Below are 230,686 nucleotides of genomic sequence, written 5' to 3' on the forward strand. Positions count from 1 at the left end.
CCGTTCCGTCGTCGGAGCCCAGGCTGCCCGTTCCGTCGTCGGAGCCCAGGCTGCCCGTTCCGTCGTCGGAGCCCAGGCTGCCCGTTCCGTCGTCGGAGCCCAGGCTGCCCGTTCCGTCGTCGGAGCCCAGGCTGCCCGTTCCGTCGTCGGAGCCGTTCGCACCACCAAGGAGTTGTCCTACTGATCCCAACGAGCCCAGCGATTCGTCTAGCGATTCGGTTGAGTGGGCCGGCGCGGCGACAACGGCGGCGAGAAGCGGGGCGGCGAGAACCGCTGCGGCGGTGGCACGTACTGACTTCTTCATCGATTCCTTCTTTCGTCTCATCCCGGACGCGATTCCGCGTGCGGGTTGCTGCGCCGATCGGTATCGAAGAAGGGGAAGCGTGATCGAATCCCCCGGGCAGATCCTGCTGGTACCTGCTTGCCGCTGAAAACTAGCAGGGTCTGAGCGTCTGCATGGGGAAGCGACACGCCGTATGATCCTCCACGTTTCTCGAGAGCGGTCAATGATGCGGGACAGTCTGCGCGGTTCTGCGAGATCTGCTGCGCCATGGGTTCGTCGGCGACGAGGGAGAGAACCCCACTGAACGACCGAAGGCCCCGCCAATCGGCGGGGCCTTCAGTGTGTTTCTGGATCAGCCCAGGAGTCCGCTGAGGATCAGGCCGCCGATGGCCAGGCCGCCGATGGCCACGCTGCCGACGAGCAGGGCGGGGTTGTCCGCCAGGCTGCCTTCGCCGCCCTCAGAGCTGCCGACGCTGCCGGAGGTGTCGTCGTTGGGGACGGTGAACTTGACCGGCTCAGCCGTGGCGTCGACTCCGTCGCTTTCCTCAGTTCCCCAACGCTCGTCGGTATCGGCCGAGTAGCAGGTCCAAGTCGCGACGTAGGTGCCGGCTTCGTCGATGGTCTCCGGATCGGACGTAAAGGTATCGCCGGGGGCGACAATGGGGCGTGCGAGGAGTTCCCGCTCCGCGCCCTCTTCGTCGAGCACGTACCAGATACTGCAGCCCAGGCCCAGCTCTCCGTCGGTGTTGTTGACAATGCTGGCGGTGACATCGTTGCCTTCGACGGCAACGGAGAAGCTGACTGCCTCCTGCGAGCTCGAGTCGGACGAGCCGAGTGAGCCGGTTCCGGCCGCCTGGGCCGGTGCAGCGAACGCGGTGGCAACGAGGGGAGCCGCGAGCAGCGCAACCGCTCCGGTGCGAATGGACTTCTTCATGGGTACTCCTAGGGTTCAACGGACCGCACACGAAGGCATGCGGATATGCGCAGCTGGCTGGCTGGTACTCGGCCACAGAGCCCGATCGGAATCCCCCCGAACAGGTCATTTCGTACCTGCTGTGCTGTTTGAACGTAACACGGTCTTTACGATTGGATGGGCGGAACAACACACCCATTGATCTCACAAGAACAGCTGGTCTGTTATGAAAAGTGCTGTTGCGCTGGAGTGGCAGAGCAGATGTGAGGCTGGTCACAGAGCTGTCGAGGGGGAGTCGACGGCAATACCTGCATCTTGCGGAACCGCGACGCCGCCGGAGGCGATCAGTTCGTCCTGCCCTGGCGGCTTCCGCTGTAGGGGTACGCCGAACATGAGCAGCTGGTTCAATCGTGGCGAGGCGGTCGTGCGGTGTGATTCTGCCCGCCGCAGGTTCCACGATCGACGGACTTGTGTTAGCGGTACTTCGCGGGTCTCGTGGACGGCTTTGTGCGCGGGTAAGTCTCGATGGTCGACGTGTTTCCGCCGCGCGGGCTGCTTACGAATGGAGACCCGACCAAACGGCCGAAGGCCCCGCCGTTCGGCGAGGCCTTCGGTGTGTTTCTGGATCAGCCCAGGAGTCCGCTGAGGATCAGGCCGCCGATGGCCAGGCCGCCGATGGCCACGCTGCCGACGAGCAGGGCGGGGTTGTCCGCCAGGCTGCCTTCGCCGCCCTCAGAGCTGCCGACGCTGCCGGAGGTGTCGTCGTTGGGGACGGTGAACTTGACCGGCTCAGCCGTGGCGTCGACTCCGTCGCTTTCCTCAGTTCCCCAACGCTCGTCGGTATCGGCCGAGTAGCAGGTCCAAGTCGCGACGTAGGTGCCGGCTTCGTCGATGGTCTCCGGATCGGACGTAAAGGTATCGCCGGGGGCGACAATGGGGCGTGCGAGGAGTTCCCGCTCCGCGCCCTCTTCGTCGAGCACGTACCAGATACTGCAGCCCAGGCCCAGCTCTCCGTCGGTGTTGTTGACAATGCTGGCGGTGACATCGTTGCCTTCGACGGCAACGGAGAAGCTGACTGCCTCCTGCGAGCTCGAGTCGGACGAGCCGAGTGAGCCGGTTCCGGCCGCCTGGGCCGGTGCAGCGAACGCGGTGGCAACGAGGGGAGCCGCGAGCAGCGCAACCGCTCCGGTGCGAATGGACTTCTTCATTGACGCTCCTTTAGTCAATCGACCGCGTACAAACGCACACGGCTATTGCGACAGCTGGGTACTGGTATCGGCCGCAGAGCCTGGTCGGATTCCCCCCGACAGGTCTGCAGTGCCACTGGAGATCGGCACGGCCTCAGCTAACCGCTAGAGCCTGGTCGGATTCCCCCCGACAGGTTCTTCTGGTTCCTACTGTGCGAATGAAAGTTAGCACGGCTTCATTAGTTGCTTGGGCGTCGACCGACCCCCAACAAACAACCGCAAGGGGTGGTCGGTGCCGGAAAAGTGCCGTTGTACTGGTATGAATGAGGTAATTGTGAGGCTAATCACATAGGGGCGGCGAACAGTCACCGCCAGTTCATCCTGCACCGGCGGTTCCGGTTGTAGGGATTCGGCGAACTCGCGCAACAGGTTCAACCATGTCGAGCCTTTCGAGCAGTGTGGTTCTGTCCGACAACGGCTTCCACGGCAAAGGGTCTACGTGATCGATGTCTCACGAGTCTCGTGAATGGCGACGTCCGCGTGGGAGTCTTGATGGCTAGCGCGAATTCGGTGCAGCCGCTGCTTGCGAACGGAGACCCGACTGAACGACCGAAGGCCCCGCCGTTGGCGGGACCTTCGGTGTCTTTGCATCAGCCAGCCAAGGCGAGGCCGCCAAGGGCCAGGCCTCCGATGACCACGCTGCCAACGATCAGGCCGCCGGTGACCAGGCTGCCAGTGTCGCCGCTCGAACTGCCGTTGCTGCCAAAGGAAATGGTGAACGGGAAGGGGTGAGCCGTCGGCTCCGTGTCTCCAACTGCTTCCGCTTCGTACAGTCGGTTGAACACGCGTGGTCATTGAGCCTGAGAGTAGTTCCGCACGACGGGGGTGCGTCCGCCGCGGCCATGCAGGTGCCGAACTGACCGACTTCGTAACGGATGGAACCAGATTGAACGGTCGAAGGCGCCGCCGCCGCCGGCGGGGCCTTCGGTTTGTCACTGGATCCGGCTAGCTGAGGAGGCCGAAGGTCAGCCCGCCAAGGGCCAGACCCGCCAGACCCGCCAGGGCTGCGCTGCCGGTTGAGACGCCGGTGCCTTCATCGGGACAGCCACACTCGTTGTCCTGCCCACCCACGGGCACAGCGGGGTCGGTGGCCGGTGTACCAGCCCCCGTCGGCATGGTGCTCCCCGTCGGCAGGGCGCTCGCCAGGGGTAGGCCGAAGCCGCCAGCAATGAGTCCGAGTGCCAGGCTGCCGAGTGCCAGGCTTCCGGTGCTGGCCTCGATGGTGCTCAGCGAGCCCGCGCTGACCTCGATGGTGCTCAGCGAGCTGGTGTTGACCTCGATGGAGTTCAACGAGCCGAACGTGGCGACCGTGACGAGAGAGCCGGTGCCTTCGCCGTCGGTGTCGCCGGGCTCGTGGCCGTGGTCTTAGCCGTGGCCGTTGTCGCGGTCGCGGTGGCCGTAGCCGCGTCCATCCGACTTCTCGGTGGACTGCGTGGCCTGGACACCAGGCTTCACCGGCGTGGCGCTCGCCTGGGCGATGCCGAAGCCGCCGGCGACGAGGCTGAGGGTAGCGGCGACACCAATCAGCCGCTTACGGACGGAATGAGACAAGAAGTCCTCCTGAAGTGCAGTGCTGGGTTTCCTCCCGACTGCGAGCCCCCCGGCCGACATGGGTGCATCGGCACCCGCGGCGCCGGGAAGCTTACAGGGGAACGTATTCCGTGCACGTCGAGATTTCCGAATGCGTCTCGGTACCTTGCCGTCTTCGATGACCGTGTGCACGACCGATGGGTCGGGCGCAGTGGCGGAAGCATCCAGCGACGAGGAAATCCATCAGGACTGGATTGTTCTGCTCGGTGGCCGCAAAGACCAGGCGAGATTCAAAAACGTCTTACTACAATGTGTCTGGCCCAGCCTTGCACCACACCACCACCATGGGCACCAGAGTTGCTGACCGAATTACCGCCGTATTCCTCTACCGGTGTCCGTCTTGATATCTAACGGTGGCTAGAGAACCTCTGACAAGAAGCTCTGCAGCCGAGGGGTTTCGGGATTGTCGAAGAGCTGTTCCGGCACCCCGGATTCGACGACCGCACCGTGGTCCATGAACACGACCGTGTCCGACACCGACCGCGCGAATCCCATTTCGTGGGTGACCACCACCATCGTCATGCCACCCTTTGCGAGGTCACTCATCAGCGCCAGCACACCCTTGACCAGTTCGGGATCGAGCGCCGAAGTCGCCTCGTCGAAGAACATGATTTGTGGTTCCATCGCGAGCGCGCGGGCGATTGCGACGCGCTGCTGCTGCCCGCCGGAGAGATTCCCCGGACGTGAGTCGGCCTTGTTCGTCAGGCCGACGAGTTCGAGTTGGTCGAGTGCGACCTGGCGGGCCGCGTCCTTCGACATCTTCTTGAGCTTGCGTGGACCCAGCGCGATGTTGTCGGCGACGGTGCGGTGCGGGAAAAGATTGAAGTGTTGGAACACCATGCCGATTCGCTGCCGCAGCTGGTCTGGGTTGTCCCGCAGCACCGATCGGTCGTCGAGGAGGACGTCGCCCGCGTCGGGTTCGTGCAGTCGGTTGAGCACCCGCAGCAGTGTCGACTTCCCCGACCCCGACGGCCCGATCACAGTGACGGTCTTGCCGGCGTCGACGTGCACATCGACCCCGCGCAGCACCCTGTTGGACCCGAAGGCCAGGTGCAGTCCGGTGCCGGTGAGGGAGACGGAATCGGTCACGGGTCAGCCTCTCTCCACGACGATGGCCTGGTCGAGCTCGTCGAGCGTGCCTTTGTCGGGGCGTCCGTGCCGCAGGCGCCGGTCGATGTAGTTCACCAGGTGTGTCAGCGGGATTGTCAACGCCAGGTAGAACAGTCCGGCGGCGACGAGCGGCGACAGGTTTCCGGTTTGTGCGTTGAGGTCGCGCCCGACGGCGAACAGTTCCCGCTGGGTGGCGAGCAGCCCCAGGAAGTAGATCAGAGACGAGTCCTTGATCAGGGAGATGAACTGGTTCACCAGGGCCGGCAGCACCCGTCGTACACCCTGCGGGACGACGACGAGTGCCATCGAGCGTCGGTACGAAAAGCCGAGGGCGCGAGCAGCTTCCATCTGGCCGGGCTCGACGCTCTGGATGCCGGAGCGGAAGATCTCACCGATGTACGCGGCCGCCAGCAGTGACAGCGCGGCCGCACCCAGCCAGTACGGGTTGTTACCGGTCAGCCCCTGGACCACCGGACCCACGCCCAGGCCGACGATCAGGATGATCACCACCGCGGGCAGGCCGCGGAAGATGTCGGTGTAGACCCGAGCGGGCCAGCGGAGCCAGCGGGTACGGGAGATGCCGGCGACGGCGAGGAACATGCCGATCACCGTGCCGGCGATGCCCGACGTCAGCGCCAGGATCAGTGTGTTCGGCAGGCCGGTTCGCAGCAGGTCCGGGAAGGCCCGCTGGTACAGCTCCCAGTTGAAGAACGTCTCACCGAGTTGCTGCAGTGTCGACTTCGATTGTGCTGTAGATGGTTCGGTGGTGGCCGGCCTCTGCGCGGCGAGGGCCGCGAAGTCCGGCAGCTCAGGGGTGGGTGCGGCCTTACTGCCCGGCTTCCATCCAGTCGGTAGCTCCCGCGGCACCCATTCCGAGTAGAGCTGCGACCAGGTCCCGTCGGCGATCACGGCGTCGAGTCCGGAATTGAGCGCATCGACGAGTGGTTGGTCGTCCTTCGCGACCGCCCAGCCCATGTAGTTGTCGAGGCTGAAGGTGTTCTGCACGATCGTGGTCGGATCGCCGGGAACGACCGCGCCCTCGGCCTGCTGCGACGGCGCCACCCACGCATCGATCTGTCCGGTCTTGAGGCTTGCGTACGCGGTGTTGTAGTCGGGGAACTGCACCGGGACTATTCCGAGGGTGTTGGTGACGTAGTCGTCCTGCACCGTCCCCTGCACGACGCCGATTCGCATGGACGAGTTCAAGTCCGAGAATCCCTCGATGGGGCTGCCATTCGGCACGACGAGCGCGTGATAGCCGAAGTCGTAGCCGTTGGTGAAGTCGACCGTCTGGCGTCGGGCGTCGGTGGTGACGATCGAGGACGATCCGACGTCGAAGCGATGGCCCGCCACCTGGGCGAGGAGTCCGGCGAAGTCGGTGCCTACGAACTCGACCTGCAGTCCGAGCTTCGCGGCGACCGCCCGCAGTAGTTCGTTGTCGAAGCCGGTGAACACGTGCTGCGAGTTGACGCAGACGCTCGGCGGCGCGTCCGACAGCGTCCCCACGGTGAGCGTGCCGGGTTTGATGAGGTTCAGCCTCGAGGTATCGATGGCGCTGAGCGGCAGCGTGTCCGGGGTCGTGTACGTGTCCTCACCAGCGGTGGCGGTGTCCAGGTTGGTCGGCTGCGCGGTGGCACTGTCGACACCGGGCGGTGCGCACAGGTCGGTCGGCGCCGACGTGTTGCGTCCGGGCGAGCACGCCGCGAGCGCGAGCACGGGCAGTAACACGACCAGCACCGCCACCGCGCGGAACCGGGAGGCAGCGGGGGCGGTCATGGGGATCCTCGGAGCTACGCGAGTCCGGACAACTGCGGCGGTGTGCTCTCGTCGCGCCACGCGACTGCCTCACGGAGCGTGGTGAGGTCGTAGTCGGGTCCGCTGGAATGGGGGGTGAACAGGGTGACGCCGGCGCCGACGTACGCCGACGCGAGTTCTGCTCCTGGCCACCACGTGGAACGTTCGATCTCGAGCGGGTCCCGCTGCACGTCCCCGCAGTGCTCCCCGAGGATCGCCGACTTGCGGACGAACTCGTCCCGCTCGCTGTACCCGTGCCAGATGTCGGCGTACTCGGCGACCAGACGTAGCGTCTTCTTCTCGCCGCTACCGCCGATGAGGATCGGAATACGCCTTGTCGGGGCAGGATTGAGCTTGCCGAGCCGGGATGTGATGCGCGGCAGATACTCCCCGAGAAGCCTCAGCCTCGATCCCGGGGTGCCGAACTCGTAGCCGTAGGAGTCGTAGTCCTTCTCATACCAGCCGGAGCCGAGGCCGAGGATGAGCCGCCCGCCGCTGATGTGATCGACGGTGCGAGCCATGTCCGCCAGCAGGTCCGGGTTGCGGTAGGCCGCGCAGCTCACCAGTGCGCCGATCTCGACACGCTCGGTCTGCTCGGCCCACGCGCCCAGCATCGTCCAACACTCGAACTGCGCGCCATCCGTATCGCCGAAGAGGGGGTAGAAGTGGTCCCAGGTGAATACGACGTCGGCGCCGGCGTCCTCCGCGCGCAACACGGCATCGCGGATCTTGCGGTAGTCGGGGGCGTGCTGGGGCTGCAACTGGATGCCGATACGCACGGGACGGGTCATGCGGAACTCCCCTTTTGTGACGCCTTTTGCACCGGGACTCTCATGTCACCGTATCCCTGTGATCGACGTGTTGCACCGGTGGTTGGTGCAGCCTACGGATGGTGGAGCAAACTGAACCTATGAAGATCACCTCGCGTCCCGCCCCGCCGACAGGCTGGAAGCGTCGGTTTCTTCGCATGCCCATCACCCTGTACCGGTGGCATCTCGGGTGGCTGCTCGGCCACCGGTTCCTTCTTCTCGAGCACGTCGGCCGTCGCAGCGGGCAGACCAGGCAGGTCGTTCTCGAACTCGTCAACCACGACGAGGTCGGGCGCGGTACCGGCGCTCCGGACGGGTACGTCGTCGCAGCTGGGTTCGGGACGAAGTCGGACTGGTTCCGCAACCTCGAGGCGCATTCGCGGGGGCGGGTCCAGGTGGGACGCCGACGGGCCACCGTCGAGGCGGAGTTCCTGGACTCCGACGCCGGTGGCGACCTGATGGCGCACTACGGCCGTGTCCACCCGAAATTAGCCGTTCGGCTGTGTGCGACCATCGGCTTCGAGGTCGACGGCAGTGAGGCCGACTACCGGGAGGCGGGTCGAAAGATTCGGTTCGTGCGGCTGCGGCCGGTGCGAGGGTGATGATTTGGACACTTCGGGCGCTTATGCTGTCCGCACCCCTGTCCACCCTGACTCGGATCGTCCGGCACGTTCCTGCCGGTGAAGGGACCGCTCCTAGATGGCTTCGGTGACGTTCGACAAGACCACGTGCCTGTTCCCGGGTGCGACGACCCCCGCGGTCGACAAGCTGGATCTGCACATCGAGGACGGCGAGTTCCTCGTGCTCGTCGGCCCGTCGGGCTGCGGCAAGTCCACGTCGCTGCGCATGCTCGCCGGTCTCGAGGAGGTATACGACGGGCGCATCCTCATCGGCGACCAGGACGTGACCGCCCAGGAGCCCAAGCAGCGCGACATCGCGATGGTCTTCCAGAACTACGCGCTGTATCCGCACATGTCGGTAGCGGAGAACATGGGTTTTGCCCTCAAGCTCTCCAAGACACCCAAGGCCGAGATCAAGAGCCGCGTGCAGGAGGCGGCGAGGATGCTCGACCTCGAGCCGTACCTGGGTCGCAAGCCCAAGGCGCTCTCCGGCGGCCAGCGACAGCGCGTCGCAATGGGCCGGGCCATCGTCCGGCAGCCGCAGGTGTTCCTGATGGACGAGCCGCTGTCGAACCTCGACGCCAAACTGCGGGTACAGACCCGCACCCAGATTGCGCAGCTGCAACGGCGGCTCGGCACCACCACCGTCTACGTCACCCACGACCAGGTCGAGGCCATGACGATGGGCGACCGGGTCGCGGTGCTCGCGGGCGGCATCCTGCAACAGTGCGCCCCGCCTCGCGAGCTCTACAGTCGCCCGGTCAACCAGTTCGTCGCCGGTTTCATGGGCTCGCCGTCGATGAACATGCTGACGTTGCCGGTCGCGGAGGCCGGGGTCGTGCTCGGTGAGACGGTCATCCCGGTTTCCCGTGAAACCCTCACCGAGATCCCCGAGGGCCAGGTCGTCCTAGGCATCCGGCCCGAGCACCTCGAGCCTGCCCCGAACGGTGAGGGCATCCCGATGGAGGTCGACGTGGTCGAAGAACTCGGTGCCGACGCCTTCGTGTACGGCCGTACCGGTTTGGGCGGGCCGGGCGAGCATCAGCTGATAGCCCGGGCCGACTGGCGCAACCCGCCGCCTCGCGGCGCGCGGATAAACCTGCACGTCGACCCGTCCGAGGTGCATCTGTTCTCGGTCACCGACGGCAGACGAATCGGGTGAGCCCTACCGATCCAGTGTGTGGGTAAAGCTGATCCAGTGTGGGGGTAATGACCGAAGTCGGTCCCGAGTCGTGCCAGAGTAGGCAGGGACATACGTCACAGTCCGGCGGCGAGCACGTCCGCAGCGTCCCAGCGCCGGGACCGGATACGTCTATCTGAAAGGTGAACCATGCGTTCTTTCAATACCCGTTCGCGGGTAGTGGTCGCGGCTTCGGCTGTGGCGCTGCTCGCGCTCGCCGGTTGCGCGAGCGACAACGGTGGCGGCAGTACCAGCGCTGACGAAGCTGCGACGCAGAACCTCGATGGCCGCGGCCCGATCACGTTCGCGATGGGCAGGAACGACACCGACAAGCTGCAGCCGGTGATCGAGAAGTGGAATGCGGCGCACCCGGACGAGCAGGTGTCGTTGATGGAGCTGCCCGGTGAGGCCGACGACCAGCGCAACAGGTTGGAGCAGTCGCTGCAGGCCGGCAACGACGACTACGACGTGATGGCGCTCGACGTGGTCTGGACCGCGGGCTTTGCCGCGAACGGCTGGCTGCAGCCGCTCGAGGGTGATCTCGCGATCGACACTGCCCCGCTGTTGCCGGCCACCGTCGAGTCCGCCACATACCGCGGCACGCTGTACGCGGCTCCGCAGAACACCAACGCGCAGCTGCTGTACTACCGCACCGACCTGATGCCGGAGGCCCCCGCGAACTGGAACGCGCTCACGGACAGCTGCCAGGTTGCCCAGGAGAACGGTGTCCAGGACTGCATGATCACCCAGCTCAAGCTGTACGAGGGCCTGACCGTCAACGCCACGCAGTTCATCAACTCGTGGGGAGGCGCAGTCGTCGGAGAGGACGGCAGCACGCCCGAGGTCGAGTCGCCGGAGTCGAGGGCGGGTCTGCAGGCCTTGGTCGACGCCTACCAGGGTGGCCAGATCGCTGAGCGCTCGATCGGCTTCACCGAGGAGGAGACCAACCTCGCGTTCGTCGGCGGCGAGGCGATGTACGCCTACAACTGGCCGTACATGTGGGACAACGCTCAGGCCGATGAATCGGCTGTGAAGGGCAACGTCGGTGTGGCACCGATCGTCGGCCCGAACGGTGCCGGCGCTTCCACGCTGGGCGGCTACAACAACGGCATCAACGTGTTCTCCGAGAACAAGGCGACCGCGCGTGACTTCATCGAGTTCATCCAGAACGACGAGAACCAGATGGCCTTCGCGGACGAGTCGTTCCCGCCGGTCCTGGCGTCGGTCTACGATGATCCGGCGCTGGTCGCGCAGTACCCGTACCTGCCTGCGCTGAAGACGGCTCTCGAGAACGCCCAGCCGCGTCCGGTCACGCCCTTCTACACCGGGGTCTCCAAGGCCGTCCAGGACAACACCAGCGCGGCACTGAACGGCGACGTCACGGTTGATCAGGCGACTGCCGACATGACCGCGGCGATCAATAACGCCGTCCAGTAGGCAAGTCCGAATACGAGAGATCGGGTAACGCACGATGGCTGACTCTGCTGAGCTGAGGCGAGCAGACGAGGCCCGCGCCGTGGTCGGGGTCGACGACTCCGACCACGGCGGTCGCGCTCCAGGGCGCACGGGTCACGATGACGAAAAACGGACGATCATTCCGCGTCGTAAACGCGACTTCCGGCCGATCTGGTTGATCGCTCCGACGATGGCGATCCTGGCCGTCGTCATCGTGTACCCGGTCATCCGGGCGGTGTACCTGTCGTTCCAAGCGAACAGGGGCATCGATCCCAACACCGGCCGCTTCGTCGACGGCGGGTTTGCCGGGTTCAAGAACTACCTGCTGTGGCTCGTGCAGGACTGCGGCGGGGGCGCGGGGACGTGTCCCCCCGGCACCCTGGCCCACGATTTCTGGTCCGCCGTGGGCGTCACGTTCTTCTTCGCCGTCGTCACGGTCACGATCGAGGTGATTCTCGGTCTGTGGATGGCGACGGTCATGGGCAAGACTTTCTGGGGTCGGTCGCTGCTGCGCGCGAGCGTGCTGATCCCCTGGGCCATCCCGACCGCGGTCACCGCGAAGCTGTGGTTCTTCATCTTCGCCGAGAACGGCATCGCGAACCGTCTGCTCGGCACCAGCATCGCGTGGACCACCGACCCGTGGGCTTCGCGGTTCGCGGTCATCATCGCCGACGTTTGGAAGACGACGCCGTTCATGGCGCTGCTCATCCTCGCTGGCTTGCAGATGATCCCGCAGGACGTCTACGAAGCCGCGAAGGTCGACGGCGCCAGCGCATGGCAGCGGTTCACCAAGATCACACTGCCGCTGGTCAAGCCGGCCCTCATGGTGGCGGTACTCTTCCGCACCCTCGACGTCCTCCGCATGTACGACCTGCCCGCGATCCTGTCCGGCACGTCTGGTGCGGCGCCGAACACGACAATGGCGATCCTGGTGATGGCCGACATCCGCCAGGGCAACTTCCAGAGCGCATCGGCGCTGTCGACGGTGGTGTTCCTGATGATCTTTGCCGTCGCGTTCGTGATCGTGAAGTTCCTCGGCGCCAATGCCGTGCGTACTCAGGACGAGCAGCGGAAGGGAGCTGATCACTGATGGGACGTCACAACAAGCCCCAGGACTTCGACAGCCCCGGTGCTCTTGTCGAGCCGGTGCCCATGTCCGCGGCGCCCGTGGCCGTCTCCGCGCCGCCTGATGCACCCGAGCAGGGGGCGACGGCTCAGATCAAGCCACGGCGTCGCACCGACCGCGCGAAGCTGACCCGCACGTACCTCGGGGTCGCGATCATCCTGATCTGGGGATTGGCGCCGTTCTATTGGATGGTCGTCACCGCATTTCGCCAGGTCGAGTACACCTTCGACACCACGCCGTGGCCGACGCACGTCACGCTCGACAACTTCCGTGCCGCGCTGGCCACGGACAAGGGCAACGACTTCCTCGCCGCGATCTTCAACAGCCTCATAATCGGTGCGGTGACGACGGCCGTCGGTCTACTGCTCGGTGTGTTCGCGGCCTACGCACTCGCACGCATCGAGTTCCGCGGCAAGTACGTCGTCACCGGCATCATCCTCGGCGCGTCGATGTTCCCGACCGTCGCGCTCATGACGCCGCTTTTCCAGCTGTTCGGCGACTTCGGCTGGATCGGGCAGTACCAGGCCCTGATCATCCCGAACATCTCGTTCGTGCTGCCGCTGACGATCTACACTCTCACCGCGTTCCTGTCGGATCTGCCGTGGGAACTCGAGGAGGCCGCCCGGATCGACGGCGCCAGCCGGCTCCAGGCGTTCCGCCTGGTGATCCTGCCGTTGGCCGCGCCGGCCCTGTTCACGACCGCGATCCTTGCGTTCATCGCGACGTGGAACGAGTTCATGCTCGCGAGCCTGCTGTCGACCGAGAGCACCGAACCGGTCACCGTCGCGATTGCCCGCTTCGCAGGCGCCAACTCGTGGGAGCAGCCGTACGCGGCGATCATGGCGGCCGGCACGATCGTGACGATCCCGCTGGTGATCATGGTCCTCGTGTTCCAGCGTCGCATCGTGTCGGGCCTGACCGCGGGCGGCGTGAAGAGCTGACATGCCGCCCGGCAGGCCGTCGCGGGGACGTCAGCCCCTCGAGATGCTCATCGGCATCCTCGGGTTCTTCACGTTCATGGCGTTCGTCGCCGCGGTCGTTCCGATCGTGCGCGGCGAGCCATCTGTCACGGCATCGCTGGTGCTACTGGCATGTGTCGTGCTCCTGGGCGGCGTGATCGTCCTGCATCGACGCAGCTGATCGATCAGAAGTGCGGCCCGATCTCGAAGCTGTCGACGATCGTCCCGTCGGCGGCGTATCCGGTGAAGATCGGTCGGGGACTGCCGGGCGAGGGTATCGGGAACCAGCCGAAGAAGCTGCCGTCCGCGAGGATGGTCGAAAGCACCTGCCCAGTGCTCGTGCGTATGTCGGCACGCACCGCCGTTCCCGCGGCTGCGTCGTAGGTCACCACATTCGGAAGCACCTCACCGCCGCCACCATCGCCGAAAGTGCTCGCGACAAATGTGCCGGAACCGTCGCCCAGCGCGCGTGCACCTTCGGGTCCCTGTCTGCACCTGCTGCCCAGGCCTGTGAACTCCGACGGACCTGGCAGTGCCGCGCTGGCGGAGCTCTCGAACACCGCGGCGAGGCACCGTTGGCTGCCCGCACCGTGCGCCACGAGGACGCTGAACACGGTGCCATCCGGTCCGGGGATGGACCCGATCCGCTCGGCGGCAGCCGGATCCACGGCGGTACTGCCCGGTCCGGGGGTTTTCCAGTAGTAGTAGTGGTCGACGAACGCCGTGGGGATCAGGCCGGTGGCGGCGGCCGCGCCGATGCCACCGACGGTGAACAGCGCCGCGGCCAGGGTCACCGCGCCCACCCGCCCGGACCGCACCGGGGGAGCCACCGGCTCGGCGGTGGTCGCCATGATGCGGGCGCGCTCGGTGGCCTGCAGGTGCTCGGGCCACAACTTCTCGGTCCCGGCGCCCGGCCGCATCGCTTCGAGCGTTCTCAGCAGGTCCTTCGTCATCGGATGCTCCTCGGTTCGGGGGCGACCCGCAGCGGGGCCGGGGCGGCGGATTCGGTGGTCTGCGGGGTCTGAGGGGTCTGCAGGCGTCGCCTGGCACGAAACAGCCGTACGTGCACGGCGGGGACGGAACACCCCATGACGCGGGCCGCCTCGGCGGCGGTCACGCCGTCCCAGGCGGTCAGCAAGAGGACCTCGCGTTCCACGTCGGTGAGCGCTGCCAGGGCCGCGAGGACCTCGGCACGGTCGGTGACGGCCACGTCGGCGCCCGGGGCGGACCCGGCGAGGCGCTCGATGCGGGCCATCTTCTCCGTTAACGCGTCGCGCCTACGGTCGCCGCGACGGTGGTTGGACATGATGTTGCGAGCGACCACCAGCAGCCAGGGCAGTGCCTGGTCCGGAACGTCTTGCAGCCGCCTCCACGCCACCAGGAAGGTCTCGGAGACCACCTCCTGCGCGGTGTGATGGTCGACGTGTCGGCAGGCGTACGCGAACACCCGCCCGGCACAGACGTCCCATATCTCGGTGAACCGCACCCTGTCCCCCGGCTCCGAGTCCCCCGGCTCTGATGGTCTCGGTTGTTCCTCTCCCATACCAAGGAGTGTCCGGCGGTAGTGGGTTTCTTACTTCAAAGCCCCTTCGGTTCCTGTACTTCCGACTCCTGGTCCGAGGAGTGCGTGTCGAGGGCCAGTGGCGCCGCGAATACCTGGTCCTTTGTTGCCTCTGCGGCCCCCGACGTGCCGAGCGCGTCGCAGGGTGGGACCATCGGGGGACGACCGGATTCGGCTGATCCCGGTTGGGACTCGGTCGGATCGCAAATTGCGGACCGGAAGTCGTGCGTGTGAGTTCCACGAGCAGCCCGAAACCCGAAAAAGCCGAGTCGCCCGCGCGGGGGTCGCCATCCCGCCGCATCGTCGTGCGCATCCTTGCGGTGCTCTTCATCGTGCCGATCGTGCTGGCCGGTGCAGCCTATCTGCTGGTCGACGTCCCCAGCCCCGCGGAGATGCGGTCCAAACAGGTGGCCACGATCCTCGCCTCCGACGGTTCGACGGTCGTCGCGAAGGTGGTTCCACCGGAAGGGAACCGGACCGAGGTCCCGCTCGACGCCGTCCCCGGGTATGTCCGGAATGCGGTGCTGTCGGCGGAGGACCGTGACTTCTACTCGAATCCCGGGTACTCGATCTCGGGGTTCCTACGCGCCGTCCGGGACAACCTGCTGGGCCGCGAGAGCGCCGGCGGCGGCTCGACGATCACGCAGCAGTACGTCAAGAACGCGCTCGTCGGCACCGACCGCAGTATGGTCCGCAAGGCCCGTGAGCTGGTGGTGTCGGCGAAAATGACGCGGCAGTGGTCCAAGGACGAGATTCTCGACGCCTACCTCAACACCATCTACTTCGGGCGCAACGCGTACGGGATCGGGGAGGCGGCGCACGCGTTCTTCGGCAAGCCCGTCGACCAACTGACCCTCGCCGAGGGCGCCGTGCTGGCCGCGGTGATCCAGCGCCCGTCCGCGCTCGATCCCGACACCGACCCCCGCGGGCTGACGGCGCGGTGGAACTACGTGCTCGACGGCATGGTCGAAATGGGAGTGCTGACGGCGACCGAACGGGCGGACACCGAATTCCCGCGGGTGCTACCGGAGGCGCCGTCGGCGCCGTCCGAGGTCGCGCCCGGCCCGGAGGGGCTGATCCGGACTCAGGTGGCGCGGGAGCTCGAGGCGGCGGGAATCAGCGAACGTGAACTCGACACCGGTGGGCTGCGGATCACCACCACGATCGACGCGACGGCCCAGCAGGCCGCGGTGGACGCGGTCGATCGCACCCTCGACGGCCAGCCCGACCGATTGCGCGCGGCCGTCGTGTCGATCGACCCGCACTCGGGTGCGGTGCGCGCGTACTACGGCGGCGCCGACGGCGCCGGGTTCGACTTCGCGCAGGCCGGGTTGCAGACGGGTTCGGCGTTCAAGGTGTTCGGCGCGATCGCGGCCCTCGAGGACGACGTGCCGCTGACCACGCAGTTCAGCAGCGCGCCGCTTACTGTTGGCGATCTGACCATCGAGAACGTCGACGGGGCGACCTGCGGAACGTGCAGTCTCGCGGTGGCGCTCGAGCGGTCGCTGAACACCAGCTACTATCGGTTGACGCTGTCGATGCCGGACGGCGCGCAGAAGATCGCCGACGCCGCCCACCGGGCGGGGATACCCAAGCGGATCCCCGGTCTCGACCATGAAACGCTCACTCAGTTCGGTGGCCCCCCGGAGACGGGAATCGTGTTGGGCCAGTATCAGACTCGACCGATCGACATGGCCTCGGCGTACGCGACGCTGGCCGACTCGGGCCGGTTCCACGAGCCGTACTTCGTCCAGAAGGTGGTCGACGGCGACGGCCGGGTGCTGCTCGAGCGGGGACCGACCGACGGCGAGCGACGGATCGACCCGGACATCGCCGAGTCCGTGACACGGGCGATGATCCCCATCGCGGCCTACTCGAACAACCACGGCCTGGCCGGCGGGCGCCCGTCGGCCGCGAAGACAGGCACGGCACAGTTGGGTGACACCGGCGAGAACAAGGACGCCTGGATGGTGGGCTTTACGCCGTCGCTCTCGACCGCGGTGTGGGTAGGTACCGGGGACGGCTCGGCCATCGAAACTAGTTGGGGTGGACAGGTATACGGATCCGGTCTGCCGTCGGACATCTGGAAGGAGACGATGGACGGAGCGCTGGCGGGTACACCGAACGAACAGTTGGCGGGATCGAGTGCATCTGCCGGGAACGGGAGTTCGTTCGGCACCGACGATCGGGGCTATCCCAGCCAGGCGCCGACACGACAGCGACCGGTGGAGACCGATCAGGACGAGGATCTCGAGCGGACCGCCCCTCCGCGCACCATCCCGCAGCCGCGGGAGCCCGTCCCGTCACCGCGGGCGCCGGCTCCTCCTCCCGCATCCCCGGTCCCGGGGATCGAGGTCCTCCCTGGCGTGATCATTCCACTGCCGGGCTGAGTTCGATTCGGTGAGTGAGAAACTCTGGGCAGTCCACACCAGCTTCGAGACAGCTCCAGAGCTTCAACAAGATCAAACGGATAGCACCACCCATCGATGTTGTCGATGGATGTCATCGGGCGCACGCTGTCTGTTCACTTTACGTTCCCCGCAGCGAATCCCGGCTGCAACGCTCCGCTGTCTACTCTTCGTAACCGTGTGGACTGCAAAGTGCAGGCATGGCCGCGTCGTGGGCGCGGAGAAGGGTGACTCCTGATGGGAATCAGTAACTTTCGGCGCAACAAGGTAGTCGCCGGGGTGATCGCTCTGCTGGCGCTGCCACTCGTGGCGTGCGGCGTCTCGAGCAACGAACCGACCGAGACCATCCGGTTGGGCCTCTCCCCCGATGAAGACTCGGCGGCGGTGCTGGCCAAGTACGAACCGCTCGTCGAGTACTTGAGTGATGCCACCGGTCTCAAGGTTGAGCCTTACGTCGGAGCCGACTATACGGCTGTCATCGAGGCACTGAACTCGGGCCACCTCGACATGGCCTGGTTCGGCCCCTCGGAGTATGTGCTTGCCACTCAGCGGGTCCAGGGTGGCGTCGAGCCGTTTGCATCGGCCGTCCAAACCGACGACAGTATGCCGTACCGCTCGAGCTTCGTGGTGCGCTCCGACTCGGGCATCGACGGGCCCGAAGACTTCCAGGGCAAGGTCATCGCGTTCACCGACCCGGCGTCGACCTCCGGACACGTCTTCGGCCAATATGCGCTCGCCGAAGCCGGCTACGACGTCAACAGCCTTTTCTCGCAGGTCGTGTACTCGGGCAGTCACGATGCCTCTCTACTCTCGCTCCTGAACGGGCGGGTCGACGTCGCAGCCATCTCGAGTCGCAAGGTCCCCGGGTTCATCAGGACCGGAGTCGCCGGTCCCGATGAGATCAAGATTGTCCTCGAATCCGAAGAGATTCCCGCAGACCCGATCACCTACCGTCCCGACCTTCCGGAGCAGACCAAGGAACTGCTTCGGCGCGCGTTCCTCGACGAGACCCCCGCGCTGTCCGCCGCCCTGGAGGGAACCGGCTTCGCCTCGTTCGGAAGTGTCAACGACTCCGACTACGACGTGGTCCGCACCGCCTACAAGGTGTCCGGCCTGGAGCCCGAGCTATGACCGGCGCCGGTGAGGCCGTCAGCTTCCGCGACGTCCACCTGACCTACACGCAGAAGGACGAGGCGGTCCTGCGCGGTGTCAACCTCGAGATTCCAGCGTCGGACTTCTGCATCTTGTTGGGCCGCAGCGGCACAGGGAAATCGACGTTGCTGCGCTGCATCAACGGGCTCGTCGCGCCCTACCAGGGCACGGTCTCCGTCGGCGGTGAAGAGGTGCACACCACCCACCGGAACGCGTTACGAAACATTCGCCGCAAGGTCGGCATGATCTTCCAGGGATACAACCTCGTCAACCGGCTCACCGTCATGCACAACGTGCTGGCCGGAATCCTTCCGGATGTACCCGCCTACCGAGCGATCCCAGGGATCTTCACCACGGGGGAGCGTGAGCAGGCGCTGTCGCTCCTCGACACTGTGGGGCTGGCGAACTACGCCAACCATCGTGCGGACCAACTCAGTGGTGGGCAGAAGCAGCGGGTCGGAATCGCCCGAGCGCTCGCGCAGAACCCCAAGGTGATCCTTGCGGACGAGCCGATTGCGAGCCTCGACCCGGTGACGGCGGCCGAGATTCTCGACCTGCTCAAGAGAATCAACGAACGCGACGGCATCACGGTCGTGCTGAGCCTGCATCAGCTGAATTTCGCGCGCACCTACGGTGAGCGGATCGTCGCGCTCCTGGACGGCCGGATCGGGATCGATACCACTCCCGCCGGGCTTTCGGAGGGTGAGGTAGACCGAATCTACGGCCGAGGTGTGGAGAAGGCGGCCTGACATGTCGGTGGACCACAAGGCCTCCCCGACCGCCGCGCCGAAGCCTCCTTCCCCGCAGCTCGAGTCGAGTGGGCGACGCAACCTCTTGTGGGCCCGGAACATCGTCGTCGTGCTGGCAGTGCTCGCCTTCCTGGGATGGAGTGCCAGTGACCTCGGCCTGAGCCCCCAACGGTTCATAGAGGGCATCCCGCGCCTGGTCGAGTTCCTCCTGCGGATGTTCCCACCCGACCTGACGGTCATCCCCGGTCTGTGGGACGCGATACTCACGACGGTGGCGGTGGCGCTCTGGGGCACCCTGCTGGCGATGTTCATCAGCTTCTTCCTGGCGCTCGGCGCGGCGAGGAACCTGCTCGGTCACAACCCGCTGGTCTATGCCGTATCGCGGACGATCTTGAGTATCCAGCGCTCGCTGCCCGACTTGATCTGGGCGCTCATCTTCGTCGCGGCCGTGGGTCTCGGACCTTTCCCCGGCGTGCTCGCGCTGACCGTGTACTCGTGCGGCGAGCTGAGCAAGCTCTACGCCGAGGCAGTCGAGAACATCGATCCGGGCCCGCGCGAGGCACTCGAGTCGACGGGCGCCGGGTTGTTCACGACCCTGCGCTGGTCCGTCATACCGCAGATCCTTCCCGAGGTGATCACCTACAGCCTCTACCGTCTCGAATCGAATGTGCGCCACGCATTCGTCCTCGGCATGGTCGGTGCCGGTGGGCTCGGCTTCGAGTTGTCGGTGTCGATGAGGCTGTTCCAGTATCACAAGGTCTCGGCGATCCTCATCATCATCATCGTCACGGTCGCGACGATCGACTTCATCTCGTCTCGCATCCGCGCACGGGTCATTTGATGGCCCCCAAACTCAGCCTCCAGCGGCTCGAGACATTCGTCGCGGTCGTCGAGCACGGGGGGCTCTCCGCCGCCGCCCGAGCGCTCGGCATCGCGCAGTCGACCGTGTCGAGCAATCTGCAACTACTCGAACGCGAACTGGGCGTGGTCCTCGTCGACCGATCCGGACGTGCCGCCCGGCCCACCGATGCGGGAAAAGCCCTCATCGACCATGCCCGCAAGCTGCTCTCGCTCGCCGAAGAGGCAGCCGACCGGGTGACGCGACTGCGCAGTGCCCCCGTTTCGGGAGTGCTGGAGGTGGGCGGCACGGCCACAGTGACACAGCAGGTCCTGCCGCGACTGCTGACGTCGTTCGCGGGCAGGTACCCAGGTGTCGAGATCGATCTGCACGTCGACAACTCGGCCGGGGTGGTGCGGGCAGTCACCGATGGGCGACTGCCGCTCGCCGTCATCGCCGCCGAGACCGACAGGCCGTCGCTGGAAGCGACTCGAGTGGGCAGCGAACCGCAGACCATGATCGTTGCCAGTGACCACCCACTCGCTGGATGTCAGGCCAGCCCTCACGAGCTGTGCGGCAGCCGCATTCTCCTCCGTGAGGAAGGGTCGGCGAGCCGCCGATATCAGGTTGCCCTGCTGGAGAAGTGGCGTATCCCGCGTGCCCACACCAGCACCATCGCGAGCAACGAGGCCATCATCGGCGCGGTCGCGCACGGCCTCGGCATCTCCTGTCTCCCCCGAAGTTGCGCCGCGGACGCACACGAGCTGGGTCGCATCTCCGAGATTCGCCTCGAGCCGGCCCCGCCCACTCGCCCGATCAACCTGGTCCGGCTGTCAGAGCGGCCGCTGACCCTCATAGAAGAACTCTTCCTTGGGCACGTTCGAGATGGACACGTTCGAGAAAAGGAAGGCGTTCGAGAAAAGGAAGGTGTGGAATGACCGTCGTCACCGCGAACAACCGCGCATATCGAGTGCCGGCTCATGCCGTCGTCGTGATCACCGTCGACGGCGGCGACCCCAGCTATTTTTACGACGGACTCGAGCGGGGCATCATGCCCCGTCTGCAGCGGATGCTCGACGAGGGCGGTGTATTCAGCGTGGGGGCCTCCGAGGTCCCGAGCTTGACCAACCCCAACAACATCTCGATCGTCACCGGTGTGCCGCCCGCCATCCACGGGATTCCCGGCAACTACTGCCGGACCCCCGAGGACGGGCTCGTGCTCCTCAACGATGCCAAGTACCTGCGCGCACCCAGCATCCACGCGCGGTTCGAAGAGGCCGGCGTGCCGACCCTGATGGTGACGACCAAGGACAAGCTGCGCCAGCTGCTAGGTAACGGCGGCGTGCCCAGCGTCAGTGTCGAGCGGGCAGCCGGGGCGGGCATCCCCGAGTACGGCATCGAGTCGGTCGAGGAACTCGTCGGCGAGCCGGCACCCGGGGTCTACGACCCGCTGGCCAGCCACTACGCCATGCGTATCGGCCTGAGTGCGCTGCGTGCCGCCCCGCAGATCCGGCTGCTGTACGTGTCGCTGACCGACCGTGTCCAGCACGCTCACGCGCCCGGCGAGGACGTCTCCGACCTGTTCTTCACCGAGTTCGATGCGCTGCTCGGCGAGTACCTCGACGCCGGCTGCACGATGGCCGTCACCGCCGACCACGGCATGAACGCGAAGCACGACGAGAACGGCGAGCCGCGCGTCCACTACCTGAAGGACGTGCTCGAGGCCGCCGGCATCCCGGTCGAGGGGGTGGTGCTGCCGATCACCGATCCGTACGTGAAACACCATGGCGCCCTTGGCTCGTTCGCCTGGCTTCATTTGTCCGCCGAGCACCGCGAACCCGCTCGCCGGGTACTGAGTGCACTGCCCGGTGTGGAGGAGATCTGGGACCGTGAGCAGGCCGCGACCGTGTACGAACTGCCCCGCGACCGGATCGGCGACTTGGCGGTGACGGCCTCCGCCGACACCGCGCTCGGAAGTGCGGCTGCCGACCACGATCTGACCCAGCTGCACGGGCCCCTCCGGTCACACGGCGGCCGCCACGAGCAGCCGGTGCCGCTGATTCTCAGCGGCAGTGTGGACGGTCCGCTCGCCGACCCGTTCGAGGCCGGCATCCTGCGCAGCCGCGACATCCACGACCTCGTCCTGAACCACGTCGGCGCCTGAGCTCGCGGGCGTACAGCTCGAAGGCGGGATGTGACCGCGCCCCGGCGGGCGTCAACGTCCGTGCGGGATCGGCAGTGCCTCGATCGCACGGTCGACGACGTCGTCGACGGTGAAGACGGGATCCACGGTGCGGTCGATGGCGAGGCTCTCGACCATCGACCACCATGCGCGCAGCAGCAAACGGTTCGCGGGCGACGACTCGGCGCCGGTGGCGTCGAGGGTGCGCTCGACCATGGTGTTCTGCAGGTTCGTGCGGATCTCGCGGATCTGCGAATCGGCGCCGAAGCCGCCGTGGAAGAACGACTGGTAGTTCGCGCCGTGCCGGTCGATGAAGGAGACGAACGCGCGGACAACGGCCCGCAGCGGCTCGCCGGATGCGTCGTCGGGGTCCGCTTTCGCAGCACGGAGCAGGCGCCGGCCCGCCGCGCCCACGACGGCAACGTAGTAGTCCTGCTTGGTCGGGAAGTACCGGAACAGCAATCCGCGGGATATCCCTGCCTTCTGGGCCACCCGGTCGATGGACAACGCGTGGATGGGCCGGGTCGCGAGCTCCTGCAGGCCGATCGCGACGAGTTGCCGCTTGCGCTCTTCCGCTGGTAGCCGGCGCCGGGTGGCGGCTGTTCCGGGTGGTGAGGTTTCGGTCGACACGGGATGGCACCGTCCAGGATCTTGATTGCCGGGCAAGTCTACGTTTAGGTTAACTGAGCAATGCTTAGTTAGTTGCGACGTCATGGAGGAAGGCATGGATTTCGCCCAAAGCGCGCGGTCGAGGGAGTACCTCGACCGGTTACGTGCGTTCATTGCGACCGAGGTCGCCCCCGTCGAGGCGCGTCTGCACGCCGAGCGGGTGAAGCCGTTCGCGCAGCGTTCCGACGTCCCCGGCGCCGCGATGTGGCAAGTGCCCGAGGAGTTCCGGCAGCTCCAGTCCAAGGCTCGGGCGGAGGGACTGTGGAACCTCTTCCTGCCCGACGCCGAACTCGGTGCCGGCCTGAGCAACGTCGAGTACGCGCCGCTCGCCGAGGAGATGGGTCGCTCCCCGCTCGCGCCCGTGGTCTTCAACTGCAACGCCCCCGATACCGGCAACATGGAGGTGCTCTACCACTACGGCAGCACCGAGCAAAAGGAGCGTTGGCTGCGCCCGCTGCTCGACGGCGAGATCCGCTCCGCGTTCTGCATGACCGAGCCCGACGTCGCGTCGTCCGACGCCACCAACATGGCGGCGACCGCAGTCGTCGAGGGTAACGAGGTGGTGCTGAACGGCCGAAAGTGGTGGAGCACCGGCGTCGGCAGCCCGGACTGCAAGGTCCTCATCTTCATGGGCCTCACCGATCCGGAAGCACACAAGTACCAGAGACATTCGATGGTTCTCGTGCCGATGGACACACCCGGTGTCAAGGTCGAGCGAATGCTCTCGACAATGGGCTTCTACGACGAGCCCTTTGGCCACGGCGAGGTGTCGTTCACGAACGTGCGGTTACCTCTCGACGCGATCATCGCCGGTCCCGGACGGGGATTCGAGATCGCCCAGGGCCGACTCGGTCCCGGCCGCGTGCACCACTGCATGCGTTTGGTCGGTCTCGCCGAGTCCGCGCTCGAACTCGCGATCCGCCGCGGCACCGAGCGCGTCGCGTTCGGCAAGCCGCTGATCAACCTCGGCGGCAATCGCGAACGCATCGCCGACGCCCGCATCGCGATCAACCAGTTGCGGTTGCTGGTGCTCAACACCGCCTGGCTGCTCGACACGCAGGGCATCGCCGGGGCGCGCTCGGCGGTATCGGAGATCAAGGTCGCCGCACCTCGGGTGGCGCAGCAGGTGATCGACTTCGCGATGCAGATCCACGGTGGCGGTGGCCTCTCCGACGACTTCCCGCTCGCCGGCGCGTGGACGTCGGCGCGGGCGATACGGCTCGCGGACGGCCCCGATGAGGTGCACCAGGGGCTGGTGGCTCGCTTCGAGTTGGGCAAGTACCAGTGACTTCGAACATGCCGGACAATGCCCGTACCGTCCGCGACGAGGACGCCTTCGATGTCGAGGCAGTAGCGAACTGGCTGCGCGAGAACGGGTCTGGCGACCTGACCGCAACCCCCGAGGTCCGCCAGTTCGCCGGGGGTGCATCGAACCTGACCTACCTGTTGCGCTATCCCGATCGCGACCTCGTGCTGCGCCGACCGCCGGCCGGAGCCAAGCCGTCGTCCGGGCACGACATGGTCCGCGAGTACCGGATCCAGTCGCTGCTCGGACCGGTGTACCCGCACGTGCCGAAGATGGTGGGACTGTGCACCGATCCGTCGGTGCTGGGCAGTGACTTCTACGTCATGGAACGTGTCGAGGGCACCATTCTGCGCTCTGCTCCCCCGGCCGAACTCGGCCTCACCCCCGAGAACACGCGGGAACTGTGCCTGCGGGTGGTCGACCTGCTCATCGAACTGCACGGTGTCGACCCGGCATCATCCGGACTCGACGAGTTCGGCCGTGGCACAGGCTATGTCGCCCGACAGGTGTCGGGGTGGACGAAGCGCTATGCCGCCGCCCGGACCGACAACGTCCCCGACTTCGCGCGGGTGACGGCCTGGCTCGCCGACAATCAGCCGGCCGATGTCGCGTCCGCGGTGATTCACGGCGACTTCCGGCTCGACAATGTCGTCCTCGGTGACGACCTGCAGCCGCGTGCGGTCCTGGACTGGGAGCTGGCGACGATCGGTGACCCGCTCATGGATCTGGGGTCGAGCCTGGCCTACTGGGTGGAGGCCGACGATCACCCGATGATGCAGGCCACCAAGCGACAGCCCACGGACCTGCCGGGAATGCTCACCCGCCGCGAGATCGTCGAGTACTACGGTCAACGCACGGGACTGCCGATCGACAACTGGCGCTTCTACGAAGTGTTCGGGCTGTTCCGGCTCGCGGTGATCGCGCAGCAGATCTACTACCGGTTCCACCATGGCCAGACCACCAACCCGGCCTTCGAACACTTCTGGGTCGCCGTGGGATACCTGGACACCCGCTGCAACCAGCTGATCGACGGCCTCGACACCAACACGGAGGGTGACGCGTGAGCAAGCGCACGACCCGCAAGAACATTCTCATCACGGGCGCCAGCTCGGGACTCGGACGCGGCATGGCACGCGAATTCGCCTCACGCGGAAGAAATCTCGCGCTGGCGGCCAGGCGCACCGAGCGGCTCGAGGAACTGCGTGACGAACTGCTGGCCGCGTACCCGCAGATCAAGGTCGCGATCCGCAAGCTCGACGTCGACGTGCACGACGAGGTCTTTCGCGCGTTCACCGAACTCGACGAGGAACTCGGTGGCCTGGACCGGGTGATCGTCAACGCGGGTCTCGGCAAGGGGCAGCCGTTGGGCACCGGCTACTTTCACGCCAACGTGCAGACGGCGCGCACCAACTTCCTGGGGGCACTCGCCCAGAGCGAGGCGGCGCTCGAGCTGTTCCGACCCCGGAACGCCGGCCATGTCGTGTTGATCTCGTCGATGAGTGCGATGCGCGGCATGCCCCGGAATCTCACGACCTATGCGGCGTCCAAGGCCGGAGTCGGGGCGCTCGGCGAAGGTATGCGTGCAGACCTGGCGAACACTGATATCCGCGTCAGCACTATCTTCCCCGGCTTCATCCGCTCGGAGATCAACGAGAAGGTCAAGAACGTGCCGTTCATCGTCGACACCGAAACCGGTTGCCGTGCACTGACTGCGGCCATCGAGAAGGAGCCGAACAAGGCTCATGTCCCCGCGTGGCCGTGGGCGCCGCTGTCCGTGGCGATGAAGGTACTGCCCTTGTCCGTGGTGGCGAAGATGACCTAGCGCATCTCCTACGGGGGCATCTCCTTGCCCGAGAACACCTGTGGCGGTGAGCGAGTCCGAAGACTCGCCCACCGCCACTTGTGTTTTGCGAGCTACAGCGTCACGCCGAGGCTCACGCCTACAGTGCCACCGCGAGGCTCACGCCTCGATGATGAAGGCCTCGAGCTCCGAGCGAGCCTTGTCGTCGGCCATCTGAACCGGCGGAGACTTCATCAGGTACGCGGAGGCCGGCAAGATCGGGCCGCCCAGGCCGCGGTCCTTGGCGATCTTCGCGGCGCGGATGGCGTCGATGATGATGCCGGCCGAGTTCGGGGAGTCCCAGACCTCGAGCTTGTACTCCAGGTTCAGTGGGGCGTCACCGAAGGCCCGGCCTTCGAGGCGGACGTATGCCCACTTGCGGTCGTCGAGCCACTCGACGTAGTCCGACGGGCCGATGTGGACGTTGCGGTCGTAGACCTTGCCGGAGAGCGGTCCGTCGAGGTTCGAGGTCACGGCCTGCGTCTTCGACACCTTCTTGGATTCCAAGCGCTCACGCTCGAGCATGTTCTTGAAGTCCATGTTGCCGCCCACATTGAGCTGGTAGGTGCGGTCGAGCACGACGCCGCGATCCTCGAACAGCTTCGCCATCACGCGGTGGGTGATGGTGGCGCCGACCTGGCTCTTGATGTCGTCGCCGACGATCGGGACACCGGCAGCTGTGAACTTCTCGGCCCACTCCGGGTCCGAGGCGATGAAGACCGGCAGTGCATTGACGAACGCGACACCGGCGTCGATTGCGCACTGCGCGTAGAACTTGTCGGCCTCCTCCGAACCCACCGGCAGGTAGGACACGAGGACGTCGACCTTGGCGTCCTTGAGGGACTTGACGACATCGACAGGCTCGGCGTCGGAGACCTCGATGGTCTCCTTGTAGTACTTGCCGATGCCATCGAGCGTCGGACCGCGCTGGACCGGGACGTCCAGCGGCGGGACGTCCGTGATCTTCATGGTGTTGTTCTCGCTGGCGAGGATCGCCTCGGAGAGGTCGAACCCGACCTTCTTTGCATCGACGTCGAAGGCGGCGACGAACTGCACGTCACGGACGTGGTACTGGCCGAACTTGACGTGCATCAGGCCGGGGACGGTGGAGTTCTCGTCAGCGTCCTTGTAGTACTGCACGCCCTGGACCAGTGACGAGGCACAGTTGCCCACGCCCACAATGGCTACGCGCACCGCGGTGCTGTTGTCACCCATGGTCGGGTTCTCCTTCTTTTTTCTCGGGTGCTGCTGTTGATGATTGTTCTGCGGCGATGAGCTCGTTCAGCCACCGCACCTCGCGCTCGCTCGACTCGAGGCCGAGCTGGTGGAGCTGGCGGGTGTAGCGGTCGAACGATCCGGTAGCCCGCCCGACGGCGGCGCGGAGGCCTTCGCGGCGCTCCTCGACCTGGCGTCGCCTGCCTTCGAGAATTCGCATCCGCGCCTCGGCGGGGGTGCGGCTGAAGAAGGCGAGATGCACGCCGAATCCGTCATCCGTGTAGTTCTGAGGTCCCGTGTCCGCCACCAGCTCGGAGAATCGCTTCTTGCCGGCGGGTGTCAGCTCGTACACGCGACGTGCCCGGCGCCTGACGGTGCCGTCCTCGCTCGCGCCCTCGACGATCAGTCCATCGGCTTGCATGCGACGCAGCGTCGGATACAGCGAGCCGTAGGAGAAGGCGCGGAACGCCCCGAGCAGACCGGTCAGCCGCTTGCGCAGCTCGTAACCGTGCATGGGTGACTCGAGGAGCAGCCCGAGTATCGCCAGCTCGAGCATGCATACACCCCCTGAGTGTCCCGAACATAACTGATAGATGCGACTGCCAACTATATCGCACCGATATATACGTAGACAGGGTCGGGTCGAGAAGCCGGGCGAGACCTCGTGGACCGGCGTGGAGGACCCCGAGGACGGAGCCGCCGAAGCCGGCTGTCGTCAGTAGGAAGAGCCCGGGTCTTCGAGCAGGGGGTTGGGCGCTCGCCTGCATCCGATCCATGCCGGTTGCTGCCCGCTCGACAGGGTGTCGTCTCCCACACGCGGCCCCTCCCGGCCCGCCCGATCGGCGTCGAACGCACGTACTCTGGTGTCCGTGCGGATACAGCGGCAGGTCGTGGACTACGCGCTGCAGCGACGGTCTCTGCTCGCCGAGGTCTACTCGGGGCGGACCGGCGTAAGCGAGGTGTGCGATGCGAGCCCCTACCTGCTACGCGCGGCCAAGTTCCACGGCCGCAGCAGTTCGGTGGTGTGCCCGATTTGCCGCAAGGAAGAACTGACGCTCGTGTCCTGGGTGTTCGGCGAGAAGCTGGGTTCGGTCTCGGGCTCGGCGCGAACACCCGAGGAACTGGTTCGTCTGGCTGCGACCGAGGAGGAGTTCTCGGTTCACGTCGTCGAGGTGTGCCGCACATGCAGCTGGAACCATCTGGTCCAGTCCTACGTTCTCGGTGCGGTGCCGGTGCCCAGGCAATCGAGGAGGTCCTCTTCGAGCCGTTCGCCACGTCGCCGCACTGCGATCGAGTAGTTAGGACGCCGTCAGCTGTGCCCACCGCCCGACGCAACCGAGGACTGCCCACAGTCGCCTGACTACTGGAGATTCGTACGTGACTTCCCCCAACAGCCCCCAGGGTGGGTGGCCCGACGGACCGCGCCGACCCAACGGGCCCCAGCAGAGTGGACGACCGGCCGGGCAGCAGCCCGGCCGTCCCGTCGGTGGGGCCGCCGGCCCGGCTCCCCGCCGCAACCCCGGGCCGCCGCCCGCCGGCCCGGGGCCGCAGCAGGGGCCCGCTGGTCGTCCGCCGCAGGGTGGTCGTCCGCCGCAAGGCCGCCCGCCGCAGGGAAGTCCGCCGCAAGGGAGTTCGTCGCAGGGCCGCCCGCCGCAGGGTCGTCCACCACAGGGTGGTCGCCCGCCGCAGGGGGGCCCTCCTAGGCAGGGGGGAGGGCCTCCTCAGGGGCGCCCCGGTTCGGGGGGTGCACGTCCTGCCCAGGGTGGGGGCCGCGGAAACGGTGGTCGTCCACCGGGCGGCCCGCCGCCCACCGCGCGCAAATCCGGAGGTGGTTCAGGTGGTGAGCCGCCGAAGCCACCCAAGAAGACGCCGTCCAAGAACTCCAAACGGTGGAAGATTGTTCGCCGCACCGCGTACGTGGCCGTCGCTTTGGGTCTGATCGTGCCGATCCTGACGTTGATGATCGCCTACATCGTCACCGACGTGCCACGCCCCGGTGACATGACGACCAACCAGGTCGCGACGATCCTCGCGTCCGACGGGGAGACCGAGATCACCCGCGTCGTGCCACCGCAGGGCAACCGCACCGAGGTCGCGATCGACCAGATCCCGGTCCACGTCCGCAATGCCGTGCTCGCGGCCGAGGACCGCAACTTCTACAGCAACCCGGGCTTCTCAGTGACCGGTTTCGCGCGCGCCGCACGGGACAACGTACTTGGCCGCGACAGCGCCGGCGGCGGTTCGACGATCACCCAGCAGTACGTCAAGAACGCTGTCGTGGGTTCGGAACGCTCCCTTACCCGCAAGATGAAAGAACTCGTGATCTCGTCGAAGATGGCCCGCGAGTGGTCCAAGGACGAGATCCTCGCCGCGTACCTGAACACCATCTACTTCGGCCGGGGCGCGTACGGCGTAGCGGCCGCGTCCGAGGCTTACTTCGGCAAACCGGTCGAGAACCTGACCGTCGCCGAGGGAGCGTTGCTGGCCGCGGTGATCCAGCTGCCTTCGCTGCTGGAGCCTGAGACCAACCCGACGGGTGCCCAGGCACGGTGGAACTACGTTCTCGACGGCATGGTCGAAAGCGAGACGCTCAGTGCCGCCGACCGTGCCGCGATCCAGTTCCCGCCAGTTGTCCCGCTTGCCGAGGTCAACGCCGGTTCCGGTGGTCTCGGCCCGGAGGGCCTGATCAAGCAGCAGGTCCTCAAGGAAATGGCGGCGATGGGGATCAGCGAACAGGACCTCAACACCGCGGGACTGCAGATCACCACCACGATCGACCCACAGGCACAGCAGGCTGCGCTCGACGCGGTCGAAACCTACATGGAAGGCGGGCCGACCGAGCTGCGGACCGCGGTCGTCTCGATCGATCCGCGCACCGGAGGCGTGCGCGCCTACTACGGCGGGGAGAACGGCACCGGATTCGACTTCGCGCAGGCCGGCCTGCAGACCGGATCGTCGTTCAAGGTCTTCGGCGTCGCGGCCGCGCTCGACCAAGGCATCCCGCTGTCGCAGATGTACGACAGCTCGCCGCTGACCATCAACGGCCTGACAATCAACAACAGTGAGGGTGTGTCCTGCGGGACGTGCACCCTCGCCGAGGCACTCAAGCGGTCGCTCAATACCCCCCTGTACCGGATGCAGCTGGAGCTGGAACACGGTCCGGCCGACGTCGCCGACATGGCCCACCTTGCCGGTATCGCCGAGGAGATTCCGGGCGTGGGCATGACACTTACCGAGCCTGACGGACGGGGTCCCAACAACGGCATCGTGCTCGGCCAGTACCAGACACGGCCGATCGACATGGCGTCCGCCTACGCGACGTTCGCGGCGTCGGGCGAGTACTACGAGCCGTACTTCGTCGAGAGGGTCGTAGCCTCCGACGGCACGGTTCTGCTCGACCGTGGCGCGCCGGCCGGTGAGACCCGTATCGATGCCGCGGTGGCCGACAACCTCACCGCCGCGATGGAGCCGATCGCCGGGTACTCGCGAAATAACGACCTGGCAGGTGGACGTGCGTCGGCCGCGAAGACCGGAACTACGCAGCTCGGCGACACCGGTTCCAACAAGGACGCGTGGATGGTCGGATTCACGCCGTCGTTGTCGACGGCGGTGTGGGTCGGCACCGAGCAGAATCAGCCGCTCGTGGACAGTTCGGGCGCGATGGTGTGGGGGTCGGGGCTGCCATCGACCATCTGGAAGGCGACGATGGACGGCGCCCTGGAGGGCACCGCCATCGAGAAGTTCCCGAAGCCGGAGGCGATCGGCGGGCAGGCGGGCGTTCCGACGTTCACGGGCCCGCCGACGACGACTACCCCCCCGCCGTCGCCGGAGATGACGTTGCCGGGGCTGCCGCTCGAGATCACCACGAGCAACGTGGAGATCCTGCCGGGTGTGACGATCCCGATCCCGGGTCTCGCTCCGGGACGGAACGCCGATGAGTCGACGATCGAGTCGCCCAGTCTGACGACGACGGAGCCGTCGCCCCCGGCGCGCGGTGGGGTTCCGCAGGCGCAGCGGCAACCCGTGCCCCAGCCCGTGCCCGCCGGGTAACCGATCCCGGTAGCCTCGCGGAGTGGCCGACAGCACAACGGGTGGTACGGAAACCCGAGACGGCGGCGAGATGGTGTCCCCGGCACCTCTCGCCGCCGATCGGCGTTCCGCGGACTGGCGCGACGTGCCTGGACACACCGATCCGCTCACGTCGAGGCTCTCGTCGACCATCGGAGGTCCGGTCGGACGGCACGCGCTGATCGGTCGGAGCCGATTCTTCACCCCGATGCGGGCGATCCTGCTGCTAGCCGTGGCGTTCCTCATTCTCGGTTGGTTCTCCAAGGCGGCCTGCATCCAGCAAGCTCCGGTCGGCGTGAACGGTGCGCTCGGCCTGGACTGGAGCGGGAACCGTCAGTACGTCGCGATGTGCTACTCGGACACCGTCCCGCTCTATGGCGCCGAGCGCCTGGACGAGGGTGCCTTCCCGTACAAGAAGTCGTGGGAGGAGCCTCGATCCGACGGCTCGGTGCAGCAGCGGTACATGGAGTATCCCGTGCTGTCCGGCCTCTACCAGTACGGCTCGATGGTGGTCGCGAAGGCGTGGCACTCGTCGACTTGGCTGCCCGGCGGCCTGCAGGTGGCGATCTACTTCAACGTCGTCGCCTTCGGTCTGGCCGTGGCGTGGCTGGTGACGGTCTGGGCCAGTGCGCTGCTGGCCGGCCGACGCGTGTGGGACGCCGCGTTGATCGCGTGCTCACCGCTGGTGGTTGTGCACGCTTTCACCAACTTCGACCCGCTCGCCACGGTGTTCGCGGCCGGAGGCTTGTTGGCGTGGGCTCGCAAACGTCCGGTGCTCGCGGGAGTGCTGCTCGGGCTCGGGGGTGCCGTCAAGCTGTATCCGCTGCTGCTGCTCGGTCCACTGCTCGTGCTGTGCCTGCGCGCCGGTCGGATCCGAGCGTGGGCACATACTGCGATGGCCGCGATCGCAGCATGGCTGGTCGTGAATCTTCCTATCGCACTGCTGTTTCCGCGCGGGTGGGCGGAGTTCTTCCGGCTCAACTCCGAGCGGGGTGCGGACCCCGACTCGATCTACAACGTCATCTCGTCGTTCACCGGGTGGGCCGGGTTCGACGGGCCGCTCGCTCCCGGCGAGTCCCCGAGCGTGCTCAACGCGGTGTCGCTGCTCGCGTTCGTCGCGGTCTGCGTCGGCATCGGCTACGTTGCGCTGACGGCGCCGCGACGTCCCCGGGTGACGCAGCTGTGCTTCCTGCTGGTCGCGGGCTTCCTGCTCACCAACAAGGTGTGGAGTCCGCAGTACTCGCTGTGGCTGGTGCCGCTCGCGGTGCTGGCCTTGCCCCACCGCCGGATCCTGTTGGCGTGGATGACGATCGACGCCTTCGTCTGGGTGCCCCGGATGATGTACTACCTCGGAGTCGGCAACAAGGGCCTGCCCGAGCAGTGGTTCACCGGAACCGTGGTGATCCGCGATCTCGCCGTCCTCGCCCTGTGCGTGCTCGTGCTTCGGCAGATCTACCGGCCCTCGGAGGACCTGGTGCGGTTCGGGTTCATCGACGACCCCGTCGGTGGCGTCCTCGACCAGGCCGAGGACGCCCCGCCACGGTGGCTGCCGGCGTGGTTGCGGCCGCGGGTAGGCGTCAGGTCCGGGTAGGTCTGCGCCCACCTCGCATCGTGGTGGCCGGACGCACTCAGACGTGCAGCGCCGTGAAGGGCTTGAAGGGAATGTTCCTCACTCCGAGCCAGATCAGGGCCACCGTCAGTACGGCCGTGGGTGCCCAGGACAGGTGCTGCCAGCCGCGAATCCTACGCCCGTGCAGCCGCCCCCAGGTCCACCTGAGATACGCCTCGACGAGAAGGGCGAGCGCTGCCACGCCGACGGCGTTGTATCGCAGCGCCCTCGAGAAGTCGATGTGAAGGAGCGCGTAGAGCATGCGGGCACTGCCGCACCCTGGGCAGGTGATCCCCAGGAGTGCTTTCGTCGGGCACACTGGGATGGCGCCACCAGGCGTCGTCGGGTCGGTCCAGGCGACGAATCCACACACCGCGGTGGAGGCGGCGGCAACGGCCGCGGGTGCGCCGAGGCGCAGCACTGATGCCTGGGGCGTTGCGGGGTCCAACTGGGATTCGCGCATCACGCGCCGGCGGTTGCTGGCCCAGCGGCGACTATTAGGACGAAGTAGAGCACTCTGACGGCGTCCTCGAAGGCCTTGCAAGACCGTCGCGAGGATCGCCCGGAACAGGTTGTTGTCCATCGGCGGGGTCACATGTCGGGACGGGAGCGGCGCCGGGCAACTGGCGTTGGGCGGCGATGGGAAACCCTGCTGCTCGTAGTTCGGCTCCTGGTCGGGGTACGGATTCTCAGTCACTAACTGGCCTCACTTGGTTTGGACACTGCGATGTCGCCGAAACAGACAGACTGGAAACAGGCGGACTAGACAGCCTAGTTCTCCTGGCGCAGCTCTCGGGTCGACTACCCGAAGAAGCGGCCCGGAGATCAATTTCCCAGGTCACAGGGCTCTCGTGTAGCCTGCAAAGGTTGCTGACGCAACGACCCTCCTGCCACGGACAGTCCGTGGCCGTTTCACAGTCCATAGGAGGTGATGAGGTCTTATGCGTCATTACGAATTGATGGTCATCCTGGACCCCAGCCTGGACGAGCGCACTGTCGCCCCGTCGCTGGATACGTTCCTCAACGTCGTCCGTCAGGACGGCGGCAATGTCGACAAGGTCGATGTGTGGGGTAAGCGGCGTCTCGCGTACGAGATCGAGAAGCACAGCGAAGGCATCTACGCGGTCATCGACATCACCGCCGAGCCGGCCACCGTCAACGAGCTCGACCGTCAGCTCGGTCTGAACGAGTCGGTGCTCCGCACGAAGGTCCTGCGCCAGGGCAAGTGATTCCCGTTTGATTCGGGCCCGGGCGTCGGGGCAGCTGTTTGTCCCCGCGAGCACCTAGGCTCTCGAACAACAGGAACTCCACACACTGCAGGAGGAACCACATGGCAGGCGACACCGTCATCACCGTCATCGGAAACCTGACGGCTGATCCCGAGCTTCGTTTCACCCCGTCGGGTGCAGCGGTCGCGAACTTCACCGTCGCGTCCACGCCTCGCATCTTCGACCGTCAGACCAACGAGTGGAAAGACGGTGAGGCTCTGTTCTTGCGTTGCAACATCTGGCGCGAGGCGGCGGAGAACGTGGCGGAGAGCTTGACCCGCGGCTCGCGAGTGATCGTGAGTGGACGGCTCAAGCAGCGCTCCTTCGAAACCCGTGAGGGTGAGAAGCGCACTGTCGTCGAGCTCGAGGTCGACGAGATCGGCCCGTCGCTCCGTTACGCCACGGCGAAGATCAACAAGGTCAGCCGTGGTGGTGGCGGGGGCGGCTTCGGTGGCTCCTCCGGCGGATCCGGCGGCGGACGTCCGGCGTCCACTAGCCACAGCCAAGGCGGAGACGATCCGTGGAACACCGCGTCGCAGGCGGGTTCCTACGGAGGCTCCCAAGGCAGCGACGACGAACCGCCGTTCTGATCCGTACCCGATCGGAACATCCAGAAAACGAGGAAAGACATGCCGAAGGCGCCGCTGCGCGAAAAGGTTATGAAGAAGAAGGTCTGCGCGTTCTGCAAGGAAAAGAACACGCAGATCGACTACAAGGACACGACGCTGCTGCGTAAGTACGTCAGCGACCGCGGCAAGATCCGCGCACGCCGTGTCACCGGCAACTGTGTCCAGCATCAGCGGGACGTCGCGGTGGCCGTGAAGAACTCGCGTGAGGTGGCGCTGCTGCCTTACGTTTCGACGGCTCGCTAAGGAAAGGGAGGACGACATGAAGCTGATCCTCACCGCTGACGTGGACAACCTCGGTGCGCCCGGCGACACCGTGGAGGTCAAGGACGGCTACGGCCGCAACTACCTGCTCCCCCGCGGCCTGGCCATCGTTGCCACCCGTGGTGCCCAGAAGCAGGTCGAGGGCATCCGTCGCGCTCAGGACGCGCGCGCGGTCCGCGGTCTCGACCACGCCAAGGAGCTCAAGGCCGCGATCGAGGGTCTCGAGGGCGTGTCCCTGTCGGTGAAGACCTCCGCCGCGGGCAAGCTGTTCGGTTCCGTCACCGCTACTGACGTCGCGGGCGCCATCAAGGCTGCCGGCGGCCCGGTCGTCGACAAGCGCAACCTCGAGCTGCCGAAGGCCCACATCAAGAACACCGGCAAGCACCTGATCGTGGTCAACCTCCACCCCGAGGTTGCCGCCAAGTTCCACCTGAACGTCGTCGCCGCCTAGTCGGACGCCACGTTCTCCACAGGGCCCCGCAGACTTCGGTCTGCGGGGCCCTGTGTGTCTTTCCGGCGCCGGTTTCGGATAGTTCAGGTTCCCGGAAAGTCCGGATGCCGGGAAGCCAACCGGTACGCGCCCGAATGGAACACCAGGGGTTCGCCGCCCGCTGCGTCGTACTCCTCCACCTCGCCGAGGAAGATCACATGGTCTCCGGCATCCACGCGTTGCACGGTGCGGCACTGGAAGCGGGCGACGGCGTCTTCCAATAGCGGCACGCCGCCGCATCCCTCCGAGGTGGCGATGCCGGCGAACTTGTCCGGGGCCGGCGTGGCGAACTGGCGTGAGAGGTCGTGCTGATCGGCGGCCAGCACATTGACGGCGAAGTGTGTGGCGTCGATCAGGTCGGGCAGACTCGGCGCCTTCTTGGCCGGGCACCACAGCACCAGCGGCGGGTCCAGCGACACCGAGGTGAACGAATTCGCGGTGACGCCGATCTTTCGCCCGTCCGCCGCTCGACTGGTCACGACGGTGACTCCGGTGGCGTACTGGCCGAGGGCCCGGCGCAGATCCCGGATGTCGAACTGGCCTCGGTCGGACTGTTCCTTGGCCGCCACGAACCGCCGCGCCTCGTCGGCGTCGTACCACCAGTTGTGTGTGGTGCGCGGGTCGTTGAAGGCCTCGGCGATCGCCGCGGCCACGCCGGGGACGTGTTCGGCCTGCTCGAACAGCCACAGCAGGTGCGGGGCGGGTGTGCGCAGCATGCTGTTGGTCCAGGCCACCGACCACTGTGCCCAGCCTCGCCAGAACTTGTCGAACGTCCGCTGCATCCAGTGCCGATCGAATTCGGCCGCGCCGCGGGCGATGATCGCATCGAAGTACACGCCGGCGGCCTGCGCGGCGTTGTTCGACCCCTGCCCGGTGACCGGGTCGTTGAGCACCACGGCGTCGGCCATCCCGAGCACCGGCACACCGGACGGCAGGATCGCCACGGGGTGCCGAACGGTCGGCGTGAACCGCCCGCGCAGGGTCCCGGCCTCGTCGGTCAGCCTGATGTTCGCGCAGCGCGCGTGCTCTTGCGGAAAGTGCTGCGCGAGAATCTCCTTGGCGCGCGCGAGGTGCTCGTCCGGGGTGTGCACGTCGTCCCAGCAGTCCATCGGTCCCCCGGGGAGGCCCTCCATGACCATGATCTCGCAGGGCCCGGTGGTGGTGAGGGCGGGAAGCACGAAGTACTCGCCGACGCCGGGCGCGATGTTCAGCGACAGGTCGGCCCCGTCAGGGTGCGGGTCGAGGCCGTTGACGTAGGCCAGTGCCAGCGCGCGCTGCGGGCGGTCGAAGGGGGTCTTCTCCCGGTCCGGCGCGAACATCCGCCCGAGGTCGCCCTTGCCGGTGGACACGACCACCAGATCGTGGTTGTACGCGAGTTCCTCGAGGTCCGCGACGGATGCCGAGCGGACAATTAGTTTTCCTCCGGCGGCTACGAACTCCTCCATCCAGGTGGCGCATTTGACCCGCTGGTCCACCGATTGCGCATAGTGCTCCAGGCCGGCGCTGAAGCCCCCTTCCCCGACGCTCACCGCCACCTGTTCGATGCGGGGACAGGCGCTCGCCCAGGTGTCGGCCTCGAGTTCCCGCTCGATCGTGAGCGACGAATCGAACATGCACTGGCTGGACATCACCGGACCCGACCGCACCTGCTCGGCGGTGCGGTCGGTCAGCAGCGTGACGTCGTAGTCCGCCCGGAGCAGGCTGCGGGCCAGCAGCGCACCGGACTGGCCGGCACCGACAATCGCTATGCGACGCATGGTCACACCACCACGGACAGAGCCGCGTCACGCGAGGCTGCGAGGTACGCGTTGGCCGAGTCGGGATCCATGAACCAGTGGTAGAAGTCGCGCGGGTCATCGAACCCGTTGACGAACCGGCGCGCGATTCGCGGGTCGGCGCCGGCCGCGCCGAGCACTTCCAGCACGTGCGGCGGGGGCGGGGCGAGCAGGGCGTTCGTCCAGCCCGCGACGTACTGGGCGTAGTCCCAGTACCGCTCGAAGGTGGACTGCATGAACGCCGCGTCGAACGGCCGATCCCCGTGATCGAGGATGCTGGTCAGGTAGGACGTGGCGCACCTGCTGGCGTTGTTCGAGCCCTGCCCGGTGATGGGGTCGTTGAGCACAACCACGTCTGCCAGGCCCAGAACCTTTGCGCCGGAAGGAAGCACACCTATCGGATGCCGGACGGTGGGCGGGAAGCGGCCGGCCAGGACCCCGTTGTCATCGGTCAGTGTCAGGTTCTGACACCGCTCGGCTTCCCAGGGGAGGAAGGACTCGACGACCCACCGAGCCCGCGCCAGGTGCTCCTCGGGCGTGGTGATGTCGCCCCAGCAGTCCATCGGTCCCCCGGGGAGGCCCTCCATGACCATGATCTCGCAGGGCCCGGTGGTGGTGAGTGCCGGGAACGCGAAATACTCGCCGACGCCGGGAATCAGGTTGAAGGTCACCGCGGAATGGTCGGGGCGCGGCGTCATGCCGGTGACATAGGTGAGCGCGAGGGCGCGTTGCGGCCGATCGTACTGCGAACGCTCGGCGTCCCGGGGGAACATCTGGGCGATCTCGCCCTTGCCGGCCGCGACGATCACCAGATCTGCGCTCTTCGTGTAGCGCTCCAGGTCGTCGATCCCGGCGTCCTCGTACACGATTGCGCCGCCACGCCTTTCGAACTCGGCCATCCAGCGCGGCATCTTGACTCGCTGATCCACCGACTGGGCGGGTACGTCCAGCCGGGAGGCCCAGGAGATCGCCTTCTGTCCGTCCGGGCCCGGCGTGGTGAACGAGATACCCTCGACGGGTGGACATTCCGTGTCCCAGAAGTTCAGGCCGAGCGCACGCTCACGAGACAGGGCGTTGCCGAACATGCACTGGCTCGACATCACCTTGCCCGTGCGCAGTTGATCCGGGGTCCGATTGGACACGACCGTGACGGCGTGGCCTGCGTCCAGCAGCCCGATCCCGAGTTGCAGTCCGGCCTGACCGGCTCCGACAACGACGAAGTTACGCATGAGAACTCCTATTCAGCGAGCTTGGGAATGGCAGGAACGGCCTGTTCGGGGCCCATCGCGGAGTACCCGCCGTCGACGGCCCAGTCGGCACCGGTGACGAAGGAGGCCCGGTTGCTGCACAGAAATGTGACCACCTCGCCCACCTCGGCGGTCTCGCCGACGCGGCCGAGGAGGTGGAAGTCCCGGGCCACTCGGTCGGTCTTCGCGCGGTCCGAACCGCTGAGTTCGTCCATCACCCTGGACCAGATCCATCCGGGGCTCACCGAGTTGACCCGGATGCGGTCGGGTGCGTAGTCCATCGCCATGGACCTGGTGAGCTGGATGTTCGCGGCCTTGCTGGCCGGGTAGAGCCACCGCCCGGTCTGCGCTGCCTTGGCTGAGATGGAACCGAAGTTCACGATCGCACCACCGCCGCGGGCGACCATGTGCGGGCGCACAGCCTCGGCGAACAGGGCTGCGCTCGCGAGGTTGACGTCCAACGCGGTGGTCCACTGTGCCCGGGTCGATGCGGCGCCGTCGTCGACGTAGGAGCAGGCGAGGTTCACCAGGATGTCGATCGAGCCGAAGGTGCCGAGCGTCGTCGCGACGCAGCGCGCGATGTCGGTGTCGTCGGTGATATCGGTCCGGACGAACGCGGTCCTGTCCGGGTATGCGTCGACGATCTCCTTGGCTCCGGCTTCGTCGATGTCGGCCACCACGACCTTCGCGCCGGCGTCGCAGAACGCGGCGACGACACCGTGGCCGATCTTGGTGGCTCCTCCGGTGACGATGGCTGTCCGCCCCGATAGCTCTGAGTTCATGTCCCACCTTTCACTGGTTGTGATCTGGGACACTATTGAGGCGGTGTTCGTGGTGCTATCCGCCAAGCGCGGCCGTTGTGCGGATAGCGCCGACACGGGATAGTGCGTAGTTGTGACGATAGTGAGAGAGGCGACATGAATGTTCCGCTCGCTGGCTTCGAGCTCGTTCACGCGCACGATGTGGACGAGGCGCGGGCGGTTGTCGGCGACGCGTTTTGCGCGCACCGGCTGATTCCGTCCCTGGGTGATATCGACGTGCGCTTCCACGCCGCGCGCGCCCGCGGCATCGGGCTGTACTACCTCGAGTACGGCAGCGAAGTGCGGATCCTTCCGCGCGATCTGAACGACTGCTATCTCGTCCAGATCCCACTCGAGGGCACCGCGGAGATTCGCAGCCGGTCGGACGAGATCACCTCGAGCCCGACGCTGGCCTCCGTGCTCGAGCCGGACACTCGCTACGAAATGCATTGGGCAGCAGGGAATCGCCAACTGATCGTGCGGATCGACCGGGCGAGCATCGAACAGCACCTGCGCCAGAACTTGGGTCAGCCGCCGGGGCCCCGGCTGCACTTCGAGCTCGGGGTGGATCTGACCGACCCGAAGATCCGGTCCTGGCGAAGCCTTGTCGATCTGCTGTGTCGCGAATTCGACACGGGCGGGTCGATTCCGGCCGAACCACTCGCCATGCGGGAGATGGAGCGACTACTGCTGAGCCAGTTCCTCCTCGCGCAGCCGAACAGCTACAGCGCTGTGTTGCAGGGGCCTCCGGAGCAGGACGTGCCGCGATTGGTACGAAAGGCGGCCGACTTGATCGAGGCGCATGCCGCGGAGCCGCTGACCGTCGACGACATCGCCGAGGCGGTCGGCATCAGCGTCCGTGCCCTGCAGCAGGGATTCCGTAAGGCCTTCGCCACCACCCCGATGAACTTCATGCGCGAGGTGCGGCTGAACAAGGTCAGGGCCGAGCTGATTGCCGCCGATCCCGGCTCCGTCACCGTCACCGACGTCGCGGTTCGGTGGGGCTTCCTGCACGCCGGCAGGTTCTCGGTGCAGTACCGGGAACGGTTCGCCGAGTCGCCCTCGCACACACTGCGGCGTTGATCGGATACCGGCTGCGTTAGCCGGATAGTCGGGCGCGCAACTGCCACCTAGTGTCGTGGATCACACACACTCGATGGGAGGATCGTGAACGACGCCATCATCGTGGGATCCGGGATCAACGGCATGGTCGCGGCTGCCGAGCTGGCCCGTGCGGGCTGGAAAGTCGTCCTGCTGGAACGTAATCCGGACATCGGAGGCTTCATAGCCAGCGGTGAGCGCACGCTCGCCGGCTATACACATGACACGTTCTCGTCCTGGCACCCGCTGTTCGTTTCGGGTCCGGCGTATGCCTCCTTGGGTGAGGATCTGGCCCGGCACGGGCTCGAGTACCGCAACACCGACGACGTGGTTACTGCGAGCGTTGCCGAGGACGGGGCGGTCACCCTCGCCTATCGGGACCCGGAGGCCACGGCAGCCGGGTTCGCCAACCCCGTAGACGGGCAGGCATATCTGGACGCCCTCGAGCGGTTCGGTCGGAGCGCGCCCGTGATCGGCGAGATGATGGGCAGCGAGCTGCGCAGCATCGGTCTCGTCCGGAATCTGGCCCGGTTCCTGAAGAGCAACGGCCGGCGCGGCTCCGAAGAGTGGCTACGCGAACTCGCGACCTCGGGACGCTCCTACTGTGCCCGCGAGTTCACCGGGACCGAGGTGGATCACCTGTGGGTGCCGTGGCTGCTGCACGCCGGCCTCTCCCCCGACCACGCCTCGGGAGGGTTCCTCCTTCCGGTTCTCGCGGCGACTATGCACGGCTTCGGACTGCCGGTCGTCGCGGGCGGGTCCGCCAACTTGATCAAGGCGTTTCGCGGACTGTTCGACGAGCTGGGCGTCGACGTGCACGCCGACACCGATGTGGACCGCATCGTCGTCGAGCGCGGACGGGCGGTGGGCGTCGAGGCGGGCGGCCACCGCTTCGACGCACGCCGCGCGGTCCTCGCATCGGTCACCCCGACCGCGCTGTACGGCTCGCTGCTGTCCGAGAGCCCATCGCGGCTACGCACCCAGGCCTCCCGTTACCGCTACGGCCGCGGGGAGATGCAGGTACACGTCGCGCTGTCCGCGCCGCCGAAGTGGCGGGATCCCCGGCTGAACAAGGTTCCACTGGTGCATATTTCGGACGGTTCGTCCAGCACAGGGATCGCCTGTGCCGAGGCTGAGGCGGGACTGCTGCCTTCCCGGCCGACGGTCGTGGTCGGGCAGCAGTTCCTGCTCGATTCGTCGCGGGTCCCGCCCGGCGCCGGCGCACTGTGGCTGCAGCTGCAGGAGGTGCCGTACGGCGCCGGGTGGACTCCGGAGCTGGCCCGGGCGCATGCGCAGCGAGCGATCGACCGGGTCGCCGCGCACGCCGAACTCGACGTCCTGGCTGTGGACGTGATCTCCCCCGCGGACCTCGCGGACTACAACGTGAACGCCGTCGGCGGCGACCCGTACGGCGGCAGTTCCGAGCTGGACCAGAGCTTCCTCTGGCGCCCGCTGCCGGATGCGGGCCGACACCGCACCCACGTCAAGGGGCTGTGGCACATCGGCGCCTCGACCCACCCGGGGGCCGGCCTCGGTGCCGGCTCCGGACATCTCGTCGCTACCACACTCAAGAGGAGTTGACATGATCACCGACCTGTTGGCCGCGATCGCCAGCGAGCAGATCGACCTCATCGACCTGACCGCGCCGCTGACCGAGAAGACGCCGGTGTTGGCGCTACCGGAACCGTTCAAGAACAGCCAACCGTTTCGCCTCGAGCTGATCAGCCGCTACGACGAGGACGGTCCGGCCTGGTACTGGAACAACATTCACGCCGGGGAGCACACCGGAACCCATGTCGACGCACCGAACCACTGGGTGACCGGCAAGGACGGGCTCGACGTCTCGCAGGTGCCGCTGCGGTCGCTGATCGCGCCGGCGGTGGTGCTCGACGTAACCGACCGGGTCGCCGAGAATCCGGACTTCCTGCTGGAGATCGCCGACGTCGAGGAGTGGCAGCGCACGAATGGTCCGGTGCCGGAGGGCGGCTGGTTGCTGTACCGGACGGGTTGGGGTAGCCGCTCGAAGAACAGTGCGGACTTCCTGAACGCGGGTAGTACCCCGGGTATCTCGCCGGAATGCGCGCGCTGGCTGGCCGACAGCGGTCTCGTGGGCCTGGGCGTGGAGACCGTCGGCACGGACGCCGGCCAGGCCGCCACCCTCGACCCCGCCTTCCCCTGTCACCACCATCTGCAAGGGGCGGGCAAGCTGGGCCTGACTCAACTTCAGAACCTGGATCGGTTGCCCGCCACCGGAATTGCCCTGGCGGTGCTGCCGTTGCCGATTGTCGGCGGATCCGGAAGCCCGGCCCGGGTGATCGCCATGGTCGACAGGAACGGGGCCTAGGCGTGGCGGAACGGTCTTTCGCCGCCGAAGTGCAGCAGCTTCGCCACGGCGAGGGTGCCACCCTGCACGTCGAGGGGATCCTGGCTGTCACGAAGGCGCTGCTGCAGTCCGGTGTGGCGTACGTCGGGGGCTACCAGGGCGCTCCCATCTCCCACCTGATGGACGTCCTCGGGGACGCGCACGAGATCCTCGACGAGATGGGCGTCTACTTCGAGAACAGCGCCTCGGAGGCGACCGCGGCCGCGATGCTGGCGGCGTCGGTGCACTATCCCCTGCGCGGCGCGGTGACGTTCAAGTCCACGGTCGGCCTGAACGTGGCCTCCGATGCGCTGGCGAACCTCGCCAGCGGCGGCGTCACCGGCGGTGCCCTGGTCATCCTGGGGGAGGACTACGGCGAGGGCTCGAGCATCATGCAGGAGCGGTCGCACGCATTCGCGATGAAATCGCAAATGTGGCTGCTGGACCCGCGTCCCAACGTGTCTGCGATCGTCGACGCCGTCGAGGCCGGGTTCGAGCTGTCCGAGGCGAGCAACACCCCGGTGATGCTGGATCTGCGACTGCGGTCGTGCCATCTGCACGGCGCGTTCACGGCGAAGGACAACCGGCGACCACCGATGACGATCAAGGACGCCATCGAGAACCCCGTCCGCCACATCGATCGGATCGTCCTTCCGCCGGCCAGCTTCCTGCACGAGCAGGAGAAGATTCAGCAGCGTTGGCCGGCGGCGATCCGGTTCATCAAGGAGCGCGGACTCAACGAGGTCTTCGGCAACGACCAGGCCGACGTCGGGATCATCGTGCAGGGCGGCCTGTACAACACGCTGAACCGGGCGATGGAGATGCTCGGCTGCTCGGATGCGTTCGGACGCACCCGGGTTCCGATGTACGTCATGAACGTCGCCTACCCGGTGGTCGACGACGAGATCATCGATTTCTGCGCCGGAAAGCGTGCGGTGCTCCTCGTGGAGGAGGGCCAGCCGGACTACATCGAGCAGAGCCTCAACGCGATCCTGCGCCGTGCGGACGTTCCCACCGCGTTGCACGGCAAGGACCTGCTGCCGCTGGCGGGCGAGTACACGGCGACGTCAGTGACCCGTGGCGTGCACGCCTTCCTCCAGCGGTACCTGCCGGACGTCGTCGAGCACGAGCCGGGGCCGCTGCGCGATCCCGAGGTCCCGGAGGTTCGCACCCACCCGCGGCCGCCGGGACTGTGCACGGGCTGCCCGGAGCGCCCGATCTTCAGCGGCCTGAAGCTGGCCGAACGCGAGACCGGCAAGCACCACGTCAGCGCCGACATCGGCTGCCACCTGTTCGCGGTCAACGCGCCGTTCGATCTCGGCGCCACCACAATGGGTTACGGCCTGGGGTCCGCGGGAGCGTCGGCGCTGAACTCGAAGGACACGGACCGGAGCACGATCGCGGTCATGGGTGACGGCGGCTTCTGGCACAACGGCCTGACCAGTGGCGTCGGCAACGCGGTCTTCAACAAGAACGACCAGCTGCTCGTCGTCGTCGACAACGCCTATGCTGCCGCGACCGGGGGTCAGGACCTGCTGTCCTCGCAGGCTGAACTTCCGACCCGGTCCACCCAGCACCCCATCGAGAAGGCGGTTCGGGGGGTGGGTGTGGAGTGGGCCCGCACGATCGACAACACGTACGACGTCGACAAGGTGCGCGACACCTTCGTCGAGGCACTCACCAGCGACGAGCCGGGACCGAAGGTGCTGGTGATGCAGAGCGAGTGCCAGCTCAACCGGCAACGCCGCGAGAAGCCTACTCGGGCAAAGGCTCTCGCCGAGGGTAAGCGGGTGGTCCGCGAGCGGTACGGCGTCGACCCCGAAACCTGCACCGGGGACCACGCCTGCATCCGGATCTCCGGCTGCCCGTCGTTGACCATCGCGCCCAACCCGGATCCGCTGCGCACCGATCCGATCGCCTCCGTCCTCGACAGTTGCGTCGGCTGCGGGGTGTGCGGCGCGAACGCGCACGCCGCGGTCCTGTGCCCGTCCTTCTACCGGACCGATGTCATCGACAACCCCACCCGCCGCGACCGGCTGCTCGTAGCGATCCGATCGTGGTGGATCAAGATCGCCTCGCGCGGCCTGGAGCGCCGCGCGGCAGAATTCGAGGCTGCGTGATGTCCAGCTGGTACAACGGCCAACGTCCTCTCACGCTGGCCATCGTCGCACTCGGTGGCGAGGGCGGCGGCGTGCTCGCCGACTGGATCGTCTCCGTCGCGGAGCGCGCCGACCACTATGCGCAGAACACGTCGGTCGCCGGTGTCGCCCAGCGCACCGGTGCGACGGTGTACTACGTCGAGATCTTCCCGCCCGGGCCCGCGCCCGACCAGGCGGCGCGTTCGGAGCCGGTGCTCAGCGTGTTCCCGATCCCCGGGGAGGTCGACGTGCTCATTGCGTCCGAGCTGATGGAGTGCGGTCGCGCGGTCCAGCGCGGCTTCGTGACATCGGACCGGACCACCGTGATCACGTCCACCAACCGCGTGTACTCGATCGACGAGAAGATGGCGCCGGGCGACGGCCGCGCCGACAGCGCCGAGCTGATCGCTGCGGCCGAAGCCGCATCCAAGCGGCTGATTGCCGCGGATTTCATGGAGATGGCCGAACAGTCGCGCAGCGTCATCAGCGCGTCACTGTTCGGCGCGCTGGCCGCCTCGGGCGTGCTCCCCTTCACCCGGGAGCAGTTCGAGGAGCCGATCCGCGGGTTCGGTAAGGGCGTCGAGTCGTCGTTGCGGGCCTTCGCCGCAGGCTACGACGCCGCTGCCCGTCCGCCCGCGCGCGCCGCCAAATCTCAGCCGGTGCCGCTCACCCTGGGGCCGCGCCCGGTCTCGCCGGAGGAGCGGAAGGCGGAGGAGGAGGCGCGGCGCAACGAGATCGCGGCCACCGACCCGGCGGCGCTCGTCGGGCCCACGTTGCGCCCGCTCGCCGAGCGTGTGCTCGAGCTGCCGGCCGCGGCGGGATCGACGATCCTGCACGGCCTGGTCCGCACCGGTGTGTACCAGAACCGCGCCTATGCCGAGCAGTACCTGGCGCGCGTTACCAGGTTCGCCGACGTCGATCCGGATGCGGACGGTGCGGCCCGACTGACCAGCGAGGCGGCCCGCCACCTCGCCCTGTGGATGTGCTACCAGGACACCATTCACGTTGCCCTGCAGAAGACTCGGCAGGCGCGGATGGAACGGATCCGGAAGGAGGCGCGTGCCGAGGATCACCAGCTGGTGCAGGTGCGCGAGTATCTTCATCCTCAGATCGACGAGATCACCGACACCATGCCCTCGGGACTCGGCGCGCGGATGGCTCGGGCGACGCTGTTCCGACGGCTCGTGCGCAGGGTCACGCACAAGGGGATGATCCTCAACACGAGCTCGGTCACCGGCTACACGCTGCTGAGCACCATGGCGCGGATGCGTCCGCTCCGCCCGCGGTCGCTGCGGTTCGTTCGCGAGCAGGCGGCGATCGAGCGTTGGATCGAACTGGCGTTGACCGCCGCAGCGACGGATCCCGACCTCGCCCGCGAGATCCTCGAGTGCCAGCGGGTCCTGAAGGGGTACGGCGCCACCTACGAGCACGGCAACGACAGCTTCGAGAAGCTGATGAGCGCGGCGGACGAGCTGATCGGTTCCGCCGACGCGGCAGCGCGCCTGGCGGACCTGCGCGCCGCAGCACTGGCTGACGAGGACGGCGCGCGGCTGCGGGCGAAGCTGACCGCCTGAGCGCACCCCGCCATCCGGATGCACCGCCAAAAGGTAGGAGCGACAACTCGTTTCGCGAGTTGTCGCTCCTACCTGATGAGCCTGTGCCGGAGCGCCTGTCGTCACGCCCGCGTGGGCATCAACCCCCGATACGGTACGTCGGCGTACTCCCCGGACAACAGCGTCCCCGCACCCGGGGCGATCGCCGGCAGGTCCAACGCCCGCATCAGCTGATGGGCCGTGGACACCGCTGCGGAGATCACCGGCTTGCCGAGCTCGTTCTCCACGATCTCGATCGACTGCAGCGACGGCATCTGCACACACGCGGACAACACCACCACGTCGGCATCGGAATGGTCGAGCCGGCGCGCCGTGTCCACGAGGTTGCGGGGATCGTGCGCGGCCACGTCGAGGTTGTTCGGGATCTCGAGTGCCGTGTAGTCGCCCACCTCGAAGCCCTGGTCCGCGATGTACTCGACCACCATCTTGGTGAGCGGCTTCATGTACGGGGCCACCAGGGCGATCCTCTTGGCACCCAGGATCTCCAGCGCCGATACGAGCGCACCGGCGCTGGTCACGACCGGGGCGGGGGCGCCGTTCTCGACCGTCACCGCCGACAGCTTCGACTCGGACTCGCAGTGGTAGCCCTTGCCCATGCTCATGATGGCCACGAGGCACGCGTAGCCGAGCACGTCGACCGCCGCGTCGGAGAGCTCGGCCGCACAGCGAGTGGAGTCGGCGTCCATCGCCTCGAGCTGTTCCTTGGTGACCTCTTTCATCCGCATCCGGCTGGAGTGAAACGTGAACCGTTCGGGGGCAACGGATTCCCGGGCTCGGAACAGCGCGGGAATCTCGGTCTCCATGGTCACGTTGGAGCTCGGCACGATCTGGCCGATGCGATACGTCGCCTTGGTCACGATGTCTCCTCCGACACGTCGATCACCGGGTTGCCGAGGGTGCCGATGGATTCCACGGTGCACTCGACCACGTCCCCCGGAACGAGGAACTGCTGGGGGGTGAAGCTGGCCCCGACGCCGGCGGGCGACCCGGTGGCGATCACGTCGCCGGGCTCGAGTGTGACACCGGAGGAGATGTCGGCGATCAGCTCGGGGATCTTGAACAGCATGTACCGGCTGTTCGACTTCTGCTTCACCTCGCCGTTGACCCGCAACGAGACGTCGAGGGCGTGCGGATCCGCCAGGTCGTCCGCGGTACGCACCGCCGGGCCGAACGGCGCGTACGAGTCCTGGCCCTTCGAGAAGAACCACTGGCCGCTGCGGCGCTGGTCGCGGGCGCTGATGTCGTTGACGATGCTGTAGCCGAACACGTAGTCGAGCGCTTCCTCGGTGGATACCCGCTTCGCGGTTCGACCGATCACCACCGCCAGCTCGCATTCCCAGTCCAGTTGGCTGGTGAGGTCGCCGTTGTGCTGGATCGGCTCGCCCGGGCCGACCACGGCAGTCCCCGGCTTGCTGAACAGCACCGGCCGCTGTGGCAGCTCCTTGTCGGTGTCGAGGGTCCGTGCCGACTCGGCGACGTGCTCGGTGTAGTTCAGCCCGACCCCGATGATCTTGCCGGGACGGAACGGCGCGTGCAGTGTGACGTCCGCCAGCGGCAGCGTGAACTGCTGTGCTGTCGGGTCGTCGACGAGCTCGGAAAGCACACCCAGGCCCCCGTCTCGAACGAGCGTGAGCAGGTCGCCGGGGGCGTCGACCCCGGCGTGCGCGGCGAGCGCGGGGACGTCGATGACCGAGTCGTCCTGTCGGACACCGATCCGGCGTGGTCCGTCGGTGGTGGAGAAGGTGACGAGCAGCACGGGTTTTCCTTTCGCTGTGCCAGGTTGTCGGTGGCCTCTGTCAGTTGGTTGTCTGGTGGCCGTCGTTGTCCGGGTACGCCTCTTCACGCCAGAAGGTGAGCGAGCGCATGACCGGGAAGTCGTTGAAGGAGAACAGGCACGCGTCGTCGGACGCGCTGAGGTTGGCATGCTCGTGCCACGCCCACGAGGGCACGCAGAAGATGTCACCCTGCTTCCAGTCGAAGCGTCGGCCCGCGATCACCGAGTACCCGGACCCCTTGGCAACGTTGTAGATGACCGAGCCCGTGTGCCGGTGGGCCTTGGTCCGCAGCCCCGGCTGGAGTAGCTGCATGTGGGCGCTCATCGTCGGCATGACCGATCCGCCGGTCTTGGGGTTGGCGTACTCGAGGATGATGCCGTCGTAGGGCGAACCGTCCGACGCCCTGGCCGCGTTCTGCAGCGCCGCATAGGTCTGCTCCCACGGGTAGGCGAACAGCGGCGAGTAGGGCTTGGTCCAGCCGTCCTCGAACCCGAACGGGCGCAGCTGGCCGGCACCGTGTGTGAGCAGCGACGAATTGATGACCTTGCCCTGCTCCTGGTACAGGTTCGGATGCACCTCGTAGAAGCCGGCGTCCAACGCGTTGACCAGGGGGATGTCGAGGCCGTCCTGCCAGATCACGGGGCCGTCGGTGCCCTCGTTGCCGTGCTCGTGCCAGGCGTGGTTCGGGGTGATGGCGAAGTCCCCCGGACCGACCCGCAGCTTCTGGCCGTCCACGACAGTCCAGGCGCCCTGGCCCTCGACGACGAACCGCAGCGCCGCGGCCATGTGCCGGTGCGCGGTCATGAACTCGCCGGGACCCATCACCTGCAGCCCGGTGTAGAGCAGGCCGACTGCGGCCGAGATGTCCTTGCGCTCGGGGTTGACCAGCGCCACCACCCGCCGCCCGGCGTCGTCCGCCTTGACCAGGTCGAGCGACTCGAGAACCAACGGCCGAAGGTCGTCGTAGCGCCAGAGCATCGGTACCGAAACCGGTTGTGGGAACCACGGTTCGATCTCGTTCGCGACCGTCCAGAGGGCGACCGTCTCGTGCTTTCCGAGGTCGTCGTAGAACGTCTGGAGCTGGTCTGTGTCCTTGACCCGCGCCCGACCGAGCACGTCGTCACTGAATGTCATGGTCTCCTCCTACACGTCTGTCGACGCGGTGCCTGGTGATGGCGCAACTATACGCACAGCTTGACGATCGTCACAAGGGCGCTATAGCGTCGCTGTGTCGGCAACGAGCGAAAGGACATAGAGATGGCGGAAGTGACCATCGAGCGGACGGTCGAGTGGTACGACACCGATGCCGCTGGCCATCAACACCATTCGTGCATCGCGCGCTTCGTGGAGGCGGCCGAAGCCGCACTGCTGCGCGAGCACGGGCTTGCCTGGCTGTTCGGTGAAACACCGCGGGTGCGACACGAGATCAACTACCGCAACCGACTCTGGTTCGGCGAGACCGTACGAGTCACACTGCGGGTCGGTCGGCTGGGGGACACCTCGCTGCAGTACGAGTTCGAGGTGCATGGCAAGGAAGGCCTCGCTGCCGACGGAATGCTCGTCGTAGCCCACGCCAAGGTGGACTCGCCCAAGGCCACGCCGTGGCCGCAGTCCGTGGTCGACGCCTTCGGCGCCGACCGAGACGTGAAAGCACCGGTACTACGATGACCGGCCAGGTGCATTCCAGTCGGGTGGCACAGGGCCGACCGTCGCTGAGGATCGCGGTCATCGGCGGCGGGCCGGGCGGCCTCTATTTCGCTGCGCTGGCCAAGCAACTCGATCCGGGTCGCCAGATCACCGTGTACGAGCGAAACGCGGCCGACACCACCTTCGGCTTCGGCGTCGTCTTCTCCGACGAGACCCTCGACGGCATCACCCGCGCCGATTCCCAGATCTTCGCTGACATGGAGGGCGGCTTCGCGCGCTGGGCGGACATCGATGTGCACTACCGCGGCGAGGTTCTCACCTCAGGCGGGCACGGCTTCGCCGCGATCGAGCGTCGGACGCTCCTGCAGATCCTGCAGAAGCGCTGCGCAGACCTCGGCGTCGATGTCCGATTCGAGACCGACGCGCCACCCGCGGCGGATCTCGCCGAGACTCATGACCTGGTGGTCGCCGCGGACGGCTTGCATTCGGTCACCCGAAACGCCCATCCCGAGGTGTTCGGACCGAACCTGGACGAGCGAGAGTGCCGCTACATGTGGCTGGCCACCGATCGGGTGTTCGACGCGTTCACCTTCATCGTGTCGGAGACCGAGTTCGGCCCGATGCAGGTGCACGCGTACCCGTTCAGCGACCGGCGCAGCACGTTCATCATCGAGATGAACGAGAAAACCTGGCGGAATGCGGGGTTCGATGCTTTCGCCGAACGCCCGCTGTCCCCCGGAGAGAGCGACACCCACAGCGTGGAGCTGTGTGAGCAGCTGCTGGCCGAGCATCTGGGCGGGCACCGGCTGCTGACCAACAACTCGCGATGGATCCGGTTCAACACCGTGCGCAACAAGACCTGGCGCAACGGCAAGATCGTCCTCCTCGGCGACGCCGCGCACACCGCGCACTTCTCGATCGGATCGGGGACCAAGCTGGCGATGGAGGACTCGCTCGCCCTGGCGGCGAGCCTGTCCGTCGATGACACCGACGTGGCCGAGGCCTTGCGGCGGTACGAATCCGAGCGCCGGCCCGTGGTCGAGTCGACCCAGCGCGCGGCGCAGGCCAGCCTCGAGTGGTTCGAGACCATCGACCACTCCGTCGGGCAGCAGCCGCCACAGTTCGGCTTCAACCTGCTCACCCGCAGCAGGCGCGTCACCTACGACAACCTGCGTGAGCGCGACGTCGACTACATCGACGCACTGGACGACTGGTACCACCGGCAAAATCCTGCCGCCGACGAAACGCGGCCACCACGTCCGATGTTCGAGCCCTACCGACTGGGCGGCTTGACGCTGAAGAACCGCATCCTCGCCGCGCCCATCGCGACCTACTCCGCGGACGAGGGCGTGGTCGGGGACGCCGAACTGGTCCGGCTCTCGGGCGCGGCGTTGGGTGGCGCCGGCCTGGTGCTGGCGGGCATGACCGCGGTTAGCAAGGCCGGGCGGGTCACACCGTCGTGCGCGGGCCTCTACACCCCGGAACAGGTGGCAGCCTACCGCCGGATCACGGACATGATTCACGGACACAGCACCGCCGCGGTCGGGGCGCAGCTCAACCATTCCGGCCGCAAGGGGGCCACGGCGGTGCCGACCAACAGCCCGCTCGGGCCGTCGCTGGGCGCGGCCGGTTGGGAGACGGTGGCGGCCTCGGTGATCCCCTTCGGGGATCTCCCCGCACCGCGAGAACTCGGCGCTGACGAATTATCCGGTATTGCAGCGGAATTCGCCGATGCCGCGCGAGCTGCCGATGCCGCAGGGTTCGATGTCGTGGAACTGCAGGCCGGGCACGGGTTCCTGCTGTCCAGCTTCCTCTCGCCGTTGACCAACCGTCGCGCCGACGAATACGGCGGCAGCCTGCGGAACCGGCTGCGCTTCCCGCTCGAGGTGATCGACGCGGTGCGGGCAGCGTGGCCCGCCCACAAGCCGCTGTTGGTGCGGATATCCGCGGTGGACTGGCACGACGGCGGCACCACCATCGAGGACGCGGTCGTCATCGCCCGCGCGTTCGCCGATCACGGCACCGACGCCATCGACGTCTCCAGCGGCGAGGTCGTGGCCGAGGAGAAGCCCGCGTACGGCCGCGGATACCAGACGCCGTTCGCCGAGCGGATTCGCGCCGATGTCGGCGTCCCGACGATCGCCGTCGGCGTCATCTCGTCGGACGACGACGCGAACTCGATCCTGCTCGCCGGGCGGGCAGATCTGGTCGCGGTCGGTCGGGCGCACCTGCACGATCCGGCGTGGACGCTGCACGCCGCGGCCGCGATCGGCTACCGCGGTCCAGGCGCGCAGTGGCCGTCGCTCTACGGTGCCGGGTCTGCTCGTCCGCCCGTGGCCGGTCGGGCACGGCCGCAGCTGGCCCTGTTGCCGGCGGCACAGGCAGACATTCACCAGCGGTGGCGGCCGCGGACCGCCACCGCGACAACGGAGGTCGCGAGCTGATGGAAGAACTCCCCCGATTCACTGCAGCCGCGGTCCAGGCGGCACCGGTCTTCCTGGATCCGGGCAAGACCGTGCAGAAGGCCGTGAGTCTGATTCACGAGGCGGCCGCCGGCGGCGCGAAGCTGATCGCCTTCCCCGAGGTGTTCGTCCCTGGCTATCCGTACTGGAACTGGACGATGAACCCGGTCAAGGGCGGCGAGTGGTTCGAGCGGCTCTACCGCGCGGCGATTGATCTGCCCGGGCCGCACGTCGATGCGCTGCGGGCCGCCGCGGCCGCCACCGAGACCACTGTGGTCATCGGCGTCAACGAGCGAGGACGGCACAGCTTGGGCGTCCTGTACAACAGCGTCCTGATCATCGGGCCGGACGGCTCGCTGATCGGGGTGCACCGCAAGCTGGTCCCCACCTGGGCCGAGAAGCTGACCTGGACCAACGGTGACGGGTCGACCCTGCGCGTGCACCGGACCGAGGTCGGCCCGCTCGGCGTGCTGGCGTGCGGCGAGAACACGAACACCCTCGCCAGGTTCGCGCTGCTGGCACAGGGCGAGCTGGTGCACGTCGCGAACTACATCTCGTTGCCGGTGGCGCCCAAGGACTACGACATGGCCGATGCCATCGCGATCCGTACGGCGGCCCACGCGTTCGAGGGCAAGCTGTTCTCGGTGGTGTCCTGCTCCACCATCTCCGAGGAGATCATCGACACGGTGGCCGGTAACGACGAAGAGGCCCGGGAACTGCTGCGCCGCAAGCGCAGTGCGCTGTCGGGAATCTTCGGTCCGGACGGGCGCCCGGTGTCGGATCCCCTGATCGACGAGGAGGGGATCGTGTACGGGGAGATCGACCTGTCTCGGTGCATCGCACCGAAGCAGATGCACGACATCATCGGTCACTACAACCGTTTCGACGTCTTCTCGTTGCACGTGAACGGCAAAGCGCTGCAACCGGTCACGTTCGAGGATCCGGCGCCCGACGGTGCGCTGACCGGACCGTGGGAACCCACTCAGCCGACTGAGTCGGCGATGATCGACCGGGCGTAGTCATGGGCCGGGTCGACCAAGGACCGCTGGAGCCAGTCGAACAACTCTGCTGCCCGTGCCCCGTTCCAGTCCGCGGGCAGCAGTTCGAGCGGTAGGCCGGGATCCAGGTACGGCAACCGCCGCCATGTGGTGAGCACGTGCACGTACCCCGTGAACGCTTCCTCGGGCGGAATCCTGCGGCGCCGCCGGTTCCGGGCGCGCAGCGGCTCGTAGCGGTCGATGAAGTCGGCGTACAGGTCGTGCAGCTGGTCGAGGTCCCACCACTGGGCGACCTTGTCACCCAGGTCGCCGAAGGCGACGTGGGTCGCCTGGAAGAGATCGACGAACTGTGCGAGCCCGGATCTGCTCAGCGCCTCCGCGGCCTCGTCGTGCAGGTGCGCGGGCGCGATCCACACCCCGGGTGCCGCCGTGCCGAATCCTAACCGGCTCAGCATCGTCCGCATCGCGTGACGCTTCTCGCGCTCGGACTCGGGGATGGAGAACACAGCCAACAGCCACCCGGCGTCCAGGGTGGCGCGCGTGCGGTGGAAGATCCGCCGGTCGCCCTCCCGGATGATGTCGAGCGCCGATTCCGACAGCGAGTACCCGGCGGCGCCGTTCACTTTGGTGCTCACGAGCAGTCCGCGTCGCTTGAGTCGGCTGATCGAGGAGCGGACGGCGGGTTCGTCGACACCGAGTTGGCCGAGCAGCCGCACGATCGACGACACCGACAGCCAGTTGTCCGTGTCCCGGGCGTAGAGGGCGTAGACCGTCACGATCAGCCGACGCGGCTGGTTGATCGTCTCCGCCGTCGTCGGGCCGGAGTTCTGGGCTGGCACCGTCACAGAATACGGCCATGCGATTCATGGCGAGTCTCTGACCGTCGTCACGCGAGCGAGGGAGGCGCCCGAGCGGTGGCCGCAAGAACTCGCGTGAGGTGGCCTTGCTGCCTTACGTTTCGACGGCTCGCTAGGGAAGGGGGCACGACATGAAGCTGATCCTCACGCTGACGTGGACAACCTTCGGTGCGCCCGGCGACACCGTGGAGGTCACGGATGGCTACGGCCGCAACTACCTGCTCCCCCGTGGCCCGGTCGTCGACAAGCGCACCCTCCAGCTACCGAAGGCGCACATCAAGAGCACCGGCAAGCACATGATCTTGGTCAACCTCCGCCCGAGGTTGCCGCCAAGTTCCACCTGAACGTCATCGCCGCGTAGGCGACACTTTCGGTCGAAGGGCCCCGTGGACATCGCGTCCACGGGGCCCTTCGTGTGGCTACGAAAGCCCTGTGGATAGACTCACCACCCAGGTGCACCTGCAGTGACCCCGGTCATACTCCGTTCAACTGTTCGTCACCCAACACGCCCGGGTTGTCAACTCGGGCGACACGCCGGAGGGACTTAAATCCACAGGGGTGTGATTGAAAATACCCCCCACCACCTGCGGATTCTTCCCGCGGGTCTTCGTTCGTCACCAGTTCATCCCCAGTTATCCCCAGACGGTCAACACTCGTTCGAGCCGCGTCCCCAATTCATCCACAGTGGTGTCCACAGGGCGGTTTGGCGAGCGGCGTTTCCGGTCCTACCGTCGTCGCGAGTGTGTCTTTCGAACCGTCCGCGAGGCGGCACGGTTTTGTCGGGGTATGCGGGTACAAAGAGTGTGGAGACAGCGACAGACAGTGTTTGACGCAGTCCGTGCCATTGTTCGAGCTGCGCGCAGATCGGCGTCGAGTACTCGTCGCGGGGAAGGCGGTCGCGTTGGCGGTTGTGGATGATCGTGGTCATTCCGAATACCCGGGACCCACGGAGGAGTCGAGCGAGGAGTTCGGTCGGCAGCCTCCGCACGACATGGTCGCCGAGCAGTCGGTGCTCGGCGGCATGCTGCTCAGCAAGGACGCAATTGCCGACGTCCTAGAGGTGCTACGCCCTGGAGACTTCTACCGTCCCGCGCACCAGGCGGTGTACGACTCGATCCTCGACCTCTACGGCCGCGGTGAGCCGGCCGACCCGGTGACCGTCTCCGCGGAACTCGAGCGACGCGGAGAACTCCGGCGCATCGGTGGTGCCCCCTACCTTGTCACCCTCACCCAGACAGTCCCCACCGCAGCGAACGCGGCGTACTACGCCGAGATCGTGGCCGAGAAGTCGGTACTGCGCCGCCTGGTCGAGGCCGGCACCCGCATCGTGCAGTACGGGTACTCCGGTGCCGACGGTCAGGACGTCGCCGAGGTCGTCGATCGGGCGCAGGCGGAGATCTTCGAGGTCACCGAGCGGCGCACCACCGAGGACTTCATCCCGCTCGAGGAACTGCTGCAGCCGACGATGGACGAGATCGACTCCATCGCCAGTCGCGGCGGCATCTCCCTGGGTGTTCCCACCGGGTTCAGCGAACTCGACCAGGTCACCAACGGCCTGCACCCTGGGCAGATGATCATCGTGGCGGCGAGGCCGGGCGTCGGCAAATCTACAATCGGATTAGATTTCATGCGTTCGTGCTCGATCAGGAACAGCATGGCGAGCGTCGTGTTCTCGCTCGAAATGAGCCGGACCGAGATCGTGATGCGACTGCTGTCGGCGGAGGCGAAGATCAAGCTCGCGGACATGCGTTCGGGCAGGATGTCCGACGAAGACTGGACGCGGCTGGCGCGGCGGATGAGTGAGATCAGCGAGGCGCCGCTGTTCATCGACGACTCCCCCAACCTGACGATGATGGAGATCCGCGCGAAGGCGCGCCGGCTCAAGCAGAAGCACGACATCCGCCTCATCGTGATCGACTACCTGCAGCTGATGTCGTCGGGCAAGAAGTTCGAGTCCCGCCAGCAGGAAGTCTCAGAGTTCTCCCGTAGCCTCAAGCTGCTCGCGAAGGAACTCGAGGTGCCGGTGGTCGCGATCTGTCAGCTCAACCGTGGTCCCGAACAGCGAACCGACAAGCGCCCCCAGGTCTCCGACCTCCGCGAGTCCGGTTCGCTCGAGCAGGACGCGGACATGGTCATGCTGCTGCACCGCCCTGACGCGTTCGAGCGGGACGATCCGCGCGGCGGCGAGGCCGACATCATCCTCGGCAAGCACCGTGGCGGACCGACGGCGAATATCACTGTCGCGCACCAGTTGCACTACTCGCGTTTCGTGGATATGGCGCGGGGCTGAGGTAGATGGCGGTGTTTTCGCGCCGTTAGGTGGCGCGCAAATACCGCGACCGGGGCATGAGTGCCGTCGAGATCGGAAAGCTCACAGGCATGTCCCGCGCCACCGTGTACCGGCTACTCGCCACCGTCGAGACGGAAACTACCAGCCGACCTCTAACTGGAAATGGGTGCGGGCCGATACCGAAACTATTCACGGCGGCGATCACCCCGCAGGCTCCTCGCGGTTGAGTGCGCGACGGACGAGTCGGTTGAGTTCGGCGTACCACGAAATCCGTTTCCACTGAGGTGATCCCATTCGAAACTCGCCGATCCTGAGACGATCAACACCCGAACGCCCGGCCCGTACCCCTTGCGGCCGGGCGCTCGTCTCTCCACGACCCAGCCACGGGATAAGAGGGCAAGCCAGCGCGTAGCGGTGGCGCGGCAGCAGTGACGCACATCGCCGACCGGGGTCCACACGCTTCCGGTCCCGAGCCACACTTCCGCGGGCTCCGAGGTCCACTGAACCCGAAAACGACTCTGGAACCAGGTGGACTCAGAATCGAGAACCGGTCACCTGCTCTGTTTTTGCTGCCTTGGGGTGCACACTTGTGTGATGGGAACCGGGGCGGGGCGTGTGAACCCGAAGTGGGAGTTCGAGCACTACACCGCCGTCGTCCCCACACCTGAGTCCCGAAAAGGCATCGCAGCGTTCCCCAAACAGATCCGGGCCGCCAAACCTTGGCTCGCCGAACTCGAACAACGGGTCAAAGCCAACCTCAGCGACAAACCCGGTCCTCGTATGGGGCACCAAGGACCCCGTCTTCCGCGGCATCCTCCAGCACTGGGAGACAGCGTTCCCCGAGGCCGCGGTCATCCGGCTGGACACTGCCAGCCCCTATCTCCAAGAAGACGAACCCGAACGGATCGCCGAGGCCATCGCCAACGCCTACAGCCCCAACAACACCTAGGAACCAGCATGGAACTCGCAATGCGAATCATCGTCGGCCTACTCGCCGTCCCCCTCGTCGCCCTCGGCCTCAGATCCATGTTCATGCCGACAAACATGGGCGAGGCCGTAGGACTGTCACCGGTCGGGATACCCGGACTCAGCGAGATCCGAAGTGTGCTCGGTGGGTTCTTCCTGGCCTGTGTCACGATGCTCGTCGTGGGGCTCGCGGCCGATGAGACCCTCTGGTTTCTCGCAGTCGCAATTCTGATGGGGGCTGCAGCAATCGGTCGCATCGTAGGGATCGTGGCCGACGGGTTCGACAAGGCAGTCCTGCCACCGCTGCTCATCGAGCTCGTGATCGGCGCCCTGCTCGTAGCCGCACACTTCGTCCTCAACTAAGGTTCGCCTGCCCAGCAAACCAGGCGCCCGCTGGCGGCGAAGGCCGCCGTGATCGGAGAGCGGGAACGACGGGTCGGTCGCATCACCGCCGACGTTGTCGAGCCCGGGCCGCAGCACGCTCGTCGTTGGCGCCACTTGACGACGTGAGAACACCGCCACCTATCGCCGCGAGTCACATCGCCCAGATTTGTCTCTCACGGTTCAAATACGGTCGTTTACGGAACACCCTCGCCGCGACGCGCACTCACAGGTCAATCTCGGCGTCGCGGGCCGCCGCCCGCCGCTGTCGCCGCGGCTCCCCCGCCGCCGAGGAGTGGTCCGCTCCCAGCAGGCAAACGCCGGGACCCTACAACGGGTCATTGGCTCGTTGTCAGCACCCTGGCATCACCTCGAGGTTGGCTCTCCTGATTTGATGCCCTCATGGAATCCTCGCGGCCCGCTGGCTGGTATCCCGACCCCTCCGGCAAGCACGACGAGCGGTACTGGGACGGCACTCGATGGACCAACGGCACGCGCTCCCGCCCACAGCAGCGAAACACGAAGTTCTTCAAGGTATACCGCGAGAGCCCGTCTTCGAACATTGAGACGGCTCTCGGCGCACTAGCACTCGTTGGGATATTCCTCCTCCCTATAGTGCTGCTCCTCCTCGACGTCACGGCCGGCCCGATCGCCTGTGGCAGTGTGTCCAACGGCTTTGACACGCCTTTCGCCAACACCCAGCTCTGCGCGGATGCATGGGAGAGGCGCATCAACTGGATGATCGTGTCCGTGGTGGCCGGGATCGGCTGCTGGATCCTCGGCGCGTTCCACGCATTCTTGAGGCGGGACTCAACGAAGGAGAAGCAGGCTTGAGAGTGGCGAGGGCACGCTGCCCGAATTTCGCGAGTAGCTACGCCGCGGCGGCGTTCAGCTCCGCTCGTTGCACCTAGATTAGCGAGACCCCTCGACACGCCCGAGGTCCGTCAAACTGCACCGGCGAGTCCCGTTAATCTTCCATGCATCTCGACAGTGGTGGCTGAGGGGACCCGGACCGCCGGCCGCCACAGCGAAGGCGTCGATCGTCGACCCGCGCCATGCGCAACGACTCCAACTCACGGTGTGGCCCCGATTCGCTCTCGGCCAAGTCAGGAGTACTGTCCTCGGTCTTGGCCCCAAGGCGCGAGGCACTCAGTCAGCTAGCCGCGACCTTCTTGGTCAGCTGCATGGAGGCAATCTCGTAACCATTGCGCCTATACAGTTCCGCCGCCCCCGTGTTGGCGCCAAACACGTTCAACCCCAGTGTTTCGGCACCCTCATTCGCAACGAGCGCCTCGGCAGCAGCAAGGATCGCCGACCCGAACCCCTGTCGGCGGAACTGCGGATAGGCGTTGATGTCATACAACCACGAAGAGTCGGTCGCATCCGGTCCACGATGTGGATCCGGCCCGATCCACGCATCCCCAACTGGCACCCCGTTGCCATCAACAGCAACGACAAGATGATGACGCTCGGTCGCGAGCCCATCTGGCAAGTACTTGGCCGTGCCAGCCTTCGTGTGTACCCACGCTTCCTCTTCTGACATGGAGGCCCGCAACTCGCGGACCACCTCGGCCTCGCGGGCTTGTGTGGTTCGTTCATACTCTTCAGAAGTCATCTTCTGAAGCGAAACTCTCGGGTTGGCCATTTGTGCATCATGCGTCAGTACAGCGGCACGGCAGACCGCGCCACGCCGGTAGTACTTGTGGTGCCGCCAGCTGGCGGCGAGCGCCGCCGGGGCGCAAATACGGCCCCTTGCGGACGACATCACTCTGTGGAGGCGCCGCGCAGTGTGCGAGCCACATGAGCCCTCACCCACTCCGAATCAAACGGACGCGAGCGAAGCAACCATCGGTGGAAGATCGGGCCAACGAACAACTCAGCAATGTCGTCCGGGTCGGGCAGGCCTCCCCGACAGAGGCGATCGGAGATACCAACGAGCTGCGGGCCGAGAAGCAGCTCGCGGAACTGCTTCTCAAGAGCCTCGTCGGCTAGCATCTCGGCCGTGACGGCTCGCAACAGGGGCTCGTGGGTCGGGTCGGTCAGCTCGGCAATCGTTGCCGTCGCCAGCGCCTCTAGGTCGGTGGCGAGATTGCCGGAGTCCGGCACTGCGACAGCGCCATCCTCGCCTGCACTTCGGGCCAGGAGCGCTTCAAAAAGAATCACCCCCGTCGATGGCCAGGTTCGGTAGAGGGTCTGCTTGCTGACGCCGGCCCGCGCGGCTATCCCTTCCATCGTGATCGTTCCGACGCGACTCTCGCGGGCTAGGGACAGCACGGCTTCGTGCACTTTGCTACGGGTTTGCTGTCGTGCCATGCAAGAATCCTAACTCTTCAAACGAGACGGTCCGTCCAGTTTGAGATACATTGACGGCATGACTTCACCGCAAACATGGATGATTACCGGAGGCAACCGAGGCCTGGGCCGAGCACTCACGCTGGCCGCTCTCAACGCCGGGCACACCGTGGTGGCAACAGTGAGGGGGGAGCACTCTCTCCCAGAGCACGAGCGCCTGACTGTGCAGACTCTTGACGTCCGTGAGCGCCAGGCGGCACGCGAGGCTGTGGCGCTGGCGGCTAAACATCTCGGACGAATCGACGTCCTCGTGAACAATGCGGGCTACGGCTTGATCGGCGCAGTCGAGGAGGTATCCGAAGAAGATGCCCGTGCGATCGTCGGCACGAACCTGCTCGGTCCCTTCTGGCTGAGCCAAGCCACGATCCCGATCATGCGCGATCAGGGAGGGGGTCACATCGTCCAAATTTCGACCGTGGGAGCGGTGGGAACAATGCCGATGCTCGGGCTCTACAACTCCACGAAATGGGGGCTCGAAGGGTTCAGTGAGGCGATGGCAGCCGAGGTGCAGCAGTTCGGCATCCGAGTATCCCTCATCGAACCCGGAGCACTCGACACTGACTGGGCTAGCGGCAGCATGCGGTTCAGCTCACCAGCGAACGCCTACGCCGATCTGCGAACCAAGTTGTTCGGCACGACCGAGGTTCCGTGGCCACAGGGCGAGTCGAGCGGCGGGACGACGCCCGAGGACGCGGCCGCTGCGATCCTCGCCCGTGTCGCAGCGAAGAGTGACCAACGCCTACGTGTGCTCGTGGGCGACGACGCCCCGGCTCAGGTCCGGGCGGCGCTCGATCTTCGTCACGACGACTACTCGCGCGACCCCCGCTTCCCAGTCGCCTAGCTGTATGAGGCCAGACCCCAACACAACATCGTTTGCCGGTCGGCTGGGGGATTCTGGCCACAGCTACCGAGCCTGCCTCTCTCCTGTGCAACTCCAACCCCCGGGACGCACACCGCACACCTACTTTGGACGGGCGTCGGCGACTGGCCCGGGATCCGTCAAAGTAGTTGTGCTGCCTCCCTATTCTTCGCTGCATCTCGACACCATTGCGCACCTCACCCGATGCCGGGGCACTATCACGCGGCCGGTTCTGTGACGACGAGCAACTCGCAAACTGTTGGGAGCGCTTACGGCGCAGTCTGTTCGGCCGACAACGGCCGATGACCCGGAACCAGGCCCGGTTCCGGGTCATCAAGAGCGTCCGGATTGTCTACTTCAGCTCCTTGATGTCCTTGGCGTGAGACTGTATCCACCCTTGACGCGGGACCCTTTCCTTGCGCGGCGGTGCGCTGGATGCGCGCTATCTCCATCCCGCCTATGTCGGCCAAGCTCGCGGGGTGGCAGAAAGCTGATTGCGAACCGCACTGGCGCCCGGTACCTTCCAGGGGTGCATTTGTACTTCCTGTGACGGCTGAGTAAGGCCTCCGCGCTCGTTGAGTAATCCGAGTCCGCGGCGGCCTCCTCGTTCTCGACCCACGTGGTCGCCGTCATCTGCGCACCCTTTCGCCCTCGGGGCTCTTGGTGCGTCGTCTTGGAGGATTCGAATGCCTACTTCTACCAATCATCGACCGGCGCGCGAAAGTGCGCAGCTCATCGTCTCCGACGTATCCGTGATGCGTGGGGCGACCGCTGTCCTGAATCATGTCGACCTCACCGTCACTCCGACATCGCGCATCGCGATCGTGGGTGAGAACGGGCGGGGCAAGTCGACCCTGCTCCATGTGCTCGACGGCACCCTCACCCCTGACTCCGGCACGGTGCAACGCATCGGAACACTGGGTGTCGCGGAACAGGAAATGTCCGCGAGCGATGATCGAACCGTGGGCCAAGCCGTGGCGGAGGCCATCGCCGAACCGCTCGCGGCGCTGGCGTCACTCGACACGGCCGCACTCGCTCTCTCGGACGGATCTGCCGGCGCCGCGGAGCGGTACGCGACCGCAATCGAGCATGTCGAGGTACTCGACGCCTGGGATGCCGAGCGGCGTGTGCAGATCGCGCTCGAGGCCCTCGAAGCGGAAACCGACTCGACCCGTCTGCTCAGTGAACTCTCAGTGGGGCAGCGGTATCGCGTGCGTCTCGCGTGTCTCCTGGGTGCCGGCGACGACTTCCTGCTACTCGACGAGCCCACCAACCATCTCGACCGCAGTGGGCTCGAGTTCTTGACTGCACAGCTCCGAGGGCGCCGGGGAGGAGTGGTCGTCGTTACGCACGATCGCGCACTGCTGTTAGACGTGGCGGAGACCATCGTTGACCTCGACCCGTCACCCGATGATCGGGTGCGCGTATATGGCAGCGGTTACGCCGGCTATCGCGAGGGCCGGCTGGCCGAGCGTCAGCGGTGGGAGCAGGAGTATGACCGCCAACAGGCCGAGCACGCCCGACTGAAAGAAAGTCTCAGCTCGGCACAGAACCGTCTGGTGTCCGGGTGGCGGCCGGAGAAGGGCACGAACAAGCATGGCCGCGCGACCCGCGCAGGTGGGCTCGTGCAGAGCGTGCATCGCCGGCAGGAACAGCTCGATGCCCACGCGGTGACCGTACCGGAGCCACCGCAGCAGCTCCGATTCCCTGAACTACCGACGAGAACCGGCGCAGTGCTGCTGCGCGCTGATCGCGTCAGCGTGGCGGCTCGCGTGGCCGGCCCGATTTCGTTCTCGCTCTCGCACCGCGGCCGCCTGGCCGTGACCGGCCCGAACGGGGTCGGCAAGTCGACACTGTTGGGAGTGCTCGCCGGACAGCTGCAACCGGATACGGGCTCCGTGTCGATGCCGCAGGGGGCACGTCTGGGCTTCCTCCGTCAGGAAACCACGCTGCCGTTGCACCGACGGGCGAGTGAGGTCTACGCCACCCACGTCGACGCCCTCCTAGCTGCGGGGACAATACAGGGATCGGAAGCGATCGGGCTGTCCCAGCTCGGACTCCTACGCGCCCGTGAGTCGAGTAAGCGGATCGGCGAACTGTCGATGGGCCAACAGCGCCGCCTCGACCTGGCGTTGGTGCTCGCAACGAAACCACACGTGATCCTGCTGGACGAGCCCACGAACCACCTTTCGATCGCTCTCGTCGACGAACTCACCGACGCTCTCGGCGCAACCCAAGCGGCGGTCGTACTCTCCACCCACGATCGGCAGCTCCTCCGAGACATCGACGACTGGCCCCCACTGCAACTGACTGCGACCGCGGACGGCGAAGCATCGGCGTGAGCAACACGAATCCTGGTGCACTGCAAGCACTCAAGCCGCTGGCCACGCGCGACTATCGACTCCTGTTCACCGCGGTCGGTATCAAGGTATTCGGCACCGGCATGTGGAGGATCGTCATGGTGTTCCGGGTGCTCGCGCTCGATGACAGTCCGGGCTCGCCGTGGAGCATCCCCGGCGTTGTTTGGGACACAGCGCAACCCGCGGTCTGCAGGCTCGGCCGGCAGCGTTCAGCTCCGCTCGTTGCACCTACATTAGCGAGGCCCCTCGACACGCCCGAGATCCGTCAAACTGCACCGGCGAGTCCCGCTACTTTGACGGATCCCGGGCTAGTCGCCGACGTCGTTCAAAGTAGGTGTGCGGTGCGGCCCAGGGGTTGGAGTTGCACGGGAGAGGCAGTCTCGGTGTCTGTGGCCAGGTCCCCTCAGCCGGCTTGGATCTTGGTGCGCTCTGTCCCAGGAGGGAATGGAAGTCGGTGGACATCCCTCACTGAAGAGGATCAACGACAAGCCACCGCACGATGCCGTCCACGTTCCACAGTGCGTCTGGATTGTCGAGAGCCGCCAGGTACACGGCCGAAGCTTGTTCGCCGCCGATCTCTCCGCACTCGCCCGACGGGGGGTTGGGCTCTAAGAACTCGGAGGGATCAGGTCCGGGCCATACAGGTAGTTCATCAGCGGAGATGGGGGTATCGACGAGGGCGGGGCGGCATACGGATACCCGGTCTGGAACGGGTTCGGTTGTCTCCGCCACGGAGGTTCCCGTTCCCTCAATAGCTTCATTGCCTCCGCTTCCGCAGCCAACCGCTGCGAGAGCAAGGCCCGCGACCGCCACTCCTGCTACCGCACGACGTATCCGCATCGATACTCACCTCCAGTCGCTCCCACACTTGACAGCGTGATGGTCCAAGGCGCATCCCCGCCGGTCACGATGTTCCCCGATTGGCACGACTTCCAGGCCGCGAATGATCTACATGCTCCGTAAGTTCCGGTAGCCACGGTCTGTGATGGCGGCGGGGCCACTCCTTGGGGAGTGGCCCCGTTCCCGTTTCAAGGAGCGCGAGTCATGTGACGTGCCAACGACATCGACGACACGTCCAGCCCATTCCGCTGAGCCCGTCGACTGCGCCCCGCCCCTCCCCATCGGGTGCGTACTGCCTCGAGGCGTCGATCCGCAAGCCGCCAATTTCCGGCTCTGCGATGGGTATCGTCCAAACCATGACCATCCGAGCGGCGACCACTTCCTTCGTTCTTGCTGTCGCGCTGGCCGGGTGCGCAAACACTGACACCGGCACCGATCAGCTCGACTCGACCACGAGCCCACAGATGCCCAGCGAACAATCACAGCTCTACAGTGCTGCCCTGCACCAACTCGTTCTCGTTGACAGTCCGTTCGCGAAGGCGCCGTCGGCAGTCAAATACGTCTACATCGTCGACGGTGCTGCTTCGAGAAGCCCTGAGTTAGTGATCGATGCCGACGAGCCACCGTTCGACAGTGACACGAAGAACGAGATAGCAGCACTATCAGACGGTCTTCCTCCCATCGAGTTCATCACGTCTCCTGAGGAACGAGCAGATCCCGGACGAGTCGGCCTCGGCGTCGAGAACGACGGGGTCATCGTGGGGCTTACTCCGGCCCAGCGTCAAGACGACGGAACGGTCCACGTCGGCGCTGGACTCTGGTGTGGGATGGAATGCGGGATCGGACTCACGTACATCATCGACAACATCGACGGCACGTGGACAGTCACGGGAACAACAGGGCCTGTCATCATCTCCTGACAGGCCGCAGCGCGGAGGTCAGACCAAGTGAACTGACCAGTCGGCGGGACTGCTGGCGATCAGGCGACGTCCAGAGCTGAGCAATCTGCCCCCGAGGGCACCTGGCCAGGTCTCAAGGTAGCCCGAGTCCGTGTCATTGCGGAGCGACACTGTTGTCGGTCGCAGTAATGCTGCGGCGGCGGCGAATCTGACCGCTGAGTGGGGGTCGCGGCGGAGGTGTTCCGTAAACGACCGTATTTGATACCACTGTCGAGATGCAGCGAGGATCAACAGGACCCGCCGGTGGAGTTTGACGGATCTCGGCCGGCAGCGTTCAACTCCGCTCGTTGCACCTGGATTAGTGAGACCCCTCATCGCTGCATCTCGACAGGGTGCGGTGCAGTTTCAGATGTCGACTGCACGAGATCTTCTGATCCCGCCGCAACATACGCACCACCTCCTCCGTCGAGTGCCGTTTGCGGCCAGCCACGATCGCTATACCGCTTCGACGCCCTCACCCGGGCAATCAGGACTCAAAACCAGCTGGACCGATTCACGGGGAACACGCCATACAGGGCTGTGCTTCCGGGGGCACAGCCGTTCTCGAGATCAGTTCTTCGGTGACGGGTTGTTGCGATTTCGCTCAGCCGGATTCGGCCTGGTGTCCTCGATGTTCCTCGGTATGGCTGCACCCTCGTCTGCAGTTGCTTTGCTGCGGCGACCGATCGGGTCGACACCACAGGAAGAGGCGCCGACTCGAAAGGCGGTGCGCTGAATCAACGCAAGGAGCCGAACCCCAGCTCTATGGAGCCGAGCCACACGCGTGCTGTAGCGAGGTGCAGAGCGTTGATCGGTGCCGAGGGGCATGGGGGCACGCCGAGTATGATGTCGCCAGCGGCCTCCCAACACTCTGTGATCTGTTCCGGGGTGAAGGTCCGGTCGAATCGGTAAGCCTCCCATACGGTCTCAGCGGAACCCGCGAAGCTGCCGCCGTTGCCTGCAGGAAGGCTCCCGCCACCGATGGAGTCTTGGGCGTGGGCGACCGCAGGGGCTGCGGCCAGGAATAGCCCCGCTGCCGCAGTCGCGGCGATCTTGAACAGGCGTCTCATTGCTTCATCTCCAGACTCACGAATTACTCATCGTGTACGGGCCGATCGCGGGCCCAGCAGAACAGTATGGACTGCACGGTCTCCATGTGACGAAAAGGCATAAATCGGTCGTCGGCCGAACGCATGCGGCAGCGAGTTCGGCATGTTGGCGGTGGCCTGCTCCCCAAACCGGACCCGGTCTTCACCTCATGCGCAGACATCCAGGAAACCGGTAGCCCCCGGACGCAGCTGGAAGTACTTCTCGCGTCCTTTCGCCGCGAACACCGCAGACGTCTCCGACACCCGGGTCATCGTCCCCGCCTGGTACGGGTCGTCCCACTGGGACGACGAGCCTGCGGGTCCGGGAGTGGGGGACGACTGGTACCTCTGCCCAGTATTCGCCCGCGAAGAGCGCTTCCCGCGCGCCGCAGTGGGTGTACATGTCGAAGGCGTACGCGGTGCCCAACTCGATCTTGTCGGGCGCTGGCTCGGACGGAGTGCCACACGCTGCTACTCCTACTGCAAGGAGTGCTGTCGCGAAGAACCGAAACACGCTGCGGGTGAACGAAACCCGAGTCTCTAGATTCCCAATCTCGTGCCGTACCGGCATTTCGTAATCGATCCTCACCGATTTGCCGTGCCGTTGGCCGCAGGCGCAAGAAACACCGTGAATGCGTACGTCACCGCAGCGCACACCGCCGGGATCCCGAGAAACCACGCTCTGCCTGCCGAGTACGTGTTCACTGGAATCGCCGAACTGGCCACACTCCAGGCGAAGAATCCCGCGACCAGCAGGAATACCGCACCCGCCGAGCAAGTCGCGAATCTCTGTCGCCAACACCGCACCGACCGCGGCGGCCACACCTGCGCCGACCGAACGCCAGATCGCCACCCACCACTGACACCGAACCGACCACAACCCCGACGAACACGCCCACCACCAATGCCACCAGTGTCAGCCCGCCAAGGTCCGCGCGGACGCCCTCGACCGTCGCCACGGCAGCGCCAACCCCGGACGCAATACCGATCTCGCGCGTAGCCCACCCCACACGTGGAGCTAAGCACAGCGAGGCCCCTCAGGATGCAGGGGCACTTGCGATAGACGCAGGAGGATCGGCGGGAGATATTCCGGGTTGAGGAAGAACGGAACGAAACCTGGCGCTAAGCCCTTCGCCGGGAAGTTGTCCGGGAAACGTTCGATTCGCGGACAAGATCAATTGTTGTCGAAGTCCGACGTTGTCTGCTCGGGCTGGTGGTCGTGACCAGGCGGCGTGCACGGGTGGGTGAACCTTCCCGTGCACACCGCCTGGGCTCGTGTGCACTACGGCCGACCTGTTCCGCTCGAGCCGGAGTGCATGCTCAACCTCCTCAACCTCGAGACGCTCGCGGGACTAGGTGGCATCCTGCTGTTCCAGCCATTTCAAGATCGCTCGGTTTGTTTCTTCCGGCTTTTCTTGCTGGATCCAATGACCGCAATCCAGATTGACCACTTCCACATTGGGCACAAACTCTGGCAGGCTTTCAGACCTCGCGACCGCGTCCCGGTCGCCATAGATCATGAGTGCGGGATGTTGGATGATCGGGTCGACATCCGCCAGCAAGTGCCAGTTCCGGTCCAAATTTCTGTACCAATTGATACTGCCCGTGAACCCTGTTGATTCGAAGGCGGAGACAAAAACAGCCAGTTCGCTGTCGCTCATCAAGGGCTCACCGAGTGGTGTTTCTGCTCTGGCGAGATCGATCAACGCCATACCCGGTTGAGGCTCAGTGGGCGGCTCGTTCTTGCGGTACAGGTTGCGAAGGAACTGGAGCGTATTTTCTTCGAATACAGCGTCCGCGACACCTGGCTGCCGATTGAAGTGGACAAAGTAGAAGTCGCTGCCCAGCACGTCCTCCATGACCTCGATCCAGGGCTTCTCGCCGCGATCCTGGTAAGGCAGGCTCAGGTTTATCACTTTGTTGACCCGACTCGGATGCAACAGGGTCAGTCCCCAGACGACGAATGCACCCCAGTCGTGGCCGACGAAGGTGGCCTCCTCGTATCCAAAGTGGTCTAGAAGTCCGACGAGATCACTCGACAAGTGTTCGATGTCATAGCCTGCTACATCGGTCGGATTGGATGAGTTCCCATAACCCCGCTGGTTCGGGACGATGACGTGGTAGCCCGCTTCGGCAAGGGCGGGCATTTGGTGGCGCCACGAAAAGGCATGCTCTGGAAAGCCGTGACAGAGAACAATCGGGTTTCCAGCATTTTGTCGGCCCGCTTCGAAGACTTCGAGTTCTACACCGTTGACCGAAATAGTGCTGGGCTCGGGAAAATCGGTTGGATCAAACATTGCGCTTCCTCTTTATCTGTTCGGGGCGATCAGGGGACGAAGGTGCTCGAAGATGGCGTCGGCGGACCCCTGACAGTCCGAGGGCGGATCCGGTCGTGGGTAGCGGGACTCGTCGGTGAGGTCATGTGGGCATCTTGCCGACCGAAACCGGTCACCTTATGACCGGTTTTTGTGAAAAAGTTGTCAGTGTGCGAACCGACCGGCTAGTGGCCATCCTCCTGTTGCTGCAACGGCGCGGGCAGGTGACAGCCCCAGAGGTCGCCCGAGAGCTCGAGGTCTCCGAGCGCACCGCCCGCCGCGACCTCGACGCCCTGGCCATGGCCGGGGTGCCCCTGTACTCCATGCAGGGCCGAGGCGGCGGCTGGCGCCTCGTGGGCGGCGCCCGCACCGACCTGTCCGGGTTGACCGCGAGTGAGGCCCGCGCCCTGTTCCTGGTTGCCGGCCCGGCCTCGGCCGCGACGCCGGCCGTGAAGGCAGCTCTGCGCAAGCTCGTCCATGCCCTGCCTGAGCCATTTCGGGTGCAGGCAGAGGCAGCAGCGGCGGCGTTGGTGACGGACCCGCAGCGATGGGGGTCGAGTCCGATCGAGCACCGACCACAGCCTCGTTTCCTCGACGAACTCCAAGACTCGGTGATCCGCGGGGTCCAAGTGCGGCTCGGCTACGTCGACAGCAAAGGTGTCGAAACACAGAGAACCGTCCACCCGCTGGGCATCGTCGCCAAAGGTCCGTCGTGGTATCTCGTTTCCAACACAGAGGCCGGCCGGCGGACCTTCCGGATCGACCGCGTGGCGTCCGCCGAACCGACCGACGAACCCGTGCACCGACCTGAGGACTTCGACCTTGCCGAAAGCTGGCGCGAGATAGCCGACGAGGTCGACCGCAAGCGAACGCCCCTCGAGATCCAGGCGGTATGCACGCCCGACGGGATAGGCCTGCTCCGGAAGGTGCTCGGCGGTCGGCTCGAGGTGGGAGGGTCCACGACCGACGGCCGCGTCGAGGTCGTGATCCGCGGCCGCAACGAGTACGCGCTCGCCGGCGAGCTTGCCTGGCTGGTTGAATGGCTCGAGGTGACCGGCCCTCCGGGTGTGCGAGACCACCTGGCCTCGATCGGCAAGGCGCTCGTCGAGCGATACGGCTGAGACCGTCCCATAGTGTCGAAGTCCGAGGGGTCGGTACACGGGCTGATGGTCGTGACCAGGCGGCGTGCACGGGAAGCTGAACTTTCCCGTGGTCTGGGCTCGTGTGGACTACGGTCGATTTGTTCCGTACTCCTATGCACGACGGTGAGGGCTTGGGCATGGTCGATGAGCCGACGACATTCGAGCGGGGTGTGCTGACCGCGTCTCCGGATGTCTGTTCCGTACACCTCCGTATTTGCGGTTCCGGCAGAACATGATGCGTGCCTCGCATCCCCGACAACCCCTTGAGCGACACTTGCCGACGTATCATTTGGCGGGAGTCACTCAATGAGTGCGTCATTTTGGGCCACTCTGAGCATGATTCGGTGCCGGTCCGTGAACATGAGGTCAACCAAACGAGTGAGCCTGTGACTGACTTCAAACGCTGGTGCAAGCCGGAAACGGTCGTGCCGATCAAGGGACACACAGCGGGCATCCTGATCTCAAAGAACGACGACGCCGGAGTCGACGCCGTCGCAGCCACCCTCGCGGCGAAGTATGCGAAACCGGATGCGTTGGCTCGCATCGCTGAGAAACTCGGCAAACCGAAGGTCTCAGACTTTCTGCGGAACAAGTTTCCGGCGACGCCGCGGGGGCGGTCTGGAGACATGGGTGAAATTCTCGCGACCTCCTATGTCGAGGAGGACTGTGGTTACGTAGTTGGCCCAAGCAGACTCATTCACCGCGACCACCACGAGTGGGCGATGCGGGGTGACGATGCGCTCGGCGCCAAGTTCGACTCTGCGTCCAAAGTGCAGTTGTTGAAGACCGAGGCGAAGAGCCGGATTCGAACGACAGAGGCTGTAGTGAAAGAGGCGCGCGACGGACTGGAGCGCGAGGGCGGATTGCCGTCACCGCATTCGCTGGCCCAATTCGCTGAACGACTACTGGACACCTCTGACGTGTTGCTGGGCGAGGCTGTACTGGAGCTCCAGTTATCTGGAGGGGTCCGTCCTGACGCGATGTCTCACTTGATGTTCCTGTTCACAACGAACGACCCGAGCCAGCATGTGAATGACGACCTCGCCGCCTACACCGGTCCTATCAAGCAGCTCACGCGGACCTTGCGGGTGAACGCCCACCAAGAGTTCATTCATAGGGCGTACGAGAAGGCGCTCGCCGATGACGCGTGATGCTGACGATCTCGCTGCAACCCTCGAAAGCGCAACCGCGCCTCAGTTCCGGCAACGGCTACTTGCGCGAGGTCAAGCACAGTCAATGATTCGTCGCGACGGGGTCCTTCCGGACGATGCACCGCAGTTCAGTACCTACCTTGACGAGGACCTCCTCAGCTACAGCTACGCCCTCATGTCGACAAGTCTGCATCTTCTCGACGCGACAGACGGCGAGACCGACAACGAAACGCCGGGTGCTCGGACTCCGGCGGAGCGGTTGGCGTTGGCGCAGAACGGATTCATGCAGGCTTCGTTTGCGCTCGAGGCGGCCACCCGCAACGCCGTCCCCTCGGAAGACCTCACGTTTCACCGTCTGATCGCGGGCGCAGCGAGTCATCTTGGAGGGTACGCAGCGCGTGCATTCTCGCTTACGCAGGCGAGCACCCACTCGGGGCGACTGACGCCGATGGAGGCTACCCTTGCCGACCTGATCCTGCGTCGCCTCGACCGGATCGAGGAGCGTGCGCGTCAGCTCCGGTCCTCGGCTGACATGACGGATGACGCGGTCCTAGAATCCCTCCAAGAACGAGGCAGCGGGAACCTCGCTGTCGAATACGCCGATGACCTAGGGGCTGGCCCAGAGCTCGTGCTGGAGCCCGACCACGGCTCGAGCACGGTGGGCCCTGTAGTGCTGCTGCTAAGCGAGCACTACCTTTCCACTGTCTCGACCGCGCTGTTCGCCATCGCGTACAACGAACGGGGTCTATTGCGGACGGCTCTCGCTGATCTCGAGGCCGGCGAGCTAGCCTCCCTTGAGATCAGCGTTCCGGGCCCATGGTGGGCGTACAGGCTGACTCGACGTCTGCTCGGCGACCTCGCTCAGACCAGTATCAGAGCCAATATCCCCACCTCGCGCCCACCCGCGGCCACAGCACCCCAGACATCCCAAGCACGCCAGGCCAACTGGGTGTACCTCCGTCGAACGTTTGTGACGACGCTATTCGCGCGAGGGCGATCCGAGATCGATCTATGGCCATCGCAGCTGCACGTGGTGGAGCGCATATTTGCTGATGTCAGGGACCTTGTCGCTGCGCTTCCCACCAGCGCGGGAAAGACGCGTATCGCTGAACTTTGCATCCTCGCCTGCCTAGCCCAAGGGCGTCGAGCCGTATACGTCACGCCGCTGCGCGCCCTGTCCGCTCAAACCGAACGAGTCCTGGAGCGAACCTTCAGTCCGCTCGGTGTCAGGGTTTCGTCTCTGTACGGAAGTATGGGGGTCAGTGACGTCGACGAGGACGCACTGCGAATAAGCCAGATCGTCGTCGCGACGCCCGAGAAACTCGACTTCGCACTGCGGTCCAACCCGTCCCTCCTCGACGACGTCGGTCTGGTTGTCCTCGACGAGGGACACATGATTGGGCCATCGGAACGCGAGGTCCGCTACGAGGCCCAGGTGCAGCGTCTGCTACGTCGGGCCGACTCCAAGACTCGTCGAATCGTGTGCCTTTCGGCTGTCTTTCCCTCAGGCGCAGAACTCGATGATTTTGTCGGATGGATCACCAACGACGACCCTAACGGGTTGCACCATGAGGGCTGGCGCCCCACCCAGCAGCGGTTCGGGCTTCTCGAATGGCGAGGTGACCACGCCCGCCTGACGATGACTGTGGGCGAAGATCGTCCCTTCATTCCTCGCTACCTTGAGGCGAAAATACCTACAGGACAACGTAAGAAGTCGTTTCCGGCCAGCAATCGCGAACTTGTCATCGCAACCGCCTGGCGCTTGGTTGAGGAAGGCCAGACAGTCCTGATCTTTTGCCCTCAACGAAACTCAGTCGAGCCGTACGCCCGTGAGATCCTCAAACTCCGCCGTCAAGGTCTTCTCGATGCCGTCCTGCCGTCCGGGGTTGATCTCGACGGGGCCCTCAACATCGGCGCAGAATGGTTCGGCGTCGACCACCCGATCCTGGAATGCCTCAGACTAGGCGTTGCAATCCACCACGGGGCGCTGCCCGGGCCGTTCCGTCGGGAGGTGGAGCGACTCCTGGACGGCGGGATCATCAAGGTGACAGTGGCATCGCCTACGCTAGCGCAGGGCCTGAACCTTTCTGCGTCCGTAGTGCTGTTCCACGGTCTCCGTCGAGGTCGAACTCTGCTCAGCGGGGCGGAGTTCGCCAACGTCATCGGGCGAGCAGGTCGAGCATTCGTGGATACCGAGGGGTTGGTGCTCTACCCGTTGTACCAGCCGACCGATAAGCACCGACGAGACTGGCTACGATTGACCGTCGGCGATGCAGGAAAGACACTGCAATCCGGGTTGATCACGGCCAGCATCAACCTAATCCAGCGGATGTACACAGCGGCAGGCTCGCCGCCTCAGCTGGAGCACTTCATCGACTATCTCACTGGCGGGCCCGACTGGGCGTTTCCCGTCGTAGCGGATGAGGACATTGAGTCCCAGCGTGAGGCCGAGAACGCTTGGTACCAGAATCTCGCGCTACTCGATACCGGCCTCCTCAGTGTCATCGGCGACGACGAGGCCGATTCCGACGAGGTAACTCAGCGCTTCGCCGACGCGCTTCGCGACTCCCTGTGGGAGCGCCAGTTACGCCGATCCGAAGACCAACTTGCCAATGCTCTACGCGAGATAGTCAACAGCCGCGTCCGATACATGTGGCGCGTCTCGACTTCCGCGCAGCGGCGCGGCTGGTATCTGGCGGGGCTGGGCGTGAACGCCGGAACCTACCTAGGTCACGTTGCTTCCGACGTCGTCGAGCTGATTTCACAGGCCGAGAACGCGATCCGATTGGATGACAAAGATACGGCCGCGGACCGGATTGTGCAGATAGCCACCACACTGTTCTCGGTGAGCCCGTTCCAGCCCGAAACTAATCTCACGTGGCAGCCTGTCCTCCGACATTGGCTAAGCGGCGTGCCACTGGGCGAGCTCGACGAGGACCCGGTCAGCGTTGCGCAGTTCGTCGAGTCCGACCTGATTTACCGACTTGTGTGGGGCATGGAAGCCGCCAGGGTCTACGAATCAGCCCAAGGCAACGCGACCGCAGACGCGCTCATCAGGACGGCTATCACCGCGATCGAGACCGGGACGTTCAGCCGGCCAGCATCAATCCTCATCCGGTCGGGGTTCGACCACCGCGCCGCAGCGATCGCCGCCGTCACCACCACCGATGCGAACTTCGAGTCCGCCTCGGGTATGTGGAAGTGGATCCGAGACTTGGATCCCCGTCTCACTCAGCTGCCAGACTGGCCAACCGCTGAATCGCACTCGGCCTGGGACAAGTTCACAAGCCGCGCCCGCCGGCCCAGCAAGACTCGATGGGCACGGTATGCAAAACGGGTCGAGGATGTTATCTGGTACGACATCGTCCCTGACCCGAACGCCTGGTTGCGAGTGACAGACGCTGGCCCCGGAAAGATCGCGCTATGGTCCACCGGTTTCGAGCTTCTCGGCGAGGCGCGTGTCAACATCAACTCGCAGCGGCAGGGCGTATTGCATGCGCGACGGCTGCTCAAGGTACAAGGAATTGAGATGCACTACCGCGGTCCCAACGACCTTCTCATCCCGAGCGCATAACAGTAGCGACCTCTGGCTGCCCTGATCGTCGACGTCCGTCGATGGAGACCTCAACAATCTGGAAGTGGCTGTGGATCGTCCAATACTTCCGGTGACTCTTCAAGACCCACGTAGTTCCTCGGTTCTGTAACACACTGGGGGAGTAGGGTCTCAGGTTAGGACAACAGGGTCACCGTGATAGTCTTGCCACCAACTAGCTAGCTGGTCATGGTGCTTGCCGACTAGGTCTTGAAATCCTCGGATATCCTTGGCGCTCAAACCCTTCGGTACATTACCGGACAGTTCACCCGTTGTCAGGTCGACCTTCAAATCGGCCTCCGGATAAGCCCTCACCTTGATATGTGCATGGGGCGGTGGATGGTCATTCGTACGCACGATCAGTGTGACACCGTTCTGCAATCGCAGCCCCTCGGCAATGAGGGCGACGAGGAACCCGTCACTATCGAATCCAGCGACAACCTCGTTCTCGAAAATGTGATCGGCGATGTTCTTCAGCCGCTGAAGGACGTGCTCGGGCGTGATGTGTTCTGCCGCAGTGGCTTCCTCCCAATCGGCCTTCGTCATAAGGCGCGGGCGGTCCTGCTCTTGGTTCCACCAAGGGTTATCTGGGTATCGACTCACGAGGCTCAATACTATGTCGTCAGCACCACAGCGCGCTCGATCAAGTGTCAGAGAAGTCTCCGTAGGCTCGCTCACCTGATCGGGGTTTCGCCCGATCGTATGTGTCGCATGATGCCTGGTGAAGTCAGAAGGATGTAGACCAGCTCCGGCGAGTCCGTTAGGGGCGCTGGCTGAATAGCCGCCGATGTGACTTGCGTTAGAGCTTCAGGACCCGCAGTGAGTTTGGAACGATCGAGTAATCCCGTCTGTGCGTTCCTCAGATGTAAACCGAGATTGCGGGATCAGCGATGGAGAGGTCTGCCCCATTAGCCGCGCCCTGTTGGTGTTGTGGCACTGGCCATCTGCGTGACGTACCGATCGCTGCTGCGCGGAGCTGCGGGAGCGTCGTCGGCTTCGCTTGCGTGTAGGGTCGGCGGTCGGTGTTCATGGTGGGTAGCTATCGTGTTGGTGGCAATGACAGTGGTAGCGGGCCGATCAGCGCCACTGCCGAGTGAACTGAAGGATGAAGCTAGACAGAGAGTCGGTTGCCGACCGTGAGTCGGTAGATATCCGGGCAGACGAATCGACGCCACGCCGTCTTGTACTGGACCAGGTGGCGATAGATTGTCTTCGCAGGAGCATTCGCCGCCCGACGGTACTCCGTGGGTTGTCGTCTGACGTGTGGCGACCAACGAGTGCAAACCAGGAAAATCAGGGATCGTGACCAAGCCTGCTGACATCATTCGTGACCGCGCGGTGAAAGTTGACGAGGCCGTTCGGGGGGATCAGGTCGGCGCGTATCGCAGGGTTAAGCAGCTCGTAGCGACAACCATCAAGATAGTTGGACAGGACAACGGCACGGCGAGCGTTAGATCTATCTCGCGGCGCCGTCGGTGCTGAGGCGCCCTTCCTCCTATGAACGGAACTCCCCTCTCGCGCTTTCCAGCCATTCCGCTGCTGCAGCGTGATCCGCTGTTCGAGGAGCGGTCAGAATGATGCGGTTTCCGTCGGGATCGGTGATCGTCAGGTCCGTCGTGAACCACGGGGTGTCCGTCGGACCCTCAACGGTTCCGGCGAGGTCGGCTGTTCCTGCCAGCGCATCCGCTCGGGCGGCGAGGTCTTCGGCGCCGGCAGCGAGCGACACCGTGACGCTGCCGTCCACCGCTTCACCCTGCACGAGCAGCACATCCTGGTACTTCTCGCGTCGCAGATGAATCAACTGAACTCCTGTGGGGCCGGGAATGGAGGCGAGGGTGATGAACCCGACCTGGTGGTAGAACCTCTCGCTGACCTCGAGATCGCGCACGAGGAACGACGCAAACATGGGCATGGGATAGATGGAGCGGTCGATAGCCGCTTCCGTTGAAACCGTCATGCCCCCAGCGTCCAACTTGACGCGACGTGAAGGTCAAGTCTCCCGAACCATCTCCTGAACTGCGGACGAGCAGGGTGCCCGGCATCCGAGAGCACCGGAAGCTCCGTCCCATGGGCGACACTCCGACCGCGACGGAAAAAGAATCTTTCGGAAATCTCGTGTGACGGCGGCCACATAACGGTTAGATCGGACGATCAACGTACGAGCGTAAGCCGACTCGGACAAGACAACTGGGAGGTAATCCATGCCTGCTGCCCGCATGAAGAGGCTCGCTGCCGGTGCCGCCACGACGGTGGCTACCGTCGCGGCTATCGCGCTCACCGCGCCCGCCACCGCGTCGGCCGCCGTGAAGCCGCCGATTGTGGAGGCGTCGTCGTCCGGCACCACGATCAACATCTCGATCAAGAACCCGCACGTGCCCCTCGACCTGGTTGGCTGCAATGCGATGATCGTCGATGCCTCGAGCGTTCCCGCCATCGTCGAAAATCCCCTCGAGCTCCTCCAGCCCGGTGTCGTGGTCTTCCCGGTGTTCGACACGGTCGAGTCCCTGTTCGGCGTCCTTCCAGGGCAGACGAGAAACTATACGGTCGAGGATGTCGAGCCCGGCCTGTACGGCGTCGTCGGTGGGTGCATATCGTTGTTGGACCTGATCGCAGGCCCGACGATCACCGAGCCCGAGATTCTCGCGGTGGTGGACGTGGATACGGGCAGTCTCGGTAGCTTGGGTAGCTCCGAGATCCCTGCCTTCGGCAGCTGATTCGACTCCCCCGTTCAGCTCCCCACCGGTTCTCGCCGTTCCGGTGGGGAGCTGACAGGTTTTCGGGCCGGGCGTCGGGTTACGCGGACTCGACGCCCGACCCCAGCCTGGGGAACGGCTCGGTGGAGAACACGACCTCCACCGCCACCTCGAAGTACGCAGCGATACGCAGCGCCAGGTGCAGGCTGGGGCTGTACTCGCCGCGCTCGAGGTAGCCCACCGTCTGGTAGTGGACGCCCAGCGCCTCGGCCAACTCCCGCCTCGATATGCCCCGCTCGGCGCGCAGCATCGCGATGCGGTTGTAGATGACCTCAGAAGGCACGCTGCATCGCCCTCTCACGTCGTGCGGCCATGCTCGATCCCGATTCGTGACGCGCCATGCGCCGCAACACTACCGGCGCGATCAGCAGTCCCGCGACCGCCCAGGCCCCCAGTACCGCCGCGGTTTCGGCGTGCCGCCAGGACTCGCCGATCTCGACCGCCACCGCGTCGGGGGGAAGCAACGCCGATCGCATTCCGAGTCCGCTCCAGTACATCGGGAACACCTGGCCGACGGCCTGCATCCACCCCGGCAGTGCTGTGATCGGGTAGAAGATTCCCGAGATGGCGACGAGCCCCATGAGAGGCATCGTCAGCAGGAACGTCGCGCGGGGGCCGTCGAGGACAGCACCCAGGATCGCGCCGAGCGGCAGGGCGGCGAGCAGGCTGAGCAGCAGAACCCAGACGAAGGTCGCCCACGCGCTGAGGCCGTCCAGCGACGCCCCTCCGATGACGATCATGCCCACCGCGAGCACTACCGCCACCTGCACGACGACGGATCCTGCGGCCGAGACGATCTTGCCGACCACGTAGCCGATCATCCCGCCCGGCACCGCCTTGGCCCGCAGCAGCGTGCCGTCCTCACGGTCCAGGACAAGCACATTGGTGATCGCGAACAGTCCGTTGAACACGATGATCGACCCGATGAGACCGGGAACGGCGAGTTCGGAGATCGAGAGGTCGCTGCCCGTGTACTCGCGATTGCGCAGCAGGTAGAGCACGACCAGTGCGATGGCCGGGCTCATGAACTGACCGATCAGGTCGGGACCGGCGGTGAAGAGTTGGCGAAGTTCGATCCAGCCGCGAGCCAGGCCGGCGCGGACCGCGTTGGCAGTGGGGTTCATCGTGCGACCTCCGCGAGAGTGAGTGCGCTGGTCTCGGCGTCGCCGGTCTCGTGACGGCGGACCAGTTCCATGTAGGTGTCTTCCAGCGAGGCCCGGCGCACCTCGAGTTCGCCGATGGAATCACCGTGCTGCCGGAACAATTCGTGGACGAACTTCGTGGACTCGGCGGTTGTGTGCACGAAGCGCTGGTCATCGACGGTCCAGCGCACCTCGGCCTCACCGGCGATCTCGCGGGCCAACGCATCGGGCGATCCGTCGGCGACGATGCGTCCGCCGGCCAGGATCAGGATCCGGTCGGCAATCTTCTCCGCCTCGTCGAGATCATGGGTGGTGAGGAGCACGGTGGTGTCCTCGAGGTCGGCCAGACGATGCACAAGATCATGGAAGTCCCTGCGGGCCGCGGGATCGAAGCCGGCGGTGGGCTCGTCCATGAACAGCACCTTCGGGCGGCCCACGATGCCGATCGCCACGTCCAGTCGGCGGCGTTGACCACCCGAGAGAGTCGCGATCTTGGCTCCAGCCTGCTCGGTGAGCCCGACGAGGTCGATGAGTTCGTCTGTATCCCAAGGATGTTGGTCATCATCCGCGGAGTACGGTCGATAGAAGGCGGCGAGATGGGTGAGCAGATCACGCACGCGCCATTTGGCGTGGTCGCGCCAAGACTGTAGGACGACGCCTACCCGAGCACGCCAATGTTCGTCGCCGTCCTGGGGATCGACGCCCAGTACCGCGACACGGCCCGCCGAGCGGTTGCGGAATCCCTCGAGGATCTCGACGGTCGTCGTCTTGCCGGCCCCGTTGGGACCGAGCATGACCAGTACCTCGCCGCGCCGGGCCTGGAACGTGACGTCGAGCAGAACATCGTTGTCGCCGTACCGCATTCGCAGCCCGTCGACGTCGAGTACAACCCCACTCTTTGAATTCATGAGCCTACCCATCATCTCTCTTCGACGCTTCGTAGCATAAGTACTACATTGCGTTGTGACAATACTCTTGAGGAGAGAACACTGAATCGGGCGGTGTCCTATCTCATCTAGGTGTAGAGATCGGCCACCTCGACTTCCCGCCTGGTAACGGCCAGCAGCGCGGCACCCCGGATAGTCTCGATACCCATGGGAGATGCGCATGGGAGATGATCGCGAATCGGCGACGGCCCTCCGGGGCCAATGGCGATGGCGCCTGATCAGCGCACTGGGTGCGGCCGCCATCTTCGCCCTCGTGGCCTGGTGGGGTATTGCGTATGCGACCTCGCAAGATCGAACGATCGAGGCCGCGATCGACTTCAGCCAGATCACACTCGTCGACGGCGTCGCGGTGTGGGGCGCGGAGACGCGGCATCTGGGGTTCGACGCCGGCTACATGCTCATGCTCTCGATGCCGGCGGACCGCCTCGATCCGCTGCTCGAGGCGTCGGGCGTACACACCGCGCGCCTGCCGATCTCTGTCCGTGACGCTCCGGACATGCTCGGTCCCTATCTGTATCTCGGCGACCCGCCGAAGGGACGACTATGGCGGATCGAGGGCGAGTCGCTGGGCGTCGGCCAGCGGCAGCGGATGCTGACTTGGGTGTGCAGCCCGGACGAATGCGCGATGAAGGTCGATGCCTTCGACATGTGATGCTTCGGGCCGCGATCACCTGTCGTCGTCGAGCCGTCCGAGTTGCTGCAGGTCGTCGACGTACTTGTTGATCAGCGACGACGTCACGTGCGGCACGTCTCCGGTCGAGCCTATTCCGGCGGACTGCACTGCGGCGCGAAATCCCTCCGCCGACGGTACTCTCGACGTCGGCGGTGCCGGAGCGGTGTACGCGTCGAGCAGTCGGAGCACGGAGCGGCGGCGTGGCTCGGCCGGCAACGATTCCATCGCCGACCGGAACCGGCGCAACCATTCGTCGTAGTCGTCGATCCGCTCGATGTTGTGCCCTGCCTCGATCAGCCAGTCGACGATCCGGTCCAGCGAGATACCGTCGTCGTATGTGTTGAGCACGTTGTACGCGTGGAACCCGGACATCACGTCGGCCCCTAGCGTGGCGATGGCCTCGGCCGTGAAATCGGCAGGCAGGCCCTCGAAGTGCGCGCGCGGTGGGTTGCCTTCGGCGTCGAGGCGATAGAACGAACGCGGCGCGAGCCCCGTCAGGACGATGCTGAAGAGGAGCCGGGTGAACCTGTCGTGCACATTTAGTTGCCCAGCGTAGCGGCTGTGCGCGAGGGTCATGGCGGGGCGGAACACCGCCACCGGTAGTCCACACAGGTCGTGCGCCTCACGCAGCAGTACCTCACCGGCCCACTTGCTGTTCTTGTACCCGTTGGCGTACGAATCATCGAGCGGGCGAACAGGACCCGCCTGCCGAGCGTCCTCGTCCTCTCCCATCGAACCGCCATCGGGCAATATGGTGAACGCGACGGTCGAGATGTAGTTCACCGGCTTGAGGCGCGTCGAGAGGGCGAGCTTGACGATCTCGGCGGTGCCGACGACGTTGGGCCCGAACAGTTGACGGTACGGCAGCACGTGGTTGACGAGCGCCGCGCAGTGCACGATCAGGTCCACCGACCGTGCGAGCAGATCCCAGGTTTCGGTGTCGAGGCCCAGATCTTCCTCTGCCAGATCACCGGCGAGCACCTCGAGATGCCGGTCGGCGAGGGCGCGGAAGTGCTGCGACAGTTCGGCATCACCACTGTCGATCGCTTCCTCTATTCGCTGCCGAGCCGCTTCGGCGTCGTCACCGCGCGCGATGCAGATCAACTTTCCGTCGACCTGCGCTAGGCGCTCGAGCCACGACAGGCACAGGAAGCGGCCGAGATACCCTGTCGCACCGGTCATCAGAACGGTCCGGACAGTGCCGGACGGGGCGGGCAGTGAAGGCGCGGCGGCCAGTGTCGCGGCGTCGATGAACTTGCCGAGTTCGAGGTCGGTGGCGCGGATGACATCCGCGTCACGGCCGTGCACCGACTCGAAGGTGGGCCGAGTCGACGTCTCGAGACGTTCACGGTCAAGGTAATGCGAAATGCTCTCGAGGTCCGCGCTGGGACCGGTGATGGATTGCACAGGCACCTCCAAATTGAACAGCTTTTCCAGTAGGTTCGAGAACGAGAACGCCGACAGCGAGTCCCCACCGAGGTCGACGAACCGCGCGTCGTCAGGCAACTCCGACGCCGTCGACAGCCCGAGCGTGGCGGCGGCCGCCCGGCGCACCGTCGTGAGGGTCGGCAAGGTGGCGGCGTCGGCCCGCAGCTGTTCGAGCTCGGCGCCCAGCCCCTCGGCGATCTCCGCGTACATGCGCTCGAGGCGCTCCCCGTAGCGGGCCTTCAGCGCCGGGCGCAGTAGCTTGCCCACCCCGGACAGCAGTCCGTTGTCGGGGCTGAATGGCTCGGATTCGATCAGGAAGTCTCGCGGAATCTCGTACGGGTTTAGGGAATTCATCTGGGCGACGTGCCGCAGCTCGGCGGTGATCAGGGCATGCAGGTCGCCGTCGCTGGTGCCGCCAGGATTGGGCACGATCACTGCGAGCAGGAAGGAGCGTTCGCTGCTGCCGTACAGGAAGATCTGCCGGACGTGCGGACACGTGGCGTAGGCGGCCTCGAGTGTCGACACCGCGACGAACTCGCCCTGGGAGAGCTTGAGGACGTTCTTCCTGCGCTCGAGGTAGATGAGGTGATCGGGTGCGATCTCCTCCATGATGTCGCCGGTGCGGTAGAAGCCGTCCCGGTCGAAGATGTCCGCCGACATCTCGGGGTGCTTGTAGTATCCGGGAATCATGGTGTCGCACTTGACGAGTAGCTCGCCGCGCGGGTGCGGTAGGTCGGTTGTGTAGTACTCGAGTTCCGGTACATCGACGAGCTTGTAGTCGGTGACCTGCGGGCGCATGATCGTCCCGTTGCGCAGCACCGAGACGGCGGTCTCGGTCGCGCCGTAGCTTGTGGTGATCGGGATCTCGAGGGTGGACTCCACGAACTCACGCATCTCGTCGGATAGTGGGGCGGTCCCGCACAGAGCCGCGAGGACCCGGCCGCCGAGAACGTCGTCGCGCAGTGCACGCTTGACCCCCGCGGAGTCGCCATCGTCGCCGGGTCGCCCGTCCATCTCACTGCAGTACCGGCGAAAGATCATGTCGCACACGCGCGGAACCAGATTCAAGGCGGTCGGCCGGATGAGGGAGAGGTCGTCGAACAGCGTCGACATATCGCTCTTCGCCGCGAAGTAGCCGGTGCCGCCGGAGGCCAGGGTCGTGGTCAGCCAGCCCAGTCCGAAGATGTGGCTGAGCGGCATGTATTGCAGGTAGATCGCGGGCAGCTTGCCGTCGAAGCCCTCGATGGGGTTCGGCGGTTGCACCCACATCCGCGTCATCATGTCGGCGGTGTATATCGCTCCTTTAGGGGCGCCCGTGCTACCCGACGTGTAGATCAGCGAGGCCAGCGGATCGTCGCCCGCGGGGGCGACGAAGGGAGGTACCAGGGGCAGCGCCTCGCCGATATCGACGTCGTCAGAGAGCGGGCCGACCTCGACAGCATGTCCGGAGTGGGCGACGCGGGCCCGTGCGGCCTCGTAATGCCGGCGCTGCTCGTCGTCACGGGCGTCGTAGTCCAAGATCACCAGTCGTTCGATCGACTGCGCGTCGGCCGTGACGTCCACGGCTGTGTCGATCGAGTCGATCCCGGCAGCGAGGATCCGTGGTGATGTCTCCGCGACGATCGGTGCCAGCCGGGCGGCCGGTGTGCTGCTCTGCAGCGGGACGAACACGGCACCGAGGCGAAGGCAGGTGAGGTAGACCACTGCGTAGTCGATGCTCGTGAACCCGAGTACCGCGACGAAGTCGCCCGGAGCGATCCCGGCCTCGGTGCGCCACGCGGAGGCCAGGGTCGCGACACGGTCGCGCAGCTCGCGATAGGTGATGGTGTCGAAGCTGGGGAGCAGCGTGGTGATCGTGTGGCCGTCCGCGTCGCGGGTCAGTGTGCGACTGCGGCGGCCCAGCGCGGGCCGGTCGGCGTATCCGTCGAGGTAGGCGTCCACGACCTCCGCGAGTCGCAGACCCGGTTCGTGTGCGGCGGCGATCACATCGGGCAACGGGGCTGCCGCCCGGAACTGGGGATCGGTCGCGTACAGCTCGCTGACGCGTCCGGCGAATCGTGCATCTTGGGAAGTGTCTGTGGTCATGACTGCCCTCCGGACGCCATTGTCTCTCCTAACGGTCTCCTCCGAGTGCCGTTGTCCGTCTTGTCACACCGCCGGGTCGGGTACGGGCTGTAACGCGGCAGCCCCACTGTCCGACATTCCGCCTGACACGACGCACGGTGCGGGGGATGGGACGTGCGTCATCCATTGGTTGGTCTGGGGAGAGTTGGCATGATCATTCGAAGGTTGTTTTCGCAGCGTGGAGCTGCGGCCCGGGTGCTCACCTCGGTCGCGGTGGCAGTTGCGCTGCTGGTGACCTTGACGTGGGCGTTGTGGTCGTCGCCGACCCGCACTGTCGACACTGCGCTGGTGGCGTCGACCACAGACTGCAAGGACATGGTGACTCTTTCGATCGCCGGCCGTGGTGACACACCGCGGCCGGGAACCACGAAGATGCTCGTCGACGAGAACGGCAACGAACTGCCCGCGGCGTCTGCGGACGACTACGTGAGCACGTGGATCGACCAGGCATCGAGCGCTCCGCTCGCCGAAGTCGGCCGGGACTCGTACGCGGCGATGTACATCGCTTACCCGGCCGACATGTCGAGCTATGAGGATGCGGTGACCACCGGTGTCGCGAACACCAAAGCGGTGATGGAGGCCATTCAGGCCTCGTGCCCGGACACCCAGTTCGCCATCGTCGGCTACAGCGAGGGCGCCGACGTGGCCCGCCGCGTTGCCCAGGACGTCGGCCACCAGGAACCGGACGCGGACGGCACGTACGAGATCGTGGATCCGGCCGACGTCCTCGGTGTCGTCATCCTCGCCGACGCCGGCCGCGTCGACGGCCAGGGTCCGTTCCCAGGAGCCGAGAATCCCTTCACGAACCCGGACGGGTTCGACCTCGAGTACCAGAGCGGCGGTACCGCTGTCCCGGGCCAGGGAGCCCTGCCCGACACCGGCGGCGACGACTTCGGAGCCCTGAACGGACGGATCGCGTCGTTCTGCGCGGACGGTGACCTCACCTGCGCCGCACCGGAGAACATCTCGCTGCTGCAGCTGGTCGTCAACGTCGGGCGGCAGCTCGACGTCGACGCACTCGAGCGGGAACAGTTGACCCCGGCGACCGGGATCGACGTCGCGACGGTGATGTCCCGGATCGCGCTCGACGCATTCGCGGACATCAGTTCGCAGCCCGACTGGATGCAGAGCGACGAGACGTTCCTGGACGTCCTGCTCAAGGTGTCGGATCCGTCGTATGCCGGGCCGACCGCGGAGCCGACAACGGAGCCGGCAACGCCCGAGACCGACGCCTCGGACATTTCGGATGTGACTCTGGTCTCAGGTGAGGAGGACTCGATCTCGACCGAGGAGATGTCGCCGCTGGCGTATCTGCCGCAGAAGTTGTTCAAGGAGATCGTCGGTCTGATCGTGACGAATCAGAACACCATTCCGGTGATCATGAGCGACCCGTACCAGTTGACGTTGGCCCCCGAGGTCGGGCACCACTTCGACTACTGGCGTGACGCCGATCCCGCGAATGGCCAGGAGCTCACCTCCGCCGACTACGCGGCAGCGTGGTTGACCTACCTCGCGCAGCAGGCCCAGGCGGGGCAGCCGGTGGATCCGAAGGCGACGCCGAGCGCGGACGAACTGTCGGCAGCGATGGAGGCGCTTTCCCTGGAGGAGTCGGTGACCACCTCGGAGGCAGCTGCGGCGCCGTCCTTGGCTGCAACGCCGTCGGGTGCAGTGCAGCCGGCCGAGACCACACCGGCTCCGACGCTCCCCACGACCACTCCGGGAGCAGCGCCCACCACCACCACCCCGGCGCCCAGCGCTGGCGCCGAGACCGCTACCGCGGAGCCGACCCAGACCGCCGTCACACCCGAGACCACGGCGACGCCCACCACGAGCGTCCCCGCGGAGACGACGGTCGCGTCCGAGGCGACCACGTCCGTCACCGCCCCGGTGCCGACGCCGGCGGGATAGCCCCAATGCCGCTCAGTCGTCGGCAGGAACTCCGTTGCTCTCGTCTCCCGTGACGGTGTCGTAGCGGCGCTCGGCTTCCGCTGCGGTCTTGCGCCCCAATTCCCGCGGTTGTCGTCGAGTGGAGAGTCGTTCTGTGGGGCACAGGCGCCGACAGGTGCCCTCGCTGCTCGCCGGAGGCCACGGGTTCGCATGCGCGAAACCGCGTGTATCGATCTCCCTGTGCGGCACCTTTCTCAGGACGTCTGCGGCGTCGGTATCAATGTCTTCGTCGAGTGCGGTCTTCGTCGACTGCGCGTGCCGCTAAGAGACGCAAGGCGTATCCACCACTGAGCGACTCGGCGCCGTGATTGCGCGACCCGACCAGACCATCGCCCGCATCCGCGTGAGGAGGTGGTTCCGGCATCGAGTGTCCGCATATAGACTTCCTGCGCGGCATACGGACGCAATGGGTAGTGGCACTACGCGGTGTCCCGCTGTCGACAGGCGGGACCGGGTAGTCGGCGGGAAGGGTTCACAATGACCGACCGCGATACACGCGGACTTCTTCCGCTCTTGACCGCGGCCATGGCCATAGGTCCACTACTGACCTACGGGTTGAGCGCGACCAGTGCACTGGTCATAGATTCCCTCGACATCACGGTCGCCCAGTTCGGGATGCTCGCCACCCTCACGTTCCTGACCGCAGCCGCCCTGGCTCTTGCGTTCAGCCACGTCGGCGACCATTTCTCCACCCGTGGCCTGCTCGTTACCGTGTTCGTCGGCGCCGCCATGTCCTACGTCCTCGCCGCTCTGTCCACCAACTATCTCTGGCTGTTGGGCGCCATGGCGCTGTCCGGGGCAGCTCAGGCGCTGTCCAACCCCGTGACGAACCGTGTGATCAGCGAGCGCGCTCCGCAACCAAAACGGGCGCAGTGGATCGGGGTGAAGCAGTCGGGGGTGCAGGTGGCTCAACTCGTCGCCGGTGCGGGCTGTCCCGTCCTGGCGCTGGCGTGGGGCTGGCGCGGCGCCCTGTGGATCGGCGCCGTTGTCGCGGGTGCGTCGGCACTGGTCGCATGGCGACGATCACCATCCTCCCATTCCCCCCATTCCCCGCAAGCGTCGAAGCAAGTCGCGACGTCCGTCAACGCGCTACGCACGACCGGCTCACGGGCGCGATCGATGCCTCGGGCTGTATGGGTGCTCGCCGCCTATGCCCTGTTTTCGGGCACCGGCGTGCAGGCCACCAACGTCTACCTCCCACTGTTTGCACTCGAAGGAATGGGGCTCACACTGACAGCGGCGGGCCTGACCGCGGCAATCGCCGGCGCGATCGGTGTCACCTCCCGAATCTTCTGGGGTCGCGCGCTGTCCGGCAAGATCGACACGTTCGTACTCTTGCTGATCTTGGCCTCCGGTTCGACCCTGGGAGCACTCGCATTGCTCATGGCACAACTGGTGGGATGGCTACCATTGCTGTGGCTCGGAGTCACGCTCCACGGTGCGACCGCTCTCGCGGCCAACGTGCTGTTGATGGCTGGCGTACTCCGCGTGGTGGGGACGACCGCAGTGGGTCGCGCTTCGAGTCTGATCGCCGTAGGAATGTACCTCGGATTCGCGGGCGGTCCAGCGCTGACGGGCTTCCTGTTCGACGTGACCGCAGGGTTCGCGGCCGGCTGGATGGTTGCAGCGATGATGTACGCCGCGTGCGCCCTTCTCTGCATCTGGGGCGTGCGGACCACTCCCGCAGACATGGAGCCTGCGATGCCGGTCGAAGCGGATAGGTTGACTCGGTGAGCAAGAACAATGCGGACACGAAGGCTCCGGAACAGAACCGCGACCACGTTCAGGCGCTGGGGCGCGGACTGGAGGTGCTCAAACTTTTCGGCCGGGAACGGCGGCCCCTCTCCGTCACCGAAGTTGCCACCCTGTCGGGAATCACCCGGACGGCCGCGAGGCGGTTAGTGCTGACCCTGGAATACATGGGCTATCTCTCGTATGACGGCACGGCCTACGCGGTTCGGCCCGCGGTATTGGAGATCGGCGACGCCTACGTGCTCAGCAGCGGACTTCCCGTCGTCGTACATCCCTACCTGGAACGGCTCGCCGAGGAGACGCAGGAGACGGTGTCCCTCACAGTGCTTCACCGCGACAAGATCTTCTACGTCGATCGGGTGCAGGCAGACCGAGTCCTCACGGTCGAGATCGTGGTCGGCACCAGCTTGCCCGCGTATGCGGTGGCTACCGGGCGCGTGCTCCTCGCGGACCGTTCCGACGCCGACATTGACAAGTATCTCGCAACCGTCGACGCACGCAGTTTCACCAAAGCGACGACGATCGACGCGGCCGAGTTGCGCGCGAAGATCCTCGCTGCCCGGGAGCAAGGCTGGTCTCTGGCCGATGAGGAACTCACGGAGGGGATCCGGTCGATCGCCGTGCCGGTACGCGACGCCGATGGCCATGCAATCGCGGCCCTCAATGTCTCGGCCCAGGCATCACGGGTGTCGCTCGAGCGCATGCGCGGATCGATTTTTCTCGCACTGCAGAGAGCGGCGGCGCAGATCAGCAAGGATATTGCCGCCGTCTGAACACCGACGGGTGATCGTCAGGCGTCGAGCACCAAACGCGTTGTGCGGGAACGCGCAGGAACAAAGGATATCCGGGTTGACCTCTGCCATCTCAGTTCCCTCCCGCGGTGATCAGCGGGGCATACCGCTTTTCCGTGCGATAGCCGCCCTTGAGGACGTCGATGAACGCGGTGGCCATTGACACCTGGCTGATCGAGACCAGGATGTCCAGTTCCATCCGCAGCACCGCCAGCGCTTCGGCGCCCAGCGAGGACTCCCAGTCCTGCTGGTCGACGAGGACTCCGGCGAGTAGGTTGCCCGACCGGCGGGCACTATCGGCCATGGCCGATGCGAACCTCACCGGTACTTCCGGTAGCCGGGACCCGATCAGGATGACCATGTCGGACGCCGCGACCAGATCGTCGAGGGATTCCGTGCTCTCGTCGGTGGCATCGATGGCGCGTACTGCCACCGTCGACGACCCTTGTTCCGTGACAACCCGGACCCCGGTCAGCCCTGCCGAGGCCATCTGCTCGACGGTTGAAAGACCGGAAGAGCCCAAGGGGACCAGGAGAATTCGCGCTTCGTAGGAAACCCGGCGCGGGGACGTATCTGTCATGACACTCTACTTTCCTCGGTCCGGCCGGCAGACTCCGCGAGAACCGGTTGTGGACGGACAACGACATGGGGGCTCGAGGGACCGCGCCCCTCAACCATCCGGGCGAACATCTCATCGACCTCGTCCAGTGGGACGGCAACCGTCGGCACGACGTCGAGTCCGGAGCTTCCGGAGGCGAGAATATCGATGCTGCGCGTGACCGCCGATGGGGATCGGCCGCGCACGCCGACAATCGAATGCGCGCCCCGTACCAGCGCTTTCAGATCCAGATACATTGGCGTCGATCCGAGGCCCGAGACCACGAGACGTCCCCCGGTGCGCAGGCTCCGCGCGGACGCCGCCACGGCCGAGCCCTCGAGTCCGACGGTGTCGACAAGCACGTCGGTACCCCGACCCGCAGTGGCCCGGAGAATGACCTCGCCCAGATCGCCGTCGTCGTGGACCACCGGGGTGGCGCCAAGCACTTCCGCAATCTCTAGACCCTCGACCGAACTCGACAGCCCAATCGCGACGATCTGTGCCGCCCCGGCGGCCCGGGCCGCCGCCACCGCGGCGATTCCGTGATAGCCGGGGCCGACGACGACGACCGTCGTCCCTTCCTGAGCGCCGCCGACATTGATCGTCCAGTCGATCGCGTTGGCGAAGGGCTGGGTCCAAGCCGCCAGGTCCGGGTCGAGATCAGCGGGCAACTTGTGCACGATACTGTTGGCCGCCAACTGCATGAACTCGGCGTTGCCGCCATGCAGTCCGGAGCCTTCCTCTGCGGAGACGAGACCGACGCGACGCTTCCCCTTCCACAGGTCGGTCTGCGGGCACATCCGGTAGCAGCCGCTGCTGCAGGCCGCGCACGCCGCATCCTGACAGGGCAGGTACTCCTCGAGTGCCACACGGTCCCCGACGGCGACACCCCAGGCGTCGGCTTGCGCGGCGTCGAGGGACACGATGGAGCCCACCACGTGGTGTCCGAGAACTGTCGGACCGTCGAGACCAGACCGGTACAGGCCGATGTCGGTGCCACACACCGCGGACGACTCTACTTCGAGCCAACCCACTGCGTCGATCGCGAGGTCGGCGTCGAGCATCCGCACCGTGGTCGTGGCGTCGGGCAGCGAAACCGCCGCACGAACCAACCGCGGCCGCCTCTGTTTCGTATCGGCGGCAATGGATTTCACAGAAGCGCCTGCGTCCTTGTTCACGCGATTTCCTCGTCGATCTTTAGGGCAGCCCCTCAGATGGAGACGAAGTCCTCGCCCTCGACCATGTGCAAGGCCTCTCCGGCACCTTCCTTGAACGGAGTGGCCTTCGGCAGCAAAATCGAGGTCGACCGCACTCGCTGGTGCTCGGTCTCGAGGCCGGGCAGCGACTCGTCCTCGAGATCGTCGAGAACAGCGAGGAGGCGTCGGCGGGCCAGTATGATGCCGGCGTCGGAGGTGCCCAGCCGCTCCTTGGTGCGATCGCAGATCGCACCCATCGACTCCTGCAGGGAGAAGTCCTGAGCGGAGATGCCCTCGATTCCAGAGAACGTCTTCTTCTGCCGCTGGGCCTCTCGATCCATCAGGTAGTCGTTGTCCTTGTTCGCCAGAGGTCGATAGGTGCCAGGAACGTACTTGGAGTGGATCCCGTCACCGTTTTGCATCGCGGCGAGTTCGTCCTCGCGCAGTTCGCGAGTGGGGTGGTAGTTGATGCTCCAGGCCCAGCAGGTCGTGTCATCGATCGGCACCCAAGCGTGACCGCCGAGCGGATTGTGTGTTCCGAAAGGAGGAATGATGGTGTACCACGGCATGATCCATTGTGTGATGCGCCAGTAGTACTCCTCGTCGTTCGCGTTCCGCCGGGCCCCGATCACCAGGCCACCGTCACTCTCGGCGACCTCGAACTTCGGGCGGGTGTCCGCCTTGAGGTATTTGTTGCCCTCGGTTCCGGAGTGCATCGGGTCGTCGTCGAGGTTGAACCGGTGCGCGAACGAGACGTGGCTCGAGTCGATGCCCCCCTCCATCGCCTGGAGGTAGTTGGATTCCTGCAGACGCTTGGAGACGAAGCGTTGTCCGTCGCCGAGCATCGCCCACTCGAGCTCGGGCACTTCCGGCTTCAATTCCGGCGGACCCATATAGGTCCAGATGACGCCCCCACGTTCGACACACGGGTAGGCCTTCTGCTTGATCCGGCTCTTGAACTTCGAATTCGCGGGCTCCGAGGGCATGTCGACGCAGTTGCCCTCGACGTCGTACTTCCAGCCGTGGTAGGCGCAGCGCAGTCCGCACTCTTCGTTACGCCCGAAGTACAGCGATGCCGTGCGGTGGCTGCAGAATTCGTCGAGAAGGCCGATCCGGCCTTCACTGTCGCGGAACGCAATCAACTGCTCACCCAGCAGCTTGACCCGCACCGGGTCACAGTCGGGCCCAGGCAGCTCTTCGGCGAGAAGGGCCGGTATCCAGTACCGCCGGAACAGGCGTCCCATTGGCGTATCCGGTCCGGTCTGAACAAGCAATGTGTTCTGGTCTCGGGTCAGCATCACGGTCCCTTTCGGATGGGCATCTCGAGCGGAGGCCGATAAACCACGGCAGTGTGTCCGCAGAGCGCGCAGGTGCGCGAATATTGAAACGTTCGCACATCCGGCTTCTCGACGTCAACCGTCCGCCGGATCCAGCGAGGGATCTCCACCAGTCCGGTCAGAGACCGCGACCGCGCGATCTGCGACAATTACCGAGTCGATCGAAGGTGCGCGCCATGCGGACGGATGCGTGCCCGGCCGGTCTCACCGCCTACAGGAGTGCACATGCCTCAACCCACGAACTCCCCCGATGGGGAGGAACCCCGTTCCATCGGGGTGGGTGCGCGCCCGAAGGACGTGGTTCAGTCCCTCGAGCGAGGCATCATTGTCCTTACGGCCTTCGACGCCGAACACCCCTCGCTTACGCTGACGGAAGCGGCCTCGCGATGCGGTTTACCCAGGTCGGCAACCAGACGATTTCTCGTGACTCTCGTCGAACTCGGTTACGTGACAGCGGCAGGACGAAGGTTCGCCCTCACGCCGCAAGTGTTGGAACTGGGGTACGCGAACGTCTCGAACTTCACGTTGGCAGATGTGTGCCAACCGCATCTGAATTCACTTGCGCGTTCGCTGCGGTCGTCCGCCTCCGTCACCGTGCTCGCCGACTCGGACGTGCGATACGTCTGCCGGGCATCCGTGGCAGGTGCGATGTCGATATCCATCAAGGTCGGCAGCCGTATCCCGGCGCACCTGACGGCCGGCGGGCGGGTATTGCTTGCCGCCCTGCCCGAACCGGACCTTGCCGCCCACCTGTCGTCGGCATCGTCACCTCCCACTGGTGGAGCCACCCCGGACCCACGGGGGGACAGGCTCCTCCGAGAACTGGCCACGGTCCGCAACCAGGGGTGGGCGCTCGCAGATCAACTCCTCGACGTGGGCGTCCGCGCCCTTGCGGTTCCGATAAGCACGCGCTCCGGGCGGACGATCGGTGCGCTGAGTGCATCGGTGGTCGAGTCCCAGGAACCCTCTCGCGCGTTTGTCGCACGCTGCCTTCCACGTCTCCTCGAAACAGCGGGAGCGATCTCCCTCGAGTTGCGCAACGGAATCGAGCTGCAGCACACATAAGCGTCCGCTTTGCGCGCAATCCGGCTTCATGCGGACTTTTTCCTTGTGTGAGCACGATCACCTAGGTAGAAAATGTGTGGTGCTTGACTGAGTCCTGAGCGCCTCGTGTTCCGCGCGAACCGGTCATTGTTTCGCCGTTCGCAACTCGGGCTCGGAGCTTCGAGGGCGCATCGCTGTCCAACCGAGCGGCAGTGCCCCACCTGGAGCATCTTCGGGATTTCGGTTCCAACTTCGGCCTGCGGCAAACGGTCGAGCAGACTCAGACGGGAACGAGGACGTGGAAGCGACTTCAACCAAACGCGGACAGCAGGTCCGCAGCGGTAGCCGGTGGATAATGCTCCTGTTGTGCTGGCTCGCCTTCACAATGACCTCCGTGGATCGCTCCACCTGGGGTCCGGCTTCGGTCTTCGTGGGCGAAGATCTCGGGGTACCGCTCGCAAGCCTCGGCGTGTTCGCCACCGCGTACTACATAGGCTATGTGTGCTCGAACGCCATGACTGGCGTGCTTTCCGATCGGTTCGGTGGCCGAGAAGTAGTCACCGCCTCTCTCTCCGGTGCGGGCCTCTTCATGATCGTCTTCGGCAGCACCACCTCCGCGGTCGTCGGCATAAGCGTGCAGGCCGTCATCGGCTTCTTCGCCGGCGCGGACTACGCCGCGGGCATCAAACTCATAGCAAGCTGGTTCCAGCCCAAGGATCTCGGCAAGGCGATGGGACTGTTCACCTCCGCAACCTCCCTCGGCACCGTCATCGCCAATACAGTGGTTCCCTGGATGATCAACCATTACAGCTGGCATGCGTCCTACCGCTTGTTCGGCGCTATCTCCATCGTCACCGCGATCACCTGCTACGTGATCCTGCGTCCGGGACCAGTGGTCAACCAGGCGCATAGGACCAACGACCAAAAGCGACCGTCCGCCTGGAGAACACTGATCACCAACCGTGATCTGTTGCTGGTCTCCCTCGCGGGCTTCGGCGGCTTCTGGGGCACCTATGGCTTCGTCATATGGTCGAACGCACTGCTGATCGAGGGACATGGGGTATCCGGGACCGCTGCGGGGTTCATCGTCGCGGTCTTCGCGGGCACGGCGGTGGTCGGCAAACCCCTCATCGGGATTCTCGGCGACAAGATCAACAGTGCCCGAAAGCCGGCCATCGTGATCTTGGTGCTGTTCGCCGGCATTCTCGTCTTCTTCGGCACGCTGGACCACGTCCCGACCCTGCTGATCGTCGCTCCTGTGCTCGGTCTGGTCGGGTACGGCTACCTACCCTTGCTCGTCGCGATGATCCCGCGCCTGGTGTCGAGCGACGTCACCGGCCGTGCTGCCGGCGCAACGAATGCGTTCTGGCAAGTCGCCAGCACCCTCGTCCCACTCGCGATCGGCGCAGTCTTCGCCGCCACCGATTCGTTCCTGGCGGCGTTCTGCGCTCTGTCCGTCGGACCGCTCGCCGGGGCGGTCATCCTCTATTTCGTCAATGAGAACGGCGGAAACAGCGCCGACCCAGGTTCGAGGTCGGAGTCGGAGAAGACCCTTTCCCACTGACGCGTGTCCTGGGAACCGGTTTGCCGGCCGTACCGCGTCAGGCTCGGCGCGGTGTCCGGCACGCCATCGTGATGCCGTCGATCGCGCGGCCCACGACCGGCGTCAGCTGTTCGACGTGGCGTCCGGCACGGGGGCGAGGGTGAAGTAGTTCTCCTCCTCCTGCACGAAGTGCAGCTTCAGCACCGCGTGCAGGCCGTACAGGCACGCCAGCAGGTCGTCGACCTGGTCGGCGGAGATCCCGCCGGCCGCGTCGGCGTGCTGTAGGTGGGTGCGCAGGCGCCGGGCGAGGCGGTCGATCTCGGTGTGCATCCGGCTCATCGTCGCGGTGGCCTCCGAGTTGCCGAGCGGCGTCGCGAGCGCTGGATACAACTCGCGGTCCTCGGCCTCCTCGTGCGGGAGGAGGGTGTCGAAGAGGAAGGTGTCGACGCGGCGCAGAGCATCGTGCGTCGCAGCGAGGTCACCGGTTGCGAGAAGCCCCGCGGTGTCGCGCAGGATCGAGAGCTGGTCCCGCAGCTCGTCGTGTTCGGCGGAGAACCGATGCAGCATCGCGGCAGTTTCCACCGGCACGTGAACCTTCTTGCCACGAAGGGCACGCAGCGCGTTGAGGATCACCGCGACGTCGATCCCCTCCTGCAGCAGTGCGCCGGCCGCGGGCGGTAGCAATCCGAATGCGGCAAAACCCATGGCCACCAACGACAGTCCCATCCCGACAGCCGCGCTCTGCACGGCGATGCGCCGCGAGCGACGGGCGATCGCCATCGCATCTGCGAGGTGGTCGAGGCGGTCGGTCGTGAGGACGACGTCCGCCGCCTCGGACGTTGCCGTCGACCCCCGGGCGCCCATTGCGACGCCGACGGTCGAGGCCGCGAGGGCCGGCGCGTCGTTGACGCCGTCGCCGACCATCACCGTGACCGCGCGCTCCCGCTCGGCACGAACTCCGGCAACCTTGTCGGCCGGGGACTGCTCGGCGTAGACGGCGTCGAGACCGAGGGCGGACCCGATCTCCTCGGCGGGCTCGCGCCGGTCGCCGGTGAGCATGACCAGTCGGTTCAGTCCGGCCGAGCGGAGGCGTCGAATGGTGCGGAATGCGTCGCGGCGCATCGGGTCGGTCAACAGGATCGCCCCGGTGAGCACACCGTCGACGGTGACCCAGGCGATCGCGGCGCCGTCGAGTGCGGCCCGCCCCTTAGCGGACCGTGCCCACCCGGGTGCGTCGGCAGGAAGGTCCAGGGTGCCGACGGTGACCCGTCGGCCGTCGACGATGGCGGTGACGCCGGTTCCTACTTCCTCGTCCGCCTCGGTAGGCAGCGACAATTCGAGTCCCCGGATCCTCGCCTCCTGCACGATGGCGTCGGCAAGCACGTGCGGGGAGAGCTGATCGGCCGACGCGGCCAGCCGCAACACCTCGGTGGGGTCGCCGTCGGGGGCGGTGAGCACCTCCGCCCCGGTGGGTCGGCCGGTGGTGAGGGTGCCGGTCTTGTCCATCACCAATGATGTTGCGTGCCCCAGATTCTCGAGAGCACTACCGTTGCGGATCACGACGCCGAGGCGGGACGCGCGGGAGAGCCCCGACACGATCGCAACGGGGACGGCCAGCAGCAGTGGGCACGGCGTGGCGACTACGAGCACGGCCACTGCGCGGGTCGCCGAACCGCTGAGAAGCCAAGCAGCACCGGACACCGCGAGTGCGAGCGGCAGGAACCAGCCGGCGATGCGGTCGGCGACCCGCACGACGGGAGCGCTCTCGGCCGCGGCGTCCTGTGCCAGCCGCACGATACCGGCGTACGTGCTCTCCTCTGCGGTGGCGCGGGCCTGCATCTCGAAGACCGGGCCGGCATTGACGATGCCGCTGCGTACCGCCTCACCGCGTCGCCGTGAGACTGCAAGTGGCTCACCGGTGAGGGCGGATTCGTCGAGCACGGCCAACCCGGAAGTGACCCAGCCGTCGACCGGCACCACTTCGCCCGCGCCTACGACGAGTACTTCGCCGACGGTGATGTCTTCGAGGGGAACGGTTTCCACGCCGTCGTCGATCCGTCGGCGCGCCGTGCGAGGAGCGCGGTCGAGCAGCGACCGCAGATCCTTGGTAGCGCGCCGGCCCGCCGCGGCGTCGAGGGCCTGGCCCGTCGCCAACATGATGGCGATCAGCGCCCCCGCGAGGTACTCCTCCACCAGGAGCGTGCCGATCAGGGAGAGGAGGGCGATGACGTCGACTCCGACGCGTCCGTTTCGCAACGCATCGACCACCCACCAGGTGGCGGGCACGATCGCGACGGCCGTGCCGGCTATCCAGCAGGCGTCGGCGACCTCGCGCGCGCCGGCCAGCCACGCGATCCCGCCGGCCACGAGCGCCAGGCCCGTGACCGCCAGAAAGGCCGGTTCCCTCGACCGGCGCAGCCGCTCGACCCATCGAGGTCGCGCGTCGAAGGACGGCACACTCACGATGACGCTCCCCTACTGAGAACGGGCCGCACCTCTAGGGTGCTGGGTACGCACGATCCGTCAGTCCGGCCGGGCGAGGTCGCGGTGCGATCGCGTCGGCGCCGGTTCCGCCGTCGAGAACGTCAGGGTCCCGTCGTCGACCGGGGTGTCCCGCAGTACGGCGACGTCCCTGTAGTAGTCCATCTGCAGGTTCCACGGATCCTCGGTGCCGGCCTGCGGCCACAGGCTCAGAGACCGCTGGATGTACCCGGCGGCGAAGTCGAGCAGCGGCCGCGTCGGCATGTCGGGCCGGTCGTTCTCGGCGACGGCGACCGTGGCGCCGCGGCGATCCATTTGTGTCAGCAACCGGCACAGGAAGTCCGCGACCAGGTCGACCTTGAGTGTCCACGGGGCGTTGACGTAACCGACGGCGAACGAGAAGTTCGGGATGTCGGAAAGCATCGTTCCCTTGAACGCCAGCCGTTTGGTGATGTCGATGGGTTCGCCGTCGATGCTCAGTTGGACGCCGCCGAGCGCGAGCAGATCGAGCCCGGTCGCGGTGACGATGATGTCGGCGTCGAGGTGCTTTCCGGAGCTGAGCGCGATGCCGGTCTCGGTGAACGTCTCGATCGTGTCGGTGACGACCGATGCCTTCCCCTTGCGGATCGTCTTGAACAGGTCGCCGCCCGGCACGACGCAAAGGCGCTGGTCCCACGGGTTGTACCGGGGGTTGAAGTGGGTGTCGACGTCGAAGCCGGCCGGCAGCATTCGCTTGTTGAGCCACCGGATGACGGCCCGCATCTGCCGAGGGAAGCGTCGGCACAGCTTGTAGAGCCAGACGTTCTGCGCGATGTTCTTCTTGCGGGTGAGCCGGTACCCGCGTTCGTCGCCGAGGATGCGCCGGAACACGTCGTAGAGTGCATCCTCCGCGGGCAGCGGGATGATGTACGTGGGTGAACGCTGGAGCATCGTGACGTGTTCGGTGGCGTCGGCCATCGCCGGGATCAGCGTGACGGCGGTCGACCCGGACCCGATGACGACGACCCGCTTGCCGGCGTAGTCCAGGTCCTCGGGCCAGTGTTGGGGATGCACGATCTGTCCGGTGAACCGGTCCGCACCCGGGAACTCGGGTGTGTAGCCCTTGTCGTAGTTGTAGTAGCCGGCGGCGCAGAAGAGCCAATTCGCGGTGAACGTCACCGTCTTGTCGCCGTCGCCGACGCGGGCGGTGACCGTCCAGCGGGCGTCCGCTGGTGACCAGTCGGCGCGGATCACTTTGTGGTCGTAGCGAATACACCCCTCGATGTCGTACTCGCGAGCGGTTTCGCGGATGTAGTCGAGGATGTCGGCGGCCGGCGCGAGTGCTTTGCGGCCCTTCCACGGCTTGAAGTCGTACCCGTAGGTCTGCACATCGGAGTCGGAGCGGATACCCGGGTACCGGAACAGGTCCCAGGTGCCGCCGGAGGCCGCGCGGGACTCGAGGATCATCAACGACCGCTCGGGGTGTTCCCGGCGCAGTCGTGCCGCGACCCCGATCCCGGACAGCCCGGCCCCGACGATGAGGACATCGACGTGGGTGGTTTCGACCGAGCGGTTCTTGGTTCGTCGTGCGGGGCGTGCGGGGCTCATCGAATCCTCCGGGTGCGCTTGCTGGGAACCTCTTCTGTCCTGCACGATATCCCGATCGGTCGCTTTTGCGAGACCGACGCGGGCAGATTCTCGCGGCGGAGTACCGTTTGCTCGCAGCGATGATTCCCATTGTCGTTCCAGTCCCCACCCGGGACTTGTCGTTCCAGCCCCTACCAGGGGCGACGGGACTGTCCACCTGGACAAGGAGAGGCGCCGTGACCACTTTCGCCACCCTCGACGTCTCCGAGCAGCCCGACCGTGTCGTCGTCACCCTCGACCGACCCGCACAACGCAACGCCATCAACGCGGAGATGATCGGTGAGCTGCACAAGGTCTGCGCGCGCCTCGAGGCGGAGCCGAAGCTACTGCTGCTCACCGGCCGCGGAGACCATTTCGCGGGCGGCGCCGACATCTCTGAGCTGCGGGCCCGCGGCCGTGACGACGCGCTCGCCGGGATCAACCGCAACCTGTTCGACCGGATCGGGCGGCTGCCGCTGCCCACCGTCGCCGCCGTGAGTGGCTTCGCCCTCGGAGGCGGAGCCGAACTGTCCTACGCGTGCGATATTCGCATCGCCACCTCGACCGCGAGGTTCGGCAACCCCGAGCCGGGGTTGGGAATCATGGCTGCGGCGGGAGCGAGTTACCGACTGCCGCAGCTGGTGGGCACGTCGGTGGCCAAGCAGGTTCTGCTCGGCGGGCACGTGCTCGATGCCGACGCCGCCCTGCGCACCGGCCTCGTCCTCGAGGTCGTCGATCCCGGAACTCACGTCGAGGCGGCCCACCGGCTGCTCGATCGCATCGCTCGTTTCGCGCCGCTCGCGCTGCGTCTGACCAAGACGATCGTCGACGTCCCCGGCGCGCACCCGTTCGCCGACGACATCGCCCAGGCGGTGCTGTTCGAAACCGACGACAAACGCGACCGCATGACCGCATTCCTGGAGAGGAAGACATGACCGAGATCCACGCCCCCGCTCGAGTGGCGGTGGTCGGTGGCGGCCGCATGGGCGCGGGCATCGCGCAGGTCTTCGCCACCCTCGGAAGCGAGGTTGTCATCGCCGAGACGGGCGATCAGGCGGCCGCCCGTGCCCGGGTGGCCACCGGGCTGAGCCGCGCCGACGAGCGGGGCAAGCTGATCGGTTCCACCCCGGACGAGATCCTCGAGCGCGTCTCCACCGTCTCCGCACCGTCGGAGCTGCCTGATGAGGTCGACCTGGTGGTCGAGGCGGTCCCGGAGAATCCGGGGCTGAAGATCGAGGTGCTCGCAGCGATCGACAAGACCGTCCGCGCCGACGCTGTGATCGTCAGCAACACCAGCTCCCTGTCCATCACCGAACTCGGCGCCGCCCTTAATGATCCGAGCCGGTTCCTCGGGATGCACTTCTTCAACCCCGTGCCGGTGTCGGCGCTGGTGGAGGTCGTGACCGCCCCCGCGACCGCCGACGCGGTGATAGACCAGGTCGTCGCATGGGTGGCTCTGCTGGGTAAGACCGAGGTGGTGATCAACGACTCCCCCGGTTTCGCCACCAGCCGCCTGGGCGTGTGCCTGGGGCTGGAGGCGATCCGCATGCTGGAAGAGGGAGTCGCCGACGCCGCCGCGATCGACCGCGCCATGGAACTGGGGTACCGCCACCCGATTGGACCGCTGCGCTCCACCGACCTGGTCGGCCTCGACGTGCGACTGGCGATCGCCGAACACCTGGCTGCCACCCTCGGTCCGCGTTTCGAGCCGCCGAAACTGCTGCGTGAGAAGGTGGGGCGGGGTGAACTCGGACGAAAGTCCGGCCAGGGCTTCTTCTCCTGGACCGGTCCGGGGTTCTGACGCCGGGGTCTTCGGCGGACGTCACTACCAGCTCGGCCCATAGATCACGGTCAGTCTTCGATCGCCGACTTGATCCGTAACGCGAACGCGGGGGCATCCTTTCGGGCCGCACGGACCGCGAGTGGTGCGATGACCTTGCCGATTCCGTGACCCTCGAGCTCGTTGAAGATCGTCACCTTCGTCCCATCGCCGGACGGTTCCAGGTCGTAGCCGCCCTCGACTGCGGTCACGACGTTCTTCGACCGCTCGGACCACCGAATGCGTCGCGGTGCTTCGAATTCCGTGATCTCGAACTCGCGCTCGGTGGTCACGCCTGCGTCCTTGACCGTGCTGGCGAAGACGGTCCCCACGCCAGGCGGTCCGGGCGTCTTCTTGGCGATCTGCTGAACTCTGGGACTGAACTTCGGATCGTTGGTGCCGGCCGCGAGGAATTCGAACACCTTGTCGATGGGCCGATCCACCACCGTCGTGCCTTCGAAACGTGCTGACATGTCGGGCCCCGTTCGATGCGGTTGACCTTAGACCGTTCGGACTCTACTAGCGGTGGCAGGATCGAGGGCGTGAGTATCGCGAATCTGACCCGTGCCGAAACCGCAGCGCGATCCTCGGGAGTGACTGTCCGCTCCTATCGGGTCGAACTGGACGTCACGGGCGCACCCGACGGCACCGAAGCGGGGTTCCTCACCACCACGACAGTGGAGTTCGACTCCTCCGCAACCGAGACTTGGCTCGACTTCATCGGCCTCGAGATCCGTTCCGTGATCGTCAACGGTCAGTTCGTGGACGTCGACTACGACGGCGCTCGGATCGCGCTGCACGGTTTGCGGCGGTCCAACACCGTCGTGGTCAGCGCCGTGGGTGAGTACAGCCGTTCCGGTGAGGGCCTGCACCGTTTCCACGATCCGGTCGACGGGCAGACCTACCTCTACACGCAGTACGAACCGGCGGACGCGCGACGGGTGTTCGCGTGCTTCGAGCAGCCGGACATGAAGGCGCCGTTCACGTTCGCGGTCGCCGCGCCGAGTGGCTGGGAGGTGACATCGAACCGGTCGGCGGCGATCGCCGAGGACGACGGGGACGGTCAGACGGTGGAGTTCTCCCCCACCCTGCCGATCTCCACGTACATCACGTCCATCGTCGCCGGTCCCTATCATCGTGTCGAATCCGTCTGGCGTCGTGGTGATCTCGAAGTTCCCTTGGGGATACTGTGTAGAGCATCGCTCGCACGCTACCTCGACGCCGACACGATATTCGAGGTCACGAAACAGGGCCTCGACTTCTTCGCCGAGCACTTCGACTACCCGTACCCCTGGGGCAAGTACGACCAGGCGTTCGTGCCCGAGTACAACCTCGGCGCGATGGAGAACCCCGGTTGCGTGACGTTCACCGAGGCGTACGTCTTCCGAGGTGCCGCCACCGCAGCCCAGTACGAGGCGCGCGCCAACACGATCCTGCACGAGATGGCGCACATGTGGTTCGGGGACCTCGTCACGATGGTGTGGTGGGACGACCTGTGGCTGAAGGAATCCTTCGCCGACTACATGGGGGCACTCGCGAGCGCGGAGGCCACCGAGTGGAGCGACGCATGGGTGGCCTTCGCGAATCGGCGTAAGGCATGGGCATATTCGCAGGACCAACTTCCGACGACACATCCGATCGTCGCCGACATCGTCGATCTCGAGGCCGCGAAACTGAACTTCGACGGCATCACGTACGCGAAGGGGGCGAGCGTTCTCAAACAGTTGGTCACCTACACGGGACGGGACGCATTCTTCGAGGGTGTGCGCCGCTACTTCCGAGACCACGCTTTCGGTAACACGACACTTGCCGACCTGCTGGCGGAACTGTCGGCGGGCTCGGGCAGGGATCTGGGGTCCTGGGCGGGGGCGTGGCTGCAGACCACTGGGGTGTCCACCCTGACCCTCGAGTCCGGCGCCGACGGGCTCGAGATCGTGCAGACCGATCCGCGGCCACACCGACTCGCGGTCGGCCTCTACGACTTCGACGACTCGGGCGACCTGGTGCTCCGGGACCGGATGGAACTGGATGTGGACGCCGAACGCACGCCGGTCTCGTTGCCGGATGCGGCTCTGCGCCTGCTCAACGACGGCGACCTGACCTACGCGAAGGTGCGCCTCGACGAGCAGTCGCTCGATGCTGTGGAGAACTCGCTGAGCCGTGTCGTCGATCCGCTCGCCCGCGGGCTGATCTGGTCCGCCCTGTGGAACGCCACCCGCGACGGTGAACTCGATCCCGCCCGGTATCTGTCGATCGCAAAGGAGTTCGTGCCGGCAGAGACCAATATGGCTTTGTTGACGACGGTCCTGGCGAACGCGTCGTTCGCGATCGGCCACTTCCTGCCCGTCGCCGAGCGGTCGCCGTGGAGAAGCGTCTGGCTCGAGACCAGTTGGAATGCAATGAACGAATCCGGTCCCGGATCGGGCGCTCAGCTGGCATGGGCGCGCGCGGCAGCGGCAGCGGCTGTCTTCGATGACCGCCGAGCCACCGCCATCCGCGAGATACTCGCCGGCGACCGCCCGGCACCGGACGGCCTGTCCCTGGACCCGGACCTGAGGTGGGCGCTGTGGACGGCGCTGTCCGCGACCGGGTACGCCGACCCGGATGATCTCGACGGCGAGTTGACGCGCGACGACACCGCGTCGGGCCGCACTGCACAGCTACGCGCCCTCGCGGCGCGCCCGGATGCGGAGGTGAAGGCGCGGGCCTGGGCCTCGGCGCTCGAGGACACGGCGCTCAGCAACGATCACCTCGACGCGGTCATCGGTGGATTCCGGGCGGGGGACCGACGGGATCTGGTCGCCCGCTACGACGACGCCTACTTCGCGGTGATCCGCGACGTGTGGGCGCAGCGCAGCATCGAGCTGGCTCGGCGCATCGTCCTGGGACTGTTCCCGGCATCGGAGTCTCTCGACCGGGTCGACTCGTGGCTCGATGCAAACGCGGACGCGCCCGGTGCTCTGCGCCGCCTGGTGATCGAACAACGCGATCACCTCCGCAGGGATCTGGACGTTCGATCTCGGAATGTTAACGACGGATAACGTTGCCTTTGCCCGAACAAGACCAGAGTTTCCTTCCTGTAATAGCTCGTCTGTCAGCCCTTTCTCAGCTTGGAATCCGTTCCGACGCTCGGCTACACATGCATTGGCGCCAAGAACGGCGGCACGACGAAGCACTCGCTTCACAGCTGGAAAGAGGTAGGAATATGGAAACCGGTTCGGTCGACATGGACACGGTCGTCGCGGGTGCGGACGCGGTGGGAGCGGTCGCTGGAGTCGTCTCCGCTGTCGGTCTGCTCGCTGGACTCTTCGTCTAATACGTGTGGCCGGTATCGGCCAATCAGTTCGGGCCCGAAGCCGTTCGTCGGCTTCGGGCCCGAGCCGTGTTCGACATGTGCTGTGGTGACGCCGGTTAGGCGACATTCTTGGGTCCGTTTCGGGCGGTAGGCTGGCAGCGGTCACAACCCCGAGTGGGCTCGAGTGCACGTCGCTGGGAGGCGCGTCATGAGCACCGCCTTGGCGACTCCCGGTCTCGCCCTGTTCGCACTGTGCGTCGTCATGGTCGCGCTCACGGCGGTCGTGTACCAGTTCGCGGGCCTCGGCAATCCCCTGACCGCGCCCTGGGCGGCGGCTCGCGGTGCGGTTCAGCTCACTGCGGTGTCACTGATCTTGGCCGCAGCGCTCATCCATCTCTGGTCGTCGTTTCTGGTTCTGGCTGCGATGTTCGTTGCGGCAGCGGTCACGGCGGGCCGACGAGCGAAGGCCGGCCGGTCTGCGGCGTGGCTGTCGGTGGCGCTCGTATCCGGTATCGGGTTGGTGATTCCGCTGATGTTGGTCAGCGGGGTGGTGCCGATGACGGGCGTGGCACTGGTGCCCATCGGCGGCATCGTGATGGGCAATGCGATGATCGCGACGGCACTGGCCGCCAAGCGTGGTCTCGACGCGATCGAACTACGGATTGGTGAGGTCGAGGCGGGCCTGAGCCTGGGCCTGAGTGTCCGGGATGCGCGCATGGAGGTGGTCGGATCCGCGGTGTCGGATGCGCTGCTGCCCGGGGTGGACCAGACCCGAACGGTCGGTCTGGTGACATTGCCCGGCGCGTTCGTCGGGGTGCTGCTCGCGACCGAGTCCGCGGTCCAGGCGGGTGCCGTGCAGATCCTCGTCCTCGTGGCCCTGCTCCTCGCCCAGACGTGTTCGGTGGCGGTCGCGATCGAACTCGTCGCTCGCGGGATCGTCGACCGCACCGGGACTCGCACGTTGCGCTGAGAACCTTCTCAAATCGAACATCGTGTGAACACTCGAGAATTCACACGGATGAGAGTTGAACCACGTTACGAGTTGTGCTGTGATCCTCCGGTGCTAGATAACAACGAGATCACTGGCGTGAGCCGACGCGGCGTGTTGCGTGGGTCGATGGTGCTGGCGGGAGCCGGACTGGTCGCCGCCACGACTACGGGACAAGCCCAGGCCCAGGCCCCGGCCGAGGGCTCGACACCAGGGTTCGTCCACGGTGTGGCGTCGGGCGATCCCCTCCCCGACCGGGTAATCATCTGGACCCGCATCACCCCCTCCGGTGACGCGCTGCCGGGCTCGGGCGTGGGTCAGATGGTCTCGCTGTCCTGGCAGGTCGCGACCGATCCGGAGTTCGCGAACGTGGTGCGGAGCGGCACCGCGAGCACCGGCCCAGAGGCCGACCACACCGTGAAAGTCGACGTCACCGGGTTGCGCCCCGGCACCGGGTACTTCTACCGGTTCACGGCGCTCGGGCTGACGTCTCCGGTCGGACGCACGCGCACCGCCCCCGCGGACGACGCTGATCTCAGCGCCCTCAGGTTCGGCGTCGTGTCGTGCTCCAACTGGGAGGCCGGCTACTTCGCGTCCTACCGGCACCTTGCCGCGCGTGACGATCTCGACGCGATCCTGCACATGGGTGACTACATCTACGAATACGGTCGCGGCGAGTACGGCGGCAAGGACGGCTCCGTTCGACTGCACGATCCGGAGCACCCGATCGTCTCCCTCGCCGACTATCGGATCCGGCACGCGCAGTACAAGACCGACCCCGATCTGATGGCATTGCATGCCAAGTTGCCGTTCATCGTGACGTGGGACGACCACGAGAGCGCCGATAACGCCTACGTCGGCGGCGCCGAGAACCACGATCCGGCCACGGAGGGCGATTGGGGCGCGCGCAAGGCCGCATCGACACAGGCCTACTTCGAGTGGATGCCGGTCCGCGTCAACGGCACGGGCAGCGACGCCGCGCTCTACCGGCGTTTCCGGTTCGGCAATCTCGCCGAGCTCTCCATGCTCGACCTGCGCACTTACCGCAACGAACCGTCCTCCCCCGCTGGCGGGTGGCGCACCATCGACTCCCCCGATCGGACGATCACCGGCCGTGAGCAGATGGAGTGGCTGACCGGCGGTATCGTCACCTCGCCGACGCAGTGGAAGCTGGTCGGCAACCCGGTGATGATCTCACCCGTCATGTTCCCGCCGCTCGACCGCAACACGACGGCGGCGCTCACCGAATTGGCCGGTCTGCCCGACGAGGGGATCCCCTACGGCACCGACCAGTGGGACGGCTATCCAGCGGACCGGCGCAGACTCTATGACGCGATCAGCGCGAACGGGGTCCGCAATACGGTCTTCCTCACCGGCGACATCCACACCTCCTGGGCGTGCGACCTGCCGGTGGATGCGGCGAATTACCCGGCCGCGGGCACGGTCGGCACCGAGTTGGTGGTGCCGTCGGTGAGCTCCAACAACATCGACGAAATGTTGGGCGTTCCGCCGCGCACCGCCACCCTCCTCGCCGAGGAGGCAATCAAGACGACCAACCGTCATGTGCGGTACGTCGAACTCGACTCCCACGGCTACACCGTGTTCGAGGTGAACAAGCAAGGGGCACAGATGGACTGGTTCTACATCAACGATCCGGCGGATCCGAACGCCACGTCCCGGCACGCGATGAGCTACCGGGTCGCCGACGGCACCCAGCAGGTCCATCCGGTCGCGGCCCCGCTCGATCCCGCGGGCTACCGTCCGGGAGCGGGCGCATGAGCGGCGCGCTGAGCCGCCGGAACGTGCTGATCGGCGGAACCGCGATCGCGGGCGGCATCGGACTCGCCGGATTGGCCAGGTCGGGAGCGGCCGGTGCGCAGGTTGCCACCGCCACGGCCCGTGCGGACCTCGACGTTCACGTGCTGGTCGTCGACGGCATGCGCCCGGACGAGCTCAACGCATCGCTCACCCCGAACCTCACGGGTCTCGCGGCGGACGGCACGCGGTACCAGAACGCGTCCGCGATCATGGTCGCGGAGACGCTGCCCAACCACGCGGCGATGATGACCGGAGTGCTGCCCTATCGGAACGGTGTTCCCGCCAACAAGATCTACGACCCGGAGGTCGGCGACGAGCGGGAACTCGGTCGTGCGAGCGACCTGCGGGCGTCGACGGTGCTGGGCCGGCTCCGCACCGAGCTGGGGCTGACCACCGCGAGCGTTCTGTCCAAGGACTACCTGCACGGGCTGTTCGGCGGCCAGGCGTCGGTGGAGTGGGATCCGTTCCCGCTGCTGCCGATTACCGATCATGCGCCCGACCACTTCACCACCGAGGCGCTCATCCAGATCGTCGGTGAGCATTCGCCGCGAATGACCTTCACCAACCTCGGCGACGTCGACCGGGTCGGCCACATGGACGTGTCGGGGACCTCGATCCGGATCGCACGTCACGCGGCCCTGCGTGGCACCGATGCCGCGGTGCAAAAGTTCGTCGACTTCCTGCGCGCGTCGGGACGCTGGGAGCGCAGCGTGCTGATCGTACTCGCGGACCACTCGATGGACTGGTCGTCGCCCTTGGGCCTGATCGGTCTCGATCACCCGCTGAACACGGATCCCGCTCTCGCCGGACGGATCCGGATCGCCCAGAACGGCGGCGTGGACCTGGTCTACTTCGTGGGCGACGACGCGGAGCGCGCCGATGCCGTCGAGCGGATCAAGCGCATCGCCCTCGGAGTCCCCGGGGTCGAGTCTGTCCATAGCCCAGCGGAATTCGATCTCGGTGACCTCGCCGGTGACGTCGTGGCGCTGTGTGCTCCTGGTTGGCGGTTCAGCGATCCGACGCCGCTGTCGAACCTGATCCCGGGCAACCACGGCCACACCGTGACGTTGCCGATCCCGTTCTTCGTCGCCGGCGGACATCCGATGGTCGGTCGAGGCCTCGAGATAACCGACGTGCAGGCCCGCACCATGGATGTCGCACCGACCGTCGCCAGCCTGTTCGGTCTCTCTGCGCCCGAGGGCGGTTGGGACGGCGCGAGCCGCATCGAGGGCCTGGTCGTCGCCTGACGACCGAGGCCCGGCGCCACGGCCGCAGCGGGTGCACCGGTTGAACCCTGATTCGATATTTGTAAATATAGATAGGTGTCGAATCAAGAGCAAGGGGACGGTGCACCGTGCTGCTCGCCGCTGGTACGGGAGCCGCTGACGGACGATTGGGCCGGGGATCTGGCCCGGATGTTCAAGGCGCTCGGTGATCCGGTGCGTCTGCGGCTGCTGTCCCTCGTGGCCTCCCACGCCGGGGGTGAGGCATGCGTGTGCGACATCTCGGACTCGTTCGATCTCTCGCAGCCGACCATCTCCCATCACCTGAAGGTCCTGCGTGAGTCGGGTCTGCTGGACTGCGAGCGCCGCGGCACCTGGGTCTACTACTGGGTGGTTCCGTCAGCGCTGCAGCAACTGTCGACGGTGCTGCTGCCCGAGGGTGAACCGACCACACCGTCCGCCGCGGGCGCGGAGGTGACGGCATGAGCGAAATCGCCACTGCCGCCGAGCCTTCGGCCGTCGTCGGCAAGCTCTCCACCCTCGATCGGTTCCTGCCGGTGTGGATCGGTGTCGCGATGGTTGCGGGTCTGCTACTCGGCCGGATGATTCCCGGTATCGGGGACGTGCTCAGCGCCGTCGAGATCGACGGGATCTCGCTGCCGATCGCGCTGGGGTTGTTGATCATGATGTATCCGGTGCTGGCGAAGGTCCGCTACGACCGCCTCGACACCGTCATCGGCGACCGCAAACTCTTGATCGGGTCGCTGCTGTTGAACTGGGTGCTCGGCCCTGCGCTGATGTTCGCCCTGGCCTGGATCTTCCTGCCGGACCTGCCGGAGTACCGGACCGGGCTGATCATCGTCGGCCTGGCCCGCTGCATCGCGATGGTGATCATCTGGAACGACCTTGCCTGTGGTGACCGTGAGGCCGCCGCAGTTCTCGTCGCGATCAACTCGGTGTTCCAGGTGATCATGTTCGCCGCCCTCGGCTGGTTCTACCTCTCCGTCCTGCCCGGCTGGCTCGGACTCGAGCAGACCACCATCGATACCTCGCCCTGGCAGATCGGGAAGTCGGTGCTGATCTTCCTCGGTATCCCGCTACTCGCCGGCTACCTGACCCGCCGCTACGGCGAAAAGGCCCGCGGCCGTGCCTGGTACGAGGAGCGGGTGCTGCCACGCATCGGGCCCTGGGCCCTCTACGGCCTGTTGTTCACGATCGTGATCCTCTTCGCCCTCCAGGGCGAACAGATCACCTCACGACCTCTCGACGTCGTGCAGATCGCGATCCCGCTGCTGGCGTACTTCGCGATCATGTGGGGCGGCGGCTACCTGCTCGGCGCCTTCATGGGACTGGGGTACGAGCGCACCACCACCCTCGCGTTCACCGCCGCGGGCAACAACTTCGAGTTGGCCATCGCGGTCGCGATCGCCACCTACGGCGCCTCGTCCGGGCAGGCGCTGGCCGGTGTCGTCGGTCCACTGATCGAGGTGCCGGTCCTGGTCGCCCTGGTCTACGTCTCGCTTGCCCTGCGCAAACGCTTCGCACCCGTCCACACCACTACCGCCTGAGCGACTTCCACTACTCCGCTCCCTTCGAAATCTGAAAGGACAGTGCATGTCCACAACACCGAGCGTGCTGTTCGTCTGCGTCCACAACGCGGGCCGTTCCCAGATGGCCGCCGGGTTTCTCACGGCGCTCGCCGGGGATCGGATCGAGGTGCGCTCCGCCGGTTCCGCGCCCACCGAACAGGTGAACGCGGCCGCCGTCGAAGCGATGGCCGAGGTCGGTATCGACATCTCCACCGCGAACCCGAAGATCCTGACCGTCGACGCGGTGCAGGCCTCCGACGTGGTGATCACGATGGGCTGCGGCGACACCTGCCCGATCTTCCCCGGCAAGAGCTATCGCGACTGGGTCCTCGACGATCCGGCCGGCCAGGGCATCGACGCGGTCCGGCGGATCCGCGACGAGATCAAGACCAAGGTCGAGGCCCTGATCGCCGAGCTGATCTCGCAGCCCGCCACCTGCTGACCGGGATCACTTCGAGGCGACGAGCGTCGATACGAAGCGAGTGTCGACCGCCGAATGGGGCGGTCGACACGCGCTTCACGTTTTCAGCAACAGGACTTTGCGGCGGTCGCCTTCTCGCCTGTGGCGGCGGTGCCGCAGCACACGCCACCGTCGGCGTCGGCCGGATGCTCGAGGCGCTGGGGGCTCGATCCGAACGTCTCTGAGTCGGCAAGCACGGTGTAGACCTCCCACCTCTCCCCAGCCGGCCCGGTGACCCACACCTTGTCTTGGGTCGCGAAGCAGCAGGTCGTGCCGATCTCTTCGTCGGTGAACAGGCCCTCATCTGTCAGGCGGGCAATCTCCGCGTGCACCTCCTCCGAAGACTCCACCTCGACTCCGAGGTGGTTGACGGTGCCGCCCTTGCCAGGGTTCTCGAACAACACCAGCTTCAGCGGGGGCTCCGCGATCGCGAAGTTCGCGTACCCCGGCTTCAGCTTCGCGGGCTCGGTGCCGAACAGCTTGGAGTAGAACGTGACGGCCTCCTGCAGGTCGTCGACGTTGAGTGCCAGTTGAGCGCGTGACATGACAGCCTCCACGTATGCGACATATGTCGAATAGCTTTGCGCCTTCAGTCTCCCACCTTTTCTACATATGTCAAATAACCGGTAGGATTGGGTCATGCCAAAGGCCCTACCCATTGTCGACGTCTCCGCGCCCATCTGCTGCGCTCCGGTCTCGGCCGCGCCGATGGGCGACGACGCGGCCCTGGAGGTTGCCCTCCGGCTCAAGGCGCTGGCCGACCCGGTCCGAATCAAGCTGATATCGATCCTGCTCACCGCGGACGGTGGCGAAGTCTGCACCTGCGATCTCGCTCCAGGCGTCGGATTGGCCGAATCCACCGTCAGCCACCACCTCGGGCAGCTCAGGAAGGCCGGCATGGTCGAGTCGACCCGCCGCGGGATGAACGTCTACTACCGTGCCCGCACCGATTCCCTCGACGCACTCCGTGTGGTTCTCGACCCGAACTGCTGCTGATGGACCCGTCGGGGCAGTTGAAGGACGGGAGCCGAAGGAGGCGGAGTCGAAGGACGGTGACCTGGAGGATGCCGAAGCCGATTCCCACAAGAAGCGCTGACCCGCAACGTGATCGGCTAGATTCGAGAGTATGAGCGCACAACCCGTGGCCCGCCGTCGCCGTCTCCGTCACGCAGTCTGGATCGCTGTGGTCGCGGTGCTGGTGGTCGCTGTCAGCGCCGTACTCCTGTGGGTGCCGTCGAGGTACCTGCCTTGGGACACAGCATCGTTCCCCGACGTGGATCGGACCGCACTGACGCCGACGCAGGCGCGGATCGTCGACCTGCTCGAGGTCGAGCACGCCGAGCAACGGCCGGGCACCTTCTACTCGGACGGCGTCAAGGAGCCGTGGTGCGCGAACTTCGTCAGCTGGATCATGCGGGAGGCCGGTGAGCCGCTGTCGAACGCGCACTCCGGGTCGTGGCGCATCCCCGGCGTCTACACGCTGCAGGAGTATTACGAATCCCAGGGTCGTTTCGAGCCGATCGGCAACGGCTACCGGCCCACGATCGGCGATGTGGTGTTGTACAACAACGAGTTCCGGGTCGGCCAGCACACCAACATCGTCGTCGCCGTCGACGGCGACACCGCCACCACCGTCGGCGGGAACGAACTGGGCAAGATCCGGGTGCACAACCTCGACTGGCACTCGGACCACGCGGTCGTAGGGTTCGGCCGGCTTGACTAAACGTAGGCTTACCTATCGCGGCATTTTCTCCTAGAGTCGGTAGCCGAACTCCGACCCTGAGGAGGCTGGTCACATTGTCAGGGAACGACCACGACCGCCGACACCCGCAGACGCCGCTGTCGGGACGCGACGCCGCTCACCTGCCCGGGCACTGGTTGCTCGCCCGCCTGGGGAAGAAGGTTCTGCGTCCGGGCGGACGGGAACTGACCGAACGAATGCTGGTTGACGCTGACCTGTCCGGTGCCGACGTCGTCGAGCTCGCGCCCGGTCTGGGCCGCACCGCGCGCGAGATCGTGGCACGCGGCCCGCGGAGTTACGTCGGAGTGGAGGCCGACGTCGACGAGGCATACCGGGTGTTGCGACCGCGACCGATCCTCACCGACGAAGGGCTACGGGGCACACTGCGTTTCATTCGCAACCTGCTGCGAGATTCCGATGCCCGCGCCCGCGTGCGGGCCATCCGGCGCACATTCATTGCCTACCGGGACAACCTGGTGGCGATCGAGGTGATCGCGAGAAAGGAGCGGCGGTGACGGCGGATACGGGTTTGGTACGGATCGACGAGCTGGCGAAGTTCCACCGCGGGAGGGCGGCTGTGCGCGGGTTTCCGCGTGAAGGCAACCGATGCGGATTAGGTGCGGTTGTCCATGTGCGAAGATCGACGGCGTGAGATGTACGGGACAACGCCGCCGCTGGCGGCAAGCATTGGGCGCGGTGTACCGATCGTCGCCCCGGGCCGTCCTCATCCGGGGGTAGCGGGTCGGGGCGCCTGAGCACCGAAAGGCATCGTCTTGTCCCGTACCGACGCCCACTCCCCTATCTGGGTCAGGCTCATTCGCCGTGAGCTCGAACCCGAGCCGTGGCACTTCTGCTTCAATGGAGCCTGCGATCTCCCCGACTTCGCTTCGTACGAGTCGTCTACGCGTCTTGAGACCCGTTGTGCCTGGTTCTTCAAGTACACCGGCACCAATGTGTGTTCGTGCGACGTGTGCCGCGATCAGGTCGGCCACCGCCTCGACCTCCGCCGGGAGCGCCGCGCCGCCGCCTCCCGTCTCGAACTTGGCCGCCGCCAGTGGGAACTCGGCAACGAATCGGCGTTCGACGACGTCGTGGTCCCGCACCGCAACCGCGACTGGTGGTGAGTACTCACCGAGTGTGAGCGGTGGGCGTTCTCAGAACGCCCACCGTAGCGCCGCAGCGATCTCTTCGTCCGTCGCGCCGGTGAACCGGGTGATCTCGGCACGGTGCACATCGACGATGGTCGCCGACAGCTCCGTCCCGAACGCATCGGTGAGAACGGCATCGGATTCGAATGCGTCGGTGGCCTCGGCGAGAGTTCTTGGTAGGCGGAGGATTCCGCGACGGCGACGGTCGGCTTCGGTCAACGACGCGGGGTCGACATCGACCAGGTCCGGTAGGGTCAGGCCCCCGCGGATGCCGGCGATGCCCGCGAACAGCAGCCCCGCCATACACAGGTACGGGTTGGCCGACAGATCCAGCACCTTGACCTCGAGGTTGGCGGCGCGGTCCTCCTCTCCCCCGCTTCCGGTCACCAAACGCACTGCAGTCTCGCGGTTTTCGTGGCCGCATGCCTGGAAGGACGCCGCCCACCGGCCTGGAACCAGCCGCAGATAGCTCGCCGGCGACGGCGCCCCCACCGCGAGCAGACCGGGCAGGTGCTCGAGAATGCCGGCCGCGAATGCCTCGGCCGTGTCGGTCAGCCCGCACGGACCGTCGCCGCCGCTGTGCAGATTCCGTCCGTCCCACCACAGCGACAGGTGGACATGCCCGCCGCTGCCGACTCCACTGGCATCCACCGAGGGGGCGAACGAGACTCGCATCCCGTGGCGGATCGTGATCGCGCGGATCGTCTCCCGCACCAATACCGAGGTGTCGGCGGCCCCGAGCGGATCCTCGGCGGCCACCGACACCTCGAACTGGCCCGCGGCGTACTCGGGATGTATCTGCTCGACACGCACGCCCTGCTCCTGCAGCGCGGCGACCAGATCGATCAAATAGTTCGATTTCTCGACTATTCGCGTGAATCCGTATGCGGGCCCGCGGGTGGCGGGCACGAAGTCGTCTTCGTCGGCCCCCACCACCCACTCGATCTCGAACGCCGCCTTGGCGGTCAGGCCCTCGTCCGCCAGCTGGGCGACGGCCCGGCGGACGGTGGCGCGGGCGTCCTGCGGATGCAGGTCCCCGTCCTGGGTGTAGCGATGGACGGGCGCCCACGCCCAGCCAGGCTGCGCCGCGAGCACCGTCAACCGGTCGAGGTCCGGGACCAGGCGTAGATCACCGATGGGACTGCCCGCGTACCGGCCGGAAACGATCGTGTCGTCCGGGGTGAAGGCGTCGAACACCGGCGACGCCCCCACGCCCCAGGTGGCGGCCCGCTCGAGACGGTCGAGCGGGACGGCCTTCGTGCGAACTACGCCACCGTTGTCCACCCACGGCAGCGCAACGAGGACCACGCCGCGTTGGGCGAGGCTGCCGCAAAGGCGTGCCACCTCGAGTGCTCGACGGTCACGTTCTCGCTGATCCATCGCAACTCCCTCACATCGCGGTCGGTCAGCGGCAGAATGGCAGGGGTGGCACCATTCTCAGACGATACGCCGCGCACCCCCGGTGCAGGTTCGATTGCGGGGATGGTCGAGGCTCTGCGGCTCGTCGACCATCACTGCCACGGGGTGGTGCGCGCACCACTCGAGCGCCGGGCCTTCGAGTCCATGCTGTGCGAGGCCGCAGCGCCCGGGCGTTGGCACGGCAGCCTCTTCGATACGCATGTCGGAATCGCGGTGCGCCGGTTGTGCGCACCGGTTCTGGATCTGGCACCGCACGCCGAACCCGACGAATACCTCGAACGGCGTGCCGAGCTCGGCGTCGACGAGGTCGCCGGACGGCTGCTACGCGCGGCCGGAATATCCGAATTCCTGGTCGACACAGGGTTTCACCCCGAACAGCTGACCACGCCGGACGTGTTGGCCGCGTATGCCGGCGGCACCGCACGCGAGGTGGTCCGCCTCGAACGGGTAGCCGAGGAGACGATCGCCGTGTGCAGCGCCGGCACGTTCGCGCAGGAGTGCCGCGCCCGGCTCGGTGATGCGGCCCGCACAGCGATCGCCTTCAAATCCATTGCCGCCTACCGAGTGGGGCTCGATCTTGCACCGGAAAGACCCTCTGACGCAGCGGTTTTCACCGCTGCAGCGCGATGGGCGTCGGGGGTTGCCGCCGGAAAACCGATTCGTCTCGCCGACGAGACGCTGATCCGGTTCCTGATCTGGACGGCCATCGATCTCGGGTTGCCGATCCAATTCCACGTGGGATACGGCGACGCCGACATCAACCTTGCCCGCGCGGACCCGTCGCTCCTGACGCCGCTGCTGCGTGCTACCGCCGATCGGGGTGTGCCGATCATGCTGCTGCACAACTACCCGTTCCACCGGCACGCCGGCTACCTTGCGCAGGTGTTCGACCACGTGTTCGTCGATGTCGGACTGGCCGTCCACAACGTCGGTCGCGGGGGAGCGGCCCGCGTCCTGGCCGAATTGCTGGAGCTGGCACCGTTCGGTTCGGTGCTGTTCTCCACGGACGCCTACGGCCTGCCCGAACTGTTCCATGTGAGCGCCGTGCGGTTTCGGGACGCCCTCGCGACGGTCGTGGAAGAACAGGTGGCCCGTGGAGATTGGTCCGAAGATGATGCCATGCGGATCGCCCGCACGATCGGGTCGGAGAACGCCACCCGCGCCTACCGCCTGTACCAGTGAGAGGACCGATCGGTCCGAAACGCCCAGGCATAGTGTTGGGTGACGCGCGTCACCTGAGTGGCGTAGTTTCACCGTCTACACGCCGCACCGATATGCATGAGCCAGGAGTAGCCAATGCTCAGTACGATGAACGACTCACCGCTATCCATCGCGCAACTGCTGCGGTACGGCAGTACCGTCCACGCGGGCGCAGAGGTGGTCACCTGGACTGAGTCGGGCCCTCGTCGACGCACGTACGCGGAGGTCGGCCGCCGGTGCGCGGCGTTGGCGCACGCGCTGCGTGGGCTCGGCGTCGACGGTGACGATCGAGTGGCGACCTTCATGTGGAACAACGCCGAGCACCTCGAGGCGTACCTGGCGGTTCCGTCGATGGGTGCCGTGCTGCACACGCTCAACATCCGTCTCTTCCCGGAGCAGCTGACCTACGTCGCCAACCATGCGGAGGATCGGATCGTCATCGTCGACGCCACCTTGGTTCCGCTGCTGGGTCCGCTGTTGGCACAGATGAAGACGGTCGAGCACGTCATCGTCACCGGCGATTCGACGGCCGGGCTCGAGGCGCCCGAGGGCGTCCAGGTGCACACCTACGAGGCCCTCATCGCGGGCGAGCCGACCGAGTTCGACTGGCCGGAGCTCGACGAACGATCGGCTGCGGCAATGTGCTACACGTCGGGAACCACCGGAGACCCCAAGGGGGTCGCCTACTCGCACCGTTCGATCTACCTGCACTCGATGCAGGTGTGCATGTCCGACGGGTTAGGCCTGGCAGCGGGTGACCGGGTGCTCGCGGTGGTGCCGCAGTTCCACGCGATGTCGTGGGGCCTGCCGTACGGGGCGTTCATGGCCGGGGCGTCACTGATCATGCCGGACCGGTTCCTGCAACCGGCGCCACTGGCCGAGTTGATCGCGGCCGAGCGTCCGACGTACGCAGCCGCCGTCCCGACGATCTGGCAAGCACTGCACCTTTACCTCGAGGAGAATCCGCAGGACATCTCGTCGATCCGGGCAGCGCTCGTCGGTGGGTCGGCCGTGCCGCCGTCGTTGATGCACGCGTTCGAGAACGACCACCAGGTGTCCGTGCTGCACGCGTGGGGTATGACCGAGACGTCGCCTCTGGGGTCGGTCGCGCACGCGCCGGCCGGCAGCACGGGGGAGGAGCGGTGGAAGTACCGCTACACCCAGGGACGGTTCCCGGCCTCCGTCGAGGCGCGGCTGATCGACGACGACGGCAACCGGGTGCCGCACGATGGCACCAGCGTCGGCGAACTAGAGGTACGGGGGCCCTGGATCACCTCGTCGTACTACGGGGCCGACGCGCCCGACAAGTTCCACGACGGTTGGCTGCGGACCGGTGACGTCGGGTCGATCACTGCGGACGGCTACCTCACACTGACCGACCGGACCAAGGACATCATCAAGTCTGGTGGCGAGTGGATCTCATCGGTCGACCTCGAGAACGCGGTGATGGCGCATCCAGCCGTCGCCGAGGCCGCGGTGATCGGTATCCCGGACGAGAAGTGGGACGAGCGGCCGCTCGTGGCCGTGGTGCTGCGCGAGGGCAGCGAGACCACACTGGACCAGTTGCGCGACTTCCTGGCCGACAAGGTCGCCAAATGGCAGTTGCCGGAGAACTGGGCGGTGATCCAGGAGGTGCCCAAGACCAGCGTCGGAAAGTTCGACAAGAAGCGGTTGCGCGCCGACTTCCACGACGGGAATCTCGACGTCACGCGGCTGTGACGCGCCGGTTCGGCGCGCTACGCCTTCGAACGTCCGCCGCTCGCGCGGCTATGACGCGCTGCCGAAATGGATCGGGGACGGGGTGACGTCGAAATGGAGGGTGGTCGTCGCCGGCTCACCCTGCGGCGGCGCGAAACTGAAGACAGCGGTGTATCGGCCCGGTTCGTTGATGGGGGTGGCGACCGTGGCGAAGCCCAGCGTCAACGGAACCGTCCTCGTCGTTTGCTCGCCGTCAGGTTCGATGACCTCGAGCGTGACGGGGGTGGTGGCATCTTCGCCGGTGGGGGTCGGTGTGACAGTTACCGCGAGGGTGGTGATGTTGTTCGAGTACACGGTGCCGATCGGCGGGTAAGCGGTGATCTGGTACGTCGTCGCGGCGGAGGCGATCGGAGCGAGTGCGACAAGCGCGGCACCGGCCAGAGCGGCGATGGCGACGGACCTGTGTTGGAGGCTCATACGAATCCCTTTCCTTAGCGCCGTCAACGGTGGTGGCTCGTCAACGGCGGTGACTCGTTGAAGACCGCAACGCTATCGACGCGATCGGCCGCGCTCGGGAGGACTCGCGCCGGAGGAACGGTTTTCACCCGAATCGGGTGAGTTGGACTCTTTCCGCAGCGTACGTCAGACCGATCGGTGGTCGCCATCGCCGTGGGTCTCAGCGAGGAGCCGTGCCATGCTCCGGTCGGCCTTGAGGCCGGAGCCGGTCAGAATCGCTACCACGATGCTGCTTTCGGAAATCGAGCCATGCCGCAGGAAGTCGGGGAGGGCGGCGATGACCATTGCACTCGTTGGTTCCGCGTACAGGCCGCGGGCGGCGAGGCGTCGCACCGCCGGCCCGATGGCTGTCTCGGGGACGGCGACCATGTCGCCCCCTGAGGCGCGAACCGCGTCGAGCACCTCCCGGTCGCGGACGGGCACCGCGATCGATGTTCCCTCCGCGACGGTGGGGGTCCACCGACCCGGTTCCCGCGAGACCTCGGGGCGACCCGCCGTGAAGGCCTCCACCAGCGGGCTGCAGTTCTGTGGTTGTACGACGAGGATGCGTGGCGGCTTCTCGATTGCACCGGAGCGTACGAGTTCGTCGAAGCCGATCGAACACCCCAGGGCCAGGCTTCCGGCACCGGCCGGCAAGAGGACGGCGTCCGGGACGCCGAAGCCGAGGTCCTCCCAGATCTCGTACGCGAGCAGCTTCGTTCCCTGGAGGAAGAACGGGTGCCAGTTGTGGCTCGCGTAGAAGAGCTCACCAGAACGTCTGACCGCCTCAACGGCAGTCGCGTGCCGATCGCCGGGAACGAGATCCACCCGGGCGCCGTGGAACCGGCTCTGGAGCAACTTCGCCTCGGAAGTCGACTGGGGAGCGAGGATGGTGGCATGGATTCCGGCTGCGGCGGCATACGCTGCCACCGAGGCGCCACCGTTGCCGCTACTGTCCTCCAGGATCTCCTCGATGCCCTGGTGAGCCAGGACCGACATCATCACTGACGAACCGCGATCCTTGAAACTCCCTGTGGGATTGAACCATTCGGGCTTGACGTGCAGAGTGATGCCCTCGACCGTCAGATCGAGCATCGGTGTGCAACCCTCGCCGAGACTCACCGGCCGCATCGCGAACGGCAGCGCGCGGGAGTATCGCCACTGCGAGCGCACCGAGGTGTCGACGTCACCGCCTGTGATCCCAGGGAGTGGTGAAACCAGCAGCGGTGACCCGTCCGCTGCCCGCCATCGGGGCGTGTCGATCGGATAGTGGCTGCCGTCGCGGCCGACGAGGGTGCTGGGCGGCACGGATCAGCGCTTCTTGCCGAACCGCAGCTTCCACGGCACCAGCGCCGACTCGAGTTGGACGGCCAGGCTCATCTTCGACACGCCCTCGGTGCGTTCCTCGAACCGGATCGGGACCTCCGCGATCCGCATGCCCCGACTGGTGGTGCGGTAGTTCATCTCCACTTGGAACGAGTAGCCGTTGCTGTGGATCGACCCGACGTCGATCGCCTCGAGCGTACGAGCGTGCCACGCCTTGAACCCTGCGGTCGCGTCCTTCACCCCGAGCCGCAGGATCGCGTTGACGTAGAAGTTGGCCCACGCGGACAGCGCCTTGCGGTGCCACGGCCAGTCGCTCGCGACCGCACCACCGGGGACATACCGGGAGCCGAGGACGACGGCGGCGTCGGTCGTGGTGAGGGTGCGGATCATCGCGGGAATGACCTCGCACGGGTGCGAGAGATCGGCGTCCATCTGGATGACGATGTCGGCGCCGCCCTCGAGCGCACGAGTCATGCCTGCGACGTAGGCGCGCCCGAGTCCGTCCTTGGCGGTGCGGTGCAGCACCCTGATCGGAAGTGCGGAGTCGATCGCGAGCTTCTCGGCGACCTCGCCGGTGCCGTCGGGAGAGTTGTCGTCAACCACCAGCAGGTGCAGATTCGGGACCTCCAACGCGGCCAGCTGCTCGACGAGCGTCGGCAGATTGTCGCGTTCGTTGTACGTAGGTACAACGACGGTCGTCTTCGGCGAACTGCTGTCCATGGTGCCTTCCCGGTGATCACACGCTGACGTCTCCAGCAAGAGCGAGTGTGGTCATGAATGCAAGCGAAGGCAACTTACCTGGGGTTTCCTCGTGGTTTACCCGCCTACTCGGCTATGTTCACCAACCACGAGACGCCGAAGCGGTCGGCGCACGCCCCGAACGTGTCGCCCCACACCTGCTTGTCGAGGGGTGTCTGGGTGGTGCCGGAAGCAGAGAGTTTGTCCCAGTAGCGACGGAGTTCGGCGGCGTCGTCGCCGCTGAGACTCACCGCCATGTCGGTGCCGACGTTGTGTTCGGCGCCGGGCGGCGTGTCCGCAGCCATGATCGTGAAGCCGCTGTCCGTCTCGAGGATTGCGTGCATGATCTTGTCGCCGTCCACGGGCGAACCGAAGTCGCCGTACGTGATCATGTTCAGGGTGCCGCCGAACACACTCCGGTAGAACTCCATCGCCTCGCGGGTGTTGCCGGCGAAGAGGATGTACGGGTTGAGCAGAGAGGCCATGAGACGCTCCTGGGCTCGTCGCGGTTCGTGCCGATCGATGACGCGGGAACTGCTCTTCGCGATCTCACGGTACCGCCGATCGCCCCGTGCCGAGGCGGTTCGACGAGGCTGCCAGGGCGGGGGGATCCTGTCCGGACGCTTTTACGCCCGTCAGGGAGCGACGTCGCCGACACCGGTGAAGCCGTACCGATCGCACGGGCCGATGATCGCGATCTCGAACAGTCCGGAGCCGATGTAGGTGTCGCCGTCTTCGGTGAGCGTGAAGCGGGTGAGATTGTCGACGGGGCACAGCATCTTCTTCCACGGTTCGATGGCGGCGACTTTCTCGCGCAGTCCCTGCACGACCAGGTCGCCCTGCCACATGCCGTGCCGCCAGTCCGGTTCGAGCCCGTAGCCGGTGCCCACTCCCAGGTAGTGGGGCAGCAGCGGTTCGCAAGTGACGGTCAGAATCTCGTCGGGCTTGCCGTAGCCGCCGGGGCGGTGGAACTCGAGGCTTGCGCCGGCCACCTCGCGGGTGCCGGAGACGAACGTCAGATCATGTTCGGGTCGGCCCAGCCACTCGGGTTCGCGGTCACGATCGGCCCACACCCTGGTGGCGTCCTCGACGATCCGACGGCCCTGACGATCCTCCTGCATCATCACAATGATCGAGAACTCCTCGAACTGCATGACCGTATAGATCCAGAAGAAGTTCTGTTCCGCCGCGAGCGCCGAATCGGCGCGCCGACCAGGCGGCTCCGCCTCGCCCACCGGTCGCACACCCCACGAGCGGTCACGGTTGCCGCGCCACCTGTCGTCGGTGACGGGAATTGCCTCGCCGTCGACGGTCAGCGTTCCGCTCCACCTGCCGGTCTGGACGAAGCGCTGCGTGTCGAACGTGACCCGCTCGAGCTGGCGGTGGAAGTGCCTTGCCTCGAGGGACGCCGGAACATCCGATTCGAAGACCAGGTCGAACGACAGGTCCGGCGTCTCGGGGGCCGGCTCGAGCACCACCCGCAGTCGGTGCAGCCCCTCGAGGACCTCGATGCGCAGCGGTCCCACCGAGAGGTCCATCCGGTCCGATCCGAGGGCCTTCGACGCGCGAGCGACGAGGTGATCGTCAGCGCGGCGGAGCACCGCGAAGGCGTCCGACACACCGAGGTTGGGGTACTGGCCGAGACCGATGATGAGGAACAGCGGTTCGCCGTCGGCGTCGAGGCCCGGGTGGCAGTTGAAGTAGTAGCGGTCGTAGAAGTTCCGGTCGGACGTACCGACGTGACGAATCGGCTCCGCGATCTGATGGACCGGGAAGTCATCCATGGGGGAGAGCATCACGCAACCCCCTTCTCGTTCGGACCATTCCAGTAGGTGCCGTCGAGCATTCGTTCGAGGGTCGTTCGATGCAGGATCATGTCGTCCGGGTCGTCCGGGGCTTCGGCCTGGCCGAACGCTACGGCCCGACTCTGCACACGGAACATGATGATCGCGTGACGCAATGCGGCGTACAGGGTGAAGAAGTCGAGGTCGGTTGTGGAGTAACCGGTGAGGTTGCGGTAGGTCTCGGCGACGTCGTCGCGTCGCAGGAAGTCGGGCAACCCGGGCAGTCCGGCGACGCCGGCGAGATCCTCGAAGAAGCGATGGAGGAAAACCATCCAGCCCAGATCCAGCTCGCGGGGACCGAGAGTGGCCATCTCCCAGTCGAGGACCGCAACCGGTTCGAAGTCGCGGTAGATGATGTTGCCGACGCGCGCGTCACCCCAGCACAACACGGCCGGTCCGGTGACGGTGGGCCAATGCTCGTCGAGCCACTCGAGGCCGCGCTCGATCAACGGCGAGCGCGGGGTGGTCTCGACGACCCACTCGTAGTAGCGGTGCAGGCGGTTCACATGCGCGCACAGTGCCGCGTCGGCGGTGACGTCGTCGGATCCCGGATCGGGCGAGAGCGCCGGAAAAAGCTGTGCGGGTTCGGGTATCGAGTGCAGTTCGGCGAGCACACGAACCGACGAGTCCTGCAGTCGGCGTCGGTCCGCGGGGGAGGCTTCCGACAGCCAAGAGCCGAAGGTGTACGGCATCACGTCCGGTGGGATCTGCCCGTCGACTCGGTCCATCACGAAGAACTCGCCGCCGAGCGCGGCCGGCGACGTCTCGGACCAGTGGACGCGCGGCACCGGGACCGACGAGAGGATGCCGACGGTCTTGATGACCTGGTACTGCTGGTCCATGTCGTAGGAGGGGAAGACCGGTACCGCCGAGGGGGCGGGAGCGATGCGCGCGACCAGGCCGTGGCGGCGTATCTCGCCGTCCTCGTGCCACAACACGTCGAACAGGATGGTCTCGCTCGACATGCCGTTGGCGTCCGGGACCTGCACATCGGTGACCGCGGGCTCCACGTCGGCAGGCAACTTGGTTCGGAGCCATCGCTGCAGACGATCGGCGATCTCGGCGGGGTCGGTGCGGGATTCTCCGGGCCTGGCCATCTCGGAATAGTCGCGGCCGTTGTTCGTGTGCTCGAAACTCATGGCGCCCCTTCGACGGTGGTCCATCGAGTATCGGCTACGACGCGCCACCGAGGGGCCCGATCCGTCGGATTGGACCGGACATCGGAGACGGCCGCGCCCTACGGCGCGGCCGTCCCTGAAATGTCGTTGGGTGATCTAGTCGCGATCCCACTCCACGAGAAGTGAATTGGGGCCGCGCAGGGCGACACCCACCTGGCTGGTGACGCGCGCCTGCTCAGCGGCACCCTCCTGCAGGCGTAGACCGGGCAACCGGTCGAGCAGAATCGTGAGGGCCGTGTTCAGCTCGGCCAGCGCGAGCCAGCTGCCGGCGCAGCTGTGAGGGCCCTGCCCGAATGCGAGCATCGAGGTCGCGCGGCGGGTGATGTCGAAGCGGTGGGGGTCCTCGTGGACGGCGGGGTCACGTAGGGCCGCGTTGATCGAGAAGATCATCGGGGTCAATGCGGGGATCTCGATCCCGTTCCAGGTGGTGGCCTCCGGGCAGGCACGCGGCAGCAGACCGACCGGCGGCTCCCAGCGCAGGCCCTCCCAGATGGCCCACTGCACGTGCTCGGCCGGATCCGAGCGCAGCAGCTCCATCTGATCGGGGTGGGTCAGCAACGCGGACAGGGTGTTTCCGAGCGCGAGCATCGTCGTGTCGGCGCCCGCCGGGAACAGCAGACGCAGGAAGGACAGGATCTGCTCGTCGTCGAGGGTCTCGCCCTCGGACGACTCGGTGACGAGCATGGAGATGAGGTCGTCGCCCGGGTTCGCCCGCCGCTCCGCGAGAATGGGGGTGACGAAATCGGTGAACTCCTGGGAGGCGCGCTGCGCGGCCTCGGGATCGAGCGGGAAGTAGAACAGGTCGTGTGCCCACCGATGCACGGTGGCCTCGTCCTCGACCGGCAGACCGAGAAGTCGACTGATGATCAGGACTGGGTAGCGGGTGGTGAACTCGGCGACGAGGTCGGCGCTGCCGCGATCGACGAACCGGTCGATCAGTTCGTGAGCGAGGGGCTTGAGGATCGGCTCGATGTACGCCGCGATCCGGCTGCGTCGGAACGGCGGCGAGACGATCGCGCGGTTGATCCGATGTTCGCGACCGGCCATGCACTGCAACGTCTTTCCCAGCACAGGCTGGGTTGTCATCGAGTAGATCGCGGATGCGGGGAAGGTGTCCTCGTCCTTGAACGCTGCGGACACCAGGTCGTTCGTGAGTAGGAGGACGGCCTTCACCCCGGCGAACGGAACTATTGCGTAAGGCTTCTCGGTGCGGAGTCGCTCGAGGATGGCGTGGATCTCGGGAGCGTCCTGGAACGCAAAGTCGACGCCCTCGATGTCGACGTCGTCGAGTGTCGGTGCGGTCATCAGGGTGGAGCCTCTCAATCTGTGATACGAATATTCGTGTCACATGAGTCGAATATCGGTTACTGTGGCGAGTGTAGGAGGAGACGTGAACCGTGACAAGGGCGCTGCGGCGTCGCCGCCGACCGATCGCGTGGTGTCGGTGATCGAGATGCTGGCGGGGAGTGAGGCGTCGTGCAGCATCGCGCAAGTTGCCGACTCCCTGGGTCTGAGCCGATCGACCGTCGCGTCCATCCTCGCTGCACTCGATGCCCGACGGTGGGTGCGCCGTGAGTCCGATCTGACGTACCGTCTCGGTCCTGCCCTCGTCGGCGTGGGGGATGCCGCCCGCGGAGCACTAGGTATCCCGCCGGGCCTCGACGAGGCGCTCGCCGGCCTGGCCGAGGAGGTCGACTGTGGTGCGGCATTGGGGACCGTCGGCGCCGCCGACCTCACGTTCCTCGCCGTGGACGCCGGCCGGGGCCGACTGCCCGCGGGCATCACGGCCGGCACGGTGCTGCCGCTGCGCGCGCCCGCAGGTGCCGCGGTGATCGCGTTCGCCGACCAATCGCGGCAGCGGGCGTGGCTCGAGACTGTTCCACCCGAAGAGCGTGCCGCGTTGGATGCAGCGCTCGCGTGTATCAAATCCAAGGGTGTCGGCGTGTGGGGCATCGGAGCGGCCGATCCCGGCATGCTCGACGTCCTGGCGGAGGTGGTCGAACACCTCGCGGAGGATCCCACCCGGCACAACCTGCGTGCGCGGGTACTCGCATTGCTCGGCGGTATCAGTGGTCGCCCGTACGCCGCCGCCGATCTGGACAGGGACGCCGCTCTTCCGATCAGCTATCTCGTGGCACCCGTATTCGACGCCGACGGCCGGGCGGTCTGGGAGTTGCAGATCGGGCCCCTGAGGTCCGCCGTCACGCGCACGGAGCGGAGACGCTACATCAAACACCTCACCCGAACCGCTCGGGAACTGGAGACGAGAAAAGGAGCAAACACATGAGTGCTGCCGCGGACCTGGTCACGGAGTTCTGTGCGCTGTGGGCCAAGCCGGATCCTGCGCTGATTGCGAGTTACTTCACCGAAGACGCTGTGTACCACAATATCCCGATGGAACCGGTGAAGGGTCGCGAGGCGATTCGGGAGTTCCTCGAGGGCTTCCTGGCCGCGTTCGACGGGATCGACTTCCAGATCCACAAGCAGGTCGAGCAGGGCGGCATCGTGATGAACGAACGCACCGACGTGCTCCGCGGGCTCGGGAAGGAGACCCCGCTGGCGGTCATGGGCGTGTTCGAGGTCGTCGACGGCAAGATCGTGGCGTGGCGCGACTACTTCGACATGGCCGCGATCACGGCAGCGTTCGGAAGCTGAGGACCCGCACTCTACGCCCCACGAATCGGCGCGAGTATCGCCGCGTGCACCGCCGTCAGCGAGTGACGGCGGTGCACGCCGCGCGGGGTATCTCGAGGCCGACCTCGGTGCCGGTGGGGGCTGTGGTTCCGGTGGGTAGTTCGACGTGCACCACCACCGAACCGATCCGTACGTCGGCGATGGAGCGAAGTCCCGCCGGACGGGCACCGCAGATCACCCCGCGCGGAAGGTCCGGTGAGCCGTCGGCGATGCGGATCATCTCGTGCCGGATGAGCAGAACCGCGGGTCCGTCCTCGGGCACCGGAGCATCCGGCGGAAGGTGCAGCGCCCCGAGGTCGGAATGATGAACACCACCCTCGAGGTGCCCGTGAATCTCGTTGATTCCCCCCATCAACCGGTTGACCGCCAACGTCGACGGTTGGGTGTAGGCGGAGCTCACCTCCGAGTGATGTTCGAGAACGCCGTCGATCAACACTGCGACGGAGTCCGCCAACACGGCGGCCTCGTGCCGATCGTGGGTGACGAGAACGATGGTCGGCGACAGCTCTTTCCGGATCTCCCGGACCAGTTCGTACATGTCCTCGCGCAGGACGGAATCGAGTGCACTGAACGGCTCGTCGAGCAACAACACGCGTGGGGCGTTGGCCAGGGAGCGTGCAAGCGCGACACGTTGAGCCTGCCCGCCGGAGATCGCGCCGACGGGGCGATCAGCCAAGTCCGCCAGGTGTACCAGTTCGAGGTATCGACGAGCACTCGACCGCGAGGCCGAGCGTGACTGCCCGGACGCGCGGGCCGAGAACCCCACGTTGTCGATGACCGACAGGTGCGGGAAGAGCAGCGGTCGCTGGAACACCATCCCGATGCCCCGTCGTTCCGGCGGCAGTGCGGTGACGTCGACGCCATCGAGGGCCACCGATCCGCCCGTCGGGGCATCGAGTCCGGCGATCAGCCGCAGCGCGGTGCTCTTCCCCGACCCCGACGGTCCGAGGATCGCGGTGCACGAACCCGCCGGCACCTCGAGGTCGATTCCGGCGAGCGCGGGATGCTGCTCACCTGGGTGATGACGCTCGAGGCGAGTCAATGACAGCGTCGCGCTCACGAGAGCGACCCCCTTACGGTGCGGGACAAGGTGATCAGCAGAACCAGAGGCGGGATCAGCGCAAGCATCGACAGTGCGGCCACCACGGAGTCGTTGCCGGTTCCCGAAGCGAACGAGGCCACCAGGATCGGGACCGTGATCAACCGTCCGCCCCCGATCAGCAACGTCACGATGTAATCGCTCCATCCGACCAGGAACGCCAGGAAGGCCGCACCCGAGAGCGCGGGCGCGAGCAGCGGTATCTGGACGCGCCGCAGCACCGTTGCTCGGGACGCACCGAGGGTGCGCGCCTCCTCCTCGTACCCGCGGTCGTAGGCGCCGAACGCCACCCGCATCACGTACGTCGTATAGGGCATGGCGGCGACGGTGAGTATCGCGACCACCGCGACACTGCTGGCGACACCGGATCGAAGGACCAACACATCCAAACCGAGCGCGACGGCAAAGGGCGGCAAGCACACCGGCGCGAACAGTATCGCGGCAACGACTCCGGGGAGGTGCACCCGACCGGAGACCAGCGCCCGCGCAGCGAGCGCGCCGAGGGGAGTCGCAATGGCAGACACCGACAGCGCCAGGGCTGTCGACGTGGCAAACGCGCGCGCCGCACCCGCGTCGGCGGCACTGCGCATACCGTCCAATCCCCATTCCTGCGGGAGGACGTCGGGAAAGGACCACCGGTTCGCGAACACCCACAGCACGAGTGGGACGAGCGGCACCACGAACCAGAGCACCAAGAGCGCGCGGAGCGACGCCGCGCCCACCCGTCTGGCCAGGCGCATCACTGCCACACCGCCGAACGGCGCAACGCACTGAGGGCCACCGCCGCGGTTGCCAGCGCCAGACCTGTGGTGACGACCGCGACCGCGGCCGCCTCGGGTCGCGCGGCGAGATCGATCGAGGTGAACAAGCGAACGGCCATCACCGGCAGCGGTTCGGGATACGCCCGTCCGAGAATCTTCGCCACCTCGTAGGAGCCGACCGTGTAGGCGAACGCGATGGCCGCCGACGCGATCAGGGCGGGCAGGATCAGCGGCAAGGTGACCAGCCGCAGCCGTGCGCGCCGTCCCGCCCCCAGCGTCGCGGCAGTCTCGTCGTAGCGGGCCACCCGGGTGGCGAGCGTTCCGGCAACCACCAACGCGATGAACGCCGATTCCTTCCATGCGTACTCTGCGATCACGGCAACCCACCATCGCCCTCCGACGAGCGCCGGCCATCCGCTCTCGTCGAGCCCCAGCAGCCGGGGGAGCAGTCCGGAATCGGCCAGCAGCAGCCCCATGGTGGCGGCACCGATCAGGTGCGGCACCGGAATGGTGAGGCTGGCGGCGAGCATCGCCGTCCGCCGGCCGGACAGCACCGACAAGGCCGCGCACAATCCGATCGCGGCGGCGAGAGCGGTCGAGATGACCGCGATGGCGAGGGTGAGCAGGGCAGAGGTGAGCAGATCCTCGGAATTGGCGGTGTACGCCTCGAGGGTCAACTCCGGATTGCCGACCAGCGGCATCAGGCCGAGACTTTGCAACAGTGCGGTGCCCAGACCCGCGCCGACGACCGCGACCACGGGAATCACAGCGGGCAGCACCCACACGGTGTAGCGCCAACTGCTTCGACGGGACACGCGAGCCTGGGCGTCGTCCGCTTTCACCGGTATGGGTTCCTCATCGACCGGCCTTCATCGACCCGCGAGGACGTTGCGCCGCCAACCGTCGTCGAGCGGGCCGACCCATTGGGCCGACAGTTCGGGGTGTGCGTTGCGGGAGAGAACATCGTAGGGCGGGACCACAGGCGACGACGGTAGCGCAGCGAACGCCTCACGGTCCGCCGGTGACAATCTCTCCATGTCGAGAACCGTGAACTGCCCCCAGACATCGGGGCGGGCCGACGCGAGTTGCTGTTCGGGTGAGAGCGCGAGGTTGGCCACCACGCGGGCGGCGGCCGACTGCCCCGAGGTCGAGGGGATGGCCAGGAAGCTGGCGTTGCCCACGGTGCCCTCGTCGAGCTGCAGCACCTTGGTCTGCGGTGGATACGTTCCCTTGGCCACCAGCTCAGTCAATGTTGCCGGTCCGTAGGTCATCGTCATGTCCACCTGACCGCCGGCGTACAGGGCGTCGAGCTCGGAGGAGGTCTGCGGATAGGTGGTCCCCCCGCGCCACAGGGACGGGGCGATCTCGCGCAACCGGTCGAACAGGGCCGGCGTCAGACGGTCGTAGTCCGCCTCGCTGAACTGGGACGGCACATTCTCCGCGCCGCCCGACACACTAGCCAGCACCTCACGGACGAACACCGATCCGGTGAAGTCCGGCGGCGCCGGATAGGTGAATCTGCCCGGGTTCGCCTGCGTCCAGTCGAGGACGCCGGCGAGGGTCGTCGGTGGGTCGGGGACCGCCGCGGCGTTGTAGACGAGGGTGAACTGCGCCTTGTGCCACGGCGCCTCGCAGCCCTCGACCGGGGTACCGAAATCATCGTTGAGCAGGGGATCGTCCGGGTCCGTGAATTGCATGTTCGGAAGTGTCGCGGTCCACCCGCACAGCCAAGCACCGGCCTGTTTGCCCGTCCCGAAGTTGTCGCCGTTGACCCAGACCAGATCCACGTCCCCGTCCGTGAGACCGGCCTGCCTTTCCGACAGGATCCGGTTGACAGCATCGGACGTGGACGCGACGGGCACCCGACGTAGCGTCACCCCTGCAGCCCGCGCCGCCGGGATGAGGTACTCGTCGACGTAGCTGTTGCCCTGTTCGTCGCCGCCGTACATCCACAGCGAGACCGTCTGTCCCTGGGCCTGCTCCTCGATCTCACTCCACGGCAGGTTCTCTGCGACCGGGGCTTCGGGGCCAGGCGCGGCGCACCCGGCGAGCAGCACCCCGACACTGAGCCCTGATGCGACCAACGCGCGCGCCGCGACACGCGATCTTGCGGGTATCCGTCGAGGGATTGACAGGCCTCTTGGTCGAACGAACTGCTTCACAGACACCCTCCGGGCGGTCCAGGGCTCAGGATGGATCGGACGAATTCTTCGGTTCGGGAACACAGCAACACCGCCGATGCCTTCCCGTAGAAATGGATCCAGGGCATCGTGGTGTTGGGTGCTTCGCGTCGAAGACAAGAACGAGGGTATGCGGTGGAGATCGAAGAGAAGGCGGCGGGCGGACGAGCGGGCTGGGACTACCGGCTCAAACTGGGAATCCTCGCTGTCATCATCCTCGGCGGTGCCCTCGTAGCCCTCAGTATCGACGTGCCGCATCCGGAATCGCTGCGCGACCAGGTGGCCGCGGCCGGCGCCTGGGGGATGGTTCTGTTCGTCCTCCTCTATGCCGTCATGACTCTCACTCCCTTCCCGGCGAGCGCGCTGACCGTGGCCAGCGGTCTGCTGTTCGGACTCGTGGCAGGGGTTCTCGTCGTGGTGGTCGCTGCGACCCTCGGCGCTTGGATCGCCTACTGGGTGTCCCGCTCGCTCGGCCGCGGCGGGGTCGCGCGGATCGAGTGGTCCAAGGTCCGCGCGATCGACTCACTGCTCGAGCGCCGCGGACTGACCTCGGTGCTGATCGTGCGACTCGTTCCTCTGTTCCCCTTCGGCCTCGTCAACTATGCCGCAGGGCTGAGCGCAGTGCGGCAACGCGACTACGTCATCGGCACCGCGATAGGGATCGTTCCGGCCACCGTCGGCTACACAGCGCTCGGCGCTTACGGCACGTCGCCACTGTCGTGGCCCTTCGCGCTCGCGGTACTCGCGATCATCCTCTTGAGCGTCGGCACCGGATACCTCGCGCGACGGATGAAATTCCTTCGGGCCGCCCAGAACACGAGCGACGGGGGCGTCGAGAGCACGGGGGCGGGGGGCCAGAATGATCGACCAGTATCTACGTAGGAAACTCGACCCGCCGCTTGCCCGCTGCGCCGGGGTGATCGACATTCCTTCGATCACCCCGGATCGGATCACCGGGGTGGGTCTGGTGCTCGGGCTCGGGAGCGCCGTCAGCGCCGGCCTCCAATGGTGGTGGATAGCCCTGGTCCTGTGGCTGCTCTCCCGGCTCGCCGATGGACTCGACGGCCCCCTCGCGCGCCGCCGCCGCGCCCACACACCCGCGGCCGGCGATGCCGGCGCCGGAGGATTCTTCGACATCACCGCGGACTTCATCGTCTACGGGAGCACAGTGGTCGGCGTCGCTGTCGGGGCCACCTCCGCATACGGTGCGCCGTGGTGGCCGTTCCTTCTCGTCCTCCTCGCCTACTACATCAACGGCACCGCGTTCCTCGCCTTCTCCTCGATTGCCGAACGCAGCGGCCGTACCCTGGACGATGGCCGGTCCTTGTCGTTTCTCGGTGGCCTGGCCGAGGGTGCGGAAACCGTTGTGGTGCATGCATTGTGGTTAGTGTTCTCGGCGTTCGCCTGGCAGATCGCGGTGGTCTGGGCTGCGGTGGTCGCGGTGAGCTCGGTCCAGCGGATCATCGCCGGTTACCGGGCACTGCGCTGACCGCCCCGACCGGACTGTAGCGCCCGCCGCGAGTACAGACTTTCGGCCCGGGATTCGACCCAGATCCAGCGGTCTTGGCTTCTCGGCGTGTTGGGGATCGCGAGCGCTATCTGACGGTTAGCCTCCGAGGGGCTGTCGGCATGCGCACCCGACCGCCAGTTCTCCCGCAGCATGGTTGATCCGTTTTGGTCCTCGTACGGCAGGAGAAAGATGTGAATCACCACGGTAGTTCTCACACCCACTCCGCGATCCGGGTGAGTGCCCCACGTCTGGTGCTGGGAGTGCTGGCCACGTTCGCGATGGTGTTCGGCATTGCCGAACCGGGGGCGGCGGCCGCGGACACCGTCGTCGAGACCATCCCGGTCGGGAACAGCCCGCGCGTGGTGGCCATCACCCCGGACGGGACCCGCGCCTACGTCCCCAACCAGTCAGACGGCACGGTGTCGGTGATCGACACCGGCACGAACACCGAAACCACTACCGTCACCGTCGGAAGTGCCCCGATCGGGGTGGCGATCACCCCCGACGGGACCCGCGCCTACGTCACCAACTTCAGCGACAGCACGGTGTCGGTGATAGACACCGGCACCAACATGGTCTCGGGCGTGCCCATCCCCGTCGGGCCGGGCCCGATCGCGGTGGAGATCACCCCCGACGGAACCCGCGCCTACGTCGCCAACCTCTTCAGTGATTTGGTGTCGGTGATCGACACCGGCACCAACACCGAGATCACGACCGTCACGGTCGGGAACAACCCGGAAGGGCTGGCGATCACCCCCGACGGGTCCCTTGTCTACGTCAGCAACTCCGATGACGACACGGTGTCGATGATCGACACCGACACCAACATGGTTGTGGGCTCGCCCATCTCGGTTGGGGAGGTCCCGGTCGGGGTGGCGGTCACCCCGAATGGGTCCCGCGTCTACGTCACCAGTGTCGTGGACGACAAGGTATCGGTGATCGACACCGGCACCAATACCGAAATCATCACCACCACCGTTGGAAATGCACCGTTCGGGGTGGAGATCACACCGAACGGGGCCTTCGCCTACGTCACCAACCAAAACGACGGCACGGTGTCGGTGATCGACACCCACACCAGCACGGTGGTCGAGACCATCACGGTCGGGAACGACCCATACAAGTTGGCGATCACACCGAACGGGGCCTTCGCCTACGTTGCCAACCGAAGCGACGGCACGGTGTCGGTGATCGCGATCGACCAATGCACCGGGTCGCTGTGCACCGGCTCCGGATCATTGGCGGGCGGTGGCTCGATGGCCGGCACCGGCTCGACGGGCAGTGGAGGCACCGGGTCGTTGGCCGGTGGTGGCTCGTTGGCCGGCGGTGGTTCGACTGGCAGCCCTGCCAGCTGACGTCCATACCGTGTAGCGCCGACCGGCACCGCCGCCATACAGACCGCTAGGGTTGCGGGCCACTCGCTTCGGTGGCGGTGGAGTTGATGTCGATAGTTTCCGGCGTGTTCGGGATCGAGACGGTTGTCCCACGGTTAACCTCCGGTGTGCTACCGGTGTCCGCATTTCGATGGCCGGTTCTGTTACGCACGGTTGATCCCTTTTGTTCCTCGTACGGTAGGAGAAAATGTGAATCACCTCAGCAGTTTTCGGCATCGTCGCGCGGGACGAGGCCGCGCCCGGCGCTTGGTACTCGGGATGACGGCCACCACCCTGACGGTGCTGGGCATGGTCGGGGGCGGAGTGCCGACCGCGGCTGCGGACACCGTTGTCGGCACCATCACGGTCGGGGAAGCCCCTGCCGGCGTGGCGATCACCCCGGACGGAGCCCGCGTCTACGTCACCAATTCCGACGGCTACACGATGTCGGTGATCGATACCGGCACCGACACGGTCGTGGGCACACCCATTCCGGTTGGGGACGGCGCGTCCGGGGTGGGGATCACCCCGGACGGAGCGCGCGCCTACGTTACCAACTACTACAGCAACACGGTGTCGGTGATCGACACCGACACCGACGGGTTGGTCAAGACCATCCCGGTCGGCAGCCCGAGCGGGGTGGCGATCACCCCGGACGGAGCCCGTGCCTACGTCACCAACTTTGGTTCCAACACGGTGTCGGCGATCGACACCGGCACGAACACGGTTGTCGGCACACCCATCCCGGTCGGAACCAACCCGATCGGGGTGGCGATCACTCCTGACGGAGCCCGCGCCTACGTCGCCAACGCCTTCGGCACCACGGTGTCGGTGATCGACACCGACACCGACGAGGTGGTCGACACCATCACGGTCGGGAACGACCCGATCGGGGTGGCGATCACCCCGGACGGAGCCCGCGCCTACGTCACCAACGTTGGCGACAACACGGTGTCGGTGATCGATATCGGCGCCGATGCTGTCGTGGGCGTACCGATTCCCGTCGGGACCGAGCCGCGCGGGGTGGCGATCACTCCTGACGGAGCCCGCGTCTACGTCACCAACGTTGGCGACAACACGGTGTCGGTGATTGATACCGGCACCAAGACGGTGGTCGAGACCGTCGCGGTCGGGAACGAACCGTTCGAGGTGGCGATCACCCCGGACGGGACCCGTGCCTACGTCACCAATTTTGATGACGGCACGGTGTCGGTGATCGCGATCGACCAGTGTTACGGGTCGCTGTGCAGCGGTTTCGGCTCGCTGGCGGGTGGTGGTTCGCTGGTCGGCGGCGGTTCGACGGGCAGTGGAGGCGCCGGTTCGTTGGTCGGCGGTGGTTCGGTGGGTAGTGCCGGCAGCTGACGTCCGCACCATGTAGCGCCGACCGGCGCCGCAACCTCGACTGTGAGGGTGGCGGTGCCGGTCAGTTCGGGATCATCGAGGGGTAACGGGACCTGCGATGATCACTCCGGAAGTGCCGTCACGCGGTCCGCGGGTGCGGGACCTTCAGCTCGGACTCGACTCAGAGCTGGTGGTGTTTCTCAGTTTTCGGCGTGTTGGGGATCGCGATGACTGTCCGACGGCTAGCCTCCGGTGGGCTGCCGGTGTCCGCATCCGACCGCCGGTTCCTCACTGCACGGTTGATCCGTTTTGTTCCTCGCATGGCAGGAGAAAATGTGATTCAACACAGTAGTTTCCGCACCAATCCCGCGTTCCGGGGCCGCGCCCAACGCCTGTTGCTCGGGGCACTGGCCACGTTCGCAATGATTCTCGGCATGGTCGGGGCGGGGGCGGCGACCGCGACCGCGGACACCGTCATCGGCACCATCCCTGTCGGTAACGCCCCACAGGGGGTGGCAATCACCCCGGACGGAACCTTCGCCTACGTCGCCAACGCCCAAGCCGATTCCGTATCGGTGATCGACACCGGCACCAACATGGTCGTGGGCGCTCCCATCCCTGTCGGGCCCAGCCCGTTCGGGGTGGCAATAACCCCGAACGGAACCCGCGCCTACGTCACCAATAACTTCAGCAACTCAGTGTCGGTGATCGACACCGGTACCAACACCCCGATCACGACCGTCACGGTCGGAAACTCCCCGGCCGGGGTGGCGATCACCCCGGATGGAACACGCGCCTACGTCACCAACTTCGGTGACAACACGGTGTCGGTGATCGACACCGGTACCAACATGGTCGTGGGCGCTCCCATCCCCGTTGGGAACGGCCCGTTCGGGGTGACGATAAGCCCGGACGGGGCCTTCGCCTACGTCACCAACAACTTCAGCGGCACGGTGTCGGTGATCGACACCGGCACCGACACGGTCGTGGGCGCTCCCATCCCGGTCGGAGCCTTCCCGAACGGGGTGGCGATCACCCCCGACGGAACCCGCGCCTACGTCACCAACTTCGGCGACAGCACGGTGTCGGTGATCGACACGGGCACCGACATGGTCGTCGGCGCTCCCATACCGGTCGGAACCAACCCGCACGGGGTGGCGATCACCCTCGAGGGGAAACGCACCTACGTCACCAACATCGGGAGCGGGACGGTGTCGGTGATCGACACCGGCACCAACATGGTGGTCGAGACCGTCACGGTCGGGAACGAGCCGTTCGGGGTGGCGATCACCCCGGACGGAACCCGCGCCTACGTCACCAACCGTGATGACGACACGGTGTCGGTGATCGCGATCGATCAGTGCACCGGGTCACTGTGCTTCGGCTCGTTTGCGGGCGCAGGCTCGTTGACGGGTGGTGGTTCGACAGGCAGCGGTGGCGCCGGTTCGTTGATCGGCGCCGGTTCGTTGGCTGGCATTGGTTCGGCGGCTAGCTCTGGCAGCTGATATCCGCATGGTGTAGCGCCGACCGGCGCCGCGACCTCGACTGCGAGGGTGGCGGTGCCGGTCAATTCGGCTGTGGTGGATTTCGGATGTGTTCGACGGCAAGGGAAATCGCAGTGGGACGCTGTAGCGCGCTCTACGGGTGCGGACCTTCGGTTCGGTTTCAACCCAGATCCAGTGGTCTTGCCGGGTTCTCGCTTCCCGGCGTGTTGGAGATCGAGATAGCGATCCGATGGTTAACCTGCGATGGGCTACCGGCGTCCGCATTTCGCACGCCGGTTCTATCTCGGCACGGTTGATCCGTTTTGTTCCTCGTACGGTAGGAGAAAAATGTGAATCACCACAGCAGTTTTCACACACAAACTACGGTTCCCGTACGTGCGCGCCGCTTGTTGAGCGGCGTGGTCGCCACATTCGCGATGGTGCTCGGCATCGCGGGAGCGGGGGCGGCGACCGCGACGGCGGACACCGTCATCGACACAATCCCGGTCGGGGACGACCCGCAGGGGGTGGCGATCACTCCGGACGGCACCCGCGCCTTCGTCGTCAACAACTTGGGCGACTCGGTGTCGGTGATCCATACCGCCACCAATACGGTCGTGGGCCCGCCCATCTCGGTCGGGGATTCCCCGGTCGGGGTGGCGATCACCCCCAACGGGAACTTCGCCTACGTCACCAACCGCTTTGACCACACGGTGTCGGTGATCAACACAGGCACCAACATGGTGGTCGCCACCGTCAATGTCGTAAACAGCCCGAGGGGGGTGGCGATCACCCCCGACGGCACCCGCGCCTACGTCGTCAACAACACCTCGGTGTCGGTGATCAACACCGCCACCAACATGGTCGTGGGCCCGCCCATCCCGGTTGGGGACGACGCGGTCGGTGTGGCGATCACCCCGAATGGGAACTTCGCCTACGTCACCATCGCCGACGACAACGAAGTGTCGGTGATCAACACAGGCACCAACATGGTGGTCGCTACCGTCAATGTCGGAAGTAGCCCCCAAGGGGTGGCGATCACTCCCGACGGGTCCCGCGCGTACGTCACCAACCGAAACGGCGACACGGTGTCGGTGATCGATACCGGCACCAACATGGTCGTGGGCCTACCCATCCCGGTAGGGGACGGTCCGCAGGGGGTAGCGATCACCCCGGACGGAACCCGCGCCTACGTCGCCAACTTCTTCGGCGATTCGGTGTCGGTGATCGATACCGGCACCAACACCGTCATCGACACCATCCCGGTAGGGGACGGCGCGTTCGGGGTGGCGATCACCCCGAAGGGAACCCGCGCCTACGTCACGAACCAAAACGCCGACACGGTGTCGGTGATATCAATCGACCGATGCTTCGGATCGTTGTGCATCGACTTCGGCTCGCTGGTCGGCGGTGGCTCGCTGGTGGGCGGCGGTTCGACGGGCAGTGGCGGCACCGGTTCATTGGCGGGCGGCGGGTCGTTCGCCGGCGGTGGTGCGGCGGGTAGCGCCGGCAGCTGACGTCCGCACTCGGTAGCGGCGGCCGGCTCAGCCGGCTCGGCTGTGACGGTGGCGGCGTCGGCCGGTTGGATGTTGGCCAGGATCCCAAATACGTTTGACGGCAGGACAAATCGCAGTCGTCTAAGCCGCTGCGGTTGCGGTGAGCTCGGAGCGGATTATCGCCGGGTACCGTCCGCTGGAATGACCACTCCTGTCGAGCTGTAGCGCGTTGCGCATGTGCAGCTTTCAGATCGGATTCGCCCCAGATCTATTGGTCTTGTGGGTTTTCGGCGTATTCGGGGACGAGATGGCTATCCGATGGTTACCCTCTCGTGGGCTGCCGGTGTCCGCATTTCGATAGCCGGTTTCGTTATGCGCGGTTGATCCGTTTTGTTCCTCGTACAGTAGGAGAAAAATGTGAATCACCACAGCGGTTTTCGCTCATATCACGCGGGACGAGGTCGCCCGCGGCGCCTACTTCTCGGGATGATGGCCACGTTCGCGATGGTGCTCGGCCTCGCGGGAGCTGGAGCGGTGACCGCGGCTGCGGACACCGTCATCGACACCGTCCCGGTCGGGACCGACCCGGCCAGGCTGGCGATAACCCCCAACGGGGCGTTCGCCTATGTCGTCAACAACGGTAGCGACACCGTGTCGGTGATCGACACCGCCAGCAACACGGTCGTCGGTGCACCTATCCCGGTCGGAGACGGCCCAGCCGGCGTGGCGATCACCCCTAACGGCGCATTCGTCTACGTCACCAACAACAGTGCCGGCACGGTGTCGGTGATCGACACCGGCACCAACACGGTCGTCGGCGCACCCATCCCGGTCGGGCCCGAGCCGTTCGGGGTGGCGATCACCCCCAACGGGGCATTCGCTTACGTCGTCAACAACGGTGACGACACCGTGTCGGTGATCGACACAGGCACCAACATGGTCGTGGGCGGGCCCATCTCAGTCGACGACCGCCCTCTCGAGGTGGCGATCACTCCCGACGGGGCATTCGCCTACGTCACCAACTTTCTTGGCGACAACGTGTCGGTGATCGACACCGGCACCAACACCGAAATCACCACCGTCACGGTCGGGGACGGTCCGACCGGGGTGGCGATCACCCCCGATGGGGCATTCGCCTACGTCACCAACAACGGCGCCAACACGGTGTCGGTGATCGACACCGCCAGCAACACGGTCGTCGGCACACCCATCCCGGTCGGGGGCTTTCCGAACGGGGTGGCGATCACCCCGGACGGATCCCGCGCCTACGTCACCAATGAAAACGACGGCACGGTGTCGCTGATCGACACCGGCGCCAACATGGTGGTCCAGACCGTCACGGTCGGGAATGGGCCGTTCGGGGTGGCGATCACCCCTGATGGGACCCGCGCCTACGTCACCAACTTTGATGACGCCACGGTGTCGGTGATCGCGATCGAGAAGTGCCTCGGGTCGCTGTGCATCGGCTTCGGCTCGCTGGTCGGCGGCGGTTCGACCGGCAGTGGAGGCACCGGTTCGTTGGCCGGCGGTGGTTCGTTGGTCGGCGGTGGTTCGGTGGGTAGTGCCGGCAGCTGATGTCCGCACCGGGTAGCGCCGGTCGGGCGGTTGGGATGGATTTCGGATAGGTCCGGCGGCAAGGCAGATCGGGACGGCCCGGGCCGCCGTGGGCGCGGCCGGTGGTCCTGTCGGTTCTCGGCGTGTTGGGGGTCGGGATGGCTATCCGATCGTTACCCTCCGGTGGGTTGCCGGTGTCCGCGTTCCGGCAGGCAGTTCCGCTACGCACGGTTGATCCGTTTTGTTCCTCGTCGGGTAGGAGAAAATGTGAATCGCCACAGCAGCTTTGACACACGACTTACGGTTCCTGTACGTGCGCGACGCCTGTTGACCAGCGTAGCGGCCACGTTCGCGATAGTGCTCGGCATTGCCGGGGTCGGGTCGGTGACCGCGGCCGCGGACACCGTCATCGACACCATCGGCGTCGGGGAATTCCCGTTGGGGGTGGCGATCACCCCAGACGGAGCCCGCACCTACGTCAGCAACTTTGGTGACGACACGGTGTCGGTGATCGACAACGTTTCCAACGCCCCGATCGAAACCATACCGATCGGGGACGGTCCGTTCGGGGTGGCGATCACCCCGGACGGAACCCGCGCGTACGTAGCCAACTTCTTTGACGATTCGGTGTCGGTGATCGACACCGGCACGAACATGGTGACCACGACCGTCACGGTCGGGGAAGACCCGCGAGGGGTGGCGATCACCCCGGACGGAACCCGCGCCTATGTCGCCAACGGGGTTGATGATTCGGTGTCGGTGATCGATACCGGCACGAACATGGTGACCACGACCGTGACGGTCGGGGACTTCCCGCGGGGGGTGGCGATCACCCCGGACGGAACCCGCGCCTACGTCACCAACTTCTTGGACGAGTCGGTGTCGGTGATCGATACCGGCACGAACATGGTGGTCACGACAGTCATGGTCGGGGGCGGCCCGACCGGGGTGGCGATCACCCCCAACGGAACCCGCGCCTACGTCACCAACCAATTCGACAACACGGTGTCGGTGATCGACACCGGCACCAACACGGTGGCCACGACCGTCACGGTCGGGGAAAACCCGCGAGGGGTGGCGATCACCCCGGACGGAACCCGCGCATACGTTGCCCACGACATTGGTGATTTGGTGTCGGTGATCGACACCGGCACGAACATGGTGGCCACGACCGTCACGGTTGGGAGCGGCCCGACCGGGGTGGCGATCACCCCCAACGGAACCCGCGCATACGTCACCAACACAGTGGACGACACCGTGTCGGTGATCGCGATCGACCGATGCCTCGGGTCGCTGTGCATCGGCTTCGGCTCGCTGGTGGGTGGCGGTTCGACGGGCAGTGGAGGAACCGGTTCGTTGGCTGGCGGTGGTTCGTTGGTCGGCGGTGGTTCGTCGGGCAGCGCTTCCAGTTGACACCCGCATGCCGCCGCCGGACATACAGGGAATGCGGATCGGGTTCGATCCCGAGACTACGTTCGACGTGGTCGAGCCCGCGGCGGCGAAAGTTACGCGGGGCCTGAGGCGGCAGTCGTGCACGAAGAGACGTTTCCGTCGCGGTCTGGAGAGTACGGTCGGTGGATTCGGAGCTCCTTGCCGTCGGGCGTCAATTTGAACCTGGACCCTGACGTGCGACCCAAACTTCCGAATGGCCACGTTCCTTCCACGGCGCTCACGCTCCGAGTCCGGGGCGGGACCCGCTGCGCACCCGGGAGCCGTTGCGTGGCTCCCGGGGAAGCGTTGTGCTGCCTCAATCGGTGTTGCTGCGCTCTGTTCGAAACGCGAGACCGCAGCTCATCAGTAGGGGAGCCCAAAGATACACTCCTCCAACACAACGCCTAGCACACGATGAAGAGGTATCACCGTCCACCTCCTTCCAATAGTCAAACCGAGGGGAGCAAGAGGCGCGGGCGCGCTTACGCGCGTCGCATCACCGCCTGCCGCGCTGCCCTCAATCGGTGTCGTTGCGGCCCGCTTGAAACGCGAGACCGCAGCTCACCAACAGGAGAGCCCATTGTCGTCGATAGCGCAAGTGTGTGAGGCCCGACCAAACATCCACTCCTGCAAAACATCACTTAGCACACGACCAACAAGGACATCCACCTTCAACCTCCTCAGTCAACCGGGGGGAACGAGGGACGGAGGCGCGCCTACGCGCGCCGCTCCGCGGCCTCTCGCGCTGGCCTCAATCGGGGACACAGGGGAGCCCGACATTGGGATTGCAATGGGGTGCTTGCACAAACGTCGACTCCTCCAACAGAACATCTAGTACACGATTGATGAATATGTAGTTCACAGTCCACCTCCTTCTCGGATCAACTGGGGGGAGCGTGAGGCGGGGGGCGCGCTTGCACGCGCCGTACCACGGCCTGTCACGCTGCCCTCACATCGTGGCCGCCACGCCGCTGAACAGGCGTCGCGCACGCATGGGAACCGTAGGTCGTGTGTCAAAGCTGCTGCGGCGATTCGCCCTTTGTCCTATCCGGAACAAAAAAACGGACCAACATGGCATAGCAATGAAACGTCCAGCAAACGATTGATGAATATGTAGTTCACGGTCCACCTCCTTCTCGGATCAACTGGGGGAGCGCGAGGCCGGGGGGCGCGCTTGCACGCGCCGTACCGCGGCTTGTCACGCCGCCCTCACTCGGTGTGGCTCCGCCCCGCCCGAAGCGTGAGACCGCAGCTCGCCAGCAACAGAACCGAAACCTGCACTCCTTCACAACACCGAGCACACGGTTGAAAGAGAGCAAGAGAACCGAAATATGGCATGGTATTCACCGCCAACTTCCTCGACGCCAACCGAGGGGAGTGAGAGGCGGGGGCGCGCTTGCGCGCACGGCTCCGCGGCCTGTCACATTGGCCTCACTCGGTGTCGCTGCGCTCCACTCGAAGTGCGAGACCGCAGCTCACCGGCAAGAGAGCCGAAACATACACTCCCCCAACACAACACTTAGCAAACGACTAAGATTGGGGCATGGTATTCACCGCCAACTTCCTCGACGCCAACCGAGGGGAGTTAGAGGCGGGGGCGCGCTTGCACGCGCCGCATCACGGCCTGTCACGCTGCCTTGGGCCGGTGGCGTCGCTGCGCTCCGCTCGAAATGGGAGACCACAGCTCACCAGTTAGAGGGCCGAAAGGAGCACTCCTCCAACACAACACCTAGTACACGACTAAGATTGGGACACGGTATTCACCGCCAGCTTCGTCGAAGCCAACCGAGGGGAGCGAGAGGCGGGGGCGCGCTTGCGCGCGCCGCACCCCGGCCCGTCACACTGCCCTCAACCCGTACCGAAAACATGCCGCCATGATACCTTGCGATGCCCACAGGGTAAATACGTCGAAACATGAACCACAACAACGAGACTCAACTATAGGATGCCCTCGGAAAGCGGCGGACGCGGCCCGTACGGCAGCCCATGCGGCCCCAGCTGCTCCAGACTTGCGGTCAGCCTTCGCATCAAGCACGTCGACCACGCCCTGCTGGCGGGCGATCTTGTCGACCTCGACTCGGCCGCCGACCGGTAGATGTCGTCGATCTCGATTTCGAGGTGAACCCGGCGGCGCACAGCACAGCGGCGATCGCGATGATGGCGGCGTCATCGTGTAGCGCCGACACGCGTCGTCACCCGATCGGGGGCGGCGCCGGTCGGTTCGGTGCCTTGTGAGGACTTCAGATGCGTTCGAGAGCGGAGAGCAGACTTTCGAGTTCGAGGCGGCTACCTCCGCGAGAACGAGTGCGCCGCGCCTTGCGATGACCGCTCCAGCGGCGCTGTAGCGCGTTCCGCGCGCGCAGACCACTAGATCGGATTTGGACCAGATCTTGTGGTCTTTTCGGTTTTCGGCGTGTTGGGGATCAAGATCGCTATCCGGCGGTTAGCCTCCGGTGGGCTGCCGGTGTCCGCATTTCGATAGCCGGTTCGTTACGCACGGTTGATCCGTTTTGTTCCTCGTAAGTAGGAGAAAAATGTGAATCACCACAGCAGTCTTCGCAGCTACTCCACGGTCAAGCGCCGCGCTCGCCGCCTGTTCTTCGGGATGACGACTACCGCCCTGATGGTGCTGGGCACGGCCGGGGGAGGGGCGGCGACCGCGGCCGCCGACACCGTGATCGACACCATCCCGGTCGGGGACGGCCCGGGAGGGTTGGCGATTACCGCGAAAGGAAACCGCGCGTATGTCGCCAACAGCTTTGACGACACGGTTTCGGTGGTCGATACCGTCACCAACACAGAAATCACCACTGTCATGGTCGGGGACTTTCCGTTCTGGGTTGCGATCACCCCGTCCGGAACCCGCGCCTACGTCACCAACCAGTTCGATGACACGGTGTCGGTGATCGACACCGGTACCAACATGGTGGTCGACACCGTTACGGTCGGGGACGCGCCCCGGGAGGTGGCGCTCACCCCGAACGGCACCAGTGCCTACGTCCCCAATCTCCTGGACGACACGGTGTCGGTGATCGACACCGGCACAAACACCGTCATCGACACCATCACGGTCGGCGATGAGCCGACAGGGGTTGCGATCACCACGTTCGGAACCCGTGCCTATGTCACCAACGCCGGAGACGACACGGTGTCGGTGATCGACACCGCGACGAACATGGTGGTCGACACCATCACGGTTGGGAACCGCCCGTTCGGGGTGGCGATCACCCCGTTCGGGACACGCGCCTACGTCGCCAACGGCTTCGACGACTCGGTGTCGGTGATCGACACCCTCGCCAACACCGTTGTCGACACCATCCCAGTCGGGAACCTTCCGTTCGGGGTGGCGATCACCCCGAGCGGCAAACGCGCCTACGTCAGCAACCGCGACGACGACACGGTCTCAGTGATCGACACCTTCACCAACACCGTCATCGACACCATCCCAGTCGGGGACGCCCCGCTGGGGGTGGCGATCACCCCGAGCGGCAAACGCGCTTACGTCAGCAACCGCGACGACGACTCGGTCTCGGTGATCGCGACCGATCAATGCATCGGGTCGGTATGCATCGGACTCGGCTCATTAGCGGGCGCCGGCTCGTCGGCTGGCAGCGGAGCTGGGGCGGGCGCCGGCTCGTTGGCCGCCGGCGGTTCGGCGGGTAGTGCTGGCAGCTGACACTCGTACCGCGTAACGCCGGCGAGTATTCGTCTCGCACATCGAGGAGGAGGAGAATGTGAATCACCACAGCAGTTTTCGCTCTCATGGTGCGGGACGAGGTCGCTCCCGACGACGAATCGTCGGGACGGCGGCCACCGCGTTGACGGTGCTCGGCATGGCCGGGGGTGGGGTGGCGACCGCGGCAGCGGACACCGTCATCGACACCATCCAGGTCGGTAACACCCCGCTGGGGGTGGCGATCACTCCGGACGGATCCAGCGCCTATGTCGTTGAGTTTTCCGACGAATCGGTGTCGGTGATCGACACCGGTACCAACACGGTCGTGGGTGCACCCATACCCGTCGGAGCCACCCCACGCACTGTGGCGATCACCCCCGACGGAACCCGTGCCTACGTCACCGAGATTGACGACGATTCGGTGTCGGTCATCGACATCGGCACCGACGCGGTGATCGACACCGTCACCGTCGGAGACAGCCCGCGCGCGGTGGCGATCACCCCGAGCGGAACCCGTGCCTACGTCACCAATAACAATGCCAACACCGCGTCGGTGATCGACACCGGAACCAACACCGTCGTGGGTGTACCCATTCCGGTCGGGCTCGGCCCGTTAGCAGTGGCAGTCAACCCGAATGGAACCCGTGCCTACGTCACCAACGCCGTCGGTAATTCGGTGTCCGTGATCGACACCGGCACCGACACCGTCATCGACACCGTCCCTGTAGGAAACAGCCCGTCCGGGTTGGCGGTCACCCCGAACGGAAGCCTGGCCTACGTCACCAACTTTGGTGACGATTCGGTGTCGGTGATCGACACCGCCACCGACACGGTTGTGGGCACACCCATACCCGTCGGAGACGGCCCGCTCGGGGTCGGGATCACCCCGGACGGAAACCGCGCTTATGTCACCAATAGCAATGCCAACACTGTGTCGGTGATCGACACCGGCACCAACACCGTGGTCGAAACCATCGCAGTCGGGCAGGGACCGAACGTGGTGGCGATCACCCCGAACGGAACCCGCGCCTACGTCACCAACTTTGGTGACAACACCGTGTCGGTTATCGCGATCGACCAATGCATCGGTTCGCTGTGCATCAACCTCGGCTCGCTGGTGGGCGGTGGTTCGCTGGTGGGCGGCGGTTCGACGGGCAGTGGAGGCACCGGTTCATTGGCCGGCGCTGGGTCGCTGGCCGGCGGTGGTTCGGCGGGCAGCGCTGGCAGCTGACGCCCGCACCCTGTAGTTCCGACCGGTGCCTCCGCCTCGTCCGCGAGGGTGGTGGCGCCGGTCGGTTGGGTAATGGTGAGGATCTCAGAAATCAATTGGTCAAGCGCCGCTGCCACATCCGGCGCACGCGAGCCAAAGTAGTGATGGTTCCGGACACGATTGGACGGGCCAGCTGCGAGCGCACGTCGGCGATGGAGGCGTTCCACGGTGCGTCGTTATAGGTCGGGTAAGGGTGAGTGGTTCCGGCCAAATCGCGTGTTCGCAGACCCTGCTTGATTGCCAGCACCATCTCGCCGATCGTCTCGCCCGCGCGGGGGCCGACGACGGTCGCTCCGACGATCCGATGCTTGCCGTCCAGGACGAGTTTGGTGAAGCCTCTTGTCTCGCGCTCGGCGACTGCACGGTCGACGTGCTCATGGCCGAGGGTGTGCACGTGCAGGCCCGGAATACGCTGGGCGGCTTCGGTATCTATCCCGTCGACGGCGATCTCGGGGTCGGTGAAGGTCACGCGCGGGGTACCGGTGCGGTCGACGGTACGCCGTAGCCCCAGGATTGCGTTGGTGGCGGCGATGCTGCCGTGCATTCCTGCCGTGTGCGTGAACTGGGGGTGGCCGGTGAGATCGCCGGCCGCCCAGATCCGCGGGTTGGTGGTGCGGAGGTGCTTGTCCACGGTGACGAAGCCGCGCCGATCGACGGTGACACCGGCCGTGTCCAGCCCGATCGACGTTGTTCGCGGCTTGCGTCCGACAGCGACGAGCAGACTGTCGAATTCGAGACGGCGACCGTCCGTGAGAACAAGTGCCCGGCCCGTGACGGACTCTGCCGTCGTTCGGGTCAGAACATCGACTCCATCATCGATCAGACTCTGGGTGACGAGTGCGGCAGCATCCCGGTCTTCCGCCGGAAGGAGCGACTCCGCGGCTTCGACGATCGTGACCGCCGAGCCGAGTCTGGCGAAGGCTTGAGCGAGTTCGCACCCGACGCTTCCACCGCCGAGCACCGTCAGCCGTGGTGGAAGTTCGGTGAGGCCCCATATTGTCTCGCTGGTGAGGTAGTCGACCTGGTCGAGGCTTGGGAGCTTCGGCACCGCCGGGGCGGCCCCGGTCGCGATCACTGCTTGACCGAAGGTGATGGTGTTCGCCCCGACAGCCAGGGACCGAGGACCGGTGAAGTGGGCTGTGCCGCTGACGACGTTCACGTTCGCGGCACGGAGTGTGTCGGGCGAATCGACGGGCGCGATCGTCTCGATCGCGCCTTGCACGTGAGTCATCACCCGGGAGAAGTCGACGGTCACATTCGAGGCGTCGATTCCGAATGCCTGTCCGCGACGCATCGCCGCGGCCACGGATGCCGCGGCGAGCAACGCTTTCGAGGGGACGCATCCGGTCCAGAGGCAGTCACCTCCGGTGCGATCACGTTCGACCAGAACCACTTTCGCGCCGAACCCCGCTGCCGTCTTCGCAGCGACGATCCCCGCGGATCCTCCTCCGAGCACGACGAGATCGGCAGACCGGGGAACGGACTGTGCACTCTGCGGTGCCACGGTGGCGGTCTCCACCCCGGTCACTGGATGTCACCGCGAACGAGGCGGTCGACAACGCGACGCATGTGAGCGACGCTGTCTTTCTGAGGCATTCGCCGAGCTGCCCACCTCGAGAGGGCAGTGTTGATCTGGCGGTACTCGGCCGCCGCGGCGCTGCACTTCTCGCATTCGGCCAGATGCGCCTCCAACCGGCGGATCTCGTTCTGATCGAGCAACGCTGCCGGGTCGGAGTCCAGGTAGCGCTGGATTCGTCGCGCCGCCCAGTGGCACGTCAGCATGGTGCGCACGGATTGGATCACCGGTCCTCCTTCATGCTGGTGGCGAAGCCTGGCCGCAGATGTTTACGCACACGGTTACGTGCGCGACTGAGCCTGGACATCACCGTCCCCACCGGAATGCCGAGGGCATCGCCGGCCTCGCTGTAGGTCAGTTGATCGACGTCGATCAGCAGCAGTACCGTTCGGAACTTCGAGGGCAACGCGCTCACTGCCCGTTCCAGATCGTCCGGCAGGATCGATGCCATCACCTGATCCTCGGTGCCCGGCGGGTCTACCCCGAAGGCAGGTCTGGCGTCGGGGTGGACTGCGAAGTCCTCGACAGTGTCGGGCCGTCGGCGCCGGTGCATGTTCATGTTCGTGTTCCTCAGGATGGTCAACAACCACGCCCGGGGGTGACGCCCGTCGAAACGATCGACACTGCGCCAGGCCCGTACGAGGGTCTCCTGGACGAGATCCTCCGTGTCAGCCGGACCGGTCAGCGTCCTCGCGACCCGCAAAAGGACCTCGATCTCGGGTTCGACATACTGTCGGAACGCGTGGGCCCGCTCGTCGTCGTCGCTTCGCTCGGGTGGGTGCACACTGGGGTAACCCGGCGAGGACGTCCGGGTGTTCCCGTCTCGAGCAAGTTGTCAGAACGCTGAACAAGATGGACCGCCCGTGAAACGAACTGCCCGTTACCGCACCTCGGCTCTCTTCTACGACCTCATCTCGGCGGAATGGCCGGTATACCGCGCCGGCCGTGTCGCGGCGATCGATCTACTGGAGCTCCAACCGGGCGAACATGTCCTCGACGTCGGTTGCGGCACCGGCCTGAACTTCTCCCATCTCCAGCGGCGGATCGGTCCGGACGGGTCGATCACCGGGATCGACACCAGCGCGCACATGCTCGCACAGGCACGCAGACGTACCCATTCAGCGGGATGGGACAACGTACGACTCATCGAAGCCGACGGCACCGACCTCGACCCGGCAAACCTCCGGGCGGGCAGACGTTTCGACGCTGCCATCAGCACCTACGTGTTGTCGCTCATGCCGGCTTGGCCGCGAGCAATCGCGACGATGATCGAGTTGACCCGCCCCGGTGGTCGAGTGGCGGTCGTGGACATGCAGAGGCCCGTCGGGCGCGCCGCCGCGTGGACTCCACTCGCCCGGTTGGCATGCCTGCTGGGGGGATCGGACATCGAGGCGCACCCCTGGAAGATGATCGACTCCGTGCTGAGCGACGTTCACGTCGCCTCCGCCCGCGGCGGGCACATCCAGATTCGTGTCGGTTCCGTCGGCGGGACATCCGGGTGTGGTACCGACCCGTCGAATGGGATGGGTCATCCGGACGCCTGACCTCGAAGAGCGCTTTCGATCGCGGCCGCCACACCGCCCCGTCGATCGAGTACGGCTCACGCTGACCCCAGCAGCGCGAGGACCAGGTCCGCGCCGACCAGATGCCACACCGCGTGCATGGAACCAACATGCGGTCGACACCGGCACGGTCGGTTTCCTATTCGGGGTGGCGATCACCCCGGACAGCATCCGCGCCTACGTCACCAACGCCGGGGACGATTCTGTGTCGGTGATCGCCATCCACCGATGCCTTGGATCGCTGTGCGTCGGCGTCGGTGAGGGTTGATCCACATCCTGCGGTCTTGTGACATCTGAGGATTTCGGCGTGTTGGGGATCGAGCCATCTATCCGGCGGTTAGCCTCCGATGGGCTGCCGGTGTCCGCATCCGACCACCGGTTCGCTCGCTGCACGGTTGATCCGTTTTGTTCCTCGTACGGGTAGGAGAAAATGTGAATCACCACAGTAGATTTGGCGTTCACTCCACGCTCCGAGGTCGCGTCCCACAGCTGCTAGCCGGGGCGTCGGCCACGTTCGCGATGCTGGTCGGTATCGCCGGAGTGGGGGCGGGGACCGCGACAGCCGACACCGTCATCGACACCATCCCGGTCGGGGCTGACCCGTCGGACGTGGCGATGACCCCGAACGGATCCCGCGCCTACGTCACCAACATCTCGGGTGATTCGGTGTCGGTGATCGATACCGGCACCAACATGGTGGTCGATACAGTCACGGTCGGAGACTTCCCGCTCGGTGTGGCGATCACCCCGAACGGATCCCGCGCCTACGTCGCCAATTTCTTGGATGATTCGGTGTCGGTGATCGATACCGGCACCAACACGGTGGTCGACACCGTCACCGTCGGAGACGGCCCGGATGGAGTGGCGATCTCCCCGTTCGGGACCCGCGCCTACGTCGCCAACAGCAACGACGGTTCGGTGTCGGTGATCGACACCGGCACCAACTCGGTGGTCGACACCGTCGCGGTCGGGAACGTGCCCGTCGGTGTGGCGATCTCCCCGTTCGGGACCCGCGCCTACGTCACCAACATCTCGGGTGATTCGGTGTCGGTGATCGACACCGGAACGAACACGGTGGTCGATACCGTCACCGTCGGGGATGGCCCGGATGGAGTGGCGATCTCCCGGTTCGGGACCCGCGCCTACGTCACCAACTTCTCGGAGGATTCGGTGTCGGTGATCGACACCGGCACCAACTCGGTGGTCGACACCATCCCTGTTGGGGATGGCCCGCGGGGGGTGGCGATCTCCCCGTTCGGGACCCGCGTCTACGTCGCCAACAGCTTGGGCGATTCGGTGTCGGTGATCGACACCGGCACCAACTCGGTGGTCGACACCATCCCCGTCGGAGACGGCCCGGATGGAGTGGCGATCTCCCCGTTCGGGACCCGCGCCTACGTCGTCAACACTGGTGGGAGCACGGTGTCGGTGATCGCCATTGATCGGTGCGTCGGATCGTTGTGTATCGACATCGGGTCGTTTGCCGGCGGCGGTTCGACGGGCAGTGGAGGCACCGGTTCATTGGCCGGCGCAGGATCGTTGGCCGGCGGTGGCTCGGCAGGTAGTGCTGGCAGTTGACATCCGCGCCGTGTAGGGCCGATCGGTACCGCCACCCCGACCCTGGGGGTGGCGGTTTCCGGTTCTCGGCGCGTTGGGGATCGAGATCAGTATCCGGCGGTTAGCCTCCGGTGGGCTGCCGGTATCGCATCCGACCACCGGCTCTCCAGCAGCACGGTCGATCCGTCTTGGTCCTCGTACGGCAGGAGAAGAATGTGAATCACCACAGTAGTTCTCACGCCCATTCCACGGCCCGGGTGCGTACCCGACGTCCGCTGCTCGGAGTGGTGGCCACGTTCGCGATGGTGCTCGGCATGGCCGTATCGGGCTCTGCGACCGCAGCTGCGGACACCGTCATCGACACCATCCCTGTCGGGAACCTTCCGACCGCGGTTGCGGTCGCCCCGAACGGGTTCCGTGCCTACGTCACCAACCGCGATGACGATACGGTGTCGGTGATCAACACCCTGACGAACACTGTCATCGACACCATCCCCGTCGGGGACACCCCGGTGGGGGTGGCGGTCACGCCGTTCGGGCTCCGTGCCTACGTCACTGAAACCAATAGTGCTTCGGTGTCGGTGATCAACACCCTGACGAACACTGTCATCGACACGATCCCCGTCGGGTCCGCCCCGCAGGGGGTGGCGATCCACGGGCTCCGTGCCTACGTCGCCAACGCCGTCAGCAATTCGGTGTCGGTGATCGATACCGTCACCAATACCGTTGTCGGGACCGTCCCCGTCGGGAGCAGCCCGCGCGGCGTGGCGGTTACCCCGGATGGGTCGCGCGCCTACGTCAGCAACCTCGTTGGCAACTCGGTGTCGGTGATCGATGCCGGCACCAACACAGTCGTCGACACCATTCCCATCGTGGGCTCTCCGACCTCGGTGGCGGTTGCCCCGGATGGGTCGCGCGTCTACGTCACCGTCGGCCTGGACGAGTCGGTGTCGGTGATCGATACCGTCACCAATACCGTCGTCGACACCATCCCCGTCGGGAACAGCCCGCAGAGGGTGGCAGTTACCCCGGATGGGTCGCGGGCCTACGTCACCAACCTTGTCGACAATTCGGTGTCGGTGATCGATACCGTCACCAATACCGTCGTGGACACCGTCCCGGTTGGGTTCAACCCGATCGGGGTGGCGATCGCCCGCAACGGGTCGCGCGCCTACGTGACCGACCGCGAGGACGGCACGGTGTCGGTGATCGCGATCGACCAATGCACCGGGCCGCTGTGCATCGGCTCCGGTTCGCTGGCGGGCGCCGGTTCGCTGGTGGGAGGCGGTTCGACGGGCAGCGGAGGGACCGGGTCGTCGGCCGGCGCCGGGTCGCTGGCCGGCGGTGGTTCGACCGGCAGCGCCACCAGCTGACTCTGCATCGTCTAGCGCCGACCGGCGAAGCACCGACTCGTCGACGGACTGACCACGAGAGATCACGGCACCCGGAGGTGGTCTTCGCGCGATGACCGGGGCGACTCCCGAGCGCTATCGTTGTCACCGTGACCAGTGCTTTCCCCGGTCAGGGTCTCGACGCCACCGCTGCCGCGTCGCGCTGGTCGGATGTACGGGGCGCCGCCCGCGACACCGTCTCGGTTGGGTTCGGACTGTTCCCGCTCGGTATGGCGTTCGGCCTGCTGCTGGTCACGTCGGGTTTCGACTGGTGGTGGGCCCCGATCTTCTCGATGATGATCTACGCGGGCTCACTCGAGTTCCTCGCGATCGGGCTCGTCCTGGCGGTGACCCCGCTTGCGTCGGTGGCGATGACAACGCTGCTCGTCAACTTCCGGCACGTCTTTTACGCGTTGTCGTTCCCGCTGCACCGGGTGCGGGGGAAGGTTGGCCGGATCTACAGCATGTACGCGCTCATCGACGAGGCGTACGCGGTTGCCGCGAGCAGGCCTCCCGAATCGCTCAGCGGTCGTCGCGTCCTGCTCATCCAGGTGCTGTGTCAGCTGTACTGGGTGCTCGGCGGCGTGACCGGCGCGCTCGTCGGCCGTTTCTTCCCGATGCAGCTGACCGGGCTGGACTTCGCGCTCACCGCACTGTTCGCGGTGTTGGCGGTTGACGCGTTTCGCGTCCGGCGGGATGTCCCGGGCCCGGTCCTGGCGCTGCTGAGTGCACTCGTCGCTCTCGTGATTGCACGCGATCAGATGCTCGCGGTCGCGATGAGCCTGTTCGTCGTCGCGCTCCTCGTTCGCTATCTGTGGCGGCGCCGCAGGAGGCCGGCGGATGCCTGACGTCTCCTACGTTCTCGCTGCTCTGGGCGTGATCCTGGTAGTAACGTTCGCGCTGCGTGCGGTGCCCTTTGCTGTGATCGCACCGCTGCGAGCGTCCGCTTTCGTCCACTACATCGGCGCCCACATGCCGGTGGGCATCATGCTGATCCTCGTCGTCTACACCCTGCGTGACGTGCCGATCGAGCCCGCGGCGATGGTGGCGGCGGGCGTTGCGCTCGCCGTGACGATCGGTCTGCACCTCTGGCGATCGCACGCCTTACTCAGCATCGTCGGTGGCACCGCGGTGTACATGGTGCTCCAGAGCTGGGTGTCGGGCTGAGCTCCGGCGATGACGGAGGCCGTCAATCGGCACCGGAATGGCCGACCGGAGTGCGTGGAATACGACTGGCGAAGAACAGGGCACCGACGGCCAGAAGCGCCGCCACCGAGAACGCGCCCTGCAGGGCCGTCAGGCGGGCGCTGGAATTCGCCTCGACTACCGCGTCCGTGACCGCCGGGTCCACGGAAGCGTCTTCCAGTGCCGTGCGTAGTTGGGTGTCGCTGAGGAACGGGACGCCGCTGGCGAGGTCGACGGTGGCCTGTTCCTGGACGGACGGAGGGACGCGGGGGTCGTCCTGGATGCCGGCGACGATGGATGCGCTCAGCGTTGCGATCAGCACCGAACCGATCAGTGCGGTGCCGAGGGAGGCGCCGAGATTGGTCGCGGTGTTCTGCAACCCGCCCACCTCGGCGCTGCGCGAATCGGGGACCGCGGACACGGTGACCGCGCCGAGCTGCGACGCGAGGGCGCCGAGTCCGAGTCCCATCAGCAGCATCGGGAGCGCGACGATGCCCGCGTTGGCGCCGGGTTCCATTCCGGCTGCCAGGATGAAGATGCCGACCGTCATCGACGCCAGACCCAGCCGAACGACGCGCTGGGGGTTCGCTCGGGGCCACACCTTCGGGATGCCGACCGCGGCGATCAACAGCGCGACCGACAGCGGCAGCAGTCGTGCGCCTGTCTGGAGTGCGCTGAGCTCGAGCACGACTGACAGGAACAGCGGCACCGTGAAGAAGACCCCGGCCTGGATCATGAACTGCGCGAAGAACATCGACAGTCCGCCGGACAGCTGCCGGTTGCTGAGCAGGCTTGTGTCGAGCAGCGGTTCTCGGCCTCGGCTCGAGAGGTAGCTTTCCCATCTCGTGAAGCCGTAGACGACTACGAGTCCGCCCAGGATCAGCCAGGGCACCGGCGAGAGTCCCAGTAGTTCGGGTGCGCCGGGCCGGCTGCGCAGCCACCCCCATTCCCCCGACCGGAGCACGCCGAAGACCACCAGCCCCAGCCCGATCACCGACAGCACCGATCCGACGATGTCGAGCTGCACCCGCGACGGTGGTGCATCCTCGATCCGCCGGAGTACCAGCAGGATCAGTAGGACCAGGACGACTTCCCCGGCGAAGACGTACCTCCAGGATGCGAACGTCGTGACGGCCCCGCCGACCAGAGGTCCCGCGGCCACCGCGACAGCGCCCGACGCGGCGATCAACCCGTACGCGCCCGGACGTTGTTCGGGAGCGAAGTTGGATGCGACCAGCGCAACGATGGCCGGCATGATCAGCGCAGCCCCCACGCCCTCGAGCAGGGACCATCCGACGAGCAGGACGGTGAGGTTCGGCGCCAACGCGGTAGTGAGCGATCCCGAACCGTAGATGATGAGCCCGACGGCGAACGCCCGCCGCCGTCCGACGATGCTGCCGATCTTGCCGCCGGTGATCATGAGCGTCGCCATGACGAGGGTGTACAGCGTGATGGCGGTCTGGATTCCGGTGATCGTCGTGCCCAGATCGGACGCGACCATCGCCATCGACACGTTCATGACGGAACTGTCGAGGGTCATCAGGAACTGTCCCGCCGACAGCGTCACCAGGACGAGCGCTCCGCCCGTCCCAGCCCGCGACCCGGTGCTTGCCGGCATACCTGATTCAAGCAGGGCTGAGACGCAGGCCGCGACCGATCGATCCAGAAGGCCGCTCTTGTGTCCCAGGGGCGCCTGCCTTTACCGTTCCTTGATATTTATGATCCGTCGGAAGGAATCGCGGATGGCCATGGAGATACGACGCCGGCGCGGGATCGGCGGCCCGTTCGTGCGTGCGTTGGCAGCGTCGCCGATCGTCGTCGCTGGACTGGTGGCGCTCGCCGTGCCGGTAGCCGCGGCACCCAACGAGGTAGACGAGCCGACGTCCACAGCGGTCTCCGACGTCGAGCCCTCAGACGTCGAGCAGGGTGCGCCGGTAGTCGACGCGACCGAAGAGGAATCCACCGAAGAGGAATCCGGAGACGACTGCAGCGGGGCCGGGTTCGGATCGTCCGGGTCTGTCGGGTCGGGGCCGGGTTCGGCGGTGTCGTCCCCGGTGTCGTCGTCGACCTTCGGGTCCGGGTGCGTCGGTTCGGTGATCGGGCTGGACCTGGGTTCCCTGGGCGCTTTCTTCGTCGGTAGCTGACCGAAACGGGTGTTGCGGGCAGGTCCGCTCAGCGCTTGATTGCGGCACCGAAGCCCTTCTCGGCCAACCACTCGAGCACTGTGTCGGCGACCTCCGGCCATCCGTGGTCGACCGTCAGCGAGTGTCCCCGATCGCTGAACACGACATAGTCGTTGTCGGTGCGTGCTTTGCGGTATCGGTGATGCGTGGAGCGGCTCACCGATTCGGGCACGGTGTGGTCCTTGCCGCCGGCGAGGATCAGCAGGGGTCCGCGTTCGACATCGGTGTCGACGTGTGCCGGCGAGTCGGGCTGGAAGTTGGCGAAGGCCGCCTGGAACAGCGGCCGGCCCGGCGACGGAATGGACCAGTGCTCGTACAGCTCGTCGGACTCGCTGCGTTCGAGCGCGTTGCCGAAGCTGTACGCGAACGCGTCCGGGGTCAGGGTGACGCTCCGTTTGGCGTTCGCGGGGTTGCCGAGGACGGGGAACGAGGACCTCAGTTGGGCGTACGGCAGCGCCTTGACACCCTGGATCTGCGCGGAGTCGATTGCGACGGCGGCCGCGGCGACGTCCGCGGCCAGGAGTTTCTGGGCGATCAGGCCGCCGAAGGAGTGCCCGATGACTATCGGTTTCCGGGCAAGCGACGCGATCGCCGCGGCGAAGTGACCGGTGATCTCGTCGATGCCGTTGCCCGCTTGGTCCTCGGCGTGCCCGCGGGTGTCGGCGACGTTCACCGACTCGCCGGGCCACGTGGGAGCGAGAGTTGGGTACCCGGCGGCGCCGAACTTTGCTCGCCACGCGTCCCACGAGGATGCGGCCAGCCACAGCCCGTGGATGAACATGACTGGCGGCACGTCCGATGTCGAGGGGAGCAGGGGCTCGGCAGCGGGGAAATCTGGCATCGGCGAGTCCTTCCGGGGCGCAGTTCGTACCCTGTGCTGATCTCCACGATCCCTGTGCTGTCCTCAGAGATGCGTTCCTGACCGGCGCTGTCGGCGCATTGTCGTCATTTCGATACCGACTGAGATCGACACCGACTGAGATCGACACCGAGTGGTCGACGCCGACCGAGATCTCCGACAGCGTCAGTTTTTTGGTCGTCGTGGGCGCACCTTGGGACGGTGCCCTGGGAATAACAGGTTGCACCCGGTAGTTTTCGGGGAGTGGGGAAGACCGTCGTCGCGAGCGCATTCGGCGGGCCGGAGGTTCTCGAAGTGATCGAGGAAGACCTGCCGGCCCCCGGTCCCGGCCAGGTCGTGGTGGCGATGCGGGCGATCGGTGTCAATCCTGTCGACTACAGGCTCTACAGCGGAGAGTTCGGTGCGGATCCGGCGCTGCTCCCCGTTCGTCCGGGGATGGAGGGATCCGGTGTCGTCGTCGAGGTCGGCCCAGATTCCGAGGAGGTCGAGTCCGAGGAGGTCGAGTCCGAGGAAGCCGATTCTGGGGAGGGCGGCTCAGAGCACCGTGGCGTCCGCGTCGGGGACGAGGTGATCGTCTACACGGGTACCGGTGCGTATGCCGAACGGGTGTTGGTATCGGCGCAGGACGTTCTGCTCAAACCCGAATCGGTGCCGTGGGATTCCGCGGCATGCCTGCTGACCGCAGGTGGCACCGCGGTCGATGCCGTGACCGCGGCGGGAGTCGGGGACGGCGACGTGGTCGTCATATTCGGTGCAGCCGGGGGTGTCGGAGAGGTCGCCGTCCAACTCGCCGCGGCATGGGGCGCGCGCGTGATAGGGGTGGCGCGGGAGAAGCACCACGACTTCCTGCGGACGCTGGGGGCGGTTCCGGTGGCGCCCGGCGAAGGGCTCTCGGAGCGGATCCGAAGGATCGCACCGCGCGGCGTGGACGCCGTGATCGACACCATCGGCGCGGACGAGGTCGTCGATGACTGCCTCGCCCTCGGTGCCGATCTCGAGAGGGTTGTCACCGTTGTCGCGTTCGAACGAGCCGAGCGTGACGGGTTTGTCGCAGTCGGTGTGGGAACCAAGGCCAGTGACTGGAGTCGCCCAGAGACACGCCCGATCCTGGTCGACCTCGCCGGTCGCGGCCTCCTCGACGTATTCGTGGGTAGGAGATTTCCGCTCACCGAGGCAGCGGAAGCACACCGGGCGCTCCAACAGCCGCACCCCCGTGGAAAGTTCGTGCTCGTACCCTGAGACGGCGCCTGCCTAGTTCTCCGCCAACCCTATTCGGCGAACCTCAGGATGGCTGCTGCCGGAACTGCGTCCGGCACGTCGCCGGACCGGACTGCGAGCACCTTCGCGCCGGTCAGCAGGGCGCGCCTGGCGATCTCGTCGACCACTCCGTACTCGTGGTTGTCGTTGAACTCGGACAACGTGACCTTCCCGCTGTCCGGGTCGATCGTGCCGGGCACGACTCCTTCGATGTCGACGAGCAGCGTCTCGATCCGGCCGAACGTCGCCGACCGGGCCACGTCGGAGATCTCCACCTGCGCCCGACCCTTCGACCGCAGGTCGTCGAACTGCTTCCGAGTCTCGGCCAGTTGATGGGCGTAGTAGCCGTCGAGCACCCCGCGGGTAGCCTGCGCGATCAGGGTGTCGCTCATTTCCTCCGGGTTGCCGTGAATGCCCTCGTCAAGGAGATTGTGATAGTTGTTCACCGAGCGGTACAGAGATGCGGTCGGTTCCGCGGCCGCGAGTATCAGCGGGGTCTCTCGTCCGGCCAGGACGCTCCGCAGTGTGTGGTCGATCGCCCGGACGTACTCGTGGACGCGAAGCTTGCGTCCTTCGTCGCCTTGCACTCGTCCGCGCACTCGTCCCGGTGGGGTACGGCCGAGTGATGGAACGCCCGCGTAGCTCGCGGCGTCCTTGGGCAGCCCAGGAACCTCGACGTGGGACGGAGCCTGGTCGGCAGTGACCTCGATCAACCGCACGGACCCCTCGGCGAGGGCCAGGACGAAGGCGGTTTGCGGGAAGGTCACCGCCCGAAGCAGCGGCTTGATGTACAAGCGGTCGCTGGCGATGACACACGATCCGAGTCGGTTGGGTAGCCGATAGCGGCGGACACGATCCGCGGTGGCAAGTACGACGAGGCTGCGTGCCTGGTAGCGCCAGAAGGCCTCGTCCTCGATCAGGTCGTCAAACGCTTGCTCGAATGTCACCCGTTCCTTCGGGTCGTCTATCTGTTCGAGTCCGGACTTGACCTGATTGCTGAATTCGATGCGACTCTTGCCCGGATCCTTGATGTCGTCTTCGGTGGGTGTGTAGATCGAGATGCAGGTCTGGCCCTCCACACCCGCCAGCCGTCGGATCTCGGCGTGACTCGGAATATCGCTGTAGAGCATTCCTCGACCTCCCGGTAGTTGGTCGTCTCTCAGCGTACCTACGAGGGTGTCGTCCGGGGAGGGAGCATATTGGGCTCCCGGGCCTTGTTGGAGACGCCGAAACGTCCACCCTCGGCTCGGAGGTGATCTCGGACCCGCGTACAAGATCGAGCGGTAATGATTTGGGGCAGTTGAGACTTGGAGGCAAGGAGGCAGTTCGAAGAGCGGCGGCAACGCTACGGACTGTTCGCTCCGGATGTCCGGAGAGAGGTAATCCGGAAGACCGACGCGGGGGACCACCGACTCCGGTATTCGTTCCGTCGGATCCACCTGGCTCGTGCTGATCTTGATGCTATGTTCCCCCCGACGCAGACGTTGGGCTGCAGACTTTGGACGGAGTACACGTGTATTGACGGATCAGGGGGATCCATGTCGATCAGAAGCACGGCGCTGGCTGCAGTCGCTCTACTCGGATCCGCAGTGATTCCGGGCACCGCCACGGTCGCCTCGGCCGCCCCGCTTCCGAACGGTGCACAGGGCAGCGGGCCCTGTGTGTCCGATCTGTCGCACGATCTCGAACCGATCATTCCCGAGCGCCTCGAGATCCCCGTTCCTTCGCCGGTGATCACCGAGGTGCCGTACCCGGCTCCGGAGCCCCCGACGACCCGGATCGCATCCGAGCCGTTGCCGGCGGACCCCTGCATGGACCCGTGCCCGGACCTGACGGACGCGCCGCCACTGCCGTCGTCGCTGTCGACCGATCTGGGGGTACCGCAGATCGGGCTCAAGCCGGTGCCGTTCTACTTCGGAATCCCGGTTCCCGGGCCCGACCCCGGACCGCTGCCGCCCCCGCCGCCCCCGGTCGACCCCGCCGTCGAACCGGCCCCGCGCACGCCGGCGCCGCCGACGCCGCGGATCGGCCAGGTCGACCGGGTCGCCAAGCTGACCGGCGCCGGGTCCATCAACCGGACCGACAAGCGCTGGCAGGTGCAGGGCACAGACCTCGGCATCATGTGGGAAAGCGCGCCCGGTCAGGTGGCGATCGCGTTCGGCGACACCATCGGCAAGGGATTTCACCCGCCCGGTGGCCAGGGCGGCGATTGGCGCAGCAACGTCCTGGCGTTCAGCACCGACCAGAATCTCTCCGACGGAATGAGTTTCGACTCGATGGTGCAGGACAGCCCGTGTCACGCCGCGGAACTGCTCAGCAGCCGGAAGATGGACAACGTCGAGATCACCACGATCCCGACGTCCGGATTCGCGGTCGGGGACCGGCAGTACATGTCCTACATGTCGATCCGGACGTGGAACAGTATTCCCGGTACGTGGTACACGAACTACGGCGGGATCGCCTACTCCGACGACGGCGGATCGACGTGGGTGAAGGATCCGCACGCTCGCTGGGACAACATCTTCGGCCTCACCAATTTCCAGATCACCTCGATGGTGCCGGCCGGTGACTTCGTGTACATGTTCGGTACCCCCAACACCCGACTCGGGGCCGTCGGACTCGCACGGGTCCCCAAGGACGAGGTACTCAACAAGACCGCGTACCAGTACTGGCAGAACGGGAATTGGACACCTGTGGGCGGGTACACCGCCGCGACGCCGATCGTGCACGGGCCGGTCGCAGAGTTGTCGGTGCGGTATGACGAATCGACCGGCAAGTGGCAGATGTCGTACCTCGACACCGCGAAGTTGGCGATCGTTCTGCGCGAGGCGAATTCGCCTCAGGGCGAGTGGTCCGACGGGGCACCCATGGTGTCGGTGCTGGATTACCCGGAGCTCTACGGTGGATTCATCCATCCGTGGTCACGGGGCAGCGACCTGTACTTCACGATCTCCACATGGTCGGACTACAACGTCTTCCTGATGCGCGCCCGCGTCAACGAATAGCGAACAGGCCCAGCGCAGCGGCGACCGTGCGTTCGACGACGTCGTGGCGGTCGGGTTCGAGTCCGTGACGACCGCCCTCGACGAGCAGCAGTCGGTGCTCGGCCGGGATCAGATCGACGGCGGCACGCATCTCGTCCGGCGTGCCGAACGGGTCGCGGTCGCCGTGGACGAACAGCGAGGGCGTCCGTAGCTGCGGCAGGTGCTCGGTGCGCTGCTTCTCCGGTTTTCCCGGTGCGTGCAGCGGATACGACAGCAGCACAAGGCCATCCGCGACGACCGGCCGCTCGGCGGCCAGCATCGTCGACTGGCGTCCGCCGTACGAGGTTCCTGCGAGGATCGTAGGGCCGTCGGCGAGGTCGCGGATCGCGGCGGCCGCCGCGACGATGCCGTCTCGGTCCTCACCTGCGCGAGCCTGGTTGGGTGGCCCGGATGCCCGCTTCTGCCGGAACGGCAGGTTGTAGCGCAACACCAGCAGGCCATGCCCGGCAAAGCCGGAAGCCATCGCCTGCAACAGCTTTGCGTTGAGGTCACCCCCGGCGCCATGCGTGAGGACGAGTTTCCCCACCGCCTCCCCGGCCGGACGGTGCAGGTAGCCCTGCACGCCGCCGGTATCGATGTCGAACGGTTCGTCCTGCGCGGTCATGAACAGTGAGGTTACCGTGGAGTTGTGCAGGGGCAACGGGTGCTGGTCACCGGGGCCACCGGCTACATCGGTGGTCGCCTGGTGCCCCGCCTGCTGTCGGCCGGCCACGATGTGCGCGTTCTCGCCCGCTCGCCCGAGAAGCTGCTCGACGTCCCTTGGGCCCGGAGCGTCGAAGTCGTGCGTGGTGATCTCGGCGACCCGGATTCGCTGTGTACTGCGACCGTCGGCATCGACGTCGTCTACTACCTCGTGCACTCGATGGGCCATCCGTCCGACTTCATCGAGACCGAGCGGATCGAGGCGTCGAACATGGCGGCGGCGGCCCGGGCGAACGGTGTGGGGCGATTCGTCTACCTCGGCGGCCTGCATCCGGACAACGTCGAACTGTCGCCGCACATGCGGTCGCGTGCGCAGGTCGGCCAAATCCTGATGGACTCCGGTGTTCCGACCCTCGTGCTGCAGGCCGGGGTGGTCATCGGGTCGGGTTCGGCGTCGTTCGAGATGATCCGCCACCTCACGAACCGTCTGCCGGTGATGACGACCCCGAAATGGGTGGACAACCGGATACAGCCGATCGCCGTTCGCGACGTTCTCTACTATCTGGTGCGGGCGGCCGATGCACCGTTGCCGCGCAGCCGTGGCTTCGATATCGGCGGCCCCGACGTCCTCACGTACGGGGACATGATGAAGGTTTACGCCCAGGTCGCGGGTCTGCGGCGTCGGCGGGTGCTGGTGCTCCCGGTGCTCACTCCTCGCCTGGCGGGGCTGTGGATCGGGCTGGTCACGCCGATCCCGGTTCAACTCGGGCGGGCACTGATCGAATCCCTGCACAATGACGCGGTCGCCGCTGACCACGACATCGACGCTGTCATCCCGCCGCCGAAGGACGGTGCGACGCCGTACCGGCAGGCTGTCCGCCTGGCGCTGCGTCAGATCGGCGAGGGTGAGGTGGAGACCAACTGGGCCAGCGCGTCACCGGAGGGTGCGCCGTCGGATCCGTTGCCGTCCGACCCCGATTGGTCGGGAGCGGCCGCCTACATCGACGAGCGCAGCGTCGGTTGTGACGCCGACGCCGAGACTCTGTGGCGGGTTGTGGAGAGTATCGGCGGCGAGAACGGCTGGTATTCCTTTCCTCTCGCGTGGGTTATCCGGGGGTGGCTCGATCGCCTCTTCGGCGGTGTCGGCCTCCGTCGGGGCCGGCGCGACGCCCGTCGTCTCAACACCGGTGACCCACTGGACTTCTGGCGAGTCGAACGGATCGATCGCGGATCGTTGCTGCGGCTGCGGGCCGAGATGCGCACCCCCGGTGGGGCATGGCTCGAATGGCGCGTGAGTCCGGACGGACCGCACCGATCGCGCTTGGACCAGCGGGCGATCTTCTTCCCGAAAGGTCTTGCCGGACAGATCTACTGGTACTCGGTTTTACCGTTCCACGGGATCGTCTTCAAGGGCATGCTCACTAACATCACAGGGGCCGCGGCACGAGAGTACGCGGCCGCCGAGTGAGTCCTGCACCGAGTGAGTCCAACGCCGAGTGAGTCCTGCGCCGAGTGAGTCCAACGCCGAGTGAGTCCTGCGCCGAGTGAGTCCAACGCCGAGTGAGTCCTGCGCCGAGTGAGTCCTACACGGTGCACAGCGGCACGATGTCGGAACGACCGCCCGTGGTGGGGGAGGTGAGCAGCAGGCACGAGTCGTAGCCGCGGGACTCGACGACGCTGCGGATCTGCTGCCACTGCGCATCGCTGACCGCTGGAGTACGGGAGAGCACGAACCCGGAAGCACGGGCCGGATCACCGACCAGGGCCCACGAGTAGTCGTCGGCTATGTAGGTGACAACGTAGTTCGTCGGGCCATCGGGGGATCCTTGAGTGGGAACCGACGGGAAGCTCACGCGTAGTTGGGCGTTGGTCACCGGATCGGTGACGCGGGCATTGCCCGTGACGCCCATGGTCTCGCCTGACCAGGTGGTGCACGTGTTGTTCACGCTGATGTTCGATTCGTCGATCACCTCGTACACCGCGCGGGTGTCGCGGGCGCAGTTGACGTTGAACGGCTGCGGAATCGCCGCGAGCTGATGCCAGGTACCGACATACCGCGCGATGTCCAGTGACGGGACGGGGGCAAGTGGCTGCCAAGGACCTGGGGAATCGGTGGGCTGGGCGGACACGGGGGCAGCGGCGGCGACACCTGCGGCGACCGACGCGGCGAACAACCCGGTGAGGAGCCTTCTCGTGGCAGGCAGCCTTCTCGTGATTGGCCGCCCTCTCGTGATAGGCCGCCTTTTCGTGACAGACATGCGGTCCTCCTGGTAGCTGGTGACAGGAGCCATCGCTTTGTATTCGGAGCCGGCCCGTGCGCGGATGGGGCGGGATCAACTCTCTGCGGCGATCAGTCTTCCGCGGGGGTCAGCTGTGTAGCAGGTTGGCGCCGGCGATGATCGCAGCGAGCGACGACGAGATGCAATCGTCACCGAGGGCCATCGCCCAACGACGGTCTCCGTCGTGGTCGCACAGGACGAATGTGGCGGTGCCCCCCGACGTGCGCTGCTGGTGGAACGAGAGGATCTCGAGCTGGAAACCCGCGTCGTACAGCATCGACGTGAGTGCTGCGATCGGTCCGGTCGCGGTCGCGGACGCCGAGGTGATCGTGTCGCCGAGCGCGAGTGTCGCGGTGTAGGCATTGCGACCGGCGCCGAGGTCGGTGGACTCCCAGCTGCCGAGGCGGACGGGGCCGCCGGTGGGGCTGAAACGCTCGGCGAATTCGGTCCAGCTCAAGCCCTGGGCCTGGGCTCGCATCTCGCGGGGCAGGTGCATAGCGAAATGGTGGAAGAACGGATCGTCGGAGAACGTGGAGGTAGCAAAGGCTTGGGAGGTGCGCATTTTGCGAGGTCTTCCTGAAGTGAAGGAAGGACCGACGGTAGCTAGCTCAATGACCCGCAGCGAGGGGTCGGTCCGAATCAGACCCCGCTACGGCGGTGAACTACTACCTCGATGCGCTGCATGACCGAGGAGTTTAAGCGCGACTTCTCGGCACGCGCAACCCTCGGCCACATCATCACGCGACCTCGTCCTCGCCTCCCGGCTGGACCTTCCGCAGACCCCGATAGGCATCGGCCGGCGTGCGACGGCCCGCGACGACCGCCTCCACCTCGGCGGCGATCGGCATCTCGACGTTGTAATCGCGCGCCAGTTCCATCACCGTCGGCGCCGTCTTGACACCCTCGGCGACCTGCCCGAGCTCCTTGACAGCCTCGTCGACGGTGAGCCCGCGCGCGATGGCCTCGCCGACGCGCCGATTGCGCGACGCCGGGCTCATACATGTCGCGATCAAATCGCCGATACCTGTGAGCCCGGCGAACGTGCGTGGGTTCGCGCCCATCGACTCGCCGAGCCGTGTCATCTCCGCGAGACCGCGCGCGAGCACCATCGCGCGGGTGTTGTCGCCGACGCCGAGGCCGTCGGCCATGCCCGACGCGATCGCGACGATGTTCTTGAGCACCCCGCCGAGTTCGCAGCCGAGAACGTCGGTGTTGCGGTAGACGCGAAAGACCCGCGAGGCGAACAGCGGTTGCAGCGCCGCCGCCACGTCCTCGTCCTGGGTAGCGACGACGGCCGCGGCAGCGAGACCGTCGGCAACCTCACGGGCGATGTTGGGGCCGGCGAGCAGCCCGACGGGATGGCCCGGCAGGCATTCCGAGATGATCTCGGTGGGACGCTGCCGCGTGCCCGGTTCGAGGCCTTTCGAGAGCGAGAGCACCGGCACCCACGCGCGGACCTCGTTGGAGATCTGACTGAGCGTGTCGCGCACCGCGTGCGACGGCACCCCCACAGCGAGGACGTCGGCCTCGTTCGCGGCCTCGAGGATGTCGGACGTGGCCCGCAGGTTGTCGGGCAGCACGTGGTCGCCGAGATAGCGGGAATTGCGGTGCTCGGTGTTGATCTCGTCGGCCGTCTCGGGCCGACGCGACCACAACAGGGTGGGCGTGTTGCGGGCCGCGAGCCCGGCCACCGTGGTGCCCCACGACCCGGAGCCGAGCACCACGACGCGGACTGGTCGGGCCATCAGCGATCACCTCGCACTCGTACGTTGTCTGTGCTGTTGGAGCTGTTGAATTCAGGTTGGCACTCCGCGCCAGTTCACGGTGGTGATTCCGTTGGATGCGCCGACGTGGATGCGCACCGACGTGGATGTGCAAGGACCCACGGGCAGTGACGCGGTGGCAGTGTCCGCGGTGGCAGTCACACGGTGGCAGTCACACGGTGGCACTGTCGAAGCCTCTCGCGTCAAACTGGCCAGGGAACCTATTCCACGATCTGGAGCCGAGGTTCGATCCAGTGCGGCCTACTACGACAATTGACCTGACCGATCCGGCATTCGTCGCTGACCCGTACCCGTACTTCTCGCGGGAGCGCGCCCGTCACCCAGCCGCGTGGCACGAGCAGTCGGGCATGTGGCTGACCTTCGACCATGCGAGCGCGTCGGCGGTGCAGCGTGACCGCCGACTCGGGCGGCTGTGGCGCGACTTCGAGCCGGCGTCGTACCTCGAGCCGTTCAATCTGCTCCATCGCAATCGGATGATGGACAACGAGCCGCCGGCACACACACGGCTGCGGCGTCCGGTGGCGGCGGCGTTCAGCCGCGGTCACGTCGACAGGTTGCGACCGCGGGTGAAGGAACTGGCGGCGTCCCTGTTGGACCAGGTGGACCCGCGCGGTTTCGACGTCATCGGTGAGTACGCGGAGCCGTTGCCGGTCCTCGTCATCGCCGAGCTGCTCGGTGCCCCGGCGGCGATGGTGTCCTCACTGAGGTCGTGGTCGCAGGCCATCGTGCATATGTACGAACCGGCGCCGGACACGGCGGTGGTCGATGCCGCGGTACTGGCAGCACAGGAGTTCGCGGACTACGTGCGGGCGCTGGCCGCCGACCGGCGCGGCAACCCCAGGCAGGATCTGATCTCGGACCTCACCACGACCGAACTCACCGAAGACGAGATCGTTGCCTCGGTGGTCCTGTTGCTGAACGCCGGGCATGAAGCGTCCGTGAACGCTTTCGGCAACGGGCTCGTCGCGATGCTCGGCGCCGGGCAGGTCCCCGCAGAGGCTGTCTCACGGACGGTCGAGGAGATGCTGCGCTTCGACTCGGCACTCCAGCTCTTCGAGCGCACAGCCACCGCTCCGGTCGAATTGGGTGGCATCCGGATCGAGGCCGGCGAGAAAATTGCCGCCATGCTGGGGGCGGCCAACCGCGATCCGACGGTATTCGAGCACGCAGATCGATTCCTGACCGGCCGTGACCCCAACCCGCACCTTGCCTTCGGTGTCGGGGTGCACTTCTGCCTCGGGGCGCCGCTGGCGAGGATGGAACTGGCGGAGTCGCTGACGGCGTTGTTCGACCGGTTCCCCCGGATCGCACTGGCGGGCGACCCGATCTCGCGGGGCACCTTCGTGCTCCGCGGCTACCGCTCGGTGCCTGTGGCGGCATGAGCCGAACTGCTCACCGGCGTGAACTGGGAAACCTCGAAACCGAGCTCGAATCGCGCCTACAGTCGGGTACGAGGCCAGTACATCGAGCAACGATTGCGAGTGCCAGCAGTGTCGAATGACCTTCCGCTGCGTGACGTGTACACCGAGCCCACGCTCGCCGACGTGCTGCCATCGGTGCTCGCGGCATCGGGGGTGCCCGGCGAGGCCAACCAACTGCAGCTGACCGAGGCCGATCGCACGGTCGTGCTGCTGATCGACGGCCTCGGATGGAACCTGCTGCGCAGCAATGTCGATGCAGCCCCTTTCCTCAACAGCGTGGAGGCGCGTCAGATTCGGGCGGGGTTTCCGACCACCACCGCGACATCGCTCGTCTCGTTCGGCACCGGTCTGCCTCCAGGTCGGCACGGCGTCACGGGTTACGTCTCGGACGTCGCCGAGGCGGGCGGAGCGTTCAACTGGCTGCGTTGGCAGCGTGTCGGGGATCGCAGGGACGCGCTGAACAGGGTGGAGCCGGAGCGGATTCAACCTTTCCCGACCGCCTTCGAGCGGGCGACGGCCTCCGGTATCGCCGCGACGACGGTGCTGCCGCGGGACTTCGCGGGTAGTGGGCTCACCCGCGCCGCATTGCGAGGGGCGCGATTCGTCGGCGCCACCGCCTACGGTGACCTGCTGCACTCCACGGTGCACGCCGCGTCGGCCGGTGATCGGACGCTTGTCTACAGCTATCTGGGTGAGATCGACACGCTCGGGCATGTCCACGGACCCGGAAGCGACGCTTGGCTCACGCAACTGACCATCGTCGACCGGCTCGTCGAGGACCTCTTGACCCATCTCGGCCCCGACGTCCGGGTGCTCGTCACCGCCGACCACGGGATGGTTTCCGTCGGCACGTCGGACCGGATCGACTTCGATACGACGGCTGCCCTGTCGGAGGGCGTCGTGGCACTCACCGGTGAGGCGCGTTGCCGGTATGTGCACGCCGAGCCCGGCCACGCCGAGGACGTCCTGCGCCGGTGGCGCGAGGTGCTCGGGGCGCGAGCCTGGGTGGGGACCCGCGACGACGTCGTGGCGTCCGGACTGCTGGGCGCCGATCCGACGCCGGCTGCGCTGCGCCGCATCGGTGACGTCGTGATGGTCGCCGGTGACGGGGTGGCCGTGGTTCGCGGCGAGGCCGAGCCACGGATGTCGATGCTGGTGGGCCAGCACGGTGCCCTCACCGACGACGAAGTACTCATTCCGCTCCTGCAGGTATGACATTGCAGGTCTGACGTGCCGGTAGCTGCGAGGCCGGGCGTCGGACTCTAGGGTGGCCACAAGGCGGGTCGAGCCGCCTCGTGAGCGGATGACGACTGGGGACGGGATGCGAACACGCGAGACGACGATCATCAGGCACTGGAAGGTCAGCTGGCGGGCGTGGTTGGTCTTCTGGATCGCCCGCATCTTCGTCAAACCGCTGTTCAGGTTGTGGCCGGCCACGGACCGTGGACTCGAGACACTCGCGAATCTCGAGAGGCTCGTGGACCGGCTCCCGAGACCGAACGGCGTCACCATCGAGCCGATGACGCTCGGCGGTGTGCCCAGCGAGCGGATCACCAACCACCGCAAGGCCGCAGACTCCCTCGCGGGCGCGACCATCCTGTACTTCCACGGCGGCGGATTCGTGTTCTGCGGCTTGGCCACTCACCGCAACCTGTGCGCGTTGCTGGCCGCGCGGGCCGCGGTCCCGGTGATCTCCGTGGAATACCGGCAGCTTCCCTCCGGCGGCATCGGCACCTCGATCCACGATGCGATGGCCGCTTACCAAGACCTGCTGGGTAAGTGCGAGGACCCGACGAAGATCATCCTGGCCGGTGACTCGGCCGGCGGCTACCTCGCGATGAAGGTCGCCGAACTCGCCGCGTCCCGCGGCATGGTGACGCCCGCCGCGGTGATCGGGTACTCGCCGCTGCTCAACCTGGCGCTCGAGAAGCACGACCCCGACTACATGCGCCGGGACGCGTACCTACCGATAAACAAGGTCGATTCGATCAAGCGTCGCTGGGCAGACGGTCCGGAACCCATCGTCGGTGCCGACTCACCCATCGAGGCAGACCCGAGCCTGTTCCCGCCCGTGTTCTTCAGCGTCGCGCAGTACGAACTCATGCGCCCCGACGTCGAAGCGATGACCGGCATGCTCGAGGATGTCGGACAGTCCGTCGAAACCCACGTGTGGAGCGGCCAGATCCACGCCTACCCGGTGTTCGGCACGGTCCTGAACGAGGCCAAGATGACGATTGCGTTCAGCCTCGATTTCGTCCGGCGCGCACTCGGATACCGGGGGCGGCACTCGGCCTGAGCTTCGTCACTGACGCCAACGAGTTTCTTCGTCTCGCCCGTCGCTATCGCTCCGAGAGCCGGAACTCGGCGATCTCTCGGGCGTTGTCGACCGCGTCGGCAAAGGCCTGGTATCGCTCGTCGGCCATCGCTGCCGCCAGCACTGCGTAGCGGTCCGCGGCACCCATCGGGACCCACGAAGCGATCGCGTACAGATGGTCGCCGGGCCGCTCGAGCACGTCGAGCAGGCTCGGCGGCGCGGGTGGCGGATCCTCCCGCTGTTCGCGGACGCGGTTGAGCACGACGTACAACTCGGTGATCTTGCCGATGAGCTGCTGGAGTTGGCGATCGGAGACCCGCCCGGTCGGGCCCACCGGCCAGACCTCGACCTCCGCGCGGGGGTACGGATCGTCACCGAGCCAGTGCCGCACTCGGATCCGTTCCTCGCCGACGCAGTCGAGCGCGTACCGCCCGTCGCCGATGTCGACGTGCGAGACGATGCGTACGGTGGTGCCGATGTCGTGCCGGACGTCGCCGCCGCCGACCTCGTGGCCGCGTGCGATGAGGACGGTGCCGAACAGCGGGCCTTCGGTCGCGGTCAGGCAGTCACGCACGAGCGCCTGGTATCGGGGCTCGAACACGTGCAGCGGCAGCCGTTCCCCGGGTAGCAGTGTCGAGCCGAGGGGGAACATCGGCATGACGGTCATTTGCTCCGGGTTGGTCATCAGGGCATCCGAAGGCGGGGGACGGGCACCGCGTCCGGCGGCGTGTCGCGGTCCAATTCCGCGATCAGGTGGTCGGCCCAAGCGACCAGACCGGTGATGTCGAGGGCGTGCGGGGGATCCGGCTCGTACGGAACGATTCGGTGCCGGCCCTGGCGCAGCACCGACACCGCGCCGGCGGGGTTGCCGCGCATCTGATGGGTGACCCCGACCGCCAACTGCGCCAGACCCTGCCACAGTCCGCGCTCCTCGTTCGGCGCCTTCTTCCAGGCGGATTCGAGGACTTCGTGCGCGTGGAACGGTAGCTCATGGTCGAGCAGGCGCTGCGCCTCGGTGATCGCCTCGTCGGGGTCGAGGTCCAGGTCGTCGGGGACCGTCGGAAACCCTTCCGCTCCCCACTCGAGTGGCCTGCCCAGGCGATCTCGAGGCCGGGCATTGCGCGGCTTGCCGAGGGTGTCCCGATCACGGTCGGTCATACAGGCAATCTAGTCCCGACTGCAGTCTCACGGGAGGGCCGCAAGACGCTTCGCTGGCACGCCCTCGGGCGGGGCAGGTTGATCAGGACAAGCCGTTCTCTTGCCGAGCAAATCAATCGAGTAGCCTGCGCCCAGGGAGAGGTGGGGGAAGTATGTCTGATTTGATCCACGATTTCGGTGTCGCTGATCGCGGGCAGCGGTTACGCCGGGGGCTGCAGCGGCAGAAGGATCCGCTCCTCCTCATGTCCCTCTCTGTGATACCCGGGCTGATCACGTTCCGGGTGTACGAGTCGATCGCCCTCGTCGTCGTGATCACGGTGTTCACGGCAATCAGCATCGCTGCGGCGGCGGTACTGTTTCGTCCGCGCTGATACTCGACCGAATCGAACACCGACCTCCGACCGGTGGTTCCGCCTGCAAGGGAGTCGCACGAAACCCGTTCTGGTCATAAGCAATCGAGTTGCCCGCTGCGGCATAACGCCAATTGCAAACCACGCAATCAATCGCAAACCACGCGCCGCACAGCCTGGAGTACGGTCCGCGGTTCTGCCACCGAGACTTGACCCTCACACAGTGACAAGGACTCGAATGGCCGGCGAAGGAGGTGGTTGTCTTGAACACAACCAACCACGGTGGGCCGAATGCTCACTTCGTCGACGCTCTGGCCGCTGCCGACCCGACGGTTCGGCTGCGGGCTGCGCTTTCCGTAGGCACGCGTCCCGATCCCCGTCTCATCGAGACTCTCGTCGGTCGGTGCGCCGTCGAGGCGGACTTCTTCGTCCGCGACATGCTCACTTGGGCGTTGTGCCGCCTACCGGCGGAGGCCACGGTCCCGAGACTGGTCGAGGAACTCGGCGCCGACACCGTGCAGGCTCGAAGCCAAGCGCTGCATGCGCTTTCCAAGATCGGGGATCGGCAGGCATGGCCGGCGGTGTCGGCACTTCTGCACGACGAGCACGACGACGTCGCCCGCAGCGCATGGCGGGCCGCCGCGATACTCGTGCCGCCCGGAGACGAGGCCGACCTCGCGGCCGACCTGGCAACCGAGTTCGGACGCGGTGACCAGCACCTGCAGCTCAGCCTGAGTCGTGCGCTGGTCAAGCTCGGGGAGGCCGTCCTCCCGATCGTCGAGACGGCGTCCAGTAGCCCCAATCCGGACATTCGTGCGCATGCCGAGGCCACAGAATGGCTCTACCACCACCCGGACAGCGGGTTCGCCCTGTCGCTCGATATGGCGACCCGCGGCGTGGACGCCTAGAGGAGGAGATGGGATGTTGATCGGCGAAGTCTCGCGACGGTCCGGTGTCAGCACCCGGATGTTGCGTCACTACGACGCGCTGGGGCTGGTGCAGCCCACGGGCCGCACGTCCGGCGGCTACCGCGAGTACTCCGCCGACGACATCCGCCGGCTCTTCCACGTCGAGAGCCTGAGGACGCTGGGGCTGTCCTTGAGCGAGGCCAAGCGCGCACTGGACGAATCCGACTTCGCGCCGTCCGGGCTGATGGGAGACCTCATACGGCACACGCGTCAGCGGATCGCCGCAGAGGAGGAACTGCTCACGAAACTCGAGCACGTCGACTCCGCCGGCCCGGAGGAGTGGGAGGACGTCCTGCGCGTCGTCACCCTGCTGCGCGCACTCGAATCGGAGTCCGGGGCCCGTCGCCAGCAAGCGATCCTGTCCCAGGACGCGAATGCGCCACTCCCCGTCGAAGCGCTGGTCGAAGCGGCCTTGTCGGAGGACGACCTCAACGTCGCCGGAGCGTTGCAGTGGACACTGGCCCGGGCCGCCGGTCGAGGACTCGCCGATCTGGCCGCCGGTCTCGACGCGGAGTCGGTCGACGTCCGACGTCGCGCCACGGCCGCGATTGCGGCAGTACACACGGTCGAGGCAACGGTCCTCCTGCGACGAGCCCTCGATGACCCGGACGCCACAGTCCGCGGGCGTGTGGCCCTCGTCCTCGGGGCGCGGGGGAACCTCGACGCGGTCCCAGCCCTCCTCGAACTGATCGTCGAGGGGCGACGCGATGTCGAGGCCGCGGAGGCGTTGGGCGTGCTGACGGAGCTGTCAGCCTCGGCCGACGACATCGTCGGGGCTATGCAAGACCTGTTCGACAACACGGATGACGCGCCCACGCGGTTGCGGATCACCCAGGCGTTCGCGGAGATTCCCGGCACGGCAGCACGGGAGGCGCTCGCCCGACTGGCCGACGACAGCGACCGGACGATCGCGGCCACCGCCGCAGCAATCCTGAACATCCGTGACCGTCGAAAGAGCGAACGCGGGCAGGTGTGACGACCGAGCAGGCCGGAGGTGTGACGTCACAGAACAACGTCATGGAAAAGAACGTCATGGAAAAGGAAAGAGCCACGGCCCTCGAAAGGGCCGTGGCTCCAACATTTGGTAGCGGGGACAGGATTTGAACCTGCGACCTCTGGGTTATGAGCCCAGCGAGCTACCGAGCTGCTCCACCCCGCGTCGGTGCACCTAGACTACACGACATCGGGACGTCGTCCTCACCGGGATCGGACGGATTCGCATGGCACTGCTCGACAACAGGGTCGCGTTCATTACGGGTGCAGCACGCAGCCAGGGGCGAAACCACGCTGTGCGCCTCGCCCGCGAGGGCGCCGACATCATCGCGTTCGACGTGTGCGCCCCCGTCTTGGACGACATCGGATACCCGGCGGCGACGCCTCCAGATCTCGACGAGACGGCCCGCCTGGTGCGCGCCGAGGGCCGAGAGATCGTCAAGGCGATCGGCGACGTACGTGACCAGTCCGCGCTGCAGGCAGCGGTCGACGCCGGTGTGGAGCGCTTCGGTCGACTCGACATCGTCGTCGCCAATGCGGCTATCTCGATGTGGAACCGCTTCTGGGAGATGCCCGAGGAACAGTGGACGACGACCATCGACATCAATCTCAACGGCGTGTGGCGCACCCTCACGGCCGCTGTTCCCGCGATCATCGCCGGCGGCCGCGGCGGCTCGGTCATCGTGGTCAGCTCGGTGCACGGTATGAAGGCCAGCCCCGGCGCGGCCGGCTACGCCGCGGCCAAACACGGGCTGGCCGGCCTGACGAAGACCGCCGCGATCGAATTGGGCGAGTACGGCATTCGCGTCAACTCGATCCACCCCGGCGTGGTGGACACCCCTATGAGCCGGAGTTCGCGTGCCGCGGAGATCCTGTCCCAGTACCCGCTGTACGCCGACAGCTACAGGTGGCCGCTCGCCGGACCGGACCAATGCAGTCTCGATGACGTCTCCGAGGCGGTGCTCTATCTCGCCGGCGACCGTTCTCGCGCCGTCACCGGTTCGCAGATGGTGGTGGATCTGGGCCTCACCGCGATATAGGTGCGTGGCGATATAGGTGCGTGAGGAACGGCGTCACAGGTTGCCGCGCCGCGCCTGTTCCCGCTCGATCGCGAGGAAGAGGGCCTGGAAGTTGCCCTTGCCGAACCCGAGCGAGCCGTGCCGTTCGATGAGCTCGAAGAACACCGTCGGGCGGTCGCCGATCGGTTTGGTGAAGATCTGCAGCAGGTAGCCGTCCTCGTCGCGGTCGACGAGGACGCCGCGGCGCTGGAGTTCCGCGATCGGTACCCGTACCTCGCCGATGCGGGCCCGTAGGTCCGGGTCCTCGTAGTACGACGGCGGCGTCGGCAGGAACTCGACACCGGCCGCGGTGAGGCGGTCCACCGCCCCGAGGATGTCCGAGGTCGCCAGCGCCAGGTGTTGCGATCCTGGCCCGCAGTAGAAGTCGAGGAACTCGTCGATCTGCGAGCGCTTGCGCCCACGTGCGGGCTCGTTGAGTGGAATCTTGATCCGGTGGTCGCCGTTCGAGACCACCTTGCTCATGAGTGCCGAGTACTCGGTGGCAATGTCCGATCCGACGAACTCCGCCAGATCGGTGAAGCCCATGACGCGGTGGTAGAAGTCCACCCACTCGTTCATTCGGCCCAGTTCGACGTTGCCGACGACGTGGTCCAGAGCCTGAAACACCTGTGGACCGGTCCCGGACGACATTGTGCGGGAGACGTATCCGGGCAGGTACGGACCCGCATAGTCGGATCGGTCGACGAGGGTGTGCCGGGTCTCCCCATACGTCGCGATGGACGCGGTGCGGACGGTGCCGTGCTGGTCGGTTCGATCGTGCGGTTCTTCGAGGATCGTCGCGCCCTGACGCCGGGCGTGCGCTACGCAGCGGTCGACGTCGACGACCTCGAGTGAGACGTCGAACACCCCGTCGCCGTGCCTGCGGTGGTGGTCGAGCAGGGGGCTGTCGGGGTCGACCCCGCCGCACAGGACGAACCGGACGGCACCACTGCGCAGTACGAAGGCGCGATGGTCCCGATTACCCGTTTCGGGGCCGGAGTATGCCTCGAGCTCCATCCCGTACACCGTGCGGTAGAAGGACGCGGCCTGCGTCGCGTTCCCGACGATCCAGACGATCGCGTCCCATCCCACCACCGGGAATTGGTCGGTCGACGGATCGTGTTCCACGAGCCCGAGGAGTTGACGCTGCATTTCGTCGTCGAGGTGACCCCGCGACTGGTCGATCGTCATGGCAGACCTCCGGTTACGGATCCGTTCCAATCGCACTCCCGTGTCGGCGGGTTCGCAACCTCGACCCGAATCGCTGGCCGGATTGGTCATCCAGCGCGGTCGGAACTGGCCTCGCGGTGGGCAAATTGTGCAGCGAGACTGCTGCAACCGGCCGGACGGCGCGTGCCGACGAACGATGGAATCTAGTCTGTAACCAGCGGGCGGCGCCGTGCCGCGCCGTGCAACATGAGCCGATCGGAGTGGACGATGTCATCAGCGCACGAGAGCAGGCCGGTCGTCGTGGGGGTCGACGGATCCGACGCTTCCCTCCACGCCGTCACGTGGGCTGCTGCGGAGGCGCACGCGCGGAAAGCGCCGCTGAAGCTGGTACACGTCATCGACACCGAGAACGACTTCCCCTTCGTCGCAGACGACCTGGAGGAGGAAGAGGCGTTGGGCCGCGAGGCGCTCAAGGCCGCGCGAGAGGCCGCCACCAGGGAGGACGACACCCTCGACGTCGAGCTGGAACTGCTGCGGGGCCGGGTGAATCGGGCATTCGTGGACCTGTCGGAGCAGGCAAGCCTGCTGGTGCTCGGGTCGGTCGGCGCCGGATTCTTCTCCCGCATGGTCCTCGGCTCGACGGCGCTGTCGCTGGCCCACCACGCCAAGTGCACGATCGCGGTGATCCGTGGCGCCGAGGGGCACCCGGTGCCACGGGCGTCGGGCCCGGTAGTCGCGGGTGTGGACCATTCCGACAGCGCCGACATCGTCATCGGGACGGCGATGCAGGAGGCGTCGATTCGGCGAACCGACATGATCGCCGTGCACGCGCGGCGCCGGCGCGGCAGTCAGGAGGCCGACGAGGAGGCCCGGGGCCGCATCGACCGGCTCGTCGCGACCTGGGGTGCGAAGTTTCCCGCCGTGCAGGTCGAGACCGTGATCGCGGAGGCCGGCGCCACCAAGCATCTCGTCGCGCTCAGCGCCTCCGCCCGGTCGATCGTTGTCGGCAGTCGTGGCCGCGGCGGCTTCGAGAGCGCGTTGCTCGGTTCCACCGTGCAGTCGCTGCTGTATCACGCGGAGTGCCCCGTCATCGTCGCTCGTTCCCGCGTCGCGCCGTGACGGCCGGGTGATTCGTCGTGGACCGGGGTGGGCACCGACTCGACGCACTCGACGTCGAGCTGATCGCGCGCCTGCGCAGCGAGCCCAGGATGGGGATGCTCGAGCTGTCGCGCCGGGTCGGGGTCGCCCGAGCGACAGCGCAGGCACGCCTGCGACGGCTCGAAGAAGCCGGCGTCATCACCGGCTACGGACCCGAGATCGATTTACGCACAGCGGGGTACCCGGTCCAGGCGTTCGTGACGCTGGAGATCGCCCAGGGCTCATTGAGCCAGCTCACGTTGGAACTCGAGGAGTTTCCGGAAGTGATCGAGGCGTGGGCGACCACCGGTGACGGTGATGTCTTGTGCCGGGTGGCCGCCGCGTCGCACGACGACCTTCAGGCACTGTTGATCGATCTGCACCACTCGTCGACCGTTGCCCGATCCGTCTCGGTGGTGGTGCTCTCGCAGGTGGTGCCGTACCGCACCCAGGCGTTGCTCACGAAGTCCGTCGAGAGCTAGCTGTCGGTGGGTGTCGGGAGGCTCGAAAACGTGGAGTGCGAGAACGTGGAGAGAGTGCACACCGTCGTCGATTCGCCTGTCGGGCCGCTGACCCTGGTCCGCATCGCGGATGCGGTGTGCGGGCTCTACATGGATCAGCAGCGCCATCTGCCCGACAGCGCCCGCTTCGGGGCCCGGCTCGACGCCGGCTTCGGGGACGTGACGATGCAGCTCGCCGAGTACTTCCGTGGCGAGCGCACCGGGTTCACGGTGCCCCTCGCGCCGGACGGGACAGAGTTCCAGCGGCGGGTGTGGGCGGCGCTGCGGACCATCCCGTACGGCACCCGCTGGACGTACAAGCAGCTCGCCGAGCATCTCGGCAACCCGGCCGCGATCCGCGCCGTCGCCGCGGCGAACGGGCGCAACCCCATCTCGATCATCGTCCCGTGCCACCGCGTCGTCGGCAGCGACGGTTCGCTGACCGGATACGCAGGTGGACTCGAACGCAAGCGGTACCTGCTCGACCTGGAAAATCCGTACCCGCCCGGGACCCAGGATGGGCTCTTCTGACTCGGGCACCCTCCGAACCTCACGTTCCGGCCCTGCGGAGCGTCTACCGGGCGTGGGACTGAAACCGTTCGAGAAGATCGTCACCGAGCACGGGCCGGTGGTGCTGCGGGTGTGCCGCGCCTTGCTCGGTCCGGTCGATTCGGAGGACGCCTGGTCGGAGACGTTTCTGGCGGCCCTGCGCGCCTACCCCGATCTCGATCCGGGAGCCAACGTCGAGGCGTGGTTGGTGACCATTGCGCACCGCAAGGCCGTCGACGTCCACCGGGTGCGGCAGCGAACGGCGATCCCGACTGAAGACGTGCCGGAGCAGGAGTCGCGGCACGACCTACCCGGGTCGTGGAACCACGAACTGTGGGACGCGCTCGCCGAGTTGCCGTTCACACAGCGCGCTGCCGTCGTCTACCACCACCTGGCTGGTTTGCCGTACGCAGAGATCGCGAGGATCCTCGGCAACAGCACCGATGCCGCCCGCCGCGCCGCCGCCGACGGCATAGCCCGGCTCCGGCGCACCTACCCGGCACGACCCGAATCGCTCGCGCAGGAGGGAGCTGCCCGATGACCGTGATCCCGACACCGACCGTTCGTCCGTCCGACCTGAGCCGCTTGCACGCTCGCCTGGCAGCCACAGCCGACCGCGACGGCCTGCTCGATGTTGCGTACCGCATCGTGGACACTCCCGTCGGACGGCTGCTGCTCGCGGGCACCGACGTCGGGCTTGTGCGGGTCGCGTATCCGCGCGAGGACCACGACGCCGTACTCGAGATGCTTGCCGAGCAGGTGAGCCCGCGCATCCTCGAGGCGCCGACCCGCCTGGACGATGCCGCCCGCCAACTCGACGAGTACTTCACGCGACGTCGCAGCCGCTTCGACGTCCCCCTGGACCTGCGGCTCTCGAGTGGCTTCCGTCGTGAGGTGCTGACCCGGCTGCCGGGCATCGCATACGGGACGACGGCGAGCTACGCGAAGGTCGCCGAGGCCGCCGGCAGCCCCCGCGCGGTCCGGGCCGTCGGCACCGCGTGTGCCACCAACCCGCTGCCTTTGTTCCTTCCGTGCCACCGGGTAGTTCGCAGCGACGGCAGCATTGGGCAGTACGCCGGAGGCACCGAGACGAAGCAGGCGCTGTTGACCTTGGAGGCGGCATGAAGGGGCTGGAGGAACGCGTCGAGTCGCTGGACTGGGCGTCGCTGCTCGACGAACTCGACGAGGTCGGCGGGTCGCAGAGCGTTCATCCGATCCTGGACCCGTCCGAATGCCGCGCGCTCGCCGATCTCTACGACCACGAGACCCTGTTCCGGGCCACTGTCGACATGGCGCCGCGCAAGTACGGCTCCGGTCAGTACCGCTACTTCGAGTACCCGCTGCCGGGGGCGATCGCGCAGCTGCGGTCGATGTTCTACGTGAAACTTCTTCCGGTCGCTCGGGACTGGGCGGAGCGTCTCGGCCGACCGGCGCCGTGGCCGGACACTCTCGACGAGTGGCTGACGATGTGCCACGGTGCCGGGCAGCTGCGGCCCACCCCGTTGCTTCTGCGGTACGGGCCCGGCGACTGGAACGCCCTGCACCGGGACCTGTACGGCGAGTTGGTGTTTCCGTTGCAGGTGGTGATCGGGCTGGACGAACCGGCCGCCGACTACGAGGGCGGGGAGTTCCTCCTCGTCGAACAGCGGGCGCGGGTGCAGTCCCGGGGCACGGCGACGATGCTGCGCCAGGGTCATGTGTTCGTGTTCACCACCAGCGACCGTCCGGTGGAGTCGGCACGGGGGTGGTCCGTGGCCCCGATGCGGCACGGCGTCAGCACGGTGCGCTCGGGTGAGCGTCGCACGCTCGGCTTGGTTCTGCACGATGCCGAGTGACCACGATGCCGAGTGACGGGGACGCGATGGCGCTCATCCCAAGGCCGCGGCGCACCATAGCCCCCGGCGCGGTGCTCGTCCCGGACTGGCTCGATCCGGACCGGCAACGTGCGCTGGTCGCCGCCTGTCGCGGGTGGGCTCGCGGTCCGGTACCGATGCGAGCTGCTCGGTTGCCGACGGGACACTCGATGTCGGTCAAGACCGTGTGCTTGGGCTGGCACTGGCAGCCGTACCGCTACAGTCGCATCGCCTTCGACGCCGGTGGCGGCCGGGTCCTTCCCGTGCCGCAGTGGTTGGCACAGTTGGGGAAACGCGCGGTCGCTGACGCCTACGACGACCCCGAGGCGGGCGATGCATACAACCCCGACGCAGCGCTAATCAACTTCTACGACGCCGTCTCCCGCATGGGAATGCACCGAGATCAGGAGGAGCGCTCCACGGCGCCGGTGGTGTCGCTGAGCATCGGGGACAAGTGCACGTTCCGGTTCGGCAACCCCGAGACCCGGGGCAGGCCGTACTCCGATGTCGAGTTGTGCTCGGGTGATCTGTTCGTGTTCGGCGGCCCGTCCCGGTTCGCGTACCACGGTGTGCCGAAGGTGTTTCCGGGGACCGCGAACTCCGAGTGCGGGCTTCCGTCAGGGCGGCTGAACATCACCCTGCGGGAGACCGGACTCGAGGATCAGTGCTGAGCGACCTCAGTCCTGCGCCCGCGCCAGTCTCGACGGCCACCAGATCGGTTTGCCGATGTCGTGGGAGAGTGCCGGCACCAGCACGCTGCGGACGACGATTGTGTCGAGTAGGACGCCGAACGCGACCGCGAACCCGATCTGGGCGAGGAACACCAGTGGCAGCACGCCGAGCACCGCGAACGTGGCGGCCAGCACGATCCCTGCGGACGTGATCACCCCACCGGTCACCGTGAGCCCGCGCAGAACCCCGGCACGGGTGCCGCGGGTCTGCGTCTCTTCTCGGACCCGAGTCATGAGGAAGATGTTGTAGTCGATTCCCAGCGCGACGAGGAACACGAACGCGTACAACGGGAACGACTGGTCCGCTCCCGGGAAATTGAAAACGTACGTGAAGAAGAGCCCGCTTACCCCGAGGGTCGCGGCGAAGCTGAGCACCACGGTCGCGATCAGGATCAGCGGGGTCAGCAGGGCGCGCAGCAGCAGCGCCAGCACCACGAAGATCACGACGAGCACGATCGGGATGATCAAGTTCCGGTCGTGCACCGAAGCGATCTGCACATCGAGGGTCGCGGCAGAAGTGCCGCCGACGAGCGCGTCTGCGCCGGGCAATGCGTGCAGGGTGTCCCGGAGTCGCTGGACCGTCTGCAGCGCTTCGGGTGAATCGTACGAATCAGCAAGCTCTGCGTTGATCACCGTGCGTCCGTCGATCGGATCGACGTTCAACGCGGCCGGTGGGCAGCCCGGCGGCAACTGCTGCGGTGCGTCAGGGCCGAGGCCCTGCAACAGCGCTCTGAGCTTCGCCTCGTCGACCTGAACGCACACCGATCCCGGGCTCTGGTTGACGCCCTCTACGCCGCTCGCGGCCTCGATCACCGCGTCCACGCTCGATGCGTTCGCGGTGATCACGGCGGGTGCGCCGGCGCCCTGGTCGAACTTGGCGTCGTAGAGTTCCTGCCCGCGAACGGCGTCCGGCTTGGTGGTGAAGAACTCGGTCGCCGTCAGCCCGTCGGTTTGCAGGCTGCCGATGCCGGCCGCGAACAGGACGGCCAAGAGCGCCGTAGCCCCGATCCACGCGGGCCGGTCTCGACGGCCGACGACCTCGGCGATCCGGCTCCACAGGCGGTGCGTCACCATGTCTGTCGAATCGTCTGTCGCATGATTGGCCCTGGGCTTGCGTGGCCAGAACACCCACCGGCCGGCGGCCGAGAGTGCCACGGGCAGGAACGACATCATCACGATGTAGGTGCACGCGATTCCGATCGCCGCGACCGGGCCCATGCTCTTGTTCGAATTCAATTCCGAGAAACTCAGACACAGCAGGCCGAGGATCACGGTGGCGGCGGACGCGGTGATGGCGGGGGCGGATTCTCGCCAGGCCTTGATCATCGCGTCGAACCGATCCTCGTAGAAGTGCAGTTCCTCGCGGTAACGCGAGATCAGCAGCAGCGCATAGTCGGTGCCGGCGCCGATCACGAGGACGAACATGATGCCCTGGCTCTGCCCAGTGAGCGTGAGGATGTCGTTGTCGGCGAGGAGGTAAACCAGCATGGACGCCACCCCGAGCGCCAACAGCGCCGAGAACAGCGGAAAGAACCACAGCACCGGCGACCGGTACACCACGAGCAAGATCAGTATCACCACCGACAGGGCGACCACGAGCAGGGTGCTGTCGAGTCCCTCGAACGCGTCGATGAGCGCGGCCAACAGACCGCCGGGGCCGGCCGGAAGCACCTCGAGGTCGGCGGCCACGGCGCTCCGCGCGGCATCGAGCACTTCCTGCTCGACACTGATGAGTTCGGGACCGACCACGGTGGTCCCGTTTTCCTCGGCGATCAGCGGCACGAACACCGACGCGGTGGTGTCGTCGGCGGAGAACTGGGTGGGGGTGACGCCGTCCGCGTCGACACCCTCGACCGATGCCACCGAGATCCGAGCCTGCTCGATCGCGGCCTTGTCCGCGTCCGTTAGCCCGCCGTCACGATGGAACACCACCACACCCGGGATGGTCTCCACCTCGAGGAACTTCGCGCTCTCGTTCGCGACGATCGTCGATTCGGCGGAACTGGGCAGGTAGGACGCATTGTCGTTTTTCTGGACCTCGGCGAGCTTGCCCTGGAAGGAGCCACCGAGTCCGCCGAAGAACAGCGCCGCGATCGCGAACGCGATGGCCGTGAACACCGGCCAGCCGCGGCGGCCGGAGCCGGCGGTGCCCGGCGAGGTCCCGCCGGTGGACTGCACACGTGCCATGGGTGCTCCTCGTACGCGATCGGCGGACGTTAGCCAGTGCAAACCAGTACAGCGCAAACCAGTACAGCACGGCAGAACGGCACGGGTGAGAAGTTCAGTTCGACCGGTGATGGGGAACAACGGGCCGGGCGCGCGATAGTCTCGAGGTGTGGACGCAGCTGCGTTCGGCGAGGTGAAAGGGACATGAACCGCCACCGGCGCATGAATCGGCGGTGTTGGCCGTGACTGGCGACACGCTCCTGGACCTCTTTCTCGTCGTGGCGTTCATCCTGGCAGGCGGGGTGTTCGCGGCGACCGAAATCGCCCTCGTGTCGCTGCGGGAGGGTCAGATTCACGCCCTCGCGCATCGCAGTCGCCGGGGTGCGCGGGCGGCTGGTCTGGCTCGAAATCCGAACCGTTTCCTTTCCTCGGTGCAGATCGGCGTCACAGTCGCCGGCTTCTTCTCCGCGGCGTACGGCGCCGCGGCGCTTGCCCCGAGCATCGCCCCCACATTGCAGGGATGGGGGATGTCGGTCGGGGCTGCGGACGTAGTGGCCCTGATCTCTACCACTCTCGTGATCGCGTACTTGTCGTTGGTACTGGGTGAGCTCGTGCCCAAGCGCATAGCTCTGCAGAACGCCAGCGGGGTGGCGCTGGTGACGGCGCCGCCGTTGGACCGCTTCGCGACGCTCGTCCGTCCGGTGATCTGGCTGCTGTCGGTCTCGACCAACGCGCTCGTTCGTCTTCTCGGCGAGGACCCATCTCGCAAGAGGGAGGAGATGACCCTCGCCGAGCTGCGGGAACTGGTCCTCGGTCAGCGTGGGATCGAGGACGAGGAGCGTCGCGTGCTCGCGGAAGTGTTCGACGTCGGCCAACGGACCCTCAACGAGGTGATGCGGCCACGGACCGAGGTGGACTTCCTCGCCGCGGACACCCCGGTCCGCAAGGCACAGGAAGAGGCCCTGGCGATGGCTCACAGCCGTTTCCCCGTCGTCGGCACCTCTCTCGACGACGTCGTCGGCTTCGTCCACGTCCGTGATCTCCAACTCGCCGATCCGGCCCGGATCGCCACCGTCGTGGATCTGTGCCGGCCGATCCTCGCGTTGCCCGGATCCAAGCCGGCACTCGCAGCCCTGGCCTTGATGCGTCGTGGCAGCGCGCAGATACTCCTCGTCGTCGACGAGTACGGGGGTACCGCGGGCATCGCGACACTCGAGGACATCGTCGAGGAGGTCGTCGGCGAGATCGGCGACGAGTTCGCCCCGCTGACCGAATCGGATGCCGTCGACGGGGATGGGCAGGAATGGGAGATCGACGGTCTACTCCTCGTCGAGGACTTCGAGAAGGACACCGGGACAATGGTTCCCGGCGGGCCGTACGAGACGATCGCCGGATACGTGCTGCACCGCCTGCAACGGATTCCACGACTCGGGGACGTGGTCGAAGTCGACGGCCACCGGCTCACCGTCAGGGAGATGGATGGACGTCGTATCGCGGCGCTGCACCTGTCGAAACGTGGCCCCGGGGAGCGGCCCCAGGATCGCAGACCGACGTAGTCGACGAATACCCCGAATGGGGTGGATCGTCCGAGGCCTTCCGTGCTGCACATCCGCCACCGGCCGCGACTTACGCTGTTTGTTAGCACGAGATGGTTGGTGGCCGTGAGGCCGCGGCCGCACCGCAGTTCCACCGACGGTGACGACCACAGCCCGGAGCGAACCGGGTTGGATCACGTCAGGAGGGCAGGTCATGGCGTTCTACCGACAGCTCGGCAATGTCCCGCCGAAGCGTCACACCCAGCACCGAGACGAGAACGGTCAGCTGTACTTCGAGGAGCTGATGGGCGAGGAGGGTTTCACGTCCGACTCTTCGCTCCTGTACCACCGCCACATCCCGTCGGCCATCGTCGATTCGACCGTGTGGGAACTGCGTGACCAGACCACGACACCGAACTATCCGCTCAAGCCCCGGCACCTGAAGCTTCACGAGCTGTTCCGCGAGGAGACCTGGGCGGAGACCGACGTGGTCACCGGCCGCCGGCTGATTCTCGGCAACGCCGACGTGCGTATCTCGTACGTGGTCGCCGCCAGGGACTCGTCGCTGTACCGCAACGCGGTCGGTGACGAGGTCGTCTACGTCGAGTCGGGTGAGGCGATCGTCGAGACCGTGTTCGGTGCACTGCGCGCACACCAGGGTGACTATGTTCTGATCCCGATGTCGGCCACCCATCGCTGGGTTTCTCGAGGGCCGGAACCGTTGCGTGCGTACATAATCGAGGCAAGTGGCCACATCGCTGCGCCCAAGCGCTACCTGTCCCGCTTCGGCCAGTTCCTCGAGCACGCGCCGTACTGCGAGCGCGATCTGCACGGACCCACCGAGCCGTTCGTCGCCGAGGGCACCGATGTCGAGGTGCTGGTCAAGCATCGCGCCGCGGGCCGGATCGTCGGCACCCGCATGGTGTACGCGAACCACCCGTTCGACGTCGTCGGCTGGGCCGGTTGCCTGTACCCCTACACCTTCAACATCTCCGACTTCGAGCCCATCACGGGCCGCGTGCACCAGCCGCCGCCGTCACACCAGGTGTTCGAAGGCACCAACTTCGTCGTCTGCAATTTCGTGCCTCGCAAGGTCGACTACCACCCGCTGGCGATCCCGGTGCCCTACTACCACTCGAACGTGGACTCCGACGAGATTCTGTTCTACTGCGGTGGCGACTACGAGGCACGCAAGGGTTCGGGTATCGGCCAGGGCTCCATCTCGATCCACCCCGGTGGCCACGCCCACGGTTCGCAGCCGGGAGCGTACGAACGCAGCATCGGTGTCGAGTTCTTCGACGAGCTTGCGGTCATGGTCGACACGTTCCGTCCGCTCGAACTCGGTGAGGGTGCGCTCTCGTGCGAGGACGAGGCCTACGCCTGGTCGTGGTCCCGGCGGGGGCCGAGCAAGTGACCGTTATCTCGATTCCAGCCGATTCTCTGTTCGGCATCGACAATCTGCCCTACGGCGTGTTCTCGACCGCCGACGAGGGTAGGCGGGTCGGGGTGCGCGTCGGCGACAGCGTCGTCGATCTGGCGAAGGCGCTGGGCGATCCTGAGGCTGCCGTCTTCGCCCAGCCGACGCTCAACCCGTTCATGGCCCAGGGTCGCGATCGATGGGTTGCGGCCCGTGCACAGATCACCGAGCTGGTGTCGGGCGAGATCGACGAGGAGTCGGTGTTCGCCGTCGACGACGTCACGATGCATCTGCCGATCACCGTGGCCGACTACGTCGACTTCTACGCCTCGGAGAACCACGCGACCAACCTCGGCAAGCTGCTGCGACCGGGTTCGGCTCCGCTGATGCCGAACTGGAAGCACCTCCCGGTCGGCTACCACGGCCGGTCGAGCACTGTCGTGGTCTCGGGCACCGACATCGTGCGCCCCTGCGGTCAGCGCAAGGCACCGACCGCCGCCGCCCCCACGTTCGGGCCGTCGGTCCGCTTGGACATCGAAGCCGAGATGGGCTTCATCGTCGGTGTCGGCTCATCGATGGGCAGCTCGATCACCACGGACCAGTTCGCCGAGCACTGCTTCGGTGCCGTGGTCCTCAACGACTGGTCGGCACGCGATATCCAGGCCTGGGAGTACGTCCCGCTGGGCCCGAACCTCGGCAAGAGTTTCGCTACCTCCATCTCCCCGTGGGTGGTTCCGCTGCAGGCGCTCGAGGCAGCGCGTATCGACACCCCAGTGCAGGATCCGACTCCGCTGCCGTACCTGCGGGGCGAGGAGAAGTGGGGCCTGGACATCGACCTCGAGGTCGAGTGGAACGGCGACGTCGTCTCCCGTCCGCCCTACGGCCAGATGTACTGGTCGCCGGCGCAGATGCTCGCGCACATCACCGTCAACGGCGCGGCCGTGAGCACCGGCGACTTGTTGGGCTCCGGCACCGTCTCCGGTGCGAGAAAGGATCAGTGGGGCGCCTTCATCGAGCTGACCTGGAACGGCGCCGAACCCGTCGTCGTCGATGGTGAGCCGCGCATGTTCATCGAGGATGGCGACGAGATCTCGATCTCGGCGACCGCCCCCGGCTCGGGTGGCGGACGCATCGGCTTCGGCGAGGTCCGTGCCCGCGTCCTGCCCGCCGCAGGGGGCACGCAGCCGCCCGGCCACGCTCGAGCATGAGGTTCGGAAGTGTGCGATCAGGGTCGAGGCGTCACGGATTCGGCGGCGTAGCGAGCCGCCTTCCCGAACCCGTCCTCGAGGTCGTAGCCCCGGTCCTGACGCCAGCAGCGGATCGTCGAGGTGTAGATCGCTGAGACCATTTCCGCGAGGAACATCGGCGAGTAGTCCGTGCGGACCTCGCCACATTCGATGCCGGGCTCGAGGATGCGCAAAATCTGTTCGTTGAAGTGTTCGGTGCGCTCGACGCTGACCTCGGGCGACGCGAGGTCGCGCAGTTGTTCACCAGTCACCACGCGCAGGTACCCGGGCAGATCCTTCGCGGTCTGCACGAAGTCGTCGAATAGGCGGACGATCCGGTCTCCCGTCGTCAGGTCTTGGGTGAGAAGGTCGTCGATCACGCCGGCCAGCGCGTCCATGTGGCTGGTGTGCAAGTCTGCCAGCAGCTCGTCCTTGCTGGGGAAATAGTTGAAGAAGGTTGCCCGCGAAACGTGGGCCCCGTCCGCGATGTCCTCGACGGTCGTACCGTCGACGCCCTGCTCGGCGAACAACCCGCTGGCGGAGGCCAGCAGTCGTCCACGGGTCTGGCGTTTGTTTCGTTCGCGACGGTCGAGCGTCGTGCTGTTGTGCATCTTCTCCAGCTCCCATTCGATCCCTTCACCCGAGGTAAGTGACCTGACGCAGATTTACTGCCGGGCGATGCGTAGATTCCGGAGGGATTCCGACCCCGCTCGTCGTCGATTTCTTCGGGGGGCAGGGCCGATGGCCATCATGCAGGTGGCACTCTTGGATGTCGAAAGGTCGAGGTAGTCTGTCCTCCGCTGCTGTGTTCGTGAGGCCACGACCAGACCCTGGTGTCGCACCGATCAGGACTCGGGCGGTCGCGACGATTCGAATCGTCCCATCATCCGATGACTTCTGTCTACCCGGCCTTACTACCCGATTTCCGCGAACTCTGCAGGGGGCTCTGCCGGGCGCGGAGTGCTCGACGATATCGGCCCGCCAACAAGAACACGTTTTAGTTACGATGCAGCATGCGTATCGCCAAGATGTCGACCCTGTCCCTACTCGCTGCAACGGCGGTGGCCGTCGCAGTCCCCGCCGCCGCCTGGGCCGTCCCGAACCCGGACGACACCCCCAACGAAGCGATGGCCCGAGCCTACATAGACGCCCTCGTCAGCCACGACGCAAGCGATGTTCGATTCACACCGGACGCCACCCGCATCGAAGCCGGCATCCAGACGGGATTCAGCGGGGAACAGTTGACGAACGATTTGAACAACGGCATCCAGTACCGGGTGATCCAGGGGGTGCGGGACTTGGAGATGACCGAGTCCGGCGACACCGTCCACACCACGTACCTGCTCGACGCGGGGATCGGGTCGGTGACGCTGATGACCGTCGAGATCGACGAGACCTTCGAGATGGAGGACGGCGCGATCGACCACATCGTTGCCACGATCTCGCCCGTCTCCTCCGTCTCCTCCGTCTCCCTGTCCTGATCGTGGACCGGCCCGCGTAGCCTCGCCGTAGGCATAGCGGATGGCACGGACGGCGGAGGAGTGGCAGTGGTGGACGGCAACCAGGTGGACGGCAACCAACGGGTGGCGGTGGTCTCGGGCGCGGCGCGGGGGATCGGCGCCGCGATCGCGAAGCGGCTCTCCTCCGACGGCCTCGGGGTTGCGGTGCTCGACCTCGACGAATCGGCGTGTGCCGAAACGGTCGACTCGATCCGTGAAGCCGGTGGCCGTGCCCTCGCAGTGGGCGCGGACGTGTCCGACGAAGCCGGGGTCGAGGCCGCAATCGCTCGGATCGTCGACGAGTTGGGTGCACCGACCGTGGTCGTCAACAACGCCGGGATCACCAGGGACAATTTGCTGTTCAAGATGAGCGTCGATGATTGGGACGCGGTGATGTCCGTCCACCTGCGCGGCGCCTTCCTGCTCTCGCGGGCCGCGCAGAAGTACATGGTGGAGCAGAAGTGGGGGCGGATCGTCAATCTGTCCAGCACCTCTGCGCTCGGGAACCGCGGTCAGGCGAATTACTCCGCGGCCAAGGCGGGTATGCAGGGACTGACCAAGACGCTCGCGGTCGAGCTCGGCCCGTTCGGGGTCACCGCGAACGCGATCGCGCCCGGCTTCATCGTCACCGAGATGACCGCGGCGACGGCCGAGCGGATTGGGGTCTCGTTCGAGGACTTCAAGGCGTCCGTGGCAGCCGAGACCCCGGTGCGCCGGATCGGTGTCCCCGAGGACATCGCGCACACCGCGTCGTTCCTGGTCAGTGAGGGCGCAGGCTTCGTGTCGGGACAGGTGATCTACGTGGCGGGCGGCCCCAAGGGCTGACGGGGATCGCCGACCTCGCCGAGTTCGTCGGTCAGTGCCAGCGATGATCGACGAGCGGCGTGCGGGGCCCGAACCGGGGTTTCCGGGCCTGTCCGCTCACCTCCAGCAGACGGATCGCGCGATACCGGTGCGGGCGCAGGTCGGCGAGGTATTCGACCATCGCAGCGTCGTCGAGGGGCCGTCCGAGGAGGGTCCACCCGACGATCGAGGCGAGGTGGAAGTCGCCGACCGACAGCGCGTCGGCGTCACCGAGTGCTCGCTGGGCGACCTCGGCGGCGGTCCACACCCCGACGCCGGGAATCGCCCGCAGACGGCGATGCGCCGACTGGCGGTCCATGTCGACGATCTCCTCGAGCCTGTCCGCGGCGCGGGCACAGGCGACGACGGTCTTGGCCCGCCCCGGGTCGACGTTGGCACGGTGGAACTCCCACGACGGGATGCGTCGCCACCCTTCTGCGGTTGGGGGGCAACGCATTCCGTCCGGGGCGGGTCCCGGTGCGGGTGAGCCGAACTTCGTGACCAGCCGCCGCCACGACGCGTGCGCTGCGACCGTGTGCACGCGCTGTTCGAGGATCGCCGGCACCAACGCCTCCATGACCCGCGCGGTGCGCACGATCCGCAGGTTCGGAAAACGGCGGTGGGCGTCGACGAGCTTGGGATGTTCGGGCGCGAAGGACGCGGCGCCGCCCGCGTCGTGCTCGCCGAGCAGGCCGGGCAGGAACGTGTCGAATCCCCCGGCGCCCGGGCCCCACGCTCTGGCGTCGACGGCGCGGGGGCCGAGTTGACGCAGCCGGTAGGTGACTGGCCCCGAGGGCAGCAGGGAGGTACGCCAGATGGTTCCGTCGGGCTCGCGCCGGTGACAAGGGTCGAACCGTCCGCGGCCCAGCGGCGACAAGGTTGTCGAAAGGTCCACTGGACTCTTCGTGTCAATCTCGAGCTGCACTGTCGGAGCGGTACCGGTCATCTCGGGCAGCCTATCCCCGACCTGCCCGACGAGGGCTGTGGCGGCCCCGTATTGTCCGAAGTCATGATCACCGTGAGCACCGACGGATCGTGTCTGAAGAACCCAGGTGGAGCCATCGGGTGGGCATGGGTCAATCACGCAGGCCCGAGCATGTCCGGCGGTGAGGTCTCCGGCACCAATCAGGTCGCCGAACTGAGGGCACTGATCGAGGCGATCGTCGCGCACCCCGGCTCGGAGGCGCTGCTCATAGAGTCGGATTCCCAGTACGCCATCAAGTGCGCATCCGAGTGGCTACCAGGATGGAAGCGCAGGGGGTGGAAGACCGCGTCGGGAGGGGCGGTCCAGAACCTCGAGCTGATACAGGGCATCGACCGTGCGATCACCGAGCGTCCCGGTCCGGTGCGGTTTCGCTGGGTGCGTGGTCACGTCGGTAACTACTTCAACGAGATGGCGGACAAGCTGGCCGGTGAGGCCGCGCGGGCCGTCGCCGCGGCGCCGGAGACCGCGGTCCCGTGGCGCGGCTTCGATCTGCCGTCACCGCAGGCCAAGCCGAAGGCGCCCGAGCCGGAACCCGACTTGACCCTCTTCTAGACCATCTGCGGCGCCGGCCGATCAGCCGGCGTTGTCTCGTTCGCTCTCTTTTTCGCTCTCTTCTTTGAGGGCGTCGGCCAATCCGCCGATGCCCTTGCGTAGCTGTTTGTCGGTGGAACCCTTTGCCACACGGCCCAACAGGTTCGGCGTGTAGCTGTAGTGAAGTGTCAATTCCGTGCCGGAGTCGTGCGGCGCGATGTTGAAATCGGCTACGCCGCCGGAGATCGGCAGTTTGTACGTTTCGTAGAGATTCACCGTCATACGTTCGTTCGGGATGTACGTGTCGATCCGTTCCTCGACGCCGCCGAGGGGTGCGAGATCGCAGTGCCGGGTCGTTCCCTCACTCACAGGCCCGTCGGATGTCAGTGCGGATCGCTTGACCCCGGGGTTCCATCGGGCGATGTTTCCGAAGTCGTTGAGTACGCTCCACACCTTTTCCACCGGAGCCTGAATCTGACGATTGATCGTGAAATCGGGCATCGCACTCTCCTAACTTCTCACTGTGGTGGGTGAAGAACTCGCGGAGTCCGGCGCCTCCGGTTCACGGAGCAGGTTCGGACTGCATCACGCTGAACACCGCGCCCTGAGGATCCGACAGCACTGCCATCCGGCCCAGCCTGGGCAAGTCGTAGGGGTCCGCCATCAACGCTCCGCCCTTGGCAATGATGTTCTCGACGGCGGCGTCCGTCTCGTCGACGCTGAAGTAGACGTGCCAGTGGTTGGGTACCTCCGGCCGTGGTGGTTTGGCGCATCCACCCACCCCGTCGCCGTTCACCTGCAGGACGGTGTAGTGGCCCGGTCCGGGCATCGGGGCCGAACCCAACCCGACGACCGACTCATAGAAGGCAAGTGCGGTCTCGGGACGGTCGGTGACGAGTTCGTTCCAGATCAGGGTGCCCGTCTCGTTGACCAGCGTCGCGCCGACGTGTTCGCGGGCCTGCCACAAGCCGACTTCGGCACCCGTCGGATCGGCGACGAAAGCCATTCGCCCGGCGTCGCCGACGTCGAACGCCTGGAGGATCAGCTTCCCTCCAGCCGGTGCCACTCTCGCCGTAGCCGCATCGACGTCGTCGACGGTGATGAAGGTGTTCCATGTGGGCGGAGTGTCAACCGGTGACGAACCAGGGGGTAACGGGGCAATCGCGGCGACCCGCTCGCCGCGCAGCATCGCAATCGAATACACCGATCCGTCGGGGTTCGACAGATCGTGGTAGGACCAACCGAACACGTCCGCGTAGAAGTCCTTGGCCCCCAATTGGTCCGGCGTTTGCAGATCCACCCAACTGGGTGTCCCCACGGTATAGCTCGAGCGTTCGGACATTGCGATGACCTCTCCTTCATCGTCGACCCGTCCCAGTCGACTCGACTGCTCGTCGCCCCGATGTGGAGAGAGGGTGGACGGGACCCGTCCGGGAGATCGCTGCGACACGCGGTCGAGCATGGGTAGAGACTATCGCAGAACGTCCACGTCCGCGTTCCCATCGGTACCAGGGGAATATCGCACAAGCGGATATCCCCCCGGGGATAACGCGCCAGAGGATTCAGATGGGAACGCGGACGACCCGCCCTCTAGAGATCGGCGGAGATGATCTGCTCCATGTTCCGCTCGGCCAGCGCGGTGATCGTCACGAACGGGTTGACACCGACGTTGCCGGGAACGAGGGATCCGTCGACGACGTACAGGCCGGGGTATTCGGAGAGTCGACCGTAGTTGTCGGTCGCCTCGTTCAGCACGCAGCCGCCCAGCGGGTGGTACGTGAAGTTGTCGCCCCACCTCTTGTAGACGCCGAACAGGTCCGTCCGGTAGATAGTGCCCTCCCTCCTGTTGATCTTGTCGAAGACCTTCTTGGTCATGTCGATGCCCACCTGGTTCTGGGACGCGGCCCACGAGAGATCGACCGCGCCGGTGCTCGAATTGAACTGGAACCGAGCACGTTCGGGGTTCTTGGTGATGGCCAGGTACAGGCTGACGTAGGTTTCCAAGCCGGCGGGCAGGGGAGCGATCTCGGCGAAGACCGGCGCGGCCGGATCCGCCCAGTTGTCGATACCCATCGCGGGAATGGTGGCCTGCTTGGATCCGGTGGGGTGCCACATGTGGTTCGCGCGGCCGAACATGATGTTGCCGTTGTTGCCCCAGCCCTCGCCGACCTGCGACGACAGGTTCGGCAGATGCCCCTGCGCCTTCATCGAGACGAGTAGCTTGCTGGTGCCGACGCTACCGGCGGCGAAGAACACCCGGTCCGCGGTGACGACCTTGGTGGCAATGACGTTGCCCCGTTCGTCGATCTGCTCCATGGTCACGTCGTAGCCGGCACCGGAAGCAGGCGCGACCCCGGTGACCTTGTGCAGCGCGGTGATCGTCAGTTTGCCCGTGGCCGCGGCTTGTGCGAGGTAGGTCTTGTCGAGTGACTTCTTGCCGGCGTTGTTGCCGTAGATGACCTCGCCGTCGAGTCCGGATGCAGGGACCTGGCCTGCTTCCTCCTGCTTCATGTACTCGAAGTCGTACACGTTGGGTACGAAAGTCGTTGTGAAGCCGGATCGGTGAGCGGTCGTGCGGCCGGTACGCGCGAACTTGTACCAGGGCGTCGACTCGAACCAGTCCTCGTCGATGTGGTTGACGCCCAGAGCCGTGTTCGCCCGCGGGAAGTACGTGTTGTACATCGCGTTCGGGTCGACCGACGGCAGGATCTCTTCGAAGAAGTCGCGCTTCGGGGTGACGGCCATGCCGCCGTTGACGAGCGAGCCGCCGCCGACGCCGCGACCCTGGTAGACCTTGATGCCGGAGAACCGCTCGGAGTCGAGGACGCCGACGTACCTGTCGATGTTTCTGTTGATGTTGAAGCCGATGAAGTTGCTGACCGGCGCGTCGGTCCTATCGGCCAACCAGAACGAGCGCTCGTCCGGGTTGAGCATCCCGCAGAAGATCTTGCCGTCCGAGCCGGGTGTGTCCCAGCTACGCCCCATCTCGACGACCTGCGTGGGAATGCCGGCCTGTGTCAGGCGCAGTGCAGCAACGGCACCGCCGTAGCCACTGCCGATGACGAGGGCCGGCACCCGGTCGCCGTCCGAGAGGGCGCGGCGGGGGGACGCTGAGGCCGCGGTCGACGTCGACGAGAGCATGAGTGCCCCCGCGGTCAGGCCCGCGCCCGCAAGGAATCGGCGGCGTGAGACATGTGAAACTCCCCGAGTCGCACCTCGGTTCGTCCGGCTATCGCTCATGAATCTCCCCTGTCACGGTGTGGAGGGCAGCGTGTTGCTGCATGGCTGTTTGGCCAGGGTTATACCGCCGCCGGTGGTCGCTACGGGCCAGTACCGGAAAATTGGCACATCTCGGACAGGATCGGTGTGGTCTCGATTGCTGCGTCGAATGTCCTGAATCGCAGGCGATGAGGCCGTAAGAATGAACAGACGTCGCCGCAGAGTCGGCGCAGGGTCGTCAGAGAGTCGCAGAGTCGTCAGAGAGCAGAAAGCTGGAAACCAATGGGTCAGGTTCTGGATACCATCATGCAGTTCGCGGACGAGATCCGCGCCGAGGGTGCCGAGGGCGACAAGCTCATGCGGCTGACGGACAACAACGCCAAGCGCCTACGTGACGCCGGCGTCATCCGCATGCTGCAGCCGAAGGAGTTCGGCGGGCTCGAGTGCCACCCACGTGAGTTCGCCGAGACGGTGATGGCGATCGGGGCGATGGACGGCGCGACCGGCTGGGTCGCCGGCGTCGTCGGTGTCCATCCGTGGGAGTTGACGTTCTTCGACACGAAGGCGCAGGAGGAGATCTGGGGCGAGAACCCGGATATGTGGATGGCGTCGCCGTACGCCCCCATGGGCGTCGCAATTCCCGTCGACGGTGGTTACATCCTCAACGGACGGTGGTCCTTCTCGTCCGGTACGGACCACTGCGGGTGGGTCATGATCGGCGCTGCGGTCGGCGACGCGGACGGCAACCGCACCAACAGGATCATGCACGTGTTGTTGCCGCGCTCGGACTACGAGATCGACCAGGACAGCTGGAATGTCGTCGGTCTACGCGGGACGGGCTCGAAGGATTTCGTCGTCAAGGACGCGTTCGTGCCTGCGCACCGTACGCTCGACGCCGACATCGTGATGAGCGGCAACGGCTGGCGTCACGCCGGCCGCGACGAGACCCTGTACAAGTTCCCGTTCTCGGGCATCTTCCCGCTCGGCATCACGTCCTCGTTGATCGGAATCGCCGAAGGGGCGCTCGCCTGCTACATGGCAGCCCAGAAGGAACGTGTCGCGGTCACCGGAATCCCGATCATGCAGGATCCGTATGTCCTCTACGCGATCGGTGACGCAGCCGCCGAGATCAACGCGTCGCGAGTGTCGATCCTCGAGACCGTCGACCGTTTCTGGGACAAGACGGAGAAGGGCCAGGAGGTGTCCTTCGAGGAGCGTGCCATCGGCCGTCGTACCCAGGTTTCTGCGGCATGGCGAGCAGTGCGCGCAGTCGACGAGGTCTTCGCGCGCGCCGGCGGCGGTGCGATGCACCTGAAGTTCCCGATGCAGCGGTTCTGGCGAGACGCCCACGTCGGCCTGACGCACGCCATCCACGTGCCCGGCTCGATCTTCGCGTCGTCAGCTCTGACCGAACTCGGTGGCGAGCCGCAGGGCGTCCACCGCGCAATGATCTAGCACCGCCTCCTGATCGTTCGGTCCGATAACGAGAATCACGTTCTCCGGTGTCGGCTCGACGGAGACAAAGACGGCGCAGCACAGGGACTCGAGTCCCTGTGCTGCGCACTCATGGGGGCAGCTTCCTTACGGCACCTGCCTCCTGTCCCCCATGCCTCGTGTGTGCCGCCTCGTGTATGCCGCCTCGTGTATGCCTCGTGCGGTCACCTACCTGGTTTGGCCGGCGGGTGCGCAGATCGACTCCACGAACCGGCCGACGGTACGGTCGGGGAGGTGCCGAGCAAGGTCGGCCTCGCTGATCATCCCCACCAGTCTGCGCTCGTCGATCACCGGCAGACGACGGACCTGATGATCCTGCATCATCGCGAGGACGTCGTCGATCTTTGCGTCTGCATCGACGTGGAAGATGCGCCCCTGGGCAAGATCGCCGACGGTTACCTCTGCGGGATCAGCGTTCACAGCAATACATTTGAGGACGATGTCGCGGTCGGTCACGATGCCCTGCAGACGGTCGTCGTCGCCGCAGATCGGGAGCGCACCGACGTCGAGATCCCGCATGCGCTGCGCGGCAGTGGTCAGAGATTCGTGCTCGCCCACGCAGGTTGCGCCGGTATGCATGATGTCCCGAGCAGTAGCCATGGTCTTTCCTTTCTATGTGAGCGGGTTGTGCGGTTCGCCGAGGATTCGGATCCCGGCGGTAGCGCATGCAGATTGCAATCGATGCTGGTGAATCGAACTTCCAGCACCTACTTTCGGCTCATCTTCTTGACCTCGACGTGCCGTTCCTGGGAGCTCGACGCGGCGAGTGGGATCGATACCGTCAAGATCCCGTCGCCATAGGTGGCGTCGATGGAGTCCTCGTCTGCCCCGGTCGGCAGCAACATCGAGCGGTAGAAATTCCCGTACCGGAATTCCGATCGCGTGCCCTCTTCCTTCCTCTCCGCCCGCTCGGCCTTGATGGTCAACTGGCCTTCACGGACACTGATGTCCACGTCTTTGGCGGGATCCACCCCTGGCAGTTCCGCGCGAACGACGTAGCGGTCGGCATCGAGATGTTCCTCGACGCGAATCATGTGTCCTTCCATCGACGTCCAGGGCGGCATCGATTCGAAGCGGGCCACCAGATCTGACCAGTCGGGCATCATGGGCCAGTTCGGCATGAGAGCCTGCGTTGGTCGATGCGGTGAGTGAACACTCATGTTTGTCGATCTCCTTTCGGGAGAAGAAACCCGATTTCTCGCCTCCCTTGGCCTACCGCGAGCTGCGTTCAGGTATGGCGATCCCGCGTCATGGGAGGGCGGGCTCAGCGCAAGAGGCGACACCGCTTTAGCTTGGCGACACCGCAGAGCTTGCCCGTCATGCGGCACCCACTACCTACCCGCCTCGCTTTCGAACGAGGCTGCAAACAAGCTTCGATTGCGCGAAACTTGGTATCGGAGTGGGTGGATTTCGCAATTGCCAATGCTACTCACCGTGGGTGGGGTGTCAACGACACAACACCATGGTTCCGGTGGGGTGGTGAGCTTGGAATCAGATCGATATCAACGTCATGATCAACGAGTCATGCTGAGGGCTAAGCAATTTCGTTTGCCAAGTTCAGGGGCCAGTCTCCGGTCGGTGGTGCACTCGAGCGTCTGCGCACGGCACGGCTGCACACCTATCGCATCACGCTTCGGCCACGGCCACAGTCGAAGAGCTGGCCCCAAGAGGATTGCTCGGCAGCCGCGAACTCCATTGTGTGACACCGAGTCCCTTCGGATGCCACGTACCGAAGCGCAATCCTCTGTTGTCCCAACTCCTGTTGTCCCAGCGCCTCCGTTGATCAGTTCGGACACGTGGCAGTTGTTCCACCCCACGGCATCGTCCACGCAGGGGAGGATTGAAGACATGACGGAAATCCGGGGTCTCGGATACCTCAGGATTCAGAGTCGGCACGTGGCTCGCTGGCGTGAGCTCGTCGTCGACGGACTGGGCATGGCGATCGGTGGGGGACCCGATCCGGATGGGCTCTATCTGCGGGTCGACGAGCGGCGTGCACGCCTCACCGTCCAGCCGGGCGAGTCGGACAGGGCGGTGGCGGTCGGCTGGGAGGTGCGGGACGAATTCGCTCTGCGGCGCGTTCGCGAGGCCGTCGAACGCGCCGGCATCACGGTCGACGAGTTGTCCGCGGAGGAGGCCGACTACCGCGAGGCCGAGGATGTCATCGCGTTCGACGATCCGGTCGGCACCCGCCTCGAGGTCTTCTTCGGCCCGGTCCTCGACCACAGCCCGCTCGTCACGCCGTACGGCGGCCGCTGGGTCACCGGCGAACAGGGCCTCGGTCACGTCGTGCTGCCGACTGCGAAGTTCGCGGAGTCGTACGCCTTCTACACCGAGGTGCTCGGCTTCAGGCCGCGGGGTGCCCTGCGGTTGCCGGACGGGGTCTCGCGCGTCCGCTTCCTGGGCGTCAACCGCCGTCACCACAGCCTTGCGCTCTGCCCGGCGCCGCCGACCGAGCAGCCCGGCTTGATCCACCTCATGACGGAGGTCGACACCCTCGACGCCGTCGGTCAGGCGCTGGATCGCGTCGCCGAGCTCGGCTTCACGATCTCCTCGACCCTCGGACGCCACACGAACGACAAGATGGTGTCGTTCTACGTGCGCGCCCCCGGAGGCTGGGATCTCGAGTTCGGCACCGACGGCATGTTGGTCGACGAGACCTACTACACCGCCGAGGAAATCACCGCTGACAGCTACTGGGGTCACGACTGGTCTGCTTCGGAGCCGTTGGAGGCATTCGTCCCGAAGGGCTGATCGCCGGAAGGCGACATGTGCCGCGGTCCCAGGAAACCGGGCCTTGCCCGCCACCGACCGCGTCTACACTCCGGCGCATGGCCGACGTCCGTGTGGGCATCTCCGGGTGGACGTATGCGGGATGGCGCGGCGACTTCTTCCCGGAAGGACTCGTCCACCGCGAGGAGCTGCGGTATGCCTCCGAGCAGGTGACGTCGATCGAGATCAACGGGTCGTTCTACGCGCTGCAGAAGCCGTCGAGCTACGCGAAGTGGCGTGACGAGACCCCCGACGACTTCGTGTTCGCGGTGAAGGGCGGACGCTACATCACCCATGTGCGCAGGCTCTTGGACGTCGAGACGCCGCTTGCGAACTTCTTCGCGTCGGGGGTGCTGGCCTTGCGCGCCAAGCTCGGGCCGATCCTGTGGCAACTGCCGCCGAACTTGCACTTCGACGCCGAGCGCCTGGATGCGTTCCTGACTCTGCTGCCGGAGACGACGACGGACGCTTGTGCCCTCGCGGCACGTCGCGACGACAAGCTTCCCGACGAACGGGTGCTCGCCGTCACTGACGCCGAACGTCCGATCCGGCACGCCCTGGAGGTACGACACGCGAGCTTCGCGGTTCCCGAGGCCATGTCGATCGCTCGCAATCACGGTGTCGCTCTTGTCCTCGCCGACACTGCGGGGCGGTACCCGCGCATCGACGAGCAGACGACGGACTTCCGTTATGCACGACTGCACGGCGATGCGGAACTGTATGCGAGCGGCTACACCGACGCGGCGCTCGACGAGTGGGCAGCACGGGTCCGAGGATGGTTCGCGGAAGGGCAGGACGTCTTCGTCTACTTCGACAACGACATGAAGGGGCGGGCACCATTCGACGCGATGGCGCTCCTGCACCGACTGGGCGAGGACCGCCGCTCGAGGCGGTGAACTCGATGCGGTGAACTTCCTGAATCCGCGATGCGTGGCGATAACAGGTGGTACTACCAATGGGTTGTTCAACATCTGGGTTGTTCAACTTCACCGGCAAGCGGATCCTCGGACCGCCGCGCCTGAGTCCCGAAAGTGAGTTCGACACGCATGAGTAATCGCACGTTCGTCATCGGTGTGGGCATGACCAAGTTCGAGAAGATCGAGTCTCGGGACTGGGAGTACCCGGACATGGTGACCGAGGCGGTGGGCTCGGCGCTCGTCGACGCCGGGATCTCGTACGCCCGGGTGCAGCGCGCGGCGGTCGGCTACGTCTTCCAGCCGTCGGCGGCCGGCCAGCGCGCACTCTACGAGATCGGTCTGACCGGGATCCCCATCGTCAACGTCAACAACAACTGCGCCACCGGTTCGTCGGCGCTGATGATGGCTCGTGAGTGGGTGCAGGCCGGCATCGTCGATGTTGCGCTCGCGGTGGGATTCGAGAAGATGACCAAGACCGCGCTCGCCGGCACCGGTGAGTTGCCGAAGGTCACCACTCTCGACGACCACCTGAAGGTGATGACCGCGAAATACGAATGGGGCCGTGGCCCCATGACGGCGCAACTGTTCGGCAACGCAGCCCTCGAGCACATGGAGCGTTACGGCACCACCGCTTCGCAGATCGCATCCGTCGCGGTCAAGAACCACAGGCACTCGGTGAACAACCCCTACGCGCAGTTCCGTGACGAGTACACGCTGCAACAGGTGTTGGACGACAAGATGATCCACCCGCCGCTCACTCGATCGCAGTGCTCGCCCACCTCCGACGGGGCGGGCGCCGCGATCGTCGTCAGCGAGCGGTTCGTGCGGGAGCACGGGCTCGAGGACCAGGCCGTCGAGATCGTCGCGCAGGCCCTCACCACCGACACCGCGGAGGCGTTCGCAGAAAGGTCGATGATCGACGTGGTCGGCGCCCCGATGACACGTGCGGCCGCTGGCCAGGTGTTCGCCGAGTCCGGTCTGACGATCGATGACGTCGATGTCATCGAACTGCACGACTGTTTCGCGATCAACGAGATCATCACCTACGAGGGTCTCGGACTGTGCGAGAAGGGCGAGGGCGGCAAGCTCGCCGAGTCGGGTGCCACCACCTACGGCGGCAAGGTCGTGGTGAACCCGTCGGGCGGCCTGATCTCGAAGGGACATCCGCTGGGGGCGACGGGCCTGGCGCAGTGCGCCGAGCTGACGTGGCAGTTGCGTGGTCAGGCCGACGCCCGCCAGGTCGACGGCGCCCGCGTGGGTCTGCAGCACAACCTCGGCCTCGGCGGCGCGTGTGTGGTCACGCTGTACCGGGCTGGAACACTATCCGAGGAGTCGTAGCGGCCAGCGGACAGGAGGCTCGTAGGGGCCGAAACAGCCGACCACCCCGGTGCACACACCGGGGTGGTCGGCCGACCCCGATCGGCTGTCCGAAAGAGCCACCCATCCACCGGGGCCGCAGGTGACAGCTGATCCGACTGCCTTGTAAATCACAAACGTGGTATTTGATTACGTCAGTCACACCCACGGAACCTGGCCGTCGACGCTGCTACAGTCGCGGAAGTGGCAATCGCGATACGCCCCCCGGGTATTCGGATGGTCGTCGCTGTCGCCGCCACTCTCTATCTGCTAGCTCACACGATCGCGCAGTGCGGCGTCTCCTTCGGCGACGATTACGCCGGTGAGAACGTTCACATCGCCTCGTTCTCGTCCTCGTCCACGCTGCTCGCCCATGAAGGAGCACCTGGGCACGCGCACATCGACGAAGGCTCCGCTCCTCTCTCGCACGAGGCCCACACGGTCGTGGCCATGCCTCGCTCGGACAATCAGCTGCGGACGCTGGCCCTCGCCGCTGTCGGCGCGATCGCGCTCGCTGCCGCCGTGGTGTTTGTGCTGAATGCCTGGACACCCCTGACGCCGCGGAGCCCGCCGTCACCCGCCCGGCCCGGCCGGACCGTCTTGAACGAACTCTGTATCAACAGGTGCTGATCGGCAGCCCGGAGGCCCGGGGAGAACTTCTCCGTAGGGCCTACGTGTACTGCCCATTTCACCCATGCACTGCAACTGATGCAGTCGGATACAGAGATAATCCCCATGAGCAATTCCCTTTCCACCACCCTGGTTCCGCCCTCGTCTGCCCACCTGCTGACAACCGCGAACCGCTGTCCCCAACCGAGCACCATGGTCGGCAACACCCCGGTCCTGTGGATCGACCAACCCTTCGCCGACGCCGGTCGCGGCTTCTGGGCGAAACTCGAAGGCGCCAACCCCGGCGGAATGAAGGATCGCCCCGCCCTGCACATGGTCGAACAGGCCAAGGCCCGCGGAGACCTCGCCCCCGGCGCCATGATCATCGAATCCACCAGCGGGACGCTGGGTCTGGGCCTGGCGCTGGCCGGGGTCGTCCACCATCACCCGGTCACCCTCGTCACCGACCCGGGACTCGAACCGATCCTGCACCGGATGCTGTCCGCCTACGGCGCCAACGTGGAGCTGGTCACCGACCCGCACCCCACCGGCGGCTGGCAACAGGCCCGACGCGACAGGGTCACCGAACTTCTGGACGCCCATCCGGGATCGTGGTGCCCGGATCAATACACCAACCCCGACAACGTCGACGCCTACCACTCGCTTGCCCTTGAACTCATCGCCCAACTCGGCCGGGTCGACGTGCTGGTCTGCTCAGTGGGCACCGGAGGGCACTCCGCGGGCGTGGCTCGAAAGCTGCGGCAGTTCTGCCCGGATCTGAAACTGGTCGGGGTGGACACCGTCGGGTCGACCATCTTCGGGCAACCCGCCCGCAACCGTCTCATGCGCGGGTTGGGCTCGAGCATCTACCCCGACAACATCGATTACGCCGCCTTCGACGAGGTGCATTGGGTGGCCCCCCACGAGGCGGTCTGGTCCTGCCGCACCCTGGCGTCCACCCACTACGCCAGTGGGGGCTGGAGTGTGGGGGCGGTGGCCCTCACTGCCGGGTGGATCGCCCGTACCAGCGCACCGGAGACCCGGGTCGCGGCCATCTTCCCGGACGGCCCCCAGCGCTACTTCGACACCGTCTACAACGACGACTACTGCGCCGAGCACGGCCTGCTCGGGGAAGCCCCGCCCACCGAGCCGGCCACCATCGACCACCCGGCCGACCGGGTCGTCCAGTCCTGGACTCGGTGTGCCACCGTCATCAACCCCACCGAGGCCGCTGCATGACCAACCTCGTCGCTCAGTTCCGGAGCTTCGACCGGCCCGCCCAAGTACTGATGGTGAACCAGTTCTCCATCAACGTCGGTTTCTACATGCTGATGCCCTATCTGGCCGGATACCTGGCGGGCCCACTCGGGCTCGCGGCGTGGGCGGTCGGGTTGGTGCTCGGAGTGCGCAACTTCTCCCAGCAGGGCATGTTCCTGGTGGGCGGCACCCTGGCCGACCGGCTCGGGTACAAGCCGCTCATCGTCGCCGGCTGCGTGCTGCGGGTAGGCGGGTTCGTGCTTCTCGCCGCGGTCGAGTCGTTGCCCGCGATCCTGATCGCGTCGGCGGCCACCGGGTTCGCCGGCGCCCTGTTCAACCCTGCGGTGCGCGCCTACCTCGCCGCTGACGCCGGTCCGCGCAGGGTGGAAGCGTTCGCTGTTTTCAACGTCTTCTACCAGGCCGGGATTCTGCTCGGACCGCTGATCGGCCTCGCGCTGACCGTCCTCGATTTCCGGATCACCGCGCTGGCGGCGGCCGCGGTCTTCGGTGTTTTGACCGTCGTGCAAATCTTGGCGCTGCCGGCCCACCGGGCTGAACCGGTCACCGAGAAGTCCTCGGTGCTCGACGACTGGCGGGTGGTGGCGAAGAACCGGTCCTTCGTGCTGTTTGCCGTTGCGATGATCGGGTCCTACGTGCTGACCTTCCAGGTCTATCTTGCGTTGCCGCTGCAGGCGGCGGTGGTGGTCGGCGACGGTCGGTCGGACACGGCACTGGTGACATCGCTGTTCGTGGTCTCCGGCATCGTGGCGATCGTCGGCCAGTTACGCATCACCTCCTGGTTCTCCCGCCGCTGGGGGTCGGGCCGGTCCCTGGTGATCGGCATGATGATCATGGCGGCGGCGTTCGTGCCGCTGATCCTGGTTCCCGGGCCGGGCGGCGGCCCGGTCGCCGCGGGCGCCCTGATCCTGACCGCCGCCTTGCTTGCCGTCGGCACGGCCGCGGTGTTCCCGTTCGAGATGGACACCGTCGTCGCGCTGTCCGGGGGCAGGCTGGTCGCCACCCACTACGGGTTCTACAACACCATCGTCGGAATCGGGATCCTGCTCGGCAACCTCGGCACAGGTGCGGTCTTCGGGTTCCTCAGTGGTGCGCAGCTGGGGTCTTTGATCTGGGTGGCCCTCGCTGGTGTCGGCGGCGCCTGCGTGACCGTGCTGTTCTTCCTGGAGCGGTCCGGAGGGCTGCGCCCGCCCCCGGACCGGGCTCTCGACAATCAGGACGCCGACGAGGTCAAAGCCGTCGGCTAGCAACCCGGTGGCGCAACGCCCTCGGTAGAAGTCGACCGACTGGACGTCGAGTCGGCTGTACGTCGATTCGGAGTCGATGCGGACAGGAGGGGCACTCGCTGCGATTGAACTGCTCCCCGGAGTTGGACTGTGAATTCAGGACCGGCTTCCGGGGAGCAGCGTCGTGTATGCGGGGCGATCAGCTTTCCGGGCCGTCGACCACGCTGCCGTAGTTGCTGCCCGCACTGCCGCCCCCGGAGCTGCCTGGTGCGATGATCACGCTGCCTACGCTGCCCACACCGCCGGCGCTGCCCAGGCTTCCCGTGGCGCCGGGGTCCATGACGGGGAAGTCGAACAGTTCGACGAGCGAAGCCAGGATGTCAGGAAGGGGGAAGGGCGCGTCCAGGACCGGGAGGCTGGGCGCCGAGGACGACGACGCTGTGGCTGTGGCCGGAGCTACCGCCATCATTGCTGCCGCTCCTGCGGCCACAGCGGCCGCCGCGACCGCCGGCCGCATCCGGGATCGGCGGGTCATCGAGTTGTTCTCCACTGCCATCGTTCGAGCTCCCCTCTATGGACCTGGTAAGTAAGGAATACAGACTTGGGAAGTATGAAATACGACAACGGTGATCTCGGTGGGCAAAACGGGTCATATTCACCTCCGGGTTAGCCCGGAAGGTGCCCGTCGAAGTCAGTGGCCGCGGCCTCACGGCGTTGCGGCGCCGGAGACCTTCCGTAGGGTTGACGGGGATGACGTACGAACCGACTGCAATGGAACTGACCGACACCACACGAATGTGGTTGATCGAGCGCCCCATCGAAATCGCGGTCTACGTCGTGGTTGCCTTGGTGCTGCGTTTCGTGCTCCACCGTCTCATCGATCGAGCCACGCGGGATGTACCCGACCGAGAGCCACGGCTGCTCCGCCCGTTCAAGGAACGGACCCCTGCCGGCGCCCGAGACTCGATCATCGGGCAGCGGCGGGCCCAGCGAGCTCGGACCATCGGGTCGGTACTCAAGTCGGGCATCTCGATAGTCACGCTCGCCTGGTGCGTACTGCAGATTCTCACGGTCTTCGACGTCAATGTCGCGCCGCTCGTCGCGTCCGCTGGTGTCGTGGGGGTGGCTCTCGGTTTCGGCGCGCAGAATCTGGTGCGAGACTTCCTGACCGGCATGTTCATGCTGCTCGAGGACCAGTACGGAGTGGGCGACATCGTCGACGTCGGTGATGCGGTCGGCACTGTCGAAACCGTCGGCCTGCGTGTCACGACGATCCGCGATCTGAGCGGAACCTTGTGGTACTGCCGCAACGGCGAGATCGCGAGGGTCGGCAACATGAGCCAGGGTCATGCCGTCGCGGTGATCGACGTACCGATCGCTCACAGCGCCTCCGTTCCGAATGCAACCGAAATCGCGCTCACCGCTGCACTCGCCGCAGCCGAGGACGACACGATCGCAGACTCGGTGCTCGACCAGCCGGAGATGCTGGGCGTCAACGATGTGACGGCGGAAGCGGTGATGCTCAGGCTCACCGCGCGGGTCAAGCCTGGCCGGCAGTGGGCCGTTCAACGGCACATCACCCAAGCGGTGCTCACCGCGTTCGACGAGCAGGACATCGAAGCTCCGTTCGCGTTGCTGTCCTCGGCGCGAGCGAGCGCGCGGGACTGACCGGAACTGGCTGCTATGGCCAGCCCAGGAGTTGGCGCCTCGAATTTCCCCAAAGCGCTTCGTCAAGCAAATGCTTGGCCAGAGAATGGAGTTCAGTTTCATCGCATTTTCCTAGTTCACGAGACTTTGAGGGCGAACACACATGGGCAAGCTCGACGGCAAAATCGCGCTGATCACGGGCGCTGGACAGGGTATCGGTCGGGGTATCGCGCACGCGCTGGCCAAGGAGGGCGTCGCAATAGCTGTGGTCGGCCGCACCGAGGCCAAGCTCGTCAAGACAGTCGAACAGATCGAGTCCTACGGCGGCAGGGCAACAGCGATCCGGTGCGACGTGAGCGACGCCGATGACATCACGGCCGCGGTCGAACGCACCCTCGAGCACTTCGGCGGTATCGACATTCTCGTCAATAACGCCAACGACGTTGGCCCCGGCCCCTTGCTGTCGGTCAAGGACGAGGACTTCGAGCGCGGGTTCGCGACCGGCCCCCTCGCGACGCTGCGCCTGATGCGCGCGTGTCACCCGACCATGAAGGAGCGCGGCGGCGGATCGATCATCAACCTGGTGACCTCGGCCTCGGTGCGCTGGGACGCGAGCAACTACGGAGCCTATGCCGCGACCAAGGAGGCTATGCGGGCGTTGACGCGAGCTGCCGCCTGCGAATGGGGTGTCGACGGGATCCGCGTCAATGCCATCGCCCCACATGCCCTGTCGCCGGCCCTCGAATGGTGGATCAACAAGTACCCCGCCGAAGCAGAGGAGTTCCGGGCCGGCATTCCGCTGCGTCGAATCGGTGACGCGGAGTCCGACATCGGGCGGGCCGTCGTCTTCCTGGTCGGTGACGACGCCGGGTACCTCACAGGCGCGACGGTTCCGCTTGACGGAGGCCAGTCCCGCTGGGGGTGACGGCCGCAACGGCTGTCGGAGGGCTGTGGAAGAGTGTCCGATGCTTGAACTTTCGGTAGGCATCAGAACTTTCGGTAGGTATCAGGAGGACACCATCATGCCGTCCCGCAGCCGTTCCGGGACGCCGGAACATCTAACCGCGGAGAACCTGGAAACGCTGGCCGCGGCCCTGGCTGAGGGCAAGCGCGCCACCGTCTATCTGCGTGAGGCCACCCCGAGCCTCGGCATCGAGGCCGGATGCTCGGCCAAGGTCGTTTCGGTCGAAGGGAAGACGGTCGTTATCCGCCCCAAAGGAGTCAATGACGAACTGCCCTTCGAGGCCGAGGAATTGCGCATGACCCGCATGCCTCCCGAGCCGGCCGCACCAGCGAGGTCCACTCCGCGCCCGGCGGTGCAGCGCAAGCCCGCGTTGGCTCCGGACGCCGTGGCGCCGACGCCCACCTCAGCTTCGAAGCCTCCCTCGGTTCCGAAGGCTCCTTCAGCTCCGAAGTCTTCGCCTCCGAAGTCTTCGCCCGAGCCGGTCGCAAAAACACCAGCTGCGGTCTCGACACCGACGCCGACCCCGCGGCGCGGTAAGAAGGCGCAGGGCGGAGTGAGCGTGACGATCCATGCGGGACCTGACAACGAGTGGACGGTCACCGTCGTAAACGGCGCGAAGCGGCCGAGTAAGGCGGTTCCCGTTACCGCGGAGGCGGTCGACCGGGCCGTGCGCGAACTCGGGGAGCCGACTGCCGTTGAGGCGGTCCAATCGGTCATCTCGGAGGCTCGGGAGGCCACGGTGCAGCGAATTGCCGCGTTGTCGAAGGAACTCGACGACGCGCGTCGGGCGCTCGAAGCGCTCGGAGCGACGTCCTAGTACGCGATTCGGTGACGATCGGATCAAGGGCGCCCAGCGACTGACCGTCCGGTGGGAAAGTTGCGGATAGAGTGTCCCGCCTACTCGGCGCCACCGGCGTCGAGGGCGTGCAGGCAAAGGTGAAAGCAGGCATGTGGCGGTGATCGACCGAACGGCACATCCGCATCGCCAACCGGGAGGGGCGACATGCTCAAGCGACTTTCCTTGATCTTCGCAAGTTTGGCGTTGATCGCCGCCACCATCGGGATAGGCACCGCGAGCGCTGCACCGCCGACGCCCATGGGCGGTGGATCCGGGATCGTGATCGACAACACGTACGAGTGCACGCTCACCACGATCGGGCATGACAACGCCGGACGGCTCGTCGGCATCACGGCCGGGCACTGCGGCGAGGTCGGCTGGCCGGTGGTTTCCGAGTCCGATCCTGGTGCCGGTGTCGTGGGCAGGTTCGTCGTGTCCAATCCCGAGTACGACTACGCGGTCATCGAGTTCGACCCCGCGAAGGTCACGCCGGTCGACACCATCGGACGGGTCACCATCGATCGCATCGGTACGCCCGCCCAGTTCCCGACGGTCGCTTGCAAGCAGGGCCGCACCACCGGTCACACGTGCGGTGTCGTCTACGGCGATCTGCTGCAAACCCAGGAGACGTGGACTCAGATGTGCGTCGTCGAGGGCGACTCGGGATCACCGGTCGTCGTCGGCACCACACTGGTTGCGATGGTGAACGCCTACCTGGCCGTCGCCTGCTTCGGGCCCGAGCTGGGCACGAACATGACCCCGATTCTCAACCAACTCAATGCGGCTGACGGGGTGGGAGCCGGCTTCACGCCGATCTGACCTGATCGATCCTCCGACGGTGCCGTGTGCGGGTTCAGCCGCACACGGCACCGTCGCTAGCGGACCCGACGAGTTTGGTGTACTTGGCCAGCACGCCCCGCGTGTAGCGGGGAGGTAGGGGCTCCCATGCGCTGCCCCGGGAGGCGAGTTCCTTCTCGTCGACGAGGAGGTCGAGGACACCGTTCGCGACATCCAGGCGGATCCGGTCGCCGTCGCGAACGAACGCGATCGGTCCGGCGTCCACCGCCTCCGGCGCCACGTGCCCCACGCACAGGCCCGTGGTACCGCCGGAGAACCGGCCGTCGGTCAGCAGCAGCACGTCCTTGCCGAGGCCGGCGCCCTTGATGGCGGCGGTGATCGCCAGCATCTCGCGCATGCCCGGACCGCCCTTGGGACCCTCGTAGCGAATCACGACGACGTCGCCGGCGGTGATGGTGCCGTCCTCCAGTGCGTCCATCGCGGCTCGTTCACGATCGAAGACCCTCGCCGTGCCCTCGAACACGGATGAATCGAAACCGGCCGATTTCACCACCGCGCCTTCCGGCGCCAGCGACCCCTTCAGGATCGTGATGCCGCCGGTCGGGTGGATCGGTGACGACAGCGCGCGCAGCACCTTGCCGTCGGGGTCGGGTGGCGCGATGTCGGCGAGGTTCTCGGCGAGGGTCCGTCCAGTGACGGTGAGACAATCGCCGTGCAGCAGGCCGGCGTCCAACAGCGCCCTCATGATCACCGGCACGCCACCGATGCGATCGACGTCGATCATGACGTGGCGGCCGAACGGTTTGACGTCCGCCAGGTGCGGGACGCGGGCGCCGATCCGCGAGAAGTCGTCGAGTGAGAGCGGGACCCCCGCCTCACGGGCGATCCCGAGAAGGTGCAGGACCGCGTTGGTGGAACCACCGAACGCCATGACGACGGCGATCGCGTTGTCGAACGCTTCCTTGGTGAGGATATCGGCGGTGGTAATACCCCGCCTGAGCAACTCCACGACGGCCTCGCCGCTGCGTCGGGCGAATGCGTCTCGGCGTCGGTCGGTGGCGGGGGGAGCGGCGCTGCCGGGAAGGGACATGCCAAGTGCCTCGGCGGCGCACGCCATGGTGTTCGCGGTGTACATGCCGCCGCATGCGCCCTCACCGGGGCAGATGGCGCGTTCGATCGCGTCGACGTCCTCGCGGCTCATGAGCCCACGCGAGCAGGCTCCGACGGCCTCGAACGCGTCGATGATCGTGACTTCCTTCTCGGTGCCGTCGGAAAGTTTCGCGATGCCCGGCAGGATTGATCCGGCGTACAGGAACACATTGGCGAGGTTCAGCCGAGCGGCCGCCATGAGCATGCCCGGCAGGGACTTGTCGCAGCCGGCGAGCAGGATCGATCCGTCGAGTCGTTCGGCCTGCATGACCGTCTCGACGCTGTCGGCGATGACCTCTCTGGACACCAGCGAGAAGTGCATGCCCTCATGGCCCATCGAGATCCCGTCGGACACCGAGATGGTGCCGAACTCGAGCGGATAGCCGCCCGCCGCGAACACCCCGTCCTTGCACGCCTCGGCGAGTCGGTCCAAGGACAGGTTGCACGGGGTGATCTCGTTCCACGACGAGCCGATTCCGATCTGCGGCTTGTCCCAGTCGTCGTCGCTCATGCCGACTGCCCGCAGCATGCCGCGGGCGGCAGTTTTCTCGAGCCCGTCGGTGACGTCTCGGCTGCGGGGCTTGATGTCCGGTTTTTCCTGCGAGGTGGTCACAACGGTGCTCCCAACGATTGACGGTCGCGGATGGGTGCCGTGGTCCATGTAACCACTGCGAGGGGGTCAAGGGGAGTGTTGATTTTCAACTCATGCTGCCGGCGAGCTCTGCGCGTTGCGATGTCCCCTGATCGGAACGCTTCAACCGGGTCCAGCCAAGTAGCTTGCCGGGCCGATTTGGCGCACCGCGCCGTGCTGATTTGGCGCACGGCGCCGTGCTGATTTGGCGCACGGCGCCGTGGGAATACCGCGGGCTCTTCTGCGTTGCACCACGAGTCTGTACAGCCGAACTAAGGATCTTCCATGACGCGAGTGTTGTTCGTTGTCACTGCAGCCGACCACTGGACTTTGGCCGACGGAACGGCCCATCCGACCGGGTACTGGGCGGAGGAGCTAGTCGAATCCCTCCGCGTATTCGAGGACGCGGGGTATGACGTCGTGATCACGACTCCGGGAGGCAAGGCACCGGTGGTCGACCAGACCAGTCTGGCAGCCGAAGTGAATGGAGGTGAGGAGCGTGCCGAGGAGCTGAAGGATTACCTTGCCCGGCTGAAACCGCGTCTCGATTCACCCGCAGTCCTCGAGGACGCCGACGAAAAGGACTTCGACCTGGTGTTCGTGCCGGGCGGCCACGGTCCGATGGAGGACCTGGCGGTGTCCGAATCGTTCGGTGATCTGCTCGTCAAGTTCTTCGATGCGGGGAAAGTGATCTCCGCCGTCTGTCACGCGCCCGCCGCTCTGTTGCCGGCCAAGAAGGCCGACGGTTCATGGCTCTTCGACGGCTACGAGCTCACCGCGTTCACCAACGAGGAGGAGACACAGGCCGGTCTCGCGGAGAAGGCCCGCTGGCTTCTCGAAGACCGTTTGCGCGAGCAGGGGGCGGTTTTCGATGCGGTTGCTGCCTGGGCTCCGCACGTGGTCGTGGACCGCAAGCTGTACACGGGCCAGAACCCGGCGTCGTCGCGGCCGCTCGCCGAACGCATCGTCGCCGACCTGTAGAGGCTCCTTGGTCATCACTCCGGAAGTGACTCCGGAGGTGGCTGTCACTGCTGCGGAGGCGGCTGCACGGCGGGCCCCGTGACGTCGCAGCGTGGTTTGCACGCCACGGTCGGACCGAGCGCTTCCTCCAGTGTTTCCTCGGGTTGGGGTTCCTCGGGCCGAGCCTTCTCGGGCCGAGGAATCATGACGAGGGAGATTGCCGCACCGACCACGAGCAGTCCCGCACAGATGCCCATCGCGATCCGGAAACCGGATGCGATCACCGTGGGGTCTGCGAGCGCGCCCGCCCCGATTCCGGCCAGTGCCGGCAGCGCGGCCACGGCGAGCAACTGGCTCGTCCGGGCCACGGCGTTGTTGACGCCGGACGCGATGCCGGCCTGGTCGGTGGACACCGACCCGAGTACGGCAACCGTCAGGGGCGCGACGAGCGTGGAGAGCCCGAGCCCGAACACCAGAACACCGGGCAGGACCTCCGTCAGATACGGGGCGTCGGGGCCGATCCGCAGCATGAGAAGCAGACCGCCGGCAGCCAGGAGCGGCCCGACGGTCATCGGTATACGCGGTCCGTGGACCTGGGCCCAGCGTCCTGCCCGCGACGACAGCAGCAGCATCAAGATCGTGATCGGCAGTGACGACACCCCCGCGGCGAGCGGGGAGTAGCCGGACACGATCTGTAGCTGCAGCATGAGTAGGAAGAACACGCCGCCGAGGGCTGCGTACACGGCGAGGGTGACGAGGTTTGCGGCAACGAAGACCCGTGAGCCGAATAGCGAACTCGGTACGAGCGCATACGGAGATCTCCGCTCGACCAGCACGAACGCAACCATCAGCACCGCACCGACGATCGCCGCCCACGTGACCTCCTCGATCAGCCCGTAGGTGAGTGCGCCCAGAGCCACAGCGGCGAGCGCAGCCCCGGGAATATCGAGTCGCTCCGGCGGGTGTGGATCACGAGTCTCCGGCACGTGCCTGGCCGCCACCCACACGACCGCGACAGCGAGTGGCAGGTTGATCAGGAACACCGAGCGCCACCCCGCGAAATCCACGAGCCAACCGCCCAGCATGGGGCCGATGGCCGCCGCCACTCCGCCGAGACCGGACCACAGCCCGATAGCCGCACCCCGATCGTCTTCGTCGAACGACGCGGAGATGATCGCGAGGCTCCCCGGTGTGAGCAGGGCTGCACCGATGCCCTGCAACACGCGCGCGGCGATGAGAACGTCCACGGTCGGGGCGAATGCGCACAGAGCTGACGCGATGGCGAACCACACCGTCCCCCAGACGAACACGCGTCGGCGGCCCAATCGGTCACCCAGCGCCCCGCCGAGGAGGATGAACGACGCCAGAGTCAGCGTGTAACCGCTGAGGGTCCACTGCAGGCCCGCCACCTCGGCGCCGAGGTCACTGCCGATGCGGGGCAGTGCGACGTTGACGACGGTGCCATCGAGCATCGCGAGCGACGAACCCAAGACTGTCGCGGCCACGACCCACCGGCCACGTGACGAGCTCAACGCGAGCGCTGGAGCGGCCATGTCCTCGATCCTGCGCCATCTGCTTCCACGGGACGAGTGATTTGCCCAAAGCAAACCGTCTTGTTAGTTATGTCTGTAGTTCAATGAGTCGTCTTTCCGAATCTTTGCGAGGAAATCACCACCCGTGGCAATCGCCACCGAGAAGGGGTCCGACATCCATGAATGATTCTGAGTACCCGTCTGCCTTCACTTCGACCGCCCAGCTCACGCCAGACGGCCACCTGGATCCGGCTCCTCCAGTAGGAGGTGGCGGTTCCTCCCCCTCGCAGAGTCGGCGGTGGCCGCGAGTAGTCGCTGCAGTCGCGGGTACTGGTGTCGCCTTCGCGACTGGCCTCGGGGTCGGGTTCCTCGCCACCCCTAGTGAAGAGGAGAACCAGGCGAAGATTGACGCGGCAGTGGCCGATCAGCGGGCGGAGCTTGCTGCGCGGCAGGATGACGCGCGTAAGCAGATCGCTGACGCGCAGGAGCAGGCCGACGCGGCCGAAACTGCTATGCAGACGGCGCGGGACACCCAGGAGGAGGCCGACAAGCACGCCGCGGCGGTCAACGAGCAGCTCGATGAACGCGAGGAGGAACTCGACCGTCGGGAGGCCGCGCTCGAGCCTCGTGAAGCGGACGCCGCCAAGTCCAAATTCGGTAGCGGTGTGCACCTCGTTGGCGTCGATATCAATCCCGGCACCTACCGCGCGGCCGGCGGCAATTACTGCTACTGGGAACGGTTGTCCGGAACGTCCGGCGAGTTCGACGACCTCATTGCCAACGGCGGGGTCGAGGGCGCCGTGGTCGTAACGATCTCGCCGTCTGACGTCGCGTTCAGCAGTTCCGGTTGCGGGACTTGGAGCAAGGCCGGCTGATCCAGCACCGAGAGACACTTGTCGGTGTATGTATCGAGCGCGCCGAGGCGTATTGCACCGACTCGACGCCGTTTCCATTCCCGACACCCGGGAGTTCCCCGGAGTCGTTGTCGGGTCACGTGAACATAACTCGTAGAGGTTCGGGGAGCTGGGGAGCGAAATCGACTGTCCCGCAAGATCTCTGCCGGGATGTCTTTGGGTTCGGGTAAGAGCCACGCACGTATCGGGTCGCGCGAGAGCGCGACCCTGGTGCTGGGTCGTTGCCTGCTCGGTCCCGGCTGCGCTGGGGAGGATGACAGAGCCCCACCGCCTTCGAAGGAAGACGGTGGGGCACGGTCGTATGGGACTACTGTCGTACGAGACTACTGTCGTACGGGACTACTTGTAGCTGTAGAAGCCCTGGCCGGTCTTGCGGCCGAGATGCCCGGCGTCGACCTTGCGGCGGAGGAGGGCCGGCGGCGCGTAGTGCGGCTGACCGAACTCGGCGTGCAGCGACTCGGCGGCGGCCAGTGCGACGTCGAGGCCGACGGTGTCGAGCAGTGTCAGGGGCCCCATGGGGTAGCCGCAGCCGCCCTTCATGGCCTCGTCGATGTCCTCGGCCGTTGCGTACCCGGACTCGAGCATCCGGACCGCGTCGCAAAGGTACGGGATGAGCAGCGCGTTGACGATGAAACCGGCGCGGTCGCCAGCACGGACGGCCTTCTTCCCGAGGGTGTCACGCGCGTAGTCGGTGACGGCCTTGACCGTCTCCTCCGACGTGACCAGGCTGACCACGATCTCCACCAGCGGCATGACGGGCACCGGGTTGAAGAAGTGGACGCCGACGACCTGCGAGGGGCGCTCGGTCGCGTTCGCGATCTTGATGACCGGGATCGACGACGTGTTCGTCGCCAGGATTCCGGACGGCTTCACAATCTTGTCGAGCCGACCGAAGATGTCGGCCTTGAGCGCCTCGATCTCCGGGGCGGCCTCGATGACCAGGTCGCGGTCGGCAAACTCGTTGATATCGAGGGTCACGCGAACGCGGGCGACGGCGGCGTCCGCGTCGTCCTGCGTGATCTTGCCGCGGGCCACGCCCTTGCCGATCGAGTTAGCGATGCGCGCCTGCGCAGCGTCGGCGAACTCCTGTGTGGTCTCGAGGACCAGGACGTCGCTTCCGGCCTTGGCGCACACCTCGGCGATGCCGGCACCCATCGTGCCGCCACCGATCACACCAACTAGCTCCACGGTGATTCTCCACTGTCGTCTCTTCACCTCGCCTGTCGGGCGAAGTGCTGTCTGGGGTCGTTCTTCTAATCGATCGAGTTCTGCCCGAGCGCATCCTGCTGCTCGAGCAGAACTGCTGTGCAGGATTACTTCAGGAGCGCCCGGGACATGACCACGCGCTGGATCTGGTTGGTGCCCTCGTAGATCTGGGTGATCTTGGCGTCACGCATCATGCGCTCCACCGGGAAGTCCGTGGTGTAGCCGGCGCCACCGAACAGCTGGACGGCGTTGGTGGTGACCTCCATCGCGACGTCCGAGGCCAGGCACTTCGCGGCGGCAGAGATGAAGCCGAGGTTCTTCTCGCCGCGCTCGGCGCGAGCCGCGGCCGTGTAGACCATGAGGCGGGCCGACTCGATCTTCATCGCCATGTCGGCGAGCATGAACTGGGTGTTCTGGAACTCGGCGATAGACTTGCCGAACTGCTTGCGGTCCTTGGTGTAGGCGAGGGCCGCGTCGAACGCACCCTGCGCGAGACCGAGTGCCTGCGCGCCGATCGTGGGGCGGGTGTGATCGAGGGTCTCGAGGGCGGTCTTGAAGCCGGTGCCGGGCTCGCCGATGATGCGGTCACCCGGGATGCGGCAGTTCTCGAAGTACAGCTCGGCGGTCGGGGAGCCCTTGATGCCGAGCTTGTGCTCGAGCGGACCGACGACGAAGCCCTCGTCGTCCTTGTGGACCATGAACGCGGAGATGCCGTTGGCGCCCTTGTCGGGGTCGGTCACGGCCATGACGGTGTACCAGGTGGACCGGCCGCCGTTGGTGATCCAGCACTTGGAGCCGTTGAGGATCCAGTCGTCGCCATCGGCCTTCGCGCGGGTGCGCATGCTCGCGGCGTCGGAGCCGGCCTCTCGCTCGGAGAGCGCGTACGACGCCATCTCGCCACCGGCGATCTCGGGCAGCACCTTCTTCTTCAGATCCTCGGAACCGTTGAGGATCAGGCCCATCGTCCCGAGCTTGTTGACGGCAGGGATGAGGGAGGACGAACCGCAGACGCGAGCGACTTCCTCGATCACGATGCACGCGGCGACGGAGTCCGCGCCCTGGCCGTCGTAGGCCTCGGGCACATGGATGGCGTTGAAGCCCGATGCGAGGAGCGCAGACAGAGCCTCTTCGGGGAACCGTGCCTGCTCGTCGACATCCTTCGCGTACGGCGCGATCTCCTTCTCCGCGAGTGCGCGGATCGCGGCCCGCAGCTCGTCGTGCTCCTCATTCAGTTGGAAGAGGGGGAAATCGGGGTTGCCGGCCATGGAGACGCTCCTCGGGTGTGCGGGACGGTCAAGTGTTTTGCAAACGGTCTGCGGACACCAAGTTCTAGGCACTCAGTGCCACTGGATTTGGTGTCGCACCAGTGTACCTTCGAGGCATGTTTTCGCCGCTCGTGCGTACCAGTTCGCGAACGGTCCCGATCAAGTGAGGCACTAAGTGCCGGTCATGGCGTGGACCGGTCGAACCCCTCGAGTTGCGTGCGTACCCTTCGGACCACCTCGTCCACGGGCGTGCCGGGCGGGTAGGTCACGACCGCGACGGCCGAGCTGCCCGGTGCCGCGGCCGGGGCCTCACGGGCGGCGACCCCGAACCTGCGTCGGATCTCGATCAGGGCCCGCTCGAGTTCGGTCGGCGTCGCACTCTCGTCGCCGCGGATCATTGCGCGCAGCAGGTAGTTGTGACAGGCCGTCACGGTGGCGGCGAAACCCACGACGTCCAGGGCTTTGGCCGACGGCACCGCACCACGCAGGTAGTCGGTGAACAGTCGCTCGTAGCGGTACCCGGTGACCAATTCGCGGTCACGCAGCGCAGGCACCCGCTGGACCACCTGGTACCGCCGCACCGACAGTTCACGATTCTCCCGGAATCGGTCGAACACCAGATGGGCAGCCTCGCACACCGCCCCCCACGGGTCCTGGGTCGTGGTTGCGAGGTACGCCGAGGCCTGCTCGAGCAGCGACTCGTGATCGGCGAAGATCACGTCCTCTTTGGACCGGAACTGCCGGAAGAACGTGCGTCGCGAGACCCCGGCTGCTGCCGCGATCTCGTCGACGGTCGTCGCCTCGTAGCCGCGCTCGGCGAACAAGCGGATAGCTTGGGTCGCGACATGTACCCGGAAGTCCACCGAATCGCCGTTGCTGTCGGGCCCGGTGCCCTCGACTCGCTCACTCATGGGGCCAGTATCCACGCAGAATCCGGGTCCGATCCACGAAGTATCGGGGCCCGGCACCCACAGAATTTGGGTCCGTCGGCGGCCTACTTGCACCCTGTCCGCCGTACTCGCGTTTGTCTGACCTGCCACTCTGGACCGTATTGCACCTCTGACGGATACTGCACGTAAGCGCTCGTCGTCGGGCGCGGGCTCTCCTCGCGGGAAGTGTTCGTTCAACGGCGGTGGCGTGACATGCCGCTGGCGAACCAACCTCCTTGGGGGTGATACATGGACTCCGCCGACCCTTTGCCCGAATCGCCTGAAACCGGATCGGCCCGTTCCGAATCGACTGAAACCGGATCGCCCTCGATGGAGTCGCGCTCGGTCGGATCCCGCTTCCAGCTGTCGGAGGCGCAGCGTGCACTGTGGTTCGCGCAGCAACTCGCGCCCGACGTCCCACTGTTCATCGCGCAGTACGTGGACATAGAGGGCCCACTCGACATCTCCTTGCTCCGCGACGCAAATGTGCGCGCGGCGCGCGAATTCCAATCTCCGTTCCTGAGGGTCATCACTACCGGTGATGAGCCGCTGCAGTACGTGGATCCGGGGCGGGACACGTCAATCGCGCTCATGGACCTGCGTGCCGAACGCGATCCGTCTGCAGCCGCCCACGAGTGGATGAGCCGTGATTTCGCCACCCCGATCGACCTGTCCGTCGACCGGCTCGTCCAAACTGTGATCCTTCAGGTCGGAGATCGACACTTCTTCTGGTACAGCAGAAGTCACCACATCGCCCTCGATGGTTATGGTGCCGCGACGATGCTCTACCGCATCGCCGACCTGTACACTGCCGCGGTCCAGGGAGAAGAGCCGGATCCATCGCGGGCGGTGGATCTGCGCGCACTCCTCGAAATCGACGAACGTTATCGTGGATCGAAACGTCACGACGAGGACCGGGAGTACTGGTCTCGAAAGCTGTCCGGGCTGAGCGGGATTTCGCTGACGGGGTCGATGGCACCCGCGGTCGCGGAGAGTCGGCTCGCGAGTGGGGTATTGGCGGACCGCACCGTTGAGGCCCTCGAGGGCGGTGAGGATCCAAGTGGGGGCGAAGCTTCCGCGGCCGCACGAATCGTCGCCGCGTTCGCCTGTTATCTCGGGCGTATGACCGGCAGACGGGATGTCCTTGTGAACATCCCGGTCTCGGCCCGTACTACCGCGGTGTTGCGCCGCTCCGGTGGCATGACGGTCAATCTCCTGCCTCTGGCGGTCGAGATTCGTGACGACGACACCATCGGAACATTGGTCGAGCGGGTTCAGCTCGAGCTCCTTGCGGCTCTGCGGCATCAACGCTGCAGCCGCGCGGACATCCGGCGTGATGTCGGTAGTGAACTCGTCGCGCCGATCGTCAACGTGATGTTCTTCCACCCCGAGATCGTGATGGGGGATCTCCAGACGGAGTTCTGTATCCTGACTTCCGGCCCCGTGGAAGACCTTCTGGTCAATGTCTACCAATCCGGAACTCCGGTAAAGACTTTCGTCGACTTCCGAGTGAACCCACGTCGATACCAGGCGGACGAGCAAGAGACCTACCACCGGCTGTTCCTCGAGCTGCTCGAGGAGTTCGTCAGCGCCGACCCGAGCATGCCGCTCGGTGAGTTGCGCGGCGCCGAGGCCCCGCCGGCTCGGCACGTCGCCTCAGAAGCTGCAATGGCGATCGCCGAATCCGGCGAATCCGATATCGAATCCGTTTCGGGCACAGCAGAGGCGCACCCGGACGCTGCCATCGAGATGGCGATTGCGGACGCCTTCGTGACCGTACTCGGCCCGGGGCGGACGGTCGAGCCGTGGGACAGCTTCTTCGATCTGGGCGGCGACTCCCTGGTGGCCACCAAGGTGATCGCCCGAGTGAACGCGACCCTGGCGACGGCATTGACCGTGCGCGACCTGTTCGAGAGGCCGACCGTGCGGAGCCTGGCGCGCCACGTCGAGGCGTCGCTCGTCGATGGCGGATCCCCGACCCCACCGCTCGAGCCGCCGACCGTGCACGAACGCCCCGACCGGATCCCGCTCTCGCCGGCGCAGCGACGCATGTGGTTCGTCAACCAACTCGATACGGCTTCCCCGGTCTACAACATTTCCTTCACAGTCGGCCTCACAGGAGACCTGGACCTTGATGCGCTCCGGGCGGCACTCGCCGACGTCGTCGACCGGCACGAGGCCTTGCGCACCGTGTTCCCAACCGACGCCCTCGGACCGCGACAGGTGATCGTTCCGGCCGAGCTCGCTCTGCCGGATCTCGCGCCCGTCGCCATCGATCCGGACGAGCTCTGGGACGCGGTACGGTCCACGGCGTCGGCAGGATTCGATGTCCGCGAGGATCTTCCGTTGCGCGTGCGGTTGTTCCGGACGGCACCGGACGAGCACGTACTCGCCGTGGTCGCACATCACATCGCCGCGGACGGTCAATCGATGGTGCCCCTTGCACGCGACATCATGGTGGCCTACGCTGCACGCCGGTCGGGTCATGCTCCGGGCTGGGCTCCTCTCCAGCTCCAGTACGCGGACTACGCCGTGTGGCAACAAGACACGATGGACGCCGCGGAGCAGACCGATACGTCGGCAGCCGGGGACACGCCGGCCGCACGTGAGCTCAGCTACTGGACGTCCCGGCTGGAGGATCTGCCTCCGGTGATCGCACTTCCGCTCGACCGACCACGGCCGCCCGTGATGTCCCCGGCGGGCGAAAAGGTCGAGTTCGATATCGGACCGGACGTGCACCGCAGGCTGGTGGAACTCGCCCGCGAGCGGGACTGCACGCTGTTCATGGTGCTGCATGCCGCCTTCGTCACGCTGCTGTCGAGGTTGGGCGTCGGCCGGGACGTCGTGATCGGCACCCCGGTCGCCGGCCGCACGGTGCCCGAACTCGACGACCTCGTGGGCATGTTCGTCAACACCCTGGCCCTGCGAATCGACGTCGACCCCGCGGCGACGTTCGTCGGCCTCCTCGCCCACGTGCGCGAGACCGACCTTGGTGCGCTCGCCAACGCCGATCTGCCGTTCGAACGGCTCGTCGAGGAGTTGGCGACGGAACGCTCGCCCGCACACGCGCCGCTCGTCCAGGTGCTGCTCGAGTTGCAGAACACCGAGACGGCCACGCTTGAACTTCCCGGACTCGATGTCACAGTGCGCGAAGTCGATCAAGGAGTCGCAAAGTTCGAGTTGCAGCTGAGCCTGCGTGAGCGGGTCGACGACTCGGGTGAGCCGGCCGGCCTGTGGGCCGCGATGCACTTCGCCACCGACCTGTTCGATCGGGAGACGGTCACTCGATTCGCCGAGCGGTTCGGACGGGTCCTCGCCGAGGTGGCCGCGAACGGCGACGCCGTCGTCGGGGACATCGAAGTCACCGAGGCGTCGGAACGCGCGCTGTCCGAGGTGCGCGTGGACCCGGTCGGCGTCTCTGCCACTCTCCCGGATCGGCTCGCGCGGGTATGCGCGGAAAGGTCCGGCACCGCCGCGGTGGTGGCCGGTGCCGAACGCATCGCCTACCGCGACCTCGCGGAACGTTCGAATCGTCTGTCCCGGTGGCTGATCGATCGTGGAGTGGGACCGGAGAGCCGGATCGCTGTCGCGATGACCCGGACGGTGGATCTGCCGGTGGTACTCGCTGCGGTGGTCGGGTCGGGGGCGGCCTACGTCCCCGTGGACGTGGACTACCCGGACGAGCGGATCTCGTTCGTACTCGCCGACGCGGCACCGGTGTGCGTGCTCGCCGACGCCGCTGGTGCGGCACGGCTGGCGTCGGTCGCGGTCGATGTCCCGGTGGTGGATCTGGATAGTCCGTCCGTGACAGCGGATGTGGCGGCGCTGTCGCCGGACCCGGTCGCCGCCGAGGAGCGGCCACCGTTGCGTCCCGATTCGACTGCCTACGTCATCTACACGTCCGGGTCGACAGGCCGCCCCAAAGGGGTTGCCGTCCCGCATCGCAGCGTCATGACGCTGATCGACCGCACCCAGCCGCTGTTCGGCTTCGACGGGGACGACGTGTGGACGATGTTCCACTCGTACGCTTTCGACTTCGCGGTGTGGGAATTGTGGGGTGCGCTGCTGCACGGCGGCACAGTCGTGGTCGTCGACCGTGACACCGCGCGGTCGCCCGGGGACCTCCTACGCCTGATGCACCGCGAGCGGGTGACGGTACTGAACCAGACCCCGAGCGCGTTCGGCCAGCTGGACGACGCGGACCGGCAGGAGACCGGTGGTGACGGTGCACCGGCGCTGCGGCAGGTGATCTTCGGTGGTGAGTCGCTCGACCCGGCTCGGCTGTCCGGGTGGTTCGAGCGACACCCCGGTCCGCTGCCACTGCTGACGAACATGTACGGGATCACCGAGACCTGCGTGCACGTCACCTACGACCCGCTCAGTCCGGACACCATCACGCGCCCTCCCGCGGATTCGATCGGGATCCCCCTGCCGGGGCTGGCCGTGCGGGTTCTCGACGCCCGGCTGCACCCGGTGCCGCCCGGCGTGGTGGGCGAGCTGTACGTCTCGGGGGTCCAGCTGTCGCGCGGATACCTCGACCGTCCGGCGCTGACGGCGGGCCGCTTCGTGGCCGATCCCTACCAGCCGGGTGCCCGCATGTACCGAACTGGGGACCTGGGGACCTTCACCGTGGAGGGCACGCTCCGGTACTTCGGACGCGCCGACCGTCAGGTTCAGGTACGCGGGTACCGGGTCGAGCTCGGTGAAGTGGAGTCTGCGCTGGCTGCCGCGCCGGGAGTGGGGTCCGCTGTCGCCGTCACCGACGAGGGGCCGGTCGGCACGAGAATTCTCGGGTACGTCGTGCCCGAGTCGGGAGCGGTCGATCCGGCCGACGTGAAGGAGACCGCGGCGCGCCTCCTACCGAGCTACATGGTGCCCTCCGCGGTCGTCGTCCTCGACCGGTTGCCGACGACCGTTCACGGCAAGATCGACCTCGCCGCGTTGCCGGCGCCGGACGAAACGGATCGACGGGCCGTCCCCCTCCGCGACCCGATCGAGCAGACGGTGGCCGCGGAGGTCAGCGATCTGCTCGGCTTGGAATACGTCGGTGCCGACGACGACTTCTTCGCACTCGGCGGCAACTCGCTGGTCGCGGCGCAGCTCGCGGCGAGGGTCGGCGATGCCCTCGGGGTCGCGCTCGGGGTCCGGGACGTGTTCGACGACCCCACCGTCTCCGGGCTTGCGCGGCGCGCAGCCCACGCCGGTGAGCCGGCGCGGCCTCCGCTGGTCGCCCTCGAGCGTCCCGATCGAATTCCGCTTTCGCCTGCCCAGCAGCGTATCTGGTTCGTCAACCAGTTCGACACCGCGTCGCCGACGTACAACATCTCGCTGTCGGTCCGGCTGTCGGGGGACCTCGACGTCGGCGCGCTGCGCGCCGCGGTGGCGGACATCATCACACGGCACGAATCGCTGCGGACGATCTACCCACTCGACGACGCCGGCCCGCGGCAGGAGATCCTGTCCGTCGGCTCGGTGGACGCGGACCTGGACATCGTCGAGGTCGACGACGCGAACGACCTACGGCACCGCGTCCGTGAGGTGACGTCCGTCGGATTCGACGTCACTGCGCGGATACCGTTGCGTGCCAGACTGTTCCGAATCAACGATACCGAACATGCACTGACGGTGGTACTCCATCACATCCTCGCGGATGGCTTCTCGCTGGCCCCGTTGGCGCGCGATCTCACCGCCGCCTATGTGGCCCGGCGGGATGGGGTGCCGCCGGTGTGGCCGGCTTCGGTCGTCCAGTACGCGGACTACGCGCTGTGGCAGGCCGCCTGGCTGGGCGACGCGGATGACCCGGATTCACCGCTGGCGCGGCAACTCGACTACTGGACCAAGACCCTCGCCGGTGTGCCGGAAGCCCTCGACTTGCCGTCCGACCATCCACGCCCGAATGTTCGTACACAGCGCGGTGATCGGGTCGAGTTCGAGATTCCGCTCGACCTCCACGAGCAGATCGTCGGACTCGCACGCGGTCGGGGCGTGAGCGTATTCATGGTGATGCACGCCGCGCTCGCGGTGCTGCTGTCCCGCCTCGGCGGTGGCGACGACATCACGGTCGGCACCCCCATCGCCGGTCGCGGCTCTGCGGCACTCGACGACATGGTCGGCATGTTCGTCAACACCCTCGTACTGCGGTGCGACGTCGGGCGCTGCTCGTTCACCGAGTTGCTCGAGCAGGTACGGGACGCCGATCTGGGTGCATTCATGCACGCCGAGGTTCCCTTCGAGCGTGTCGTGGAAGCGGTGGATCCACCCCGATCGACCGCGCATTCGCCGCTGTTCCAGGTGATGCTCGAGTTCCGTACCCTCGCGCCTGCGCGCTTGGAGATGCCCGGCCTACGGGTCGAGAGGCTCGACGACGCCGACGAGGTCGCCAATTTCGACCTGCAACTGAGAGTGGCCGAGGAGTTCGCCGACGACGGCGCCCCGGCCGGGATGTCCGTCGGGTTCGTCTTCGCCACCGACATGTTCGAGCAGGACACCGTCCGCGGCCTCGGCGACCGCCTCGTCCGTATCCTGCAGGCCGCCACCCGGACGCCCGACACGCTCGTCACGGACATCGACCTCCTGGGCGCGGAAGAACGCGCCGAGCTGACCCCGGTCCGCGGGGATCGGGGAACCGAGCCGCGCTCGCTGGCGGACCTGCTCACCGCGGCCGCCGAATCCGACCCGACGCGAGCCGCGATCCGGTACGAGGGAGCCGACATCACCTACGGCGAACTCGACCGGGCCTCGACCTCGCTGGCCCGCGAGATGATCGGTGCGGGTATCGGCCCGGGATCGGTAGTCGCATTGGGGATGGCCCGATGCCCCGAGTACCTCACCGGAGTGTGGGCGGTCGCGAAGACCGGTGCGGCGTTCGTCCCGGTGGACCCTGCCCACCCGGCCGACCGGATCTCGATGATGCTGAACGACTCCGGGGCGTGTCTGGGGCTAACCACGAGGCCGTTCCTCGACGTGTTCCCTGACGAGATTCCGTGGTGGGTGCTCGACGAGAGACGTTCCGTTACCGGCATTTCCGACCGCCGCATCCGGGACGACGAACGAACCGCGCCGCTGCGGCTCGACGAGACCGCCTACCTCATCTACACCTCGGGCTCCACTGGTGTCCCCAAGGGGGTCTCCGTCACCCACCGCGGGATCGCCGATTTCGTCGGACACATGCACGACCGGTGCCGGACCGTGCCGGAGTCCCGAGTCCTACAGCTGGCATCGCCGAGCTTCGACGCCTCGATCCTCGAACTCGCGCTCGCGGTCGGGGCGGGCGCGACGCTGGTGATCGTCCCGCCCACCGTGTATGGCGGCGAGCAACTGCGCGAATTGTTGGCGTCCGAGCGTGTGACGCACGGCCTCATCACGCCGTCGGCGTTGGCGGCAACCGACCCCGACGGTCTGGACGACCTCGCGTGCGTGATTTCCGGCGGCGAGTCGGTGCCGGCCGATGTCGTCGACCGTTGGGCGCCCGGACGAAGGATGCTCAATGCCTACGGCCCGACCGAGACCACGGTCGTCGGGACCATGAGTGCCGCTCTGACTCCGGGAGCAACGATCACCATCGGAGGTCCGGCCCCGGGGTTCCACGCTCTCGTCCTCGACGCGCGGCTGCAGCCCGTGCCGGTCGGTGCCCCCGGTGAGCTGTATCTCGCCGGTCCCGCCCTGGCGCGCGGCTACCATCGACGCCCTGCGCTCACCGCGTCGCGGTTCGTCGCCGATCCGAGCGCGGCTCCCGGCGAACGCATGTACCGCACAGGCGACCGGGTGCGGTGGATCGCGACCGGGGGGCGCGAGCACCCCGGAGCCCTCGAGTATCTTGGCCGCATCGACCGTCAGATCAAGCTGCACGGGTACCGGATCGAACTCGGTGAGATCGAGGCGGTGCTGGCGCAGCACCCGGACGTCGGGATCGCCGTTGCCGACATCCGTCGGGTCGGCCGGATCGGGGAACGGTTGGTCGCCTACGTCGTTCCGGCCGCCGGCGCCGAGGTAGACACTGCGGACCTGCACGAGGCGGTGGCCGCTCGGCTGCCGTCGTACATGGTGCCATCCCACATCACCGTGCTCTCCGAGCTCCCGATGACGGTGCACGGCAAGCTCGACCGCGAGGCACTGCCGGACCCGGACTTCGCTGCCGAGGTCTCGCCCGCACGGGCTCCGGCCACGGACGTCGAGCGAAAGCTCGCGGGGGTGTTCCTGGAGGTACTGGGGCTGGATTCGGTCGGCGTGGAAGATTCGTTCTTCGGCCTCGGTGGCGACAGCATCATGTCGATCCAGCTGGTCGCCCGCGCGAAGGCGGCGGGACTGTCGATAACGCCCCGCCAGGTGTTCGATCACCGTACGGTCGCCGCGCTGGCGGCGGTCGCGACCCCGACCACGGAGGCAGCCGAGCTGCTGCCGGAGTTCACCGGTGGTGGCGTGGGCGAGGTACCGCCCACCCCGATCCTGGCCTGGCTGCTGCGACGTGCCGATGGGAGGATCGGCCGGTTCTCCCAGGCGGTGCAGCTGAACCTGCCGGTGGCCGTGGACGAGCGCGACCTCATCGACGCGATACAGGCGGTGCTGGATCGGCACGACATGCTCCGCGCGCGGCTGGTCCGTGACGAATTGGGGGACGACTCCGGGGATGAATCAGGGGATGGCTCCGGAGACGACTCAGTGGGCCAACCCGGTTGGCGGATGGACGTTCTCCCGGAGGGAGATGTCGACGCTCGCGGAACGCTCACGCAGTGCTCCCTGCAAGCGTTCGACGCCGCATCGGTCTCTCGCATCGCCGCGGAACTGGACGCGGCGGCGGACCGACTCGATCCGGCCGAAGCGCGGATGGTTCAGTTCGTGTGGTTCCGCGGGCCCGACGACACCGGGCGGCTGCTGATCGTTGCCCACCACGCGGTGGTCGACGCGGTGTCCTGGCGGATCATCGTGCCCGACCTCGCGTCCGCGTGGTCGCAGGCTGTCGAAGGGCGGACCCCCGAGCTCGATCCGGTCGGCACCTCGATGCGGCGTTGGGCGCACGCCCTACACGACGTCGCCGACGCGCGGACCGGGGAGCTGCCGCTGTGGGAGAGCATCGTCGACGCGGTCGAATCCCCCATCGGACGACGGGAATTCGACCCGGAACGAGACGTCCACGGGACCGCCGAGGAGATTCGCGTCGCCGCGTCGGCCGCGGACACCGCGACGTTGTTGACGGAGCTGCCCAGCGCGGTCCACGCCGGCGCCCTCGACGTCGTGCTGACGGCCCTCGCGATGGCGGTGGCGCGCTGGCGCGGGGAGCGCGACGGGACCACGAATCCCGGCGCCACGATGATCGGGCTCGAAGGTCACGGACGCGAGGAGGACGTCGTCCCCGGAGCCGACCTGAGCCGGACGGTGGGCTGGTTCACCACGATCCATCCCGTGCGTCCGGACCTGTCCCGGATCGACCTCGACGACGCCTACGCCGGCGGACCGAGCGCGGGCACCGTCGTCAAGCTCGTCAAGGAGCACCTGCGGGCCATCCCCGACCACGGCATCGGGTACGGACTGCTCACAGAGCTCGATGATGACGAGGGTCGTGCGCTGCAGAGCGCACCTCAGATCGTGCTGAACTACCTCGGCCGCCTCGCCGTCGCCGCGGACGGCAGTTCGGAATCGTCTCCGTGGATGCCGGTGTCCTCGGGCGCCCTCGGCGGCGCACACGATCCCGACATGCCTGTGACGGCGCCCGTCGACATCTCGGCGGGGGTGCAGGCGGGCCCCGATGGGGCGGTCCTGGAGGCGTCCTGGTCGTTCGCCCCAGGGGTTCTCGACCGCTCGGACGTCGTCCGGCTCGCGGACCTGTGGCTGGACGCGCTGCGTGGCCTCGTCGTGTACGCGCGCACCCCGGGCGCCGGCGGACTCACCCCGTCCGACCTGGACCTCGTCCACCTCGACCAGCACGCGATCGACGTTCTCGAGGCCGGATGGCCAGGATTGGTGGACGTGTGGCCGACGACACCGCTGCAGGCCGGTCTGTTGTTCCATGCGCATCTGGCGTCGGACGCGCTCGACGCCTACATGGTTCAGCTGGTCGTGGAGTTGCGGGGCGAACCCGACCGCGAGCGACTGCGCTCCGCCGCTCGCAAACTGCTCGACCTGCATCCCAACCTGCGCGCCTGCTTCGTCGACGACGTCGGCGGCGAGACGGTCCAGGTGATCGAGTCCGACGTGCCGGTGCCGTGGCGCGAGGTCGACCTGCGTGAGGTCGACCGGTCCGGGGACGGAGCGGAAACCGGCGAGCGGCGCTGGCGCAACCTGATGGCCGACGACAGGGCCACCCCATTCGCGATGGACCGTCCGCCGCTGCTGCGGTTCACCCTCGTGTGCGTCGGGCCCCGGTCGTACCGGCTGGTGCTGACGCACCACCACATCCTTCTCGACGGCTGGTCGACACCACTTCTGCTGCAACGGCTCCTGACGCTGTACGCCGTGAGAGACGCCGCCGCCCTTCCTCCCGCCGGTGACTACCACGACTATCTGGCGTGGCTCGCGGTCCGTGACCGGGACGCGTCGATCGCGGCGTGGAGTCGGGCGCTCGCCGGAGCGGAGGAGCCGACGCTGCTCGCCGCACCGGACACCACGGCCGCGAACGAGGGGTACGAACAATCGCGTGAAGTGGAACTGGCGCTGAGCAAATCCGAGACCGCGGCGTTGACGCGTGTGGCCCGCGATCACGGGGTCACGCCCAACACTGTCGTCCAGGTGGCGTGGGCCCTCGTCCTCGCGGTCTTCACCGGACGAACGGATGTCGTATTCGGTGCGACGGTGTCGGGGCGTCCTCCCGACGTTTCGGGCATCGAGTCGATGATCGGACTGTTCATCAACACCGTGCCGGTACGGGTGCGGCTGGATCCACGGGAAACCCTGGGACACCTGCTAGCCCGCGTGCAGCGCGAGCAGGCCGGGCTTCTCGACCACCACCACACCGGCCTCGCCGACATCCAGCAGGCGGCCGGTGCGGGTGCGGTGTTCGACACGCTGACGGTGTTCGAGTCCTACCCGGTCGACCGGACCGCGCTCGAACGCGGGACCGACATTGCCGGGCTTCGGGTGACGGGTGTGCGTGGGCTCGACTCGACGCACTACCCGCTGACGCTGCTGGCCGGCCTGACCGATCGCCTGCACCTGACGCTGAAGTATCGAGCGGATGCGTTCGACGCCCCGACTATCGAATCCCTGAGGCGGAGGCTGCTTCTGGCACTGGACCGCGTGAGCCACCACCATGGGTTGCCGGTGGCCGAAATCGACCTGCTGTCGACACGTGAGCGCGCCGACTTCGTCGTCGACGGCGGGGAGCCGTCTGCGCCGCGGCTGCTTGCGGAGATCCTCGAAGAGGGGGCTGCAGCGAACCCCACCGGTCTTGCCGTCGACGCCCCCGATGCGCAGCTGTCGTACCGCGACCTCGACGCACGGTCGAACCGGTTGGCGCGACAGCTGATCGGCGCGGGAGCCGGCCCCGGCACCGTCGTGGCATGCGCAGTGCCACGATCGGCGGCCTCGGTACTGGCGGTGTGGGCGGTCGCAAAGACCGGCGCGGCCTTCGTTCCCGTCGACCCCTCGTACCCGGCGGCGCGGATCGAGCACATGCTCGGCGACTCCGGTGCGACGGTGGGCGTCACCTGCGCGGCGGCCCGCGAGGGCCTGCCTGAAACGGTGCAATGGCTGGAGCTCGACGATCGGGACGTCGTGGAGGCCCCGATCCCGACGACGGCACTCACCGACCGGGACCGCGCCCGTTCGGTGCACGTGGACGACATTGCCTACCTGATCTACACGTCGGGATCCACAGGCCGGCCGAAGGGGGTGAGCGTCACCCATCGTGGGCTGGCGAGCCTGCTGGACGATCAGCGGCAGCGGTATCCGATCACGAGTTCGGCGCGATGCCTGCACGTCATTACTCCGAGTTTCGACTACTCGTTGTTCGAGGTGCTGCCGGCGCTTGCTGCCGGGGCGACGCTCGTGGTGGCGCCCCCCGACGTCTACGGGGGACCGGCGTTGGCCGAACTACTTGCCGGGAAGCGCATCACGCACGTCGCCATCACACCTGCGGCGCTCGCGACGGTCGAACCGGAGCCGTTCGACGCGCTGGAGGTCCTGGTCGTGGGGGGCGATATCCTCGGGCCGGAACTCGTCGCGGCGTGGGCGCCGGGCCGTACGATGCTGAATGCCTACGGCCCGACGGAGTCGACCGTGGTGTCGACGATCAGTGGGCAGCTGGTTTCCGGCGCCGACATCCCGATCGGCACCCCGGTCCGGGGTACCGAACTGGTGGTGCTCGACCCGTTGCTGCGTCCCGTTCCGCCGGGGGTGCCGGGAGAGCTGTACATCGCGGGCGCGGGCATGGCCCGCGGCTACCACCGGCAGCCGGGGCTGACCGCCGCGCGGTTCGTGGCGTGCCCCTCCGGTAAGGCCGGCGACCGCATGTACCGCACCGGTGACGTGGTACGCAGACGGTCCGACGGTGCGCTGGACTATCTGGGACGCAGCGACTTCCAGGTGAAGGTGCGCGGCTTCCGGATCGAGCTCGGTGAGATCGACGCGGCGCTGGTCGCGCACCCGGCGGTGGCGCACGCGATCACCGTTGCGCGACGGCGCGAGGCGGGCGATGCGCTGCTGGTCTCGTACGTGGTGCCGATGGCGGACGGTGGCGTCGAGGACGCCGAACTGACCGATTTCGCGGCTCGCAGACTACCTGGCTACATGCTGCCCGACAGGATCATGATCCTCGACGAACTCCCGGTCACCCCGGTCGGCAAGTTCGACCGGGACCGGTTGCCGGCACCCGACCTCGCCTCCGCGACCTCGCGGTTCCGCGCCCCGACGACCCACGCCGAGGAGGAGGTAGTGGCGGTCTTCGCGGACGTCACCGGTGTCGAACGGGTGGGGGTCGACGACAACTTCTTCGACCTCGGTGGCAACTCGCTCAGCGCGACGCGGGCGGTCGCGCGGATCAACCGGTCACTCGGGTCCGACCTCGACGTCCGGGACCTGTTCGACTGCGGAACCGCGGGACGTCTCGCGGCGCGTGCCGATCACACCCGAACGGTGTCCACACCACGGCTGCGTGCCGGCATCCGGCCGGATCGGGTGCCGCTGTCGTGGGCGCAGGAACGCATGTGGTTCCTGAACCAGTTCGAGCCCGAGTCCGCCACCTACAACGTGCCGATGGTGCTGCGGTTGTCGGGAACCCTCGACGTGCCGGCGCTGCGGGAGGCGTTGATCGACGTGGTGCGGCGGCAGGAGTCGCTGCGTACGGTGTACCCGTCGGCGCCAACCGGTCCGACCCAGATGACCGTGGCAGCCGAGGACGCGGTAGGCGCCCTCGAGCCGGAGTCGGTGCAGCCCGATAGCCTCGAAGCCCGGGTTGAGGAATTGATCGGCGCGGGATTCGATGTGGCGCAGAGCGTCCCGGTACGGCTGCAGGTGCTGCGACTTCAGCCCGACGAGCACGTCCTGGTGCTGGTACTCCATCACATCACCGCGGACGGGTTCTCGATCGGGCCCCTCGTGCGCGATGTCGTGGCCGCCTACCGGGCGCGCGTGACGGGCAGCGCACCGGACTGGTCGCCGCTACCGGTGCAGTACGCCGACTACGCGCTGTGGCAGCGGGAGGTGCTGGGCAGCCCCGACGATCCGAGTTCGCATCTCGTCCAGGAGGAGTCCTACTGGCTGGACCGCCTGTCGGGTGCGCCGCCGGTGACGACGCTTCCGCTGGATCGTCCGCGGGACGTTCGACGGACCACCCGCGGCGGTCGGGTTCCGTTCGCGGTGCCCGCGGAGGCGCACCGTGCACTGGTCGAGCTTGCTCAACAACATGATTCGACGCTCTTCATGGTGGTGCACGCGGGACTGGCAGCGCTGCTCGCGCGTGTCGGCGGGAGCCGGGACGTGGTCGTGGGTACGCCGGTCGCCGGGCGTGGGGAGGCGGAACTGGACGACGTCGTCGGCATGTTCGTGAACACGCTCGTTCTGCGTACCGACATCGATCCGGCGGCCTCGTTCTCGACTGTGCTCGACGCCGTGCGGGAGACCGACATCGACGCTTTCGCCCACTCGGATCTACCGTTCGAGCGCTTGGTCGCGCGCACCGGCGCCGCCCGCAATACGTCGTTCGCCCCGCTGTTCCAGGTCCTCCTCGAGTTCCGCAACGTCGACCGGCCGCAGGGGCACTTGCCCGGGCTGACCGTCGAAGGCCTCGACATCGACACCCGGGAAGCGAAGTTCGACCTGCAGTTCGGGATCGGTGAGAGCCGGACCGACGACGGGACGCCGGCCGGGTTGGGCGGTGAGATCGTGTTCGCGACAGACGTGTTCGACGGCAGCACCGTCGCCCGCCTTGCCGCGATGCTGTCTCGGCTGCTCACCGCGGCCGCGGCCGACCCCGCGGTCGTCGTCGGTGATATCGAGTTGGCGGAACGCCCCGAGGCCGGTCCGGAGCCGACCGCGCAGGACGGTACTTTGGCGGACCTGTTCTCCTCGGCCGCCGCCGCGACACCCGACGCGGTCGCGGTCGCCTGCGGAGAAACACGCCTGACCTACCAGGCGCTCGACGAGAGATCGAACCAGCTGGCACGCTGGCTGATCCAGCGCGGGCTCGGCCCCGAGTCGGTCGTCGCCGTCGCGATGGACCGGACCGTCGACCTGGCGGTCACCCTGGTGGGCATCGTGCGGACGGGCGCGGCCTACCTACCGGTGGACCCGGGGTATCCGACCGACCGCATCCGGTTCGTCGTCGAGGACGCCGGGGCGGTGTGTGTCCTCGCCGACGATTCGGTGCCCGATGAGGTCTTCCCGGACGATGTCCCGCTCGTCCGCACCGGGGCGCCCGACGTTCGTGCACGGATCGACGCCCAGGCGGCGACGCCGGTCACCGATGCCGACCGCGTCGGCCCGCTGCGCCCGCAGGCTCCCGCGTACCTGATCTACACGTCGGGATCGACCGGCAGGCCCAAGGGCGTCGTCGTGACCCATCGCAACGTGCGGACCCTGCTGGCCGGTGCGCGCGACGTTCTCGGCTTCGGTCCGCACGACGTGTGGACGATGTTCCATTCGTACGCATTCGACTTCGCGGTCTGGGAGCTGTGGGGGGCCATCGGATTCGGGGGTCGCGTGGTGGTCGTGGACTACCACACCGCGCGGTCCCCGAAGGACATGCTGGAACTGCTGCGGTCCGAGTCGGTCACGATGCTCAGCCAGACCCCGTCGGCCTTCTACCAACTCGCCGCTGCCGACGCCGACGCTGCTGCCGCTGCCGATCCCGAGACGGCGGGCGCACTCGACCTCCGCTGGGTGGTGTTCGGGGGTGAGGCACTCGACGCCCCGCGGCTCGCCGCCTGGGTGGACCGTCGCGGCACCGAGCACCCGGCGCTCGTGAACATGTACGGCATCACCGAGACGTGCGTCCACGTCACGTGGCACCGAATCACCGCCGAGGAGGTGCTGGCCACCCCGACCCCGGGGTCGGCGATCGGGCTCGGACTGCCCGGGATCGGGGTCCGTGTCCTCGACGACCGCCTGCACCCGGTGCCGGTCGGTGTGACGGGCGAGCTGTACGTGTTCGGCCCCCAGGTGGCGCGGGGCTATCGGCGACAGCCGGGACTGACCGCTTCCCGGTTCGTGGCTGACCCGTTCGCACCGTCGCAGCGGATGTACCGCTCGGGCGACCGTGTCCGGCGCACACCCGGCGGTGGACTCGAGTACCTCGGGCGCACGGACTTCCAGGTGCAGGTCCGCGGATTCCGCGTCGAGCCGGGGGAGGTGGAGTCCGTGCTGGCCTCGATTCCGGGCATCGCGTCGGCACTGGTACTCGCCCGAACCGACGGGTCGGGCGAATCCACGGGCACGACCCGCTTGTTCGGCTACGTCGTTCCCGAGCCCGGAGCGGACGTCGCGGCCGACGCGGTCATCGAAGAGGCCGCGGGACGCTTGCCGTCATACATGGTGCCGGCCGCGGTCGCCGTGCTCGACGAGTTCCCGCTGACCCCCAACGGCAAGATCGACCGTGCGGCCCTGCCGCAACCGCGACTGGCCGGCGGGACCGGTCGACGTCCCGCGAGCGGCCTGGAACGCACCCTCGCCGCCCTCTTCGAGGAGGTCCTCGGGGTCGAGACGGTGGCCGCCGACGACTCGTTCTTCGGACTCGGCGGCGACTCGATCATGTCGATCCAGCTGGTCTCGCGCGCGAAGACTGCCGGGGTCGTGATCACCCCGCGCGAGGTGTTCGAGCGCCGCACCGTCGCCCGACTCGCCGAGGTCGCGCGGATCGAGCGGGCCGACGAGCTCCTGCCGGAACTGCCCGGCGGTGGTGTCGGCGACGTCGTGACGACCCCGATCGTGAACTGGCTCGCCGAACGTTCGGGAGACTTCGGCCGTTACTCCCAGTCGGTCCTGTTGGACGCGCCGGTCGACCTGGACAGCGATGTCCTGTCGAGGGCAGTTACCGCCGTTGTGGACCACCACGACATGCTCCGGGCCTCGCTGCGCCGGGACGACCGCTCCCGCAACGGCTGGCGGGTCACGGTTTCACCTCCCGGGACGGTCGACGGGCAGATGATCGTGCGGTCGGTCCCCGTCGAGACGGTGCAGGGGTCCGGATTCACCGCACTTGCCCGACACGAGCTCGATGCGGCCGCGGGTCGATTGGATCCGTTCTCGGGCAAAATGATCCAGCTCGTGTTCTTCACCGGTCCGGACGGTGCACGACTGCTCGTCGTCATCCATCATCTCGCCGTCGACGGGGTGTCGTGGCGAATCCTCGTCCCCGATCTGGCATCCGCGTGCGGGCAGGCCGCGGCCGGCGACGAACCGGTGCTCGAACCGGTCGGCACGTCGATGCGGACGTGGGCGGACGCTCTCGCGGCCGCCGGTCGGGACCGGCGCCCCGAACTCGAGTTGTGGCGGTCGATGCTCGAGCCGTCGGGTCCGTGCCTGGGTGCGCGCGAACTGGATCCACGAGTCGACGTCGGGGCGACCACCGATCGCGTCACCGTCGAACTTCCGAGCGAGGTGACCCGCGGGCTCACGACCGCGGTTCCGCAGGCATTCCACGGCGGCGTCGACGACGGGCTGCTGAGCGCGCTCGTCCTCGCGGTCACGTTGTGGCGCCGCGAACGCGGCGCGGATGCCGACGCTGTGTCGATCGTGACCGAGGGACACGGCCGGGAGGAGCAGGTGGTGCCCGGAGCGGACCTGTCCCGGACCGTCGGGTGGTTCACGTCGCTGTTCCCCGTGCGATTCGATCTGTCCGGCATCGACGTCGACGGCGCGATGGAAGCCGGCGCTCCCGCCGGCGCGGTGGTGAAGACCGTCAAGGAACGGATGCGGTCGATCCCCGACCACGGTATCGGGTTCGGTCTGCTGCGCTATCTCGACGACGACTCCCGACCCCGACTGTCCGCGCAGCCGCTGCCGGAGGTCAGCTTCAACTACCTCGGTCGGACCGACGCCGCGACGAGCGCTCGTACGAGCGGAACATGGCTTCCGGTAGATGATTCCGGCCTTCGCGGAGTGGTGACGCCCGATCTGTCGGTGACGGCGGTGATCGACGTCAACGCCGCGACGGTGCCCGGTCCGGACGGACCACGAATCACAGCGACGTGGGACTTCCCGCGCGGCGTCCTCACTGCTGGTGAGGTGGAGCGCTTGGCGCAGTGG

The 230,686-nt window shown here is 66.4% G+C and carries 196 protein-coding genes, 1 tRNA gene and 1 pseudogene (1 of these 198 only partly in view); 119 read left to right on the plus strand and 79 right to left on the minus strand.

Annotation, left to right across the window (positions count from 1 at the left end):
• The 9 genes from EF834_RS18305 to EF834_RS12345 form a co-directional block, all read right to left on the minus strand.
• Positions 1-304: hypothetical protein (locus EF834_RS18305; RefSeq protein ID WP_206615262.1), on the minus strand; the 304-nt coding region annotated here is incomplete at its 3' end.
• Between the two features lie 331 nt (positions 305-635).
• On the minus strand, positions 636-1,217 hold the full coding sequence (locus EF834_RS12310; protein ID WP_127947516.1) for a hypothetical protein: 582 nt from the start codon (positions 1,215-1,217) through the stop codon (positions 636-638).
• A 605-nt stretch (positions 1,218-1,822) separates the two neighbouring features.
• Entirely contained in the window at positions 1,823-2,404 is a 582-nt protein-coding gene (locus tag EF834_RS12315; RefSeq protein ID WP_127947516.1) for a hypothetical protein, read from the minus strand.
• 629 nt (positions 2,405-3,033) lie between these two features.
• Positions 3,034-3,228, minus strand: coding sequence for a hypothetical protein (locus EF834_RS12320; RefSeq protein WP_127947517.1), 195 nt, complete (start codon positions 3,226-3,228; stop codon positions 3,034-3,036).
• A gap of 160 nt (positions 3,229-3,388) precedes the next feature.
• Entirely contained in the window at positions 3,389-3,733 is a 345-nt protein-coding gene (locus EF834_RS12325; RefSeq protein WP_127947518.1) for a hypothetical protein, read from the minus strand.
• A gap of 75 nt (positions 3,734-3,808) precedes the next feature.
• On the minus strand, positions 3,809-3,994 hold the full coding sequence (locus EF834_RS12330; protein WP_127947519.1) for a hypothetical protein: 186 nt from the start codon (positions 3,992-3,994) through the stop codon (positions 3,809-3,811).
• A gap of 396 nt (positions 3,995-4,390) precedes the next feature.
• Positions 4,391-5,122, minus strand: a complete 732-nt coding sequence (locus EF834_RS12335) for an amino acid ABC transporter ATP-binding protein (protein ID WP_127947520.1) — start codon at positions 5,120-5,122, stop codon at positions 4,391-4,393.
• Positions 5,123-5,125: 3 nt separating this feature from the next.
• Complete coding sequence (locus EF834_RS12340) at positions 5,126-6,919, minus strand: ABC transporter substrate-binding protein/permease (RefSeq protein WP_127947521.1); 1,794 nt, start codon at positions 6,917-6,919, stop codon at positions 5,126-5,128.
• 14 nt (positions 6,920-6,933) lie between these two features.
• Entirely contained in the window at positions 6,934-7,728 is a 795-nt protein-coding gene (locus EF834_RS12345) for an LLM class F420-dependent oxidoreductase (protein WP_127947522.1), read from the minus strand.
• Positions 7,729-7,847: 119 nt separating this feature from the next.
• Here EF834_RS12345 and EF834_RS12350 point away from each other — a divergent pair, with 119 nt between their 5' ends.
• The 6 genes from EF834_RS12350 to EF834_RS12375 all read left to right on the plus strand — a co-directional run bounded on the left by EF834_RS12350 (position 7,848) and on the right by EF834_RS12375 (position 13,267).
• The gene (locus tag EF834_RS12350) at positions 7,848-8,348 is read left to right on the plus strand and encodes a nitroreductase family deazaflavin-dependent oxidoreductase (RefSeq protein WP_127947523.1); all 501 of its coding nucleotides are present in this window, start codon (positions 7,848-7,850) and stop codon (positions 8,346-8,348) included.
• Positions 8,349-8,445: 97 nt separating this feature from the next.
• Positions 8,446-9,528 (plus strand): ABC transporter ATP-binding protein, encoded by a 1,083-nt coding sequence (locus EF834_RS12355; protein WP_127947524.1) that lies wholly within the window; start codon positions 8,446-8,448, stop codon positions 9,526-9,528.
• 168 nt (positions 9,529-9,696) lie between these two features.
• Positions 9,697-10,983 carry an ABC transporter substrate-binding protein gene (locus EF834_RS12360; RefSeq protein ID WP_127947525.1) on the plus strand — a complete coding sequence of 429 codons (1,287 nt, stop codon included), beginning with the start codon at positions 9,697-9,699 and terminating at the stop codon, positions 10,981-10,983.
• Positions 10,984-11,017: 34 nt separating this feature from the next.
• On the plus strand, positions 11,018-12,091 hold the full coding sequence (locus EF834_RS12365; RefSeq protein ID WP_127947526.1) for a carbohydrate ABC transporter permease: 1,074 nt from the start codon (positions 11,018-11,020) through the stop codon (positions 12,089-12,091).
• Positions 12,091-13,068, plus strand: coding sequence for a carbohydrate ABC transporter permease (locus EF834_RS12370; RefSeq protein ID WP_127947527.1), 978 nt, complete (start codon positions 12,091-12,093; stop codon positions 13,066-13,068). Before EF834_RS12365 ends, EF834_RS12370 begins: the two co-directional genes overlap by 1 nt.
• A gap of 1 nt (position 13,069) precedes the next feature.
• Positions 13,070-13,267 (plus strand): hypothetical protein, encoded by a 198-nt coding sequence (locus EF834_RS12375; RefSeq protein ID WP_127947528.1) that lies wholly within the window; start codon positions 13,070-13,072, stop codon positions 13,265-13,267.
• Positions 13,268-13,271: 4 nt separating this feature from the next.
• On the opposite strand, the gene EF834_RS12380 is transcribed toward EF834_RS12375, so the two are convergent.
• Both EF834_RS12380 and EF834_RS12385 read right to left on the minus strand, forming a co-directional pair.
• Complete coding sequence (locus tag EF834_RS12380; RefSeq protein ID WP_127947529.1) at positions 13,272-14,039, minus strand: hypothetical protein; 768 nt, start codon at positions 14,037-14,039, stop codon at positions 13,272-13,274.
• The gene (locus EF834_RS12385) at positions 14,036-14,572 is read right to left on the minus strand and encodes an RNA polymerase sigma factor (RefSeq protein WP_235871148.1); all 537 of its coding nucleotides are present in this window, start codon (positions 14,570-14,572) and stop codon (positions 14,036-14,038) included. Before EF834_RS12385 ends, EF834_RS12380 begins: the two co-directional genes overlap by 4 nt.
• 305 nt (positions 14,573-14,877) lie before the next feature.
• Here EF834_RS12385 and EF834_RS12390 point away from each other — a divergent pair, with 305 nt between their 5' ends.
• The 6 genes from EF834_RS12390 to EF834_RS12415 all read left to right on the plus strand — a co-directional run bounded on the left by EF834_RS12390 (position 14,878) and on the right by EF834_RS12415 (position 21,958).
• Positions 14,878-17,037, plus strand: a complete 2,160-nt coding sequence (locus EF834_RS12390; RefSeq protein WP_127947531.1) for a transglycosylase domain-containing protein — start codon at positions 14,878-14,880, stop codon at positions 17,035-17,037.
• 255 nt (positions 17,038-17,292) lie between these two features.
• Positions 17,293-18,186: a phosphate/phosphite/phosphonate ABC transporter substrate-binding protein gene (locus EF834_RS12395; protein WP_127947532.1), complete on the plus strand. Its 894-nt coding sequence runs from the start codon at positions 17,293-17,295 to the stop codon at positions 18,184-18,186.
• Positions 18,183-18,956, plus strand: coding sequence for a phosphonate ABC transporter ATP-binding protein (gene phnC / locus EF834_RS12400; protein ID WP_127947533.1), 774 nt, complete (start codon positions 18,183-18,185; stop codon positions 18,954-18,956). Before EF834_RS12395 ends, phnC begins: the two co-directional genes overlap by 4 nt.
• A gap of 1 nt (position 18,957) precedes the next feature.
• The gene (phnE, locus tag EF834_RS12405) at positions 18,958-19,797 is read left to right on the plus strand and encodes a phosphonate ABC transporter, permease protein PhnE (RefSeq protein ID WP_127947534.1); all 840 of its coding nucleotides are present in this window, start codon (positions 18,958-18,960) and stop codon (positions 19,795-19,797) included.
• Complete coding sequence (locus EF834_RS12410; protein ID WP_127947535.1) at positions 19,797-20,732, plus strand: LysR family transcriptional regulator; 936 nt, start codon at positions 19,797-19,799, stop codon at positions 20,730-20,732. The genes phnE and EF834_RS12410 overlap by 1 nt, the downstream gene beginning before the upstream one ends.
• Positions 20,729-21,958, plus strand: coding sequence for an alkaline phosphatase family protein (locus tag EF834_RS12415; RefSeq protein WP_127947536.1), 1,230 nt, complete (start codon positions 20,729-20,731; stop codon positions 21,956-21,958). The genes EF834_RS12410 and EF834_RS12415 overlap by 4 nt, the downstream gene beginning before the upstream one ends.
• Positions 21,959-22,009: 51 nt before the next feature.
• On the opposite strand, the gene EF834_RS12420 is transcribed toward EF834_RS12415, so the two are convergent.
• Entirely contained in the window at positions 22,010-22,606 is a 597-nt protein-coding gene (locus EF834_RS12420; RefSeq protein ID WP_235871149.1) for a TetR/AcrR family transcriptional regulator, read from the minus strand.
• A 94-nt stretch (positions 22,607-22,700) separates the two neighbouring features.
• Between EF834_RS12420 and EF834_RS12425 the strand changes: the two genes are divergently transcribed.
• Genes EF834_RS12425 through EF834_RS12435 form a run of 3 tightly spaced genes read left to right on the plus strand, consistent with a single transcriptional unit; the run spans position 22,701 to position 25,773 of the window.
• On the plus strand, positions 22,701-23,933 hold the full coding sequence (locus tag EF834_RS12425; RefSeq protein WP_127947537.1) for an acyl-CoA dehydrogenase family protein: 1,233 nt from the start codon (positions 22,701-22,703) through the stop codon (positions 23,931-23,933).
• An 8-nt stretch (positions 23,934-23,941) separates the two neighbouring features.
• Complete coding sequence (locus EF834_RS12430) at positions 23,942-25,015, plus strand: phosphotransferase family protein (RefSeq protein ID WP_127947719.1); 1,074 nt, start codon at positions 23,942-23,944, stop codon at positions 25,013-25,015.
• Positions 25,012-25,773, plus strand: a complete 762-nt coding sequence (locus EF834_RS12435; RefSeq protein ID WP_127947538.1) for an SDR family oxidoreductase — start codon at positions 25,012-25,014, stop codon at positions 25,771-25,773. The genes EF834_RS12430 and EF834_RS12435 overlap by 4 nt, the downstream gene beginning before the upstream one ends.
• 138 nt (positions 25,774-25,911) lie before the next feature.
• On the opposite strand, the gene EF834_RS12440 is transcribed toward EF834_RS12435, so the two are convergent.
• Complete coding sequence (locus EF834_RS12440) at positions 25,912-27,006, minus strand: inositol-3-phosphate synthase (protein ID WP_127947539.1); 1,095 nt, start codon at positions 27,004-27,006, stop codon at positions 25,912-25,914.
• Positions 26,999-27,562 (minus strand): PadR family transcriptional regulator, encoded by a 564-nt coding sequence (locus EF834_RS12445; RefSeq protein ID WP_127947540.1) that lies wholly within the window; start codon positions 27,560-27,562, stop codon positions 26,999-27,001. The genes EF834_RS12440 and EF834_RS12445 overlap by 8 nt, the downstream gene beginning before the upstream one ends.
• 313 nt (positions 27,563-27,875) lie before the next feature.
• Between EF834_RS12445 and EF834_RS12450 the strand changes: the two genes are divergently transcribed.
• The 3 genes from EF834_RS12450 to EF834_RS12460 all read left to right on the plus strand — a co-directional run bounded on the left by EF834_RS12450 (position 27,876) and on the right by EF834_RS12460 (position 32,665).
• Positions 27,876-28,304 (plus strand): DUF5318 domain-containing protein, encoded by a 429-nt coding sequence (locus EF834_RS12450; protein ID WP_206615263.1) that lies wholly within the window; start codon positions 27,876-27,878, stop codon positions 28,302-28,304.
• A 643-nt stretch (positions 28,305-28,947) separates the two neighbouring features.
• A complete protein-coding gene (locus EF834_RS12455) occupies positions 28,948-31,056 on the plus strand; it encodes a transglycosylase domain-containing protein (RefSeq protein WP_408014505.1) in 2,109 nt (702 codons plus the stop codon).
• Between the two features lie 70 nt (positions 31,057-31,126).
• Entirely contained in the window at positions 31,127-32,665 is a 1,539-nt protein-coding gene (locus tag EF834_RS12460; RefSeq protein WP_127947721.1) for a glycosyltransferase family 87 protein, read from the plus strand.
• Positions 32,666-32,702: 37 nt separating this feature from the next.
• Here the strand turns inward: EF834_RS12460 and EF834_RS12465 are convergent, their stop codons facing one another.
• Entirely contained in the window at positions 32,703-33,146 is a 444-nt protein-coding gene (locus EF834_RS12465) for a DUF2752 domain-containing protein (RefSeq protein WP_127947723.1), read from the minus strand.
• A gap of 478 nt (positions 33,147-33,624) precedes the next feature.
• Here EF834_RS12465 and rpsF point away from each other — a divergent pair, with 478 nt between their 5' ends.
• From rpsF to rplI, 4 genes are all read left to right on the plus strand, one after another.
• The gene (gene rpsF, locus EF834_RS12475) at positions 33,625-33,912 is read left to right on the plus strand and encodes a 30S ribosomal protein S6 (RefSeq protein WP_127947541.1); all 288 of its coding nucleotides are present in this window, start codon (positions 33,625-33,627) and stop codon (positions 33,910-33,912) included.
• A 101-nt stretch (positions 33,913-34,013) separates the two neighbouring features.
• The gene (locus tag EF834_RS12480; RefSeq protein ID WP_127947542.1) at positions 34,014-34,541 is read left to right on the plus strand and encodes a single-stranded DNA-binding protein; all 528 of its coding nucleotides are present in this window, start codon (positions 34,014-34,016) and stop codon (positions 34,539-34,541) included.
• 39 nt (positions 34,542-34,580) lie between these two features.
• Positions 34,581-34,823 carry a 30S ribosomal protein S18 gene (rpsR, locus tag EF834_RS12485; RefSeq protein WP_127947543.1) on the plus strand — a complete coding sequence of 81 codons (243 nt, stop codon included), beginning with the start codon at positions 34,581-34,583 and terminating at the stop codon, positions 34,821-34,823.
• Positions 34,824-34,839: 16 nt separating this feature from the next.
• A complete protein-coding gene (rplI, locus tag EF834_RS12490) occupies positions 34,840-35,292 on the plus strand; it encodes a 50S ribosomal protein L9 (protein WP_127947544.1) in 453 nt (150 codons plus the stop codon).
• 83 nt (positions 35,293-35,375) lie between these two features.
• On the opposite strand, the gene EF834_RS12495 is transcribed toward rplI, so the two are convergent.
• The 3 genes from EF834_RS12495 to EF834_RS12505 are packed head-to-tail and all read right to left on the minus strand — an operon-like array spanning position 35,376 to position 39,135.
• Positions 35,376-37,088 carry a flavin reductase gene (locus EF834_RS12495; protein ID WP_127947545.1) on the minus strand — a complete coding sequence of 571 codons (1,713 nt, stop codon included), beginning with the start codon at positions 37,086-37,088 and terminating at the stop codon, positions 35,376-35,378.
• A 2-nt stretch (positions 37,089-37,090) separates the two neighbouring features.
• Entirely contained in the window at positions 37,091-38,335 is a 1,245-nt protein-coding gene (locus EF834_RS12500; RefSeq protein WP_127947546.1) for a styrene monooxygenase/indole monooxygenase family protein, read from the minus strand.
• 8 nt (positions 38,336-38,343) lie between these two features.
• Complete coding sequence (locus EF834_RS12505; protein WP_127947547.1) at positions 38,344-39,135, minus strand: SDR family oxidoreductase; 792 nt, start codon at positions 39,133-39,135, stop codon at positions 38,344-38,346.
• 135 nt (positions 39,136-39,270) lie between these two features.
• Here EF834_RS12505 and EF834_RS12510 point away from each other — a divergent pair, with 135 nt between their 5' ends.
• The 5 genes from EF834_RS12510 to EF834_RS12530 all read left to right on the plus strand — a co-directional run bounded on the left by EF834_RS12510 (position 39,271) and on the right by EF834_RS12530 (position 46,328).
• Entirely contained in the window at positions 39,271-40,236 is a 966-nt protein-coding gene (locus EF834_RS12510) for an AraC family transcriptional regulator (RefSeq protein WP_127947548.1), read from the plus strand.
• An 84-nt stretch (positions 40,237-40,320) separates the two neighbouring features.
• The gene (locus tag EF834_RS12515; protein ID WP_235871150.1) at positions 40,321-41,835 is read left to right on the plus strand and encodes a phytoene desaturase family protein; all 1,515 of its coding nucleotides are present in this window, start codon (positions 40,321-40,323) and stop codon (positions 41,833-41,835) included.
• Position 41,836: 1 nt separating this feature from the next.
• Positions 41,837-42,598, plus strand: coding sequence for a cyclase family protein (locus EF834_RS12520; RefSeq protein ID WP_127947549.1), 762 nt, complete (start codon positions 41,837-41,839; stop codon positions 42,596-42,598).
• A gap of 2 nt (positions 42,599-42,600) precedes the next feature.
• The gene (locus tag EF834_RS12525; RefSeq protein ID WP_127947550.1) at positions 42,601-44,736 is read left to right on the plus strand and encodes a thiamine pyrophosphate-dependent enzyme; all 2,136 of its coding nucleotides are present in this window, start codon (positions 42,601-42,603) and stop codon (positions 44,734-44,736) included.
• Positions 44,736-46,328: an indolepyruvate oxidoreductase subunit beta family protein gene (locus EF834_RS12530; protein WP_127947551.1), complete on the plus strand. Its 1,593-nt coding sequence runs from the start codon at positions 44,736-44,738 to the stop codon at positions 46,326-46,328. Before EF834_RS12525 ends, EF834_RS12530 begins: the two co-directional genes overlap by 1 nt.
• 101 nt (positions 46,329-46,429) lie before the next feature.
• On the opposite strand, the gene EF834_RS12535 is transcribed toward EF834_RS12530, so the two are convergent.
• From EF834_RS12535 to EF834_RS12545, 3 genes are read right to left on the minus strand one after another with little or no spacing between them, the layout of a single operon-like run.
• Entirely contained in the window at positions 46,430-47,224 is a 795-nt protein-coding gene (locus EF834_RS12535; RefSeq protein ID WP_328590557.1) for a maleate cis-trans isomerase family protein, read from the minus strand.
• Positions 47,221-48,123, minus strand: coding sequence for a fumarylacetoacetate hydrolase family protein (locus tag EF834_RS12540; RefSeq protein ID WP_127947552.1), 903 nt, complete (start codon positions 48,121-48,123; stop codon positions 47,221-47,223). The genes EF834_RS12535 and EF834_RS12540 overlap by 4 nt, the downstream gene beginning before the upstream one ends.
• 40 nt (positions 48,124-48,163) lie before the next feature.
• Complete coding sequence (locus EF834_RS12545) at positions 48,164-49,276, minus strand: cupin domain-containing protein (protein WP_127947553.1); 1,113 nt, start codon at positions 49,274-49,276, stop codon at positions 48,164-48,166.
• A gap of 123 nt (positions 49,277-49,399) precedes the next feature.
• On the opposite strand from EF834_RS12545, the gene EF834_RS12550 reads away from it, so the two are divergent.
• From EF834_RS12550 to EF834_RS12560, 3 genes are read left to right on the plus strand one after another with little or no spacing between them, the layout of a single operon-like run.
• Positions 49,400-49,810, plus strand: coding sequence for an acyl-CoA thioesterase (locus EF834_RS12550; RefSeq protein ID WP_127947554.1), 411 nt, complete (start codon positions 49,400-49,402; stop codon positions 49,808-49,810).
• Positions 49,807-52,233: an oxidoreductase gene (locus tag EF834_RS12555; protein WP_235871151.1), complete on the plus strand. Its 2,427-nt coding sequence runs from the start codon at positions 49,807-49,809 to the stop codon at positions 52,231-52,233. The genes EF834_RS12550 and EF834_RS12555 overlap by 4 nt, the downstream gene beginning before the upstream one ends.
• Positions 52,233-53,270 (plus strand): carbon-nitrogen hydrolase family protein, encoded by a 1,038-nt coding sequence (locus tag EF834_RS12560; RefSeq protein ID WP_127947555.1) that lies wholly within the window; start codon positions 52,233-52,235, stop codon positions 53,268-53,270. Before EF834_RS12555 ends, EF834_RS12560 begins: the two co-directional genes overlap by 1 nt.
• Here the strand turns inward: EF834_RS12560 and EF834_RS12565 are convergent.
• Positions 53,234-54,088 carry a PaaX family transcriptional regulator gene (locus EF834_RS12565; RefSeq protein ID WP_127947556.1) on the minus strand — a complete coding sequence of 285 codons (855 nt, stop codon included), beginning with the start codon at positions 54,086-54,088 and terminating at the stop codon, positions 53,234-53,236. The two genes, EF834_RS12560 and EF834_RS12565, sit on opposite strands and share 37 nt — an antisense overlap.
• Positions 54,089-54,237: 149 nt before the next feature.
• Here EF834_RS12565 and EF834_RS12570 point away from each other — a divergent pair.
• The 5 genes and pseudogenes from EF834_RS12570 to EF834_RS18520 all read left to right on the plus strand — a co-directional run bounded on the left by EF834_RS12570 (position 54,238) and on the right by EF834_RS18520 (position 58,577).
• Positions 54,238-54,467: pseudogene (locus tag EF834_RS12570) on the plus strand (50S ribosomal L9 C-terminal domain-containing protein).
• A 540-nt stretch (positions 54,468-55,007) separates the two neighbouring features.
• The gene (gene dnaB / locus EF834_RS12575; RefSeq protein WP_127947727.1) at positions 55,008-56,396 is read left to right on the plus strand and encodes a replicative DNA helicase; all 1,389 of its coding nucleotides are present in this window, start codon (positions 55,008-55,010) and stop codon (positions 56,394-56,396) included.
• 56 nt (positions 56,397-56,452) lie between these two features.
• Positions 56,453-56,623 (plus strand): helix-turn-helix domain-containing protein, encoded by a 171-nt coding sequence (locus EF834_RS18745; protein ID WP_127947557.1) that lies wholly within the window; start codon positions 56,453-56,455, stop codon positions 56,621-56,623.
• A 730-nt stretch (positions 56,624-57,353) separates the two neighbouring features.
• Positions 57,354-57,725, plus strand: coding sequence for a DUF4345 family protein (locus tag EF834_RS12585; protein ID WP_127947558.1), 372 nt, complete (start codon positions 57,354-57,356; stop codon positions 57,723-57,725).
• Between the two features lie 420 nt (positions 57,726-58,145).
• Positions 58,146-58,577, plus strand: coding sequence for a DUF2510 domain-containing protein (locus EF834_RS18520; RefSeq protein WP_127947559.1), 432 nt, complete (start codon positions 58,146-58,148; stop codon positions 58,575-58,577).
• A gap of 319 nt (positions 58,578-58,896) precedes the next feature.
• Here the strand turns inward: EF834_RS18520 and EF834_RS12595 are convergent, their stop codons facing one another.
• Together EF834_RS12595 and EF834_RS12600 are read right to left on the minus strand one after the other, a co-directional pair.
• Complete coding sequence (locus EF834_RS12595; protein WP_206615265.1) at positions 58,897-59,358, minus strand: GNAT family N-acetyltransferase; 462 nt, start codon at positions 59,356-59,358, stop codon at positions 58,897-58,899.
• 149 nt (positions 59,359-59,507) lie between these two features.
• A complete protein-coding gene (locus EF834_RS12600; RefSeq protein WP_127947561.1) occupies positions 59,508-60,056 on the minus strand; it encodes a TetR/AcrR family transcriptional regulator in 549 nt (182 codons plus the stop codon).
• A gap of 58 nt (positions 60,057-60,114) precedes the next feature.
• On the opposite strand from EF834_RS12600, the gene EF834_RS12605 reads away from it, so the two are divergent.
• The 3 genes from EF834_RS12605 to EF834_RS12625 all read left to right on the plus strand — a co-directional run bounded on the left by EF834_RS12605 (position 60,115) and on the right by EF834_RS12625 (position 65,074).
• Entirely contained in the window at positions 60,115-60,936 is an 822-nt protein-coding gene (locus EF834_RS12605; RefSeq protein ID WP_235871152.1) for an SDR family NAD(P)-dependent oxidoreductase, read from the plus strand.
• Between the two features lie 704 nt (positions 60,937-61,640).
• Positions 61,641-63,296, plus strand: a complete 1,656-nt coding sequence (locus tag EF834_RS12610; RefSeq protein WP_127947562.1) for an ABC-F family ATP-binding cassette domain-containing protein — start codon at positions 61,641-61,643, stop codon at positions 63,294-63,296.
• 1,322 nt (positions 63,297-64,618) lie between these two features.
• Positions 64,619-65,074, plus strand: a complete 456-nt coding sequence (locus EF834_RS12625; RefSeq protein ID WP_127947564.1) for a hypothetical protein — start codon at positions 64,619-64,621, stop codon at positions 65,072-65,074.
• 755 nt (positions 65,075-65,829) lie between these two features.
• On the opposite strand, the gene EF834_RS12630 is transcribed toward EF834_RS12625, so the two are convergent.
• Both EF834_RS12630 and EF834_RS12635 read right to left on the minus strand, forming a co-directional pair.
• On the minus strand, positions 65,830-66,162 hold the full coding sequence (locus tag EF834_RS12630) for a hypothetical protein (RefSeq protein ID WP_127947565.1): 333 nt from the start codon (positions 66,160-66,162) through the stop codon (positions 65,830-65,832).
• 1,370 nt (positions 66,163-67,532) lie between these two features.
• On the minus strand, positions 67,533-68,477 hold the full coding sequence (locus tag EF834_RS12635) for an alpha/beta fold hydrolase (RefSeq protein ID WP_127947566.1): 945 nt from the start codon (positions 68,475-68,477) through the stop codon (positions 67,533-67,535).
• 188 nt (positions 68,478-68,665) lie between these two features.
• Here EF834_RS12635 and EF834_RS12640 point away from each other — a divergent pair, with 188 nt between their 5' ends.
• From EF834_RS12640 to EF834_RS12650, 3 genes are all read left to right on the plus strand, one after another.
• Positions 68,666-69,616 carry a helix-turn-helix transcriptional regulator gene (locus EF834_RS12640; protein WP_127947567.1) on the plus strand — a complete coding sequence of 317 codons (951 nt, stop codon included), beginning with the start codon at positions 68,666-68,668 and terminating at the stop codon, positions 69,614-69,616.
• 407 nt (positions 69,617-70,023) lie between these two features.
• Positions 70,024-70,788: a Hachiman antiphage defense system protein HamA gene (locus EF834_RS12645; RefSeq protein WP_127947568.1), complete on the plus strand. Its 765-nt coding sequence runs from the start codon at positions 70,024-70,026 to the stop codon at positions 70,786-70,788.
• 532 nt (positions 70,789-71,320) lie between these two features.
• A complete protein-coding gene (locus EF834_RS12650; protein ID WP_235871182.1) occupies positions 71,321-74,362 on the plus strand; it encodes a DEAD/DEAH box helicase in 3,042 nt (1,013 codons plus the stop codon).
• Between the two features lie 150 nt (positions 74,363-74,512).
• Here EF834_RS12650 and EF834_RS12655 read toward each other — a convergent pair whose 3' ends face one another.
• On the minus strand, positions 74,513-74,926 hold the full coding sequence (locus EF834_RS12655) for a DUF4160 domain-containing protein (RefSeq protein ID WP_164874128.1): 414 nt from the start codon (positions 74,924-74,926) through the stop codon (positions 74,513-74,515).
• Positions 74,927-75,875: 949 nt separating this feature from the next.
• A complete protein-coding gene (locus tag EF834_RS12660; RefSeq protein ID WP_127947571.1) occupies positions 75,876-76,337 on the minus strand; it encodes a VOC family protein in 462 nt (153 codons plus the stop codon).
• Positions 76,338-76,581: 244 nt separating this feature from the next.
• On the opposite strand from EF834_RS12660, the gene EF834_RS12665 reads away from it, so the two are divergent.
• Positions 76,582-77,094 carry a hypothetical protein gene (locus EF834_RS12665; protein ID WP_127947572.1) on the plus strand — a complete coding sequence of 171 codons (513 nt, stop codon included), beginning with the start codon at positions 76,582-76,584 and terminating at the stop codon, positions 77,092-77,094.
• 79 nt (positions 77,095-77,173) lie between these two features.
• Here EF834_RS12665 and EF834_RS12670 read toward each other — a convergent pair whose 3' ends face one another.
• The 3 genes from EF834_RS12670 to EF834_RS12680 are packed head-to-tail and all read right to left on the minus strand — an operon-like array spanning position 77,174 to position 79,183.
• A complete protein-coding gene (locus EF834_RS12670) occupies positions 77,174-77,416 on the minus strand; it encodes a helix-turn-helix transcriptional regulator (protein ID WP_127947573.1) in 243 nt (80 codons plus the stop codon).
• Complete coding sequence (locus tag EF834_RS12675; protein WP_127947574.1) at positions 77,406-78,257, minus strand: ABC transporter permease; 852 nt, start codon at positions 78,255-78,257, stop codon at positions 77,406-77,408. The genes EF834_RS12670 and EF834_RS12675 overlap by 11 nt, the downstream gene beginning before the upstream one ends.
• Positions 78,254-79,183, minus strand: coding sequence for an ABC transporter ATP-binding protein (locus tag EF834_RS12680; RefSeq protein WP_127947575.1), 930 nt, complete (start codon positions 79,181-79,183; stop codon positions 78,254-78,256). Before EF834_RS12680 ends, EF834_RS12675 begins: the two co-directional genes overlap by 4 nt.
• A gap of 199 nt (positions 79,184-79,382) precedes the next feature.
• On the opposite strand from EF834_RS12680, the gene EF834_RS12685 reads away from it, so the two are divergent.
• Entirely contained in the window at positions 79,383-79,874 is a 492-nt protein-coding gene (locus EF834_RS12685) for a hypothetical protein (RefSeq protein WP_127947576.1), read from the plus strand.
• A 15-nt stretch (positions 79,875-79,889) separates the two neighbouring features.
• Here EF834_RS12685 and car read toward each other — a convergent pair whose 3' ends face one another.
• Positions 79,890-83,408 carry a carboxylic acid reductase gene (gene car, locus EF834_RS12690; protein ID WP_127947577.1) on the minus strand — a complete coding sequence of 1,173 codons (3,519 nt, stop codon included), beginning with the start codon at positions 83,406-83,408 and terminating at the stop codon, positions 79,890-79,892.
• 189 nt (positions 83,409-83,597) lie between these two features.
• On the opposite strand from car, the gene EF834_RS12695 reads away from it, so the two are divergent.
• The 3 genes from EF834_RS12695 to EF834_RS12705 all read left to right on the plus strand — a co-directional run bounded on the left by EF834_RS12695 (position 83,598) and on the right by EF834_RS12705 (position 87,919).
• A complete protein-coding gene (locus EF834_RS12695; protein ID WP_127947578.1) occupies positions 83,598-85,355 on the plus strand; it encodes a cutinase family protein in 1,758 nt (585 codons plus the stop codon).
• 516 nt (positions 85,356-85,871) lie between these two features.
• Complete coding sequence (locus tag EF834_RS12700; RefSeq protein ID WP_127947579.1) at positions 85,872-87,128, plus strand: MFS transporter; 1,257 nt, start codon at positions 85,872-85,874, stop codon at positions 87,126-87,128.
• Entirely contained in the window at positions 87,125-87,919 is a 795-nt protein-coding gene (locus EF834_RS12705) for an IclR family transcriptional regulator domain-containing protein (protein ID WP_127947580.1), read from the plus strand. Before EF834_RS12700 ends, EF834_RS12705 begins: the two co-directional genes overlap by 4 nt.
• Positions 87,920-88,010: 91 nt before the next feature.
• Here EF834_RS12705 and EF834_RS12710 read toward each other — a convergent pair whose 3' ends face one another.
• The 3 genes from EF834_RS12710 to EF834_RS12720 form a co-directional block, all read right to left on the minus strand.
• Positions 88,011-88,427 carry a hypothetical protein gene (locus EF834_RS12710; protein ID WP_235871153.1) on the minus strand — a complete coding sequence of 139 codons (417 nt, stop codon included), beginning with the start codon at positions 88,425-88,427 and terminating at the stop codon, positions 88,011-88,013.
• 86 nt (positions 88,428-88,513) lie between these two features.
• Positions 88,514-89,713 carry a zinc-dependent alcohol dehydrogenase gene (locus EF834_RS12715; protein ID WP_235871154.1) on the minus strand — a complete coding sequence of 400 codons (1,200 nt, stop codon included), beginning with the start codon at positions 89,711-89,713 and terminating at the stop codon, positions 88,514-88,516.
• 32 nt (positions 89,714-89,745) lie between these two features.
• Positions 89,746-90,975, minus strand: a complete 1,230-nt coding sequence (locus tag EF834_RS12720; RefSeq protein WP_235871155.1) for a Rieske 2Fe-2S domain-containing protein — start codon at positions 90,973-90,975, stop codon at positions 89,746-89,748.
• A 318-nt stretch (positions 90,976-91,293) separates the two neighbouring features.
• On the opposite strand from EF834_RS12720, the gene EF834_RS12725 reads away from it, so the two are divergent.
• A complete protein-coding gene (locus tag EF834_RS12725; protein WP_127947584.1) occupies positions 91,294-92,133 on the plus strand; it encodes an IclR family transcriptional regulator domain-containing protein in 840 nt (279 codons plus the stop codon).
• Positions 92,134-92,467: 334 nt separating this feature from the next.
• Entirely contained in the window at positions 92,468-93,676 is a 1,209-nt protein-coding gene (locus tag EF834_RS12730) for an MFS transporter (protein WP_127947729.1), read from the plus strand.
• Positions 93,677-93,778: 102 nt separating this feature from the next.
• Here the strand turns inward: EF834_RS12730 and EF834_RS12735 are convergent, their stop codons facing one another.
• Both EF834_RS12735 and EF834_RS12740 read right to left on the minus strand, forming a co-directional pair.
• Complete coding sequence (locus EF834_RS12735) at positions 93,779-96,112, minus strand: heavy metal translocating P-type ATPase (RefSeq protein ID WP_127947730.1); 2,334 nt, start codon at positions 96,110-96,112, stop codon at positions 93,779-93,781.
• Between the two features lie 66 nt (positions 96,113-96,178).
• Positions 96,179-97,723, minus strand: a complete 1,545-nt coding sequence (locus EF834_RS12740; protein ID WP_127947585.1) for a flavin-containing monooxygenase — start codon at positions 97,721-97,723, stop codon at positions 96,179-96,181.
• Between the two features lie 215 nt (positions 97,724-97,938).
• On the opposite strand from EF834_RS12740, the gene EF834_RS12745 reads away from it, so the two are divergent.
• Both EF834_RS12745 and EF834_RS12750 read left to right on the plus strand, forming a co-directional pair.
• Positions 97,939-98,676 carry an enoyl-CoA hydratase/isomerase family protein gene (locus EF834_RS12745; RefSeq protein ID WP_235871156.1) on the plus strand — a complete coding sequence of 246 codons (738 nt, stop codon included), beginning with the start codon at positions 97,939-97,941 and terminating at the stop codon, positions 98,674-98,676.
• Complete coding sequence (locus EF834_RS12750; protein ID WP_127947587.1) at positions 98,673-99,542, plus strand: 3-hydroxyacyl-CoA dehydrogenase family protein; 870 nt, start codon at positions 98,673-98,675, stop codon at positions 99,540-99,542. The genes EF834_RS12745 and EF834_RS12750 overlap by 4 nt, the downstream gene beginning before the upstream one ends.
• A 50-nt stretch (positions 99,543-99,592) precedes the next feature.
• Here the strand turns inward: EF834_RS12750 and EF834_RS12755 are convergent, their stop codons facing one another.
• Positions 99,593-100,033, minus strand: a complete 441-nt coding sequence (locus tag EF834_RS12755; RefSeq protein WP_127947588.1) for an SRPBCC family protein — start codon at positions 100,031-100,033, stop codon at positions 99,593-99,595.
• 69 nt (positions 100,034-100,102) lie between these two features.
• Here EF834_RS12755 and pepN point away from each other — a divergent pair, with 69 nt between their 5' ends.
• From pepN to EF834_RS12790, 7 genes are all read left to right on the plus strand, one after another.
• Positions 100,103-102,601 carry an aminopeptidase N gene (gene pepN / locus EF834_RS12760; RefSeq protein WP_127947589.1) on the plus strand — a complete coding sequence of 833 codons (2,499 nt, stop codon included), beginning with the start codon at positions 100,103-100,105 and terminating at the stop codon, positions 102,599-102,601.
• A gap of 462 nt (positions 102,602-103,063) precedes the next feature.
• Positions 103,064-103,825 carry an ABC transporter permease gene (locus EF834_RS12765; RefSeq protein WP_127947590.1) on the plus strand — a complete coding sequence of 254 codons (762 nt, stop codon included), beginning with the start codon at positions 103,064-103,066 and terminating at the stop codon, positions 103,823-103,825.
• A gap of 147 nt (positions 103,826-103,972) precedes the next feature.
• Positions 103,973-105,622 (plus strand): alkaline phosphatase D family protein, encoded by a 1,650-nt coding sequence (locus EF834_RS12770; protein ID WP_206615275.1) that lies wholly within the window; start codon positions 103,973-103,975, stop codon positions 105,620-105,622.
• Positions 105,619-106,908, plus strand: a complete 1,290-nt coding sequence (locus tag EF834_RS12775; protein ID WP_127947591.1) for an alkaline phosphatase family protein — start codon at positions 105,619-105,621, stop codon at positions 106,906-106,908. The genes EF834_RS12770 and EF834_RS12775 overlap by 4 nt, the downstream gene beginning before the upstream one ends.
• A 75-nt stretch (positions 106,909-106,983) precedes the next feature.
• A complete protein-coding gene (locus EF834_RS12780; RefSeq protein WP_127947592.1) occupies positions 106,984-107,370 on the plus strand; it encodes an ArsR/SmtB family transcription factor in 387 nt (128 codons plus the stop codon).
• Complete coding sequence (arsB, locus tag EF834_RS12785; RefSeq protein WP_127947593.1) at positions 107,367-108,452, plus strand: ACR3 family arsenite efflux transporter; 1,086 nt, start codon at positions 107,367-107,369, stop codon at positions 108,450-108,452. Before EF834_RS12780 ends, arsB begins: the two co-directional genes overlap by 4 nt.
• A gap of 46 nt (positions 108,453-108,498) precedes the next feature.
• Positions 108,499-108,915, plus strand: coding sequence for an arsenate reductase ArsC (locus tag EF834_RS12790; RefSeq protein ID WP_127947594.1), 417 nt, complete (start codon positions 108,499-108,501; stop codon positions 108,913-108,915).
• Positions 108,916-108,998: 83 nt separating this feature from the next.
• Here EF834_RS12790 and EF834_RS12795 read toward each other — a convergent pair whose 3' ends face one another.
• The gene (locus EF834_RS12795) at positions 108,999-109,478 is read right to left on the minus strand and encodes an ArsI/CadI family heavy metal resistance metalloenzyme (RefSeq protein WP_127947595.1); all 480 of its coding nucleotides are present in this window, start codon (positions 109,476-109,478) and stop codon (positions 108,999-109,001) included.
• Between the two features lie 94 nt (positions 109,479-109,572).
• Between EF834_RS12795 and EF834_RS12800 the strand changes: the two genes are divergently transcribed.
• The 4 genes from EF834_RS12800 to EF834_RS12815 all read left to right on the plus strand — a co-directional run bounded on the left by EF834_RS12800 (position 109,573) and on the right by EF834_RS12815 (position 111,798).
• The gene (locus EF834_RS12800; RefSeq protein WP_127947596.1) at positions 109,573-109,929 is read left to right on the plus strand and encodes an Rv2640c family ArsR-like transcriptional regulator; all 357 of its coding nucleotides are present in this window, start codon (positions 109,573-109,575) and stop codon (positions 109,927-109,929) included.
• Between the two features lie 130 nt (positions 109,930-110,059).
• The gene (locus EF834_RS12805; protein ID WP_127947597.1) at positions 110,060-110,656 is read left to right on the plus strand and encodes a CHAP domain-containing protein; all 597 of its coding nucleotides are present in this window, start codon (positions 110,060-110,062) and stop codon (positions 110,654-110,656) included.
• 74 nt (positions 110,657-110,730) lie between these two features.
• Positions 110,731-111,189: a hypothetical protein gene (locus EF834_RS12810; protein WP_408014506.1), complete on the plus strand. Its 459-nt coding sequence runs from the start codon at positions 110,731-110,733 to the stop codon at positions 111,187-111,189.
• Positions 111,190-111,447: 258 nt separating this feature from the next.
• Entirely contained in the window at positions 111,448-111,798 is a 351-nt protein-coding gene (locus tag EF834_RS12815) for a hypothetical protein (RefSeq protein ID WP_127947598.1), read from the plus strand.
• Positions 111,799-111,828: 30 nt separating this feature from the next.
• Here the strand turns inward: EF834_RS12815 and EF834_RS12820 are convergent, their stop codons facing one another.
• On the minus strand, positions 111,829-113,202 hold the full coding sequence (locus EF834_RS12820; protein ID WP_127947599.1) for a glutamine synthetase family protein: 1,374 nt from the start codon (positions 113,200-113,202) through the stop codon (positions 111,829-111,831).
• Between the two features lie 45 nt (positions 113,203-113,247).
• On the opposite strand from EF834_RS12820, the gene EF834_RS12825 reads away from it, so the two are divergent.
• Both EF834_RS12825 and EF834_RS12830 read left to right on the plus strand, forming a co-directional pair.
• Positions 113,248-114,423 (plus strand): amidohydrolase family protein, encoded by a 1,176-nt coding sequence (locus EF834_RS12825; protein ID WP_235871157.1) that lies wholly within the window; start codon positions 113,248-113,250, stop codon positions 114,421-114,423.
• Between the two features lie 114 nt (positions 114,424-114,537).
• Positions 114,538-116,160 carry a long-chain fatty acid--CoA ligase gene (locus EF834_RS12830; RefSeq protein ID WP_127947601.1) on the plus strand — a complete coding sequence of 541 codons (1,623 nt, stop codon included), beginning with the start codon at positions 114,538-114,540 and terminating at the stop codon, positions 116,158-116,160.
• 48 nt (positions 116,161-116,208) lie between these two features.
• Here the strand turns inward: EF834_RS12830 and EF834_RS12835 are convergent, their stop codons facing one another.
• The 7 genes from EF834_RS12835 to EF834_RS12865 form a co-directional block, all read right to left on the minus strand.
• Entirely contained in the window at positions 116,209-116,616 is a 408-nt protein-coding gene (locus EF834_RS12835) for a hypothetical protein (protein ID WP_127947602.1), read from the minus strand.
• A 165-nt stretch (positions 116,617-116,781) separates the two neighbouring features.
• On the minus strand, positions 116,782-117,942 hold the full coding sequence (locus tag EF834_RS12840) for a threonine synthase (RefSeq protein WP_127947603.1): 1,161 nt from the start codon (positions 117,940-117,942) through the stop codon (positions 116,782-116,784).
• A gap of 3 nt (positions 117,943-117,945) precedes the next feature.
• On the minus strand, positions 117,946-118,680 hold the full coding sequence (locus tag EF834_RS12845; protein ID WP_127947604.1) for a polyprenol monophosphomannose synthase: 735 nt from the start codon (positions 118,678-118,680) through the stop codon (positions 117,946-117,948).
• 104 nt (positions 118,681-118,784) lie between these two features.
• The gene (locus EF834_RS12850; RefSeq protein ID WP_127947605.1) at positions 118,785-119,183 is read right to left on the minus strand and encodes a VOC family protein; all 399 of its coding nucleotides are present in this window, start codon (positions 119,181-119,183) and stop codon (positions 118,785-118,787) included.
• 150 nt (positions 119,184-119,333) lie between these two features.
• Positions 119,334-120,494 (minus strand): hypothetical protein, encoded by a 1,161-nt coding sequence (locus EF834_RS12855; protein ID WP_127947606.1) that lies wholly within the window; start codon positions 120,492-120,494, stop codon positions 119,334-119,336.
• On the minus strand, positions 120,494-121,681 hold the full coding sequence (locus tag EF834_RS12860; protein WP_127947607.1) for a phosphotransferase family protein: 1,188 nt from the start codon (positions 121,679-121,681) through the stop codon (positions 120,494-120,496). The genes EF834_RS12855 and EF834_RS12860 overlap by 1 nt, the downstream gene beginning before the upstream one ends.
• Before the next feature lie 135 nt (positions 121,682-121,816).
• A complete protein-coding gene (locus EF834_RS12865) occupies positions 121,817-123,025 on the minus strand; it encodes a cytochrome P450 (protein WP_127947608.1) in 1,209 nt (402 codons plus the stop codon).
• A gap of 85 nt (positions 123,026-123,110) precedes the next feature.
• On the opposite strand from EF834_RS12865, the gene EF834_RS12870 reads away from it, so the two are divergent.
• Together EF834_RS12870 and EF834_RS12875 are read left to right on the plus strand one after the other, a co-directional pair.
• Positions 123,111-124,007: a helix-turn-helix domain-containing protein gene (locus tag EF834_RS12870; protein WP_127947609.1), complete on the plus strand. Its 897-nt coding sequence runs from the start codon at positions 123,111-123,113 to the stop codon at positions 124,005-124,007.
• On the plus strand, positions 124,004-124,375 hold the full coding sequence (locus EF834_RS12875) for an SgcJ/EcaC family oxidoreductase (RefSeq protein ID WP_127947610.1): 372 nt from the start codon (positions 124,004-124,006) through the stop codon (positions 124,373-124,375). The genes EF834_RS12870 and EF834_RS12875 overlap by 4 nt, the downstream gene beginning before the upstream one ends.
• 55 nt (positions 124,376-124,430) lie before the next feature.
• Here the strand turns inward: EF834_RS12875 and EF834_RS12880 are convergent, their stop codons facing one another.
• The 4 genes from EF834_RS12880 to EF834_RS12895 are packed head-to-tail and all read right to left on the minus strand — an operon-like array spanning position 124,431 to position 128,358.
• Positions 124,431-125,474 (minus strand): ABC transporter ATP-binding protein, encoded by a 1,044-nt coding sequence (locus tag EF834_RS12880; RefSeq protein WP_127947611.1) that lies wholly within the window; start codon positions 125,472-125,474, stop codon positions 124,431-124,433.
• The gene (locus tag EF834_RS12885) at positions 125,471-126,253 is read right to left on the minus strand and encodes an ABC transporter permease (RefSeq protein WP_127947612.1); all 783 of its coding nucleotides are present in this window, start codon (positions 126,251-126,253) and stop codon (positions 125,471-125,473) included. The genes EF834_RS12880 and EF834_RS12885 overlap by 4 nt, the downstream gene beginning before the upstream one ends.
• Positions 126,253-127,116 (minus strand): ABC transporter permease, encoded by an 864-nt coding sequence (locus tag EF834_RS12890; protein ID WP_235871158.1) that lies wholly within the window; start codon positions 127,114-127,116, stop codon positions 126,253-126,255. Before EF834_RS12890 ends, EF834_RS12885 begins: the two co-directional genes overlap by 1 nt.
• A 27-nt stretch (positions 127,117-127,143) precedes the next feature.
• Entirely contained in the window at positions 127,144-128,358 is a 1,215-nt protein-coding gene (locus EF834_RS12895) for an ABC transporter substrate-binding protein (protein WP_235871159.1), read from the minus strand.
• Positions 128,359-128,589: 231 nt separating this feature from the next.
• Here EF834_RS12895 and EF834_RS12900 point away from each other — a divergent pair, with 231 nt between their 5' ends.
• The 11 genes from EF834_RS12900 (at position 128,590) to EF834_RS12945 (ending at position 143,550) form a co-directional block, all read left to right on the plus strand.
• Positions 128,590-129,336 carry a TVP38/TMEM64 family protein gene (locus EF834_RS12900; protein ID WP_235871160.1) on the plus strand — a complete coding sequence of 249 codons (747 nt, stop codon included), beginning with the start codon at positions 128,590-128,592 and terminating at the stop codon, positions 129,334-129,336.
• Complete coding sequence (locus EF834_RS12905) at positions 129,314-129,943, plus strand: CDP-alcohol phosphatidyltransferase family protein (RefSeq protein WP_127947614.1); 630 nt, start codon at positions 129,314-129,316, stop codon at positions 129,941-129,943. Before EF834_RS12900 ends, EF834_RS12905 begins: the two co-directional genes overlap by 23 nt.
• A gap of 212 nt (positions 129,944-130,155) precedes the next feature.
• A complete protein-coding gene (locus EF834_RS12910) occupies positions 130,156-131,319 on the plus strand; it encodes a beta-propeller fold lactonase family protein (RefSeq protein WP_235871161.1) in 1,164 nt (387 codons plus the stop codon).
• 228 nt (positions 131,320-131,547) lie between these two features.
• Positions 131,548-132,699, plus strand: coding sequence for a beta-propeller fold lactonase family protein (locus tag EF834_RS12915; RefSeq protein WP_235871162.1), 1,152 nt, complete (start codon positions 131,548-131,550; stop codon positions 132,697-132,699).
• A 314-nt stretch (positions 132,700-133,013) separates the two neighbouring features.
• Positions 133,014-134,183: a beta-propeller fold lactonase family protein gene (locus EF834_RS12920; RefSeq protein WP_235871163.1), complete on the plus strand. Its 1,170-nt coding sequence runs from the start codon at positions 133,014-133,016 to the stop codon at positions 134,181-134,183.
• 329 nt (positions 134,184-134,512) lie between these two features.
• Complete coding sequence (locus EF834_RS12925) at positions 134,513-135,679, plus strand: beta-propeller fold lactonase family protein (protein ID WP_235871164.1); 1,167 nt, start codon at positions 134,513-134,515, stop codon at positions 135,677-135,679.
• A gap of 465 nt (positions 135,680-136,144) precedes the next feature.
• Positions 136,145-137,233, plus strand: a complete 1,089-nt coding sequence (locus EF834_RS12930; RefSeq protein ID WP_127947737.1) for a beta-propeller fold lactonase family protein — start codon at positions 136,145-136,147, stop codon at positions 137,231-137,233.
• Between the two features lie 306 nt (positions 137,234-137,539).
• Complete coding sequence (locus EF834_RS12935) at positions 137,540-138,625, plus strand: beta-propeller fold lactonase family protein (protein ID WP_206615266.1); 1,086 nt, start codon at positions 137,540-137,542, stop codon at positions 138,623-138,625.
• Positions 138,626-140,588: 1,963 nt separating this feature from the next.
• Positions 140,589-140,738: a hypothetical protein gene (locus EF834_RS18320; protein ID WP_206615267.1), complete on the plus strand. Its 150-nt coding sequence runs from the start codon at positions 140,589-140,591 to the stop codon at positions 140,736-140,738.
• A gap of 441 nt (positions 140,739-141,179) precedes the next feature.
• Complete coding sequence (locus tag EF834_RS12940; RefSeq protein WP_235871165.1) at positions 141,180-142,319, plus strand: YVTN family beta-propeller repeat protein; 1,140 nt, start codon at positions 141,180-141,182, stop codon at positions 142,317-142,319.
• 58 nt (positions 142,320-142,377) lie between these two features.
• Complete coding sequence (locus tag EF834_RS12945; RefSeq protein WP_235871166.1) at positions 142,378-143,550, plus strand: beta-propeller fold lactonase family protein; 1,173 nt, start codon at positions 142,378-142,380, stop codon at positions 143,548-143,550.
• A gap of 91 nt (positions 143,551-143,641) precedes the next feature.
• On the opposite strand, the gene EF834_RS12950 is transcribed toward EF834_RS12945, so the two are convergent.
• The 3 genes from EF834_RS12950 to EF834_RS12960 are packed head-to-tail and all read right to left on the minus strand — an operon-like array spanning position 143,642 to position 145,949.
• Positions 143,642-145,108, minus strand: coding sequence for a dihydrolipoyl dehydrogenase family protein (locus tag EF834_RS12950; protein ID WP_235871167.1), 1,467 nt, complete (start codon positions 145,106-145,108; stop codon positions 143,642-143,644).
• A 5-nt stretch (positions 145,109-145,113) separates the two neighbouring features.
• Positions 145,114-145,392: an anti-sigma factor family protein gene (locus EF834_RS12955; protein WP_127947616.1), complete on the minus strand. Its 279-nt coding sequence runs from the start codon at positions 145,390-145,392 to the stop codon at positions 145,114-145,116.
• The gene (locus tag EF834_RS12960) at positions 145,389-145,949 is read right to left on the minus strand and encodes an RNA polymerase sigma factor (RefSeq protein WP_127947617.1); all 561 of its coding nucleotides are present in this window, start codon (positions 145,947-145,949) and stop codon (positions 145,389-145,391) included. Before EF834_RS12960 ends, EF834_RS12955 begins: the two co-directional genes overlap by 4 nt.
• 79 nt (positions 145,950-146,028) lie before the next feature.
• On the opposite strand from EF834_RS12960, the gene EF834_RS12965 reads away from it, so the two are divergent.
• The 5 genes from EF834_RS12965 to EF834_RS12985 all read left to right on the plus strand — a co-directional run bounded on the left by EF834_RS12965 (position 146,029) and on the right by EF834_RS12985 (position 150,842).
• Entirely contained in the window at positions 146,029-146,709 is a 681-nt protein-coding gene (locus EF834_RS12965; RefSeq protein ID WP_127947618.1) for a class I SAM-dependent methyltransferase, read from the plus strand.
• A gap of 450 nt (positions 146,710-147,159) precedes the next feature.
• Positions 147,160-148,305: a YncE family protein gene (locus EF834_RS12970; protein WP_235871168.1), complete on the plus strand. Its 1,146-nt coding sequence runs from the start codon at positions 147,160-147,162 to the stop codon at positions 148,303-148,305.
• A 194-nt stretch (positions 148,306-148,499) separates the two neighbouring features.
• On the plus strand, positions 148,500-149,657 hold the full coding sequence (locus EF834_RS12975) for a YVTN family beta-propeller repeat protein (RefSeq protein WP_235871169.1): 1,158 nt from the start codon (positions 148,500-148,502) through the stop codon (positions 149,655-149,657).
• A gap of 128 nt (positions 149,658-149,785) precedes the next feature.
• On the plus strand, positions 149,786-150,523 hold the full coding sequence (locus tag EF834_RS12980) for an AzlC family ABC transporter permease (protein WP_127947619.1): 738 nt from the start codon (positions 149,786-149,788) through the stop codon (positions 150,521-150,523).
• Positions 150,516-150,842: a branched-chain amino acid transporter permease gene (locus EF834_RS12985; RefSeq protein ID WP_127947620.1), complete on the plus strand. Its 327-nt coding sequence runs from the start codon at positions 150,516-150,518 to the stop codon at positions 150,840-150,842. The genes EF834_RS12980 and EF834_RS12985 overlap by 8 nt, the downstream gene beginning before the upstream one ends.
• A 22-nt stretch (positions 150,843-150,864) precedes the next feature.
• Here the strand turns inward: EF834_RS12985 and EF834_RS12990 are convergent, their stop codons facing one another.
• Positions 150,865-152,478, minus strand: a complete 1,614-nt coding sequence (locus EF834_RS12990; protein WP_127947621.1) for an MFS transporter — start codon at positions 152,476-152,478, stop codon at positions 150,865-150,867.
• 124 nt (positions 152,479-152,602) lie between these two features.
• Between EF834_RS12990 and EF834_RS12995 the strand changes: the two genes are divergently transcribed.
• Positions 152,603-153,004 (plus strand): hypothetical protein, encoded by a 402-nt coding sequence (locus EF834_RS12995; RefSeq protein ID WP_164874129.1) that lies wholly within the window; start codon positions 152,603-152,605, stop codon positions 153,002-153,004.
• A 28-nt stretch (positions 153,005-153,032) separates the two neighbouring features.
• Here EF834_RS12995 and EF834_RS13000 read toward each other — a convergent pair whose 3' ends face one another.
• Positions 153,033-153,884: an alpha/beta hydrolase gene (locus EF834_RS13000; RefSeq protein ID WP_127947623.1), complete on the minus strand. Its 852-nt coding sequence runs from the start codon at positions 153,882-153,884 to the stop codon at positions 153,033-153,035.
• Between the two features lie 261 nt (positions 153,885-154,145).
• On the opposite strand from EF834_RS13000, the gene EF834_RS13005 reads away from it, so the two are divergent.
• Positions 154,146-155,141, plus strand: a complete 996-nt coding sequence (locus tag EF834_RS13005; protein WP_127947624.1) for an NADP-dependent oxidoreductase — start codon at positions 154,146-154,148, stop codon at positions 155,139-155,141.
• A gap of 29 nt (positions 155,142-155,170) precedes the next feature.
• Here the strand turns inward: EF834_RS13005 and EF834_RS13010 are convergent, their stop codons facing one another.
• Positions 155,171-156,289, minus strand: coding sequence for a baeRF11 domain-containing protein (locus tag EF834_RS13010; protein WP_127947625.1), 1,119 nt, complete (start codon positions 156,287-156,289; stop codon positions 155,171-155,173).
• A 408-nt stretch (positions 156,290-156,697) separates the two neighbouring features.
• On the opposite strand from EF834_RS13010, the gene EF834_RS13015 reads away from it, so the two are divergent.
• Positions 156,698-158,164: a DUF4185 domain-containing protein gene (locus EF834_RS13015; RefSeq protein WP_127947626.1), complete on the plus strand. Its 1,467-nt coding sequence runs from the start codon at positions 156,698-156,700 to the stop codon at positions 158,162-158,164.
• Here EF834_RS13015 and EF834_RS13020 read toward each other — a convergent pair.
• Entirely contained in the window at positions 158,154-158,807 is a 654-nt protein-coding gene (locus EF834_RS13020) for an alpha/beta hydrolase family protein (protein ID WP_127947627.1), read from the minus strand. The two genes, EF834_RS13015 and EF834_RS13020, sit on opposite strands and share 11 nt — an antisense overlap.
• A gap of 24 nt (positions 158,808-158,831) precedes the next feature.
• On the opposite strand from EF834_RS13020, the gene EF834_RS13025 reads away from it, so the two are divergent.
• A complete protein-coding gene (locus EF834_RS13025; RefSeq protein WP_127947628.1) occupies positions 158,832-160,313 on the plus strand; it encodes an SDR family oxidoreductase in 1,482 nt (493 codons plus the stop codon).
• A 115-nt stretch (positions 160,314-160,428) separates the two neighbouring features.
• Here EF834_RS13025 and EF834_RS13030 read toward each other — a convergent pair whose 3' ends face one another.
• The 3 genes from EF834_RS13030 to EF834_RS13040 all read right to left on the minus strand — a co-directional run bounded on the left by EF834_RS13030 (position 160,429) and on the right by EF834_RS13040 (position 162,869).
• Positions 160,429-161,049: a lipocalin family protein gene (locus EF834_RS13030; protein ID WP_235871187.1), complete on the minus strand. Its 621-nt coding sequence runs from the start codon at positions 161,047-161,049 to the stop codon at positions 160,429-160,431.
• Positions 161,050-161,212: 163 nt separating this feature from the next.
• The gene (locus EF834_RS13035; RefSeq protein WP_127947630.1) at positions 161,213-161,686 is read right to left on the minus strand and encodes an alpha-isopropylmalate synthase regulatory domain-containing protein; all 474 of its coding nucleotides are present in this window, start codon (positions 161,684-161,686) and stop codon (positions 161,213-161,215) included.
• Positions 161,687-161,861: 175 nt separating this feature from the next.
• Complete coding sequence (locus EF834_RS13040; RefSeq protein WP_127947631.1) at positions 161,862-162,869, minus strand: NAD(P)H-dependent glycerol-3-phosphate dehydrogenase; 1,008 nt, start codon at positions 162,867-162,869, stop codon at positions 161,862-161,864.
• Positions 162,870-163,141: 272 nt separating this feature from the next.
• Between EF834_RS13040 and EF834_RS13045 the strand changes: the two genes are divergently transcribed.
• From EF834_RS13045 to EF834_RS13055, 3 genes are all read left to right on the plus strand, one after another.
• Positions 163,142-164,290, plus strand: coding sequence for a cytochrome P450 (locus EF834_RS13045; protein ID WP_127947632.1), 1,149 nt, complete (start codon positions 163,142-163,144; stop codon positions 164,288-164,290).
• Positions 164,291-164,398: 108 nt separating this feature from the next.
• Positions 164,399-165,544, plus strand: a complete 1,146-nt coding sequence (locus EF834_RS13050; protein WP_408014510.1) for an alkaline phosphatase family protein — start codon at positions 164,399-164,401, stop codon at positions 165,542-165,544.
• Positions 165,545-165,650: 106 nt separating this feature from the next.
• A complete protein-coding gene (locus EF834_RS13055) occupies positions 165,651-166,625 on the plus strand; it encodes an alpha/beta hydrolase fold domain-containing protein (RefSeq protein WP_127947634.1) in 975 nt (324 codons plus the stop codon).
• A gap of 43 nt (positions 166,626-166,668) precedes the next feature.
• On the opposite strand, the gene EF834_RS13060 is transcribed toward EF834_RS13055, so the two are convergent.
• Together EF834_RS13060 and EF834_RS13065 are read right to left on the minus strand one after the other, a co-directional pair.
• Positions 166,669-167,310, minus strand: coding sequence for an LON peptidase substrate-binding domain-containing protein (locus tag EF834_RS13060; protein ID WP_127947740.1), 642 nt, complete (start codon positions 167,308-167,310; stop codon positions 166,669-166,671).
• A gap of 17 nt (positions 167,311-167,327) precedes the next feature.
• A complete protein-coding gene (locus tag EF834_RS13065) occupies positions 167,328-167,801 on the minus strand; it encodes a DUF309 domain-containing protein (protein ID WP_127947635.1) in 474 nt (157 codons plus the stop codon).
• Between the two features lie 152 nt (positions 167,802-167,953).
• On the opposite strand from EF834_RS13065, the gene EF834_RS13070 reads away from it, so the two are divergent.
• From EF834_RS13070 to EF834_RS13080, 3 genes are all read left to right on the plus strand, one after another.
• Complete coding sequence (locus EF834_RS13070) at positions 167,954-168,172, plus strand: hypothetical protein (protein ID WP_127947636.1); 219 nt, start codon at positions 167,954-167,956, stop codon at positions 168,170-168,172.
• A 233-nt stretch (positions 168,173-168,405) separates the two neighbouring features.
• On the plus strand, positions 168,406-169,059 hold the full coding sequence (locus EF834_RS13075; RefSeq protein ID WP_206615268.1) for a HEAT repeat domain-containing protein: 654 nt from the start codon (positions 168,406-168,408) through the stop codon (positions 169,057-169,059).
• A gap of 13 nt (positions 169,060-169,072) precedes the next feature.
• Entirely contained in the window at positions 169,073-170,095 is a 1,023-nt protein-coding gene (locus EF834_RS13080; RefSeq protein WP_127947638.1) for a MerR family transcriptional regulator, read from the plus strand.
• A gap of 106 nt (positions 170,096-170,201) precedes the next feature.
• Here the strand turns inward: EF834_RS13080 and EF834_RS13085 are convergent.
• Positions 170,202-170,278 (minus strand) — tRNA-Met (locus EF834_RS13085).
• Positions 170,279-170,339: 61 nt separating this feature from the next.
• Between EF834_RS13085 and EF834_RS13090 the strand changes: the two genes are divergently transcribed.
• Complete coding sequence (locus tag EF834_RS13090) at positions 170,340-171,152, plus strand: mycofactocin-coupled SDR family oxidoreductase (RefSeq protein ID WP_127947639.1); 813 nt, start codon at positions 170,340-170,342, stop codon at positions 171,150-171,152.
• A 33-nt stretch (positions 171,153-171,185) separates the two neighbouring features.
• Here EF834_RS13090 and hppD read toward each other — a convergent pair whose 3' ends face one another.
• The gene (hppD, locus tag EF834_RS13095) at positions 171,186-172,361 is read right to left on the minus strand and encodes a 4-hydroxyphenylpyruvate dioxygenase (RefSeq protein ID WP_127947640.1); all 1,176 of its coding nucleotides are present in this window, start codon (positions 172,359-172,361) and stop codon (positions 171,186-171,188) included.
• Between the two features lie 246 nt (positions 172,362-172,607).
• Here hppD and EF834_RS13100 point away from each other — a divergent pair, with 246 nt between their 5' ends.
• Genes EF834_RS13100 through EF834_RS13130 form a run of 7 tightly spaced genes read left to right on the plus strand, consistent with a single transcriptional unit; the run spans position 172,608 to position 177,050 of the window.
• On the plus strand, positions 172,608-173,459 hold the full coding sequence (locus EF834_RS13100; protein ID WP_127947641.1) for a universal stress protein: 852 nt from the start codon (positions 172,608-172,610) through the stop codon (positions 173,457-173,459).
• Positions 173,460-173,476: 17 nt separating this feature from the next.
• Positions 173,477-173,959, plus strand: coding sequence for an Lrp/AsnC family transcriptional regulator (locus EF834_RS13105; RefSeq protein ID WP_127947642.1), 483 nt, complete (start codon positions 173,477-173,479; stop codon positions 173,957-173,959).
• A 45-nt stretch (positions 173,960-174,004) separates the two neighbouring features.
• The gene (locus EF834_RS13110) at positions 174,005-174,508 is read left to right on the plus strand and encodes a methylated-DNA--[protein]-cysteine S-methyltransferase (protein ID WP_127947643.1); all 504 of its coding nucleotides are present in this window, start codon (positions 174,005-174,007) and stop codon (positions 174,506-174,508) included.
• A 52-nt stretch (positions 174,509-174,560) separates the two neighbouring features.
• Entirely contained in the window at positions 174,561-175,067 is a 507-nt protein-coding gene (locus EF834_RS13115) for an RNA polymerase sigma factor (protein ID WP_235871170.1), read from the plus strand.
• On the plus strand, positions 175,064-175,651 hold the full coding sequence (locus EF834_RS13120; RefSeq protein WP_127947645.1) for a methylated-DNA--[protein]-cysteine S-methyltransferase: 588 nt from the start codon (positions 175,064-175,066) through the stop codon (positions 175,649-175,651). Before EF834_RS13115 ends, EF834_RS13120 begins: the two co-directional genes overlap by 4 nt.
• Complete coding sequence (locus EF834_RS13125; protein WP_127947646.1) at positions 175,648-176,361, plus strand: 2OG-Fe(II) oxygenase; 714 nt, start codon at positions 175,648-175,650, stop codon at positions 176,359-176,361. Before EF834_RS13120 ends, EF834_RS13125 begins: the two co-directional genes overlap by 4 nt.
• A gap of 5 nt (positions 176,362-176,366) precedes the next feature.
• The gene (locus EF834_RS13130; RefSeq protein WP_235871189.1) at positions 176,367-177,050 is read left to right on the plus strand and encodes an alpha-ketoglutarate-dependent dioxygenase AlkB family protein; all 684 of its coding nucleotides are present in this window, start codon (positions 176,367-176,369) and stop codon (positions 177,048-177,050) included.
• Between the two features lie 6 nt (positions 177,051-177,056).
• Here EF834_RS13130 and EF834_RS13135 read toward each other — a convergent pair whose 3' ends face one another.
• On the minus strand, positions 177,057-179,297 hold the full coding sequence (locus EF834_RS13135) for an MMPL family transporter (protein WP_127947647.1): 2,241 nt from the start codon (positions 179,295-179,297) through the stop codon (positions 177,057-177,059).
• A 221-nt stretch (positions 179,298-179,518) separates the two neighbouring features.
• On the opposite strand from EF834_RS13135, the gene EF834_RS13140 reads away from it, so the two are divergent.
• The 3 genes from EF834_RS13140 (at position 179,519) to fahA (ending at position 183,436) form a co-directional block, all read left to right on the plus strand.
• On the plus strand, positions 179,519-180,832 hold the full coding sequence (locus tag EF834_RS13140; protein ID WP_127947648.1) for a hemolysin family protein: 1,314 nt from the start codon (positions 179,519-179,521) through the stop codon (positions 180,830-180,832).
• 193 nt (positions 180,833-181,025) lie between these two features.
• The gene (locus tag EF834_RS13145) at positions 181,026-182,225 is read left to right on the plus strand and encodes a homogentisate 1,2-dioxygenase (RefSeq protein ID WP_127947649.1); all 1,200 of its coding nucleotides are present in this window, start codon (positions 181,026-181,028) and stop codon (positions 182,223-182,225) included.
• On the plus strand, positions 182,222-183,436 hold the full coding sequence (gene fahA / locus EF834_RS13150; protein ID WP_127947650.1) for a fumarylacetoacetase: 1,215 nt from the start codon (positions 182,222-182,224) through the stop codon (positions 183,434-183,436). The genes EF834_RS13145 and fahA overlap by 4 nt, the downstream gene beginning before the upstream one ends.
• A gap of 17 nt (positions 183,437-183,453) precedes the next feature.
• Here fahA and EF834_RS13155 read toward each other — a convergent pair whose 3' ends face one another.
• Positions 183,454-184,065, minus strand: a complete 612-nt coding sequence (locus EF834_RS13155; RefSeq protein ID WP_127947651.1) for a TetR/AcrR family transcriptional regulator — start codon at positions 184,063-184,065, stop codon at positions 183,454-183,456.
• Between the two features lie 402 nt (positions 184,066-184,467).
• Here EF834_RS13155 and EF834_RS13160 point away from each other — a divergent pair, with 402 nt between their 5' ends.
• Both EF834_RS13160 and fabG read left to right on the plus strand, forming a co-directional pair.
• On the plus strand, positions 184,468-184,935 hold the full coding sequence (locus EF834_RS13160) for a hypothetical protein (protein WP_127947652.1): 468 nt from the start codon (positions 184,468-184,470) through the stop codon (positions 184,933-184,935).
• Between the two features lie 84 nt (positions 184,936-185,019).
• The gene (gene fabG, locus EF834_RS13165; protein ID WP_127947742.1) at positions 185,020-185,778 is read left to right on the plus strand and encodes a 3-oxoacyl-ACP reductase FabG; all 759 of its coding nucleotides are present in this window, start codon (positions 185,020-185,022) and stop codon (positions 185,776-185,778) included.
• Between the two features lie 31 nt (positions 185,779-185,809).
• Here the strand turns inward: fabG and EF834_RS13170 are convergent, their stop codons facing one another.
• Positions 185,810-186,742, minus strand: a complete 933-nt coding sequence (locus EF834_RS13170) for a DNA-3-methyladenine glycosylase family protein (RefSeq protein WP_127947653.1) — start codon at positions 186,740-186,742, stop codon at positions 185,810-185,812.
• 63 nt (positions 186,743-186,805) lie between these two features.
• On the opposite strand from EF834_RS13170, the gene EF834_RS13175 reads away from it, so the two are divergent.
• Positions 186,806-187,333: a ribonuclease H family protein gene (locus EF834_RS13175; protein WP_127947654.1), complete on the plus strand. Its 528-nt coding sequence runs from the start codon at positions 186,806-186,808 to the stop codon at positions 187,331-187,333.
• Between the two features lie 21 nt (positions 187,334-187,354).
• On the opposite strand, the gene EF834_RS13180 is transcribed toward EF834_RS13175, so the two are convergent.
• The 3 genes from EF834_RS13180 to EF834_RS13190 all read right to left on the minus strand — a co-directional run bounded on the left by EF834_RS13180 (position 187,355) and on the right by EF834_RS13190 (position 190,552).
• On the minus strand, positions 187,355-187,813 hold the full coding sequence (locus EF834_RS13180; protein WP_127947655.1) for an SRPBCC family protein: 459 nt from the start codon (positions 187,811-187,813) through the stop codon (positions 187,355-187,357).
• 61 nt (positions 187,814-187,874) lie between these two features.
• Positions 187,875-188,654 carry a VOC family protein gene (locus EF834_RS13185; RefSeq protein WP_127947656.1) on the minus strand — a complete coding sequence of 260 codons (780 nt, stop codon included), beginning with the start codon at positions 188,652-188,654 and terminating at the stop codon, positions 187,875-187,877.
• A 248-nt stretch (positions 188,655-188,902) separates the two neighbouring features.
• Complete coding sequence (locus tag EF834_RS13190; RefSeq protein ID WP_127947657.1) at positions 188,903-190,552, minus strand: GMC oxidoreductase; 1,650 nt, start codon at positions 190,550-190,552, stop codon at positions 188,903-188,905.
• Between the two features lie 261 nt (positions 190,553-190,813).
• Here EF834_RS13190 and EF834_RS13195 point away from each other — a divergent pair, with 261 nt between their 5' ends.
• Entirely contained in the window at positions 190,814-191,986 is a 1,173-nt protein-coding gene (locus tag EF834_RS13195) for an acyl-CoA dehydrogenase family protein (RefSeq protein ID WP_127947658.1), read from the plus strand.
• Between the two features lie 207 nt (positions 191,987-192,193).
• On the opposite strand, the gene EF834_RS13200 is transcribed toward EF834_RS13195, so the two are convergent.
• Positions 192,194-192,625: a CBS domain-containing protein gene (locus tag EF834_RS13200; protein ID WP_127947659.1), complete on the minus strand. Its 432-nt coding sequence runs from the start codon at positions 192,623-192,625 to the stop codon at positions 192,194-192,196.
• A 107-nt stretch (positions 192,626-192,732) separates the two neighbouring features.
• Positions 192,733-193,185, minus strand: a complete 453-nt coding sequence (locus tag EF834_RS13205) for an Hsp20/alpha crystallin family protein (RefSeq protein WP_127947660.1) — start codon at positions 193,183-193,185, stop codon at positions 192,733-192,735.
• A 688-nt stretch (positions 193,186-193,873) separates the two neighbouring features.
• Here EF834_RS13205 and EF834_RS13210 point away from each other — a divergent pair.
• The 6 genes from EF834_RS13210 to EF834_RS13235 all read left to right on the plus strand — a co-directional run bounded on the left by EF834_RS13210 (position 193,874) and on the right by EF834_RS13235 (position 200,201).
• A complete protein-coding gene (locus EF834_RS13210) occupies positions 193,874-194,779 on the plus strand; it encodes a VOC family protein (protein ID WP_127947661.1) in 906 nt (301 codons plus the stop codon).
• Between the two features lie 77 nt (positions 194,780-194,856).
• The gene (locus EF834_RS13215; RefSeq protein ID WP_127947662.1) at positions 194,857-195,693 is read left to right on the plus strand and encodes a DUF72 domain-containing protein; all 837 of its coding nucleotides are present in this window, start codon (positions 194,857-194,859) and stop codon (positions 195,691-195,693) included.
• A gap of 150 nt (positions 195,694-195,843) precedes the next feature.
• Positions 195,844-197,052, plus strand: coding sequence for a lipid-transfer protein (locus tag EF834_RS13220; RefSeq protein WP_127947663.1), 1,209 nt, complete (start codon positions 195,844-195,846; stop codon positions 197,050-197,052).
• A gap of 222 nt (positions 197,053-197,274) precedes the next feature.
• A complete protein-coding gene (gene lpqS / locus EF834_RS13225; RefSeq protein ID WP_235871171.1) occupies positions 197,275-197,700 on the plus strand; it encodes a putative copper homeostasis (lipo)protein LpqS in 426 nt (141 codons plus the stop codon).
• 105 nt (positions 197,701-197,805) lie between these two features.
• Entirely contained in the window at positions 197,806-198,918 is a 1,113-nt protein-coding gene (locus EF834_RS13230) for a PLP-dependent cysteine synthase family protein (RefSeq protein ID WP_127947664.1), read from the plus strand.
• Positions 198,915-200,201, plus strand: coding sequence for an MFS transporter (locus tag EF834_RS13235; RefSeq protein WP_127947665.1), 1,287 nt, complete (start codon positions 198,915-198,917; stop codon positions 200,199-200,201). The genes EF834_RS13230 and EF834_RS13235 overlap by 4 nt, the downstream gene beginning before the upstream one ends.
• 178 nt (positions 200,202-200,379) lie before the next feature.
• Here the strand turns inward: EF834_RS13235 and EF834_RS13240 are convergent, their stop codons facing one another.
• Positions 200,380-200,736 carry a hypothetical protein gene (locus EF834_RS13240; protein ID WP_127947666.1) on the minus strand — a complete coding sequence of 119 codons (357 nt, stop codon included), beginning with the start codon at positions 200,734-200,736 and terminating at the stop codon, positions 200,380-200,382.
• Positions 200,737-200,930: 194 nt separating this feature from the next.
• On the opposite strand from EF834_RS13240, the gene EF834_RS13245 reads away from it, so the two are divergent.
• From EF834_RS13245 to EF834_RS13260, 4 genes are all read left to right on the plus strand, one after another.
• Positions 200,931-201,848 carry a mechanosensitive ion channel family protein gene (locus tag EF834_RS13245; RefSeq protein ID WP_127947667.1) on the plus strand — a complete coding sequence of 306 codons (918 nt, stop codon included), beginning with the start codon at positions 200,931-200,933 and terminating at the stop codon, positions 201,846-201,848.
• 142 nt (positions 201,849-201,990) lie between these two features.
• Positions 201,991-202,752, plus strand: coding sequence for an SDR family NAD(P)-dependent oxidoreductase (locus EF834_RS13250; protein ID WP_127947668.1), 762 nt, complete (start codon positions 201,991-201,993; stop codon positions 202,750-202,752).
• 97 nt (positions 202,753-202,849) lie between these two features.
• On the plus strand, positions 202,850-203,608 hold the full coding sequence (locus tag EF834_RS13255) for a DUF6319 family protein (protein WP_127947669.1): 759 nt from the start codon (positions 202,850-202,852) through the stop codon (positions 203,606-203,608).
• A 186-nt stretch (positions 203,609-203,794) separates the two neighbouring features.
• Positions 203,795-204,448, plus strand: a complete 654-nt coding sequence (locus tag EF834_RS13260) for a S1 family peptidase (RefSeq protein WP_127947670.1) — start codon at positions 203,795-203,797, stop codon at positions 204,446-204,448.
• A gap of 34 nt (positions 204,449-204,482) precedes the next feature.
• On the opposite strand, the gene ilvD is transcribed toward EF834_RS13260, so the two are convergent.
• A complete protein-coding gene (gene ilvD / locus EF834_RS13265) occupies positions 204,483-206,237 on the minus strand; it encodes a dihydroxy-acid dehydratase (protein WP_408014507.1) in 1,755 nt (584 codons plus the stop codon).
• 255 nt (positions 206,238-206,492) lie between these two features.
• Between ilvD and EF834_RS13270 the strand changes: the two genes are divergently transcribed.
• Positions 206,493-207,188, plus strand: a complete 696-nt coding sequence (locus EF834_RS13270; RefSeq protein ID WP_127947672.1) for a type 1 glutamine amidotransferase domain-containing protein — start codon at positions 206,493-206,495, stop codon at positions 207,186-207,188.
• Between the two features lie 44 nt (positions 207,189-207,232).
• Here the strand turns inward: EF834_RS13270 and EF834_RS13275 are convergent, their stop codons facing one another.
• On the minus strand, positions 207,233-208,720 hold the full coding sequence (locus EF834_RS13275; protein ID WP_127947673.1) for an MFS transporter: 1,488 nt from the start codon (positions 208,718-208,720) through the stop codon (positions 207,233-207,235).
• Between the two features lie 158 nt (positions 208,721-208,878).
• On the opposite strand from EF834_RS13275, the gene EF834_RS13280 reads away from it, so the two are divergent.
• Positions 208,879-209,574, plus strand: a complete 696-nt coding sequence (locus EF834_RS13280) for a hypothetical protein (RefSeq protein WP_127947674.1) — start codon at positions 208,879-208,881, stop codon at positions 209,572-209,574.
• Positions 209,575-209,952: 378 nt separating this feature from the next.
• Here EF834_RS13280 and EF834_RS13285 read toward each other — a convergent pair whose 3' ends face one another.
• The 3 genes from EF834_RS13285 to EF834_RS13295 all read right to left on the minus strand — a co-directional run bounded on the left by EF834_RS13285 (position 209,953) and on the right by EF834_RS13295 (position 212,995).
• Entirely contained in the window at positions 209,953-210,801 is an 849-nt protein-coding gene (locus tag EF834_RS13285; RefSeq protein WP_127947675.1) for a 3-hydroxybutyryl-CoA dehydrogenase, read from the minus strand.
• A gap of 125 nt (positions 210,802-210,926) precedes the next feature.
• On the minus strand, positions 210,927-212,084 hold the full coding sequence (locus tag EF834_RS13290) for an acyl-CoA dehydrogenase (protein ID WP_127947676.1): 1,158 nt from the start codon (positions 212,082-212,084) through the stop codon (positions 210,927-210,929).
• A gap of 182 nt (positions 212,085-212,266) precedes the next feature.
• Positions 212,267-212,995: a TetR family transcriptional regulator gene (locus tag EF834_RS13295; protein WP_127947677.1), complete on the minus strand. Its 729-nt coding sequence runs from the start codon at positions 212,993-212,995 to the stop codon at positions 212,267-212,269.
• A gap of 348 nt (positions 212,996-213,343) precedes the next feature.
• On the opposite strand from EF834_RS13295, the gene EF834_RS13300 reads away from it, so the two are divergent.
• On the plus strand, positions 213,344-230,686 hold the 5' portion of the coding sequence (locus EF834_RS13300) for a non-ribosomal peptide synthase/polyketide synthase (RefSeq protein ID WP_206615269.1). The gene runs 7,197 nt beyond the window's last position; 17,343 of the gene's 24,540 nt are visible here — the first part of the coding sequence; the start codon lies at positions 213,344-213,346; its stop codon lies beyond the right edge, outside the window.

Source organism: Rhodococcus spongiicola (assembly GCF_004011835.1).
GTDB classification, from domain to species: Bacteria; Actinomycetota; Actinomycetes; order Mycobacteriales; family Mycobacteriaceae; genus Prescottella; species Prescottella spongiicola.

Bases quoted from the DNA above. Each gene is read 5' to 3' on its own strand.
- EF834_RS12340 (WP_127947521.1), bottom strand. From the start codon at position 6,919: ATGACCGCCCCCGCTGCCTCCCGGTTCCGCGCGGTGGCGGTGCTGGTC.
- EF834_RS13035 (WP_127947630.1), bottom strand. From the start codon at position 161,686: ATGCGCACCTCCCAAGCCTTTGCTACCTCCACGTTCTCCGACGATCCG.
- EF834_RS12675 (WP_127947574.1), bottom strand. From the start codon at position 78,257: ATGAACCCCACTGCCAACGCGGTCCGCGCCGGCCTGGCTCGCGGCTGG.
- EF834_RS18745 (WP_127947557.1), top strand. From the start codon at position 56,453: ATGAGTGCCGTCGAGATCGGAAAGCTCACAGGCATGTCCCGCGCCACC.
- EF834_RS13020 (WP_127947627.1), bottom strand. From the start codon at position 158,807: ATGACCGCGCAGGACGAACCGTTCGACATCGATACCGGCGGCGTGCAG.
- arsB (WP_127947593.1), top strand. From the start codon at position 107,367: ATGAGCGAAATCGCCACTGCCGCCGAGCCTTCGGCCGTCGTCGGCAAG.
- EF834_RS12375 (WP_127947528.1), top strand. From the start codon at position 13,070: ATGCCGCCCGGCAGGCCGTCGCGGGGACGTCAGCCCCTCGAGATGCTC.
- EF834_RS12720 (WP_235871155.1), bottom strand. From the start codon at position 90,975: ATGGGACGCCTGTTCCGGCGGTACTGGATACCGGCCCTTCTCGCCGAA.
- EF834_RS13190 (WP_127947657.1), bottom strand. From the start codon at position 190,552: ATGAGCGATAGCCGGACGAACCGAGGTGCGACTCGGGGAGTTTCACAT.
- EF834_RS12930 (WP_127947737.1), top strand. From the start codon at position 136,145: ATGATGGCCACGTTCGCGATGGTGCTCGGCCTCGCGGGAGCTGGAGCG.
- EF834_RS12885 (WP_127947612.1), bottom strand. From the start codon at position 126,253: ATGCGCCTGGCCAGACGGGTGGGCGCGGCGTCGCTCCGCGCGCTCTTG.
- EF834_RS12505 (WP_127947547.1), bottom strand. From the start codon at position 39,135: ATGAACTCAGAGCTATCGGGGCGGACAGCCATCGTCACCGGAGGAGCC.
- EF834_RS12755 (WP_127947588.1), bottom strand. From the start codon at position 100,033: ATGTCAGCACGTTTCGAAGGCACGACGGTGGTGGATCGGCCCATCGAC.
- EF834_RS12695 (WP_127947578.1), top strand. From the start codon at position 83,598: ATGATCATTCGAAGGTTGTTTTCGCAGCGTGGAGCTGCGGCCCGGGTG.
- EF834_RS13170 (WP_127947653.1), bottom strand. From the start codon at position 186,742: ATGACCGGTACCGCTCCGACAGTGCAGCTCGAGATTGACACGAAGAGT.
- EF834_RS12410 (WP_127947535.1), top strand. From the start codon at position 19,797: ATGGCCCCCAAACTCAGCCTCCAGCGGCTCGAGACATTCGTCGCGGTC.
- EF834_RS12550 (WP_127947554.1), top strand. From the start codon at position 49,400: ATGGCGGAAGTGACCATCGAGCGGACGGTCGAGTGGTACGACACCGAT.
- EF834_RS13160 (WP_127947652.1), top strand. From the start codon at position 184,468: ATGCGTATCGCCAAGATGTCGACCCTGTCCCTACTCGCTGCAACGGCG.
- EF834_RS12380 (WP_127947529.1), bottom strand. From the start codon at position 14,039: ATGACGAAGGACCTGCTGAGAACGCTCGAAGCGATGCGGCCGGGCGCC.
- EF834_RS12650 (WP_235871182.1), top strand. From the start codon at position 71,321: ATGACGGATGACGCGGTCCTAGAATCCCTCCAAGAACGAGGCAGCGGG.
- EF834_RS12395 (WP_127947532.1), top strand. From the start codon at position 17,293: ATGGGAATCAGTAACTTTCGGCGCAACAAGGTAGTCGCCGGGGTGATC.
- EF834_RS13070 (WP_127947636.1), top strand. From the start codon at position 167,954: ATGTCTGATTTGATCCACGATTTCGGTGTCGCTGATCGCGGGCAGCGG.
- EF834_RS12775 (WP_127947591.1), top strand. From the start codon at position 105,619: ATGAGCGGCGCGCTGAGCCGCCGGAACGTGCTGATCGGCGGAACCGCG.
- EF834_RS12555 (WP_235871151.1), top strand. From the start codon at position 49,807: ATGACCGGCCAGGTGCATTCCAGTCGGGTGGCACAGGGCCGACCGTCG.
- rplI (WP_127947544.1), top strand. From the start codon at position 34,840: ATGAAGCTGATCCTCACCGCTGACGTGGACAACCTCGGTGCGCCCGGC.
- EF834_RS12680 (WP_127947575.1), bottom strand. From the start codon at position 79,183: ATGAATTCAAAGAGTGGGGTTGTACTCGACGTCGACGGGCTGCGAATG.
- EF834_RS12345 (WP_127947522.1), bottom strand. From the start codon at position 7,728: ATGACCCGTCCCGTGCGTATCGGCATCCAGTTGCAGCCCCAGCACGCC.
- EF834_RS12740 (WP_127947585.1), bottom strand. From the start codon at position 97,723: ATGAGCCCCGCACGCCCCGCACGACGAACCAAGAACCGCTCGGTCGAA.
- EF834_RS12850 (WP_127947605.1), bottom strand. From the start codon at position 119,183: ATGGCCTCTCTGCTCAACCCGTACATCCTCTTCGCCGGCAACACCCGC.
- EF834_RS12905 (WP_127947614.1), top strand. From the start codon at position 129,314: ATGATCGACCAGTATCTACGTAGGAAACTCGACCCGCCGCTTGCCCGC.
- EF834_RS13125 (WP_127947646.1), top strand. From the start codon at position 175,648: ATGAAGGGGCTGGAGGAACGCGTCGAGTCGCTGGACTGGGCGTCGCTG.
- EF834_RS13040 (WP_127947631.1), bottom strand. From the start codon at position 162,869: ATGGCCCGACCAGTCCGCGTCGTGGTGCTCGGCTCCGGGTCGTGGGGC.
- EF834_RS13290 (WP_127947676.1), bottom strand. From the start codon at position 212,084: ATGGCCGGCAACCCCGATTTCCCCCTCTTCCAACTGAATGAGGAGCAC.
- EF834_RS12800 (WP_127947596.1), top strand. From the start codon at position 109,573: ATGCCAAAGGCCCTACCCATTGTCGACGTCTCCGCGCCCATCTGCTGC.
- EF834_RS12315 (WP_127947516.1), bottom strand. From the start codon at position 2,404: ATGAAGAAGTCCATTCGCACCGGAGCGGTTGCGCTGCTCGCGGCTCCC.
- EF834_RS13015 (WP_127947626.1), top strand. From the start codon at position 156,698: ATGTCGATCAGAAGCACGGCGCTGGCTGCAGTCGCTCTACTCGGATCC.
- EF834_RS12480 (WP_127947542.1), top strand. From the start codon at position 34,014: ATGGCAGGCGACACCGTCATCACCGTCATCGGAAACCTGACGGCTGAT.
- EF834_RS12460 (WP_127947721.1), top strand. From the start codon at position 31,127: ATGGTGTCCCCGGCACCTCTCGCCGCCGATCGGCGTTCCGCGGACTGG.
- EF834_RS13080 (WP_127947638.1), top strand. From the start codon at position 169,073: ATGTTGATCGGCGAAGTCTCGCGACGGTCCGGTGTCAGCACCCGGATG.
- EF834_RS12600 (WP_127947561.1), bottom strand. From the start codon at position 60,056: ATGGCACGACAGCAAACCCGTAGCAAAGTGCACGAAGCCGTGCTGTCC.
- EF834_RS13145 (WP_127947649.1), top strand. From the start codon at position 181,026: ATGGCGTTCTACCGACAGCTCGGCAATGTCCCGCCGAAGCGTCACACC.
- EF834_RS12370 (WP_127947527.1), top strand. From the start codon at position 12,091: ATGGGACGTCACAACAAGCCCCAGGACTTCGACAGCCCCGGTGCTCTT.
- EF834_RS12875 (WP_127947610.1), top strand. From the start codon at position 124,004: ATGAGTGCTGCCGCGGACCTGGTCACGGAGTTCTGTGCGCTGTGGGCC.
- EF834_RS12700 (WP_127947579.1), top strand. From the start codon at position 85,872: ATGACCGACCGCGATACACGCGGACTTCTTCCGCTCTTGACCGCGGCC.
- EF834_RS12730 (WP_127947729.1), top strand. From the start codon at position 92,468: ATGCTCCTGTTGTGCTGGCTCGCCTTCACAATGACCTCCGTGGATCGC.
- EF834_RS12835 (WP_127947602.1), bottom strand. From the start codon at position 116,616: ATGAGCCTCCAACACAGGTCCGTCGCCATCGCCGCTCTGGCCGGTGCC.
- EF834_RS12310 (WP_127947516.1), bottom strand. From the start codon at position 1,217: ATGAAGAAGTCCATTCGCACCGGAGCGGTTGCGCTGCTCGCGGCTCCC.
- EF834_RS12355 (WP_127947524.1), top strand. From the start codon at position 8,446: ATGGCTTCGGTGACGTTCGACAAGACCACGTGCCTGTTCCCGGGTGCG.
- EF834_RS13245 (WP_127947667.1), top strand. From the start codon at position 200,931: ATGACGTACGAACCGACTGCAATGGAACTGACCGACACCACACGAATG.
- EF834_RS13195 (WP_127947658.1), top strand. From the start codon at position 190,814: ATGGGTCAGGTTCTGGATACCATCATGCAGTTCGCGGACGAGATCCGC.
- EF834_RS13180 (WP_127947655.1), bottom strand. From the start codon at position 187,813: ATGCCCGATTTCACGATCAATCGTCAGATTCAGGCTCCGGTGGAAAAG.
- car (WP_127947577.1), bottom strand. From the start codon at position 83,408: ATGACCACAGACACTTCCCAAGATGCACGATTCGCCGGACGCGTCAGC.
- EF834_RS13210 (WP_127947661.1), top strand. From the start codon at position 193,874: ATGACGGAAATCCGGGGTCTCGGATACCTCAGGATTCAGAGTCGGCAC.
- EF834_RS12660 (WP_127947571.1), bottom strand. From the start codon at position 76,337: ATGACGGTTTCAACGGAAGCGGCTATCGACCGCTCCATCTATCCCATG.
- EF834_RS12625 (WP_127947564.1), top strand. From the start codon at position 64,619: ATGCCCAGCGAACAATCACAGCTCTACAGTGCTGCCCTGCACCAACTC.
- EF834_RS12350 (WP_127947523.1), top strand. From the start codon at position 7,848: ATGAAGATCACCTCGCGTCCCGCCCCGCCGACAGGCTGGAAGCGTCGG.
- EF834_RS12820 (WP_127947599.1), bottom strand. From the start codon at position 113,202: ATGGATCAGCGAGAACGTGACCGTCGAGCACTCGAGGTGGCACGCCTT.
- EF834_RS12860 (WP_127947607.1), bottom strand. From the start codon at position 121,681: ATGAGTTTCGAGCACACGAACAACGGCCGCGACTATTCCGAGATGGCC.
- EF834_RS13090 (WP_127947639.1), top strand. From the start codon at position 170,340: ATGGCACTGCTCGACAACAGGGTCGCGTTCATTACGGGTGCAGCACGC.
- EF834_RS12595 (WP_206615265.1), bottom strand. From the start codon at position 59,358: ATGACTTCTGAAGAGTATGAACGAACCACACAAGCCCGCGAGGCCGAG.
- EF834_RS12415 (WP_127947536.1), top strand. From the start codon at position 20,729: ATGACCGTCGTCACCGCGAACAACCGCGCATATCGAGTGCCGGCTCAT.
- EF834_RS13220 (WP_127947663.1), top strand. From the start codon at position 195,844: ATGAGTAATCGCACGTTCGTCATCGGTGTGGGCATGACCAAGTTCGAG.
- EF834_RS13200 (WP_127947659.1), bottom strand. From the start codon at position 192,625: ATGGCTACTGCTCGGGACATCATGCATACCGGCGCAACCTGCGTGGGC.
- rpsR (WP_127947543.1), top strand. From the start codon at position 34,581: ATGCCGAAGGCGCCGCTGCGCGAAAAGGTTATGAAGAAGAAGGTCTGC.
- EF834_RS12500 (WP_127947546.1), bottom strand. From the start codon at position 38,335: ATGCGTAACTTCGTCGTTGTCGGAGCCGGTCAGGCCGGACTGCAACTC.
- EF834_RS18320 (WP_206615267.1), top strand. From the start codon at position 140,589: ATGCCCTCGGAAAGCGGCGGACGCGGCCCGTACGGCAGCCCATGCGGC.
- EF834_RS13275 (WP_127947673.1), bottom strand. From the start codon at position 208,720: ATGGCCGCTCCAGCGCTCGCGTTGAGCTCGTCACGTGGCCGGTGGGTC.
- EF834_RS12795 (WP_127947595.1), bottom strand. From the start codon at position 109,478: ATGTCACGCGCTCAACTGGCACTCAACGTCGACGACCTGCAGGAGGCC.
- EF834_RS13235 (WP_127947665.1), top strand. From the start codon at position 198,915: ATGACCAACCTCGTCGCTCAGTTCCGGAGCTTCGACCGGCCCGCCCAA.
- EF834_RS12605 (WP_235871152.1), top strand. From the start codon at position 60,115: ATGACTTCACCGCAAACATGGATGATTACCGGAGGCAACCGAGGCCTG.
- EF834_RS13010 (WP_127947625.1), bottom strand. From the start codon at position 156,289: ATGCTCTACAGCGATATTCCGAGTCACGCCGAGATCCGACGGCTGGCG.
- EF834_RS12765 (WP_127947590.1), top strand. From the start codon at position 103,064: ATGAGCACCGCCTTGGCGACTCCCGGTCTCGCCCTGTTCGCACTGTGC.
- EF834_RS12790 (WP_127947594.1), top strand. From the start codon at position 108,499: ATGTCCACAACACCGAGCGTGCTGTTCGTCTGCGTCCACAACGCGGGC.
- EF834_RS12990 (WP_127947621.1), bottom strand. From the start codon at position 152,478: ATGCCGGCAAGCACCGGGTCGCGGGCTGGGACGGGCGGAGCGCTCGTC.
- EF834_RS12710 (WP_235871153.1), bottom strand. From the start codon at position 88,427: ATGGCCTCGGCAGGGCTGACCGGGGTCCGGGTTGTCACGGAACAAGGG.
- EF834_RS13205 (WP_127947660.1), bottom strand. From the start codon at position 193,185: ATGAGTGTTCACTCACCGCATCGACCAACGCAGGCTCTCATGCCGAAC.
- EF834_RS12865 (WP_127947608.1), bottom strand. From the start codon at position 123,025: ATGACCGCACCGACACTCGACGACGTCGACATCGAGGGCGTCGACTTT.
- EF834_RS13250 (WP_127947668.1), top strand. From the start codon at position 201,991: ATGGGCAAGCTCGACGGCAAAATCGCGCTGATCACGGGCGCTGGACAG.
- EF834_RS12655 (WP_164874128.1), bottom strand. From the start codon at position 74,926: ATGACGAAGGCCGATTGGGAGGAAGCCACTGCGGCAGAACACATCACG.
- hppD (WP_127947640.1), bottom strand. From the start codon at position 172,361: ATGACGATCGACCAGTCGCGGGGTCACCTCGACGACGAAATGCAGCGT.
- EF834_RS13065 (WP_127947635.1), bottom strand. From the start codon at position 167,801: ATGACCGACCGTGATCGGGACACCCTCGGCAAGCCGCGCAATGCCCGG.
- EF834_RS13100 (WP_127947641.1), top strand. From the start codon at position 172,608: ATGTCATCAGCGCACGAGAGCAGGCCGGTCGTCGTGGGGGTCGACGGA.
- EF834_RS12770 (WP_206615275.1), top strand. From the start codon at position 103,973: ATGGTGCTGGCGGGAGCCGGACTGGTCGCCGCCACGACTACGGGACAA.
- EF834_RS13130 (WP_235871189.1), top strand. From the start codon at position 176,367: ATGCCGAGTGACGGGGACGCGATGGCGCTCATCCCAAGGCCGCGGCGC.
- EF834_RS13155 (WP_127947651.1), bottom strand. From the start codon at position 184,065: ATGCACAACAGCACGACGCTCGACCGTCGCGAACGAAACAAACGCCAG.
- EF834_RS12805 (WP_127947597.1), top strand. From the start codon at position 110,060: ATGAGCGCACAACCCGTGGCCCGCCGTCGCCGTCTCCGTCACGCAGTC.
- EF834_RS13280 (WP_127947674.1), top strand. From the start codon at position 208,879: ATGAATGATTCTGAGTACCCGTCTGCCTTCACTTCGACCGCCCAGCTC.
- EF834_RS13230 (WP_127947664.1), top strand. From the start codon at position 197,806: ATGAGCAATTCCCTTTCCACCACCCTGGTTCCGCCCTCGTCTGCCCAC.
- EF834_RS12665 (WP_127947572.1), top strand. From the start codon at position 76,582: ATGCCTGCTGCCCGCATGAAGAGGCTCGCTGCCGGTGCCGCCACGACG.
- EF834_RS12530 (WP_127947551.1), top strand. From the start codon at position 44,736: ATGTCCAGCTGGTACAACGGCCAACGTCCTCTCACGCTGGCCATCGTC.
- EF834_RS12685 (WP_127947576.1), top strand. From the start codon at position 79,383: ATGGGAGATGATCGCGAATCGGCGACGGCCCTCCGGGGCCAATGGCGA.
- EF834_RS12545 (WP_127947553.1), bottom strand. From the start codon at position 49,276: ATGACATTCAGTGACGACGTGCTCGGTCGGGCGCGGGTCAAGGACACA.
- EF834_RS13185 (WP_127947656.1), bottom strand. From the start codon at position 188,654: ATGTCCGAACGCTCGAGCTATACCGTGGGGACACCCAGTTGGGTGGAT.
- EF834_RS12630 (WP_127947565.1), bottom strand. From the start codon at position 66,162: ATGAGACGCCTGTTCAAGATCGCCGCGACTGCGGCAGCGGGGCTATTC.
- EF834_RS12425 (WP_127947537.1), top strand. From the start codon at position 22,701: ATGGATTTCGCCCAAAGCGCGCGGTCGAGGGAGTACCTCGACCGGTTA.
- EF834_RS12985 (WP_127947620.1), top strand. From the start codon at position 150,516: ATGCCTGACGTCTCCTACGTTCTCGCTGCTCTGGGCGTGATCCTGGTA.
- EF834_RS12610 (WP_127947562.1), top strand. From the start codon at position 61,641: ATGCCTACTTCTACCAATCATCGACCGGCGCGCGAAAGTGCGCAGCTC.
- EF834_RS13135 (WP_127947647.1), bottom strand. From the start codon at position 179,297: ATGGCACGTGTGCAGTCCACCGGCGGGACCTCGCCGGGCACCGCCGGC.
- EF834_RS13175 (WP_127947654.1), top strand. From the start codon at position 186,806: ATGATCACCGTGAGCACCGACGGATCGTGTCTGAAGAACCCAGGTGGA.
- EF834_RS12440 (WP_127947539.1), bottom strand. From the start codon at position 27,006: ATGGGTGACAACAGCACCGCGGTGCGCGTAGCCATTGTGGGCGTGGGC.
- EF834_RS12725 (WP_127947584.1), top strand. From the start codon at position 91,294: ATGCCTCAACCCACGAACTCCCCCGATGGGGAGGAACCCCGTTCCATC.
- EF834_RS18520 (WP_127947559.1), top strand. From the start codon at position 58,146: ATGGAATCCTCGCGGCCCGCTGGCTGGTATCCCGACCCCTCCGGCAAG.
- EF834_RS13060 (WP_127947740.1), bottom strand. From the start codon at position 167,310: ATGACCGTCATGCCGATGTTCCCCCTCGGCTCGACACTGCTACCCGGG.
- EF834_RS13255 (WP_127947669.1), top strand. From the start codon at position 202,850: ATGCCGTCCCGCAGCCGTTCCGGGACGCCGGAACATCTAACCGCGGAG.
- EF834_RS12845 (WP_127947604.1), bottom strand. From the start codon at position 118,680: ATGGACAGCAGTTCGCCGAAGACGACCGTCGTTGTACCTACGTACAAC.
- EF834_RS13215 (WP_127947662.1), top strand. From the start codon at position 194,857: ATGGCCGACGTCCGTGTGGGCATCTCCGGGTGGACGTATGCGGGATGG.
- EF834_RS12750 (WP_127947587.1), top strand. From the start codon at position 98,673: ATGACCGAGATCCACGCCCCCGCTCGAGTGGCGGTGGTCGGTGGCGGC.
- EF834_RS12830 (WP_127947601.1), top strand. From the start codon at position 114,538: ATGCTCAGTACGATGAACGACTCACCGCTATCCATCGCGCAACTGCTG.
- rpsF (WP_127947541.1), top strand. From the start codon at position 33,625: ATGCGTCATTACGAATTGATGGTCATCCTGGACCCCAGCCTGGACGAG.
- EF834_RS13055 (WP_127947634.1), top strand. From the start codon at position 165,651: ATGCGAACACGCGAGACGACGATCATCAGGCACTGGAAGGTCAGCTGG.
- EF834_RS12635 (WP_127947566.1), bottom strand. From the start codon at position 68,477: ATGTTTGATCCAACCGATTTTCCCGAGCCCAGCACTATTTCGGTCAAC.
- phnC (WP_127947533.1), top strand. From the start codon at position 18,183: ATGACCGGCGCCGGTGAGGCCGTCAGCTTCCGCGACGTCCACCTGACC.
- EF834_RS13295 (WP_127947677.1), bottom strand. From the start codon at position 212,995: ATGAGTGAGCGAGTCGAGGGCACCGGGCCCGACAGCAACGGCGATTCG.
- EF834_RS12560 (WP_127947555.1), top strand. From the start codon at position 52,233: ATGGAAGAACTCCCCCGATTCACTGCAGCCGCGGTCCAGGCGGCACCG.
- EF834_RS12585 (WP_127947558.1), top strand. From the start codon at position 57,354: ATGGAACTCGCAATGCGAATCATCGTCGGCCTACTCGCCGTCCCCCTC.
- EF834_RS12520 (WP_127947549.1), top strand. From the start codon at position 41,837: ATGATCACCGACCTGTTGGCCGCGATCGCCAGCGAGCAGATCGACCTC.
- EF834_RS13270 (WP_127947672.1), top strand. From the start codon at position 206,493: ATGACGCGAGTGTTGTTCGTTGTCACTGCAGCCGACCACTGGACTTTG.
- EF834_RS13240 (WP_127947666.1), bottom strand. From the start codon at position 200,736: ATGGCAGTGGAGAACAACTCGATGACCCGCCGATCCCGGATGCGGCCG.
- phnE (WP_127947534.1), top strand. From the start codon at position 18,958: ATGTCGGTGGACCACAAGGCCTCCCCGACCGCCGCGCCGAAGCCTCCT.
- EF834_RS12495 (WP_127947545.1), bottom strand. From the start codon at position 37,088: ATGCGTCGCATAGCGATTGTCGGTGCCGGCCAGTCCGGTGCGCTGCTG.
- EF834_RS12430 (WP_127947719.1), top strand. From the start codon at position 23,942: ATGCCGGACAATGCCCGTACCGTCCGCGACGAGGACGCCTTCGATGTC.
- EF834_RS12365 (WP_127947526.1), top strand. From the start codon at position 11,018: ATGGCTGACTCTGCTGAGCTGAGGCGAGCAGACGAGGCCCGCGCCGTG.
- EF834_RS12360 (WP_127947525.1), top strand. From the start codon at position 9,697: ATGCGTTCTTTCAATACCCGTTCGCGGGTAGTGGTCGCGGCTTCGGCT.
- EF834_RS13120 (WP_127947645.1), top strand. From the start codon at position 175,064: ATGACCGTGATCCCGACACCGACCGTTCGTCCGTCCGACCTGAGCCGC.
- EF834_RS12510 (WP_127947548.1), top strand. From the start codon at position 39,271: ATGAATGTTCCGCTCGCTGGCTTCGAGCTCGTTCACGCGCACGATGTG.
- EF834_RS12465 (WP_127947723.1), bottom strand. From the start codon at position 33,146: ATGCGCGAATCCCAGTTGGACCCCGCAACGCCCCAGGCATCAGTGCTG.
- EF834_RS12855 (WP_127947606.1), bottom strand. From the start codon at position 120,494: ATGCTCTCCCCCATGGATGACTTCCCGGTCCATCAGATCGCGGAGCCG.
- EF834_RS12995 (WP_164874129.1), top strand. From the start codon at position 152,603: ATGGCCATGGAGATACGACGCCGGCGCGGGATCGGCGGCCCGTTCGTG.
- ilvD (WP_408014507.1), bottom strand. From the start codon at position 206,237: ATGGACCACGGCACCCATCCGCGACCGTCAATCGTTGGGAGCACCGTT.
- EF834_RS13000 (WP_127947623.1), bottom strand. From the start codon at position 153,884: ATGCCAGATTTCCCCGCTGCCGAGCCCCTGCTCCCCTCGACATCGGAC.
- EF834_RS13260 (WP_127947670.1), top strand. From the start codon at position 203,795: ATGCTCAAGCGACTTTCCTTGATCTTCGCAAGTTTGGCGTTGATCGCC.
- EF834_RS12445 (WP_127947540.1), bottom strand. From the start codon at position 27,562: ATGCTCGAGCTGGCGATACTCGGGCTGCTCCTCGAGTCACCCATGCAC.